We start from the raw sequence: 230,686 nt of genomic DNA, 5'->3' as shown, positions 1-230,686 counted from the left end.
GATAGATTCTTTTCATCAACCCACCAAGCAAACGGTAAATTTTTAAGTTTAAATATCTCTTCCATTCTATCCATTTGAGCTACCTTCACTTTATCAGGCAGTACAATCATATTTCATACTGGATGATTGCACCCTGTATGTATCTGATGATAATTTATTCCATCTATTTGTCGTTCTTGTAGCCCGAAATATCTAAATGTGCCTATTAAACTTTGATCTATTAAATCAGCATTGTTACTCATAAATTTATCTGATTATATTAATTATATACCAAAAGTTATAATAAGAATTCAGAAATAGTCAAAGAAATATATTTTGCAAAGCTAGAAATATTAATATAGATTAAGTACAAAAAGGAATTAGTGAGTAAAATGCTGAAAGAACAGAATTTAGACATAGAAAGAAAACAAGATCATATTGAAATTAATCTTACGAAAAACGTTGAATCTACGCTTAAAAGCGGTTTTGAATCTATTCAATTTATTCACAACGCATTACCGGAAATTAACTACGATAGCATAGATACTACTAGCACTTTCCTTGGAAAATCTTTGCAAGCACCTATTCTCATTTCTAGTATGACCGGAGGTACGACTAGAGCCGGAGATATTAACTATCGACTTGCACAGACCGCTCAAAAAGCCGGAATCGCTATGGGAATTGGCTCTATGCGGGTTTTGTTAACGAAGCCGGATGCGATCAAGACATTTGCGGTAAGGGATGTTGCTCCCGATATCCCATTACTCGCCAATATCGGTGCAGTGCAACTTAATTATGGAGTGACACCTAAAGAATGTCAGTATTTAGTAGATACTATTAAAGCCGATGCTTTAATCCTCCATCTGAATATATTGCAGGAGCTAACGCAGCCGGAAGGTAATAGAAATTGGGAAAATCTTTTACCTAAGATAAGAGAAGTGGTTAATTACCTCTCTGTCCCTGTAATCGTTAAAGAAGTAGGATATGGTTTATCTAAAAAAGTTGCTGAGAGTCTTATAGAGGTAGGGGTTAAAGTTCTTGATATTGCAGGAAGCGGTGGAACATCTTGGAGTCAAGTAGAGGCTTATCGTGCTACAAATTCGTTACAAAATCGTATAGCTAGTAGCTTTATTAACTGGGGAATCCCGACTTTAGATTCTCTTAAAATGGTGCGAGAAGTTTCAGGAAATATTCCGATTATTGCCAGCGGCGGGTTAAAATCCGGCATTGACGGGGCAAAAGCAATCCGTATGGGAGCTAATATTTTTGGACTTGCCGGTCAATTTTTAAAAGCGGCAGATATATCAGAAAGCTCGGTTTCCGAAGAGATACAATTAATAATCGAGCAGCTTAAAATTACCATGCTATGCACCGGATCACGCACTTTAAAAGATTTAGCAAAAGCTGAGATTAGGTTGTAGTAATTAATACACTACAATAGCATGATGCAAAAACCGCCACATATTTTGGATTAGAGGATAATCAACAAGTGTGGCAGGAATTCAATCATTTTTTTATAAAACCGTTACTTGTCACATACATCATTCCATCAACGGTATGATCACCTAAATAATATTCAATAGGTGGATATCCAATACTCCAATCACTAGCATCAAGCATAATAGGCACAAGAATTTTTTTGAAAGAAATTTTAGAAAAATCTTCGACTTCTACAGGTGAAAAAGGAGAATTGAACTCCTGAATACTATAATTATCTCCTTGAACTACTCCGCAACTTTGACATGTGGACATAAAATATCGCACATTCACTGTAGCAGAGTAATTTATAGCATAATTATTAGTATATTTTAATATTTCTGAATAAGCAGACGAAGAAATATCTTGTATATAGGAAATAATTGAAACATAATCCATATAATCAAATACCAGTTTACTTACCTTACTACTATCTTCTGCTATGTCACTTTCTTCATCATTTAATACTTCAAAATCTTCAGGCAATACAATAGCATTAATTTTAGTATTTTTACCACACTTAAAACATTGATGTTATGTTTGTGCTAAGTAAAAATATGGAGCTTTTAAGTTAAATAATGATACGAGCGGTAACCATCTTGCAAAAAAATCTATATTTACACCGCTAGGTACAAACCAACTCTTCTCCGTCGAATCCCATTTAGCTCCAAAGCGTTTTGCTTGGTCTTTTTCATGATAAGGAACATTTAAATATGTTTTTTGATTAGAAGTTAGAATTTTACTTTTTTTTAAATAATCTTTCACAACATTTTATAAATATTTTACCTAAAAAAGTTAAAAACTTTATAAGCAAAAAGCAGAACTTAGCCAGGAGTTCTATTATAGTCATCATAATATATATTTAAATAATTTCAGTATTTATGTTTTATACTATTCTTAAAATATATTCAATTATTAATTACTGTCATAACTCTTTTCTTAAATATAATTTAGCCATTTCTCCTGAATTATAATAACCAAGTTTTTCATAAAATATATGAGTCCCATCTTTTGCCCTGCGAGTACCAAATACAAGATCGATAATTACAGGGCTATATTTTTTTGCTATTTCTTCTAAATATTCTATAAGCTTTTTACCTATTTGCCTCCCATGATAATTTTCATCAACAATTAATGCTTCAATATGAATTCTAGTTTTATCTGAAACAAAAAGCAGCGATTTAGACCAAGCGATAAGACCAACTATTTTATTATTTAGCTCAGCTACGGCAATGCCATATCCTTTTACTATTTATAAAATTCTTAAATCGCATTATTAACTCTTCAGGGCTTGCAAGGTAACCTAGTTGGGACATTAACGGTAAAATATCTAGTATGTCACTAATAGTTGCCAAACGTATATCTAAATTATTCATAATTACATATCACTCTCAAATCCTTGCATTAGATTCAGCTCAAGCCATTTTGGAATAAGGCTAATAAAAGCTTTGGGACGTAAATCGATATCTTTTAGCTCCAATAAATTAACCCATAAAAATTTGATATGATCTTCTAGAGAATTTACCGATTCCTTACAGCTTAAATTCTCCAATTGTACTTCAAAAATCAGGTTATACTCATGTGTGTGGCAAACTTTATTATCATCTCCAGGCTCGAAAACGCATTCAAAGGCTCCTAAAAATCTTCTTATTTTCCCTTCAATATTTGCTTTTTCCAATAATTCACGTAGCAATGCACTTTCTGCTTTTTCCTTATGCTCTATATGTCCTTCGGGTAAAAAATAGAAATTCTGTTTTAAATTTTTGCTTTTACATAGCAATATATGATTTGCGTTGATTTATTACTCCTCGACTTAGAATATGTATTTCTTTACTCATTAACGCAACCTATTCACTTGCTCTAAAATCTTCTCTGCTACAGCATTTGCTGTTAGATCACTAACATCTATTTCTAACAAATGAGGATGCGTTATATTAATTAACTCTGTATTTCCTTCAATTCGTAGGGATTTATAACACAAAGCTCTTTTAGAATTTGCTATACGTCTTTTATTTTCTTCTAATGTCATTCCCGCGGAAGCGGGAATCCAAAAAAAAGTATAAATACAACAAATTTTTGAAATTAAAAGCTCGATTTATCTCGCTTTATGCTGGATTCCTGCTTTCGCAGGAATGACATTGAACACTTTTCTAGAACCATGCAACAACACCCCCCTTCCGCGGGAATGACATTGAAGTCATATAATAAAACTAACAGTGCAAAAATAGGATTATTAATTAACTGATTATCACATATAATATAACCGCTTTTGCTAAGCTCTTTCGCTATAGTATATTTACCCGTTCCGGGCTTTCCTATTAAATAGATGATGGTTATCATGTTATTATTTCAATTTTGGCACTGGAAAATTGCGTATTCTAGGATACATGTGAGTATGTAGTACTCTTATAACCACTATACCTTTTTCTTGTTTTATATAATAAATAATATGTTTTCTTATAAAAGCTAAGTAAATTTGGGTATATATCAGAACGTAACACGCCTATATTAGGATTAATACTTAAATCAAGCGTTTTTCTATATATTTCATCTAAATATTTTAGAGTTGGTTGTCTTCCCCAATTCTTTAAACTATAATCCGCGATGTCTTCGATGTCACGTTTGGCACTATCGGTAAAATCACATTTAACCATTAATCTTTCTATTTATACTATCAAAAACACTTTTATATGAATGAGTTTTCCCCTTTCTTAAATCGTCCATTCCTTCTGCAATAGCAATTTTTAATATTTGTTTTTTAAAGGCTTCAAGCTCCTGAAATTCTTTATTAGAAATAATTACCGCTATAGGCTTACCGTTTTTAATAATACTAATAGGCTCAGTTTGAGCTTTAATAAGCAATTCCCCAAATTCTCGCTTCGCTTCAGTTGCATTCAATTGCTCCATATAAATTGACCATTTTAATTATTTTAATCAATTAAATCATAAATTTTTAATATAATCAACTTAAATTAATGTAGTTTGTTTACTCTTAAATCTTTCTTCTAGCTCTTTATCTAAAAGATAAATATGTTCTTTTTCGAGTATCTCATAGCGTAATTGTTCTTTTTCTTTATCAAGGATAGGTAAGGGGGCTATTTTAGCAGCTCCGTAATGAATGCCTTGAAAACCAATATTTAGCTCATGACAAAACTTTTTAACCGATTTAAGATATTCTAAATCATCGTCAATAAAAATAATCTTTTTAAAATGTAAATTAGATTTTTTAAGAGCAGCTTTAAGTACTAAACCTTTATCTGCAAGAGCCGTTAAAATAACTCCTGATTTTAACATAGGGATACCGCTTTTATTTTTAAGTTCGGGAAAAATCATGTCTTCTTTAAAGGGCGAAGTATTAATAAAAGTGATATCTACTTGTTTTAAACCGACAAACCTAAGATTTTCCATTTCAGCTATTTTACCATACTTTCCTGTCCACCACCCACTTAAAGCAATCGCCGGAATATTTCGTTGTTCTAAGTTTTTGATTAACCCTTTCATATTTGAATTAACCGGCTGAACTGTCCGCCTTTCAAAAACGCAGCTATATAAATATGTAAGTTCATCTTTTGAATATCGCTCTTTTAGCTGTTTAGTTAGTTCTTTTCTAATCGGAGCATTAACAGCAAATTCGTCCGTTGGCATCATTAACACGTCATCTACATCAAAAATAACTAAAGTATCTTTGTCGGCTTTGTTTACACACTCTTCTATTACTTTAAAGTCATTAGTAGGAGTGATTCCAGCAAAGCAGCTATAAGATAAACAAATTAAGCTTAAGAGTAGAGTTTTTAAAAGTTTCATAATTTATTTTAATTTAGGAAGTGGAAAAAATCTTAAAATCTACATATATTATAAATTATTGCTTAAATAGCATAAAACTATCTTATAATCAATTGCAAATAGTTTTTTATTACTATATTTTTATATCAAAAATAGAGAGATAATTATGAAAAAATATTATTTATTTTTTAGCCTATTATTAATTATTTGCCAAGCTAGTACAGTTTCGGCATTAAATAACAAAGCTGACAATTATTATAATGAAGGGGTTGATTTATATAAGTTAGAGAAATATGAGTTAGCACTTGAAGCTTTTAACTTAGCTATTAGATTAAATCCTAAAAATTCTAAGGCATATAACTATAAAGGATTAGTTTTAGATAACATTGGTAAATATGATGAGGCTATCGAAGCATTTGACAAGGCTATTGAATTGAACCCTAATAACTCAAAAGTATATTATAATAAAGCTATTACTTTAGAGAATTTGGGACGAAATAACTTAGCTATTGAATTTTATAATAAAGCTATTGTTTTAGACCCTAACGATTCTGGATTATATGTTAATGAAGCTATTATTTTAGCTAAATTAGGTAAAAATGATTTAGCTCTTGAATCATTTAATAAAGCTATTGAATTAGGACTCAGTAATTCTCAATTATATGTTGATAGAGCTATTGTTTTAATTAAATTAGGTAAAAATAATTTAGCTCTTGAATCATTTAACAAAGCTATTGAATTAAATCCTAAAAACTTTAAAGCTTATTCTGACAAAGGACTCTTATTAGCTAAAATAGGGCAGTATGAATTAGCATTAGAAGCTTATAATAAAGCTAACGAATTAAACCCTAATGACTATATTGTACAGCAAAACAGAAAAATATTGTCCAAACATATTAAATAATTAACTTTAATGCTTCTACATTCGTATCTCTAAGTAGCGGTAAATTTTGCTTTATCTTATCGTCATTCCAATCCCACCATTTAATCTGTAATAATTTTGCTATATCATCATCGGAAAAACGTTTTTTAATTAATTTAGCAGGATTACCGCCCCAAATTTCATAAGCTCCGATATTTTTTATTACTAAACTTCTTGCTCCTACTATCGCACCATCGGCAATTTTAACCCCCGGTATAATCATACTTTCGGCACCTATCCAAACATCATTACCAAGAACAGTATCACCTTTAAGTCTATAAGCTTTAGGCGGGATGGTTTCATAATTGTCAAAATCTTCGTCAAAAGAATCAAGGGGGGGGGGGGTAAGATGCTATCCAATTATAATTATGTCCTTGCGTTCCACCCATCATAAATTTAACGCCGGTAGCAATTGAGCAAAATTTACCGATAATAAGCTTATCAATTTCATCGGGCTTATAACGATTATCCTCTGCATCTAAGTACATAACGCAATCATCAAATGTAGTGCCGTGATAATAACCTGAATAATAAGAATAATCGCCTGCTATAATATGCTTTGATTTAACATGCTCTATATATTATGGTTAATTATTAAACAAATAATTTTATGAACTTAAGTAATAACTCCATTAGGCTTATGCGTTGCACGCATTATAATGAGTGGAAAGAATATCATCGTATACGAACTGAGCAAATCTTTGATACAATAAACGTAAAATATGATTCTAACCATCCAACTATAACGGCAAAAAATCATTATCATTTTGTGCTATATAAAGGAGTTAAAATCGTTGCAACTGCTCATATAGAATTTTAAAATGAAAATGAATCGGCACTAAGGTCACTTGCAGTAGATAAGCCTTATCAAAACCAAGGATTCGGTAAATATACAATGAAACTTCTAGAGAAATGGTTAAAACAAAGAAATATCAACATACTAAAAATGCATGCAAGATTAAATGCTGAATCTTTTTATCGTAAATTAGGATATATTGATATGGAATTTAACGATGTTTCGATACATAAAAATTATATAGATTTAGGAAAAATATTGTAGAGTATGAAAATAGAAAAAATACCGCCGGAACTTGCTGAAGATTTATGCCGCAAGCTTACAGCTGATTTACCTGAGTATTTCGGTTTACCTGAATGTAATGAGCAATATACTTTAGGGATTCGTTCTCGTACCAATTTTGCAATAAAAATAGAAGAAAAATATGTAGGCTTACTAAGTTTAGAATTTCCATATCTTAGTAAGAGAAAAAGTATCTATGCACAAGAAAAGAAAGCAGAAACTTTAACTATTGAGACGCTTGCTTTAAAAGAAGCAGATGAGAATTATTTTAAAACTTATAAATTTTATGAAGCTTGCGGTTTTAAACCTTTATTTAATCTAAAGCCACAAAACTATGAGTGGAATATGGTTTATATGGTTAAAGATTTAAATACTAGAAATCCTCTACAAAATTTAATTCTGCTTGAGAAAGACGCACGAAGCTATGGCTTTGATTGGCCGAATCATGAGATGATTTTAGAGCAGGCTATAGATGAGTGCAGAGAGATAAAAGAAGCTATTGACGATGCCGAACCACCGGAAAGAGTGCAGGAAGAAATAGGGGATTTGCTCCATACGGCAATTTCGTTGTGTATTTTTTCAGGGTTTGATGTTGAGGAAACACTTAGCAAGACAAATGAAAAATTTGAGAAACGTATGAAAGCAATAAAAATGCTTACTGAAAATCATAATTTGCCGAATCTGCAAGGACAATCCATAGAATTTATGCTGAAACTTTGGAAAGAAGCAAAAGAGATAAATAAAAAAAGATAATAAAAATATGAAAATTATAACATATGAAGAATTTGAACAAGTGGCGTTACGTTCCGGTACAATCACCAAAGTAGAAGAGTTTCCAAGAGCTAAAAAACCGGCTTTTAAAGTTTGGGCTGATTTTGGGAAAGAAATCGGGATACTACAAACTTCGGCACAAATAACAAAACATTACACACCTGAAATCTTAATAGGTAAGTCCATTGTCGGCTGCGTAAATTTAGGTGAGAAAAATATAGCGGGCTTCTTATCTCAATTCTTATTAGTAGGTTTTCCGGATAACAATAACGATATATGATTAGTTAAAGCTGATCCTAAAGTACCCAACGGTCAGAAATTATGTTAAACCCTAAAAACATTCTCAAATTAACAGTTTTTCTTAGTATATTTTCACTTATTTTATACGGAGTAAATTTTGCTTTGCATTGGCATAATCCCGAAGTAAATAATGAAGTAGCCTATGATATAAGAAATTGTTTATATAAGAACGCTCATAACAGCCTACAGGTTAATTCTATGAGGTGCTGTCTCACTAAGTGTGTAAATTTCTAGGATAGGTTATATTAACAATAATATAATTTATCAGGAATAACATGAGTAACAGTAACCAAGAGAAGATAAAACAAGCAGTAGATTTGCTAATAGATAAAGATACTGATTTAACGAGTTTTTTTGCCAAAGACGGGATATTAAAGCAGTTAACTAAAAATATATTTGAAAGAGCCTTAAAAGCTGAGATGGATGAGCATCTTGTCTATAACAAATATGGCAGGATAGAGACTGACAATAGTAGAAATGGTGTATGCAAAAAAAGCCTAATTACTGAAGGTGGAGTATTGGAACTTGAAGTACCACGTGATAGAAATGCTGAATTTTCTCCTGTACTAGTGCCAAAGCGTCAGACTAGGATTGATGGATTAGATCAGAAGATATTATCCTTATATGCTAAAGGGATGAGCCTCTCTGACATTAAGATTCAGATTCATGAGCTATATGGTGCAGAGAACAGTGAAAGCCTTATTAGTCGGGTTACCGATAATGTTATGGATGAGGTCAGGAGTTGGCAGAATAGGCCTCTGGAAGCCATATATGCTATAGTATATTTTGATGCACTTATAGTTAAAGTACGTCAAGATAAGAGAATTATCAATAAGGCAGTATATGTAGCTTTAGGTGTAGATTTAACCGGAAGGAAAGATATTTTAGGCTTGTGTATTAGCGAGAATGAGGGAGCTAAATTTTGGTTAAATAATTTTACTGAAATGAAAGACAGGGGATTAAAAGATATCTTAATTGCTTGTAGCGATAATCTAACGGGCATGAGTGAGGCGATATCTGCAGTATATCCACAAACTGAGCATCAGCTGTGCATTGTACATCAAATCAGAAATAGTTTGTCATATGTAAGCTATAAAGATCGTAAAGAACTTGCAGCAGATTTGAAGCTAGTATACAGCTCTATCACTGAGGATGAAGCACTTACTGCCTTATCTGATTTTGATATGAAATGGGGCAAACAGTACCCACATATTGCAAAATCATGGCAAAATAATTGGCAGAATTTGATAATTTTTTTACAATACCCAGAAGTGATTAGGCGTATCATTTATACAACCAATGCAATCGAAGGTTTAAATAGTCAATTACGCAAGGTTACTAATAACAAAAGGGGTTTTCCTAACGACGACTCTGTATTTAAGACTTTGTACTTGACAATTGACTATATTACGCGAAAATGGAATATGCCTATCCAAAATTGGGGAGAGGCCATGGCTCACTTTTTGATAAAATTTGAGGGGCGAATTTAATGCCTATTTTAGAATTTACACACTTATATATCCAGAGCCTTCTATGGGAAGTAGCATTCGATATTTCCTATACCCCAAATGCTGAAAAAAACTGTGTTAGCCCGACTTTTCCGGCTATTCATATTAAAACTGGCGATGAGCATAATGCTTGGCTTCACATAGTTCGTACTGATTGCTCGGATAAGGAATTACAAGAGTTTATAGACGGTGATATAAAACTCAATTACCCGTTTTATACTTTAGAACAAGATTTTTATGATGCACCATTATGGCGTTATACGCTTTTCTCTAAACCTTTATCTTACTGGTTCGGTCACGTTTATGCCGTTAAAGTTGACCACGCACATAAAACAATAAAAGTTATAGGCGGTATCAAATGGGGGTTTAAGCTCTCGTATTTTCCCATTAAGCCGCAAATGATTTTACCATCGCCACTTAATTTAAAAGATTGGCAAGAGGACTTAAATATTTTTAAAGAAGAATTAAAAGGATATACAATGAATTAAACTATAAATTTCAGTTGTAATTTCCTCGCAATGACGTAACTTTTTCTAGGCAATGCCCAGTATAACTCAATAATGTCCTTTACAGCTCTCTATTTCTATAAGTTTAATTTCTAAATTAACAGAATAAACTAACCTATGTTCCTGTTCTATTCTTCTAGACCAAGAACCATTTAATTTATATTTCAAAGGTTCAGGTTTACCTTTGCCATCATAGGGAGTTGAAACAATATTATCTATCAATATCGTTTAGTTACTTTTGGGTTAGTACGTTTCCAAAATCGTAATTGCTCAAGTGCTTTATTAGACCAAATGACTTTCAATCCCTTTGCCTTCTTTTAGTTCTTTTTTTGCTTCTAAAATTTCATTTGTAACATCTTCAGCAGGAACGCCACTATCATAATTCATCCACCATTGATCTTCAGCATTTTCCATTTGCTGAATGTCATCCTCTGTATCAATAAAATATAATCTTTAATATCATTTACTATATTAGCTTTAAAAAATTCCTGTATTTTTTCTTTAGTAATAGTATTATCGCTACTCTCTATAGCTTCGTGCCAAATAGAATGCTTATGTGTTAAATTACGTAAGTAACGTGCTGAATGTTCACCATATAAGGAAAATATTTTATACATTAAGTTTTTTTGTTGCTCAGTATAAATATCAAAGTCCATTTCACCAGGAGCTGCAATTGGACCATCTTTTAAGCTACTAAAAGGTATACGTAGTTTTGGTGCTACCGGTCCATGTTGCCATGCTTCAATCTCTTCTTCAAAAAGTGGCTTATTAAATAAAGCAAGATGAACGCCTTGAGCAAAATATACAAGTTTCTGTAGTTTTAATTGGCTTATAATATCTCCTGCTTCTCTATCTACTAGAACTAAAAAATAATTTGCTACATCAAAACAACTAAGTGCTTGTTCTTTTTGTTTAGTATTCATAATTATAAAATTCTTATTAATTACATTAAGTAACTTTATAACATAAATATATACTAATTACAAATAGCATATAACTTATATCTATCTTTGGTTAGAAATACTACCTACTATACTCTGCCGGCATAATATTTTCAAAATACTCATTCCCTAATTCTAAAAATGTATTAAAAAAAGTGGAACTTATTATAATTTGTGGAAGATTAAAATCTCTTCTACCATTTGTTGTTGTCCAACCTTCTGCAATTGCTTTATCGGCCTTTCTTTGAATGCTACCGATAAACATATTTCTTCCATGTGTGTAATTTATTCCTTCTGCAGAAATATAATCATTCGTTTGGCTAACTGCCCGCCACGATAAATTAAATATTTGTCCTACCGAAAAATTCTTTAATAAACCTATAAAAGTATTCATAGTTTTGTCTCCAACAGGCTCATTTAAATGATTTATAACCCTATTAGTCAGTTCTCTATCCGGCGTTAAATCAGGGATAGAAGGGTTATTAGAAAACGGCTCTATAAATTCAAAATTTTCAGAACCAGAATGCGATACTACACTTAACAAATATAAGGCGTCTTTTAAAGTTAATTCTTCAATTGGGATATTTTTCAAGCCGGTTTTAATATAATCATAATAATATTTCTCTTTTATAAGGTTTCTTTTTTCTTCTTCTTTAATTTGCTTTTGCTGTTTTATAGCTTTCTTGCAATTATCACATGAACAACTAGAGTTATCGTTATGATTACACATAGGACAAAATAGATCAAAACCATTTTCACCATAATATTTATAATTTCTACTCTTTAGCCTAATAACTAAATTTGTATCTTGGCAATATTTACAGAATAATTCATGTTGTGGAATAAGTGGAAATAAATTAACCCAACTATTGGGAGATATGTTAATGTTAAATTCTTTTAACAAATTATCTACTTTTTCATTATAATAGTAACGTTTTATTAGATCTTCGAGCTGTTTTTGAGTCAAATGCGATAAATCTTTATGAGCCATAACTTAATTGATTATTAGGTATATAATTGTAACTTATAAAATTACGGCTATAATAGAGAAAGTAATATAAATATACAACTATTTTTATTATAAAAGTAAAAATAGAAATTAAAAGACTATCAATATGGGATAATTAGTAGACGATAAGCTTTTTAAAAAGCTTTTAGACTTTATAAATTGATGGTAATATTAACAGTCCGCCCGTTTTACGTTCTGAGATAATCATATAAGAATTTTGGGAGCAGGATACTAGCGTAAAGGTAAGAGGATATAGTAAAAGATTTCTTACCGCACCCTAGAGAACTTTTATTAAAAGAGACTTTCGTAAAAGTAACCATTTCTTTAAGTAAAGAGAGCATAGAATTTTTTAAATCAGAAGCAGCAATTGCACATGTTCCTTTAGTTAAATTAGGAAACTTCTTTACTAACCTTATTTGTAGCAATCTTCTTTTTTAGATTAAACTGAAATTCGCGTCGTTGTTTTGCGATCTCATATAGCACAATGCCAGATGATGTACCCAAATTAAGACTTTCAATAATTCCGTACATTGGAATATTAATACAAAAGCTACTTCTCTCGACAGCAGTTTTGCTAATTCCTACTCCTTCGTTTCCAAACCAAACTGCAAGCTTTTTATATTTAGTGTAATCATGTTCATGAAGTACTACATTTTTATATCCTTTCATATGAGGAGAAGTAATGACCGAAACAAAACTTTCCTTCTCCAAATGATCCATACAGCTATTCGTATCTTTGAAAATCTTTACGAAACTCCATTTAATGGCAGAGACGGATATAGCGTTGAGTTTTGGCTCTGTACGCATTTCTTCCCATGTGTCAGGTAATAGTTTTTGATTGGTAACAATATAAGCTTTTTCAATCCCAAGTGCGTTAACATTTCGAATGATGGTGCCAATATTTTTTATATTATCAGGGTTCTCAATTACGGCGATCAAGTTCTTGCACCTAAACTCTTTAATTTTATTAGCTCTTGTGCGAAGAGTCGGTTTAGACTTTTGTTTTTCTTCCATAATATATTAAATAGATTTATAAATATAAAAATTATACAAGATGCTAATACATAATAACACAAAGAAATATCATTATGGCGGAGAGAGGGGGATTCGAACCCCCGACACGTTGCCGTGAACACGCTTTCCAGGCGTGCACCTTAAACCGCTCGGCCATCTCTCCAAAATTTTTAGCATTGCCTGTATGGCTTCCTATGTTATTCTCACAAGGTATTTGCGTGGATCAATTTCACCTATGTCGTCATCCCGTGGCTTGACCACGGGATCCAGTTAAAAATATTATTAGCTTCTTCTAGCTCATTTTTAGTATTAACACCAACAATTAAATCATGATCAGTAGATAATAAATATGAAACTTTTTCACCGTGATTTTTACATATTTTCACTATTTCAGTTAAATAAACTTCCTTATTACCGTTAGTATTAGTAGCAAATAAAGGTAAGTATTTATTTAAAATTCCGCTACTGAAAGCCATAATACCTGAATTACAAAGTTTTATATTTTTCTCTTCTTCACTTGCGTTTTTATATTCGATTATCTCTAAGAATTCGCCATTTTTATCAGTAGCTATTCTTCCATACTGAGCCGGATTTGCTCTCTCAAAGCTTAAAGTCACTAATGCAGAATTAGTAAGGCTTAAATAATCTATTAATTCATGCATAAGTTTTGGAGTAATAAGAGGATGATCACCGTATAAAACTAATATTGTTTTATTTTTATCAATTAAATCTATTGCTGCATGAGTAGCATGAGCTGTGCCTTTAGGTTCTTCTTGCAGTACAAAGCGACACATATTTTCATAGGGCGTTAAATGTTTTTTAAGTTCTTCTGAATAAACTATAATTACATCATTTGTGACGTTAAGCGAATTCTTTAATACCGTTTCAAGCATTGGAACTCCGCCGACTTTATGCATTACTTTCGGTAAATCGGACTCCATTCTAGTACCTTTACCGGCTGCTAACATAATTATTTGATAATTTGCATTGTTATAAGTCATTGTTCTCCTTGTATTATTTCGTAAACATCATCAGATAATTCATAATTCCCGAAAACTCTTTGCACATCATCGCTTTCTTCTAAAATTTCCACAAGCTTTAGTAATTTTTCAGCTTTTTCCTTATCATCTATAATTATTGTATTTAATGGAATCCAGCCTATATAAGAGTCTTCAGGTATACCGTATTTGCCGGTTAAAAATTCTAGAACTTTAGAAAAATTTTCAATATCCGTATAGATTGTATGGAATATTTCATCAGATACGATATCATCCCCTCCGGCTTCTATTGCTGCCTCAAAAATATCTTCATTCGATGCTATGTTTGTTGGATACTGGATAACTCCGCAATGTTTGAATAAATAATTAACGCTACCTGTTTCACCTAAGCTGCCACCGTATTTGGTAAAACCGGAACGCACTTCGGCAGCAGTACGGTTTTTATTATCGGTTAAAGCTTCAACTATTATAGCAATACCATTCGGTGCATAACCTTCATATCTAATTTCCGTATAATTTTCGGTATTAGCATCGTCAGCACTATTAATAGCTTTGTCTATTCTTTCTTTTGGGAGATTTTGACTGCGTGCGGCGGTTAAAGCGTTTCTAAGACGCGGGTTATTTTCAGGGATATTAGAAGAGCCGGTTTTAACTGCAGTAACTATTTCACGAATTAATTTAGTGAAAACTTTTGCTCTTTTTTTATCTTGAGCCCCTTTACGATGCTGAATATTCTTAAACTTTGAGTGACCGGCCATATTCTATCTAGAAATAATTAACCTTGTTTTGCTTTAAATCTTTTATTCTTTTTATTTATCACAAAAGTTTTGCCTCTTCTTTTTACGATCTGACAATCTTTATCACGTTTTTTTAACGATTTTAATGAGCTAACAACTTTCATAAATATATACTTATCACATTTAATTTGGACTGATAATAAACATTTTTATTTAATCAGTCAATTAACAATTTAAATAAAGCACTTTTAAATAAAAATACCATGTTTCGTGGTCTTTCTATTGACATATATTAATAAAATAATGTATTATACGTTTATAAAAATTAAGAAATACCGTATTTTATGGTATATAAATTTAACCAATAATTTATAAAAAGGTCAAATTATGAATAAATATTCACCGTATGATTTTAATCAAGCAACTAATAAATGAAATCAAACAAAATGGAAGAAAATGGAGTTTAGACAAACCATATTATGATGAATTTCTTGTTGAATTACCGAAATTAGTTCAAAAATTTGATCTATCTGAAATAATTACAAAGGTAGATTATCCAGGTAAACATGTATCTATATTTAATGCAGTAGGGGAGCTAGCATCCTATGCTCAGCTTGCTAAATGGGCTGAGAATGCTATTAAAGATGAGCAGTAAGGTGAAAATGAAAAAGCTAATAATCAATGGAAAGCTATAAAAGCAGTGTTAGAGTATGCTAAAACATCAGGTATAGATTATTGTAGTTTAATAAGAGGTTGGGAAAATAATAAAGGAGCAGCATAAGGCGATCAGATACTGAAACTACTAGAGAGCAATTTACAAGAAACAAAAAACCATAAAATTAAATCAGAAATATTTAGTCTTATATTAGAAGAAGCAAATAAAGAAGAATACGGTTTATACGCTATTCCTAGTAATTATAAAAATAATGAAAATGTAAAACATGCAGCTGCAAAACATCAAGAATTTGTTAATGATGAGCTTGAAACATTAGTGCCTACAGAAGAGTTGTTTGAAGATGAATCTCTTGAAGAAGAATCAAATATTTCTCATAACGATTTTACTCCACCGCCGGAAATGCCGCAATATATAGATCTTGGTAATTCTGAGCAGCTTGCAGCATTATTTAGTCAAGCAACAGCTCTCGCTAATAAAGCAACTTCAACACCTGGAAATTATCAAGCATGGCAAAATCATGCCGGTTCAATATTAAATAATGCAGAATTAGGTGAACAACCTTCTACTAGTTCAAATACCGCTAGCTCTAATTAGAGTAGAGTTTAATGTTAAAGAAAGTATTAATGAAATAAATAAGTTAATAAAAAATTACAAAATAGTAATCAGTGAAGAATATATAAATAGAGTCTTAGAAACCGAAGATGCAGAGATAATAGATCAAGCTTTAAATAAGCCTCACTTTATTAAACAAGAACTTCTCATAATAGTAGAAAACCTTACGAAATCATTAGGTAGTCATTACGCTTCTCTGAATTTTGTAAGTAAGTCTTTATTTATAGAGTCAGATGAGTTTCAAAATTTAGCAGAATTTATAGAAGATTTACTACCTATATTAGATAAAGAAAGTAAAGCTCTAAAATATGAATATTGTAAAGTAATAACAGAAGGAACAAGTAATCCATTACAAGTATTAGGCTCTATGTTTGGTGGAGAACCATTAAATCCATTAAAAACAGCAGCAGAAACATATATAAAATGGTATGAAGAAAATTTTTCTAGAAGTGAAAATTTTGAAACTACCGAAAATAATTTAAACGACCACGGAGTCAGTTCTTTAGGTGATACTTTACAGACTGATCTTGATTTAGATTAAGTCTTCAAATCTTAAATATCATAACTTTCTTTGCTTCATAAAGGAAGTTATGATACTTGCCTTTTTTCTTAAAAATAATTAACAATTTCTATACACAAACCTTATATTTATTGACAAAATTTTACAAATTCTATATATTTCCGTTTTCAAAAATTCAGAATCCATATTCCATGGTTTTTAAGATTTTAATTTAAATTAAGGATATATTGTTGTGAAAGAGTCATTAGTTGAAAAATTAAAAAAAGATACAGTAAAACCACTAGAGACGACAGATTATTTGAGCATACTTATCGAAATTAAAAAGTTTATTGAAGCTAGTAATATTGATAATATAGCGTTAGGGCAAGGCTTGTTGTCCTTAGAGCAGGTTTCAAAAGAAGCAAAAAATAATAATGAAGCTATTATAAAAGGTAAGGACATATTAGAGTTACTTGCTCAAAATTTACCGGTAACTAAAAGCGATCCATTAAAAGCAGAAATATTTCACGTAATACTAAATGATTGTAGTGATTATTATAGAAATAATGAAGATGTTAATAATACATATCAATGGCTTAAAGAAGTTGGCGTAAGATTTAGTGTAGTTAGAACTGCAAGTTTAAATGAAGAAACATTAACCTCAGAAAACTTTAACTTTAATAAAAAGTCAGCTGAGTTAGAGCCTGTAGTAATAGAACTTGAACAAATATTAGAAACATTAGGTATTACTAAAGATAATTTTGACGCTAATGATTTATAAGTAATCTTGTTTGTTTCTTATCTCATAACTTCCCTTGCTTCATAAGATAAGTTATGGTAGGCTAGTTTATCTTAATTAGTAACTCAAGTTTATTTTAGCGTTGCCGGTATGGCTCAAAAGAACATTATGTCATCCCGTGGCTTGACCACGGGATGACACCGGAATCCTTTTTCGATTCGTACTCCTATTATTATCCTTTCTCTTCTTTTCAAATTCGGCTATTGCCGATCCTGAAATAGCTGAATCCTTTAAATGTTCAAAACTTTTTCCTTACTTTGAAAAAAAATTTAACATCCCATCTAATACATTACATTCAATAGCTTTAAAAGAATCGGGGAAAAAACATACAACCCGTAAAATTAGAGTAGTATGGCCCTGGACGGTAAATGTTGAAGGAAAAGGCTATTATTTTAACAGTAAAAGAGAAGCCGTAAGTTTTGTTAGAATAGAGCTTATAAAAGGGCAAGAGAGTATTGATGTCGGATGCATGCAGATTAACTTGAGACATCATTTAGGGGCTTTCAATTCCCTTGACCAAGCATTCGATCCAAATAATAACGTTCGTTACGGGGCAGAGTTTTTACGCTCAAAATATGATCAGTTAGGGAGCTGCTGGCACAAAGCTATAGCACATTACCACTCAGCCACTCATTCTTTAGGGTTTAAATATAAGCAAGATGTAGTTAAAATAGCAAGTAATATGGCTCTTTATAAAGCATCCTTACATAGTTATCTAAATAATAATTAAGGGGCTTTAGAAGATACAATTCCGGTAAATAATAACAAAGTTCAAAAAAAATCACTTTTTAGTGGCAATAAAAGATACAGAAGTAGTATTATGATACCGGTTCCTGCTAAAATTAATTAATTTTATGAAGTTAATAGCATGTTTTTTAATATTAGTAAGTGCGGTAAAAGCAAATGCCGATTTTAACAATATTCAAGATAATTCTGAATATCAGGAAGAACAGTTAATAATAAAATTACCTTGGAGTGATTGTACCGAAATTCATAAATTATTAGAGGAAAAATTATCTTTTTCAGAACAACAAATAAAAAAAGAAAATAAAATTCATGAGAAATATAAGCAATTTTATTTAAAACATAATAATCCTACTAATTTTTCTATGCAATTTCTTGAGAAAAAATCTGAGACTAATGGAGTAGAAACTTTAATATCAGGTTTTTTAAAATTTTGTGAAGATAATTTCCAAACTAGTAAAAGTAAATCTAATTCCCTAAATTATTATATTAAAAAACAACAAGATCAATGGTTTAATGATATAAGAAACGAGAATTACAAAATATATTATAGAAAAAAATACGAGGATAATATCTTTAGAAATAATTAATTTATTTCAGCAATTTAATTTATATTAACTATAATAATATACAGGGTTATTTATGTTAAAGAAATTTATATTAGTATTGTTGTGTATAAGTAGTTATAAATCTCTAGGCGAATCTAATAAGACAGAGAACAATATTTCAGGGATAGAAAGAAAAAAAGTTTCTAGTAATGATAAACAACTAAAGCCTATCTACTTAGAGCATTTGGATCTAACTTCGGATTTAAATCTTTCAGAAAAAAGCCTGTTGAGTTTAGAACCTTTATCGCCTAATAATAAAAATACGAAACCTATAGTTGTAGGTATTCAGGAGAATTTTGAAGGGCTAGATAGAGTTAAAGGGGATGATATTCGCACTGCAAGACAGAGAGAACTTGTTCAAAATAGTTGGCTATATAGTTGGCAAGGAGGAGATTTTATTTCTCGATTCCAAACTAACACTTTAGGTCAAAAGTTAGAAGATAAACAAAGAGGATTATATATTCAACCGATTAAAGCTAAAAAATCATCGAAATAATGCTGTAGAGGGGATAAGTAACAGCTTATTTATCAAGCATGCAGCTAATGATATAATAAGTCGATTAGGGATGATTGATAAGGATTTTTCGGATATTCTAGAAATATCGGCTAAATGCGGTTACCTTACAAAGCTATTAAAAACTACCTACCGAAATGCCGATATTACTGCAACGGATATGTCACCTTTATTGCTTGATACTTTTAAGCATACTCATAAATTATTAATCGATGATGAAGATTTAGAATTTTCTCCGAACTCTTTTGATTTAATTATTTATTCATTAGGGTTACACTGGATAAATGAGGTGCAGAGTTTTCTATCTAATATAAGAACATTTTTAAAGCCTGACGGTATTTTTATCGGTAATTTTGTCGGCGGAAATAGTTTAAAGAATTTACGTAAATCTTTAATAGATGCCGAAACAGCAAGTGGTTTTAAACACTCTCCTCATATTTCTCCCTTTATTCATTTTGACCATGTTCCAATGCTATTATCACAAGCAGGATTTGCCGAAGTAATTGTTGATTATGAAAATATAGAGCTAAAATTTGATAATCCTTTAGCTTTAATGAGGGAAGTAAAAAATATCGGTGAGTCAAATTCACTAAATGCTAGTCACAATTACGCTATTTCTAAAAAGATGTTCTCTTTACTACAAAATTATACAAACGGCTTTGAAGATAATATTAATTTAATTAGTTTTATTGCTTCACCAAATAAGAATAGTATAAGATTAAAGTTGTTATAAATGCGATAGTGGTGTATGGTTTATGTCATTCCTGCGAAAGCAGGAATCTAGAAAAAATCATTTAGTATGAGTACAAAAAAAGTAGATATTTAATAAAATAAACATATAAAAAATAAATTTTTTATATGTTTTACTGGATTCCCGCCTACGCGGGAATGACATATATGAGGGAATATGCAAGAATTTGATTTAGTGGTAATAGGTAGCGGTCCGGCCGGTTATACAGGCAGTATTAGAGCTGCTCAGCTTGGTATGAAAGTAGCGTGCATTGAGAAAAACGATACTCTCGGCGGTACTTGTTTAAATATAGGGTGTATACCGTCGAAAGCTTTACTTAATTCCTCTGAAAAATATGAAGAAGCTTTAAAGCATTTTGAGAGTATAGGTATTACTGCAGATGTAAAATTAGACCTACAAAAAATGCTAGCTAATAAAGATAAAGTAGTTTCTGACCTTACAAAAGGGATAGAAAGCTTATTTGCTAAGAATAAGATTACTAGGATAAAGGGCGAAGCTAAAATTATCTCTAGCGACATCATTGAGGTAAATAAAGAGCAAATTAAAGCTGAAAATATCCTAATTACTACAGGTTCCAGCGTCATAGAAATACCGAATATCAAAATAGATGAAGAGTTTATTGTTTCATCTACCGGAGCTTTGAAACTTTCTAAAGTGCCTGAGAACTTAATAGTAGTCGGCGGAGGTTATATAGGCTTGGAACTCGGTTCAGTTTGGCGTCGTTTGGGAGCTAAAGTAACGGTTATTGAGTATGCACCGAGCATTGTGCCTATGCTTGATAAGGAAATTGCTACGCAGTTTATGAAGCTACAGCAAAAACAAGGTATAGAGTTCAAACTGAATACCAAAGTGTTATCGGCTGAAGTGAAGTCAGGAAAAGTAAATCTGACAATAGAGGAGGGCGGTAAGAGTTCAGTAGTAACTAGCGATGTGGTATTAATGGCAGTAGGTAGAAAAGCCTATACGCAAAATCTAGGGCTTGAGTCTGTCGGCATTATTACAGATAAGCAAGGTAGAATTGAGATTAATGAGCAGTTCCAAACAGCAATTTCAAATATTTACGCAGTCGGTGATGTGGTAAAAGGAGCTATGCTTGCTCATAAAGCCGAGGAAGAGGCTGTAGCTGCCGTGGAAATTATGGCAGGGCAGGCAGGACATGTTAACTATAATCTAATTCCAAGCGTAATATATACTTATCCTGAAGTAGCAAGCATCGGTGAAACGGAAGAACAGTTAAAAGAAAAAGGCATTAATTATAAAGTAGGTAAGTTTCCGTTTTTAGCAAATAGTAGAGCAAGAGCAATCGGTAGTACGGAAGGGATGGTTAAGATTCTTGCCGATAGTAAAACCGATAGGGTTTTAGGAGCACATATTATAGGAGCCGATGCAGGAACGCTTATTGCCGAGCTTACCGCTTATATGGAATTCGGAGCAGCGGCGGAAGATATAGCACGAACCTGCCACGCCCACCCGACTTTAAGCGAGGCTATAAAAGAAGCAGCACTTAGTGTGGATAAAAGGACGATTAATATGTGATTATACTCGGTGAATTTCAAAAATTGGCGTCGTCGTCTAGCAATTTCTGCGGTACTCACGTATTAAGTATACGCTCCGTTCCTCGCCTTGCAGACTCCTTGCTCTTTTTGAAATTGACCTTCGTATAACTATAAAACTACTTAATAATGAACAAACAAGAGCTGCGGCTTTATTTCAAAGATCTTTTAATAAAAAACCAAGATAAGATTAATTCTGACTTAGTCAAAAACTCCCTAATCAATAAAATTAGCCGGTTATTACAGGAGTTAAAAGTACAAACAGTTGGTCTCTATTACCCTCTAAAATACGAGATTAACTTACTTGAAATAACAAACTTACATCCTGAAATAAGATTCTTTCTACCGAAAGTTATAAAAAATGAGATAAAATATTGTCCTTATCATTATAACGATCAGTTGGCTTTAGGGGCTTTTAAAACCTATGAACCTATAAATAATGATTTTTTTATTCCTGAGTTAGTTATTATCCCAGGACTTGCGTTTAGTAATGAGAGTTACAGACTTGGATACGGCAAAGGACATTTTGATCTTAATAATAACCGAAATATATTGGCTGTCGGAGTTTGTTTAAAAGAGCAGTTAATAGATAATTTCCCGGTTGAATTTCATGATCGTAAGCTTAAATTTGTGATTTCGGTATAATAACCTTAATTTTTTTTAATTGTATAAAATATTATATTTGTATATTATTATTACAAAAATCAACTTAGGATAAAATGGTTGATATAATAAAAAAAATTGTCGTATTGCTCGGTGTACCTTTTGCTTTTTTTTCACAAGCAGTTGGAGATTGGCTAGAAACAGGACAAGTATCCGGCGATACTCAGACTGGAGATATTTGCTTTCAATTAGCATTGATAGGAGTAGGGACACTTATCATCGATCAGGCATTTAGTAACTTACCTGATGATGTATACAATGAATATGTCAAAATAGTACAAGATAGTGAGATACAAGTTACATTAGTTGGCTAATTTTTTTCTATTCATATATAGGCTACAAATTATTTGATTTGTAGCTTTTTTCTTATAAGTTATTACACAAATTTATTATTTCATCTTTATATTTTTGTTTGTGTAAATATTTGCTTTTTAAATTTAGATTTTTAAAATCCTTGTGATTCAATGGCGGGTATTTACTAAGCTTTATTAAATCTTCATCTAAAATAAAATGCTTACGAGGAATATTTATAGTTTGTGCATTCTCTTCACGATAAGCTGCAAGTGCTTGAATTTTACGGTTAAAACTCTCATCATCACTTCTATATTTTATTTTTTTCCACGCATTTTTCGGCTCAACCTTATAATTTCTAACATCTAATAAAGAACTAAGAGTAGTTTGGTATTTATTAGTTAAATTATTTCTAATAATTATATTATTTAGCTCTTTATATATCTTATACAAATACTCCACATCTAACATTGCATAATTTAACATATCACTAGTAATAGGGCGTTTTAGCCAGTTAGATTTTTGGTGGGTTTTATCAATAGTAATACCAATTAGCTTATAACAAAGGTCATCATAGCTTAACTGTTTACCGAATCCACAAATATTTGCTGCAATTTGTATATCAAAAACATTAGAAGGTAGGGTTTTAAATAAATTATAGAAAATCTCTAAATCTTCACGAGGAGCATGAAATATTTTAGTAATATTATTATCTGCAAGTAACTTATTAAAAATATTCAGATCTAAATTGCTTAATGCATCAATTATTCCGCAATATTCTTCTGCTTTAACTTGAATTATACTAAGCTGAGCATAATAGGTATAGCGACGCTCAAATTCCGTATCTATGCTTAAGCATGTCTTATTTGCTAACTTGTTACAAAATTCTTCTAATGTTTTTTGATTATCAATAATTTGCATAGAAGCTATTTATAAAGCTCCGATAATTTTTAAGAAAAGATTAGTATGAGATAACGACAAGACAACTTCAAGACCGATTAAAATAATAATAATCCACTCAAGTTTGGTAGAATGTTTATAATTAAGGTCATTTGAAAGAATGTCTAAAAGCTCGTGAATCATATTAAGACGATGATTCATTATATTTTGCCGTATTTCTATGTCTTGAAACTCTACCGTCATAAGATATAAAGGCTCATAGCTTGGACGACGCCAAAAGAATTCCGGAGTATCGAATATATCGCTATGCAAACTGATTGAATAACGCTCGTTAAATAATATACCTATTTGCTGTAATATCTCCTTTTTTGAAAGCGATACGCTGCCGGTTCTAGCTAGTTCCTGCTGAATAGGAGTGGTCTGAACAATCAAGTTACTAACGGATTGCTCAAGAACGCTAAGTTTAACCGATTGTGCAAGAGCATGGGAAATAGAAAGTTTAACAAAAACTGATTTATCTGCTAAGATTATTTTATTTTTTTCTTCATCAATAAATGTTTTCTCAACTTCTGTATTATATTCAAAATAAATATAATCAGATACCGGCTCTTTAAGCTTATTAACTGTTACTAAATCAGTATCGTTTAAAACTATTTTTTCTTGAATTTCATCGCCGCCCCAAATAGTTACGCAGCCAAACGGAAAGAAAAATATCTCTATAAAATCAGAATCTTTATTTATCTCTTTCCGAATATATAAAACATCGTCAAAATGCTGAGGCTCAAGACCAATCTTTTTTAAATTAGTAACTAGATCACTCATCTTATATTCGGAAGAAGTACAGTAAGATGAACATCTCATGATTATTAAGTTTAATTTATATAAATTTAGAGTATAGTAGTTAGGCACCTATAAAGTCAATAATATTATAATTATGTATGAAATATTAAGTAATAGAGAGATTATCAAAATAATAGGTTTAGATTCGGTAAAGTTCCTACAAAATCTCATTACTAACGATATTTGTAAGAGCAGCTACTGTTATACCTATTTGCTTAATAATCAAGGAAGATATTTATTTGATTTTTTCGTGTATGTTCATAACCTTGAGGAAATTTACCTTGATATTAATAAAAGTAATAAAGCTGCTTTGATAGAGCATTTAAACTTTTATAAATTTCGCTCAAAAATACAAATAATAGATTGTAGTGACGAATATAAAGTTATCTACTCACTGCAAAAATTAGATATAGACACGCTAGTTACGTCTCGTGATCCGAGATATTCTATGCTTGGTTTTCGCTCAATAAATAAGCTCGATGTCATACCGCGACTTGATCGCGGTATCCAGAAAATAATTAAAAAAGACTGGACCCCGTGGTCAAGCCACGGGGTGACAGAGAAGGAATCGCCCTCCTCAACAATACCTCTCTGCGGAAGCGGGAATCCAGCTTCCTTATATCTAGAAGATAAATATAATTTCGCAATAATAGACGGTGTGGAAGATTTAATCACAGATAAATCCATTCCAAATATGTACGGTGCTGAGGAGTTAAATGCAATTAGTTTTGATAAAGGCTGTTATGTCGGTCAGGAAGTGATTTCAAGAGCTAAATATCAAGGGGTTATAAGAAGAAAAATATATAAAATTACGGCAGATGAAGATTTATCTTCATTAGTTAAAGATGAAGAAATACTCGCAGATGACGATAAAATCGGCGTAATATGCTCCAGTTACCGTAATAAAGCAATCGCCCTAATCAGAGAAGAAAAATACCTTACTTGTAAAGAAGCTGATATTACCGTTAAAGGAATTAAAATAAACTTATCTCTCGCACCTTGGTATTAAATAATAGTTAATTTTTTTTAATAATTACTTGACGCTCATTAAGTTTTCATGTATTATATCTATTATAACTAGACGCAAACCATATTTCATGGTATTTTTTATAAAAAAACAATACATACCGCAGTTTTTAAATGGAACTAATGTTAATGAGCTTAACAACAGCCTTAATATTTTTGAAACTCTTTGTAATTTAATACCTCAACAACAAGATCAGAACGTTAAAAATGCTTTAGAAAATACTGCTGTACAGATATTAAGCAAAATGATCTCCATCCCTGAAACTAATTGGGGTAAGAAAGACGGAGCCGGTAATACTATACTTGAGTGGGGAATTTGGAGTAATAGCTCTAAGGTAATGGATGTATTTCATAATAATTCTCAAATAATGGATAAATTTGTTGCTACTGAGAAAGCACAAATTCATAATTTTTTCCGTGATAATTTTTTCCGTGTTGCTATGGAGTCGCATATTTCTGATGATTTCCGTAAAGACCAAATCGAAAAATTAAAGCCGTTAGGTTTAGATATTAACGATCTTGGTCAAGATAATCATACCGCTTTATATTCTGCAATAAATATTTATGTAAATACATATTTAAATAAATATCAGCTTATTACTAATAATCCGAGTAATCAAAATATAAGTTTATTTCAAACTCAAATGGATAAATATTATAAAATAGTTGAAAATTTGCTAAAATTTGGAGCTAACCCTTCGCTTGAAGCAAATAATATATTAAATTTATTAGCTAACGGTACTTTACAAATACAAAATACAATATCTAAAATATCCGATAACGGTCATAAATATTTAGCTCAAGCAGGGTTTAAAACTTTAATAAAAAATGTAAAGGAATTAGCAGAAAAAACATTAGAAAATTGTAATCTTGAAAATTCTACCGGCGGTAATAATATGATTGCTACGCTTGGTAATATAATATGGTCTATTAAACAAGATATTTCAAAAGCAGCCGGTCAAGAAAAAACATTGTTAATCAACAATTTTAAAGAGCTAAAATCTTTAGCGGAGCCTATAATAGAAAAAATAGTAAAATAACAAGGATTTAATCCTAACATTATGGATCAATTGAATTCTAATACAATAGCATGGCTCGGTGAATTAGGAGCCGAATTCTTAGAAAAATGTATAAACAATATGTATACAAAACCTGATGTAAATTTCTCTGATAAGAGTGGTAGAACACCACTTGATTGGTATAGTGACTATAACGCTACTAAAATCGTAGAAACTTTAATAAAAACCGGCGGTAATGTAAATAGTCAATGTACTCAAGATGCAGCGACGCCTAGCCATAGATTATTTTTAAATAATTCAAAAGTTAATGCTAGCACCCCAAAACTTCTGACTTTAAAAGTTTTATTAAATAAAGAAAACAAGCCGCCGTTTGATCCAAGTATCAAGATGGTGGGTAATAAAACTGCTGCAGATATATTAGAAGCGAAAAAAACAGCTATAGCTGATTATGATGATTGTCACAATGCACTTGATGAGTACACAACTTGGTATATAATGAATATACCGTAGCATCATTAGGTCAGGCAGTAGAAGAGTTCAAGCTTTATGAATAAAAGATAGTTTGTCTTAATATTATTCTCGCATCGTCATTGCGTTGCCCGTATGGCTCGTTTTTACCGTCATTGCGAGGAAAGGCGAAGCCTTGACGCGGCAATCCAGAAAAAATAATAAAAAAATTCTGACTTACAGAATTTTTACTGGATTGCTTCGTCAATTGCTATGCAATTTCCTCGCAATGACGGGGTAGTGTCCACGCAACAATGCCACACGGGAATGACATCGAGTCTTATGACCCTCATGTGTATTTAGCTAGGAATGACATACTTTTTTAACTACACAAAAATATTGTTTGTTTCTTTTTTTATCTTTATTATTATTTGCATAGAAAATCCCTATAACTTAACTCTATGCCAAATATAGATCTCCTCATTTTTACTAGCTTTTTAGCAATTAATTTGCTAGTTGGACTTCTAAATATAAAAAATATTCATGAATATGCGATAGGAAAAAGGAATTTTTCTACGGGTACGATAGTTGCAACTCTTATTGCTACTTGGATCGGTACTAGTACTTTTTTAATCGATAATTCAAGAATATATACGGACGGGTTATTTTACTTATTACCTAGTATATTCGGTAGCGTCGTTAGTTGGTTATTAATTAGTTACTTTATAGCTCCTCGTTTTGAGAATTTTTTGGGTAGCTTATCGGCAGCGGAAATAATAGGGGAGGCTTACGGTAACAAAGTTCGTATTCTTACGTCGATAGTTAGTATATTAATGTCTATAGGTAGGATTGCCATGCAATTTCATGTAGCAAGTTTAATATTACAGCTATTCTTTAATATTTCAAATTTTTACATAGATTTATGTATCGCCACCGTAATAATAAGCTATTCTGCTTTTGGCGGTGTAAAATCGGTTACTTTTACCGAAGCCGTACAGTTTTTTACCTATAGTGCAATTATTCCGGTAATAGGAATTGTCGTATGGAATGTTTTTAGCGATCCGCATATAGTTATAGATTCAAACGTACAGACTCGTCTAACTGATTTACAAGGATTGTTTCACTATACTAGTCCTAAATTTTGGATTTCTTTAAATATTTTTATATATTTTGCGATTCCATCGCTTGGTCCTTTAATTTTTCAAAGAATATTGATGGCAAAAGACACAAAGCAAATATCAAAAACATTTTTTATTTCGGCAATTATTTGTCTTTGTTTATCCGCCTTATTTATTTGGATTGCAATATTATTACTATCTCAAGATCCAGTAGTTGACACTAATGAATTGTTTTTACGGATTATTAAAAGTTATATAGGATTTAAGGGGTTAATTGTCGGTGTTATTATGGCAATGATAATCTCAAGTACTAACTCTTATATTAACGTTGCAGCGGTAACTTTTACTAATGATATCATTAGACATCTTGCCAAACCAGCTTATAGAGAGGAATTTAAAGGAGACACGGAACGCAGAACCGTAGCGTACACAAGCATACGTGAGGATTCGAGTACCGGATCGACGTATAAATTACCTCTAGAAGCGAAATTTGGAAAGATGTCTATTAAAAAAGCTTCATTAAATTATAACTATATAACGGCAATTACTATAGGATTAATAGGTTTTATTATATCACTCTATACGAAAGATTTAATAAATCTATTTCTATTATTGACTAGTATCTATTTGCCGCTAATCACTTTGCCGTTAATTTTGTTAATATACGGTTTTAAGTCAAGTGCCAAAAGTTTTTTTATCGGTATGATTGCTGCAATATTAACTATTATATTGTGGCAAGTATTTTCTTTAAGAGCAGTTTTAGGTATTTATCCGATATTGCCCGCAACTATCGTAAATTTAATCTTTTTCCTTGGAAGTCATTATATTTTAAAACAACCAGGAGGGTTTAATTCTTTAAAAGAGCCGCTAGCCGTTAAAATAATCAAGCAAGAGAGAAAAAGAAAATTTTTGACTTTATTTCGTGATCTTAAGAATTTTAACATCTTTAAATATTGGGAAAGCACCCTACCAAATCAAGAAATTACTTATAGTTATGTCGGTATATTTATTTTAATATCGATGTTCTCATCTTTATATACCACATCGGGTAGTAAAATAATGAACCATTTAGATATATATAATATTATTTACCATACCACCCTTATCACTGCTGCAATATTAATCACTTATCCTTTATGGTCTTTAAAATTTAAAAAGAATTATATTATATCTTTATTTTGGTTTGTTGCTACTTTCGTTATATTAATATTTTTCGGTAGTTTACTTGTTATATCAAATAGTTTTGATCAGTTGCAATTAATGTGTTCGATAATTAACTTACTTATAATTGCAACGATATTCAGGTGGCAAGCTACTTTACTTATGACCGTTACAGGTGACCGTTACAGGCGTGTTTGCCAGTATAGAGTTTTATAAATATTTTATGGATGAGAAGTTATTAATTAGCATAGATAGTTTTCAATTCAAAGTAATATATTTCCTAACCTTATTTAGTAGCCTTTTAATAGTATTCTTAAAACCAAGGCAGGAGCAAGAAAGATTAGTTAACCTAAAAAATACTCATTTAGGTAATAGAGTTAATTATAGAGAGCAGGAATTAGAGAAGTTACTTGATTTGAAACATGAGTTCTTACGTAATATAAACCATGAAATCAATACACCGCTAACCGGTATTATTAGCCTTGGTGAAACCTTATGGGCTAATTATGATAAATTTAATGAAGATCAGCGTCGTGGTGCCGTAGAGATTATAGCTAAAAGCTCTATTAGATTAAATAGCTTGATAAATAATATTCTAGATTTTTCAAAATTATCCAGTCTTAATTATGAACTAAATAAAGAAGATATAAACTTAAGCGAATTGCTACATGAAAGGATTAAAATATGTAAGAAACTATATCTAAACGGCAAAACATTAAATTTTGTATCTGATATTGAAGAGAATATAATATTTAACTGTGATCCTCATTATATTAAACATACATTTGATAATCTAATAATTAATGCTCTCAGCTATTGTAGTGAGGGAATACTAAAAATTGATTTACAAAAGCAGAAAGATAGTATTTTATTCAGTATAAAAGACGATGGAATAGGAGTGCCGAAAGAAGAATTACAAACCATATTAGGTGTATTTGTCGTAAGCTCTAAAACACGTACACCGGCAGGAGGTAGAGGAGTAGGGCTTGCTCTCTGTAAGAAAGTAATAGAACTGCACGCCGGAAAAATTTGGGCAGAAAACGATAAACAGGGCAAGACCCAGTTTATTTTCACGATGCCTTATACTTAGATAGAACTTCAAAAATTGGCGTCGTCGTTCTATAAGATCTGCGGTACTCACGTATTAAGTAACGGCTTCCGTTCCTCGGCTTGTGAACCGATTACTCTTTTTGAAGTTGATCTTCGTATAACTATTATAATTTTAATGTCATTCCGTTGATCGCAGGAATCCAGTATTTTTTGCTGTCATACCGTGGCCCCTCCACGGTATCTATAAAAACAACTTATAGCGTGTACTTTTTAACATTTTTATCTGGATACCGTGGTCAAGCCACGGTATTTCATTATTATGAAAAAAATTATTTTTAACAAACAACGAGATTTGATATCAATTATAGCACCGGCATCAGGTTGTCCGGATGCTAGAGATAAATTAAAAGAAGCTATGGAAAATGAGCAGGTTAAAATAATTTGGGCTTTTCGCGGTGGATATGGATGCAGTGAATTTGTAGAAGATTGTTTTAATATAAAGCAAAAAGGGGGTAAAATCCTGATGGGCTATAGCGATATTACCGTTTTGCATTTATTACTAAATAACCATTATAATATCCCAACTATACACGGTTCAGTATTAACCTCGTTACTACCGCCTACTAATCAGGCTATTATGCCTATAATAGATATTCTTGAAGGGAAAAAGAGCGAAATACAACTTACACCTATAAATAAAATTAGTGAGGAAAATATAACCGGTAAAATAACAGGCGGCAATTTAACAGTTTTTAGCAAATTAATAGGAACTTCTATTGATTTAAAAAAGGGTAATATATTACTGCTTGAAGATATTAATGAGAAAAGTTATGCCATACATCGTAATCTAGTTCAATTAAAAAATGCCGGTATATTTGAATGTATAGAAGCAATAATTTTCGGTGATTTTACTAAAGGGGATGAATTTGTAGAACAAGCCATAAAAAGTTTTTGTTTAAATCATATTCTACATATAGAAGCTTATAAAGCTCACGTAATAGGTCATGGAGAGGTAAATCATCCAATTATTATGAATCAATGGTAATTATAAACAGTAATGTTTTAAGCTTTACCAGCCCTTTTGAAATAGTAGAAAACAAATGACAAATTCTATCAGAATAGGTACAAGAAAAAGTCCGCTTGCTTTAATACAAACTAATTTAGTTATTCAGCAAATCAAACAATTTTTTCCTGATATTAATTGTGAAATAGTACCCATTATTACTAGCGGTGATTTAATCCAAAATAAACCATTATACGATATAGGAGGTAAAGCTTTATTTTTAAAGGAAATAGAGCAAGCGTTGCTTGATAAAAAAATTGACTTAGCGGTTCATTCTTTAAAAGACGTACCCGGTAGAATACCCGAAGAGCTAGTAATAGCTGCCGTTTTAGAGCGTGAAGACCCCAGAGATGTTTTTGTATGTTTAAATTATAAATCCATAGAAGAGCTGCCGCAAAATGCCGTAATAGGTAGCTCGGCAGTACGAAGAAAAGCATTTATCCAAAAAATAAGACCGGATTTAAAGGTAACGGTTTTTAGGGGAAATGTTGATTCAAGAATAAAAAAGCTAATGAACAGTGAAGTTGATGCAACGATTCTAGCATATGCAGGGCTGAAAAGGCTCAGGGCGTTTAATCCGGAATATTGCCATTTGATAGAGTATTCACAGATGTTACCATGTATAGGGCAGGGAGTCATTGCAGTTGAAATACGACAAAATGATAATGCTATGCTTGAGATATGTAACCAAATTAATCATATTCCTACCTTTGAACTAATAAAACCCGAAAGAGCATTTTTAGAATATCTAGATGCTAATTGCCGTACACCGATTGCTGCTTATTCAAAATATCTAGATGCGGATAATATACAAACCGATTTCATGCTCGGTAATCTCGCCGGCAGTAAAATAACTTTCCATATTGAAACTACAAATACAAAAACCTCAAAAGAATCAGCCATAAAAGCCGCTAAAATGATGTTGGAGCAACTGGATTGATTAGTATTTTTATTCAATAAACTAATAATTGTAATAAATAGAATTTAGTGATATATAATTTTATTATTAAAAAAGATAATTGGTATGTAAATCTTATGTATCTTAAATTTTTACTTTCTGCTTTATTATTAATTTTTCCACCGATAAGTAAAGCCAAAGCATATGATATAAGTGATACTTTTATAGAGTATTATAAACAGGGTGCAAAGTACTATTATGCTGGTCAATATGATTTAGCACTAAAATCGTATAATAAAGCTATAAAATTAAATCCTAACTTTGCACAATCATATGCAGAAAAAGGTTTAACTTTAAGTAATTTAAAGCAATTTGAATTAGCTACCGAAAGCTTTAGTAAAGCTATAAAATTAGAACCCAAAGATTCAGGTTTATATCTCTTTAAAGGTTTAGGTTTATTAAATTTAAATAAGCCAGAGTTAGCACTTGAGGCATTAAATAAAGCGATAGAGTTAAATCCTAATGAAATTGAGGCTTATAAATATAGAGGCATAGCTTTGCTCGCATTAAATAAGCCCAACTTAGCACTCGAATCCTGTAATAAAGCAAAAGAAATAAAAATTAACGATAGCACTTTATATAAATGTAAATATACAGCTTTAAGTATATTAAAAAAATATACTTTTATTAAAGGTTCAATTTACAATAATTTAAGAAAGACTGATTTAGCTTTAGAAGCTTATAACAAAGCTATAGAGAGAAACCCTAGCAATTGGGAGTTTTATTTTAGTCAAAGTATAGCATTAAATAGGCTTGAAAGATATGAACTAGCACTTGAAGCAGCTGATAACGCTATTAAATTAAATAATACTAATGCTGACTTATTTTTTTCAAGGTATGATTTTAAATAACCTGAAGAGATATAGCTTAGCATTAGAAAGCTTTGATAAGGCTATAGAATTAGCACCTAACGAGGCAAATGCTTACGCAGATAAAGCAATAGTTTTATCACATATGGGTAAGTATGATTTGGCTCTTGAAACATTCCAAATAAACAAGGCACTAGAGTTAAATCCTGAAGACACTATAAACCAAGACGTTAAACAAACTATATTAAAAAATCAAGAAACGAAAGAATTTTTACTAAAAAAGTTAGGTAAATAACTAACATAAGATATTTAATGCTGGCGGATAGGGTGGGATTCGAACCCACGGTACGGTTGCCCGTACGCCAGTTTTCAAGACTAGTGCCTTAAACCGCTCGGCCACCTATCCAAGAAGATTCATACCAAATAATCTTATATATTTCAAGGGAAATCTTGAAATATATAAATTTAAATTACAAATCCAAATTGCTCTTTCACTTCGTTAACCGTTTCAGAAGCTCTAATTCTTGCTTTTTCTGCTCCTTTGTGCAGTATTTTTAATAAATATTCTTTATCATTCATTAATTCTAAATATTTATCACGTATCGGTTGTAGATTTGTAATAATAATTTCTGCTAAATCTTCTTTAAATTTTGCAAAACCTTGGTTCTGATAATTATTGATTATTTTTTCTAAACTTTCTTCGGATAAACTTCTATAAATATCTAATAAATTACTAATTTCCGGTCTTGTTTCTTTATCATAGCTAACAAAGCTTAAATGATCAGTTTTGGCTTTTTTTATTTTTTGATGAATAAGGTCATTATCATCTTTCAAATTAATACGAGCGAAATCAGATATATCAGATTTACTCATTTTCTTTAATCCATCCCGTAAGCTCATGATTCTTGTACCTGAACCATTAATTAGCGGTTCAGGAACTTTTAGAATTTCTTTATCAAATTTTCTATTTATCACCCCTGCAATATCTCTTGTTAGTTCTAGATGCTGTTTTTGGTCTTCACCAACAGGTACTATATCGGCTTTATATATCAATATATCCGCTGCCATAAGAACCGGATAGGAAAATAATCCAAGGCAAGCCTTTTCTTGGTCACTACCGGCTTTATCTTTAAATTGGGTCATTCGCTTTAACCATCCAAGCGGTGTAACACAATTTAGTAGCCAAGCAAGCTCTGCATGCTCTTTCACCATACTTTGAGCAAAAATTGTAACTTTATTAGGGTCAAGACCTGATGCTAAATATATTGCTAGACTTTGCATAATAGATTTTTTAAGCTCACTTGGTCTATGTTCTATGGTTATAGCATGCAAATCTGCCAAGAAGAAAAAGCAATTATATTCTTCCTGCATTTTAACCCAGTTTTTAATTGCACCGAGATAATTACCGAGATGTAAAGAACCGGTCGCTTGCACACCGGAAAGAACAGTTTTTTTCATTATAATACCTTATTTATTTTACTCACTATAAATTTATGTTATAAATACCATTTTAATTAATAATTATTTAATAATTATGCTTTGGCGTTTAAGAATTTTATCATTTTACGGATTATTATCGTTATTTACATTTATTTTTTTTCTTATATGTTACATACCCGTAACATTTTTCAATGTCAACTATCAAATAAGATATAGAATCGCCATTATTTTTTCTTATGCTTTTGTGTGGCTTGCAAAAATTTGTTGCGGTCTTAAATATAAAGTAGAGGGGCTTGAGAAATTACCGAAAACAATCTCAATAGTCGTGTCTAATCACCAATCCTTTTGGGATCAAATGTTTATGCAACTGATTATTCCTAAACATTCTTGGGTATTAAAGCGTGAATTATTTAATATACCCTTGCTTGGTTGGGGGCTTCGGATGGTTAAACCTATTGCGGTTGACCGTGGTACTAATAGCTCGGTTGCTCAGATTTTAAGAGAAGGTCAGGAAAAAATAAAAGAAGGATTATGGTTGATAATATTTCCGGAATCAACCAAAGTCCCACCTGATAGAACAGTGAAATTTAAGCCGAGTGCCGTAAAGCTTGCTTCAATTACTAAAGTTCCAATTGTAATGATGGCTCATAATGCCGGTTTATTTTGGCCTAGAGGCTTTTGGTTTAAGCAGCCGGGGACTATAAAGGTAAAGATTATAGGTGTAATAGAAAAAGAAGAAATAGAGCAAACTGACGTACGTATAATTAATGACAAGGTTGAGCAAATTATTAACAGTGAAAAGCAAAAATTATTAAATTAATATTAGGTTTTAAAAATAATTAGTATTATCATAAAATTACAACCTAGTTCTTATGGAGGTATTTATGGGAAGTACAGCACCGTTAAAATTAATTGCAGTTATCGATAGTAAGCAAATGATGCTTTACGACGCGTTGGGGATTAAAATTACTACTAATAAACCTTTAAAATTATCTTTGGATTTAGAGGAGCATCACTACCATAGAGAAAAAAGACAAAGCCTTTACCAAAATAAATCTACACCGACTTCGTTATTTGAGCCGCATACTTCGCTAAAAGATATAGAACATAAAGAAGCAGCAAGGAGCGTTATTAAACATTTAGAAAAAATAACGGCTGCTGATCAAGCTAAATATAAGGAATTGATTATTGTAGCAGAACCGCAAATGCTTGGATGCGTTAGACAAGAGCTTAAAAACGGTCTAAAAAAGATGATTACTAAAGAAATCGCTAAGGATTTAGTGCAACATAGTGCAGATGCAGTTGAGAGAGCAGTATTTTCTTAGGTCATATAGTATTAACATCTTTTTCGTCATTGCGAGGAAAAACTGTAAGTTTTGACGAAGCAATCTCATGCCAAAGTCCTGAGATTGCCACACTCCTTTCAGTCGCTCGCAAGGTATTGTTGCGTGGACCGGTAAAACCCACTATGTCACCCCGTGGCTTGACCACGGGGTCCATAAAAACAATAAAAAACACTATTAATTTTAGTATTTTTAACTGGATCCCGTGGTCAAGCCACGGGATGACATAGGTGAAATTGATCCACGCAACAATGCCTACTCGCAATGACGATCATTTAGCGATGTCGTCTAAAAATTTTTCAAACTGTTTTAAATTATAGCTTTCAAATTTACCGTTTTCTGCTTGCTTAAATGATTCTAATGTTTTTCTTTATTAGGAATCTTAATATGTGGTTTGAAAGGCAAACCACCGCTATTTATACATTGATTTAGGAATATCCTCATAGCTTTCGACATAGTCATCCCCATTTGCTTAAATATTTCTTCTGCTTCTGTCTTTAGTATCTGCTGAAACACGTAATCTAATATCTACCGTATTCATAATATAGCTCCATTCAGTTATTATCCGCTATTTTAGTATATATGGCGGCATGCGTCAATACAATCAATTATTTAGTGATAGTGTTTTAAAATATAAGAATAGTTGCACTAATAAGAAAAAGTGGTAAAATATCATATAGAACAAATTAAATATTATGAATAATTATGCCGCAAATTTATTTTAACGGTCCGGAAGGGCGAATTGAAGGAAGATATGCAAAAGCTACCTCACCTAATGCTCCTATTGCATTAGTTCTTCATCCTCATCCTTTATATGAGGGTAATATGAATAATAAAGTAGTTTATAATGCCTATAAAATTTTAGCAGATAACGGTTATACCGTCTTACGTATTAATTTTAGAGGAGTAGGGGGATCGCAAGGTAAATTTGATAATGGAGTCGGTGAAGTTGTTGATGCTGGGGCAGCTCTCGACTGGTTACAGCAGAATAACCCAAATGCTCAGTCTAATCTGATATTAGGCTTTTCTTTCGGAGCATGGATAGCTATGCAGCTTGTAATGAGACGTCCGGAAATAAATCATTTTATTGCTATTTCGCCGCCGGTTAATACAATTCATAAATATGACTTCTCTTTCCTTTCACCTTGTCCCATCCCAGGGTTTATATTACAGGGAGATAATGATAGTATAGTATCGGCAGATGATGTAAAAGACCTAGCAAATAGATTATCTAAGCAAAAATCCCATATTAAAGTTGATTATAAAATTATCAATGGGGCTGACCATTTCTTTCGTTATAAAACTGAAGAATTTTCTAAAGCAATAAGTGATTATTTAATAACGATCCAATCTAATTATCATCACCATAATAACAATGTAAATGAAGAAATTAGTAAGAGCCAAAAGAAACTATTTTTATATTAGGTTTTATCTTATCCGTCATTGCGAGTAGGCGTTGCCCGCGTGGCTCAATTTCACCTCTGTCATCCCGTGGCTTGACCATGGGATCCAGTTGAAAATACTAAAATATTAGGTATTCTTTATTGTTTTTATGGACGCCGTGGTCAAGCGAACTAGGTGACACAGTGGGTTTTACCGTTCCACGCAGCAAGGCCGTAGCGAAGTGCTTTGTTGCATGGCTTGTTTTATGTCATTCCCGCGAAAGCAGGAATGACATGATACAACAACACCTATAATTCTAAATAAGCTTCTATTGCCAAAATTAATATTTCATCTTTTTTAGCATCTAACTCTTGAGTTAATTCTTCGTAAATTTGCCTATCTGATAGAGAAGTAAATTTTTTAAATAGCTGCACTAATTTTAAAGAAGGGATAATACGAAAAGCATCTTTTAATATTTTGGTCTTTTTATTAACATTAAGCTTATCATTTAAATTAAAGTAAAATTCTAGTAATTCATCGTTATAAAAATTTAAATCTATAGCTGTTTCCAAATAATCTATAGCATTAGCTGTATTATTACTTTCTACTTCTTGCTTTGCTGCTAATAAATAATACTCAGCAATTTCCGGCATAGACTCATGTTTATGAAATTTTGTGAGCTTATTTGTTATAAAAATAAATTTCGTCCATAGAGAAAGTCTAGCATAACAACGCATTAAAGTAATTAAATTGTCACTATCAAGTTCATTGAAATTATAAGCCTTTGTTGCGTAATTTTCTGCTTTCTCATACAAGGATTTATCATAATAAAGTTTTGCTAGGTTTTTGCTACCGTAAAAAACAAATTCTTTAGATGTAATAAGTTTTTGAAAATAGGAAATTTTTCTATCTACATCCTCTTCAGTTACGGCTAAGATTAAATTATGGAATTCTTGAGAATCTTTTAGATCTTCAGAAGATAAATTTTTGCGGGCAATAGAAGCAGATTTAGCTTTATTACTCATAATATATTCGGCAAAAGCTAAAATTAAAGTATATCTATCATGATTAACTTTTCGTTTATTAAAAATATTATGTATTTTAGACGGTAAATCGATAATTAATATTAGAAATCTAATTACAATAAAACAAGAAACTAATAATAATAACCCTAAAATAAGACTAAAGAACAAAGTAGTCTCAATATTATAATCGTATAAACTAATAAAAACTTTTGAATCAAAGCTCTCTATTAAAGTAAACCCGAAATAAAGCAGTAAAAAAGTAGCACATATTAATAATAACCTAAACATCTTTATTTATAAACTCCTGCATAAATTTTTCTGAATAAAGAAAATCGATTAGATAGTTTAATTTCTCTAAAATTAGAGCTTTATCTTGTTCTTTTATTATCATAGCAGAAGGTTTTTTCTCAATTTTGATAAATTTCTCCAACCATTTATGGTTGGTAGGAAAAATTACTTCCGTACTACTTGATTTCGAGAAAAGATAATTATTATTATATGCTTCTAGGCTAGTTAAAATATTCTTTATATCTAGAGGTAACCAGTTGAAATATAAGGTTTTTAGTTCTTTGCTATAATCCTTATCTTGCATGAAATTATATATTAATAGATTTACATTTAATAAGTAATTAATATAGTCAATTGATCCCCATCCGCCTACATCGTCACTCGTCGCTCTCCTATTAGTCATAGGCTTTGCTTCTTGCTCTTTATCTCTGGATGAGACTGAAATAGTTTCTAGTTTCTGTGCAGGCGGTGCTTCAGGGAACTTTAAAGAACTTACGTAATTTAAAAGCGACTTAGTAGATAATAGAGGGGCTGCTTCCTTTTCTTCTACAGTATTTTCTTTATTTTCTACTACTTGATCAGGAATTTGACTTAAATCTTTATTTTCACTTTTAAACAGTTTTAAAATATCGGCTCTATTATGATAAAAAGTAAAAGAAGATAAGACGAATATTACTATTGCTATAAAAAAGATATTTTTGCTTTTAAATAAACTATCAAATTTTTGCATTTTTGGATAATAACTTGATTATATCGTTAGGGTTTTGATCATCACAATAAACCACATTTTTTATAAAAGGTCTAACTATATTTGCGACTTTCAAACTTATAGCTACAACTAAACTATCTTGTAAATATTCTAGTAAATTATTTTGAAGTAATAATCTTAAAAAAGTTTTAGCACTATTCTGAGAATAAAGTAATATGAAATCAATAGACATCTTCCCAAACTCTACTTCTAGAGGTAATTTATACGTCGATCCGGTACTCGAATCCTCACGTACGCTTGTGTACGCTGCGGTTCTGCGTTCCGTGTTTCCTTTAAATTCCTCTCTATAAGCGACTTTAGAAAGATATCTAATATTATTTTCAAATTCTTTTATAACAGATAACGGCAACTCATTCAAATATTCTACATTATAAATGATATGTCTAGCTATTTTATTAGGCAAATCTTTAGTAATTTCATTTGAAGATAAATATATAGTCTGCTCATATAAATCAGGAGGAAAATGCTTAATCAAATCTTCCACGTTTTTAGCAGTATAAATTACTTTCTTGCCTAATAATCGTTTTGACTTACTACCTACTACCCAAATATCTTGTTTTAAGTTATGACCGGCTAAGATATTTGCTGCGTATTTACTAGTAATTATTATATTTGAGTAATTATCTAAAATATCAATATTAAAATCTAGAGTTTCATATTTAATTAAAGGACAATGAATATAACGTAAATCTAAATTATATTTACGTATTTCTTTTATAGTTTCATTATTTTCTTCAATATTTCTAGTTAATAAAACCGATTTCATACAATATTTGTACTCCAATATAAAAAGCAACTGCCCAAATAATAATAGCAGCTATTTTATTAATCATGGTTAAAATCGTACTACTTTTATTTAGCTTTCTGATATTATAACCTGCAACTGCTAAAGAAAAAAACCATATCCAAGATATAAATATACAAGTTAAGGTAAACATAATTTTTGCAATACCGTTATACTTTAAAGCACTAGTACCTATTACTATAATCGTATCCATAATAGCATGAGGATTTAATATTGACACCGATATAGCAAATAAAATTTGTTTTTTAGCTGAAAAAGCCCCGGAATTCATTGTAAGGTCAATAGGCGGCTGATTCCAAGTATTATATCCCATATAAATTAAGAAAATAAATCCAACAATAAATATAGATAATTTTAACCAAGAAATTTCAAGAATTAATAAAGATACCCCAAGAACTGCCATACATATAAGAATAGTATCACATATTGAGGCTGCAATGATGCTAGGTAAAGCCTTGCTAAATTTTGGCTGTTTTGCTCCTTGATTGAATATAAAAATATTCTGTACTCCGAGCGGCACTATTAAACCAAGAGCTAAAACAATACCATGTAAAAAAGCACTTAATATATCATTCATTGTAATTTAGTTTTTATTTTTAATAATATTAACAAAGAGGGGATAGTTATAATAGTAGTAAATAAAAAGAAATTTTGCCAACCGAAATTTACTACCATATAGCCTGAAATTATAGGAAAAATTGAGCGCGAAATCCCCATCATCGACGAAAGAAAAGAATATTGAGTAGCTCGAAATTTACCTTGGCATAGCAAAGAAATAAAAGCTATATAAGCAGTCATCGTCATACCACCGGTAATACTTTCTATTCCTATCGTGATAAATAATAATAAAGAATTTTTACCGTTTATTTCAAGAAAAATAAATAAAATATGTCCTAAAGCATGAATAATCCCAAATAAAAATATACTATTTAATATATTTTTATGTTTCATAATAAAGCCGCCGAGTAGTCCGCCGATTATAGCTCCTACAACACCCCAAAACTTCCCAACACTTGCTATCTCAAAAGCATCATACTCAAGATGAAGCAAAAACGGATTAATCATAACATTGATTAAGTTATCCGGTAATCTATATAATACTAGGAAAATTAATATAAGAATAATGAAGTATACGAGGCTGATGTCATTCCCGCGGAAGCGGGAATCCAGAAAGATCTTTAAGAAATTAGAATAATAACGTTTTATAAAAAATTCATTCTTATTTTGGTTGTTTTCTGGATTCCCGCTTCCGCGGGAATGACATATTTTTTCTTCAACGAGACCAAAGGAATTAGTATATCTAGAAGCTAAAATAAGTAAAATTAAATAAATAAATACTAAGCCGGCAAAGATTTTATATATTTCATTAAATGCAAAATAAATAGATAAATAAATAGCTCCGGAACCGGCTAAAAGCATACCGACCCGATAACCGAATATATATATTCCTGAAGTAAACCCAAGCGATTCTTTAGGTACTATTTCCGTTCTTAAAGCACTTAATATAGTATCTTGGGCTGCACTAAAAAAAGAAATAATTAAAGCCGTAAAGGTAAATAATACTAAATTAATACGAGGATCTAGAAAGCTGAAAATATATATAAGAAATATTAACGCAGTACTAGTTAAGCAAATCCAAGATAATCTATGACCGAATATTTTGTTTAAATATTTAATTTGCACTGCATCAAAAATCGGTGCTAACAAGAAATTAATAGAGTAGGGAAGCGTTATGAATGATAATATACCGATTGTTTGCAGTGCTATATCTTCTTTAGCAAGCCAATAATTTAAAGTATTACCGGTAATCATTAGATTAAAACCGCTAATAAGCCCAAACAACCAAATAATACATAAACGAGAGTTATTTAACATGAATTTATATATTTGTTAATTTTATAGCCCACATGACGGATTCCCGCCTACGCGGGAACGCATTAAAAATAATAAAAAAATTCTGTAAATCAGAATTTTTTACTGGATTGCTTCGTCAATTACTTACGTAATTTCCTGGCAATGACGGAAAAAACGATCCATGCAACAATGCCACGCGGGAATGACATCGAGTAGGTTTTTCGAGTCATGCAACAACCTCACCTGACAATTGTTGATAAGGATATAATTTAGAGAATTTTTTGCTCTCCATACTCGATAATAAAATGAATAGTTTAAATTATATATGATTTAAGTTAAGAAGAGAAAGAAAAAATAGTTATAATCTTTTTAGAAATCTTCACAGAGCCTAAATAAATGTCTCGTACGAGAAGATCAATTAAATTTTGATCTAGCACTTGAGCAATTAGAAGATAGCGAATCTCTAAACTCAAGAGATAAAGCAAGGTTAGAAAAAATTTGCTCTTTTCAAGTAGAAGACGGAATGGTACGTTTAGAGGTAGCAAAGGGTTATAATTGCTTACTACATCTTTATCTAGACAAAAATGCTACTTACGGTAGTTACGGTTTAGATACTTTATATACTAAAAAAACTGCGATTAATTTAGCTAAACTCATTATTTTAGGTCACGAAGAAAAAGTAAAAGAAATAAAAAATGATGATGATTTCCTAAAATATTATAGCGGTTATACAGCGGATGAGATTCCTTTTTTAAATAGTTTAATCTCTCTTAATATACCGGAACTTACTGCTAGATGTTTATATAGGCTTAGCTTAATTCACTTACTAGGCAGGTCATCTTTTAATGAAAAAACTATACAAACTGATTATAAACTTGCCATAGAAGAAATACAAAATGTAATTAGGTTAACCGGTATAAGGCAAAATAACATACTAGATATAGCATTAACTATTAATGATAAGTTTGCTATTCATGCCGGTGCAGTAATAGCCTCTAGTTTACTAAATAGCGATTTAGATAGTTTCTATAGATTTCATATTGTTATGGATTCTAATGACCCTATTAGTCAAGAATCAATGGAAAAATTAGCTTCCATGAAATATATCAGAGATTATTCTATAGATTTTTCTACTTTTCCTGAAAATATATTAAATCAAGCTTTAGCCGATAAGAAAATAAAATTTTCGGATAATTGGCCATAGATTATATCTTGATGCGGATATTGTAGTGTTGCATGATTTGAATTCTCTTAAACAAATAGATATGAGTAATTATATTGCGGCGGGTAGCATAGATACAGGTATTACATATTGTAATCATAAAGTAACAGAAGAATGTAAAAGAAATATGGCTCATTCTTATAAAAATAGCGGGATAGTATTTATATGCTTTTAGAAACTTTAAAAAATTCAAAATGTGATTTTTCTTTTCCTGATCAAGATTTATTAAATGTTGCATTTCAGCATTATATTTATCCCTTATCGATGAGATGGAACTTTTTTACATATTTTGAGAATCAAAGCCCTTATTTTTCTTACTTCATTGCGATATAGAGAAATAACACCTTGGAGTAGTATAAATTAATTATTTTAATTGACTTTAGCACTTAAGAGATTTAAAAGTTAACTTTAATATGTAAGGTTACAATAAAAATGTTACCGCCTAAAATTTTCTTTGAAAAAGTTAAAGAAATAATTTGGCCTATAGAAAGGAAAGAATTAAAGCTATTTATACCTATGGCTTTAATGATGTTATGTATCCTTTTTAATTTTGGGGCTTTAAGGTCTATCAAAGATAGTTTAGTAGTACCCTCTATGGGGGCCGAAATTATTAGTTTCTTAAAATTATGGTTAGTATTACCCTCGTGCGTAATTTTTACCGTACTTTATGTTAAGCTTAGTAATAAATTAAATTTTGAATATATTTTCTACATTATAGTCGGCAGTTTTTTACTATTTTTCTTATTATTTGCCTATATTATTTATCCCAATCAAGATATTTATCATCCTAACGATGAAATGATAAATAATTTAATTGCTTCATACCCTAATTTTAAATGGTTCATTAAAATAGGTAGTAAATGGAGTTATGCACTGATGTATATTTTCTCGGAACTATGGAGTGCAGTAGTCATAAACTTAATGTTTTGGCAGTTTGCCAATCACATTTTTGATACTTCTAAAGCTAAAAGATTCTATCCAGTTCTTGGAATGGTCGGTAATATAGGTCTTATAATAGCAGGTAGCGTACTTGTCTTTTTCTCAAGCGGGCAGGAGGTCATTGATTCAGAATTATTACCGGATTATTTTAATTCATCTGCCGGAAATGCTATAATGCTTCAGCCTATCATGTCAATTATTGTTGCTGCAGGAATAATTGCTATGCTTCTATTTAGAATAATAAATAGATTTATTTTAACGGATTCCATAAATGTTTTAGATACAAAAAAAGTTACGGCTAAAACGAAAACAAAACTTTCGGTAATTGAAAGTATCAAATTAGTAATTCACTCAAAATATATAGGTCGTATTGCTTTACTAATAATTTGTTATGGATTATTAATAAATATAGTCGAAGGACCTTGGAAAGCAAAAATAAAAGAATTACATCCAAACACTATAGACTATGTTAACTTTATGGGCAGGTTTAATATTTGGATGGGGATATCATGCGTTACTTTCATGGTAATAGGCAGCAATATCCTTAGACGACTCGGTTGGCTCATTTCTGCATTATTAACTCCTATTATGTTGTCTATTACCGGCTTGATGTTTTTTATCTTTATAATTTTTATTGAAGAAATAGGAGCATGTTTCGGTGATTTTAATCTTCTATATGCAGCGATTATTGTTGGAGCTATTCAGAACATACTTAGTAAATCGTCCAAATACTCATTATTCGATTCAACAAAAGAAATGGCGTATATTCCTTTATCTTTAGAGCTTAGAACTAAGGGAAAAGCTGCCGTAGAGGTAATAGGTACTAAATTCGGTAAATCGCTTGGAGCATTTATTCAGTCTTTGATATTTATTATTATTCCGACTGCTACCTTTGATTCTATTATAATATATTTATTAGTAATTTTTATAGTTATGATGAGTTTATGGATTTGGAACGTTATAAAATTGAATAAGGAATATATAGAGCTGTGTAAGTAGAAAATATGGTTTCTATATCATTCCCGCCTACGCGGGAATGACATAGACATACAAAAATACTAAAATAATGAAAAAAATTCTTAAAATAATATTATTTATAACTATCTTTATTATACTCGCATATAGTGGGCTATGGTTTACTATTATGTTCTCTTTATCACACTCTATAAATCAAAAATATGCCGGTACCAACCTTAATATAGAAGAGACTGATAATAATCCTAATCAGCAATATCTTATTAAATTTTCTAAAGTTCAGCCATATGGTTTTCCTTTTAAATTAGGTATTTCGGTAATTAATTGGCAAGAAGAGAGTATTAATAGAGTAATTGAATTTACCACACCGATAAATATCGGTTATGATTTACTTAAGCAGAAATTATTTATAAATTTTTCCGGAGAAGCATTCGGAAAATTTAAGCCGGTTGAAAGAGGGTTTGGAGTAAGATTTTATAATGAGAACTGTATATTATCAACAAAAATACCGTTAAATTTTAAATTATTTGAAATAGTACGATCAAAAAAAGATTTATTTGAAGTTATAAATTTAATAGAAAATATTAAATTTACTTCCGGTAAAACAGAAATTTTTGACTTAGTAGATAATCAAAAATTATATGAAGAAGATCATACTATACTTACTATGTTATTTGACAAAAGTAAGTATTATACAAGTAAACAGGATTTCCTTGATAATATACCGCAAAAATTAGAAATTTATTATGAAACCGAAATAGTAAAAAGTAACCTTGAAGATAGAATAATACCTGCCGGCTTATTATTATATAGACCCGCTTGGAATAATAATTTCAAATTTTCCGGTAATTTCTTGATTAGTACTAGTAGTTTGCATTTTAAAGATATTGCTAAAGATTTAACAATTGAAGTTACTAATGCAAAAATAAATAACTTTGAAAATAATATTAATTTATTATATAAAGGTAAGTTAAACGATTTCGGCAATAATAATATTGATCTTTTGATAGATTCGCAATTTAAGCTAAAACCGGGTTTTATAATAGGTTCATTAGAATTTATAAAGAAATATTACGATAGGCAAACCTATCTGTTTAAACTTTCCGATAATAATCTATATAAAGATTTTAATAATGAACTAAGCTATATTTTAAATAATAATAAACAATATAATTTTAGTATTTTTGAAGATAGGCAATATAATTTTAATTTAAATATTAATTTAGTTACTGAATTAAATAAATTAACTAGAGCACAGATAAATGCTTTAAGTCTATATTCAAACGCATCGGGATTTAATATAACAAATGAAACTATAGTAAATGCTCTTAAAGATTCTTACAGTAAAGGTACGATAGTAATTAATGATTACTCCAAAATAATAGATGTTTTAAGTCTATATGTATATGGGGTAGGTGATTTTAAAAACTTATCTAACGAGAGCAAAGAAGTATACGGAGATGCTCTAAAATCATTTTTAAAAACCATTTCCGATCACCCGAACTCATCTAATTTAATTGACGCTAGCATTGAGTATGAGTTTAATTTATCCGATTTAAACAAAGCTAAAATAGGTAATATAGATGATGTAAATAAAATTATACCTTTATATTATTTATCTTTATATCAAGCAGCAGTAAAAAAAGTGAAACCCGGTGAAAATGTAAAAGAAAAAATTATGGAGTTAATTCCTAATGTTAATCAAAAAATATTAGAGGAATGTGTGTTGACTGACATTGTCACCCCGTGACTTGATCACGGGGTCTAGTTAAAAATATTGATGTGGATACCGGTCAAGCCGCGGTATGACAACGAGTACTGGAATCTAGCAATTAAAAAATACCATGAATATTATAGTAAAAATACAGCAAGATTTAAAAGATGAAGTAACTAAGTTAAACGATTTAATCATTAGCTGTTTAAAAAGTGATGAAGAATTAATAGAAACAGTAGGTAAATATTTACTAGAGGCGGGTGGTAAAAGAATTCGTCCGCTTTTAACTATAATAACCGCTAAAATGTTTGATTATAAAGGCGATAATCATATAAAGCTTGCAAGTGCCGTTGAATTCATTCATACCGCCACATTGCTTCATGATGATGTAGTAGATGACAGCACTTTAAGAAGATTCAAACCTACGGCTAACGTTATTTGGGGAAGTAAAACAAGTATTTTAGTGGGTGATTTCCTCTTTAGTCAGTCTTTTAAGTTAATGGTAGCTTCCGGCTCTATTAAAGCTATGAATGTTCTAGCTAAAGCTTCAGCAATTATTTCCGAAGGGGAGGTAGTACAGCTAGTTAAGCTAAATGAACGACGCATTATAACTATCGAAGAATATCAGCAAATAGTTAAATCTAAAACCGCCGAACTATTTGGAGCTTCTTGTGAAGTTGGAGCTATTATAGCAGAGCAGGTAGACCATATTTCTAAAGATATGCGGGACTTTGGAAAATTACTCGGAACGATATTTCAGGTTATAGATGATCTACTTGATTATTTGGGTAATGATAAACAGGTAGGCAAAAATATCGGCGATGATTTCTTAGAAGGAAAAGTTACGTTACCGCTGATTTTTTTATATAATAAGCTAGAGCAAGATAAGCAGCTTTGGCTTGAAAATATAATTAAATGCGATAAGCGTACTAATGATGAGTTTATTAAAGTACGTGATTTGATGATTGAACATGAAATTCATAATGAAACAGTTAGTTATTTGAGTAACTTAGAAAATGAAGCAAATAAGTTATTAAATAAAATTCCGGTTCAGAATAGTTATAAAGATTATTTATTTTCGATTATTAGATTTATTTTGGACCGTTCTTATTAATCGTTGCATGTTCTTGATGAATGACAACATTTGCATTCGTAGCTCAGCTGGATAGAGCATTGCCCTCCGAAGGCAAAGGTCGTTGGTTCAAATCCAATCGAATGCACCATATTATCATTCATTTTCCATAATATAGATTATAGAACTTGTAAAGTGTCACATTTTCGGATACTTTTGTTTTATCCGTAAACAATTTTTTAAATGCTACGTCATTTGTAATGATGGCTGGGACGGGAGGATTCGAACCTCCGAATGACGATACCAAAAACCGTTGCCTTACCACTTGGCGACGTCCCAATAATGTATAGACTTTATACCAATAAATAGCGGAAACGTCAATTACAATAATGATTGTAAAAATAAATTTATTTCATTGTTAAACCAATTCCTCGCTTGCGTGGATAATAAATCATAAATTTTAGCTCTAATTTTGTTATAATATTCCTTAATATAATTTATTTCATCAATATTAAGTAGTTTCGTATCAATCAATTTACTAGCATAAGGTACTAGGCTTAAGGTTTCAAATTCAAGCCATCCGCTATTTTCTTTTACATACATTAAATTTTCTATTCTAATTCCGTATTTTCCAGAAATATAAAAACCGGGTTCATTGGATAAGATCATACCTGCTTTCAGTACGGTTTTATTACGAAGATTGATACTTTGCGGTCCTTCATGAACGCTTAAGAAGCTCCCTACTCCATGTCCTGTACCGTGTGGATAATCTAGCATTTCTTGCCATAAATATTGCCGAGCTAGTATATCAAGATTAGCTCCTGCTATGATATTTTTTGGGAATTTGGCATTAGCTAAAGCAATATGTCCTTTAAGTACTTGCGTATAACGCTTTTTCTGCTCATCAGTCGGCGTACCTATCACGATTGTCCTTGTTATATCGGTAGTAGCACCTTGGTACTGACCACCGGAATCAATCAGTAATATCCCCTGCTCTACAAAGTTCTTCCCAAACTCTACTTCCAGAGGTAATTTGTATGTCAATCCGGTACTCGTATCCTCACGTACTTTTTTGTACGCTGCGGTACGAGGTGAGGTGTTTCCTTCAAATTCCTCTCTATAAGCGAATTTGGAAAGAACTCTAATTTTTTTAGCAGTTGTTTGATCAGCTCTATAATGAATAATAGCACTATTTTCCTGAAATCCGCAAATAGCAGGAAAACTATCAGAAACATAGCCCTCTTGTTTGGCTCGTTGCTCCGTAAGCTTTAAACCGAGGGAATACTCAGTCAATTCGTCATTCTCATTATCCCCGATGTCATTCCCGCTTTCCTTTATGTCATTCCCGCGAAAGCGGGAATCCATATTATGTTTTTCTGGATCTCCGTTTTCACGGGGATGACATTGAGAAAAATCAGCAAAAAACTCACATAAAGCTACTGCATCTTTAATATGAAAATCGATTGCATGCTTAATTTCTACATCGTTCTTACAAGCTTTAAGCGTTAAGCATGGATCGGTAATTTTTTGTACTTTTTTATCAGCTATTAAGTCCATTATATGCACAGAGGCTATAGTATCATCAATCAAAATATTGTCATGACTCTTTAAAATATTTTCAAATTCTTCTTCCGGTAAAATTGTTATTTCAGGACGTGCATTAATAATTTCGGCATCAATTCTTGTAGGATCGATAAATAGATATAATTTTGTAGACGTAATGATTACTTTTGCAAACATTAAAGGTGTATAAGCAACGTCACTAGCCCGCAAATTTAGTAACCAACATATGGAAGAGCTATCGAGAATGATTAGGGCATATTGCTCGATGTCATCCCGCGGCTTGACTGCGGGATCCAAAAAACAATTATTATTAGCAACTTTATTTTTACTGGATCCCGTGGTCAAGCCGCGGGATGACAATGCAACTTCACGACATTTATTTATTTTATCATTATGACTAACACCCGCAAATTTAATATCATGTAAATAAACTTTAGAGTTTGGCTCTGATGGCTGATTATGCCAAATTTTATCAACTAAATTTCCGTTAATCTTCTGAAAATTGAACTTTAAATTTGATATGGCGGGATAAGTAAATAATTCAGGATCGTAACCTATTTTTATATCTTTACCAAATTTAGATATCTCTTTTAAGTCAAAAATTTGAAATATTGTAGGATCAAGCTCTCTTGCTGCTTGCTCTAAATAACGCCCGTCAGTAAAGAATAATGCTATATCTTTATATATAATAGCTATACCGTTTGAACCGGTAAAACCTGTTATATATTCAAGCCTTTTGGCATACTCAGGTACATATTCACTCATATATTTATCGTTAGACGGAATTATATAACCGTCTATATTATATTCTGTGAATAAGCTTCTAAGTAGATTAACTCGTTCTTTTATCATATGGCTCAATTCCACCGCTATCAAAAATTAAAATGGTATACTCGGTGAATTTCAAAAAGAGCAAGGAGTCTGCAAGGCGAGGAACGGAGCGTATACTTAATACGTGAGTACCGCAGAAATTGCTAGACGACGACGCCAATTTTTGAAATTCACCGAGTATACCATCCATAATATAAAGGAATACCGAGAATAGTAAAAGAGCTAGCTATAATTAGAGTTTTAACAGGTGTTTCATAGATAACCCATACACAAAAGATAATCGATATTATGGCTATAAGTAAATAATAATAAGAAAAATTTTCTTTTGAGCTAAAAATTACCTTTAAGAAAGCTAAGCTACAAATTAAATAGACGAATAAGAATGTTATCGCTGAGAAATCTATTATTTGCGTAATCTGTGCAGCAAAATTATCATTTGCCGTAAAGATTAATAACGGCACAATTCCAAGGCAGCTTACAATAATTCCGTTAGTTGGAGCGTTATTGCTATTTTCCTTAGCAAAGAATTTCGGTAATAATCCGTCTTCTGCAAGCCCTAGAGCAATCTGTCCGCTAGTTAGTACCCAAGCATTGAGTGTACCTATACATATAATCGAGGCTATAACCGTAATTACACTTGACCATTTACCCCCAAATAATAATGTAGCGGCATCAGCATAAGGAGCTTTAGAGCTAATAAGTTCAGAAGCAGGGATTAATCCCATTATACCTATGCTATTGATAATATATAACACCGCCACGCAGAAAGTTCCAACTATTATGGCTTTTGGAATGGTTTTTGCCGGATCTTTTACCGCTCCTGCCGTGGTAGTTGCACACTCAACACCGATAAATCCCCAAAAAGTAAGAAGTGCAACTCTTCCCATAATGGTTGGAATGCTTAAACTCTCTACTTCTTCAGCTATAGTTATATTATCTATATTAAAATGAGATAATGCACATAAGCCTACTACAAGCAACGGAACGAATTTTAAGAGAGTCAAATAAAACTCTGCTTTTCCTGCTACTTCAGGTCCTTTTAAATTTAAAACCGTAATAGCACCTAATAATATTATCTGTAATATTAAATCCAAAATCGCTTGTGATTGAAAAAAAGGCGTTAGATAACCTATTGCCGAAATGACAACTATACTTGTACTAACAAAGGATATAACCCAGTAAGTGAAGCCGGTGAAGAAAGCTATTTTATCCCCGAAACTCTCTCGTACATAAACGTGCGGACCGCCTGTTTTAGGAAATTTTGCACATAAGGATGAGAATACAAGGGCTATACTCATAGCACCGAATAATGAAAGTACCCAGCCCCAAATGCTATATATACCGAACGGTGCTAAACTTAGCGGTAATATAAAAACGCTAGTACCGATTTGACTGCCGGTTACTAAGGCAAAAACCGCCCAGAAACCTAATTTTTGCGACATAATTTTGTTATTGATTTAATTATAGAAACGGCTTTTAATATAGCTATAAAAACGATTTTATGCAACTTATTAAAAAACACAATTTCCTTTTTAATTATTTTTATATTATGAAAGTACAAAAAATAATAAAATATATAATATTTTTGGGCGGTATTATTTTAGCTATTTATCTTAATATTGAACCTCTTTATACACCTACTGCTTTAGTTATTTCTCCTACCCTTACTTACTTTCCTAAATATATTGCTCATAAATCCTTAACTTCTGAAAGCAGTACAAAATGCTTTAATGAGCTACGTAGACGGAATAGAAGTAGATGTGAGATTATCAAAAGATGGAGTTCCTTTTTTATATCAGGCTAAAACCTTAGAAGAAGCTACAAACGGATATGGTAAACCGGAAGATCATAAATGGGAGCAACTTAAACAGTTATCATATAAAAGCAACAATCAAAAATTATTAGCATTAACTGACCTTTTTAATTTGGTCGGATCACAAAAATTCATTTTTTTAGATATAAAAAGTGATAAAATATTTGATCATGAGTTTTGTTCTAAAATTACTGAATTAATAAATAAATACCACCTGGAAGAAAGAGTTATTGTAGAATCATTTAACCCTTTCTTTTTAGCATTAATGCGTCTCAATTCCCGAAATAACGCAATTAGATCAAATTCCTTGGATATTAAAACAACCTTTTTTTCAAAAACAAATCAGAAGAATAATAAGACCTGATATGCTAGGGATTAGATTTAATACTCCCCTAAATAGATCATGGTTATCCAATTATGATATGGACTGTAGATGATAAACAAATTGCCGAAGATTTTTTTAACTTAGGAGTTAAATCCATTCAAACTAATAAACCGTTAGACCTAATTAAAACGCAAGAATCTAGACCTTTTATTATTTACGATGCGGGTGGTACCATTAGCAAACCAAGTTTAATAATTCATGCTAAAAACATATATGATATTATAGAAGCAATTAAAAAAGCAAAATTAAACAATAAAAAAATTACTATTGCCGGACGTAAGCACTCTATGGGTGGGCAATCTATTTTAAATGATTCGATTCATTTAGATATGATGGAAATTAATAAAGTAGTTTATAACCCTGTAACACAAACAATTACTATAGGTGCCGGTGCTACCTGGAAGAAAGTTCAAAATGTACTTGATCAGTATAACCGTTCTATAAAAGTAATGCAGTCAGATAATATTTTTACCCTCGGCGGTACACTTAGTGTTAATGCTCATGGGTGGCAGGTTAACGCTCCGCCTATCTCTTCAACAGTATTATCTTTAAAAGTAATAACTGCTGATGGGGTAATAAGAGATATAAATAAACATACTGAACCGGAACTTTTTCGAGCTGTTTTAGGAGGTTATGGTTTATTTGGTGTTATAGTTGAAGCAGAGCTCATAACAGTAGAAAATCCACAAGTTATTTTTCATGCAAAATTTATGAATTATAAGGATTTCGTAAATAACTTTAAAATTTATATAACTGAAAATTCTAATGCTGAACTTGCTTATGGGCGTTTATCAGTGGGGAAAAATCACCTATTTGAAGAGGCAGGTTTGTTTTGGTATGAAAGAACTAACAAAGAGAACCTTACAAAAATACAAATTTTGATTTAGGTAAAAAGATAAGATGGAATACAGAGAAATTATATGCACAAAAAATGAGTATTAAATCTCCTATTTCTAGAAATAGTGCTATGAACACCGATATACATATTTTATGGCCTCTTTATGGAACTGATAAAGATATTTTACAAGAATATTTTATACCTAAGGAACAATTGAGCAAATTTATAGAAATCTTTAAAAAATATGTGCTGAATTTTAATATGAATATCTTAAATGTTACTATTAGAGAAGTAACACAAGATAATATTTCTCTACTTTCTTATGCAAATACTGATGTTTTTGGTGTAGTATGCCTTTTCTCACAAAATCTTACATCACAAGATGAAGAAAAGATGGAAAATTTCACAAAAGCAATTATTGATGAAGTAATAAGATTAAATGGTACGTTTTATTTGCCGTATAGATTACATTATAATATAAACCAATTACAAAAAAGTTATACAAGTCTTTTATATTGGTTACAAATTAGTTAATAAATTAACGTCATTATATTATAACCAATTGGGATTAACATTATTACACGTTAAAAGATTTGCCGCAGCCGCAATTAGCTTTTTCGTTAGGATTGGTGAAAGTGAATTGGGATTTGAATTTAGTCTCTACATAGTCCATTTCAGAACCTAGAATATACATTAATGCTTTTGGGTCGATTAGTATCCGTACGCCCTTTTCTTCTACTACTTCATCGAATTGATTTTTACTGTCGGCATATTCAACGTAATAAGTCTGACCGGCACAACCGCCGGCTTTAACCCCTACCCTAATGCCAAAAGTAGGCTTAGCTCGTTTTTCTATTAGCAATTTTACTTGCTTTGCAGCAGAGTCGGTTAATGAAATAACATTTTTCATGTTTTAAGAGTCTTTTTTGCTTTCTTTTTTCTGTTTGTAATCGGCAATAGCTGCTTTTATTGCATCTTCAGCAAGTAGTGAGCAATGTAATTTTACCGGCGGGAGCGATAATTCTTTTGCTATTTCAGTATTTTTAATCTCTTCGGCATCGTTTATTGATCTGCCTTTAACCCATTCCGTTACTAAAGAACTTGAAGCAATAGCTGAACCGCAGCCGAATGTTTTAAATTTAGCATCTGTAATAATCCCGTCATCATCAACTTCGATTTGTAACTTCATCACGTCACCGCAAGCAGGAGCTCCAACTAGTCCCGTCCCGACATTTTCACTTTTTTTATTAAGCGACCCGACATTACGAGGATTTTCATAATGATCTATCACTTTTTTGTTATAAGCCATTGTTATTCTCTAAAATTTATTTTCAATTTTGTCATTCCCCATAGTGTTATGTCATTCCCGCGAAAGCGGGAATCCAAAAAAAAAGTATAAACACAGTAAGTTTTCAAAATTAAAAGCTCAATTTATCTCGCTTTATACTGGATTCCCGCTTTCGCGGGAATGACATACGGTTCATGGGACCACGGGATGACATTAATATTCTCAATGTACAGTCCATTTAATCTTCTTTAAATCAATCCCCTCTTGCATCATTTCCCAAAGAGGACTTAATTCCCTTAATTTATCGATTTTTAAACATATTAAATCTACTGCGTAATCAACTTCCTGCTTGGTAGTAAATCTACCTATGCCGAACCTAATCGAAGTATGGGCAAGCTCTTCACCTATTCCCATGGAACGTAAAACATATGACGGCTCTAAAGAGGCAGAAGTACAAGCAGAACCGGAAGAAACCGCTAAATCTTTAATGGCAAGGATAATTGATTCTCCCTCTACTCCGGCAAAGCTTAGATTTAGATTGCCTTTATATCTTTGATCTTTATCACCGTTTAAATAAACTTCCGAAATTCGACTATGTATATTATTTAAAAATCTGTCGAATAAGTAATTTACATGCTTAGTATCTTTTTCCATCTCACTATACGCTATTTCAGCAGCCATGCCAAGCCCTACGATTAAAGGAGTTGGTAGCGTACCCGAACGCATACCTCTCTCCTGTCCGCCACCGTTTATGAGTGGCGTAACACGCACACGAGGTTTTTTCCTTACATATAAGGCCCCTATTCCTTTCGGACCGTAAATTTTATGCCCTGAGATACTGGCAAGATCAATATTAAACTCGTTAACATCAATTGGAATTTTACCAAAACCTTGAGCAATATCGGAATGAAAGAAAACATCTCTTTCACGGCAAATTTTTCCTATTTCCTTTAAAGGCTGAACAACACCTATTTCATTATTAACCGCCATAACTGAAACTAACATAGTCTGATCAGTAATGGCATTTTTTAGAGTTTCTAAATCGATTATTCCATTTGATTTAATCGGTAAGTATGTGATTTTTATACCTTCTTGCTCTAAGTGCCTGCAAGCGTCAAGTACGCATTTATGTTCACTGACTATAGTAATAATGTGATTCTTTTTATTGCCGTAAAATTTTGCTATTCCCTTTATTGCAAGGTTATTGGATTCGGTTGCACCGGAGGTAAAAATAATTTCTTTAGTATCTGCCCCTATTAACTTTGCTACTCTACTCCTTGCCTCTTCAACGGCGTTTTCTGCTTCCCAGCCGAAAGAATGGCTACGTGAATGAGGATTCCCGAACTTGGTAGTAAAATATGGCAACATTGCCTCCATTACTCTTGGATCTAGTGGCGTTGTTGCCTGATAATCCATATATATAGGCAAGGTTAAATTGTTTAATTGTTGGTTCATATGGTTAAATTAATTCATGTTTTTGGTATAGCTTAAACGGTTATCGATGTCATTCCCGCGGAGGCGGGACTCCAATAAAACCTATAAAAAGCTTGTTTTTTTATAGCTTTATTTTATCAATAATGTTTAAGCAATATTAAGGCTATTTTTCTGGAGTCCCGCCTCCGCGGGAATGACATCGTAAATTTCCTCAAAAGCTTTTATAAAAGCCTCTATATCACTTACCGTATTAGTATGGCTTAAAGATACCCTAATCGAAGATTTGGCCTCTTTTTCACTCATACCCATATTGGTTAATACATGCGATTTAGATATTTTTCCTGATGAGCAAGCAGAGCCGGAACTTATGCAAATATTACGTAAATCAAACCCGATTAATTTCACTTGTGCATCCGTATTCGGTATAGTAATTAAGGTAGTATTAGGCAACCTTGCTACATTATCGCTAATAATATTTACGTTAGAATACTTCTTTAGTTTTTTCTCTAATATTTCCTGTAAATTTTTGATTTTTATATAATTCTCTATTATATTTTTTCTCATTAATTCAGCCGCTAAACCAAAACCTGCAATTGCTATAACATTCTCCGTACCTGAACGCACATTTTTTTCTTGCCCACCACCTATAATTATCGGAGTAAGCTGAAAGCGAGAAGTAGAAATTAAAGCAGCTCCTCCCTGCCCACCTCCTATTTTATGTCCTGAGATTGTAGCAAAATCTAATCCTAAATCTTTGATATATGTTGGTATTTTACTAAAAGCTTGCACTAAATCACTATGAAATTTTGCATTATATTTTTTAGCTATTTTACTTATTTCAAATATATTTTGCAGTACCCCACTTTCATTATTAGCCATCATTATAGATACTAATTTTTTTGTAGCACTACTTTGTGACAATAATTCTTCTAGATGCTCTAGATCAAGCAAACCTTGATTATCAACTTTTATAACTTTAATATTTGGAGCATGCTTTATATGGTTATAGATCGATAAATGTTCAATAGCCGATATGAAAATATCACCGTCATAAAAATTTTTCATTATTAAATTATTACTCTCCGTTCCGGATGAAGTAAAAGTAATATTATATTCCCTAGAGGACGCCTCAAGAGCTGCAGCTAATTGAAAACGTGCTTCTTCTATAACATTCCTAGCAAATACACCTGATCTATGTATTGATGAAGGGTTAAGCTCCTTGTCCATCAAACTTATTATGAATTCCTTAACTCTAGGATTGATAGAAGTAGTAGCACTGTGGTCTAAATATATCATATATTTAAATAATACTTAGCTCTAAAGCATCTTTAATTGAGATATTTTCAAAATAATCTCTAATATGCTTACCAAGACCTTTCCATAATTTATGCGAATTACATTTTATTGTATCAGGTACACAAGTTTTAACCGATTTCTTATAGCAGGTAGTCATTATAAAATTTTCGTTAACAGCATCCATAATATCGGAAATTTTTATTTCTTCTAGGTTACCTATTAAAACATATCCACCTTTCGAGCCTCTAATAGCCTTAACTAGATCAGCTTTTTTAAGTTTAGAAAATATCTGCTCTAAATAGTTAAGCGATATATTTTGTTTTACGGAAATTTCATTCAAAGTGACCGGTTCAGCACTTGATTTTGCAGCCATTTCAAGTATTGCCATTACGGCATATCTTCCTTTCGTCGTCAGCATCATATAACCAACCTATTAAAACTTAAAATTGTTTTATATCTACAATACCTAAGTAATTTAGTCAAGTATATAATTATATTATTTAATAAAAAATTAGCTTGTTAATATAAACTAAAAGTTTTTTTATTATAATAAAATATAAACTATTATAATTATGACTAAAAACATCTATATTTTAGAAAAATTAAAGGTTTTATTATATTTAATTTTTTGTTTTGAATTAACTTCATGTATAATAACTCCTGAATCTCCTCGCTATCATCCAACAGTAATAAGTTTCACGCCGGCAAGCGTAGTTATAAATTACTCTTTAAATGATTTACAAGAAGCTACAAACCTTGCTCAACAATTTTGTAGCACGATAAATAAAGATGCACAATATACAGGAACACAGTATATAAAAATTGCTGAAGCTGGATTTTTTTCAAATGAAATTCAAGCTCGTCATGCTTTCTTTAATTGTGTAGAGTCAAGTAGAAGTGGAAAAGATGGTCAGAATATCATAAATAACTTTAAATGAATTCTTCAATACTTATATATAACTCGACAGGCTCTTGTTAATTTGCCAAATAGCAACAAATACTAAACAAATTGTAAACATTTGTAGTAGCTGTAATAATATGCTTAATTCCGGTATTAATATAATAATAACCGGTTGTAATATTATCGGGAATCCGCTTGAAAACATTACTAACCTTATAGAAGTTTGTATTGAAGTTTTAGTAGTAAGTAAATTAGCTAAGCTATATACTAACAAAACTATAATACTTCTCTCTAATAAGAATGTTACAAACCAAAATAATATAATAGCCGGCATACCGAAATAAATAAATAAATTTGGTGCATATAATAAATTATCAGCAAAATATTTTTTTATTATTTCAGGAGTTAAAATTACTTCATTTTGTTTGAATATCTCAGAATAGTTAACAGTACTTGGGAAATTTTTCTTAGTATTGGCTACAATTAAATTTATCTTCAGCTTATTCTCTTCAAGTACAAACGGTATTTTGCTTTTTTCTTTGTTAGAAACTTGATTTTTTGTATCAATGACAACTATTTTATTGTTATTCTTGCTATATAAATATATAGGCTCTACTTCTTCAACTGAAATTTTTGAATTATTATATTTAATTTCCGGTAATTGATTGATAATATATTCAATATTGTCTGTAACTTTTGATGATTGTATTCCGTTAAAATAATCTTTTAAAGTTATTATGTAATTTAATATAAAAATACAATAAATTATTGATGGGATAAAAGATAAGGTAAATAAATATCTTATTCCGTACCCTTGATAGTTTTTATATACGTCTTTATAAAACTCTATAGAGCTAATTGATAAACGTAATTGACGGAGTAATGCATTTAATCCTCCTAATATAAATGATAATAAATACATGTATAAGTAATTTATTTAAGTTTCTCACCCTCTTCCTTCTTTAATCCGGTTGAGGTTAGCTATTAAGTCAGTTCTTGCACAGGCTTTGATTAAATTTTTGGCTATATTAATTGTGATTTAAGTATTTTCTCTATTTCTATTATATCATTTTGACCAAGTTGGGTCAAAGTGCAGAATAAAATTAACTCTATTTTGTATGCCATTATAAAACACTAAAGGATATATGAAAGGAAATTTTTTGTTTTTTATTACTTTTATATGATATTCATAAATATTTAACATATACCTAAATAACCGAAAAGCCATATAATAGTGTGTGACACGAGGTTATATCAAAGAGTTATTTCCGCTAGGCAGGAAACCATCCATGTCACTAGATGAACCTAAGGGTACGAAAAAGAGCTACCCTGACAATGTGATGAAATACCTTTAAGCATAGGGAAAATCTCGTGAGAGTAATTTCCATGATAAAGATATCTGATCCTTATGCACGATTCTTAGGAGAGTTACAATTGCTGCTTATGACTTTGCATTTATTGGGTATCAGAAGAGATTAACATTAAACAATATTACTATTTTCACCCTTTTCATCCTGCACGTAAAAATCATTTTTTTTATTCAATATATCATCACGGTTTGTATATAAAGACTCGATAAATAAAATAGAGTCCTTTAAAGCTAGTTGCACGTCTAAATTATCCATGTCATGTCTTTTTAAAGCTTTAGGAAACACGAATTCTTTAACCATATTACCGAATTTCTGTGTTTTAGTTTGAGATTTCGGAGAATTTGATATAGGTGCTTTTGAGATATTTATTATTTCGTTTTTACGTTCTTGCGTTTTATTAATAGCTATTTTCTTTAAACTATCGTCTAAATCTTCCATTCCGATTGCATTGCGAATAATATCGTTCATACTAATTACTTCATTTCCACGTTTTCTCTCACGTCTTGCTTCTACTATACTGCAAGCCAAATCTGTTAATATATCTATTAAAAGATTTTGTGTTATTAAACCTATACTTTTTGCTAATATTTTTATTATAGCCTCTTTCTCATTAATATTATTTTTAAATATTTTAGTTTCTGCAATAAGACAAGCTTTTATGATACCATCTATATTCCAATAAAACGCATTCCAGTAATCGTATAATAATGGGCTTTCTTGTGCTAAACTTTCAACTTCCCTAAAAATTTCTGCTTTTTGTATTGTTCTACTGTATTTTAGTATTTTATTGTGGCTATATATCTTAATTTCATGGGCATCTAATCTTTTGTTTACCCCGGCATCTAGTAATTTAAAATTACTGGTTTCCAACCTTATTTTCGCATCTTGAATTATTTCGGTTGCAAACTTTAGTTTGTTATGGCATTTAAATATCTGTTTTTCTTCTTCAGCCTTAAGCTTTTCATTCTTAATAAAACAATCAAATTGTTCTTTGGATTCTAATTCGTTAAATAGTTGCCCTCTTAGTTCTTTGTTAATTTCTGCTGGATAAATAGGGGCTATTTTCTTTAAATTATCCTCACCAAATTTATATATTAGATGATCACCGAAAATACTTCTCTTTTCTAACAACATTACGAACTTATCTTTATTATCACCTGCATAAGATAAAAGATATTTTTCAGTGGAAAGTTTGGTATTTTCATTTGTAATACTACTTACATTGTTAATATCGCTTGCCGCTATCTTAAGCCCTACTCCTTTGTTTGAGAATAAAGGTGTATGAGTTTTATATTGCTCTGCTAACGGATCATCTGTTTCCACAAGTAATTTAGTTGCAAACTCTTCTAAACTTACTATTTTGCTTGTTGAATTATCGGTTGTAAATATTTCATAACTTCTATCTTCAAATATTATCTTACCTTCTATTTCTGATTCTTTACTAACCGATACCGTAAAAGTAAAACTATATTTCTTTATACAATTTAAAATAAACTTACTCTCGTACTCATTTATCACACCGCTTTTTAATATGCTTTTACATATTTCTTTTAAAAATATTTGCGTTTCGCTTATATTTGGTAATTCCTTAAAACTCGCAGTAAACCATTCTATTACTTCAGGGTTTTTACTTTTCTCATATTCTTGAGTGATGTAATCGGTTATTTTGTGTAAGACGATTTTGGCGTCAAGGTATAGTTCTTTGTAATGGTCTTTTGTTTTAGTTAAATCAATTATTTTTAATAATTCATTAATGTATTTATAATTTGTTTTATTAAATAATATTCCTTTTATCATACTAACCAAAATCCAAGTAATCACATGTTTTTCATGTGGAGTAATGTTAGGATCTGTATTTAACTTTCTCAATGCTGGAAATACTTCTTCCAATAAATTTGATTCTATTTTTACTATCTCAATTAAGCTTACAGCAGCGTACAACTTTACATCAGTATTAGTATTATGGTTTATAAGTAAGCCTTTTAATATTATAACTGCTTCTTCTACTAAGCTGGGATTTGCTTTTACTACTTCAGCTATACTACTAGCGACTACCGGCTTAGCATAATGATTACGAATTCTAGCTATCTCCTGTAATGTGGTAGACTCTTTCTGTACAGGCATTGCTTTTACTGTTCTAGCTAGGCTATCAAGTACTGTATATTTATCATAATCATTGAGTTTTTTAATCAGTATTTTAAGTTTTGTAAGTGCTTTTTGTTCAGGCATTATTTTTATTATCTTAGCTATGCTATTAGCAACTACATTCTTGATACAATCTTCAGAATTGTCAAATAATTCTCTAAATTCTTCTTTTACTAAACGAGGATTTATTTTTACTATTTTAGCTATGTTACTAATAGCCATATACTTGACATAATAATTATTATTACTAAGTAGTTCTTCAAACACATTAATTCCTTCTTTTATTAAACTAGGATTTGCTGCTACTATCTCAATTATACCGCTAGCAGCTACTGTCTTGACATAATCGTTAGGATCACTAAATAGCTTTTTGAATAAGTTAAATGCTTTTTGTGCTATGTTAGAATTGTACTGTGCTACTTCAATTATACATCTAACAGCTGTTGACTTGCCATAAACGTCAGGTTCATTAAGTAAATTTTTAAATATGCCAAATGCTTCTTTTACTACACTAGGGATTACTTTTATTATTTTAGCTATGCTACCAATAGCCTCATACTTGATATCTTCATCAGGATTAATAGCTAATTCTTTCAGTATGCTAAATGCTTCTCGTGCTAAACTAGGGTTTAATTTTACTATTTCAATCATACTATCAATAGCTCCAAATTTGACATCTTCATCAGGATTAATAGTTAATTCTTTCAGTATATTAAATGTTTCTTGTGTTAAATTGATATTTGCTTTTGCTATTTCTATTAAACTATCAGTAGTTACAGACTTAAAATAATTATTAGAATTATTGATAAGTTTTTTTGATATTTTAAATGCCTTTTTTGCTATAATAGGACTTAATCTCACCATTGCAGCTAAGCTCTTAATAATTAAGTATTTATCATTCAGTTTTTGTACTTGATTTAATATTTCTTCACTCAGATCAGGTGCAATAATTATTATTTTAGCTAATATTATATTTACATATTCATTTAATGCCTATGTATTTAATGGTAGTATTCTGCCTAAGCTTTCCTGTAATACAACCTCATCTATTGTCTCGTCTAATATTTGTGCTAACTTTTGTAATACTGCTTTACATAATTTTGTATTTTCAATTTTTAATAAGCCAATTAATCTTTCATAAACTTTAGTTTTACTGCCCCATTCATGCCTATTTACCAAACTGGTTATTATTCCTACAGATGCTTTTAATTCCTGGAAATCAGTTTTGCTTTTTCGTAATTTTTCATTTACTGTGTTAATTATTTTTTCCGATAAATAGCCGCTGTCTATTATATGTTGTTCCCAAATTGTAATATCTTTTAGTACAATATCATCTATTAAATTTTGGATTTGTGTTAGATTTGGTATCCTGTTGTCAAATTTCCCATTAATTTTGCTTTGAGCTAACAAGTGCATTAATAATATAATCTTTCTTTCAATTCCTAGCTCTAATATTCCGTTAACTTTACATGTTATGGCTTCCCAAAATATTTCTATTAACTCTTGATTATCATCATTATTTACTATTCCGGCTAAAAACTTTAAAGTCATTAGATATTTGGGGTCGTTTCGATGCTCACCTATAAAAGCTGCTTTTTCGTTTTTAGTATGATTATCTAATAATTGATTTTTTAAACGGAGTGCGGCTAAAAATTCTTGAAATGTTAAATGAATAAATTGATAATTTATTCATTCTCTTTTTAATAATCCTTGTTCTATAACTTCATCTATATCTAATGTATCTTTCTTATCTTCAACTAGTTTTCTTTCTACTAACTTCCCTGTTACAACAAGTGATTCATAGGCTATCTGCTCTAAAAATCTCATTATGTTTTTTAAGTGATTATTAGCTTCTGTTTTATTCTTATATTTATGCTGGGTTTTTGCTAGATGCCTATTATTAAGGCAATCTGTTATTTCACTGTATAACCGGCTTATATTAAAATCTTCATCACTGTTTTTTTGAAATTTATCCCTTATATCTTTATCGTTCCAAACCAAACATATTAATGCAGTATTGATAGGAACTACGCATATTTCTTTTATTTGGCTATGAGTATCCAAAAAGCTTTTTAATTGCACTCCTAACTCTTTATCATACTCAAAATTTTTATTTACATATTGCTCTACCCCTTACTATTCCAGCCTTTATTTTCTACTTTCCGCTCAAACCTGTTACTCATTTCTTCTACAACCGCATTAGGTCTAGAAGTCATTACGATATTTTTATACTGAAATACCGAATCCATAATATCTCGGTAATCACGATTGCTATATGATAAAAACGCTACCTCATCATAACCGTCAAGTAGTAATAATATCCTATTTTTATCTTGTATGTTTTTTATATCCTCAAGTTTTATATCTTTAGAATCTAGACAATAATGGATAAAACAACTTAGTATATCGTCATCTATATTAGTACCGTAACGTACTGTCCAATTGCTTAACAATTCCTTTAACTTAACTCTAAAAACATAATCAAACTTATCGTTCCATAACTCCCCTTTTCCCCATTTATAAGATAGATAATGCATTAACGTGGTTTTACCTATTCCTGCACTACCGAGTAATAATACTTTACCTATATCTGCTTGAATTCTGCTTATCGATTCAGCTATATTTTTTATTTCCGATTCACTTTTATTAGGTAGATTCCTGCGAAGTATATCAAACTTTTTTTTCTCATTTTTTTCTTCGTTTAGTAACTCAACTATATTATTAATCTCATCATCCTTATTAGGTAGCTCTTTCTTAAGCAACTCCCTTATCTTTTTTTCCGTATCTATAGCTTTAAAGATTTTCTCTATTTCTACCGGTTTCTTTTCTCCAACAACTTTATCGCGTAATGCTGCTTTACCTACTTCATCATCTTCACTCAGTAATATCTGTAATTTTACATAATATTCCTCTAAAGACTGAGCTTTGATTTTCTTATCTTCTATTAGCTTTGGTAAAGTATTGTGAGAACTATAAGGTTCTTAACTTGTCAGTTAATGATTTTGAAGTAGAAGGCTTCATATTTTTACTTAATGGTAGAAAATATATTTTTATTAGAAAACCTAATTAGATTAAAACAATTATAGGTGTGAGTTTAAGAATTTAATTTATTTAAGCAATTTAAAATTGATTAACCAAAATAATTTATTTTTTTATTTATTGCAACTAATAATTATCAAGTTGCAATAATTATTATGGGATTAGAGCTAAGTAAAATTTTACGAAGAAAATAATTTTAATTAGAGGTAGTATTAAAGTTCAATATTATATATAAGTTTGTTGATAAAAAATGATTTATTTACTAATATCTATATTTCCATAAATAATATTAGTTTTATATGCTACTGCTACTTCCTGAAATAACTTTGACTTTAATAGCACTTTTAGGGCAGTTTTTTGCCGTAATGATCCCAAATAAAAATAGAATTATTTCTAATATCATTATTTTATTATGTATATTATCAATTTTTCTTACCTTTAAGTACTCAAGCTATGAAGGAGTATGGTACTCATTTGCTACCGGAATAAATATCGGTATTAGTAAAAGCATAGTACTGCTATTCACTATTATATCCATGATTATATACCGTGATTACTCTATTCTTGTTGCTGAGGAATTAAAGTTTGAATTTATCACTTTAATATTATTATCAGTCGTAGGTATTTTTGTTGCAATTTCATCACGGAATTTTCTATTATTATTCTGCGGTATGGAGCTTACTGCTTTAACTTCATATGCACTTGCAGGATTCAAATTAAATGATATTAAATCATCGGAGGGTGCTTTAAAATATTTTATCTTAGGTAGTTTAGTTAGTTGTTTATCATTATTCGGGATTTCTTTTATATACGGATTCGGCGGAAGCCTACAATTTGAGGATATCTTATATAAACTAAATAATAATTCTGGGATGAATCTTGGTTTAATAATCGGTATTGTATTATTTTTAAGTAGTATTTTCTTTAAACTCTCAAGCGTTCAACTCCATTTTTGGGTTCCTGACGTATATGAAGGATCACCGATTAGTTCGGTTACTTATTTCACCGCTGCCTCAAAAATAGGTATGGTTATTGTTTTATTAAATATCAGCAAATTAATTATAGGTAATTACTATCCTATTAATTATAATTTAATAAAGATACTTGCTATATTATCTATGCTGTTTGGGGCTTTTGGAGCCATTCGTCAAACTTCTCTAAAAAGATTAATGGCTTATAGTACTATTTTAAATATCGGTTATGTATTAATCGGCGTTCTTCTGCATAATCAAGAAGGGTATAAAGCAGCTTTACTATATATTCTAATATATGCGATAGGGAGTATAGGATTTTTTACTTGCTTAATCATGCTGCTCGGTAAAGACGCCGATAAAGCTAGTTTTAAAACTATACAAGGAATTGCAGAGAACCATAAAACTATAGCTGCCGTAATTAGCATAGTTATGTTCTCGATGATCGGAATTCCTCCTCTCACAGGATTTTTCGGTAAATATTACCTTTTTTACCAAGCAATTAATCAAGAAGAATTCGCATTAGCTTATTGTGGTATTTTTACCAGCGTAGTTGCGGCTTTTTATTATCTTAAAGTAGTAAAAGCCATGTATTTTTCTAAAAAGATTGAGATAATTAAGCTTCCTATGCAATATGGGCTTTTACTGATTAATTACTTAGTTGTAGGCTTCTTGTTGCTCGGTTCATTTATTATCTCGTTTTAGCCGGTGTAGACTTTTTATTAACAACATTAGCCGAAGTAATTTTTGTAGGCTTCATAACCTTTTCTTTTAGATTCTTTATATGTTTTAGATCTTCTTCATCTAATTTTAATAAATCAGCGTCTACATATTCTCTATTTGCGTCTATATTTGTCTTTACAGATTTTTGTTTTGGTTCTTTCTTTATTTTATCAGAAGAATCAGCTAAATTTCTTTCATCTTTAATATCTTCATTTAAACCTTTTATTGTCTTTATTAAATGTTTTTTTGCACTATCTCTAATACCGAGTATTTCTAAAATTCTTGCAAAACTAGTAGTAACTTTATTTCTTAATTTAAGTTTTTGTCCTCCTTTTTTTCTTTCTTCATAATTAAGAATTTTCTCAAAATAATCAGGATACTCTTTCATTAATGTTTTTAATCCTTGCTCTTTCACTTCGTAATAAGGAAAACTATATTTTTTAGAAAAAAAACTATTTACTTTAATTTCTAAGCCGTATTCCTTTAAGGATTCTTGTCTTTTTTTCATTGTATCTATTAAACTAGCCTTAATTTCTTCAGGCGTTATTTCTTTAGATTTTTTATTATTAAATTTCTTTGGCATTGCTTGTTTTGCAAATTCTGCAATTGCTTCATTACTATAATATTTAGTTAATTCATCAAAACTTTTATCAATGGTTTTGCTTAAATCAATTTTAGAAACTGCAAGTAAGCTATCGGCAAAATTAGGATTTTTTGTTCTTAAATTAGAAGGAAATTCTCTAAAATGGTTAGTAGGACCGAATCCAGGCAAATGTTTGGCTCTTGAATGCGGATAGATATTATTTGTTAAATTATCAAAACTACCGGCAAAATCAATTCTTACTAATTTAGGTAAAGTTTTTGGATTTTTTTGATCTCTGATAACTCCTATATTTCCAACATGTATATCAAAATCACCGATCAATAAACTTGCCGGCATAATGTTTTCAAAGTTCTGATACTTAATTTCCTTAAAAGCATTTTCTAAGGTTCTAAATAATTTATTTCTAGCCCCCATAAAAAGCGGTCTACCGCCGTCCTTTCTAAACCAAGAACTCGGTTTAGTTTTAGCAGACATATGTTTATCCATATCCACATACATATCACTACTATAATTCTCAAAAAATTCAGATTTGACATATATTTGTGAATCAACAGCTTTAGATTTATTAAAATCATCAGGAGCAATTAAATTAACCTTTGCTCCATTTCCGGGACTTATAGCTTCAAAAATTTGGGATCCTAAAAACTCGGCTATATTTTTTGAGCTTGAAGCCTCTTTTTTTATCATCGCCGTAATTTTACCGTCTGAGCTTTGATATACGCCGCCATGCTCTCCTGCTTCATTAGCTCCGCCTCCTTTAGGCTTTAAAAAATTCCAACCTTTAAATACTGATTTCTTATCTTTGATCATTTTTTTCGCTCCATAATACAAAATTTGGATTTAAGTATATTTAATTCCAATTAAATAAAATATATATATTATATATACGAAGATCAACTTCAAAAAGAGCAAGGAGTCCACAAGACGAGGAGCGGAGCGTATACTTAATACGTGAGCACCACAGTACTTGTAGGACGACGTAGCCAATTTTTGAAGTTCATCGAGTATTATTTAATATTTCAGCTACTTCAAGAGCAGCATAGGTAAATATACCGGTTGCACCGGCACGTTTAAAACTAATTAATGACTCCATCAAAGCTCTCTCCCAATCAATTGCTCCTGCTTCTGCTGCAAATTTTAACATTGCATATTCTCCGCTAACCTGATATGCAAAAATTTTAGCATTAAAATTATTCGCCGCTTCACGAATAACATCCAAAAACATCATACCGGGCTTCACCATAACCATATCGGCTCCCTCTGCTATATCATGCTCAATCTCAAGCATTGCTTCCTTAATATTACGTACATCCATTTGATAGCTTGATTTATCTAAATAATTCTTTTTATTACTCTTAACAGCATCACGAAACGGACCGTAAAAGCTTGAAGCATATTTAGCGGCATAAGCAAGAATTCCAACATTTATAAATTCCTCTTTGTCAAGATATTCTCTTATAGCCCCGATTCTTCCATCCATCATATCGGAAGGTGCAACAATATCTACTCCGGCTTTTGCTAGCACTAATGCTTGATTACATAAAGCTCTGACCGATCTATCATTATCAACTTCCCCATGATGCACAATACCGTCATGACCGCTTGTAGTGTAAGGATCAAGTGCTACATCACATATTATACCGATATCAATATTAGCGTTTTTGATGCTTCTAATAGTTCTACATATTAAATTATCTAAATTATAAGCTTCATCGGCATTTTCACTTTTTAGACTTTGATCAATACTAGGAAATAATGCAATAGCATTAATACCTAGCTCTGCTGCTTTTTTTGCCGTCTCTACTATTTGATCTATAGAGTAGCGATATATACCGGGCATAGTCTTAATTTCTTGCCGTTGGTTATGCCCTTCAACAACAAATAAAGGCAGCACTAAATCATTAACCGATAAACTACTTTCAGCGATTAACTCTCTAAGCCAAAAGGCTTTTCTATTTCTTCTAAGTCTAATAAGTGGGTACATAAAAATTCATATCTCATTTTAGTTAATAACTTGGATTCTAATATAGAAAATATATAACTTAACTATCTTATAGTAAAAGTATTACATTACAAAAAGAAATTTTTCTTGCAATTTATAAAAAATTTAAGCAAACTAACGAAAATAAAAATATGGTTTAATTATGTAAATAAATATAGGAGTTTAATATGGCACAAGATAATATTCCAAAATCAGTAAAAGATAGAATAAAAGAGTGGGAAAACAAAACAAATATGTCAGATACCCCACCAAAAAATACAAAACCGGCTGTTCCTCCAAAACCTACTCCTGAGAAAATAAAGGCATGGAACGAGGAACATAAAAAACAGACTGACTTAACTACACATTCCCAAGCACTTGATATATTTGTCGATACCACATCTCCACAAGTGGAAACCCAAAAGCCTATTATTTTTTCAAAACCCGCTCCGGAACAAACAAAAGTACCGGAAGAAACACCTAAAAAACAATCTAATTTAACCGTACAAGAAAAAATAGAGAAATTTTTTAAAAATCATAATATTGATACCAAAGATGCTTTTATTCCGGAATTTAGCCGCTATATAGAATTAAGCAATTCTATGGCAGGAAAGCGTCTTGACGTTACTGTTAAAGCTTATGAACAATCATTAGGACGACTAATAAATCAAGTAGGAGTACCTCAAAAAGAGTTTGTTTCTTTTATAGAAGATGAGCTAATAAAGAATAATCCACATAAAGATAAATTTGAGAAAATCAATCAACATTATAAATTACCTGAACCACCTAAATTACCTGATATAATTGATAATCTTAGAGAATTAGTAAATAATGATGATATAATAGGTCATTTAAAACAAAGTAGAAAACACATTGAATTTAAAGAAAAAGTAAATAACCTTATTCAAATTTATGATGATAATAAACATAATCCAGCTGCTATAACTAAAGTTGAAGCAAAACTGAAAGAGGTAGGTAAATGGTGTGAAGAAACTACAAAAATGGATAATAATCCTATTTGGAAAAATATTGGTAATTTTATAAAATATTCATTCACCGGAGATAAAGCTAAAGCTGCTTTTTATAAAGACGCTATAAAAAATTCTACTCAAAATACTAAAAAAGCTATAGCAGAAATACAAAAATCTCTTACTAATCCTTCTCCTCATTCATCTAATGTACCACCATCGAAGAATAAAGGAGAAAGATATAGAAGCTAATAAAAACTTTTAGGATCGATATCTATTTTTAGATGGCAAAAAGAAGGAATTTTTATAAGGCTTAGCCAAAATTTTAAATATTTCTGCAAATTAAATTTCTTATCGGCTATAATAAGTATCCGGTAACGATATTTACCGGCGAGCTTTGACATTAATGAGCTTGCCGGTCCTAAAATTTTCACGTTTGCTTTTGGTGCAATTCGGACCATATTTCTAGCAATCTCTAAAATTTTAGACTCATTGGAACCTGATAAAATTACCGATGCCGTTTTGGAAAATGGCGGCATATCTGCTGATTTTCTTATTTCAAGTTCATTTGCAAAAAAACTATCTTCATCGCCGGCTTTAACATAACTAAAAATTATATTATCAGGATAATAGCTTTGTAAATATACTACACCTTTACCATCTCCCCTACCCGCTCTACCTCCTACTTGATGTAGTAGCTGAAAAGTTCGCTCAGATGCTCTAAGATCGGCGTTATTGCTTCCAAGATCAGCATCTATTACTCCAACTAAAGTAAGATTCGGAAAGTGATAACCTTTTGTTATTATTTGTGTGCCTATTAAAATATCAATTTCTAAATTTTCCATTTGATGTAGAAGCTGTGCTATTTTTTCAGGGTTTTTAGCATGATCTTTACTTATCACCGCAATTTTACTCTCAGGAAAGAGTGCTTTCGCTTCTTCCTCTATTCTTTCTATACCTGGACCACAGATAGTTAATGTTTCATCCTCTAGACATTCAGGACAAGAACTAAAAATTTTACTTTGATAACCGCAATGATGACATTCAAGTTTTTTAGTCGCTTTATGTACTACCATCCAAGAAGAGCAAAATTTACAGGTAAATCTATGACCACAAGCTTTACATAGCATGAGCGGTGCATAGCCTCGCCTATTAAGAAATAATAATGTTTGCTTTTTATTAGCTAAATTATTTTTGATAGCTTCTATAAGAATCTTAGATAAATAAGAATTCTTAGATAGCTTTTCTTTACCCATGTCGATCATTTCTATATTCGGTAAGTCGACATTTTTGTATCTATTAATCAATGTAATCAATTGATATTTACCTATTTCTACATTGTACATTGTTTCAATAGACGGTGTCGCCGAACACAAAACAATTTGTGCTTTATCAAATATACCTCTTACGATAGCTGTATCCCTAGCATTATATAATATACCGTCATCTTGTTTATAGGAATCGTCATGCTCTTCATCTATAACCACCAAACCGAGATTTTTAAAAGGTAAAAACAAACTACTTCTAGCCCCAATTACTACTTTAACTTTATCGCTTAATATACCTCTTAAAATCATTTTCTTTTGAGCTTTGGTAACGCTTGAGTTCCATATGATAGGCTCAAAACCGAATCGCTCTATAAAACGATTAATAATTTGTGTACTTAAAGCAATTTCAGGCAACATCACAAGCACTTGTTTGTCTTTTGCTAAGTAATCTGCTATCAGCCGGAAATATATTTCCGTTTTACCTGACCCCGTAACACCTTTAATAATCACAGGCTTACGGCTTTCATTTAAGATTGTTACTGCTCTATTCTGCTCTTCCGACAAATCGGGTAGCACAAAGTTATTATTTACTTTCTGCTCTTTAACTTTGATCGGTTTTTCGGCGATATCTATAGGCAGTACTAACTTGGCTATGCTCCCAAGTTCCGACATATAGTAGCTACTCATCCATTTAACTAACTCTAAAACTTCTGAGGTAATACTTAAATTTAACGGTACTTTTTCTTTTACGGTTTTTAGCTTTTTCGCTTCAGGAATAGTGGTGAACTCCCATATTATGCCGGTTAATTCCTTATTTCTAAAAGGCACTGCAACAAGATCACCAATATTTAGCTCTAAATCTTCCGGTATTAAATAATCTAAAGGAAATAATTTTGCTGCCGGTAATAATATTTTTGCTATTCGCATATATAATGTATTTTATAATTTTTTTTTTTATTATATACTAAAACTAACAGATTGTAGAAAGTTAGATGAAAAAAATTATTATAGCAATTTCCGGAGCATCAGGTGCTATATACGGTATTCGCTTGCTTGAAGTACTAAAAGAGCAAAATATTGAGACTCATTTAGTGATTTCAGAGGGAGCACTTCTCACCATAAAGCTCGAAACTAAATATTCCATAGATGAAGTTAAGTTTCTAGCTGATTATTGTTATGACGATAAAGATTTAGGTGCTAGCATTTCAAGCGGTTCTTTTAAAACCTTTGGAATGATAATAGCCCCTTGTAGTATGAAGACCTTAGCAAGTATCGCTCACTCAATGGAAGATAGTTTAATTAGTAGAGCGGCAGGAGTTGTACTTAAAGACAGACGAAAACTTATTTTAATGACCCGTGAAATGCCTTTGCATATCGGACATTTAGAAAATATGTTAAAAGTTGCAAATTACGGCGGGATAATAGCACCGCCCGTGCCGGCTTTTTATAATAATCCTGCAAGCATAGATGATATAGTGAATCATTCTATTACTAGAGTTTTAGATTTTTTCGATATTGAAACTAATTTAATTAAAAGGTGGGGGAGTGTTTAATTAAAAATTAGTTCTAAATATAATAATAGTACTACAATCATTTTTAGTATAGAATATAATTGTAGGTTAATCTTAATGATTGCGGTATCCATATGGTAAATAGTGCTAAAATAGCTACAGACGGTAGAGTCTCTATACCGGCTGCTTATAGGAAACAATTACATTTAAAAGAAGGGGATAAAGTAGTATTTACTCTTAAAGAAAATGAGGTGGTAATTTCTCCATTAAGTTTTGTGTTAAAAAAAGTCCATACTAATATCAATAAATACTACTCTTCGGAAGAAAGTTTAGTAGATAAATTGATCGCTGAACGTAGAAATGAAGCAAAAAATGAATAATGTAATATTTGATGCGTCAACCTTATTGGCTCTAATAAAGAATGAAAGCGTTAATATAGAATTAAAAAAATTATTAGGAAATGTATCCATGTCTTCTGTTAATGTTTCTGAAGTAGCCGGAATTTTATTAGAATCTGGAATGTCATATCAAGAATGTAAGAATTATATAGAGCCATTTGTAAATTCTATTGTACCTTTTGATGAGGAACAATCTTTTCTTGCTGCAACTATAAAAAAACAAACTAGACATTTAGGCTTATCGCTTGGAGATCGTGCTTGTATTACACTATGGTTAATTACCGGCTATCCTATATACACGGCAGATAAAGCATGGGCTAATGTGCAATTAAATTGTAAAATTATACTTATTCGTTAAGTAATAAATAAAATGACAAATACACTAACTGATGACGAAGATAATTTACCTATACCAAGGGTTTTACCTTCAAATGTTCAAGCAGAGCAAATGCTACTTGGGGCGATTTTAACCAATAATGAATTACTAAATTACGTATCGGAATTTTTACGTGATGAACATTTTTTTGAGCCTATTCATCAAAAAATCTATAACGCAATTGAAAAAATTATCGAAAAAGGTTTGATAGCTACACCTATTACTTTACGTAGTATGTTAACTCAAGATGAACTATTTCAAGAAATAGAAGGAACGGAATATTTAGCAAAATTGATAACTATGTCAATGATGGTAATAAATCCGATTGATTACGGTAAAATAATATATGATTTAGCAATAAAGCGTAATTTAATAAATATCGGTGAAGAAGTAGTAAATAATGCTTATAATTCTTCATTAGAAGTTGAAGCAAAGGAACAGATTGAACATGCCGAAGCTAAACTTTACGATTTAGCTAGCGAAGGCTTAAATGAAAAAAGTTTTACCAAAATCGGTATATCTATTTCAGAATCCCTTGCTAGCATCAATAGAGCTATGAAAAATAACGATCACGTAATCGGTATATCTACAGGTTTACTTGATCTAGATAATAAATTATTCGGCTTTCATAATTCCGATCTTTTAATTCTCGCAGGACGTCCGTCGATGGGTAAAACGGCATTTGCTATAAATCTTGCACTTAACGCTTGTAATAATATGCGTCTTAAAAATATTAGGGATAATCAAGAAATTCAGTCGGTAGGTTTTTTCTCTTTAGAAATGTCCTCAGAACAGCTAACCACACGTCTACTTTCAATGTGTGCAGAAATTGATTCTACCTCTCTTCGTACAGGGATTCTAGGTGAAGAAAAATATAACCGCCTTCGCAAAGAAGCAAACACTTTATCGGAATTACAATTTTTTATCGATGATACCCCTGCTCTATCTATTTCCGCTATAAGAACAAGAGCTAGAAGAATGAAACGCAAACATAATCTCGGTATATTATTTATCGATTATTTACAATTAATTAGAGGAGTAAGTAAATCTGAAAATAGAGTTAGCGAGATTTCAGAAATAACCCAAGGTTTAAAGGCAATAGCAAAAGAGTTAAATATTCCGGTTATTGCGTTATCTCAGCTTTCAAGAGCGGTAGAACTACGTGAGGATAAAAAACCTATGTTATCCGACCTTAGAGAATCAGGAACTATAGAACAGGATGCTGATATAGTAATGTTTATTTACCGTGAAGAATATTATTTAACAAGAAAAGAACCGGCAGCAGGCGATGCTAAACATGCCGAATGGTTAGATAAGCTCAATAAAGTATATAATATTGCCGATATAATTGTTGCAAAACATCGTAACGGACCGGTTGGAAATGTTCCGCTTTATTATGATAGTCAATTTTCTAAATTTGGTAATTTGGAGAAAAGAACTTTTAACTCTGTTTAAATCAGAATTGCCTTAACGTCATTGCGAGCGACTAAAGGCGTTGTTGCATGGATCGATTTATGTCATTCCCGCATGGCATTGTTGCGTGGCTCGGTAAATGCACTTTATGTCATCCCCGTGAAAGCGGGGATGACATCGGAAAGCTACAAAATGTCAATTATTTCATCAAAATTTTCACGTCGTTTATTTTTTTCTACCCATTTTATTGCTTTATCAAGCACCTCATTATTATTGTTCTTATAAAGCCACATCTCATTATCAGGAATAAACTTACCGGGCTTTATTATTATAGTACCATCACTTAAGGTTAAAACTTGTATCTGTTTTCCTGCGTATTTTTTTCCTAATGAGATTTGCCCGTTATTTCCCACATATTTAATTGTTTTTATATTTTTTTCTACTATCATAGTATTTAATAGTTAATTTAGTTACTATATTAACAAGTTCATAGCCCATTATAAGCATTCCGACAATTACGCATATAATAATTAGATATTGTTTTTGCAATTCAGGATAATAAAAATTCTTTATCTTTGCTTTATATAACAGATAAACCGGTAATAAAATTGCAATTATTACAAGAATCATACCGGCAAATCCTAAAATTGTAATAAAAGCATTAGGTACTACTACTGCTACAATATAGGCCGGTAATATAGTAACAATAGAAGAGGTCATATTACGAATTACTACATTCGGTATCGAATTCATAAACATAGTTTTAAGGGAATCACATAGCCCTACTCCTACTCCGAGTATTGACGTAGCGATAGCAAGAGTTGAAATTATCCAAACTAATAATTGTATGGACTGCCATTTTGCTATATTACTTAATTCCTTAATTAAATCTCCGACTTCTACATTACTTGTAATCATTTGTTGATAAAATGTTGGATTATTATGATGTACTACAATAAGAATACTACAAGTCCAAATTATATATACTATTGCAGGAATTAAGCTTCCAAATAAAAACGCCGTCTTTAGCATTTTAGCATCTTTGTTACAATAATTAGTTAAGGTATGGAAAATTACTTGGAAACCAAACGAAGTAAAAACTACCGGAATTACTACGCCCCATATAGATATTTCTTTATAATTTGCTGAGAATAAAGGTAAATTGTCCCACTGAATCATGGAAACAAGTCCAATAACTAAAATTGCAATTATTATAAGCAATCCGATAAATAGCACTCGATTTATATAATCTACTAACTTTAGAGGTAATAATAATATTAGAATGCTAATAATAACATACCATGCTCCTATATAAGTTATACTTGTATCTAAAGCTAATAACTTCTGTAATATTGAAGAACCTCCATATATAAATACTGCAAGTAAAGCATATGAAAGGAGCTTAAGGCTTACCGTACCGATGATTTGAGCAGTATGTCCTGAAAAATACTTTCCAAGCATCCCCAGTGTTAAGCCTTTACCCGCTTGAAGATTAAGCTCCAGGTTAATTAAAGAAGTATAATACATTATAAACCAAATTATAAACATCAATATTATACTAGGTATTATACCTAATTTTGCTAATACCATAGGCAGTGCTATCATACCGCTACCTATACAAGTACCTGAAATTAACAGGATTGAACCAATAAGTTCTTGCATAATTTAATGAAAGTTAGATTGAAGAAAAAAGTATGTAATTTTTGCTAAAAAGAAAATCAGCTAAAAAAAGAAGATAAGATTTTAAAGGAAAAAGTTTTGATAAGTAAAATTAACATTCGTGTAATTTTGTTAAAGCATATGTAACGATATAGTATAATTATATTAATTATTTATGTCAAATTATTAATATTGCTTTTTAGGGGTATTTTTATATATTCTTATTAGACATCTTCCCACACTTCGCTTCTAGAGGTAATTTATACGTCGATCCGGTACTCACATCCTCTCGTATGTCTTTGCGGTGCTGCGTTCCGTGTCTCCTTTAAATTCCTCTCTATAAGCTGGTTTGGAAAGATGTCTATTGAAATTTACTATATTTAAAAATGCAGAGATTAGCCAAAATAATTAGTAATGCAGGAATATGTTCTAGGCGTGATGCTGAAAAGCTGATACTCGAAGGGCAAGTAAAAGTAGACGGCATTACAATTTTATCACCGGCTACAAATGTTGATATTAGTAATCAAATTGAAGTATCAGGCATATTAATCAATCAATCGCAAAAACCAAGGCTTTGGATTTATTACAAGCCTGTCGGTTTAATTACCACTCACAAAGATCCCTTATCTCGTAAAACGGTATTTGAGCATCTAACCGGCTTACCTCGTGTTATTTCAATAGGTAGGTTGGATTTAAATAGCGAAGGTTTGTTATTACTAACTAATAGCGGTGACTTAGCTCGTCAGTTTGAGCTACCCTCAAATAGGTTAAAGCGAGTATATCATGTTAGGGCATATGGGAAGTCTGATATTCTACTAAAAAGTGATTATAAAAATTTAGAAATTGACGGGATATTTTATAATCCTCATTCGATAAAGTTACTTAAGCAAAATAAGAGTAATTCTTGGTTTGAAGTAGTTTTATTTGAAGGAAAAAATCGTGAAATTAGAAGAATATTCGAGTATTTTGGACTAAAAGTTAACAAATTAATTAGGATTCAATATGGTAATTTTACAATAGATAATCTAAAACCCGGAGCTTATAAAGAAATAAATAATAAAATACTGGAAAAAATAATTAGTAATGTGTTATTATTAATGCATTTTAACTAATCATATAGAAAACATATGACAAATCTTAATATATATAAATGTGAAGAAAAAGACTTAAACGATTATCTTGGTTATATAAAAGATAACCCTAGTGTCTCATTAAATAATTTTATCAAAAATAAATATTTCGCTGAAGATAATGATAAAATTATTATTACTAGCTTAGAAAATATGGAAATTAACGCAGATTTAGTCAATGCTAATTTCCAAGGTACAATATTAACAGATGCCGTATTTAATAATTGTGACTTAACAAATACCATATTATGTGATTCAGATTTAACAAATGTAAAATTTAATGATTGTACATTTATCGGTACCGACTTTAGAGGAGCAAATCTTCATTACACAGACTTTAATTATAAAGATTATGATTATGATAACTATAAAATCCCCAATCTAAAAGATAAAATACGAGATATAAAACTATCTTTTTCAGATCTTGAAAGACTAAATAAATATATAGATAAGGATTTAGAAAAAGAACGCATTAAAGAAGTAGTTATAGATGAAACTACAAATAAAAAGAAATATATTCTAGCTACGGAAGACGAAGAAACTTTACATACAGTTAAATCAAAAGAGCTAAAGACTAAGCAAGAAGAGTTAGAAACTCTAAAGCAAAACCTAGATAATCCTGGGATTGCTACCAATCTTTTAAATGCTTTTTGGAATAGTGCAGAAACTATTGCTCAAAACCGACAAAACGAACTAGGAAAAATCAACAAGTTACAACATGAAGTAAATAAACTAGAAACTGAAATATATGCTTTAGATAACCTTAGAATGTTCTGCGGTAACGGTCTTGCAGATATTTTTGAACAGCTAAAAAATGAAGAAATACAAATAAAACTAGACCCATCATATATTATAGGTTCGACTGCCAAAGAGCGTGATATACCGAAAGAATATATAAAATTAACTTCTGCCGAATTTGATCTATATTTAGCTGAAGCAGCAAAACAATCTGACATAAAATTATCTCTTACCGATTTTGTTAGAAAACAAAAAAATCTTTCAAAAGATACACATATAATCCCTGATCTTTCAGAAATTAATTTATCAGGTAAAACCCTTACTAATCTTAACCTGAAGAATACATTATTTGCTTCAGCTAATTTAGAAAATATTAAAATTTCGGATTGTAATTTAGATTTTACTAATTTTGAAGGAGCTAATTTACAAAATGCCGTTTTTCAAAATGTTACAGCTCGTAACGCAGGATTTCTTTTTGCTGATCTTAAAAAGAGCAAAATTGAAAATAGTAATATGTCGAGAGCTTACATGCCTAAAGTAGATTTATCTGAAGCAGAAGTAACAAATAGCAAATTTAATGCTGTTATGATGGTTAATGCCGATGTCGAAAAGTTAATTATTAAAGATTCAGAATGGAAAAATTCTAATCTTACCGGTATATCACTTGCTTATGCAGATATGCAAAGAGTTCAAATGCAGGGAGTAGTTTTAAATAATGCACTTCTAGATCAAGCAAATATAGTTTCTACTGATCTTGAAAATGCTTTTATGAATAATGCACGTGCGTTAGAAGCAAAATTCAAAGAGCAATGTAACATGCAAGGCATAACTGCAAGGAATGCTTATTTTAGCGATGCTGAATTTGAAAATATACTATCTTTAAAAGAAGCTGACTTAAGAGAAGATATAATGCAGCGTGTCAAACTTAAGAACGCTGATTTAACAAAAGCAAAGCTTGATAAAGCAAATCTTGAATATGCCGATCTTACAAACGCTACGCTTACTAATGCAACTGCACAATTTGCTAAGTTAAGTAATGCTACTTTAGAAAAAGCAGAAGCTGAAGGATTAAATATTTCTGATGCTATTGCTAAAAATATTAATGCTAAGGAAGCTAACTTTAAAAATGCAATTATGCAGCGTGCCGATCTTACTAAAGCCGATTTCACTAAAGCGGTGCTTGAAAATGCCGATATGCAAGCAGTAGAAGCATTTGATGCTATATTTAAAGAAGCAAATCTAAAACAAGCAAATCTAAAAGCAGCAAATCTAGCTGGAATTAATAAAGAAGGAGCAGATTTTGATAAAGCAAAAATCAACGATGCTACAAAGGTGCATGATACTAAAGGCGAGGCTAAAGGGAATTTAGATCATCAAGATAAAGACGGTAAAAAAACATCTGTCAATGTTAACGAACATGCTAAATTACAAGATAAAATTCATGCAAGAGAAAAAAGTGGTTGGTTTCTGAAAACCGGAGTAGGACAGCTTTGTACAAAAATTGCTAAAACTACTACATCAGGAATTAGCAGCGTAACAAATTTTTTAGCAAGTAAGAAATTTTTAGTAGGGCTTGCCGTAGTAGCGGGTCTTGCAGTAGCAGCTGCACCTTTTGTAGCGATGCCTGTATTATTGGTCACCGGCACGGCCCTTGCTACTAAAGCTGTTATTCTAGGAGCAGGTATTTTAGCCGGAGGTCTAGTCGCTACCGAAACTTATAAACTTACTCAAAAACCTTTACGCAATCTTCAGAAATCATTTGAAAATTTGACTAGCAGTATAGATAAATATATCTCACCGCCTCCTGAAAATATTGATGAATTAGTAACAGAAAAACAACAAGCAAGACAAAAAGCTGAGACAGAAAAATCTAAAGAAAGGGAAGAAAATTTAAATAATGTAAATAATAGTATTGATAAAGCTAAAGAACAAGATATTTTAAAACAAGCACAAAATAATTTAAACCAGGAAACGCCAAAAGTAGAAATAAAAGAAAAGAAAGATACAACTGTAGAAAAACAACAAACAGAGCCTGGTAAATTTGCAGCAAAATTTAAGCCTAACACTAAAGGCAAAGGATTTGTCGAAAAAATAAAGGACGAAAAAAAAAAACCAAATTCAACAAAAGAAGCATATAACTAAATAAGTGTTAAAAATAATATCCGGTAAATATAGAAACCAAATTATACCTACCGCTAAAAATATCAAATATCGACCTTCCACCGGTAAGCTCAAAGAGGCAATATTTAGTATATTAACCTCCGGTGAGTTTACCGGTAATAAATTATTTAACGAAACTACCCACATTCTCGATTTATTTGCCGGTAGCGGTAGCCTTGCTTTTGAAAGCCTATCAAGAGGAGCAGGTTTTGCTACCTTAATTGATATTAATACATCCTCATTAAAAATAGCAGAAGGATTTGCTAAATCTCTAAACATTGAAAATAATGTTAATTTGGTTAATATTAATGCTTTAAATCTACCGAAAGCAAATGAATCATTTGATCTTGTATTTATAGACCCCCCTTATCATAAGGATATAGTGCCTAAAGTAATGAAATTGCTGATAAAAAATAACTGGCTTAAAGACGGTACTATCATAGTTATTGAGATGGCTAAACTAGATGATTATGCTTTAGATGAAAATATTGAAATTTTACGTGAAAAACTATATGGTAAGAGTAAGCTACTGGTTTTGAGATTTACTGTCATTCCTGCGAAAGCAGGAATCCAGTAAGAAATTATAAAAACTTATTTTTATATATTTACTTCGTCAAGTATGTAATAATTAAGACTATTTTTGTGGATTCCTGCTTTCGCAGGAATGACATAGGAACGCTTCACAATGAATCATAGCTTAAAAACATGACCAAAGACAAGAAGCATTATATCTGTTCTAACTGTGGAAATACTAGTCCTAAATGGTCGGGGCAGTGCTTTGACTGCGGTGTATGGGGTAGTATTGTCGAAGAGATAGTAAGCACGAATAAAGCAATTGTTAAAACAGGTAGCAAACAAGATTTCGATAAGCTTTCAGGTCACGTAGCCGAACAGTTACGCATCCCTACCCCTATAGGCGAATTAAATAGAGTACTAGGTGGCGGTTTGGTGCTTGGTTCTGCTATATTAATAGGAGGAGACCCTGGCATAGGCAAATCTACTTTGTTACTACAACTAGCAGCAAGTAACTTTGCATCAAAGATGAATTGCTTATATATAACGGGCGAAGAATCATTAGACCAAATAAAATTAAGGACCATAAGGTTAAATCTAACTAACTATAATACCGATATTTTAGCAGCCACTAATTTGGAAGATATTATTGCGAGTATAGAAGCTAATAAAAATAATATTGATTTAGTAGTGATTGATTCTATTCAAACAATTACCACAAAAGGATTATCTTCGCCTCCAGGCACTGTTTCACAAATTCGTACATGTGCAAATGAACTTGTTAATTATGCTAAGCAAAACAATATAATTATTTTACTAAGCTGTCACGTAACTAAAGACGGTCAGCTAGCAGGTCCTAAGATACTTGAGCATTTAGTTGATACCGTATTATATTTTGAGGGAGATCATAATAATCATTTCCGTATTTTACGTTCATATAAAAATCGTTTTGGCGGTGTGGGTGAAATAGGCGTATTTGAGATGAGCGGCAGCGGGCTTATTGAAGTAACAAATCCGTCTGAACTATTTTTGATGAAGCGAGAGCAGAACGTTATAGGTACGTCTATTTTTGCAGGAATTGAAGGCTCAAGACCGTTACTTATGGAAGTACAAGCCCTCATAGTACCTTCAAATATGGTAACTCCTAGACGCTCTGCGGTGGGCTGGGATGCTAATAGATTATCAATGATACTTGCCGTGCTTAGTAGTAGGATAGGACTTAATCTTGCTAATTATGAAGTATATTTAAGCATCGCTGGAGGGCTTAAAATTGCCGATCCTGCTTCGGACCTCGCAGTAGCAGCGAGTTTAATATCTGCCGCAACAGGAAAACCGGTTCCTGAACAAAGCGTTTTTTTCGGCGAAATAAGCTTATCGGGTGAGATAAGAAAAACTGCAAAAGCAGAAACAAGAATAAAAGAAGCCGTAAAGCTTGGATTTAATAAGATTATCTGCTCTAAGCTTGAGAATTTAACGTATGACTTTATATCTTCCGTCTCACATTTAAAGGATTTAAAAGAGATAATCAAATGAGTATAGTCAAATCAGTTGGATTTAATTACAAGGAGCAAGGAGCGAAGCCTATAACTAATAGGAGTGCGACGAGTGACTCGTTCAGTGAATTCAAATCATTTGACTATATAGTTTATGAAATAAGAAATTTGGAAGAAGCACGTAATTTTTTATCTAGTGTAGAAGAGCAGTTGATATTAACAAATCATGCCTCTAGCGTAAAATATTACGGTATGCTAGCAATTGATTACATGTTTAAAATTTTAAATAAAGAATTTCCGAAAAAAGTTTTAGAGCTTACCGTAAATGTAGGAGAGGATCACGCCGCTTTATTTACTGCAATCAAACTAGGATACAATAATATAGTATATACAGGGGATTCTAAGGAAGCTAGAGGGTTATTGGGTGGAGTGAAAAAACACTCTATGTCATGCCGTGACCCCGCCACGGTATCCAAAAAAAATTAAAAAAGACTGGATACCTCAGGTACAAGCCGCGGTATGACACCAAGGAAAAACTATGAATATCAAAGATGTAGGAGTAATAATTGCTAAAAAACCTTTGAAAGAAAATACATTTATTATTACGGTTTTTACTAAAAATCATGGTTTATATTCGGGAGTTGTAAAAGAATCTTCTAAAAAAAGCAAATTTATATATCAAGAAGGGAATATTGTAGATTTTCTTTGGCAGGCAAGACTACACGAACATATCGGCATGACTAAATGCGAACTCATCAAATCTTACACCGGTTATTTTATCATAAATAAAGCTAAATTATATGCCTTTAATTCCGTTATATCTTTAATCAAAGAGTTATTTCATGAGAGAGAAGAACATTCTAATTTTTTTTCATTTCTAATTAACTATTTAGATAATTTATCAAAGAATTTTTGTTTTCGTGATTATATTAATTTTGAGCTGGCTTTACTTGCCGAGACGGGTTATAAGCTTGATCTTACCAAGTGCGGCATGACTCATGTTACAACTGATTTAACCTATGTATCACCTAAATCAGCTAGAGCATTATCATATGAAGTAGGGAGGCCTTACAAAGATAAATTATTGATTTTACCAAAATTTTTACTTTCAGATGATAGTGAGATTACATTAGAAGAAAAAAGGCAAGCTTTAACCTTAACAAACTATTTTTTTAATAGATATTTATTTCATAATAATAGACAAGTTGAAGCACGCCAAATTTTTATTGAATTTACTATAAATAATTCTTAAAGATTCTATATTTTTACTTTTATTTTTCTTATTTGATGATATACTTATTTAAGTAATTACTTAAATAAGTATATGACATGACTAGATTAAGCATAGATATACCAAACGAATTACATCACTTTCTTAAAGTTCACACTGCACATAAAAATGATACTATTATGAATTTTGTAAGAGAAGCGATATATCATAAAATAGAACAGGAAAAAGAATTAAATGCAGAATCAATAAAAATATTAGAAGAATCGGCAAAAAGTTTAAATATTAATAAATATTCTTCATATAAAGAAATGTATAAAAAGCTTAATTTAATATGATTCTGCAAACTTCTGGTATTTTATTCTATGTCATTCCCGCGAAAGCGGGAATCCAGTTGAGTAAAGCTTCTTAAAAGCTTTACTCAAAAAGAAAACAATATAATAAAAAGACTTTTTTAGCCTAGATTCCTGCTTTCGCAGGAATGACATAAGAGATTTTTCAAAAATTTTCTGGTACACTACACATGTACCGGCACCCATAGTGACTTATTTAAATAATAATCTATGAAAATACTAGCATTTGACACAGCCAATAATACTGCATCGGTAGCAATATCCGAAAATGAGAATATTCTGGCATATATAGAAGAATTACGCCCTTCTATGCAAGCAGAGAATCTCATGCCGATGATAGAAGACGTGATGAAATCAGCTAAATGTTCATATGATGATCTAGATTATTTAGCGGTAACTAGCGGGCCGGGTAGCTTTACGGGCATTAGAATAGGACTTGCTAGTGCTAAAGGTATATTATTTGCCAAGGAAAATATTAAAGCAGTAGCGGTTAGCAACTTTGAATATGCCTACTTTAGAGCCATAACTCAAGTTAAAGATTATGATAAAATATATGTCTTTTTAAACGCTTATCGCTCACAGCTTTATATGCAAGTTTTTCATAAATCAGAAAAAATAGAAGAGCCGTTATTGATAGATTTCGAGTATGCTATAAAACTGCTTGCAAAAGAGAAAGGTAATATAGTGTGCTGTGGTAGCGGGCTTGAATTTATATATCACCAAATTATACATTTACCGAATATAATAACCTTGCCACGTTTTGCACGAGTTAAAGCATGGGTTATTTGTAGATATATTGCTAGTAGATTATCGAGCGGTATGAAGTTAAATAGCTCTATCGAACCGCTTTATATACGCCCGCCTGATGCTAAAATAGCAATAAATTACGTCGTTCCTAGTTAAAAGCAACCTTGTTGCATGGTTTGTTTTATGTCATTCCCGCGTAGGTGCGAAAGTATTGTTGCGTGGACCGAAAAATCCGTTCGGTGTCATACCGTGGCTTGACCACGGTATCCAAAAAACAATAAAAATACTAATAATTTTAGTATTTTTAATTGGATCCCGCTACAAGCTCGCGGGATGACAGAGGCGAAATTGATCCACGCAACAATGCCCCGCGGGAATAACATCAAGTAGGTTTTTTGATTCATGCAACAAAATTACTAAAAGCAGGAATCCATTTTTTTGTCTACCGTATGTGTGAAATAAGATAGGTTGACATAAGAGCTTTATTATACGTATACTACATCATCACTTTCATAATCAAAGAATCCAAAATCATTACCTGATAACTTCGTAGTAAAATCACTATTAGAGAACCCTACTTGATTGTCTGATACTTCTATTTCATCTTCACAATCAGAGAACCCGGAATCACTATCAGATCCTTCACCTGATTCTTGCTTTGCACACTTCTTGTCATGTATTAAGGTTATTATTTGTCCAACTAATGATTTCGATAAATCATGATTACCCGAGTCAATAATATCAATGATTCTTTCTAGACTTTCATCTGAAGCGTAAGAAATTATTGTTGCTAGTTTATCATTTGAAATATTACTTATGATTCTTACTAAATTTTTATTTGGAATAATATCAAAATTTTCTGCAAGCTTTTCTTCTCCAGCTAAAATAATTATATTTTTAAGCCATTCATCAGAAATATCCTCATTTGATAATTTTTTTAGTTCCTGCTCGGTAAGTTCTTCTAAAGAAAGATTATTAGGATTTTCATTAAATAATTTATCCAACTTATCTTGTGTAATTAAATCTATTACTTTTTCAATATGCTCAGGCATAATATAATTAACTAGTTTTTGTGCTTGCTCATCGGAAATATTATTAATTAATTCTGCCAATTTTTCATATGTCATCTTTTCAAAAACTTCATCTAATTCATTTTCAGGCGTGTTTAAAATTTCTTCTACATTATCAGAAAGGGTTTCAAGCTGATCTAAGAGATTAAATGTTTCTTCAGCATTATTATTTAAATAAGAAAAAACTTTATTACTCACAAGATTAAAAGTTTCAGCAACTTTAGAAGAAAGAATACTAGATGTATTTTTTATAATATTAAAACTCTTTACTCCAAAATCATAAACTGTTTTTAATGATGAACTAAATGTACTGAAAAAGCCTTTACTTTCAGCTGTGTTAGTTACTTTTTCTCTACCATCAAGCTCATTCATAATATCAGTATATTTGATTTGAGAGATGCCTAGAGTATCTGGCTGACCTTTTACTGCTTCTTGTAAGGTTGTTTTAGAATTTAAAAAAGGATATTTAGCTTGAGCTTCTACTATTTTTTTATTACATCTTGCACTTTTTTCGTCATACTGCTTAATCAAATTATCTAACAATGCTAAAAAATCAGTATTTTCTTCTTGATTAGTAATTTGCTTTGGATAAGTTATAAACTCAAATTCATCGTTAGCAAGATAAGAAGCCGGCTTTGGAGAAATATTATGTGGGATTAAATTTTGTAACTTATTAAAAATTGATGTTATTGCCATAATTCTTCCTCATTTCTTATTATAATAATCAGCGTTGCATTATAATAGAAATTATGAGGAGGTCAAGATAAAGGCTAATAATTATTAACTTTTTATTATATTTTGCTTAAAATTAATTAATTTATCAAAAGGGATATTCTACTAAATGTTATTCGCACGAAAGCAGAATATTGTTGCGTGGACCGGTAAAACCCAATGTGTCACCTAGTTCGCTTGCCCCATAGTACCGGACAATTTTTGTTCTATGTCATTCCCGCGTAGGCGGGAATCCAGTAAAATAAAGCTTTTTTTTAAAAGCTTTACTTTACAAAAACTATGTAATAAAAAATCTTTAAAATTAAAGATTTTTTAGTCTGGATCCCCGCTTTCGCGGGGATGACATCGGGATCTTTTAAAAAAATGTCCGGTACTATTGGCTTGACCACGGGGTCCATAAAAACAATAAAAAATACTAATAATTTTAGTATTTTTAACTGGATCCCGTGGTCAAACCACGGGATGACAGAGGTGAAATTCATCCACGCAACAATGCCTTGCGGGAATGACATATAATAAAAATTCTACTATAATTGTCTCTGTTCTTGAACTAGCTCAAAAACTTCAACTGTGTCTCCTTCTCTAATATCTTCGTAATTTTCAAATGCTATACCACACTCATATCCTTCTCTAACTTCTTTAACTTCATCTTTAAAGCGTTTTAAAGTTTTGAGCTTTCCTTCATGAATGACTACATTATCACGTAATAAGCGTACGCCCGCTCCTTTCTTAATAATCCCTTTAGTTACATAGCTACCGGCGATTTTACCGACTTTGGTAATATTGAATATTTGTCTAATTTCTACGCTTCCGATATATTGCTCTCTAACGATCGGATCAAGCATACCGCTCATAATAGCTTTTACGTCATCAATTAAATTATATATTATACTATAATATCTAATATCGACTTTTTCTTTTTCTGCAGCAGTTAAAGCATTTGCCCCTGCTCTAACGTTAAAGCCGACAATAATAGCTGAAGAAGCATGTGCAAGAGATACATCGGATTCCGTTATCGGACCTACGCCGCTATGAAGTATACGAAGCTTTATTTCATCACTCGGTAATTTTAATAAGCTACCTGAAATAGCTTCAACCGACCCTTGGACATCACCTTTAATAATTAAAGGTAATTCCTTAATTTTACTATTACCGGAAGCTTTTAAAAACAAATCTTCTAAACTTGAACGCGGTGCAATAGATATTTTCTTTTCTTTAGCAAGACGCATTCTATATTCAGCTATATCTTTTGCTTGTTTCTCATTTTGTACTACGTTAAATTTATCACCGGCAAAAGGTACTTCGTTTAAGCCTTGAATTTCTACGGGAACAGACGGTGTTGCTTCCACTATTTCTAGTCCCTTATCATTAGCCATCTTTTTAACTTTACCGTAAGAGCTACCTGCTATTATAATATCACCGTTTCTTAAAGTACCTCGTTGAACTAATATAGTGGTTAGCGTTCCTCTTCCTTTTTCGATTTTTGACTCGATTACAACACCGGCAGCCGAACCGAAAGGACTCGCTTTTAAATCCTGCATTTCTGCAATTAATAAAATTGCTTCTTCAAGTTTATCTAAGTTAATTTTCTTTAGTGCCGAGATAGGAATAACCATAACGTCACCACCTGCCTCTTCGCCTATAATTTCGTGGACATATAATTCGTTCTTTACACGCTCAATATCAATATCAGGCTTATCAATCTTATTAATAGCTACAATTATAGGAACGCCCGCTGCTTTCGCATGATTAATTGCCTCAACCGTTTGCGTTTTGATTCCATCATCTGCTGCTACCACTATAATAACTATATCCGTTACTTTAGCACCTCTTGACCGCATTTCCGAAAAAGCCTCGTGACCCGGAGTATCAATAAAAGTAATCGCTCTACCGTCTGCAAGAGTTACTCTATAAGCCCCGATATGCTGGGTAATTCCTCCAGTTTCACTTGCAGCAATATCCGTAGATTTAAGAGCGTCAAGTAATGATGTTTTACCGTGATCTACATGCCCCATTACTGTAACAACCGGAGCACGCGTTCTCAAATCTTCAACCTTATCATCACTAATTAAAACATTTTCAACATCCGATTCTTGAACTCTTTTTACCGTATGCCCTAAATTTGTTGCAACTAGTTCCGCCGTATCGGCATCTATTGTTTGGCTGGCATTTGCAAGAATACCGAGCTTCATTAATTCTTTAATTACATCTGCTACTCTTTCAGACATAGCATTTGCAAGATCGCCGACTCCGATAACTTCCGGTATCGTCACTTCTCTATATACTTTTTCAGGTGCTTGTGATACTAATTTACGCTTTTCTTTTTCTCTAGCTCTTTTTATAGAAGCAAGACTTCTAGTTCTAGTTCTACCGCTACCGCTTTCATCGTCGCCAAGCATATTGAAAAGATCGGCTTTTTTGAATTTTTTCGGTTCTTCTAGCTTAATTTTTGGTGCGACTACTTTATTATCTGCTGTTTTATCTAATTCTTTCTCTGATTCTATCCCGTAACGTGTTCGCATTCCTACTAAAGGAGACTTTACAAAAGTTTCTTCTTTCTTTTTAGATGTTTGTGGCTGTATATCTTCGTTATTTTGGACAGTTTTAGCACTAGCTTCTACTTCAGTTTCTAGCGTTTCTATTTTTGAGTTAGCAGACTGGTTAATACTTGCAAGTTTACTTAAAGTGCTTATTTGTGAAGGGTCATTTAATTTAGATTGCTCAGCAGCTTTTTTAAGAATAGATAAACGTCTGTTAAATTCTTCCTTATTAGCATCAATAGCAGTTTGATCTAAGCTATTTCTTTCTTTATTTAATGAAAGGGTAGTAGTACTACCGGTAGAGCTTTTTCTAACTTCTACTAGCGTTTTAGATTTAGCATTAACAAAGCTTTGAGCTCCTGTAAGAGAGTCAAAAGACTTATTAAGCGATAATTTTGAATTGCCAAGTGTCAACTTTTTGGGTTTGATTTCCTGGTTATCCGTCATATTTAAAACCTTTGTGTTTCTGTTTTTTCCGTCTACTACTTATTATGTCATTCCCGCAGAAATGTTGCCCGCATGGATCAGTTTTTCTCGTCATTGCGAGGAGGCTTTGTTGCATGGACCGGTTTTCTATTGTCATCCCGCGACTTGATCACGGGATCTAGTTAAAAATACTAAAATTATTAGTAGTTTAAATTGTTTTTATGGACCCCGTGGTCAAGCCACGGGGTGACAATAAAAAATCTGGATTCCCGCCTATGCGGGAATGACATCGAGCATGTTTTTTGATTCATGCAACCACCCTTTCACAGGAACGACGTACATTCTCATCCTCTAACTATCCTTTAATTCACCATGCTGTCTAGCAGTTTTAATCAGCAATTTAATATTTTCGTCCGTTATATTAGAATTTGGAGCTAAATTTTTAAATTCATTTACGCTCATCTCTCCTAAATCTTCTATGGTCTTTATACCATATTCGGCAAATTTTAATATTAATTCAAGCGGTAATTCTAATATATCTATTAATTCTTGCTCAACTCCCAGATCCTCTAGCTTTTTGATAATCTTTTCATTCTTAAGATCGACGTAATTAATAGCTCGATTTTTGATCTCTACGGCAAGTTCTTCCTCAAAGCCTTCGATTCTTGTTAAAGTACTAACTTCACTAGTTGCGATTTGTTCTACCGAATTAAATCCCGTTACCGATAAAAGCTGACCTATAACTTCTTCAACATCTAAAGCTTCCATAAATAATTCCGTAGAAGTTAAGAACTCTTCGTTTCTTCTTTTTGATTCTCGCTCTTCGGTCATTATATCGATATTCCAACCTGTAAGCTTAGAAGCTAAACGAACATTCTGCCCTCTTCTACCTATTGCAATACTTTGATTTTCTTGCGAAACTACTACTTCTACCTTATGCCTATCCTCATCAATCAAAATTTTTGTAATTTCCCCGGGTGCAAGCGGTGCAAGAGCATTAACTATAAACTGTGCCAGATCATTACTCCATAATACTATATCAATTTTCTCTCCGTTTAACTCATTTGTTATGGCTTTTACTCTATTACCTCTAATACCTACGCATGAGCCTACGGGATCTATACTACTATCCGAAGCAAATACCGCTATTTTTGCTTTTGAACCGGGATCACGTGCTACTGATTTTATTTGAATAATATCTTCAAGAATTTCAGGTACTTCTAGCTTAAATAGCTTAACCAGCATTTGGTTATCTACTCTAGACAAGAAAATCTGTGGTCCTTTTGTTTCTTGCCTTACATCCTGTACATATACTTTTATACGATCATTAGGTTTAAAATTCTCACCCTTAATTAATTGATCTTTTTTTATTATTGCTTCAGCACGACTCAAGTCAACTATTATATCACCGTATTCTATTCTCTTAACTATCCCGTTTATAATTTCGCCTTTTCTATCTTTAAAGTCATGATATTGCTTTTCACGTTCAGCTTCTATAACACGTTGAGTTATAACTTGTTTTGCAGCTTGAGCCGATACTCTAGCATGATCAATCGGTGGTAAATATTCATATATCTCATCACCGATTTTAGCTTCCGGATTCTTTATTAAAGCTTCTTCAAGTGAGATTTGCGTTAAGTAATCTTCTACATCTTCTACTATTTTTAAGATTCTTAAAAGATTTATCTCACCGGTTTTCCTATTTATCTGAGCTTTAATATTATATTCATTACCGTATTTTTTTCGTCCTGCTACTTGTACCGCTTGTTCAACCGTTGAAATCAAAATTTCTTTTGATATTCCTTTCTCACGGGCTACAGAATCTATAATTTGTAAAATTTCTACATTACCTATATTAGACATACATTATCTCTTATTGCTTTAGGTTCTTGCGTACAATTTCTAAAAAGATTTAATTTTGGTTATTTTTTAAAAATACCTCAAAATAGCCAATCAATTAGAAACTTTCACAGAACCTAGTAATTTTTTAAATACTTCTTCAGTTAAAACTAGATTGGCATTTTTAATTAAATCATAATCAATCAGTACTTCTTGTTCTTCAAATTTTAAATATATTTTATTATTTTCGGCTTTAATTATTTTACCCTGATAACGAGTTTTGCCGTTCAATAATTCTTTAAGTTTGATTTTAACTTCTCTTCCTAAAAATCTATTATAATTTTCAAACTTTACTAACGGACGTTCAAGACCGCTTGATGCTACCTCTAAAGAATATGCATCTTCTATTAAATCTTCAACATCTAGAATAGCGGAGATAGTTCTACTTGCTTTAGTACAATCTTCCACAGATATTTTTTCACCGTTTAAGCTATCAATTAATATCTCGACTACTTTAGGGTTAACACCTTTAAACTTAACAAGAACTAACTCAAACCCCATATCCGTCAAGGATTCTTCTATTACGTTTGTTATTTGTTGTTCAATAGTTTGCATATTTGATGTTTATAACAAAAAAGGTGGGATAAACCCACCTATCTATAATTTTTATAATGCTTACCCGTAACGAAAATACACTAATTAGAATATATAAGCAATATTTAACTTTATATTTTTGTAAAACTACATATTTATAGATGGGCAAATACTTGATAACCCATCTTGCCCGCTTAGAGATGGATCATAGTCTCCTCCTGATGAACAAAATTCTTCTATATGAATCTGAGTATACATAACCCACATTTTCTCTTCTAATATATGTTGCACATGATTGTTAAAAGAATGAGGACCGCAAATTTCATAGGTTTTGCCTTTTAACATACCTAATAAAAATTCTTCAGCTATTCTACCGGTATGATAATGTATATTATCGTTCTCATTAATATTATTATAACTATCTTGAGTATAAAATTTATCATAGTGAATTTCAGTATCGCATATTGCTGTAATATCAGTTAATTTTTTTACAGCTGCATCTAATTGAAATGTGTCACTGTTTTTATTTTTAGTAGAGTGAATAATGTGAATAACGGCAGGAAGCTTAACATTTTCTTCATTTGTTATACTATTAATTCTAGAAATAGAATGACTTTCTCCCGACCCGCCGCTGATCAGAACAAGATCTTTATTGTTTTCTATATCCGATTCAATATATGAAGGGTGTACTTTTACTAGCTGATTTTCAGAATCAAATAGATAATTTGTTACAGTTCCATTAGGATTTTTCTTTATTAGACATTCATAATAATAAACTTCTTCATCATGACCGGTTTTTATAACTGTAAATTCACTGTATTTTTCTCCTACTTTAACAGTAATAACTTGCCCATGTTTATGCGGTATTACTTTTTGTTCATTTTGTCTATAAAATTTTATTTTTGCTGTATTTTTATCAGCACTTTCTATTTCAATTTTTATTTTATGACTTTCAAAACTCTCTATATTATACTTTTCTTTTAATTCATCATATTGCTTCTTTTCAGCATCTACAAAATGCTTTCCTACTATATTTAATATTTCCGTTACCAGCTTGTTGTCCTTACCTACATTTGATATAAGCTCTTCAGCAACAGGTTGATATAGCTCTGAAGGAATATTACGCCCTACATGTATACCGACAATTTTTGATACCGCATTTTTAAATTTATGATCATTCTCTAATGCTGATTGGATTACTTCTAAAAGATCTACTTCATCTGTTTCACTACTGTATTCCTTTCTCAGGTTTTTCAGTATTAAAACTATTACTATTAAAAAATTCATTTACCACTGCTTCATATTTAGTTGCTAAATTTCCATAAAAATTTAAAGATTTAGTAATATCAAAATTCTTAAATAGCTCAGCAGCTTTTCTTATTTCTTTCACTATAGTTGTTCTAGACATAATAACTCCTTTTTTAATAATATAAATTTGAAATTTGTATAATATGTATTTAAAATACATATTATAGTAACTAGACTTATATAGACGTTTTTTTGTATATTCAAGGTAAAAATAAATAAAATTTTTATGCAGTTAACAAGTTTTACTGACGAATTTGTAGTGTAAAAGAGATATCAGAGTACTATAATATTTCCCTTAATCATTTGGTAAAAGTGATCCACAGATTAGCACAATTAGGATATATTAATAGTAGTAAAGGAAAAGGAGGAGGAATTAAGCTAGCATTTATCCCTTCTTCCATGAAGTTGGGAGATATAATAGAAAAATTAGAACCTAATATGGATATAGTAGAATGTTTCAATAAAAATACTAATAGCTGTAGAATTACAAATTCATGCCAATTTAAACATTTTATTAAAGAGGCAAATGAAGCATTTATAAACACATTGAATAATTATACATTAGAAGATGCAATGATTACTAAAACAATTCAAATTGAGGATAAAAAATAACCATTTTTTCTTTTTCCGCATATTAAAAACTCCTTATTCCCCTTAGCTCCTAGTATTGGACTTTCTATAATACTAAATATTTTAAAATTATGCTCTTTTTCAAGCCAATCTTTGATTTTATCGCATACTTTTTGATGTAAGAGAGGATTTTTAATAATTCCGCCCTGCTCTACTTCATGCTTTTCGACCTCAAACTGCGGTTTTATTAAAGCAATTAGCATGCAATCTTCTTTAGCTAAATTTAGTGGAGTCGGTAATATAGTAGTTAAGCTAATAAAACTGGCATCACAAACAATTAAATCAGGCTTCGTTGTTATTTGCTTATCGGTTAAATATCGTGCATTAGTCTTCTCAAGCACTTTAATTTGTGGATTGTCACGTAATTTAGGATGAAGTTCACCATAACCGACATCTACGGCAAAAATTAATTTTGCTTTACGTTCAAGTAATACTTCGGTAAAACCGCCGGTGCTACTACCGATATCAATACAAACTAAATTTTCGGGATCAATTTTAAAATAATCCAAAGCAGCAATTAATTTTAATGCTCCTCTTGAAACATAATTATGCTGCGGTAGCTTTACCTTAATGTCGGTATCATTTATATTAACCTGTATCCCAGGCTTAATTAACTGCTCATGCTTATTATGTACTTTACCTTGGATAATCAAGCTTCGTGCTACAGTAATATCTGTTACAAAACCTTTTTGCAGCAAATATTCATCAAGCCTTATTTTAGTCATTTTAATATCTGAGCGATTTGTCCTAACGGGGTTAAATTAGTATTTAAAAAACTACCATCTTGCTTTCCATTATAAACTAAATAATTTTCAATATTAGGATCAAATTTAGAAAAATAAGTTAGATTCTTAATAAAATCTTTCTGCAAAGTGGAGTTAAATTTAATCTCTATCGCTTTTATCTTACCGCCCCACTCACCGACACAATCTATTTCATGACCTGTTTTATCACGCCAAAAATAAAAATTCGCCGGTAACCCTAAATTTAATCTACCTTTTAAAAGCTCTAAAATTACTAAATTTTCATATAATGCCCCTTTGAGGTAATGAGTTTCTAATTGTTTATCTTGTTCAAGTCCTAACAAATTACAAGCAAGACCGGTATCATAAAAATATAATTTTGGCATCTTTATAAGTCGCTTGTTAAAATTTTTATAAAACGGATGGAGAAAGAAAATAATATAACTTGCTTCTAATATGTTAAGCCACTGCCTAGCCGTAGTATGTGAAATACCGCAATCTTGTGCCAAAGAAGAAAAATTCACAATCTGCCCTATTCTACCCGCACATAACCCCAAAAAACTACGAAACTGATTTAGGTCACCGATATTTTGTAATTGCCGTACATCTCGTTCAATATAAGTTTGAGTATAGTATGGATAAAAATCAAGCGAGGATATATTTAAATTATGCAAAGAAGGGTATCCCCCTTTAAATATAGAAGTTAAAGGGGTTTCTGTTTTTTGAATTTCAGATAAACTCAAAGGTAATAAAGTAACCATACCAACACGCCCTGCAAGCGATTGGGTTATATTATGATTAAGAGCAAAATTTTGAGAACCGGTAATTACATATCTTCCCTTTTGAGGCGAGGCATCTACTACACCTTGTAAATAAGATAATAGCTCCGGTACATGCTGCACTTCATCAAAAATAGCCCCATTATGATATTTAGATAAAAAGGTACGCGTGTCTTCTTTTGCTTGCAATCGAATGTCTAAATCTTCTAACGATACATAAGGTAAATTAGGAAATAGCATTTTAGCTAAAGTAGTTTTTCCTGATTGTCTAGGACCGGTAATACCAATTACAGGAAAAAACTGAGAAAGCCGCTCTATAACTTCTTTAATACTACGCTGAAACATAGTCAGACCTATCCACTTGAATTTTATAGTTTCAATTTAGCACGATTTAATTTTATATTCAAGAATTACCGCTTAAACCTTAACTAATATATGTCTTTTTTTACCGGAAGAGAGCTTTATAACATTTTTATCAAGTAAAAAAGTAGTATTAATTATCATATTCTCATCTGCAACCACCTCATCATTTATTTTAGCACCTTTCCCTCTTATAAGTTTGCGTGCTTCTGACTTAGAGCTAGCAAGACCTGCTTCATGAAATAACTCATACGCACTAATACCTGCTTGTAATACCTCCTGCTCTAAAACAACAGCAGGTAAATTCTCATCGATTTGCCCTTCTTCAAATATCTTTACCGCAGTTTCTAAAGCTGATTTTGCTGCCTGCTCCGAATGACAAAGCTTAGTTAGCTCATAAGCAAGCTGTTTTTTAGCTGCATTAATATCTTCAGCCGCTAAACTTTCAAACTTATTAAGCTCTTCTTGAGTTAACTCGCTATATAATTTGGCAAATCTAACTATGTCGGCATCCTCGCAGTTACGCCAATATTGATAATAATCATACGGGCTTAACAAATCTTCATTAAGCCATACTGCTCCCGCAGCAGTCTTGCCCATCTTAGCACCCGAGCTAGTCGTAAGTAGCGGCGTCGTCATACCGAACACATCTTTGCCGCTTATTTTATGGGTTAAATCAGCACCCATTACGATATTGCCCCATTGATCGCTACCGCCAAGTTGCAGGCTACAATTATAATGCTTGCTTAAATAGTAAAAATCATATGCTTGCAACAACATATAGTTAAACTCTAAAAAGCTTAAATGCTGCTCACGCTCAAGTCTTAGCTTTACCGAATCCATAGTAAGCATACGGTTGATTGAAAAATGAATACCAAAATCTCTTAAGAACGCTAGATAATTGAGCGAATCCAACCACTCTGCGTTATCCAGCATTATAGCATCACTTTCACCTTCGCCGAACTTGATAAATTTCGATAAAGATTTTTTAATCCCTTCAGCATTCTTAGCGATATCTTCTTTACTTAAGATTTTACGAGCTTCGTCTTTCCAAGTAGGATCACCGATTTTACTCGTACCGCCGCCGATAATTACAATAGGCTTATGCCCATGATGCTGAAGCAACCGTAATATCATTATCTGCATTAAACTACCGATATGTAGCGAGGTAGCAGTACAGTCAAAGCCTATATAAGCCGCTATTTTTGTTTCTTTCGTTATAATAGTTAACCGATCCAAATCGGTACATTGATGGAAATATCCTTTATTTATAAATTCTTCTATAAAACTCATATATTATTTCTTATTATTGTTTGCTGTTTTTCAAAATTATCTTCAATATCTTGTTCATAAGAATCTAACTTATCACTCATATGCATCTTCTATTTCTACATTTGGTTTATTATAAAGTATGTAAAGACTTTGTCTACAATATAGAGTACCTCTAAAGTAACAGTTTAATATTTCTAACTAATATTTTAACTTAATTTAATTTTAATTAACTTGTTTGACTTGATAAATAATGGTTTAATAAAATAACAGCTATTAAATATAGGGGATTTATGTCAACAGAAGATACGGAAAAGTCAATAAAAGAAAGAACAAAATTTAATAAAGTTGGTAAACAAATAAGCAAAAGCGAACATCAGGCAACGCACAATGTTTTGAATACACCAAAAAGAAAACAAGCTGAAGTAAATAAACCATATCAAGGTTTTACAACTTCTATTGTAACACCCCAACAATCGAAATCTGCTCAAAAACAAGAGCCAAGTAGACCCCATCAAGGTTATGCAAGCTCTATTGAAACACCGGCTCCTTAAACAAAGCCTATTTCAACCAAACCTCCACAAGTCGTTGCAAAAAACTTAAATGTTGCTAGCAAGAATCCCGTTACGGCTATAGCACAAAAATTAATAAACAAATTTACGACCGGGAACAAGCCAATGCATAAAACTAAACAATCTCCTACTCCGTCGGCTAGCCCTACTAATAAATCAACTGGCAAAGGTTAGGGTAATAGTAGATAAAATTTTTTTTATATCATTCCCGCAAGGCTGCTTTGTTGCGTAGACGGGAATCTACTGTGTCACCCCGTGGTCAAGCCACGGGATGACAGAGATAAAATTGATCCACGCAACAACGCCTTGCGAGGAGCGTAGCGACGTGGCAATCTCTCTTAAATTTCAAATGACGGGAATAGGCAATACTAGATCTCCGCTTTCGCGGGGATGACATGGAGGTCTTTTCAAAAACTGTCCGGTTACTATAGGTCAAGCGAACTAGGTAACACAGTGGATTTTACCGATCCACACAATAATATCTACTCCCTCCCAAACACCTCTCTAAAATATTCTCACGTGCTTTTTAAGTAGTAACTTAATAATATTTAACTTAGTTTAATTTAAATTAACTTGTTAACAGCGTTAAATAGTTGAATAATAATTTAATAGAATTAGCAAATAAGTTAGGGGCATTATTATGTCGAAAGACAACCAACCAACTAAATCACCTATTACTGAGAAGCAGATTAAAGAAATTATTAATGGTGCAAGAAACGATATACGTGATATAGAAGGTTATGTTCTAGGGCAATTAAAAAATCAAATAATAGCAGATAAAAAACCTATAGATATCAATAATGAAGATTTTAAAAAAGCTTTTAAAGGAACATTTGAAGCTGATCCTAATGAAACTTCTACCGTAGAAATAGACGGAAAAAAAGAAGTGGTAAAAAATAACGTTATAAATGTTCCGGCAACAATACTTGCAATAACCGAAAAAATCAATGACGCACAAGATAGAGGAGCTTCATCTGATAATTTTGCAGAACTTAAACAAGAAATGGAAAAGTTTTCTACTGAATTTCGAGAAGCTTTTACTTCTAATGAAAAAATAAATAATCTAATAAAAAATCGGTTTAAACAAGAAGTTATAAATGAAGCTGTACCTTTTAGCGAATTAATAAACGGTCAAGACGCTCAAATGAATATGGGCGAGAAAAAAAACTTAGTTAACAATATATATAAAAATATAGAGATACCCGACAAGTTATATGAAGATATAGTTATAAATGGAAATAATAGCCTTAAAGATCAGCTAGTAGTAAAGATTATCGGACCGGAAATAAAAAAAGCATTTGGCAATCCCCCAATTACTCTTAAAACTAGCTCGGATATACCTTATGAAGTCACAACGTTAGACAAAAATAAACTAACCCCCCAAAATATAGAAAACTTTACCAAAGCAGTAGATAATAAGCTTAAAGAGTTGAATGACAGACTAATACTTAATAAGAAAATATTTGAGGATTTAAAACAACTCAATACTTCCATTAGTGATACTCAAATTAAGCAATTTGAAAATTTTTTATCCAAATTAGATACCCCATCTTTAAAACACCATGAAAACAGAATGGCTCTCGTCTTACATGGTATACATAAGAAAGCTGAACTTTCACCTTTGGAAAAAATTTATACAACAATTACCGGACAAAGCCAGGAAGAATATCAAGCTAAAAAAAGTAGAAAAGATCTTAACAATGGAACATCCTAACTATAAAGTTATAGATGATACCAAAAGCTATAAAAGCTCACTTCAAACACCTACTCCGGTACAAATAAAGCAAGAGAAAACAAAACTCGTAAAACAAGCTTTAAATACGTCGGTTAAGGCAGCTAGGAGTAATCAAATTCAAGCACCTACTTCAGTATAAACGCAAGAGAAAGCAAAACACGTAAGACAAGCTTTAAATACACCGTCTAAGGCACCGGCTAAACCTGCTAGGAATTTCAAAACTCCAAATCAAACACCCAATACCTATAAAGATAGTTCAAAACAGCATGAAAGATAATTTTCTTCAACCGATAAGATATTTACTCAAACTTTGTAAGGTTTGCCTATGCTGTCATATTACCGGACAGTTTTTGAAAAGCCCTAGATGTTATCCCTGCGAAGACACATGAGTGTCAACTTAAGAGAGATGTCATCCCGTGGCTTGACCACGGGATCTAAAAATAATAAATTAGATACCGCGATCAAGTCGCGGTATGACAAAGAACTGGATTCCCGCCGTTGCTAAGAATGACATAAATGAGCCATGCAACAACGCCTTCAGTCGCTCGCAATGACGATTCGGTATCAATGTAACAACGCCCAAAAACGGGAATGACATAGAATAAAAACGGTCCAGTTACCTTACTGATATCTGTTATATTTTATAATAATAAAATTTTATTTCGTTGTTTTTAAAGGCATCTTTTTTATTCCTAAAACCCTTTTTCAAAGAGCTACAGGAAAAATTAATATTACCGGCTTGAGCCGTGTCCGGTCCTTCATTTTTTATTTTCTCTATATCCTTACTACTCGGTACTACAACGGCAATATGCCCTGCTCTTTTTGTGTTAGCATTTTTATATACGGATACAACAAAATATCCTTGATTAGCAAATTTTTGTGCTTGAATAAAACTATCATCACGATTTCCTGCTTTAACAAAATTCCATCCGTTTTTTATTCCGTCTGTTTCAAGCCACTCAGCTTGCTTATTTGATAAAGTAGGTATAAATTCTTTATCGCTTTCAGGATGAGGAAGTAGAGACTTATTTGGAAGCCCCAAGGCTGCACTAGCAGCATAAGCAAAACAACTACAATGAGTCAAACGCTTTAACTTAGGAGAGTTATATTTTTCCGTTTCTTCTAATAAAGTTTCTCCTGACTTACAATTTATCACATTACCTTTCTGCCATTTTGTCTCAACATTTAAAGAATTAATTACCTCTAAATTTTTTTTAGCGGCTTCCGATATATTGTCTGCTTGTACAGTCATATTAATACAAAGTAAGCAAATTATAATTAATTTTATTTTATTCATTTTTTTCTCATATTAATTTATGAACCTCTATATACAATATATAATATGATAATTCAACTATTAATTGTAATTTTTTATATTTTATTATTCAGAGAAACATAAGAACACTCTATGTTTCTTGACAAATGCTATGCTTTTATATATGCTTCTTCGTATGTTAGCAATAAGAGATAAGACTTAGAAATAAGTACTTCAAGCTTAGCACCCGTAGCTCAATTGGATAGAGTATATGACTACGGATCATAAGGTTAGGGGTTCGACTCCTCTCGGGTGCGCCATTCTTCATTTTTCGGTATTTCTACAAAGGTGTCAAACGGTGGACGCAGCATAAAGTCAAGCTTTTAACCGTTTAACTGAAATACTAATTGTCTTTCACCAAGTCTCTAAACTAAGCAATTATAAAAAGAAATATTAATAATTTAATTAAGCAACAAGCCGCCTTAATCTCATTCATTTTTAACTGTGGTAGCGGGGCATTTCAAGCATCAACCTTGCGGCAGAAACTGAACCGAGGCGAGTACCTGAACGCCGCCAATGAATTACTGCGTTGGGTGCATGTTAAAGGCGGTGTTAAGCTGCAAGGCTTGGTAAAACGTCGGCAGGTAGAGCGGGCATTGTTCTTAAGTGAAACAGGTACAGCCTTAATCGTTAACGAGATTGCCGTTGTTTCAAATGTAGAAATTGATTATTTAAAATAATTAACTAATATATTAAATTAGTAATTATAATTATTACTATTTATTAAAACTCTCTATTATTTCTCCTAATACTTAATATATTCATAGATTCCTTAAATCAACCTCAACTATATTTATTCACACTTTTAGTTAAATTTCTATTTCATTCTTTAAATTCTTTAATTATGGTTTTGTATATAAGCTCATTTTTAACAAAATATTAAATTTAATAAGGAGTAAAAAAATATGAAAGAATTAATAGAGTTTTTAAAAACACATGAATTTACTGAAGAAGTTAAACAATTAACTACTCTTAACGTTGATGGTGGATCTGATAGTGGGGAAGCAATACTTGGTAATACGAATATTGTAAGTTTTAGTGAAGCCTTAAAAAATAATGATACTATCACTTCGCTTGATCTTAGACGAAATAAAATAGGAGATGCAGGTGTTATAAAGATTGTTGAATCTTTGGAAAATAATAATACTATTACCTCTCTTGGATTTAGTAGTAACGATATAACAGATATAGGGATAAAAAAAATCAGTGCACTTTTAAAGCATAATAATATTACTTCACTTGAACTTAATTACAATGAGGTAACAGATAAAGGATCTGCAATAATTGTTGAAGCTCTAAACAGTAATACTTCTCTTACTAAACTTTTCCTTGGAGCAAATAATATAAAAGATGCAACAATTATTGAAGCTTTAAAGTATAATGTTCTTACTTCTCTCACACTTAATGCCAATTATATAGCAAATAATGGAGCAGCCAAAATCGGTGAATATCTAGCAAGTAATAATCGTATAGAAGATGTAGAAAGAATCGGCAATGCTCTAAGTAATAATAAAACTCTTACTCACCTTGATCTTAATGAGAATAACATATCGGATGCGACAGCAATTGTTAATGGATTAGAACATAATAGTACTCTTACTTCACTTTATATTTCTCGCACAGAGTACGAGTACAATGAAAATCAAGACTTTTCATATGAACTTAATCCTTATGGTATTGAAAAAATAAACGAATTTTTAGAAAGAAATAAAAGTTTAAATAATTCTTCAATAAACCAACCCAAAACCAATACAACATTAGACAATACAAAAGATGAAGTGATAAAAAAAGACTTAAATAATAATAAAGATAAAACAATACAGCTAATAGAAAAATTAAGTGCCAATAACCCAATATGCGATGAAGAATTTGATATATTAGTTGAAAATAATATTGTACAACAAACTAAGGTGACACCTGAAAGTGATCAGATAACAAAACCGCAAAGCAATTCAACAAATAATAACATTAACGTAAATATGGTTAATGAAATAGTTTATGATAATACGCTTTTGAATTATCCTGAATTAATACAGTTATCTTTAGAAGAATTTAATTTGCAAAGAATAGCTGAATTAAGCAATAAACTAAATCCTGATCTAGTGCAAGAAGCAATTAATAACAATGAAAATGAACTTGTTTTAGCTGGATTAATAAGCTTAGAAAGCTTTGAAGTATAAATTAATTGGGGACAGGGATAATTTGTCCCCACCATTTAAATTTTTATGCTGCTTGTAAAGGCTCTGGATATATAAGTGTGTAAATTCTAAAATAGGCATTAAATTCGCCCCTCAAATTTTATCAAAAAGTGAGCCATGGCCTCTCCCCAATTTTGGATAGGCATATTCCATTTTCGCGCAATATAGTCAATTGTCAAGTACAAAGTCTTAAATACAGAGTCGTCGTTAGGAAAACCCCTTTTGTTATTAGTAACCTTGCGTAATTGACTATTGACTATTTAAACCTTCGATTGCATTGGTTGTATAAATGATACGCCTAATCACTTCTGGGTATTGTAAAAAAATTATCAAATTCTGCCAATTATTTTGCCATGATTTTGCAATATGTGGGTACTGTTTGCCCCATTTCATATCAAAATCAGATAATCTGCAAGACGGATATTCAATTAGTGATGCCGTTCCAAAAGTTAATCAAGCGATAAAAGACCTACAAATGCCGGCTACGATTACCGGAAGCTTCCAAGGAACTGCTCAGGCATTTCAGTCGTCTTTTTCCGATCTTGGCTTACTGCTTGGACTTGCTGTTATAGTTATTTATATTATTCTTGGCATGTTATATGAGAGCTTTGTGCATCCTATAACCATACTTTCGGGACTGCCTACTGCTATATTTGGAGCATTACTTACATTGCTAATATTTAATAGCGAGCTTGATATGTACGGATTTGTCGGGCTTATTATGCTAATCGGTATCGTTAAGAAAAACGCTATTATGATAATCGATTTTGCTCTAGAACTTGAGAGAACCGGCAATAAATCTTCGCATGAAGCAATCTATGAAGCATGTATAATAAGATTTAGACCGATTATGATGACTACCTTAGCTGCATTAATGGGAGCTATGCCTATTGCTCTTGGAGTCGGAGCAACGGGAGTAGAGAGAAGATCGTTAGGACTTGCCGTAGTTGGCAGTCTACTCACATCACAATTACTTACTCTTTATATTACACCGATAATTTTCCTATATTTAGAAGCAGCTAAGAGATGGTTAAAAAATAGCAATTACAAAGCTGAAATTAGAAGCTATCCGGAATTAAATTGGAAAGATATATTATATCGAACAAGCATTACTGCTGTTATCATCATCTTCGCGGATAAATTTTTGCTTTACTTTAGAATTATTATTATACGGCTTACTATTTTTTACCGGTGGATAATTTACAGGTTCATAATTTGTAATGGGCGGTGCATAATTTTGGTTTACCGTAGCATTTGGACAAGTATATTTTGATATATCACGCTTAGTTTCTCTAAGCATTGCTTTTATCTGATTTAATTCCTCTTGCATCTTTTTTTCTTTATCGCTATCGTCTTTTCTAACTTTTTTATTCGCTCTATTTAAAGTCATATCGTCGTCGGATTCAGCGAAGCCTGATTCTGCTTTTTGCCTTGCTATATCCCTTTTAATCATCTTAAGATACATTTCACGATTTCTCTTTACAGGATCGATTCTTTCTCCTCTTAAAGGACTATCACTATCATAGTCATCATCATCGTCGTTATCATAATCAAGATTATCTTCTACTATATTCTTTTTAGCCAAAGTAATATATTTATTATTATATACAGGTTTTCTTTTGCCGCCTTTAGCACCTTTACTATCAACCAATCTATTATTTGCGGATCTTTGAAAATAGCTTCTAAAATTATCGGTACAAGCCGAAAGTAAAAACATTCCTAAAAATAATATTATAATTTTTTTTAACATATATTTATATTATTCCAAAACTTTTATTATGATTAATGCCACATAATAGCTAAACTTGCAAGGATAAAGCACTAAAGTTCTGTGTGCTTAATTAAATTATTGTTATTCTGAGGTATTTTTGGTCTTGTTGTATGTTTCCCATCACGTCATTGCGAGGGGGCATTGTTGCGTGGACCTGCTTTTCCGTCATTGCGAGAAGAATTATGTAGTAATTCGACGAAGCAATCCAGTAAAAAATTCTGATTTACAGAATTTTTTTATTATTTTTTCTGGATTGCCGCGTCGCTTTGCTCCTCGCAATGACGATTAGATATCCACGCAACAAGGCCTTCCCGCGTGGATCGGAAAACACTTTCAGTGTCATACCGTGGCTTGTCCAAGGTATCCAGTAAAACAACTAAAAATACTAATATTTTTAATTGGACCCCGTGGTCAAGCCACGGGGTGACAAATCACTCTTTCTATTAAATCACTTAATAACACCTGCCCTTCTTTTCTTCTTTTTAATAAATTTTGTGAAGCATCCTCTAATATCTTAGGATTATTTATCAAATCGAGTATTTTATCTGCTAATTTTCCTGTAGAGATATTATTCTGCTCTAAACACCATCCGGCTTTTTTATCTGCAAGCAATTTTGCATTGTAATATTGATGATTATCCGCAGCACTAGGCAGTGGAATAAAGATTGCCGGCAACCCTATATAGCTCAATTCTTCTATAGTAGATGCTCCTGCTCTTGAAATCACTAAATCAGTTTCTTTATATTTTAATGCCATATTATCAAAGAATTCGGCAAATTCATAATTAATGTTTAATTTAGAGTATATATCTTTTATTTTTACTTGATCATCTAATGCTGCTTGCTGGATTATATTTAATTTAAGATTTGGCTGTTTTTGCATTAAAATTTGAATACTTGCAGGTATCAGCTCTGAAAATAGCTTAGCTCCTTGACTACCGCCAAAGATGAATATAGTAAAAAGCTTGTCATTCCGTGGCTTGACCACGGAATCCAGTCTTTTTTTTATTTTTTTGGACCCCGTGGTCAAGCCACGGGGTAACACTGAGTACACTACAGAATCCAACTCCCTAATATTCCTTCTAACTACCCCACCGGTAACTACTATTTTACTTTTTGCAAATTCCGGTAAATTTTTTACGTCTTCATAAGAAATAGCTATCTTTTTAGCAAAGCTTGCAAAAAATTTATTAACTTTTCCAAGGTAAGAATTCTGTTCATGAATTATAATCGGTACTCTTAAAAAAATTGCCGCAAACATTGGAGCTATAACAGGATAACCGCCAAATCCTATAATAGCTGAAGACCTGATATTATATAATAATTTAATAGCTTTTAAGATCGCAATTGATAAGTTTGGTAAAAATAAAAAAATATTATCTGAGCGTTTTAAATCTAAGATATGAAAAATTAACCCCATATTCTGATTTATATATTTTTGGCATCTTAAATCAGTAATAAAATGAACTTCATAGCCACGCTTGATTAATTCTTCTCCAAGAGCAACAGCCGGAAAAAAATGCCCGCCCGTACCACCTGCTACTAAAATTATTTTTTTCATATTTCAATATTACGAATTTTGTACGAATTTAAAGGTGTTCTGTGTCTTGTAAAGCCAAGAAGCATACCGGTAGCGATAGCTATTGCAAGCGTTGAAGAACCACCGTAACTAATAAACGGTAATGTCATACCTTTAGTAGGAAGTAAATGCAAGGTCACACCCATATTAATTATTGCCTGAAGCCCTAATTGTGCAATTATACCGCTAGCAGCGAATTGTACAAATTTATCTGTTTCGTTTAATAACTTAATAAGACTTCTTAATACTATAAAAGCAAATATACCTATAACAATAAGGCAAATAATAGCACCAAATTCCTCACCTGCTACGGCAAAAATAAAATCCGTATGCGAATCGGGTAGTACCTGCTTTACTGCTCCCTCCCCTGGACCGCGTCCATATAAACCGCCATGCTCAAAAGCCTTAAGAGACTTACTAACTTGATAATTCTCGCTACTATCAGGATCTAAAAATGAATTAATTCTTTGCGTTACGTGAGGTAACCAAAAATAAGCAATAGTTACTCCTATCATGCCTAAAAAACCGGCTAGCACAATCCAAAATATCGGCATACCCGCAATAAACAGCTGAATACCGAAAACTGCCGTAATCATTACAAGCATTCCAAAATCCGGCTGAATAATTAAGAGAATAGCAACAATAGAATAAAGTATTACACAAATCGTAAAACTTGGAAAATCATCATTAAATTTTAGCGATAATATCCAGCCCGTAACAACTGCAAAAAACGGTTTGATAAATTCCGAAGGCTGAATAGATAGACCTAAAATATTAATCCATCGCACTGCCCCTTTTACTTCATAACCAAAAAATTTAACTGCTATTAATAAAACTATACTAGCAATAAACCCAACTATTGCAAAACGCCTTAACCATTTTTTATTAAGACATGAAAATAATAATATAAGCCCTGAAGCGGCAGCTAAATAAAATATTTGTCTATATGCAAAATAACTTCCCTCAAGCCCTATTCTACTTGCTACTGCTGAACCTGAGGTAGTAACAAGCATTAGACTAAAAGCAAATAAGATAATTAAAGAAATTATTATTTGCCTATCGGTACTCCGCCACCATAATTTTATAAAATTATTAGATATTTCGTTATTCATGACTATATTTATGTTATTGCATGGATTGGAAAACGTGCTCGATGTCATACCGTGGCCCCGCCACGGTATCTAAAAAAACAATAAAAAATACTAATGTTATTAGTATTTTTAACTAGACCCCGTGGTCAAGCCACGGGGTGACAGTATACTACACAACCTCATAAACAACTCGCCACGCTCTTCAAAATTTTTAAACTGATCATATGAGCTACAACTAGGTGCTAACAAGATATTTTTCACCTCCGCGTTATCACCTACTGCATCCTTATAAGCCAGATCAAAAGCCTGCTCAAGATTATCACATATTACAAAATCTACTATATTCTTAGCAGTATTTGCAAATATTTCTTTAGCTTGACCATAAAAATAAGCTTTCTTAATTTTACTGAAATAAGGCTTTATTTCCTCAATACCGCCCTCTTTAGGGATTCCTCCCGCAAGCCAGTAAATATTATCTAGTGCTTTAATTGATTGCACGGCAGATATGGCATTTGTTGCTTTACTATCATTATAAAAACTTATATTATTTATACTACCGATATATTGCATTCTATGAGGTAAACTTTGAAAACTACTTATAGACTCAAGTATTTTTTTAGACTCTATTCCTATTATTTTAGCTACTGCATAGCTTGCAGCGATATTCTCATAATTATGAGTTCCTTGCAAATTTTTATTAAACGATAATTCATAACTTATATCATTATCGTTAATTTTATCATCAACTACCGAAATGCCGTTTTCAAGAATTTTAGTAACCGAAAAAGGAATTAGTTTTATACGCTGCTCTTGCTGCAATGTCATAAAAATTTCACGGCAATAATCATTATCAATATTAATTACTGCATAACTATCTTTATCCATTCTATCAAAAATCTTAGATTTTGCTGCAATATAACCGGTCATGTCTTGATGTCTATCCAAATGGTCGGGAGTTATATTAAGAAGCACGGCTATTTTAGCTGTAAAGGTTTTTACTAGATCTAGCTGAAAAGAAGACAATTCAAGTATATATCCATCCTTACTTGCTTTAGCTTGCAAAGCAGGAACTCCAATATTACCGGCAACCGGATAGTCTAAACCGTTACTATTTAAGATATGGCTTATTAAAGCAGTAGTAGTACTTTTACCGTTTGTACCGGTTACAGCGATAAAGTTTAAATTTTTTGATTTTTCAAATAATAAATCTATATCGGAAATGATTGAAATATTAAAATTTTTTGCAATACCTACTATCTTATGCGTTAAAGGAATTCCAGGGCTTAAGACAATTTTATCTAAATTTTGCCATCTTGAATCAGATAAAGCAGCAATTGAGTTGTTGGTATATAATTCTTCAAATATATCTCTATTTGCTTTTAGATCGTCATAAACAATTACGTCACATTTACCTTGCAGCTCTTCATAAACCGACATACCGGTTTTACCAAGCCCAAAAACACCTATTTTTTGTTTTGTATGAGAATTCATGATTTTGTAATTGAAAGGTGGTTGTCATCCTAGCTCACTTGTAGCGGGATCCAACTTAAAATACTAGCATTATGAGTATTTTAGATTATTTTAATGGATCCCGTGGTCAAGCCACGAGATGACATTATATGCTTTACTGGATTCCCGCTTTCGCGGGAATGACATAGAAAAACCTTAGTTTATCTCTTGCATTAAAGCTTGTTCACCTTCATTAAATTCACCCTGTCCTTTTATATTATTATAGGTCGATTTACTATTCCCGGGATCAGGCAAATAATAATGAGGCGGAACTTCTAGTGCTTTAGCACGCTGTACTTGATACTCATTAGGTCCGGCTGTTGATATACCTACGGTTTCTTTTAACTTTTTACTACAAGCAGAAGTAATTAATAAGACAGTAACTAATAAAAAAATCTTTTTCACTTAATACACCTTTAATTAAAATTATATTTTATTAGACCTCTTGCATAACCTCCTTCTAAAGGTAATTTGTACGTCAATCCGGTACTCGCATCCTCACGTATGTCTATATACGCTGCGGTGCTGCGTTCCGTGTTTCCTTCAAATTCCTCTTTATAAGATAGGTTATGCAAGAGGTCTATTGTCACCGTTATGACCGGTGTTACGAATTTTTTCAGCCATAGCTTCAATTTGAGCATTATCATAATTCCCTTTAGCCTTTTCTTCAATAACTTTTTTAGTACTATAATAATCTTCTATTAAGATAATTACTCCTATTGTAATAAAGCAATCAGCTAAATTAAATACGGGGAAGCTATAATTCTGATAATGAAAATGGATGAAGTCAAAAACTGCTCCTCTAAAAAATCTATCAATTAGATTACCAACAGCTCCGCCGATTACAAAGCTATAACCTGCAAAACTCCCTATTGTTTTTGAACGTATCATCAAATAATATAAATAACAGACAATAAGCGTGTTAGTTATTAAAAAAACAGCATTGCTATATTGATAATATTCACGCATTAGACCAAAACTAATACCGTAATTCCAAGTATAAACCATATTTAAGAAAGAAGTAACCTTGAGCATTAAGCCTGGTTTCCATCTCAAATTATCAATAAACCACCATTTACTTAACTGATCAATAATCACTAAGGTTATTATTATACGACTACTACGAGCAAATGTTATATATAGTTTTTTTAGGAGTAGGAACATAGATGTTTTGTAAATGAGTAATGAATAGATGGCCCTTATGTCATTCCCGCTTTCGCGGGAATGACATAGATGCCTAGTAATAAACGATACTACAAAGAAGTTTCAACTGCTTTACCGACTTGCAATTCCTTATCAAGCTTAACATTTAAAGTTTTTATTTCTTTTTTAAATTGTTTAAATTTCTCTAAATTTTTTCCGTTTAATTCTACACCCGGTGTTGTTTTAACCGACATAGGATTAACATGTTTGCCGTCAATTTTAACTTCATAATGCAAATGTGGACCTGTAGCTCTGCCGGTACTCCCGACATATGCTATAACCTGCCCCTGTTTTACTATGCTTCCCACTTTTAAATTTTTTGCAAAATTTGAAGCATGAGCATAAGCAGTAGATAGCGTACCACTATGTTTTACCTGAATACATTTTCCATAACCCGACTTCCAACCTATCTCCGTTATAACTCCGTTTCCTGCGGAATATATAGGCGTACCGGTTGGAGCTGCAAAGTCAACTCCTTTATGCATTTTAGTATAACCGAGTATCGGATGCTTTCTATTACCGTAATGTGAAGAAACTTTTATAACTTTTAGCGGAGTTTTAAGTAAGCTTCTTTTTACGCTTTTACCGTCTTCGGAAAAAAATACATGATTATTTGCATTATTGTCATGAGAATAACGATATATATTATATTCTTTCCCTGAAAGATTTAATGAAACATATAGAATTTTACCGTGGTGAGAAAATTTACCGTCTTCCGTTACGTATTTTTCCGTTATTACGGTTGCGGTATCACCGCTTTTTATTTGACGCTGAAAATCGATTTGATAAGCATAAGCATTAATCAGCTCTATTATACTATTATTCGATAAACCTAGTTTTTTAAGGGCTGACATAAAATTTGATTCAATACTTACCGACGATTTAGCAACTTTTTTACTTAAAGGTATTACAATTTCTTCAACTTTAAAATTATCACCTTCTCTAATTACTTCAATAGTTTTTAGCTTATCGATAATTATAACGATTTTATTTAAGAATGTTACCTCTGAAGTTAAATCTTCATCTTCGTTTTCGGTAATTTTTGTTTCATATTCAAAAGTAATTTGCTGCCCTATTTTAAGAGCAGAAGATAATTTTCCCTCTTTTATTAAACTTACAATTTTTTCTATTTCATTTTTAGGGATATGTTGTTCTATCAAAATTGACTTTATAGTATCGCCTTTTTTTACTACTACTTCTTTAAATGAAATTGTTTCTTCTTCACTACTATCAGGTTGTACTAAAGTTATGGATAAAGTATCGTTAACATAATTATTAACGGCAAAAGAGACAAAAACAACTAATGCTATAAATAATAATAAGGAGGAAGAGGTGAGAATTTTCCTGAGACGTGCACTAATAAAAGATGATGGTAATATGCCATTAAAATCATAAGATAGTGCTGTATCATTCATTAAAATTGCTCTGAAGATTATTTGAATCAATTTTTCATTACTAATAATAATATGAACTATATACAAACAAATTACAATAGAAAATTGTAAAATTTTGTTTTATTTCTGTTTTATTAATTTTTTATTAATGAAAATTAACTTATATAGAGAAAGATTATGCCTAGACTTTTCCTATTTCTATTAATTTTTATAAATCTTATGTCCTGCTCATCTAACCATAATGCTGTCAAATTGCCCAAAATAGAATATTATGAGAATATTTCTTTAAATAAAAACTGTCCTATAAATAGTAAAATAGTTCTAGTAGGCGGTTGTTTTGATTTATAAATATAAAAAACGTCAACCTATTCATAATCAATTACAACGAGCAAAAATTTTAAGTTCTTTCACATTTGTTGATAAAGTACTTATATTACCTAAACTAAAAGATTTTAATGATTACGCTCGGTTAGTGCAAAATATTTGTCCTTCTGTAATCGCTGTAACAAAGCACGATCCTCAGTTAATAAATAAACAAATTCAAGCAAAATTAATAAATGCGAAAGTAATAGAAGTTATTGACTTACTGCAACATCCTAATATAGGCACACTTTCTAGCTCAAATATTATTAAAAATATGTAGTTTTTACAAAAATTTATCGATTTTTACTTTAATAAAACTGTATATACATTTATATTATATATAGAAATAACTTTATATGTGCTATGAAAAATATTATTAGACATCTTTCCAAACCAGCTTATAGAGAGGAATTTAAAGGAGACACTTCACCTCGCACCGCAGCATACATAAGCAATCATGCAGATGCGAATCTAGGCTCGATGTATAAATTACCTCTAGAAGCGAAGTTTTGGAAGATGTCTATTGCTTTAATTTGTTTTTTGATTGTTAGTAGTAATTGCTTTGCCTCCGAGCCGTTACCTTGGCAAGTAACGTTCCAGCCGCCGGCAAGCCCGATTATGGAGGAATTACATCATTTTCATAATTTTCTGCTTTATATCTCAACAGCTATTGTTTTATTCGTTGCCGGATTACTTGGCTTTGTATGTATCAGATTTAATGCAAAAAATAATCCAGTACCGGCAAAATTTTCACATAATGTTTTAATAGAAATAATTTGGACTGTAATACCTATAATAATTTTAGTTATTATTGCAGTGCCGTCTTTTAGAATATTGCGTCATGCCGAAAAAATACCCGAAACGGATTTAACTATTAAAGTAGTAGGGTATCAATGGTATTGGCATTATATATATCCTGATCATGATAATTTAGAATTTGATAGCGTAATGATCTCTGATGAGAATCTAAAACCTGACCAGAAAAGATTATTAGATGTTGATAATCGTATTGTTATACCTGAAAATGCTACCGTAAGGTTTCTCATTACCGCAGGTGACGTAATACATAGCTTTGCCGTTCCGTCGCTTGGGTTTAAAATAGATGCAGTGCCTGGAAGAATTAACGAAACATGGACAAGAGTTGCCAAGAAAGGTGTATATTACGGACAATGCTCGGAGCTTTGCGGCATTAATCACGGCTTCATGCCGATTGCTATAGAAGTAGTAAGCAAAGAGGATTTCGACAATTGGATTGCAAGCAAGAACAAGACGGCCATGAATGGCGAGAATCCAAAATTAGCGGCTAACTAATTATATGATAATGAGTGAGGAAGAATATAGAAATCAACCGGATGTACTTAATGACCCTGAATGGAAAAAAGCTTTTTTTTATATTTTGTATGTGGGACATTGTGCAGATTACGATGAAGGAATGGCTTATATTGAAGAAAAATTAAAAAATACTGAAGAATTGTCACAAGCTGCAACTTGTCAAGCTTTAGGTATTTTAGTACGTAGATTTTATAATATTAAAGAGGATTTAATATTACCATCTTGAAAAGCAATAATAAACGTGTTTATGGTGAAACTTTTAGTTTATTGAAAGATATTAAGGGTTATGTACCAAGACTAAAAAGAAAAATTTACTTAGCATATGTTGAAAATGGATTTGATTTTTTTACTGGTAAAAAATTAAAAATATTTACCGATAAAGGTTTAATCTATTCTCTAAATAATGAGGAAGAAAAAATAGAGTTTATTTTAAGTTTTTGTCAGAATTCTAAAAATTATCAAGAATCTTTAGAAGTTTGTTTATATTTTCTTAAGAAGAATGAAAGTGAGGAAATAAATATAGCAGCTTTTAAAGGACTTACCTATATAGTCTTTAGGTTCAGAAAAATAGAGTTTAAGACCGTGTTACCTTTTATCAGAAAATATTTAAGTTATTCTATGGGAATGGGAACAAAATGTGAATATCTATATGCTGAATCACTTTTGCAGGATATAGCAATTGTAATACCGAAATTACGTATAAAAGCAATTACATTTTTAAAAAAATATTCTTATATCCATTTAATATCATCAATATTTGTAAATTACGTAATAGCTAAAAACAAACCAAAAAATCAAATAAAGCTTGAGAAAATACTAAAATTAAATGTAAATAACCTTAAAAGGGAAAAAATTAAGTATAACTTTGATTTTTAAATTTGATTAAAAAGATTAACACAAGCAGCAGAATAATAATTATGGATATAACTACTAACGACCTAAACCACGATGACCACCATACCCCTCACGGTTGGAGGCGGTGGCTTTTTTCGACCAATCATAAAGATATCGGCATTATGTATATCATATTTGCCGTTTTTGCCGGAATTGTCGGAGGGTTATTTTCTCTTCTCTTTAGGTTAGAGCTTGCAATGCCCGGCGGCACTTTCTTAAATCATGATTTCCAGCTATATAACGTGCTTATTACCGCACATGCGGTTATTATGGTATTCTTTATGATTATGCCGGCTTTGTTCGGTGGTTTTGGTAACTATTTCGTACCTCTGTTAATAGGGGCACCCGATATGGCATTTCCACGCCTTAACAATATCAGTTTTTGGCTACTAGTTCCTGCTTTTCTCTTACTTATGGGTTCGGCTTTTGTTGACGGCGGACCGGGAACGGGCTGGACGCTCTACCCTCCTTTAAGTAATTTGAGCGGTCACCCGGGGGCAGCCGTTGATATGGCTATTTTCAGCTTACATTTAACCGGTCTATCGTCAATCCTTGGGTCAATTAACTTAATTGTTACTATCTTTAATATGAGAGCTCCGGGCATGGGGCTTTTCAAGATGCCGTTATTTGTTTGGTCTATATTAGTTACTGCATTCCTTATAATCTTAGCTATGCCGGTACTTGGCGGAGCTATAACTATGCTGCTTACCGACCGTAACTTTGGAACTAATTTCTTTAAACCGGACGGCGGCGGTGATCCCGTATTATTTCAGCATCTATTTTGGTTTTTCGGTCATCCTGAAGTATATATCGTAATACTTCCGGGCTTTGGTATAGTTAGCCAGGTTATCTCAACTTTTTCACGCAAACCTATATTCGGCTATCAAGGAATGGTCGGAGCTATGGTAATAATCGGATTCGTCGGGTTTATCGTATGGGCTCACCATATGTTTACTGTTGGTCTTTCTTATAATGCACTTATATATTTCACTGCCGGAACAATGATTATAGCAGTTCCGACGGGCATTAAAATATTTAGTTGGATAGCGACTATGTGGGGTGGCTCGATTACATTCCCGACTCCTATGCTATTTTCAATAGGATTTATTATATTATTCACGATTGGCGGCGTAACTGGCATAATCCTATCAAATTCGGCACTTGATAGGGTACTGCACGATACTTACTATGTTGTTGCACATTTCCATTATACGATGTCGCTCGGTGCTTTATTTACGGCATTTGCAGGCTTTTACTACTGGTTCGGCAAAATATCCGGTAAACAATACCCGGAAATTTTAGGCAAAATCCATTTTTGGATTACCTTTATAGGCGTTAATTTAACTTTCTTCCCACAGCATTTCTTAGGGCTCGCAGGTATGCCAAGAAGAATACCTGACTACCCCGAAGCTTTCGCTGGTTGGAATATGGTTTCGTCGATAGGAGCAGGTATCTCTATGTTTGCTGCTCTTTATTTTGTATTTATCGTTTTCTATACTTTAAAATATGGAAAAGATTGTCCAAATAATCCTTGGGGTGACGGTGCTGATACGCTTGAGTGGACACTTACCTCACCGCCACCGTTCCATACTTTTGAAACACCACCACATATTGAGGGGTAATTTGTGATATTATATGTCATTCCTACGGAGATGTTGTTGCATGGATTATTTTCCCTGCTGTCACCCCGTGACTTGATCACGGGGTCCAGCTTAAAATACTAATATTAGTATTTTAAATTGTTTTTCTGGATACTGTGGTCAAGCTACGGTATGACACCGAACACATTTTTTAATCCACGCAAGAATGACATAGCTGAAAGAAAAATAATAAAACGATAACAAAATGAAAAAGAAACCGATAATAGGTGTTACACCTGATTTAGCTCAAAATTGTGAAAAATATACTTACGCTGCTTTTCCATGGTACGCCTTGCGAAGAAACTATACCGATGCAATTATTGCAGCCGGTGGTATACCGCTATTATTACCTTATCAAACTGATACAATAAATCAGCTTATGGAACTTGTTGACGGTGTTGTAATTCCAGGCGGTGATGAGGACATACATCCTAAATTTTATGAACCGGAATACGCCGAAGATGTAGTAATTTATAATGAAGAACGTGATAATTTTGAGATATTAGTTTTAAAGAAAGCATTAGAGAGAGATATTCCGGTTTTAGGAATATGCCGAGGTATGCAGTTATTAAACGTTATTTTTAAGGGCACGCTTATTAAACATATTCCTGATTATATTAGACACCTTTCTGAACTCGCTTATAGGGAGGAATTTGAAGGAAACACGGAACGCAGCACCGCAGCGTACAAAAGTGTACGTGAGGATGCGAGTACCGGATTGACGTACAAATTACCCCTAGAAGTAGAGTTCAGAAAGGTGTCTACTGTAATTAATCATACACAGCCTCCTCCTAAAAACATAGTTTCGCATGCAATTAATATAGAAGCAAATACTAAACTTGCTAAAATAGCTAATAATCAGCTACAAACTATGGTTAATTCTACTCATCACCAGGCTGCTAAACAACTTGGTAATAATCTTATCGTATCTGCAAAAGCAGAAGACGGCATAATTGAAACCATTGAATCAACGAAACATAAATTTGTTATCGGCGTTCAATGGCATCCTGAATATCTTAACGATAATGGAGTAGATTTAGAATTATTTAAAGAACTTGTAAAAGCTAGTATAATTTAAACTGTAGAATTTATACCTCACCCATTATTGTAGATTCTTCGTCTTCTACGATAACGCAATTACCTAAATCTTCAATTAACGATTTAGGTATATCTGTATTTTTAATAGTGAAATTATCAAATGATTTAATTGTTAATAATGCTAGATTTTTTAGTGTAATAAAATCATTAATTGAAGCTTTTAGTGCAGGATTATTATAGGAAAATTTTTCTAGATTTTTTAACTCATCATATAAATGATTTTTATCTTTAAAATATTCTATTTTTGGACTAAATTTATTTTCTTGCCTCTTTAAAAAAACATTTTGTACTTTTGAACTACACTCTAGAAAAAATTTATGTAATTCTTCTATATTAGATTGCTTATATAATATCTCACATTTCGTTATATCTGCTATTATTTTTATTATACTTTCATTTATATATGATTCTAATACAGGTTGTATTATCTCATTGGTAATAATAGTATTAGGATATTCAAGTAAATATTGAGTAAATTTGTTAATATCGTAATTATCATCCGAATAGTTGGTTAATATTGATTTTATTAATGGAGTACGTGTATCATCATCATATAAGAGTTCAGCATGATTTACATTTACGCCGTGTTGAATGAATAACTCTAACATTTCTACATAATCATAATATGCTAATTCATTTAATATACTTGCCCCTTCATCGTTATATATGTAATTTACATCTGCTCCATGTTTAATTAATAATATAGCTATTTTTAAGTAATTGCAGCAAGGAATAACAATTTTCCAAGTTCAGAAGCATCTTTGTTAATCAACAACTCTACCGTTTCATAATGACCAAACAGAGTTGCACGAGCTGCAGCAGTATAATTATTTGAGTCTTCAATATCCCTCTTTGCCCCATGCTCAATTAATAACTTCACTATTTTATGATGACCTTGAGAAGCAGCACAATGTAAAGCCGTGGTTTTATAACCTTTAAATAATTCACCGCTTACATGTTTATTATCATGTGCTATTAATGAATTAATATCAATTTCATCTGTTTCTAATATTAATAAAACTTCAGCAATATCACCTTTATCTGATGCCTGTGCTAATAAATCTTCTTTGCTATTATTTAAAAAAACTTTTTCAAATTTATTTTCCATTACCTTATTCCTTAATTTTAGTTAATGATTTATGCACATAATAGTTAATAAAAATTAATAATCAAGGATTATTATCATGAATTATGATTTTTAACAATATTTGTTTCATTTTATAAATGTGTTATACTAAGCATAAAATAAATATTTATGGCTTATTTAGAGATATTTGCTGAGTATATCATTGATAAATTAGAGAAAGGTACAGAAGTTCAAATAATATTGCCTAATAATTTCTCATGCCTAGAATTAAAGAAGATTTTAACCGATAAATATAAAATTAAATTACCTATCATTATTCCTTTTAATTCTCTTATTTCAAAAAAAACCGATTCGGATTATGTATCTAAAATAGAAGAACTTCTTATTATATCAAAAATAATTACAGAATATAAAGACTTACAATTTAATAAAAATGAATCATTAAAAGCTGCAGAAATTCTAAGAAAATTATTTAATGATCTTATAATCAATAATATCGATATAAAATTAATTGAAGTCTATAACAATTCTAACTATTGGCAAAAGATTTATAAATTTCTAGAATATTGCTTTTTAAGATGGCAAGAAGAAATATCGTTTACTCAAAAACAAACTAGACCTCTTCAGAAACGAGGATTTAGGGAGGAATTTGAAGGAGACACGGAACGCAGAACCGCAGCGTATATAGACATACGTGAGGATTCGAGTACCGGATCGACGTACAAATTACCCCTAGAAGTAGAGTTTCCGAAGAGGTCTACTAAAGCAGCTTATAAATTGAAGCTATTACAAGAAGAAATAATAAGAATAAAGAATAGGAATAAGCAAATAATACTTGCCGGAATATTCAAACCTAATGTTTTTTTTAAAAGATTTGAGGAAGACTTAAAGGACTACATAGTTCACTATCACCCTGGCTCAAAGCAGATTAGCAACGATATATCTTATTTAGAACCCGCAAATATTTATGAAGAGGCTAAACAAATAGCTTATATATGTAGCCGTAATAAAGATAAACGAATAGCAATCGTTACGGATAATAATAAGCTTAAAAGAGTATATTGTAATTTTTTAGACAGATACGAAGATCTACTAGGTAATGACTTAAGGCTTACTAATATAGGTGAATTACTAACTTCCATTATTAAAATATTATGTAATAATTTTGATTTAAAACTCCTATTTTTATTACTTAAAAATCCTTTAATTAACTGCTCTGCCGTACAAAAGTTAGAGATGATACTATCTAACAAAAACCGTTTTATACCCTCGCCTAAATATTTATTGCAATTACAATTTGTTAACGAGGATACAAAAGAATATTGCCGTAACTTAATAGATATTTTATTTACCGATAACCCGCATAATATATTAGATATTCTGACCTTAACTAAAGAAATAGCTGAAAAACTTTTGCCTACTATTTGGGAAAAAGAAGGAGGAGCAGAACTAGTTGAGTTTTTAACAAATTTAACTGCATATAGCAAATATATAAATTCAACGGATAAAAAGGATTTTCCTAAAATTTTTTCTTTTTTACTATCTAATATCAAATATTATAAAAATACTGACTCTGCCAATATTATTATAGCACCACCGGAAGATTTAGAATTATGTGCATTCGACTTAATTATATTACCGCATTTTAATAGTGAAAACTGGACACCTACCACTAAATCTCACCCATGGCTTAGCAAGAAAGCTTTGCAGATACTAAATATAGATTACAATGAAACCGCCTCTACTCTATATTCAGATTACTTCAATTTATTTCTACAAAATAAACAAGTAATTATACTAAACGCTAAAAAATATGATGGTAAGTTGTCAGTGCCGAGTAATTTATTTTTGAAATTACAGGATGTCATTCCTGCGGAAGCAGGAATCCACCTAGACATGGATTCCCGCCTACGTGGGAATGACATAAGGAAGGATTACATAGGGGACGAGTCCACAGCACATAGCCTCTCTTTCCCAAGCATCTTATCAGTAACCGACATAGAAACATTAATAAGAAACCCATACGGGTTTTATGCTAAGAAAATCCTTGGACTACGTAAAAAAGATAATATATGGGAAGAGCCTAAAATATCGGATTTCGGTAATTTTATTCATAAAGTTTTAGAGGAATATTCTAAAAATTACGACAAACAATTTATTAATTTAAATTTGCTTGATAAACAAAATGCTTTAATAAATATCGGTAATCATATTTTATATGGCACTATTTTACCAAACTACACAAAAAAAACTTGGCAAATAAAACTAATGGCTTTCAGCAAAGCTTTTATTTTATTTGATATAGAACGCCGAAAAAACTGCAAAGAAATCTATTTTGAAACTAAAGGGGAATTACGACTAAATATTGCAGGTCAAGATATAAAAATAATCGGTATAGCTGACCGAATTGAAATAAGTAAATCAAATAATATAACTATACTGGATTATAAAACCGGTACTATCCCAACTAAAAAAGAAATAGAACTAGGACTCTCTCCACAACTTATTATAGAAAGTTTAATGTTACTAGAAAACGGATTCCTGGAATGTCGTTCTCTGTCCCTTTTATGTCATTCCCAGCCTCTTTTATGTCATTCCCGCGAAAGCGGGAATCCAATCACCATTGCCTATGTAAAAATAACCAGTACCGAACCTTATGTGCAAACAACAGAAATAGCTTTAAGTATCGAGACTTTAAATAAACATAAAGCAGGATTAATAAAATTACTTGAATATTACGTTACAAATAAGTCTTTTTCTTATGATTTGAATTTATCAAAATATAGTGATTATTTGCATTTGAGTCGATGTCACCCCGTGACTTGATCACGGTATGACACCGAGCGGGTTTTTTGATTAATTTACAATGAATCTTACAATCCCATCACTAACTTAAATCCTTTATTCTTCCCCATGATAATCTTACTATTCGTATTATAAATAATCGGATCATTAATTTTTTCATGACCTAATCTATTTGTTTTAAATACCGGAATATTTAAATTATCTGCAAAATTACGAAGCACTAACATTGTGGCGTCAAGATCTTTACCGAATGAACCGAATATTATAGCCTTAACATCCTCAAGTAACCCTGCTTGCTTTAAGTGTAAAAGCTCACGATCTAATCTAAAAGGAGCTACATTCACATCTTCTAAAAAAAGAATTTTGCCTTTAGTCTTTATTTGCCAACTCGTTCCTATACTAGTCTGCACCATAGTTAAGTTACCGCCTGTTAGTTTACCGTTAACAAGATCACTTGATTTTGCTATATCGTTAAGCGGACTCAAATTATCTATAGTAACCTGCTTTACCTTACCTTTTAATATTTCAGCAAGCTTGGTAAAATTACTTTGTTCTTTATCAGGTTTTAATAAATCAGCTATATTACTGCCGTGAATAGTTTTCCATCCCCATTCTTGTGATAGAAAAAGATGTAACGCCGTTATATCGCTATATCCTATAAAGAATTTCTCTTTATTTGGTTTTGATAGCTTTAGTAAATCGGGAATTATTCTAGCAGAACCGTAACCGCCTCGTAAACTCCATACTACATTATCAGACTCATCAAATAATGTATCCCGCAGGCAATTAAATCTTACTTCATCGCTACTTGCAAGAAAGGGTAGCTTACCTTTAGCAAAACACTTAGAAGGAATTTGTAAATTTAATCCATTAATATTTTTTAAATCCGATAAGGTCTTATTATCACCACCTGTTGCCGGAGCAACAACAGTAATAGGGATATTTTTTAGGTTAGTAGCAGCAGAAAAAGCTGATATTGAAAAGAATAATATTATTAGTAAAGATAAGTTTTTAAGAATCATGAATATAATTGATAGGTTATATGAACAGGTAAACCTACTATGTCATACCGTGGATAAACCACATATTCACCACCCGTAATATTAACTTCTTCATTTCTTAATTGTACAAGGCTAAAGTCAGTGTAATTATTGAACTCCTCACTAATACCTAATGTTTCAGATATAGCACTTACTACGCTTAACTCTTTAGAATCATTATATAAATCGTAAGCTAATTTTAATGCTATTTCTTTTTTCACAAACTGATTGGTTTCAGGAGTTAACTTCCTTAAATAAAAATCTAAATCTTGTGGGTTATATATTGCATCTATAATTTTCTTAACTTCAATTTTTTTACCATTATTAAGCGTTACTTTAGATTCTAGTAATTGTGATATAACCTCTATATCATCATCGGAATCTTCATCTGACGTGTTACCTTTAAAGTCACTAGAATTTATACTCTCTGATGAAGCCTGAGAGGTTGTAGCTTTATTTGAATCATCGCTTATTCTAAGATTTTCCATTTTAGTCCATAGCTGGTCAGTTGAACTACAATCACAATCGGCTAGATATTTTCTACCTTCTTCTCCAGTTTTTACAGCATTATCAATAAACTCTTTAACTATCCACTTATTGTTAAATTTGTTATAAGCAGCTTTTATGAATAGTTCTAAATTATTAGAACCTAACTCTAAGAATTTTTGTTTAAGGTCCATAGGGATATGACTTTTTGTATCTAGCCATGTTTGCATTCCTGATATTACCTTATTAGTGTCTTGTGTCGGTACAATAATATTATGCTTCTTAATATTAACATCAAGTGCATTTTTGGTACTAGAATCCAATTTAGATACTAAGTTTTCATACTGGGCTGGGTTATTTTTAGCTTCTTTTAAAGTTCTTACTATTTTCTTAAATATTTGTACTATTTCTGAATGACTACTCGTAGTGCTTGTCATCCAATCCCATTTAAAATATTCAAACCCGCCGGTAGCATGATTTGGAACTTCAACATGTGCAGATTTATGGTCATATCTAATGCCGATTACATCAAGATCTTTTTTATATTTCTTTAATTGAGTATCGGTATCATTACGCTGTTTCTTAAAGTGTTGCTCTAATTTTTTCATACTCTCCTCCTTAATTCATATTGTTAATTAGTTTCCATGTCATACTTATATATTACTATATGTCAAAATAAAACACTAATAAAAATTAACTTTTTACTATATCACAAGCATGTAAGTCACGCTTAAAGTACAAGTTACTATTCTTATTTAAGATTACCCTATAAATCTGAACATTTTCAAGTACTCTTTGAACGTAATCTCTTGTTTCTCGATAAGGTATAAGTTCTATCCAGTCAATAACTTTTCTTGTATCTTTTATATCCCTTGGATCACCAAACCTATCTATCCATTTTACTACGTTATGACTTCCGGCATTATAAGAAGCAATAGATAGAATATAAGAACCTTTATGATCATCTAATAATTTTTTGAAATGATGCGAACCAAGTTTAATATTATATACCGGATTCCTAGTTAAATCTGCTACATTACATTTCATATTTATAGATTTTGCGGTATCATAAGCAGTACCCTTAATAAGTTGCATCAGCCCCATGGCATTTGCATAACTCACGGCCCTATGGTCAAAGACCGATTCTTGTCTAATTATTCCATAAGTTAGATGAGGTGGGATAGGCAAACCTCCTAGATTATAAGGCGTTGGAAAAGCACAATCCGGAATAAAAGCGTTATTTTGGGCAGCAATTTTTGCTACCTCAACCATATGGTTAGTATTATTATTTGCTTTAATAATATTCGCAATTATTTGAATTTCTGCAGGATTTTTAGTATTTTTAATCGCTGCTTTGGAATATATCATGGCTAAATTATTCTTATTATATTTAACCAGTAACCTTATTGCTTTAATAATTTCTTTATTTTCTATAGTTTTCCTTTCTTCAGAAGTTATTACGGGAATAGGAGGTAAAACTAATTTTGTCCTATTTAATTCAATATTTGCTACCTGCCCATAAAAGGTAAAAGAATATTTGGCCGCCTGCTCGTAAAATTTTCTAGCCGTTTGCTTATCGCCTTTTGCTTCATAAGTACGACCTAGCCAATAAAATCCACGTGCCAAACTAATCGGGGTTTTAACAACTTTGATAAACTTATTAAAATGTACTAATGCTTGATCAGGCTTTTTTAAAAAGCTTAAAGAAAGCCAGCCCGCAAGCCACTCCTGCTCCCTTATAGTTTCAGGACAAGTAGCAAAAGGAAGCGTTGCCATTCTATAGCTATTAGCAAAATCTTTGTAATCGATGAATTCACGAGCATAATAGGATTGAATACGACACCATTTAGCAAAATGTTTACGGTTATTTTTAGCTTTCTTAAACAAAGTAATAACTTCCTTTGTCGGCTTTTGCATTTTTTTAAAATCTAAATAACGATATAATAAACCAGAACTATAGTATTTTTCAGGAACACTTTTAAAAAGCTTTTCAGCATTTGGCGATTTACCTATAATCGCAATTTGGACTTTAAAAGAATTACGGTAACCTTGATCTACATATTTTAGTGACTGCTCAGCAGATCTAATATCATTTTTCCATAAATGTTCTTCTATTCGTTCTAAATGATCATTTGCAGTTAAATATTTATGCCACTTATTGTAATATACATTTTCTTCTTCAGGAGTGAAATTGGCATATACCCAAGCCTCTTTAATAATAGGTAGTAATATCTTCTGATCTTTGATTAAACTACTTGCAGCTGCCGCATAAAATTTATAACCTTTGCCGGTAAGAGGAGGATGTTTACTAAACCAATCAAAAATTACTTTTTTATTTGTATTATTATTTAGATATTCTTCCACTCTTTCTTCAAGCAGCTTGTTTTGAGGCCAATCCGGGTTATTGCGTAAAAATCTTATTACATGTTCAAAACTATTATCTGAATATTTATTATCTAAATATTTCTGAGAAAGTACAATTTTTGTTAAAACTTTACTATTTACCTCTAGAGCTAAATCTTCAGCTTGTGACCAATTTTTTTGATCGATATAGGTAAAAACTTGCTTAACATTATCTACAGAATCAGAATTTACCCCAGTTGTCATCCCGTAGCTTGACCACGGAATCCAGTTCAAAGCTAATAAAAATATAGAAGTTAATAATTTTATTGTGATTTTCATAAGTTTTATGATTTGTTGCAGTTGTCATCCCGTGGTCAAGCCACGGTATGACACCGAACGGATTTTCCGATCCACACAACAATGCCCCACAGGATGACAACTGTCAAACACCCGTAGAACCGAAGCCGCCGCTACCACGCATCGTTTCCGTAAGGCTACTACTTTCTTCCCATAATATGCGTTCGTACTTAGAAATTATCATCTGAGCAATTCGCATCCCTTTTTCTATAACGAAATCTTCTTTACCGAGATTAATAAGAATCACCTTTATTTCGCCCCTATAATCTGCATCAATAGTACCTGGTGAATTAGCAACCGTAATACCGTGTTTAACGGCAAGACCCGAACGAGGTCTTATCTGTGCTTCAAATGAGTCAGGTAATGCTATAGCGATGCCGGTTGGAATTAGCTGTATTTCACCTGCTTTTATTGTTATAGGTTGCTCATTTGCGGCTATTAAATCCATCCCCGCACTATGCTCTGTAGCATATTCCGGCAAACTACCTGAAAAATTTTCTAATTTCTTAATTTTAACTTGCGTTATAGTCATACTACCTTATATCAAATTTATCGTTAATAATTTTATTTTCTACTGCATCAATTAAAGAATTAGCAAGATTATCGGTTAATATCTTACTTCCCATGCCAAGTTTCTTTTTAAGCCAAGGCTGTTTAGCACACAGATATTGAAACTTAATATTATCGCCGAATTTTTCTTTCATTACGCTATACATATCACCTATGCCGTCAATTAAGCCGTAATCAAGAGCCGTTTGTCCTGCCCAAAATTCACCGTTAAATAAAATCTCGTCTTGCTGTGTTAACTTCCCTACTCTTCTTGTTTTTATATATTCTACAAAATGCTCGTAAACCTGCTTTTGCAAATCTTTGATAATTTTAAGGTCCTCTTTATTAATAGGTTTAAAAGGATCTAAAATTGCTTTATTTTTTCCTTCCGTATAAACTCTACGCTCTATTCCAAGTTTATTAATCGCTTCATGGAATCCGAATCCGCTTGACACTACTCCGATACTACCTATAACCGAACTATAAGAAGCATATATCCGGTCACCGCTGCAAGCAAGCCAATATCCACCTGAAGCCGCCATATCTTCAATAAAACTATAAATTTTTATTTTATTTTCTTTAGCAAGGTCACGAATACGTTTCGCAATAAGTTCAGATTGTACCGGAGAACCGCCGGGAGAATTAATAATTAAACATAATGCTTTTAATTTCTTTATTTTAAAAGCTTTTTCTATTAGTTCATTTAATGATTCTAAAGTAAGTCCCGATTGCATAGTACTTACTTTACCGATAACACCGCTAAGGCGTAAAACGGCAATCACTTCTTTAGAATCACCAAAAACCGAAGCAAATAATTGATCTAATTTACTTATCTGCCGTTTGGTTATTATCTGATCAAATTCTGCATTCGCCATAGTTGATTTATTTACTTCATTCATTATTCTGCTCGTTTTTAATTATATCCTTTTTTATTGGCGGCAAAGGCTTAGCCGGTTTATTCAGAGATTGCTCATTATAACTATTTTTAGGTTCAGGATAATTTCCGGGAATGGCAGATAAAATAGTATCTCTAACTTTTTCGTCATACCAATTTGTATTGCCGACAAAGCTAGTTACTATTTTGCCGTTTGGGTCTATTAATATACTAGTCGGTAAACTAACAACCCCTAAGGCTTTAAATAATTCATTTCTATAATCATGATAAATCGGCAAATATCTTATTTGATAACTTTTAAAATATTCTTTAACAACTTTTATGTCTTGATAATCTTCTGAAATTGGAATTACTGAAAAAGGTAATTTCCTAAAATCTTTTTGTAACATATCAAGGTCAGGCATTTCTTTGACACAAGGAGCACTCCAAGTAGCCCAAAACACTAACAATATAGTCTTTCCTTCAAACTGATCAAGAGAATATTGATTTTTTTCTTCATCAAAAAAAATTATATTATCAGGTACGCTTGAACCTCTTAAAAATTCTAATTTATCCTGATGCTTAGCATAAATTTTAGGAATAGGGGTTATTATAGATAATAAAAACACTATAATATATATAAGATATTTATTATAATTTCTTAAGGTCATATAATAATTTATAGTAATGAAAACATTTTATTTATTCGTATTAGCACTTACATTATGTAGTTGTGGTATAAAAAAACCTTTAGAAGCACCGCAGAAAGAGGCAATATTGTCATCCCGTGGCTTGACCACGGGATCTAAAAAAAATTAAAAAAGACTGGATCCCGCGGTCAAGCCGCGGGATGACAAAAGTCTTCTAATACCTCTTCAGTGTCGTACCTTGTAATACTAAGTCAAAACAATAAGACGGCATATTTTCTTGCGGTTCGATCAATATCGGATTTACTTCACCGCACTCATTATCACACATATTTTTATCAGATAAATCTAAGCGTGTTTCAAGAGTAGTAAGACTGGGATGCTCTATTCTTATGTTTGCACTTCTCAAATAACGAGAAGATTTATAAGGCAACATGCTAATAAAGTAATATTCTCCTTTATTATTAGTAGTAGCAATACCGGAACCGGTAAAGCTTGAATCGCTTTTACTTGTAAATCTTCTTTTATCAACTCTAGTTTTTAAAGGTTCATAAGGGTATTTACCTCCGCTTCCTACTTGCCATAAATAAACTTTAGCATCTGCAACCGGAACACAATTTTGATCTAATATTTTTCCTTTAATTAATATCCTTTCACCGTAAAATTTTGATAATCTTCCTGTTTTACGTAATAAATTATTAGTAGTCTCAAAAACTTTCGGTTCATAATCATTAAATATATTTCTAGTAATTTTACAACGATTAAGCTTATTATGGTAGGTTTTAGAAGCAGCAAATATGTTTAATGTCCATAAACATAAAAAACAAAATATAAATTTTTTCACTTTTCACCACTATATTTATAAAATTCTGCATCTAAATTTAAATCAATTATTTTTATTAATCAAATTATTTTTATTCTCATTTGATTATTAAGTAATTGATTGTTATAGTAAACTTTGTTGTACTAAAACATATACTCCTGATAAATGACAGAGTGGATAGACGAAGTTTAATTTGGAAAAGAGCAAGGAGTATATAAGGCAAGGAGCGGAACGTAGATAAACTACGTGAACTTATAATACGACATACAGCTTATTTCAGAAAATTCTAGACAAGATGAATTTCAAGGCAAGCCTGCGGAACGTATAATAATACGTGAGCAAAGGCGAGTCCTGTAAAATTCTCTTGTATTGAGCTTTCTGAAATAGCTGCAGCCAATTTTTCAAATTAAACGAGTATATATGCAAAAATTTTTATCTTTAATAATTGTAATCCTAATACTTTACAATATAGTAAAGTTAAAAATATCTCCAGAAAACAATAATTCTACAACTATAGAGCAAATGGCTTCAAATAATTCATCTAACGGTGAAAACCAAACTAGTATAAATAATGAACACCCTATTTCATTAAACGGTAATTTATTTGAACGTACGGTTTCAAAAATAGTAATAAATGCTCTTAAAACCGAAGAAGGGAAAGCATTTTTTGAAAATATTTTACAACCGTTAAATGGACCTATCAATCCTAATGATTACACTATTGAAGTACGTAAGGATTTAGTAAAAACACTGTTCAAAATTAATACGCTCGGTAGCGGTAATCTCGGTCCCGCTTCTTGCGGACATGTAGTTACCGTATTTTATCAAATATCAGATATGAACAATACTTTAATATCTGAAGATACTAAAACTTTTACTTTAGGCTCTGCTCCTGTAATGCTTGGCTTAGATAATGTAATAATCGGTATGATGGTAGGAGAAGCACGAGAAGCTATTATTCCGGCAAAATACGCCGTTAATAATAGTAATAATATTATCTTCGATGATGCTTATAATTATAAAATTAATGTAATTTTAAAATCCATATTACCGCAAAATTTTGTCAAAAATAATGAAGTAAAAATTTATGATGATGAGATAGCTTATCGTGTTCCTTTATTATGTGGTGAAAAAGTAAGCTTTAACGCTAAAATTACTCGCTTATCAAACGGTAAAATATTATATGATTCTAAAGAAAAAGGACAACAAATAGATATGAAAATCGGCGATATTACATATCCTTTAATTTTTTCTTACGCCTTGCAAGGTAAAGTAACGGTTGGAACACGCAGTGTTATTGCCGAAGGCAAAACATTTAAAGCTTTAGGTTCTAACATAAATAAAATTATTTCTCATGAATCATTACCGATAAATGAATATCTTTTGCTTGAACTAGGAGACTTTAAACAAAATTAAATAAATATGAAACAAAATAAAATTCAAAGACAAAAAAATTATATTTTATTATCTATCCTTGTCATAATGATAATAATTGTATATCTTATAGCATTAATAAAAATTGCAGGATAAATTTTGTAATTATTAAAAATTTAAAACTCAAATTAAATGAGTATATAAGAATCTTACTTTAAACTTTAATTAAGCTAGGAGTTTAGTATGGAAATTATTAAAAAAAACAAAAATATTATTGTACTAGTAGGTTTGATATTTTTAGCAGTAATTATTTATATCTCTACAAATAAGAGTTCCGATAATAAAACAAATGATAATATATTAGAAGTAAAGATAACTATAAAAGATCATAAATTTGTTCCGAATATAGTTGAAGTACCAAAATCTACTAAGATAAGGTTAATTGTTCATAATGAAGATGATACAGTAGAAGAGTTTGAAAGTCATGATTTACATCGTGAAAAAATAGTTATGCCGAATGAGTCAATAAATATTATACTTGCACCGCTTAAACCCGGAAAATATGAAATTTTTGGGGATTTTCATCAAGATACGGCTCAGGGTATTATAATTGTTAATGATTAGATAAAAAATATGTTTAAAATTGCTTTAGTAGTGTTTCGTGAATGTTTAGAAATATCCTTATTACTTGGTGTAATACTCGCCGTAACAAAACAAATAGAAAAATCTCGTCTTTATATTATTGCCGGAGTAATGCTTGGAGTAGTATTTGCTTCGATTTTTGCATTTTTTACCCGTAAATTATCTTTATCTTTTGACGGAATAGGCGACGAGCTATTCGATTCCGGAATTATGATACTAATAACAATTCTGATTAGCTGGACAATAATATGGATGCAAGGTTACGGTATAAAAGTAAAGCAACATATAAACGACTTATCAGTAAAAATTCATGAAGGTAACGCCAGTTATTTCATGTTGGTTTTTTTAGTTGCCACTACCATATTACGAGAAGGTGCAGAAATTATTATTTTAGTATATAGCATATCTTCAGTTGAAACAATATCAAGCAGTATTTACTTGCAAGGAGTGATAATAGGTGCTACAAGTGGCTTCTTACTTGGTTTAGTAATATATTTCGGTTTAATTAAGATTGCTAATCAAAAATATATTTTTAAAATCTCTACTGTATTATTAATGCTAATAGCAGGCGGATTTGCAGCAAGTGCTGCAGGTATTTTAACCTCTTCCGGTCTAGTTATGTTTTTATCCGATCAACTTTGGGATAGTTCATGGTTAGTAGCAGATAGAAGTATGATAGGTAAAATCTTAAATATTGTTACCGGTTATATTGCAAGACCTAACGGGCTACAAGTACTTGCCTATTTTACTACTATATTACTGATAAATATTTTCATACAAATAAAATTAAGATATTCCAAAAATAACTTAATATCAGTACAAAAAAATGAATCAAATTAATTTTATCAAAGAGAACAATTAAATTAAATATGTTAAAACTTTTATCAGAAATTGGTCCGGTAATAGCATTTTTTGCAGGCTTTTTTTATGGAGGCGGTATACAAAACGCTACTATTTATATGCTTATTACCTCTGTTATTTGTATTACCCTTTGTTATGTTATCGATAAGAAAGTATCCAAGCTTTCTATTATTTCTACGACTGTTTTATTAGTTTCGGGAAGCATTACTTTAATTAGCGGCGATTCAATGTATATAAAAATCAAACCTACTATATTATATGTTATTTTTGGAATAATATTTCTCATGAGCGGTATAAGAAAAAATCCTTTTATCAAATATGCTTTAGAGAGTGTAGTACGTCTTAAAGAAGAAAGCTGGATAACTTTAAGCTATAGAACAGCGGCTTTTTTCTTTTTTATGGCTGTAGTTAATGAAATAGTTTGGCGTAATTTCTCAGATGGAACATGGGTAAAATTCAAAGTATTCGGTGTAATACCTATTACTTTTATATTTATTTTACTGCAATTACCTCTTTTATTAAAGAATAAATTACCGGATAGTAAGATATAATACCTTACTATTTTTACTCTATATCATTACCGCGTGGCATTATTGCGTAGACCGGTAAAACCTACTGTGTCATCTAGTTCGCTTGCTAACTAGGTCCATAAAAACAATAAAAAATACTAATAATTTTAGTATTTTTAACTGGATCCCGTGGTCAAACCACGGGATGACAGAGGTAAAACTGATCCACGCAACAACACCCGCTCGCAATGACGACTCGGTATGTACGCAACAAGGTCCGGTACTATAGGGAATGACATAAACAAACAGTTAATTCTTAAACAAATACAATCTTTTAAAAATCGTAGGGTACTATTATTATGATGTTACGAGTTCTAATTTTTATAGCTCTTTCTTTTAGTCTATCTGCTTGTTTACCTGCTATTTTTACTGCAGCAACCACTACCGGAATTGTTGCTTCAAAAGATCAACCAATGTCTGAAACATTAAATGATTCAAGGATTTCTGCCGGTATTAAAGCTGATTTAGTAAAAAATAATTTTAGAGATTTAGGAGCTAAAATAAAGGTTGAAGTATCACAAGGAAGAGTATTATTAACAGGAAATATTCAAAAAGAATCTGATGCGTTAAAAGCCGTAGAAATTGCTTGGAATCAAAAAGGCGTAAAAGAAGTTATTAATGAGTTGAAAGTAAATAAAAATAGTAATCATTTTGACTTAGCCCAATATACTAAAGATAGTATGATAACCACACAAATTAAAGCTAAAAACTTAGTCAGAAAAGACATTAAATTTGCTAATTATACTATTCTAACTATAGATAATATTGTTTATTTATTTGGAGTTGCAAGATCAGAAGAAGAGCTAGAAAAGCTTGCTTCTATTGCATCAAAAATAAAAGGTGTTGAAAAAGTTGTGTGTTACGCTAAAATAATGGATAATTTTAATAAGCATGATGATGATACGACGCCATAAACTTATTGTATTAATTTTTTTATTGATTTTTTGTCTAAGCGGTTGTAATACCTCAAAAAGATTACCTTATTCCCATAAATATTCTTACAAAGAATTATCAAAGGATGATCCTCATAATCTAACTTATAAAGGACATTATAAAGTTGGAAAAAATTATAAAATAAAAGGAAAGACTTACAAACCTCACAGTCCTAAATCTTTTACCGAAACAGGTTATGCTTCATGGTACGGGGGACGTAAAGACGGTTTTCACGGTAAAAAAACAGCTAACGGTGATAGATTTAATAGAAATTTATTAACTGCCGCACATAAAACTCTTCCGCTTCCTTGCTTAGTTAAAGTTACCAACAAAGCCAATAATAAATCAGTAATTTTAATGGTTAATGATAGAGGTCCTTTTAAGAAAAATCGTATAATAGATGTTTCTCAAAAAGCAGCCGAAATTTTAGCATTTAAAAATCAAGGTATAACTAAAGTAAAAATAGAATATTTACCTAATGAAACTGAGAAATTTCTAAAAAATATTAATCTAAAAAAACCACAAAGTAAAACTTTAGCTAAAAACTCTAAAAAATCTTCATCTACTAAAGTTACAAGAAACGCTAAATGTAGTGTTAATTGTCATATAAAACTTGTAAATCTAAAATATAAGCTGGCAGTGAATCCTTAGGTAAGTCAATAGACTTCTTGCATAACTTGCTTCTAAGGGCAATTTGTACGTCGATCCGGTACTCGAATCCTCGCGTACCAAGTGTACGCTGCGGTTCGAGGTGAAGTGTCTCCTTCAAATTTCTCCTTATTAGCTACGTTATGCAAGAAGTCTAATATTGATACCGCTTTTATGTCATTCCCGCGGAGGCGGGAATCCAGTAACCTCATTGTCATCCCATAGCTTGACCATGGGATCTTGTGCCACAAATTGTATCCTAAGATCCCGCGATTAAGTCGCGGGATGAATATACAAGAACTGGATTTCCGCCTCCGCGGGAATGACATAAAACGATCCACGCGGGCAATGCCTCTCGCAATGACGATACATATCAACTACGTATATTCTTTTTCTTTATTATTTTTGATTTAGCTTTTGTAGTAGATTTATTATTAGAGGCAAGTTTGATTGAAGGTTTAGAGACTATAGGCTTAATATTAAAATGCTGATCTAGTAGCCCCATCATTTTTTGATCACGAGATGCGGCACTTTTGCCGCCTGTAACAACGGCAATCAATGATTTACCGTTCCTAGAAGCAGTAGTTACTAAATTATAACCTGCCGGTGTATGAAAACCTGTTTTCATACCTTCTGCACCTTGATAATTTTTAGTAACCCTATTATGTCCGTTTACTATGTTTCCACGGAATACAAAGCTGGTTTTAGCAAATAAAGGATAATATTTAGGATAATCTCTCTTTAAGGCCATAGCAAGTTTAGCCATATCTCTTGCGGTAGTTTGCTGCAATGGGTCATGCCAACCTGAAGCATTTTTAAAATAGGTATTCTTCATACCGAGCTGTTTAGCTTTAACATTCATTAAATGAGCAAAAGCTTTTTCGGAACCTTTCATATTCTCAGCGACCGTTACGGCAGCATCATTAGCCGACTTAATAATTAGTGCATTAATTGCTTCTCTGACCGTTATAGTTTCTCCTGTTTTTAAACCAATTCTAGTAGGAGGCATCTTTGCTGCTTTTGCTGATACAAGTAATTTTTTATCTAAAGGCAACTTACCTGCTTCAATTGCTTCAAACATTAAATATAAGGTCATGAGTTTGGTTAAAGAAGCAGGATAAACTCGAATTTGTGAATTATGAGCCTGCAGCACTTTACCGCTTTTTGCATCAATTACTAAACTAGTTTGAACAGGAGGTTTAGGAATATTTTTTACAGCTTTCTTCGCTTCGCTTATGGGAGCAAAGAAAAATGTTGCAATAAAAATATAAGGTAATAAAAATTTACTAAACATTTTAAATAAATAAAATATTATTCAAATTAAATCAAGTGGGATTTTTCGTCATTGCTCAAAAATCAGCTCGATGTCATTCCAGCAACGGCGGGAATGACATCAAAAGCAGGAAATGACGTTAAAAACAAATACTTACTACACATTAACCTTTTTATTAAGATACATTAATATAAACAAAGCAGGCAAGGCTAAAATTATAGTAAAGATGAAAAAACCGTCCCAACCCATCATATTTACAAGTTTTCCGGCATAAATAGTGACAGTATTGTTACATAAACTACTGCTACTGCTAAGTAAAGCATATTGTGTTGCCGAATATTTTTTATTACATAAATTACCTATATAGCCGACTAAAGCAGTAGCTCCCATAGCAGCAGCAAAATTCTCTATAGTAATAGCAATTAATAAAGCTTCAAAAGAAGGAGGTTGGTGATTAAGCCAAATAAATGCAAAATGCGTTAGACTTTGAGCAATACCGGTAATAATCAAACCTTTAAAATTCCCTACACTATACATTACAATACCACCGGCAAAGCCTCCGACTAAGGTCGCAATCAACCCGTAAAGTTTAGCAATTATTGCTATTTCGCCTTTTGTATAACCAAGCTCTATATAAAACGGTGAAGCAACCGCTCCAAGCATAGCATCGCCTAATTTAAAAAATATTACTGCAAATAAAATAGTTACGGCAAATTCTCTTTTGAAAAAATCCTTGAAAGGATTAATTACTGTAGAAATCCATGAAGTAATAGAAGTAATATTAATTTTTTCTCTTACTAATTCTTTTTCTTTTACGGTTATTATAAATATCGTTGCAACAGCAAATATTATAGCTATAACAAAGAAAGTTAGTTGCCAATTATTTCCGGTTATTTCTGCAAGGTACAAAGCACCTGCACCGGTAATTAGCATACCGATTCGATAACCAAGTACGGCAGTTGCACTAGCTATGCTTTGAGTTTCCTGATCAAACTTATCAATACGCAACGCATCAACAGCAATATCGAACGTGCTGGATAAAAAGCCTAATGCTATAGTCAAAAAATATAAAGAAGTTAAAGAAACCTTAGGATTTTCCCTGCTTATAACAATTAATACTAAAGCCATTAAAGAGCTACATAATATAAGCCAGCTTTTGCGATGTCCCCACTTACTTAAAAAAGGTATTTTAAAACTATCGACTAACGGCGACCAAAATACTTTTAATGAATATGATAATCTTGCAACCGCAAAAGTAGTAATAACAGCGATATCTATTCCGGATTCTTTTAACCATACCGAAAGAGTAGAAAAAATTATAACCAGCGGCATACCGCTAACTATTCCTAAAATAAATATTTCAAATAATCTATAGTCTTTAAAAATCTTGGTAATGAGCATTGTGGTATTCCTTGAGTTGAGGTCATTCCTGCGTGGCATTGTTGCATGAATCGAAAAACGCATTCGATGTCACCCCGTGGCTTGACAGAGGCGGAATTGATCCACGCAACAACGTCTCCTCGCAATGACAAAGAATATTAGTTAACAAAAATTAAGAAATATAAACTATTTACTTTATAAATCAACCATTTTCTCTTAACTCCTTATTATACAACCTATAATATTCATCTTTATTCTTAAGTAATTGAGTGTGAGTACCCTGCTCACAAATCTCACCGTTTTTCATGACGATAATATTATCAAGGTTGGTAATACTACTTAAACGATGCGTAATGATTAAAGTGGTTTTTCCTTGGCGTAATTTCTTTAAAGATTCTAGAATTTTCTGTTCAGAAGCTTGGTCTAAGCTACTTGTTGCTTCATCCCAAATTAAAATAGGTACGTCTTTTAAGAAAGCTCTAGCAATAGATAAACGCTGACGCTGACCGCCTGAAAGAGTTGTCCCCTGCACTCCTATCTGCGTGTCGTAACCGTTCGGCAGATGCATAATAAACTCATGAGCATCTGCATATTTTGCTGCTTCAATTATTTCTTCTCTTGTAGCGTTTTCCTGACCGTATGCTATATTTTCGGCAACGCTTGTATCAAATAAATGAGTATCTTGAGTAACTAAGGAAATCTGACCTCTAAGTGAAGTAAGCTTAATATCTTTAATATCATGATTATTAATTAAAATTCTTCCTTCATTTGGATCATAAAAACGCACTAATAAATTACTAAGGGACGTCTTACCGCTACCTGAACGCCCAACAAACGCAATCATTTTATGAAGCTCTAGCTTTAAATCTATATATTTTATAGCTATTTTACTCTCAAAACTTAAAGCCAGTTTTTCAAAAGTAATTTGTGGATTATATAAATCTACTTCTTTAGCATCTTCATGATCTTTAATAATAGGTTCGGTATCCAAAATACTAAATACCCTCTTAGCTGCGGCTATTCCTTCTTGTAAATTAATATTTAACGATACCAAACTTTTAAATGGTCTATAAGCTGCAGCAAAAGCAGCTAAAAAAGCAAATAATGCACCGGGTGTTGTTTTACCATCAAGAACTAGATTACCTCCGTACCAAACCATCCCTCCGACTGCAAGACCGCTTAAACCCTCCATAATCGGTGAAACCATAGCATCTAGCTTAGATGTTTTTTTGTAGAACTCTAAAATATTATTAATAATCAACGACGCTCTATTACTTTCTATTTTTTCGCCTACAAAAGATTTAATAATCTTAATTGACTGAAATGTTTCATCAAGCCTAGAAGTATAATGCCCAAGCTCCTCTTGGGATTGTGAAAATATTTTTCTTATCTTTCTACCCATCCTTTGCACCGGATAAACAGCCAAAGGGAACACAAGAAAAACTACGCAAGATAATAGCGGTTCTAAATGAAACATAGTTATTATTAAACATACTACAGTTAGGAAATGTTTAGCACATCCGACAAGTAAATTAGAAACAGCCCCACGCATCAAAGAAATATCATTAGTAAAACGAGATATTAGACGTCCTGAAGATTGATTTTGAATAAAAGAAATATCGGCAAGTAACAAATGCTCATACATTTTTATCTGCAAATCATTTAGTACCCTCTGCCCAACAAATTTTATTAGATAATTCTGATAATACTCTGAAATTCCTTTTATAAAAAAAGTTACAGTAAGCACTATAGGCATTATTATAAGCATTTTCTTATCATGCGTTAAAAAAATCTTATCAATAATAGGTCTAACCGCATGTACAATCACTGCCGTACAAAGTGCTGCAATAACCATGCAAAATATCGAAAAATATATTTTATTTGCGTAAGGTTTAACATGATCTTTTATCAGCCTTTTTATAACATCTGCGGCTGTATAACTATCATTTAAATTATTATTACTCATTCTCGTTAAAAATATTAAATTGATGATGTGATTGATTAGGTATCGGCATTTTCAAATGCTCAAAAGCGGCAATCGTGATTACCCTACCTCTAGGAGTTCTTTGTAGTAAACCTATCTGTATAAGATAAGGCTCTATGGTTTCTTCAAGTGCGTCACGCTGTTCGGATAAGGCAGCAGCAATCGTTTCAATTCCAACGGGACCACCGTTATAATTATCCGCTATGAATTTCAAATAACGATAATCATTACTATCAAGTCCTATGCGATCAACTTCCAAACGATTTAACCCAAAATCAGAGATTTCTTTATCTACTCTTGATTTACCGTCAACTACTGCAAAATCTCTTATACGACGAAGCAATCTTAATGCAATTCTTGGCGTTCCTCTACTTCTTTTTGCTATCTCTTCCGAACCTGAATCGGTCAAATCAATATCAAATAATTTACTCGCTCTATTTAGAACTTTCTTCAATTCTTCAGTATTATAAAAATTAAGCCGCATAGGAATACCGAACCTATCACGCAAAGGATTACTAAGCAGCCCAAGGCGTGTAGTAGCCCCGATTAAGGTAAATTTCGGCAAGGTTATTTTCACTGACCTTGCCGCAGGTCCTTCACCGATAACTATATCAAGCTCAAAATCCTCCATAGCAGGATATAAAACCTCTTCAACTGCAGTATTTAAACGGTGGATTTCATCAATAAATAATACGTCGTTCTTTTCAAGATTGGTAAGAATAGCAGCAAGATCAGCTGCCTTAAGTATAGCAGGACCGGAGGTGGATTTGAAATTACCGCCGATTTCATTAGAGATAATCTTAGCAAGCGTAGTCTTACCAAGACCGGGCGGACCGTAAAATAAAGTATGGTCAAGATGCTCATTCCGAGATTTTGCAGCTTTAATAAATACAGAGAGATTTTCTTTAATCTGCTGTTGACCGACAAATTCTTGCAAATATGACGGTCTTATCGGCAATTCTTGATCATTTTCAATTTTTTCAGGCGATAATATATTAGTCATTATTTTAAATCGAATATAATGACTAATAATAGCTAAAAAATAGTTTTATGCTATAAATTATTTTAAGATTCTATATCACTTGATTTATTTATTATATTAGATAAATCCCCAATACAAGATGCGATGTAACTAGTTATATCAGTAGGCACAAATAAACCATCAGCATATACTTCTTTTGCAATTCCCACCATCTCAAAAAAATGCTCATTAATATGTTTATCTGCGTTTTCTAGAATAAAGTTTGCACCAGTTACTTTTAACTTTTCTAACTCTTCTATAACACTATCTTTATTTAACTTTTGATATAATTTTAAGTAACTATGAATTGTACCCTTATACAAATCGTTAGGCGTTTCAGACCAATCTTTTAAAACTTGTGCTACTTCTTCTAGAATACTCTGATTTTTATCAGTTCTCTCATAAACTTTACTTATCCATTCTTTTTTTCTTTTTTCTCTTGCGGTGACATATCATTTGGACCCGTAACCGAACAATTAATAAGAGATTTATTACTTTTTATAGAAGTTAATAATTTTTCTTTTGATTTATCACTTATTTCTCTATCTAAAGAAAATCCAAGTTCATTAATTTTGCTATGTTTTATTACTTCACAAAAAATATCTATATCGCTTAGTAATATCTAATGTAGCCGGTTTTTTTGCTAGTTCCCCAAGTAATTCATTAGCATTTATACCCGTTAAAAATGTTTTAAATTTTAATGATATTTTTTTTTGAATATGTATTATATATCAAAATTAAACAAAAGTAAAGAGAATGTTAATAAATTAATATTTAATTTAGAGACTGGCATTTCGATTTTTTAGAACTGTTTTGATTAATTCATCAATAGAGATTTCGGGATTTTGGGTAATGATACCTTGAACGGTGTTTTTAAATTGCTAAATTGCACCAATTATGGTACATTATCACAATGCTTAATATATCAAAAACTTTTACTGTAAAATTTTATCAATCTATAACCAAAAAAGTATAGTACAGGACAGTTTTTTGAAAAGCCCTTGATGTCATCCCTGCGAAAGCAGGGATGCAGGCTAAAAAATCTTGATTTTAAAGATTTTTTTAAGTAAAGCTTTGAAGTACTGGATTCCTGCTTTTAGCTAGGAATGACATCAAATAAAAATTGTCCGATACTATAACAAAAAAGAGGTAGAACTATGAATAAAATTAATCCAAAACATTTAGGTTCTAATTTTGATGATTTTCTTGATAAAATTGGAATATTAGAAGAAGTGACAGTAATAGCTCACAAATGGAACAAAAACATATAACAAAGTCAGAAATGGCAGAAAAAATGGAAACAAGTAGATCAGCTGTAGATAGGCTCTTAAACCCTAATAATCCTAATGTCATCCTTGATACTTTAGACCGTGCTGCCATAGCTCTAGGTATGAAATTAAATATTTCCTTAAACTAATTTTAGTCTATATTTCTAAAAATTAGAATTTCGATTTTTCAGGGCTGTTTTGATTAACTCATCAATAGAAATTTCGGGGTTTTGGATAATGATGCCTTGAACGGCGTTTTGAGCTTCAAATCTAGAAAAGCCTAGATTTACTAGAGCTTTTATTACTTCATTACTTGCAACGGGCGTAATATTCTTGATATTCAAGCTATCTTTAATAATAGCTGAACCGCTGGATATTTTCGCTACTTTACCTTTCAGCTCTAACACTATACGCTCAGCAAGTTTAGCCCCTACTCCCGATATTGCTTTAAATATATTTTTATCTTCATTATTTATAGCAATTTGAATATCTGAAGGTGTAAGGCTTGATAAGATAGATAAAGCCATTCTTGTACCGATACCGTTTACTGATTGTAACAAATTAAAAAAATTTTTCTCTTCTAGAGTCAGAAAACCGTAAAGATGAATATGCTCCTCTCTAACATGGGTTTCGATAAATAGTTTATAAAACTCACCTTCAGCAAGTTTACCTAAAGTTTTACCTGAAGCATAAACAAGATACCCTACCCCATTTACGTCAATTATAATGTAATCATCGCCTTGGGAATCAATCTTACCGCTTAATTTACCGATCATATAATTTATTTCTTCTTTTTCTTACTTCTACTATATATTAAAATTAGTGCCGGTAAAGCGGTAATAATTGCTGCTAAAATGTAATGAATAACAAGCGGTCTATTCATCATATGACACTGCCCATCATTAGGAATAGTTTGAGCCAAAACCATATAAGCAACTATTATCGTTACTACTATATATAGACCGGTAAAAAACAAATATTTTATAAAATTTTTCATGTTAATTTCCTGTAAATCAACTGTGTCATACACTCATTTCTCTTACAGTATATTTTGTTAGAAAATGTTTTTTAATAACTTATACACTTCAGAATCGTTACGTTTTCCAACTAATATCACGTAAATTGTAGTTTCATTAAAACGTTATTCTATATTCTCCAATAGACCTCTTGCATAACGTAGTTAATACAAAAGAATTTGAAGGAAACACGAAGCACAGAACCGCAGCGTACACTATAGTACGTGAGGATTCGAGCATCGGATTGACGTACAAATTACCTTTAGAAACAAGTTATGCAAGAGGTCTAATATCACATCTATAGAAATCATGGTAGCCTACTAATAATTTACTATCATTGGGGTACCGGATTATTTATTAAAGAGAGAATCTTATTTTTAATTTGACGCTGATGCTTTTCGGGATAACGTTCTAATATTTTTATTACCCTTTTTTCTAAAATTATTTCTTTCATTAGCCTTTAAGAAATTTTTCTGATTCTTTTGCTGATAACCATTCCGGCTGTTTTGTAATATTTGTTGCTGCCTTCCCCCAATAATCATCTTCAAGTTTAGTAAAATATTCATAGTCTACTAAAACAACGGTAGGCCTACCTTGCTTATTAATGACTATTGGCTCTCATAGTGCTTGATCAATGATTTTTCCAGGATTTCTATTTAACTCAGTTGCAGATATATTCATATATTTTACGTATTATATTTAATATACCTATAATACTATCTCAAAGGAGTTTATAAGTCAATGAGCGGAGCGTATATTAAACGTTCAGCATCATTGAGCTTATAAAACGACATAACCAATTTTTAAAGTTCTATCTTAGTATACCTATAATAACTCTGATTCTTGTTGCCTTTACTCTCTAGTATCCCCTGCTCTAAACCATATAACAAATCTCTACTAGCCGTTGCCGTAGAAATATTTTTATGTATATTAGTATAATCTTTTCTAGAAAACCATTTATCTATTAAATTAACCTTAGCAAATTCAATTCTAGCTAAAGGCGTACTTGCTTCATATGTTATATTATTACTATATAATCTTAATGCTGCAACTATTTTATCAAGCATAAACTCGATAAATAACGTCGATTCACCAAGCTTATCACACTTACTTAAAACACTATAATATTCACTTTGATTATTCCTTATCAAACTTTCAACGGAAATATATTCAAAAATTTCATTAGTTTGCATTAGTAATAATTGTTGCCATAATCTACCGATTCGCCCATTACCGTCAGAAAAAGGATGGATAAATTCAAACTCATAATGAAATATACAAGCCTTAATTATTCCGGAAATGTTCTTATCTTGTGAATGTTCTTATCTTGTGAATGTTCTTATCTTGTGAATGTTCTTATCTTGTGTTATAAACTCAAATAAATCCTGCATTAATAAAGAAACGCGACTTGCCAGAGGTGCAAAATGTACAGCATAATTTAGAAAGCTTGATACAAGCGAATTTTGCATGACTCGCCTGTGCTCACGTATTTTTATACGCTGTGCAGGCTCGCATTTAAATTCATCTTGTCTGAAGCTTTCTAAATTATGCTGTATAATCCTGTGCCTTTAAATATAGCGGCATTACCTTTACGCCACTCCCCATTATCTTCTACTAATCCTTGCATTAATATCTCATGTGCTTTTAGCAATGATTCAACTTTAAAAGGATTAAATATAGTCAGATCATTATATAATTTTATAGCATTTTTTACTTCTAAAATATCCTTTTCCGGTGCAAGTACCCTTTTTCCGTCTATTAAATCTGTTATCTGTTTTATACTTAAATTATTTCCTTCAATTGCTAAAGAAGAGTGGATAGTTTTAATTTGATTATTTTTGCGAAGTTTTATAGGCTGAGAATAAATCTTGCTACCGGCTAAAACACCAAGCTCATAAGAAATATCTTGTGATAGCTCCAAGATTTTATTAGTTATTTGAAAATGCGGTCTGTTACTCATTATATGATAGTATCATATGATACTATCATTGTCTACGAAGAAATTTTTTTTATGTATTCCTGTAAGATATTGTTACATGTATCTAAAAATACCCTGGGTATCATCTCATGGCTTGACCGGTGTTGCTGCATGGCTCGTTTATGTCATTCCCGCGAAAGCGGGAATCCAGTAAAACCTATAAAAAACTTGTTTTTTTAGGTTTATTTTGTCAGTATTAAGACTCTTTTTTTCTGGATTCTCGCCTACGCGGGAAGGCCTTGTTGCGTGGATCGGTAAAACCTACTGTGTCACCCCGTGGCTTGCTAACTAGCTCCATAAAAACAATAAAAAATACTAATATTTTAGTATTTTTAACTGGATACCGTGGACAAGCCACGGGAATGACAGAGGTGAAATTGATCCACGCAACAATGCCACGCGGGAATGACATCGAGTAGGTTTTTCGCTCTATGCAACAATGTCGAACAACTCACGGGATGACATTAGAAAACTACAAGATTCCTGCAATTAACGGAATAACATAATTGACTTTTTAAGATTTTCTATCTTAACGTCTTCTATCACCCCACTTTTACGGTTTTTTAGTTCAACAATATAATCTGCTGCTTTTTTAGGACCGATTATAATTTGATAAGGTGAACCGATAAGGTCGTGCGTTGCAAATTTACTGCCGGCACGTGCTTCGGTATCATCATATAGAACTTCTATGTTTTGAGCAGATAGCTCTTTATAAGCCTTTGCCGCAAGCTCTACGCATTTACTATCATGAATATTTAAATTAATTAAAGAAACTTTAAAAGGAGCAACGCTCAAAGGCCATATAATACCTTTCTCATCGCAATTTTCTTCTATAATAGCCGCTACTAATCTTGAAATACCTATGCCGTAAGAACTCATTTCTACGGAAGTTAGTTTACCGTGTTCGTCATTAATAAGAGCATTCATATTAACCGAATATTTTGAGCCGATATAAAAAATATGCCCGACTTCTATTCCTTTACTGCTAGTTATTTCTTGTTCGGATATAGGCAATTTATTCACGTCATGCTTTTCTTCGGCTGCTGCGTACCAGCTTTTAATTTCCTCTACATCAATATTAGGATTATCTTTTAAAATCTTAAATCTTTTATCGTAATAAATAGTGCTTTCACCGGTTTCGGCGATAATATGAAACTCATGGCTTAAATTACCGCCTATCGGACTGTTATCGGCAATAACAGGAATAGCAAAAACACCTAAATCCCGAAAAGTATTTATATAAGCCTGATACATCTGATTATAGGTCTTAACGGCATTTTCTTCGTTTATATCAAAAGAATAAGCATCTTTCATAAGAAACTCCCGACCTCTCATAACACCGAAACGGGGTCTAATCTCATCACGAAACTTCCATTGGATATGATAAAGATTTTTCGGCAAATCCTTATATGACTTAATATTATGACGGAAAATATCCGTAATCATATCTTCGTTAGTAGGACCAAATAGTAAAATATTATCGTGACGATCTTGAAATTTTAGCATTTCCTTACCGTAATTATCAAAACGTCCCGATTCCATCCATAAATGTGCGGGTTGAATGCAAGGCATTAGAACTTCCAAAGCTCCCGCTTTATTCATGTTTGAGCGTACTATATTCTCGATATTCTTCAGTACTTTTAAACCAAGCGGAAGCCATGTATAAATACCTGCTGCTTGTTGCCTAATCATTCCGCTTCTAAGCATTAATTTATGGGAAGTTACCTGAGCTTCACTCGGCTCTTCTTTTAAAACAGGTAAAAAATATTTTGATAATAACATAGAATTTTTTTAGTTTAATATATAAGCTACTCCTACGTCATCCCGTGGCTTGACCACGGGATCCAGTCTTTTTAAATTTTTTTCTGGATACCGCGATCAAGTCGCGGTATGACACCGATAACGGATAAAATGACATTATAACATATCACCTTTTAGCAGTAAGGTTTAAAAACTCATGGCGATATTTCTGCTGCTCGGCAAATATACCCGTATAATGCATAGTGTTCATTACGCTATTATCTTGCATCACTCCACGCATCGACATACAACTATGCAGGGCAGAAATCTTAACTGCAACGCCAAGCGGCTTTAAATTCTCCTGTACGCTTTCTGCTATTTGTACCGTCATTTTTTCTTGAATTTGTAATCTTCTAGCAAAAATATTTACTATTCGTGCTAGCTTACTTATACCGATAATACAATTATCGGGAATATAAGCTATATGTACCATACCGTTAAAAGGTAACATATGGTGTTCGCAAAAAGAGGTAAATTTTATACCTTCCAGCGAGATAAAGTCCTGAAAATTACAAGTATCGTAAAATTTAGTACTTAATATTTCAGCTATATCTTTTTCATAACCGGAAAATATCTCTTCATAGCTATTAATTACTCTCTCGGGAGTTTTAAGTAACCCTTCTCTATTTGGATCTTCACCAATGAATTTTAGTAATGTTCTTACCGCTTCTTTAGCTTCTTCTCTAGTTGGTTTACTCATGTTCTAGTTTTATACTTTTTAAAAACATTGTTTTACCACAAATATAAACAAACATCAAGCCGCCTACTATAGCAATAAGCCCTCCCCCGCCCATCATACCCATTAATAGCTTAGCTGACATTGGCATTACGCTGTTTGGATCTTTCCGCATAACCCCGTAACCACCGGCGAATGCTAGCCCGAGTATGTGCAGAATCTGCCCGAATGTTAGGAGGTAGATTACAAATGTCATCCCGTGGCTTGACCACGGGATCCAGCTTTTTTTTGTTTTTTTTTGGATCCCGTGGTCAAGCCACGGGATGACATTGTTATTTTTAGACACTATGATACCCAAATAACTATAACCCATACAAGCAATACTAATCCCCACTATAGACCCGTGATAATGAGCGGGGATTACTACATTTATACTTGTTATATTCATTGCTATAAGTCCGCCAAGTAGAAATAAAGTAATGGAGCAAAGTAAGATTGTTTTGATGATATTGCCATCCGCCCTCAATGTCATTCCTGCGGAAGCAGGAATCCATTCTTTTTTTTCTAGATTCCCGCTTTCGCGGGAATGACATAAAGGCACGTAGCAATAACCCAAGAACTCAAACCCCATACCTATCAAACATAAAACAGGAGCAATACCGCCTAGATATTTCATATGGTTTGTATAAAACTCTTTAAAACTACCATCAATAATATCATAAAATATATGACCGCAAACTATAAGAATGCCGAAAACAAAATTCAAATAAAGTAAGAACAGATAGAATTTTTGAAATCTTAATTCTCTACCTATTAGCTTCTGAAATAAGCCAACCCAAATAAATATTAATATTTGAGTATATATAAACTGCAGTAAATGACCTCCGCTCCAAAAAAGTAATTCATAATAGAATTCTATCTCGATAGGAATAATTTGAATGATATTTTGTAAGCCGTTATAAGATAATCCAAAGCAAACGAAGCTTAAAATAAACATTATAATAGTCGATAATATTGTAAAATTAACTAGACTATTTAAGTTCACCCAATCGAAGAAATATAAAGCACTTATAGCGTATAACAGCAACGTAACGCCAAATAAGCTTAACCCCAAAATAAAGACAATATTTTCAAGCATCGGTATATAGTTATTCATCACTGGATTGTGTCCGGCTATTGGGGATACGGCTATAAGTATCGTACTTAGGAAAGCAAGTTTGCATAGTATGTCATTCCCGCGAAAGCGGGAATCCAGTATATTTTTTCTAGATTCCCGCTTTCGCGGGAATGACAAAAAGGGTTGCGAGAATGACATAGACCAAACACTAGCCGTAATAGACAACAACCAAATTAATACCGATAAATTAACATGAATAATTAAAGCAGATTTGAAAATATGCGGGTTTGGAAAAAAGCTCGATAATTGAGGAGTACGTAACACTACCAAAATAACCGAATATAAACCTGCAAACCCCAAAGATAAAATACCGAGTTTGAGCCACGAGATAGTTAAGCTATTATTTTGTGAGTGATTAGTAGAATTCATAACTACAGGTAAATATTAAATATAATCTACAAATAGCTTACGGTATCTAAATAAGCAATATTTTTTACAAAATCACTTTTCTAAAAGTTAAAGATATACGTCTATTACGTATTATTTTATTATCACTCTTTCTAGCTGCAATTCCGTGTTGCCACTTATATCTTGCTTCATTTTTAAAAACTAATAAACTTCTAGGCTTAAGTAAAATAGCATGTTTTGTTTTATCATTTGTTAATTCCATAATACAGCTCCCGCCTAAGCTTAGTGAACATATGGTATCTGAAAAGCAAGGTATACAATCTATATGGGAAGCGATACCTTGTCCTGACATATACTCATTTACAATTACTTGATTTGGAAGTTCATTAAAAATATTCTTTTTATAAAATTCATCAGCTACAATCTGTAACCATTTAGGTAAAAGCCCTAAATAATATGATTGTTCTATAGAACGGCTTTTATAATCATACTTATAGCCGTAATGCTGAACTCTACGTTTTAAATCAGTAATCCACGGGTTACTATCTATTAATTTTATGAGCTTATCCTCTTGTTCTACTGTTATATATTCTTCAATATATTTTAGTCCCGGAATAATTATTTTGTTATCAAAAAGACTAAGCTGATTCATAATTTAAATTCCCAAGTAGCAAATTTAGAATAGTCCTCAATTGCACTTTCATCTTGATTAGTCATAGTGTGTATATACTATAAATACTTCATACTAAATACATCAATGGAATTCATATAGCTCACAGTATTTAAATAAGCAATATTTTTTATTTGATTTGGAAATTAACGTAAGCTATTAATAAGTCAATAGATAGAACTTCGTATATCGACTTTTCATTTATTCGGAGCTACTTAATATATGACTAACCACCCACGCATCGGTATCGGTATTTTAATCTTTAATAATAGAAATGAAATTTTATTAGGTAAACGTATTAGTTCTCACGGTGAATCTAGTTATGGTCCTGCCGGTGGACATTTAGAATTTGGAGAAACATTTGAAGAATGTGCTATCCGTGAAGTTTTAGAAGAAACAAATCTAATTATTGAAAACCCACAATTTATAGCGGTGACTAATGATGTCTTTGAAAAAGAGCATGAATTACAGAACCTTGAGCCTCATAAGGTAGAGAGATGGCAGTGGTTTGCTCTTGATAATCTACCTTCTAGCCTCTTCCTACCCTTAAAAAGACTCATTGAAAAAAAATGTTATTTATATAAAGAAATTATTGATTAATCTAATATTTCTTATTCTTCTTTAAATATGTAATGTAGATCTTAGTGGATTGAATGGTGGGTTTGAGAAGACTTGAACTTCCGACCTCACGCTTATCAGGCGTGTGCTCTAACCAGCTGAGCTACAAACCCACAAATAGAGATGTGGTGAGCTCGCCGGGATTCGAACCCGGGACCCTTTGATTAAAAGTCAAATGCTCTACCGACTGAGCTACGAGCTCTTAAATATATTGTAATTAGCAATATGAAGATCAATTTCAAAAAGAGCAAGAAGTCTATAAATCGAGGAACACAGCGTATACTTAATACGTGAGTACCGCAGATTTTATAAGACGACGTAGCCAATTTTTGAAATTCATCGAATATTGAATATATTCAAAAATTATGTTTTACTTTATCGCCGAAAAAGGCTAATCTGTCAACAATTATTTTTTAATTTAATATATAGGAAGTTTATGCAGCATCAGGATGTGGCTATAATTATCCCCTCAAGGCTAAGTTCAACTAGGCTTAAACAAAAACCGCTGCAGCTTATCGGCTCTATAACTTTAATCGAGCGGGTATTCAAACAAGTAAATCAGGCTAACCTTGAGCATACATATGTTGCGACCGACTCGGAAGAGATAGCAAATATTATTAAAAAAGTCGGAGGAAAAGTAATATTCACGGATAGTGCTATCCCAACCGGTACTGATCGTACTTATGAAGCCTTTAAATTAATTCCAAATAATCAAAACATTAATTACATAGTTAATGTACAGGGAGATATGCCTTTCATTGAACCTAGCTCTATTTTGAAAATTATAGAATATTTAAAAAACAGCGAGTACGATATTGTTACACCGGTAGTAAAGGTAGATAGGGAATCAGTAGAAGCTAGTAGTAATGTTACCGTAGCGGTTGACTCGGCGGGGAAAGCATTGTATTTTTCGCGTAGTCTTATTCCAAACGGTGCAGAAGAATTTTTATATCATGTAGGCATGTATGGTTTTCGTAAAAACGCTTTAGAAAAATTTGTATCTCTTAAGCCGACTTTTTTAGAAAAAACAGAACGTTTAGAACAATTACGTGTCCTTGAAAACGGTATGACTATAGGTACATGTTTAGTTGAGAATGTTCCTATTTCCGTAGATACGGAAGAAGACTTAAAAAAAGCAGTAAAATTTTACGAAAATATTAGTACACTAGGTTTATAATAAATAATGGTACGTTTCATTTTTGTTACCGGCGGCGTTGTTTCATCACTTGGTAAAGGTCTAACGGCAGCATCTCTTGCTATGCTATTACAAGCGAAAGGATTTAAAGTTTGCGTACGAAAACTAGACCCTTATCTTAACGTCGACCCTGGGACTATGAATCCTCACGAACATGGAGAAGTATATGTAACGGATGACGGAGCAGAAACTGATCTAGATCTTGGACATTATGAACGTTTTACCGGAGTTTCCTCGTGCAAGTTTGATAGCATTACGACAGGAGCGATATACTCAAAATTACTTAAAGATGAGCGTTTAGGAAATTACACCGGCGTTACCGTTCAAATCATCCCGCATGTTACGAATATAATAAAAGATTTTATACTTTCAAACACCAAGGGCTTTGATTTTATTATTTGTGAAATAGGCGGTACAGTCGATGATATTGAAGGTCTACCGTTTTTTGTAGCTATAAGGCAAATCGGTAACAAATTAAAAAGCGAAAATTGCTTATTTATTCATTTAACATTATTACCTTATGTTAAAACCGCCCGTGAATTGAAAACAAAACCTACCCAACACTCAGTTAAAGAATTACGTGCTATAGGTATTACACCTAATATACTAGTATGTCGTGCAGAACGTAACATTTCAAAAAGCGAAATAGATAAAATAGCTTTATTTTGTAATATAGAATCTGAGTATGTTATTCCGGCAATAGATCAAAAAAATATATATTTAGTACCGATTGCGTATCACCATTCAGGTCTTGACAATAAAGTATTAAAATTTTTTAATATTAATGTCGTACCGTCCAAATTAGATAAATGGTATGATATAATTGGTAGGCTAAAAGATTCTAATTCAAAAGTAAGAATTTCTATAATAGCTAAATATCATAAATTAAAAGATGCTTATAAATCAGTAATCGAGGCACTTGATCATGCAGGTATTTATTACAAATACAAAATTGATTTAGTATGGATAAATGCTGAAAATCTAACTGAAGAGAATATTAATAAAAAATTATTAAATATAGACGGGATTCTAGTACCGGGCGGATTTGGAGAACGGGCAACTAAAGGAAAAATTACAGCAATAACATATGCTCGCACTAATAACATACCTTTTTTTGGAATATGTTTCGGTATGCAACTTGCGACGATCGAAATAGCTCAGAACTTAATCGGTATTAAAGATGCAGTAACGGAAGAATTTAAAGTAGACGGTACAAAAATTATTGAGAAAATAAATAAAAACTGTGAAGACTCAAAAATAACAATTGAAAATGTAAAAAAGACTATGAGGCTCGGCTCTTATCCTTGTAGTTTGGTTGCAAGTACCATTGCAGCTAATGCTTATAAAAGCCTTGAAATAAATGAGAGACATCGTCATAGATATAAATTTAATAATGAATTTCAAAATATTTTTGAAAAAAATGGAGTAGTATTTAGCGGTTTTTCAAAAGATGAAGAAATTGTAGAAATAATTGAACTACCTGGACTTCGTTGGTTCGTAGGAGTACAATTTCATCCGGAATTTAAATCTAAACCTTTTGAAGCTCATCCGTTATTTATTCAGTTTATTAAAGCAGCGATTGAGTATACTCTGCGTAAATGAATAGTTGGTATACGAAGATCAACTTGGAAAAGAGCAAGGAGTTCACAAGTCGAGGAGCGGAGCGTATACTTAATACGTGAGCACCACAGATCTTGTAGAACGACGTAGCCAATTTTTCAAGTTCATCGATTATATAACAAATGTAATTAACAACAATATATGAGACTATAATAAAAAATCTTGACATAGTTTTTATTATAGTCTAGGTTGCATAAAAAATAATATAGTACCGGACGGTTTTTGAAAATGTTATGTTTTTGTAAGACTTACAGCCTTATAGGTCATTCTCGCATGGTATTGTTACGTGGACCGACAAAGCTCGCTGTGTCACCCCGTGGCTTGACCACGGGGTCCAAAAAACAATAAAAAATACTAATAATTTTAGTATTTTTAACTGGATCCCGTGGTCAAGCCACGGGATGACAGAGGTGAAATTGATCCGTACACCAATGCTAGGCAGGAATGATATCCAATGCTTTTTAAAAGCTATCCGGTACTAAAAAAAATAAGCTCATAGTAAATCAATGGATGCCGTGGATTCTAACTTCACAATTTGGAATAAAGCCAGAAACAGTAAATTTAGGCATATAGTATGGCCGATTAGATCGTATGAATTAACCAAGTTCATCCCGATGGCCTTACTAATGTTTTTTATTCTACTTAATCAAAACTTAGTTCGTAGTATTAAAGATAGTTTTGTTGTTACCTTAATTAGCTCGGAAGTATTGAGTTTTATCAAACTTTGGGGCGAAATGCCGATGGGAATTTTATTTGTTATTCTTTATTCTAAACTCTGTAATATTATGACAACAGAGAAAATTTTTAGGATAATTACCGGCACTTTTTTATTTTTCTTTGCAATTTTTGGTTTTATTTTATTTCCGTACAGAGAGTTTTTTCATCCCGATCCCGAATTAATTAAGCACTATATCACTGTTCTTCCTCACTTAAAATGGTTTTTAATAATTTGGGAACAGTGGAGTTTAGTATTATTTTATATTATGGGAGAATTATGGCCGGTTATAGTATTTACTCTTTTATATTGGCAGCTTGCAAATAAAATTACTAAAGTCGAAGAAGCACCGAGATTTTACTCATTTTTTACTTTATTTGGACAAACTAATTTACTCATCTCAGGAACCGTAATTATTTATTTTGCTAAGAGTGAGCATTTCTTATTACCTTTATTTTCTCATCTAAACGATACAAATGAAATCCTTTTAAAATCATTTATTACGGTTATTTTAATATCCGGATTAATTTGTCTAGCTCTTCATAAACTTATTGATAAATCAGTCGTAGAAGCAGACAAAAATATTAAATTTAAAAATCAAAGAACGGATATATTAAAATTAAGCTTAGTCGAAAGTGCAAAAGTAATATTAACTTCTAGATATCTCGGTTTTATTTGTCTTCTTGTAATGTCTTATTCTATGAGTATTAGCCTAATAGAAGGATTATGGATGTCAAAAGTAAAACAACTCTATCCTGCTACAAAGGATTTTATATCCTATCACGGTGAAGTGTTTTTTTGGACGGGAGTACTCACGTTAGTTAGTGCGTTTTTAGGAAGTAGTTTAATTAGAATATGCGGCTGGTTTTGGGGAGCTATTATAACACCGATTATGATGTTTGGAGCAGGCGTTATGTTCTTTTCATTCACGGTTTTTGAAAATCACCTAGGAAATATCGTAAATACTCTCGGCTATAGTTCGCCGCTTGTCGTTATAGTTTTTATCGGCGGGCTTTGGCATGTACTTTCCAAATCCGTAAAATATTCACTTTTTGATGCTACTAAAGAAATGGTATATATTCCGCTCGATAGTGAAATGAAAACCAAAGGTAAAGCTGCCGTTGATGTTATGGGTACTAAAATCGGTAAATCAATAGGTGCTATTATTCAATTCATATCCTTTAGTATTTTCCCGAACGCCGTACATAACGACATAGCCGGTTTATTGATGTTTAGCTTTGTAATCGTATGTCTATTATGGCTATACGGCGTAAAAGTTTTATCGGAACAATATAATAAGATGATAAAACGTTGATAGTTTTGTGTATCATTCTGCAAGACATTGCCAGCGTGAATACCAAGTCATCATTGCAAGCGGTCTTGTTGCGTAGATCAGTTTTACCTCTATCACCCCGTGGTAAAGCCGGTGTTGTTGCGTGGCTCGTTTTGTGTCATTCCCGCGTAGGCGGGAATCCAGCATAAAGCGAGATAAATCGAGCTTTTAATTTCAAAAATTTGCTGTATGTATACCTTTTTTTCTGGATTCCCGCCTACGCGGGAATGACATCGAGTAGGTTTTACTGGTCTACGCAACAATACTTTTTCGCAATGACGAGAAAACCAATCCACGCAAGAATGAAATCAAACCATACAACAAGGTCAGCTTAACCACTAGGGACAATCGTGAAATCGATCCACGTAATAGTTGATCAAACGACTGTATTTTGAGCATCCTCTCCTATTAATCCTTGATCAAGTAAATCAAAAGCATCATCCAAACACTTATATAATGTATTTTCTTGAGCTACTTCCGAATAATCTTCGATTAACCCTAGATTTTGACAAATAGTAACAAGTTTAGCTTTTAAACTATCACTCTCTTGATTTTCAATATAATCTAATATTATTTTTGAAACATCTTGGTTTGCTTCTTCATATTTATTTTTTAAGTTCTGTAATCTGTCAACATATACTCTTAACGTCTCTACTTCTTTACTTTGATATATTAAGCCCTTTATTTTTTCAATTCGTTTTATTAACCGCTCTGCCTCTTAATGCGGTTCTTTACATTGTCTTACTAAATTTGCTTTTGTAAAATTAATATTAGCATTATTATGCATTAATAGTGAAAGAATAATTTTATTTTCTACTGAGTTACGACCACAGTAATATAATACTTCACCCATCTGTTTATAGTCATTCACCGTAGCACCATATTCAAGTAACATTTTGGCTTTTTCAAAATTACCTGTAACCTCTAAAGCAGTATAACCATTCTCATCTTGTATATTAGGATCAATATTTTTTTGAAGTAATTCTTTAAGGTCTGCTAAGTCAGTTACATGATGTAGGGTACTTTTGTTTTCTGGGCTATCTACCGTATCAAAGCTTACATCTTTATTGCTCTTGCTATTAAGGCTATTGTTAATACTAACGCATAAATCGTGAAACACATCTGGAACGGTTTTACATTTTTTTGTATTACTTCCCTTTCCCACACAAGATTTAAAAACATTTATTAACTTAGAAATTTTAGGCATAGTTATCTTCTTTTTTTTAGTTATTTTATTAAAATTCCATGTTTCATGGTATTTTCGACTCGGCATTATATTAATCTATTTTAATAAAGTCAATGTGAATGGTTAATTTTTATGAATTAACCAATTAACAATATAATTTAAAAATTCTTTTTTCTTGAATCTATTTGTAATATAGTAATAGGCATATTTAATATTTGTAGAGGGAGTAATGAAAAAAAATCCAAAAATCTCATTAATAGGTAGCGGTAACATAGGTGGTACGCTTGCTCACTTAATTAGCCTTAGAGAACTCGGTGATATCGTGTTATTTGATGTGGCTGAAGGAGTACCGCAAGGAAAAGCATTGGATCTCATGCAAGCCGGTACAATAGCCGGGTCTGATATCAAAATAAAAGGCACAAACGACTATAAAGATATTGAAGAATCTGATGCAATAATTATTACTGCCGGTTTACCAAGAAAACCAGGAATGAGTAGAGACGATTTAATTAGTATTAACACCGGTATTATGAAAAATGTTGCAGAGAATGTTAAAAAATACGCTCCTGATGCCTTTGTAATAGTAATTACCAACCCGCTTGACGTTATGGTATATGTCATGCTTAAAGAAAGCGGACTACCTCATAATAAAGTAATAGGGATGGCAGGCGTACTTGACTCATCAAGATTTAATCTTTTTCTTGCTGAAGAATTTAAAGTATCGGTTAGCAATGTTAATAGCACGGTTCTCGGCGGTCATGGTGATGCAATGGTACCTCTTGCAAGATATTCTACAATATCAGGTATACCGATACCTGACTTGATAAAAATGGGCTTATCAAGTAATGAGAATATTGAAAAAATAATCGATCGTACTAGAAACGGCGGCGGTGAGATTGTTGCATTACTTAAAACAGGTTCTGCTTATTATGCCCCTGCAGCCTCAGCAATAGAAATGCTTGAAGCGTATTTAAAAGATAAACGTCAAATTCTAACTTGTGCCGCTTATCTACAAGGTGAATATGGGGTTAATGATTTATATGTCGGAGTACCTATTATTATAGGTAAAGAAGGTGTCATAAAAGTAATAGAACTACAGTTAACTCCAGAGGAAAAAGCACTATTTGATAAATCAGTCGAGGGAGTTAAAAAACTCATTGAGACGATAAAATAAATGATAAAATTATATTATTGAAGTACAAATGCAACAAGATTTAAAATATTGAATTAATACTAATTATTAGTATTGTTAATTTAACATAAATGGTATTACATTTTGGTTTATTTTTATTAATAGAGGGAAATTATGAAACATAAGAATGAATTAGACCGGCTAATAAGAAATCTTTATTTAATAAAAAATACTAATTTAAATAATATTTTAGAAACAGATAAACTAGCTATAACACGTACAACTAATTTTATAGAAGCTCTAATAAACAAAATAGACCCTAGAAAGCCTGGACCGTATGTTTCTCAGCAACAAGCTAACTTCAAAGTAGCAAATGATAAAAATATACAGGGTGCTAGTAAAGAAATTTATTTAAAAAATCTACCTATTAGTATTGGTAAAGTTGAAGGCTTTAAGGAAGACGGAAAAGGTAGAAAAACAAAGGCTCAACTTGATGTCCTAATATCCCCTTCAGATTTTTCAGAATTATTAAGACTAAGTAATTCATTACCGATCACTAATGAGCAAGGATTAGAAATAAAGGGCAATATTAATCTATTTCAATTGATGGAAGAAGTTGTTCAGAAAGTAGGGAAAAAGAGCTTAAATATACAGCAAGATAAAAAAATACTTACCTCACAAGAAAACGAACAAGCTATAACACATGGTCAACAAAAAGTAGAGCTTAGCCTTAAAGAAGAGATAATAAAGTTAAGGGAAGCAGTTCAAGAAACAATCAAAAATCCAACTAATAATGAAGAATTTAATAAGACATCAAAAGAAATTTTATATTTGATTAATAATATCAACTCTCATCAACCATCTAGATTACAGGCAGCTAGAAATAAAATCCTGAGTAGCGGAGGAAGCCCTAATGCTAAAAATACAAAAATAGAAGAATTTTTTCTTGAACAACATGAATGGGATAAATTTCAAGAATTAAGAGAAAGATTACAAAAAATAAAAGAACCTAGAGAAAAACTAGATGAAATGAAAAATTTTTATGATGTGATTAATTCATTAGATAAAAATATCATTCTAAGAGCAATGCAAGAGAAACAAAAAGCTCAACAAGCTTCCAATCAAAAAGCACAAGAGATTATAAGAAGTAAATTTTTATACCTTGATAATGCCGGAGATTTTTCAGACGGTTTACAAAATTTATTTGAAGAGTTAAAAAATAAAGAAGAGAAAGGGCAAAAAGAACTTATAGAAGCTTCTAAAAATATACTCAGCAAAAGTATAGCAGTAAATAAAAATTACTTCCGTAATACTAATAATTCAAGCGAATTAGATTTACAATATAAGATGTTATTAATAGATCATGCAGATAATATCTCGCAAAATATAAAGGAGGCTCTAGTCTTATATGCCGGAAGTAATAACAATAACCAGATTGATATATTATCTGAAGAATTAGCAAATAAATTTAAAAATATATCAAATTTAATAAGGCAAAATGAATCAGTACTACAGAAAGAAACAAGTAAATATTCTCCTTCTTTAGAAACTATACCTGAAGATTCTATACCTAAGTTATCACCGACAATAGTACATTCCTCAACAGAACTTTTTGCAAAACTAGAAAACTCATTCAATGAACTAGAACAATTCACTGATAAAATATTAATAGATGCCGGTAAATCTTATGTACAACAAGCAAATATTAATCTTAAATCTAATAATATTTCTAGATCTTCTTCTGTCGACTCAGGAATCGGTTCAAGTCAAGAAGAATTATCTACCACCTTTGGAAAAAGCGGCTCTACTAATTTAATTGAAGCTCTTGATTTAGCACAAGCAAAAATTTTATCAAATTCAAATACAACAAAAGATAAGTTAACGGCAACAAAAGAATTACAAAAATCTATCCAACAAAAAGAAGTAAGCAATGAAAGACTTACTCAAGAAGAAATAGATAATATTTATAAAACACTAGGTATATTTGAAGAAATTAAGGAATATGAAAAGAGCGAAAATTCACGTGATCCTCGTTTGTTAAATAAAAACTACTATAAGCTAATTGATCCTCGTGAGGAGCGTAGAAGCGATGATATCGCTTTAGAGTGGGATGACACCGGAATGCTGCCTCCTTCCCAAAATAGTGCCGTTTTAGATAAATTTAAAAAAGCAGTAGATGATTATATATCTGAGCTACAAAATGAAAAACTATCTATAGATACATCACCAAAGCAAGTTAATATCGATAATGTATTACCCAAAATACGCAACTTGTTTAATGATGAATTAGCTAAAGATACATCACCGAAACATGTTAATATCGATAATGTACTACCCAAAATACGAACCTTGTTTAATGACGAGTTAGCTAAAGATACATCACTAAAGCAAGTTAATATAGATAATGTATTACCTAAAATACGAACCTTGTTTAATGATGAATTAGCTAAAGATACATCACCAAAACATGTTAATATCGATAATGTATTACCTAAAATACGAACCTTGTTTAATGACGAATTAGCTATAGATACATCACCAATGAAGGAAGCAATACCGACTCCTCCTGCTCTTTCCTGGAATACTCATCCTATATTCGGTGATACAATAAAGTTCTTAAAGAGATTTAAAGAAGAGATAGATAAATTTCCACAAGATTACACTACAGCCTCTACCATACCTCTATATTTAAGTAATGTTAATAGAAATTTAGGAAGAAGCGAATTTTTAGCAAGTATGGTATCGACTTCTCAAAAAGATGAGAGAATTAACGATATATTAGATAAGCTTCAAAAAATTTCTACTAATTGTAGTAAGATAAGTAATAGTGATGATAAGTTTAATAAAGAGATTAAAGAATCTTTTGTAGAAATTAATACCACATTAAAAAATATAATAGAATATAAAGGGCCTGAAATAGAATATTTAAATTCCAATATAGAAAAAGTTCAAAAGAATTTATCTCGTTTAGAATCTTTTACTTATGAATTATCTAAAAATACATCTCCGAAACATACTAAGCAATCAACCCAAGAGCAGCCTAAAATATCTACAGGAGCAGTTACCGGTATAAAAGATAGAATAGCAAAATTTGAAGCAGACTCTGACAGCAAAATCAAAAAATACTGGACAGAAGAAAAGAAACAGACTGTAGAAAAACAACATAAAAATACTCAATCTGACTATATAACTCCTAAGAAAAATTTTGAGTTTGAAAATCGAGGTAAAGAAATTAAAGAGAATAGCACCAAAAATTTAATAAACAAATTTGAAAAAGGCTTTGATAGTAAAATAACAAGATACTGGACATCACCGGAGGAATGGGATAAATGGGAGGAAGAAAAACAGAAAGGTACAGGGAAAGAGAATGAACTAATAAGACCTCGTACAAAATTTTTAATAGAACATTCTAAGCATGCTAAATCTAAAGATAATGCACCTAAAAGGCAAACTAAGAGTTATATAGAAGCTAGTGAAGATACACATATAAAAGAAGGCAATACAAAAAGCTTAAAAGACAAATTTGAAAACTTAGCAAAAGAAGCGAAGCAAATTGGAACACAGGCACAGCAAAGCTCCAAATCTTCAAGTAGCCCTAGCATAAAACCTACAGGTCGCAGTAAAGACGGAAGAGTTATCTAAGACAATTGATGTTATTCTTGTTTTTGAGTCTGTTGCGTGGCTCATTTATGTCATTCCCGCGTGGCATTGTTGCGTGGATACCCGAACCGTCATTGCGAGGAGCCGTAGGCGGGAAGCCAGCATAAAGCGAGCTTTTAATTTCAAAAATTTGCTGTATTTATACTTTTTTTCTGGATTGCCGCGTCGCTTCGCTCCTCGCAATGACGGTTCGGGTATCCACGCAACAATACCCACTCGCAATGACGATTTAGTATCCATGTAAGGATAACATCCTACGTAAAACCAACACTGTACTCATTAATGTTATAAGCAAAAATATAAAAAAGCTTAAAGTTAGAGATAGTGACTTAAAATTTTGCCACAACAACATACTAAAGAAAGGAGTAGTTGAGGATAGAATAATACCTCCAAAAGAATGAGATAGACTATAAAGCCTCATTTTAACATTAGTCTTAAACAAAGATTGAACAATAATTTGTAGCGGTACTGCATAAAATGCTGCAAGTCCTATTAATATAACGGGACAGAGAATATTAAATATTTGTTTGTATAACATTATTTGCATTCCTAAAGCAGCAATAATGCTAACAAATAAAGCCCATGTAATCTGTCTTAAAGGGTTTATTTTATCGGCAAGCAGCCCTGCAAAAACGGCTGATATTCCATAGGTAGTAGTAAGAGCTATATTCATAAATCTTATTTCAGGATGATTTACAAAAGCTATTTTTGTTAAAAAAACTCCTAAGAAAATTACTAAAAAATTATACACTCCTCCAATAGCACCGTTTATTAGTAATGCTATTATAAAGGATAGTTTATTATCTTTTATAATTTGCCGAGCGTCATTTAGAAAGCTTAATACAAGCGAATTTTGCGGAGTTCGTTTGTACTCACGTACTTTTGTACGCTCCGCAGACTCTTCCTTAAATTCATCTTGTCTAAATCTTTCTAAATTTAGCTCTATAGTACTTTTATAATATAAAAATTCACTACTTTCTTTAAAAAAACTTCTCATCAAAATAGCAAATAAACCGAATATTGCACCGATAAAGAAATTAAACCGCCATAGATACAGGATACCGGAATTGCTAGCATAATAATAAGCTATAGCCGCAAGTAATGCACCTATTTGGCTACAGCATGAAACTATTCCTATATTTAAATTTTTCCGATTATCTCCTGTTTTTTCAGCTACATAAATTTTTATTCCGTCAACTTCTCCGGCAAGGCTTGCTAAAAAAACCATTCGACATAATGTTAGTATTACCGTAGCAAAAATACCTATCATCTCAAAGGAAGGAGTAATAGCAATTAATCCGGTAGAAATGCTACTCATGAACATTGATATCTTAATAGATTTAGTACGCCCGTATTTATCTCCGATAAATCCAAAAATTAAAGACCCTAAAGGTCGTACTATAACGGCTGCACTAAGAATGGCAAAAAAGCCGAGTAGTTGTTTATCCTGTTCTATATTAGGTAAGAAATTTTGTGCAAGAATACTAGCCGATAAACCGAATAGAGCATAATCATAATAACGGATAATTGTTGTAAAAAATGCAACTAAAAAAGCTGAATTAGACATATAATATTTTCTTTTGGTGACAACATCATATGATACAAACTCTTTAAGCTGTGTGAAAGAAAATTAATTTAATATATTTTTCTATTGTAGTTTTAATTATAAGGTGCTGTCTCACTAAGTGTGTAAATTTCTAGGATAGGTTATATTAACAATAATATAATTTATCAGGAATAACATGAGTAACAGTAACCAAGAGAAGATAAAACAAGCAGTAGATTTGCTAATAGATAAAGATACTGATTTAACGAGTTTTTTTGCCAAAGACGGGATATTAAAGCAGTTAACTAAAAATATATTTGAAAGAGCCTTAAAAGCTGAGATGGATGAGCATCTTGTCTATAACAAATATGGCAGGATAGAGACTGACAATAGTAGAAATGGTGTATGCAAAAAAAGCCTAATTACTGAAGGTGGAGTATTGGAACTTGAAGTACCACGTGATAGAAATGCTGAATTTTCTCCTGTACTAGTGCCAAAGCGTCAGACTAGGATTGATGGATTAGATCAGAAGATATTATCCTTATATGCTAAAGGGATGAGCCTCTCTGACATTAAGATTCAGATTCATGAGCTATATGGTGCAGAGAACAGTGAAAGCCTTATTAGTCGGGTTACCGATAATGTTATGGATGAGGTCAGGAGTTGGCAGAATAGGCCTCTGGAAGCCATATATGCTATAGTATATTTTGATGCACTTATAGTTAAAGTACGTCAAGATAAGAGAATTATCAATAAGGCAGTATATGTAGCTTTAGGTGTAGATTTAACCGGAAGGAAAGATATTTTAGGCTTGTGTATTAGCGAGAATGAGGGAGCTAAATTTTGGTTAAATAATTTTACTGAAATGAAAGACAGGGGATTAAAAGATATCTTAATTGCTTGTAGCGATAATCTAACGGGCATGAGTGAGGCGATATCTGCAGTATATCCACAAACTGAGCATCAGCTGTGCATTGTACATCAAATCAGAAATAGTTTGTCATATGTAAGCTATAAAGACCGTAAAGAACTTGCAGCAGATTTGAAGCTAGTATACAGCTCTATCACTGAGGATGAAGCACTTACTGCCTTATCTGATTTTGATATGAAATGGGGCAAACAGTACCCACATATTGCAAAATCATGGCAAAATAATTGGCAGAATTTGATAATTTTTTTACAATACCCAGAAGTGATTAGGCGTATCATTTATACAACCAATGCAATCGAAGGTTTAAATAGTCAATTACGCAAGGTTACTAATAACAAAAGGGGTTTTCCTAACGACGACTCTATATTTAAGACTTTGTACTTGACAATTGACTATATTACGCGAAAATGAAATATGCCTATCCAAAATTGGGGAGAGGCCATGGCTCACTTTTTGATAAAATTTGAGGGGCGAATTTAATGCCTATTTTAGAATTTACACACTTATATATCCAGAGCCTATTATAATATTTTCAATTTCACTCCTGTCACCTCGTGGCTTGACCTATAGTACTGGACAATTTTCAAAAAGCTCTCGATGTCATACCTGCGAAAGCAGGGATCCATGCTAAAAAAATCTTGATTTCAAAGATTTTTTTATTAGATAATTTTTTTCAAATAAAGCTTTATTTGACTGGATTCCCGCTTTTAGCTAGGAATGACATAAGAGCCATGCAACAACGCCGGCTTGACCACGGTATGACACCGAACTTATTTTTTGATTCATGCAGCAAGTTACATTCCTCTTCCTGAGTTTTGCTTTTCTATTTTTTTTCTTTGTGTCTCCATAGCTTTTGCCAGTCCTTCTTTATTCTTATCTCTTTCCTGAGGTATTTGTTTACCAATATCTTTCGCCTCTTCTTTTACAATATTTGGAATTGACGGAGGAGGCGGAGGTGGTGGTGGAACAGAAAGACCACTCCCAGGCATTGGAGGCGGCACCGGTATAGTACCGCTAGGCATAGTTGAAGTATTTTTTGAAGGTTGATTAGTAGCTTCTGCTTGCTGCTGCTTTATCTTCTCTTCTTTCATACGTTTTATAGCTGCTAATGCTCCTTGTTGCTGTAAATCTGCAGCTGTCGGTTCTCCTTTCGTAGGCGATGAGGGGTTATTTTTATTATTAAATTGTTTTTCTCTATCTGAAACACTATTAATAGTACTACGTTCTTTTTCTATAGCTTTAAATTGATTATTAATAGATTCCAATTCTGCAACAATTTTCCATCTTTCTTCTCTAGTAATATTAGAATTAGCTTTTTTTTCTTCAAGCCCCTTTTTCTTATCTTCTAATTCTTTCTGTTTTTGCTTTAATTCTTCTAAAATTTTTGCATGATTATCTGTTTGGATTTTAGATTCTTTATTTTGACTTATTGGAGTATCAACACTTTGCTTTCTTTGCACATTCTTCCATGCTAACTCTTCTATAAAAGAATTAAATTTTGGCTTTTCTACTGGTTGAGATGAACTCTTTATTAGTATTTCTACCGGCTTTATTCCTATCTCTGCTTGTGTGAGATCTTCAAAACTCTCTTTAGAAGCCAAAGGTTTTTCAGGTATTTGTTGATTTGTTTGCTGTACAATTTCTGTAATTTCTTTAATATTTTTATGTAGTTCTGCAATAGAACTAGCTCTTTCTAATTCTTTTTTAGGATTTCTAATATTCTCATATCGACTCTTTAAATCTTCCTTTAAATAATCATAAGTTGCTTTAATAGCTGTTACTTTAGTTTCAAAGCTTGCGGTAATTTGTGCTGCTAACTTTAATGATTGTTCTGAAGGCTGCTTTCCTTCTTCACTTAAAGGCTGAATTATGATTTTAGACTTTTCTCCTGAAAACCATCTTGAAAATACACTTGGTTTATAGACTTGAATTTCTGCTTTACCGCCTTTCTCATCTTTAACTATTACACTCCCTTCATAACCGGTAAACTTATTAAGCAATGTTTTAGGATTTTTAAATTCTGCCGTTAAATTATTATTTTGTAATTTAGGAAAGATGTCTTGAATATTTCTTTTTTCTTCTAAGAATTTACTTAATTTTTTAAAAGTTTGATCATTTTGCGAACTTATATTATCTATCTCATAACCAGGACTACTATCTACAAAATTTAGTACGAAAGGTTTGGCTTTTATTCCGTCATATATCTTTTTCAAAAAATTATCATTAAAATTTTGACTTTCATTAGTACCTTTTAAATTATTCTTTAATTGCTCAAAAGTCATTTTTTTCGGTTCGGCAATACTAGGATTATGCAAGTCGGTATTAAGCATAATTGTTTGGTAAGCTAGTATATATGCGGCATCCTTACTTTTTATTTCACCGTTTAAATTTTGTTCATAATAGTTTGTCCCAAAACTTTCGACTAACCTATCTATTTTTTGAGCTTCGCCGGTAATTTATACTTTTTTCCTCATAAAAAAATTTAGCAGTTTCTTCTGCAAAATCTTTATTATTATCAGCACACCATTTTTTAATTCTTACAATTCCGCTTTTTGGCTTATCATTAAAAAGTTTAATTACTTCGTTTTTTACTAATGAGTCCATTTTATCCCTCAAAAGTTAATTAAATATCTAGTAATTAAAGACCTTTTATAGATTCAATACAAGTAAAAGCCGAAATTTTTAATATTTTACTATCTGTTACTGTGGCTTGTAAGATTTTATTCAGAAATTGATATTAACAAACAATATAATTTTAGAGGCTAATTGATAAGATTCTTGCAAGAATAGTTATTCATATTTCAAAAAAATCTTATAATTCACAGCAAAAAAAATTAAATTATCGGTTAAAATTTATTTATAGATAGCCTCTTAAACCTCTTTTATAGCCTCAACGCAAGCAAAAGTTGCTATTTTTAGTATTTCATTAGCTGTTGCTGTAGCTTGAAGTATTTGAACGGGTTTTTCAAAACCGTTTGTTATAGGACCTATGAAGCTATTGGATGAAAATTCTTGTAATAATTCAGTAGAAATAGCCGCTGAATTTAAACCAGGCATAATTAATACATTTGCAGATCCTGATAATCTACAAAATTTATATAATTTACGTAAATCACCGTCTAAAGCTACCTTAACCGACATCTCTCCATCATATTCAAAATCTACTTTCATGCCGCTCAGCTCTTCTTTGTCTTTACTAAAATTATCTAGTATATTTACTGCTTCACGAATACGAGCTGTTTTTTCCTTAGAAGCATTACCGAAGCTGGAAAAAGAAAGAAGAGCAACTCTTGGAGTAATACCCATATTTTTAGCAATTTCTGCCGTTTGTGTTGCTATTTGAGCAAGCTCTAAGCTGTTTGGATATTCAGTAATACAATTATCAGAAATAATAATATTATTGTCTTTAGCAATCATAATTGAATAGCCAAGGATTCTACGATTAGGTTTTGGCGAAATTACTTTCATGATATCTTCTAAACTATCGATATAGCTTTTAGTAACACCGGTTAAAAGAGCATCACCGTCACCGCAAGCTACCATACAAGCAGCAAAAATATTCTTATCTGTTTTAACAAGTTTAGCACAATCACGATATAAATAGCCTTTTCTCTGAAGTCTTTTATATAAATAATCAATATATTTCTCTAAACTATCAGTTAAAGCTGCATTCATTATTTGAATTCCGTCTAAGCTAATATCTTGACCTATCTTTTTTAACGTAGCCTCAATTCGCTCAACACGACCAATTATAATCGGATGACCGTATTTCTCGTCTCGCATCATAAGGGCGGCAGAAATTACTTCTTCTTCTTCACCTTCAGCAAAAACAATCCGCTTAAGCGGTGCATTATGAATTTTTTCAGCTAAGAAATTCATATAGTTAGCAGTAGGGTTTAATCTACTACCCAATTCTTTCCTATATTTACCTATACTAAAATCTTTAACCCTAGAAACGCCGCTTTCTATTGCAGCAACGGCAACCGCCGCTGCTACTACGGTAATTAAACGAGGATCAAACGGTACGGGAATGATGTATTCCTTACCGAAAACCATCTTACGCCCTGAGTAAGCTTTATAAACCTCTTCCGGTACAGGTCTACGGGCTAAATCTGCAATAGCTTTTGCTGCTGCTATTTTCATTTCTGTATTAATGGTCCTTGCTCTTACGTCTAATGCTCCTCTAAAAATATAAGGAAATCCCATAACATTATTAATCTGATTATTATAATCAGATCGCCCTGTTGCTATAATTGCATCATCCCGCACAAGCTTTATATCTTCAGGAGTAATTTCTGGATCAGGGTTAGCCATAGCAAAAATAATCGGATTATTTGCCATCCCTTTCACCATCTCTTTAGTTACCGCCCCTTTTACCGATAACCCTATAAATACATCTGCATTATTTAAGCTTTCCGCTAAAGTTCTAAACTTGGTATCTCTTGCATATAGCTCTTTCCATTTATTCATACCTTCTAGGCGTCCTTTGTAAACAACACCTTTTGTATCACATAAAATAATCTTTGATTTATCGACTCCAAGAGCAATTAATAAATCAATACAGGCAATAGCGGCAGCCCCTGCTCCATTTACTACTATTTTTAGATTTTCAAGCTTGCGATTAGTAAGATATGCTGCATTTATTAGCCCTGCGGCGGTAATAATCGCCGTTCCATGCTGATCATCATGAAAGACCGGTATATCCATTAAAGATTTTAATTTTTCTTCTATAATAAAACATTCAGGAGCTTTAATATCTTCAAGATTAATACCCCCAAAACTATAACTGAGATACTTCACGGCATTAATAAATTCTTCAGGGTCTTCCGTATTCACTTCCAAGTCAATTGCATCAATATCGGCAAATTTTTTGAATAGTACGGCTTTTCCTTCCATTACCGGTTTTGAAGCAGCCGCTCCTAAATTACCGAGCCCAAGTACGGCAGTACCGTTAGAGATTACGGCAACTAAATTACCACGAGCGGTATATTTATATACATCCTCTAAATTTTTAGCAATTTCAAGGCAAGGAGCAGCTACACCTGGAGAATACGCAAGCGATAAATCTTGCTGAGTAACTAAAGACTTTGTTGCAGAAATAGCGATTTTACCCGGTTTATCTTTTTCATGATATTCAAGGGCTTCAGCATAATTTATTTTATTCATTTCATCCATTTTAGAAATTCCTGTTTTTTGTTAAGTGTGTCATCGCAGAGTTCTATATGTCATTCCAGCAACGGCGGGAATCCAGTAATCCTTAATGTCACCCCGTGGCTTGACCACGGGGTCCAGTCTCTTATTTTTTCCTAGATCCCGTGAATAAATCACGGGATGACAGAAGAAAGAGTTGGATTCTCGCTTTCGCGGGAATGACATTTTTCACCCCATTATATACATAATAATTGATATAGTAACCACTGAGAAAAAAGTAGTAAATGTTATAATCGACGCCATAGAATCAGGATCACCGTCAAGCTGACGAGATAGAACATAAGCCGTACTTGCACATGGAAGACAGCTATATAATATTCCTACCGATCTATCTATCCCCTCAATTGACATAAACCATAATACTATTACGCTAACTAGAGGAAATGCAACTAATTTAATAAAGCTTGTAAACATTACATTGTGTAAAACCTCTCGCCTAATAGTAAAATTAAGCCCTGCTCCAACATTTAACATACCAATAGCTAAAGCAGCATTAGAAAGACTATCTAGTGTTTTCTTAAGCCCTAAATGTAATTCAAGATTTGAGTAATTAAAAACGAACCCTACTAAACTTGCGATAATTAACGGGTTACGCACAATTAATTTCATCATTAAAACAAAACTAGTTCTAATAGTATTAGTAACGGATTTATTAGGGATATAATAAGCGAAAATCATTACCGATAAAATATTGGTAAAAATAATCATATAAGAAGAAATAACGGCGACAATAGAAAGCCCACTAGGGCCAAGCAGCGGGCTACTTACTCCAAAAAAAATGTAGCTATTATAACGAATTGATCCTTGAAAAATGGAAGTAAATTGGATTTTATCTATATTGTATTTTTTTTGGTAAATTATAAGACCAATTGATACAAGGATAGTGGAAATAATAAGAGCCACTACTAACTTAATTATCGATGCAACGCTTAAGTCGGCAGTAGATACGTAATTAAACAGCATGGCAGGAAATAGTACAAAATACGATAATTTCTCAATACCACGCCAAAATTCTTCTGAAGTTAACCATTTATTTTTGATAATACTACCAAGAAGCGTAATTAAAAAAATAGGTAATGTACTACAAAAAATTTCATTCATTTGTTTTCGATGTCATACCGTGGCTTGACCACGGTATCCAGTTAAAAATACTAAAACGATACATAGTTTGGGTTGTTTTATGGATACCGTGGTCAAGCCACGGTATGACATAGTAACTTCCTTTCAACCAGCTTCTTCATTTCCTGTATCCCGTAAAGCTTTATAAAAGTTCCGAGTCTTGGACCTTCGCTTTGCCCAAGCAATATCTGATATAGATCCTTGAAATAATCACGCAGATTTTCATATCCTGCTTTCATTCCTATATCATATATTGCTTTCTGAATCGCTTCAGCTTCGGTTTGATCAGATATGCTAGATAACATATATAATATATCTTGTAAAATAACCTTATGCTTTTCAGAAGGAGCTAAATATGATTTATGTGCTTTAATAAAGTCATTATAATATCTTATAGCAAATTCTGCTAAGTGGTCAAGATAAGGGCTAGTATTTGGAGTTGCTTTTGGCTCATATTTGCTAATAAATCCCCAAAGTACCGATTTATCGGAAGGATTACACACGGAAGTAAGATTTAAAAGCAACGCATAGGTAATACCAAAAGTCTCAATTTTCGGTACATTCCCGTGATGTATGTGATAAACTGGATTTGCAAAACGCTTTGCCCTATCCTCTTCTAAATGATATTTCTGATTAAAAGTAATATATTCATCAACATTTTTAGGTATTACATCAAAAAACAAACGCTTAGCCCTAGTCGGATTTTGATACATAAATAATGCCATGCTTTCAACAGGAGCATATTTAAGCCAATCATCGACGCTAATACTATTACCTTTTGATTTTGATATTTTCTCACCGTTTTCATCTAAAAATAGCTCATAACATAGCTGCACCGGCGGCTTGCCTCCTAGGATTCGGCAAATTTCTGAATAAAGTCGAGCATTTGCTAGATGGTCTTTGCCGTACATTTCATAATCGACTTTAAGAGCAGCCCAACGCATACCAAAATCCGGTTTCCACTGTAATTTACAATGCCCTCCCGTTACCGGTACTTCTATATAATTACCGGCTTCGTCTTTATACGTAACAGTACCTGCTTTAGCATCCCATTTCTCTATAGGTACTTGCAGTACCTTACCTGTTTTCGGGCATATAGGCATGAAAGGCGAATAGGTAGCCTTTCGCTCTTCTCTAAAAGTCGGTAGCATCAGCTCCATTATTTCGTCATATTTCTCTAGCACTCTTATCAGCATTTCATCAAACATACCCGCCTTATAACAGTTAGTACTGCTATAAAATTCATACTTAAAACCGAATTTATCAAGGAATGAGCGAAGCTTTGCATTCATATAATGCCCGTAACTCTCACATTCATCGAACGGATCAGGGATAGAAGTAAGCGGCATATCCATATATTGTGCTACCATTTCAGGATTTGGGATATTACTAGGAACTTTACGAAGTCCGTCCATATCATCAGAAAAGCAAATTAGCTTAGTAGGAATATCGGATAATTGCTCAAACGCTTTCTGCACCATCACCATACGAGCATTCTCACCAAAAGTACCTATATGAGGCAAACCTGAAGGACCATAACCCGTCTCAAATAATACATAATTTTTTTCAGGAGCTTTACCGTTTAAGCTGTCTAATATTTTCTTAGCCTCAACAAAAGGCCAAGCGTTTGACTTAATAGCATCTTCCCAAATTTCTGACATTTATTTTTCTTGCACTTTAATTAATAATCAGTGACAATATACTAAATTTACTTATTTGTAAAATTTAATTGTCATTCCCGCGAAAGCGAGAATCTAGAAAAAATAGTCTTAAACATTGATAAAATAAACCTTAAAAAACCATGCCATTTACTACTATTAAAAATTACATCAGAAAAGATAGCTATAAAGTTCTACATTTAGGACTAATTGCAATTTCTATAATAGCACTTGCTACCGCTTATATTGCTGAATATATATTCCATTATACACCCTGCCCTTTATGCGTTTACGAAAGGTTTCCCTATTTAACGCTAATCAAAATTTGCTTAACTGCTTTAATCATCAGACAATTAAGCAAATATACTTTAATATTCATTCTCCTAACTATCCTTAGCTCTTGCATATTATCAACATATCATAGCTTCGTAGAAAGAGGGATAGTACAACCAAGTGCTCTTTGCTCATCGATGATCCGTATCCCGAAAGGCTTGTCTATACAACATATCAAGCAAATGTTCTACTCGCAGCCAATCACTTCCTGCACAAAACCCGCAATCAAAATCTTCGGTATTTCTATGACGGAGTATAATCTACTCTTAAATATCGGTCTTCTAATCTGTTTACTCCTCGTTTGGTTTTATCCAAAAAAATCTTAGTTTTAAATCAACAGCAATCAATTTCATTCTCACTTTCGTGGAGAGGTATTGTTGTGTGGACTAGGAAACCCATTCGGTGTCATCCCGTAGCCCCGCCACGGGATCCAAAAGACAACTAAAAATACTAACAACGCTAATATTTTTAACTGGATCCCGTGAATAAATCTATAGTACCGGACATTTTTTTAAAAATCACGCTACCTCAAATATTAAATTTCATTAATTAATAATTAAGAAGTTAGCTATTAGCTTGCGGAAATTAAAAATATTGTGTATAATGCTCACACGACAAAATAATATTTAAATTCAAAAAGGATATTTATATGCCAAAAAAAACAGAAAATAATATTGATAATGAAAGACTTCCAGATGGAAGCACCCCTTTACACAACGAAGTACGTGCAGGAAATGTAAAGGCTATTAAGCTTTTAATTACCCAAGGTGCAGATATTACTGCTTTAGACGCAGACAGAAAAAAACCTATAGATTATACTTCTAACCCTGAAATTATAGAAATCTTAACCCAAGCTAATGAAGATCTTAATTGTAAGGTACAACATTTTTTTGACAAATATAAAAAATTTACAGATATAACTATAATAGAACGTACGTTAAGTAACGAAAATCTTCCAAAGCATATTACAGACAAAGTAGTAGAGAAAATTATTGATAATTGGTCAGAGCAATTATTTAAGAAATATAAAGATACTGATATAGAGATACTTCCATTCGTATTATTTGAAGAAAATATTACGGATAGCTCTATTATAGAAAAGCTAACACAAAAAATTAAAAATTATAATGAAAACGGTGATAATCCGGCTACAACTCCTGTAGTCGATGCTCCGGTATTAGCACCAATAACCACTGCTACGACAACAACTACTACTACAGTAGCAGCAGAAGATGATTTACGCACACCGATTCCGGAAATAGTCGACACCATAGTTATACATCCCGAAGACAACCGTAAACCACTTGGTATAGCAGCAGAGACTGGAAATGCAGATATTGTTAAAGAATTAATTGAGCAAGGTGCTAATGTCAATGAGCAAGATGAATACGGCAATACGGCTTTATTTTATGCTACCACCCCAAGAAATAGCTAAAATTTTAGTAGACAAAGGAGCAGATTTTAAAGATATCAAGAACAAGGACGTAAATAAACCTATACATTTTGCAGCAGGAACAGGAAATGAGGAACTTCTTATCTTTTTACTTGAGAACGACGTAAATGTTCATACGAGAAATGATAACGGACATACGGCTTTGCATTGTGCAGCTTATACTAAACAACTTGAAATAGCTAAAATTTTGCTACAATATGACAGTGTTATTGATCCTTTGGATAATCTAGGTGCGACTCCTTTCTTGTATTTTATAAGGCATTATACCGCAGGAGAAGATAAGGACTTCATTAACTTCTTTGTAGATAATAACGCTAATCCTAACATTGAAGCAAATGGAGAATCAATTAGAAATTATGTGTTACTATCAAAAGATAAATGGTTAATTGATAGGTTACATAATTACAGTGAAGAGGTAGCACAAGGAGCGGTAGATCATAATCCTGTAGTAACTCCTACAGTAGCACCTGTTTCATCAACTTCTATTTCAGAAGAAAAGTTATCAGCTGATATAAAGGTACGTCTTTATAATGGAGAAAGTAAGGAAGATCTTATTAACTTCGTATTTCTTTATCAGGGGATTAGCGATGGTGCAAGAGATAATTTAGTAAATGAAATTTGCGAATATTCTTTCGGTACTGAATTAGCAGGGAATATAGCAAAAGATATTCACTTCTAATTTAACATCTCTTTCAACTCTTTTAAAGAAAAACCCGGTGGTTTTAGGTAGTCTAGTACTACCTTACCGCTATCAAGTACTATAAGCCTTTGCCGTAATTTACGGCATCTTCCAAATTATGCGTGATCATAACGGAAGTTATCTTATGCTTCTCAATAATCTCTGCTGCTTTTTTCATCACTGCATGCGAAGCTTTCGGGTCTAAATTTGCCGTATGCTCGTCTAGAAATAATATTTTAGGCGGATGAGCTGCTAAGTGCCAGCAGTATAATCTGCTTTTCGCCGCCGTAAAATTTACTGAGCGACTGTGAAAGTAAAGGCAAAAAGCGTTTAGGCGAGCCTGTAAGCTCTAGCACATCGCTAGAAGTTAACCGTTCATTATTAGGGAATCTACTTTCCCACAGAGTAATATTTTCCTCAAGCGTTAGCTCGGTAAATAGCCTCTCTTCAGCTTTTTGTGTTAGTGTAACCAGCGTACGAGCTTTCTGAGCTTTAGGTATTTTATCGATTCTGATTTGATCTAAAAATACTTTCCCACTAGTAGGCTTCAAATAACCGGCAAGTATTTTAGCTAAAGTAGACTTCCCGCTCCCGTTATGACCTAATATTACAATAAACTCTTCTTTAGCAATATTTAAATTAGTTTCAGCAATTATAGGCGTGGTTCTTTCCTTAACTTTGAACTGTATTTTTTCTGCATATAAATAAGGTTTCATAAAACCTCTCTTTTTACGGAACTCAACGAAATAAATAACACTATTCCTAAAATAAGCTTAAGATTTATGGGATCGATGCCAATTCGGAGTAAAACGCTCAGAACAATAAAGTAAAATAATATGCCTATAAAACAAGAAAATATCTCTTTAAACGCATTAAAATTATTAGCATGGATTAAAATATGCCGCCCTATAACAATTGCACCGATACCGACTAACGCCACTCCAAAACCCATATTAATATCAGCAAAACCGTTTATTTGTGCCGATAAAGTGCCTGTTAAAGCAGCTAGGCAGTTGCTTATGCTAAGCCCAAGCATGCGATAAAGCTCGGCAGGTTTTCCTAAATTAATCAATAAATCTTTATTAAAACCAAAAGCTCGAAGGAATAAACCGAGCTTACCTTTCAATAAAATTATAACAGCAAATATAATAAAACAATTAATTATTATTAAAGGCACTAACCAATTTTCGAGATCTAATATAGATAGCAGAGTCGGCATACCAAGAACCGATATATTAGGACGCTGCATAATTTGCAAGTTAACGGAATAAAGCATAAAACTTGCAAGTATTCCAGCTATAAGCCCGTTAATGCGGTTATTTTTCTGCATAAAACTAACTATGCTGCCGATAATTCCGCCTGATATTACGGCAAATATTAATGCAGGAAATAACCCCAATGAAATAGTGCGGGCAAACACCGCCGCACCAAGTACATAAGTACCGTCTACGGTAAGATCGGTAATTTTCAAGATTCGATAACTTATATACATCCCTAAAATAAGCGGCAGCATTATTAAGGATTGCTCAAGAGTAGTAATAACAATACTCATATACTACTCTAAAATTTCTTTACGAGCGAAAGGAAGTACGGATAAATTTTCCTTAGTAAGAATATCTTGTTTAACAAATGATTTAAGGTTAATAAATGGTTAATAAATAAAGTTAAGTCTTGCATATCCCCAAATGGAATATCTTTCGGCTCTATTCCTTGCAAGATTTTTTTTGCCATTAACCCCGCTTCTACGCCTATTTGCTTTTCTTGCACTCCTACGGCAATAGTTGCCCCGCTAATTACCGAACCTTCATCGGAAGCAATGATAGGAATATGGCGTTTAAATACTTCTTGCTTTAAAATATTAATTCCGCTAACTACCAAATGATCTTTCAGAATTACAAAACTCTGCGTATTTTCAGGAGCATTTTTTACAGCGACCGGCATATCATTTAAATTTTGTATCATTACCGTGTGCAGAGAAATATTGTTTTTTCCAGTATATAATTTTAATATTTCTACTTCAGGTATAACTTTCTCGCTACTGCTATAAATTAAAGTGATATTCTGTAAAAAAGGTAATTTACTAATGGTATCGGTGATTTTTATCTCATCGTTAACACCGGTAACTAAAGGTAGGTTTTTACTGTTAATCATAGCAGCAGCACAAACAATCGGTTTATTTGTTATATGAGAAATAACAGTTTGGCTGGTTGTCGTGCCGATGGGAATTATTACATCAATATCCTGATCTTTTATTTGCTTTACAATGGCAAGCAAAATATTAGAATCAGCATGAGCATTTTTAACTATAATTTCTGCATCTATATCTTTTAGCGACTCTTTAATTCCCAATATAATCTCGGTCATTGCAGCATGTTCAAGCGGAACAATAATTGCTACTTTTTTTTGATCCGCATAAATTGCAGCTGTGATAAATAAAACAAAAAGAAAAGAAAAAAATTTTTGAAAAATATTAGAGATAAACATTTTAATATCCTGTCATAAGTTATAATTTAATAATCAAAATCTAAATTTGCATATAGCAAACATATAAACGCAAAAAATTATCTACGCCAACACCAATTTTGTATTAAACTATTAACCTTTAAAGATATCATAAATATTTTTAACTGTAGAAATGTAAAGTACAGATAAAAAACTTATCTTTCTTTGACTAGAAGCTAAATAGTCAAGAAAGCTCTACCTTAGAGGCTATCTGTAAATAAATTTTAAGGCTAATAAATAATTAATTAAAAGTATAAAAACGACGAGTAATAGAATAGTAAAATTACCAAATTGCGAGAATATAGTAGGAGAGGTTAGTTTTTTAGGAATTAAACCTTGAGTATAATTTATTTCATTTAGATTTAGTTTTTTTATTGTTCTACCAAAAGGATCTACTATAGCTGAAATACCGTTATTTGCTACTCTAATCATAGGTAAACCATTCTCTACGGCTCTACTTCTACTAATATGAAAATGCTGATATGGACCGCTTGATTTACCATACCACGCATCATTTGTAATATTAATTATTACATCGGCTATTTCATTATTCGTCCGTACAAAATCAGGAAAAATAGATTCATAACAAATTAAAGGTTTAATTTTAAGATTATATTTTTCAAGATAAACAAGCCCTCCGTCTGCTTCTTTATAATCAATTAAACCGTGAGTTAATTTTTTAAACGGTAGTATCTTTTTAAGAGGCATATACTCACCGAAAGGTACTAAATGTGATTTATGATATTCAAATAATTTATGATCATTTTTATCAAGAGCATACATAGCTGAGTAAAGTTCAAACTCATCACCTTGTTTTTTATTATCCGAGATCCCTCCTGTTATCAAAATAGCATTTGTAGAATTTAGCATTTTTAGTAATTCTGATTTAACTTGCGGTATATCATCAGGTACTACTAATGCTGCTTCAGACCAAATAATTAAATCGGTGGGTTCGGAATTTTCCGATAAATTAATATGTAGCATTAAATTATGCCAAAATTCTTCTTCATTCCATTTTTCGGTTTGAGGTATTGAAGGCTGCACTAATCGTACTTTTATATCAGTGAAATTTGTAGGGTTATTACTTAGCCTTACTGCTCCGTAAATGACAATTACGGTTAATATTAAGACTGAACTAGCTAGTAATATTTTTAACTGAGTAAATTGTTTGCTAAATAAAGGATAAGCTGATGTAGAAATATATATAACTATAAAACTAAGTCCATATATCCCTATTATACTTAAAGGCTGTATTAAAATATCTGAAAACGAGAAAGCATAGCCGATCAAATTCCAAGGAAGACCGGTAAAAATCCATGAACGTATCCACTCAAATAATACCCAACATAAACAGAATATAAATTGGTAATATTTATTATTTTTAGCAAAAAAACTAAGCATACAGCTTACCGATATAAAGAAAGCTAAAACTATAGGTAGCCCAAATAACGCAAAAGGAATTGCCCACCAAAAATCCGCAATATAAACGCTAACACCGATACTTATCCAATATATTCCACTTAAAAAATGCCCAAAACCGAATAAATAACCAAATTTTGCGGCTTCTTGCCAATTTTCGGATTTTTGAACTATATAACATAAGTAAGATAACGTTAATAATGCCGGTATAAAGAAAGTGGGAGCAAAAACTAAACCGCTTAACATCCCTAGCAGTAAACATATGATTTTAGGTTTATACATTTTTATCGATTATTTGTTTACAAAATAATACATCATGCTATCATTTCAGCAAGTTTTAATATAATGAGTAAATAAATGACTACAGGATTACTACAAGGAAAAAAAGGCTTAATTACAGGCATTGCAAATAATATGTCAATATCGTGGGCGATTGCACAGCTTGCTAAAAAACACGGAGCAGAGCTATGGTTTACTTATCAATCGGAAGTACTAGAAAAACGCGTTAAACCACTCGCTGAGGAAATAGGTTGTAATTTTGTTAGCGAACTTGATGTTACGAATCCAAAATCAATTAGTAATTTATTTGATGATATAAAAGAGAAATGGGGTAGCTTCGATTTTTTACTTCACGGTATGGCTTTTGCCGATAAAAATGAATTAAAAGGACGTTATGTTGATACTAGCTTAGAAAATTTTCATAATTCTTTACATATCTCATGTTACTCTCTTTTAGAACTCTCGAGGTCCGCAGAAGCCTTAATGCATGACGGCGGAAGCATTGTGACGTTAACTTACTACGGTGCTGAAAAAGTTATATCTAATTATAATGTAATGGGGATTTCTAAAGCTGCACTTGAGGCTAGTGTAAAATATCTAGCAAACGATTTGGGAGAAAAAAATATTAGAGTAAACGCTATTTCGGCAGGACCTATCAAAACTCTAGCATCTAGTGCAATAGGTGATTTTAGTACTATGCTTAAATCTCACGCTGCAACCGCACCGTTAAAACGTAATACTACCCAAGAAGATGTAGGAGGAGCAGCAGTATATTTATTTAGTAATTTATCTAAAGGTGTTACCGGTGAAATTCATTATGTAGATTGCGGATATAATATTATGGGAAGTAATAAATTATAAATTATTATTGCATAGATAATTAAACGTGTTCGATGTCATTCCCGCGTGGCGTTGTTGCGTGGGCCGGTAAATGCTCTTTATGTCATTCCCGCGAAAGCGGGAATCCAGTATTTTAAAGCTTTTTAAAAGCTTTATTTAAAAAGTAAAACTATATAAAAATCTTGGCTTCAAAGATTTTTTTAAAAGCTCAATTTATTTCGCTTTATGCTGGATTGTATCTTGAAGCAAGTATTGAAAAGAGTATAGAGTAGAAAATAAGGAGTGATACCGTTTAACTGGATGGATCATAAAAGATCGAAGGAATCTAGGTACACACCTCATAATCTACAAAGTGTTGTAGTACGAACGGTAGGATGGTCCTGAAGAGATCGAATTTATAATCCTGTAATCGCACTTTGAACAACGTTAACAAGGTATCAGAAATGACAGAAGAAAACAAGTTATTTATAGGTATAGATGTATCAAAAGCAACATTAGATATATCTATGAATAAAAAACATTATAAAATTAAAAATACAGATGAAGCAATAACTGATTTTATAAAATCAGTTATTGCTTCTAATAAAATTAAGCTTTGTGTATTAGAATCGACGGGAGGTTATGAGCGTCTTGTAATGAAGAAGCTTCAAGAGTGGGATATTGCGGTACATAGAACACACCCAAATAAGGTATATGCTTTTGCTAAAGCTAGTAACCATTTTGCAAAGACTGATAAATTAGATGCGATATTACTAGAGAAATACGCTATTTTTGTTTCTAATGAAGAAAAAGGCGATGCTATTCTTTCTGATTTACAGTGTGAATTGCAATCCCTAAGGCTAGTAGAAAAGAGCTTAGAAGAAGAGCTACATGCTAATCAATGTAGAGTTAAGATTTGCACGGGTAAGAGTAAAAAATATTTAGATAAACAAATAGAATTTATCAAAGAGCAACTTAAGAAAATTAAAGCTGATATTAATAAGTTGATAAAAGAAGATGAGGATTTAAGCTCTAAAAGCAAATTATTAACAAGTTATAAAGGCGTAGGAGAAAAGACTGCAAATACTTTATTAATAGACGTACCTGAACTTGGTAAGTTAAATAATAAAGAGATTGTAAGCTTAGTTGGGGTAGCACCTAAAACTAACCAAAGCGGTCAAAAAACTAAAATAGCTAAGATTAGCGGTGGTAGGTTTGGTGCTAGAAAAGCTTTATATATGGCGGCACTGGTTGCTATGCGATATAACTGTAAAATGAAGCAGTTATATGAACGTTTAATTGCTTCAGGCAAAAAAGCTAAAGTAGCTTTGGTTGCCGTCATGCGTAAAATTATTATTTGTTTAAATTCTATGCTAAAACATAACGAAATTTATCAAATTTAACGCTTTTTACTCTTGACTCTTAAGACGGTAGATTCCCGCCTCCGCGGTAATGACATCGGTATCCACGCAACAATGCTTTCCCGCGTAGACGGAAATCCAGTCATTTAAAAATATAAATATACTAAATTTTAAAATTAAAAGCTCAAATAATTTCGCTTTTTTTCTGGATTCCCGCTTTTAGCTAGGAATGACATTATAATCCGTGATTTCTTTTTTTGAGATGTTCAGGTTTTGGAGGAACAGGAGGTTTTTTGGATTTTGCCTGAACCTTTTTAGCTTCTGACGGCAATGCCGGATTATTTAATCTATTTAACTCTTTTGAGATTTGTTTTAACTGTTCTTGTACTTCTACGTTTAAAGGAGTATGAGAATTTTTAATTTCACTATTTATTATTTTTCCTATTTTCTCAAGATTTTCTTTAGAAATAGAATATGATTTTATACTTATATAATTAACAATCTTTGACCACCAAGTTTGTCTTTTATCTAATTCTTGATGTATTATATCTACTAAATCATTTTTTTTGAATGTTAATATATAATCAGAAGCTCCTTCTAAGGATTTAGATAAATGCCTTTTTATTTCTTCTCGTCTCTTATCTTCAATACTTACCTTTTTGTCTTTCTCTAGTGTTGTTATTGCTTTTTCAATTATTGAAGATATCTTAGTCTCTTTTTCTTCACTTGCTTTATTTTCTAAATTTTCTTTGGTATTAAAATGTATATTAGTTCCTATTTTAGCATCTACTAATTGTTTAACATACTTACCGTTAGGAGCAGCTATTCCTCCTTCTATTTTCAATGCTTCTTCCGGTGATTTTTTATATATTTTCTCATATATTTCTGATTCTCGAAAAAGTGGAGCATATAATAAAAAATTAATACTTTGAGCTATTCTACTATCTACTAAATCTTTAGAATTTCTTTTAGGATAAAATTTTTCTTGTAAAATACGATAGTGATCTAATATTTCCTGGGTTATATCTTTTACATCAAGAGATTGTAATTCTCCTTTATCATTAAATTTTGCTTTCATACCTGAGCGTTTTGCTTCCAACAATAATATTCCTTGAAAAACTTTATTATTAGGAGTACGACAAACAAAATTAGGATCATTATCCGGCATTAATTCATTTGCATTTTCCATTATTGCTTGATTGAGCTTATGTAACTGTTCCTTATTAAGCTTTTTATCTAAAAAACTTATAAAAGCTTCCCTTTGTTTTTGCTTACTTGCAGTACTAAAAGCCTGCTGCATCTTTTGCAAAACATCAAAATCAAAATTTTCGTTACCTATTTCTTTGATAACTAAATTTGCTAAATTTTTTGTTTCAGTATTCACTGTTTCTTTTTTATTTTTTGTAGCCATATTTAATATTAATCTAACTTATAATTATTTAAATATTAATGATAGATTAAATTAATTTCTAGAGGTTTTTACTATATTTATAATCAAAACTTTAAGACAGTATCTAGAAAGTCATACTGTACTTTCGCTATTTCCTAGAATTTCTATTGATACTATCTCACCATCTGGTTGACTATGATTTACTAGCTCTAATATATTTGAAGATGTTAAATTGCTAATATAAACACCTTTTACATCATTTAATATAGAATTAAATACATAACTATCTACTTCATCGCCCTTATTAATATCATAGTATGGTTTAAATTTTTCTAATTCACTTACTTTTTTAAACCTCTCTGACTTAAATAATTCTTTTGCTACATCATGTTCTTCGATATATTTACTTACAAGTAAAAACATTATGCTTTGTGCTAAGCTATTTTTAATATAAAATTCTTTTAAGCATTCAATAAAATTTTCAAAAAAACTTACTTCTTCAATTAATTCTTCAAAAGGAATTTGACAATCATGGAACAATTCTTGATATAATTTTTTCTGCAATTCCTCTTTTTCAATTAGTTCTTCAAAAGGAATTTGACAATCATGGAACAATTCCTGATATAATTTTTTCTGCAATTCCTCTTTTTCAAAGTTTTTTAAATAAAAATTATCTACTAATAACTTGTAAAGTTCAAGCATCCTGCTAGGAAAGTTAATTTTTAAAGTTCCTTTTTTATCAACTTCTACAGCAAAATTGTTTCTTTCTGCTTGCAATAATAATATTTCTTGAAAAACTTTATTATTAGGAGTACGACAAACGAAATTAGGATCATCATCCGGCATTAATTCATCTGCATTTTCCATTATTGCTTGACTGAGTTTATGTAATTGCTCTTTATTAAGCTCTTTATCTAAAAAACTTATAAAAGCTTTTCTTTGTTTTTGCTTACTTGCAATGCTAAAAGCCTGCTGCATCTTTTGTAAAATCCCAAAATCAAAATTTTCGTTATCTATTTCTTGGATAACTAAATTTGCTAAATTATGTGATGCTTCATCACATAATTCTTCTCTTTCTAAGTTTCTTTGACCTAACCCGGAATAAACATTGAATCCTGATTCTTTCTTTTGAGCTAATCTAGGATATTTTTCTTCAATTTCTCTAGGTTTACTAATACAAGAGAGCATAATTTCTTTTAGCTTCATATAATTTATTCCTTAAATTTAAAAGGTGAATTATATTTAGTTAAAAAATATTAACAAGCACTTTATAAAAGATTAAGATAAATTAATTTTTGTTAAGAGGGTGATGCAATAATGCTTTTTTTAGATGATTAGTTTGAAGATGAGTATATATTTGGGTAGTTGATATATCAGCATGACCGAGTAGCTCTTGAATTACTCTTAAGTCTGCTCCGCCCTCAAGTAAATGACTTGCAAAGCTGTGGCGTAATATATGAGGAGAAATATGTTCAGGGTTAAGATTGGCATAAAGAGCAGCAGATTTTAACAGAATTGCAAAATTTTGCCTAGTCATATAACCTGCTAAAGCTGATGAAGGAAATAAATAAATTAGATTTTTTGGTTTAGCTTTATTCACAAAAACATCTCTAATTGCAAGATATTTAGCAATAGAGATAACTGCCTGTTCATTTATTACTATGACTCTTTCCTTACTACCTTTACCAAGCACCGAAAATATTTTTCTTACTTCTCCTTTAGAAGTTTTATTAGTCAGAATATCAGTAAGCTTAAGACTAACAAGTTCTGAGACTCTAAGACCGCTAGCATAAAGCAAATGAATCATAGCATTAAGCCGTATACCTTCAGGAGAATTATCTTGCGAGCAATATTCAAGTAGCGATTTAATTTGATCTATAGACAATATTTCAGGAAGTTTATTTTGGTATTTCGGTAAATCTACGTTAAGAACCGGATTAAAAGCAGTATGATTTTCGCTAATTAAAAATTCATAGTAGCTTTTTATAGTTGAGATTTTTCTGTTGATTGAGCGTGCTTGTAAATCATTACTTGCTAGATACTCAATCCAATCTCTAACATTTTCTGTGGTAATACTTAATTCGGATAATCTTTGTTTAGCAAGATAGTTTTGAAAATCGAATAGGTCACGCTTATAGCTAAGTATAGAATTTTTTGATAATGCTCGCTCGGCTAAGAGCATTTCTAGGAATTGCGAAATAAATTCCATAAGATGTGTTAATTTTTATATTGGAGGCCAGGGTCGGAATCGAACCGACGAATAGAGGATTTGCAGTCCACGGCATTACCACTTTGCTACCCAGCCGAATCAGTATCATACCACAATCCTAGGTCATTCCCGCTTTTGCAGGAATGACCTAAATATACTTCGAGTATACTACCAACATCCATCCAAAAAAGCAACTATTTTTATACTAAACTCCTAATCCTTGTAGGATATTTAAACGATTTATCCTTCATAAAATTCAGGAACTGGCTAACGGAATCCACTATATCGTCATTTTTAATATGAGAAAAATTCAGTAATTCCTTTAAAATTATGCTTGATTGTTTGGGTATTAAAACACTAGCTGATTGAAATAAAGGAACTACCGAGGCGAATCTTGTAACTTTATCGAACCTTGGCTTAATCCCAATCACTCTAATATTATCGCCTAAAAACCCTATATCTTGAATCAATTGTTGACCGCTTGCTTTATCCTCGATTAATATAAATTTTGGCTGATATTCTCTAGCCAATTTTTCCGTTATATTTTTAAGCTCAGGATAATTAATTTTTTTCCGTACTAATGATACTAGATAATATTTCTGCTCAAGAATCCCCCATATAGTACAAACACTATAATCGGAATCTTCAGAAATTTTAATTGCCGTATCCCAGCTTTGTACAAAATAATCAAACTTCTCAGGCAGATTTTCATAAAAACTAATATCTTCTATATTAAGCAGCGATGAACCTATAGCTATAGGTTCTTGCAAATATTGAGCATTATAATTATAGCTACCTATTTCCTGCTCTAATTTCATTAAACAGTCAGAAGGTTCTTTATAGCTATCTAAAATCTCACCGCTAAAATATTGATATTCTTTATTCATTAATTTAAAAGAGTAATCTTGAATGCTAATCGCCGGAATTTTTAAATGATGCCATGAATTGCTACTATTAAGTAGATAACCGGATAAATAGACGCTGCATAACTAGAACTATCGCTCCCTTATTACGATTATTTAGTCTGCTAACAAAAGTTTGCTCAAACCAATCTATAACTTTCTTACGTATTTTATAAGAATGAATTTGCGTAGGATTATGAGGATCATCGATAATTAAGATATCACCGCCCTCACCTGTTGCCGATCCTCCAACCGATGTTGCAAATCTAAAGCCGTTAGCTGTCGTTAAAAATTTACTTTTTTGATTATGGGTTTTACTAAGGATAGTATTCGGAAAAAGTTCCTTATACCAATCGGAATTTAAAATAAACCGACAATCTAGCGAGTGCTTAATACTTAATATCTGCGAATAGCTAGCAGCCATAATTCTTTTGGTAGGATTAACTCCAAGTAAATAAGCAAGCCAAGCAACACTAACACAAATAGATTTTAAGCTCCTTGGCGGTATATTGATTATTAAACGATTAATATCACCGCTTTGCACGGCATTTTAATAATCGGTAATTATTCTTATATGTTTACTTGGGTAATAATCTACTCCCGGATTAATAGTATTAAATACCTTAATGATAAAGCTATGAAAATCCTGCCGTAAAATAGAATTTAAGAGTTCTTTAGAGTGGAGCATGTTATTATATCATACTGTGACTTACTGTCACCCCGTGGCTTGACCACGGGGTCCAAAAAATAATTAAAAAAAACTGGATACCGTGGTCAAGCCACGGTATGACATATATCACAAATTATCATTGCCATTAATCCCCTATAGTATATAATTTTGAAAAATAATATGTTTATTTATGAAGTTACTACGAATTGTTTTTATCACGATCATATGTACTTACTCTTCTATATTTGCAGAAAATTTAGAGTCGGTTACTACAACCGAAGACATTGAAAATGACGTATTTATCCCTCTTGATGAAAATCATCCTGTTTTAAACTCAAACGATAATATTAATGATAGTTCCGACTTTAAGAGCTATACAAACGGTAAAATTATTGCTCTAAATAAAATTACTGCCACTTCTGAAGAAATTAATTTTAAAGTTGGAGAGGAAAAATATTTCGGTAATATAAAAATCAAATTGCATAAATGTATAAAAAACCTTGATCCGTATAATGAAGATAATTATTTACTGATGACCGTAACAGAATATAAAATAGATGAAGATCCTAATTTACTCTTTCAAGGATGGATGATTTCTTCAAGCATTTCACTTTCAACATTTGAACACCCAATCTACGAAATTTTTGCTAAAGATTGTTTTTAATTGAAATGATAAATTATTTAACTTCAACTTTAATATTCCTAATTCCAAGCCTTGGAATGGTAGCAGGCTTATCGGTTGCAGCTACTGTAACAATTTTTTTGCTGAGTGTTGTCATAAAGCAGTTTATGTCATTTCCGCTATCTCCTATGTCATTCCTGCGAAAGCAGGAATCCAATAACAATGTCATACCGTGGCTTGACCACGGTATCCATAAAATAATTAAAAAAAATTGGATCCCGCGATCGAGTCGCGGGATGACAATGTTATTCACTGCTTGGTGCTTTATATCTTGTTTACTTGCAATTCATCCTATTAATAGCTTAGCTACTTTTGCTCAAGTTTTCATACTTTTATTTCTCGGCTTTGCAGTTAGTAATTCTGCTCCTTTCGGGAATCGTTTACAGCTCAAAAAAGCTTTAACACTCGGAATTCTCACGGCAATATTATTATTCTTCATTGAATATTCTTCTCATGGTTTTTTAACAAGAACATTCAAAGCTAGTTTTGGCTTATATATGCTAGATCGTGGTTGTGCTTTACTTTCAATTACTTCTTGGGTAGCGATTATAATTTTACTCTCTAGCGGTAAAAGAAGACACGCATTAATACTATATATATTAGTGCTTTATTTATTAAGTATTTCTGATAGTTTAGCAAGTTTTTTAGGCTTTAGTATAGGCGGAGTAATATTTATTTTAGCAAGAGTTATAAAGCCGATATTTTTCAAATTAATTGCAATAAGTTTAATTACCGGCTCGTTGCTATTCCCCGTTATAGCTAAACAAATAGAACCACGAGATTTATCTGAAAAATATTTAGCTACACAACCTTCCGCTGCTCATCGTTTATTTATTTGGCATTTTGTTGCAAATAAAATCATCGAAAAACCGATTTTAGGCTATGGCTTTGCTTCTTCTAAATATATCAAAGTCAATAATAGTGAAATGATAAATTACAACGGAGAAAAATGGCATCCTTTGCCGCTACATCCTCATAATAATATATTACAAATTACTCTTGAACTTGGTATAATAGGACTAATATTATTTTTATGCTTAGTTTATAAATACTTAAAACAAATCGATAATATAAAGAGTTCTAATTTTAGAGCAGCTTCTTATTCATGCTTCATAAATTACTATATTATCGGCATGATTTCATATGATATTTGGCAAATATGGTGGATATCAAGCGGTATTTGGGTACTAGTTTTAATGAAGTTACTAGTTAAACCTGATATTATCGTTGATAATTGATGCTATTTGGTATAGATATAGAAGTAAGTGTTTGATGTCATTCAAGCAACGGCGGGAATCCAGTAACCTTTGTTGTCATAACGCGGTCAAGCCGCGGTATGACACTGAAAAACTTGGATTCCCGCCTACGCGGGAATGACATAAACCGCACTTATACTCATACAATAAAAACATATGCTACAAAATTCAGAGCTTTTACAAGAATATCTACCGATTGCTATATTTTTCAGTATTGCGGTATTGGTTTCCGGCTTAATAATGATTCTACCTAACCTATTATCGACAAAGAAATATAATAAAGATAAGCTAGAGCCTTATGAGTGTGGTTTTGAACCTTTTAGTGATGCAAGGTCAAAATTTGACATACGTTTTTACTTAGTTGCTATTTTATTTATTATCTTTGACCTTGAAATCGCATTTTTAGTGCCTTGGGCTATTAGCCTTAATATGATAGGTAAAATAGGCTTTTTCTCAATGATATTTTTCTTATTCGTACTTACTATCGGGTTCATATATGAATGGAAGAAAGGAGCTTTAGATTGGTAGTAAAATCTCTATGTCATTCCCGCGGAAGCGGGAATGACATAAGAATCGTGCAACAAACCAAATTAAACTTCGTATTTAATTTATTAAGAATAAACATGCATAATAACTTTTATCAAGAAGACGAATTATTAAATAATGAGCTTTCTAATAGAGGATTCTTACTCACTAAAGTTGATGACGTTATAGGCTGGGCGAGAGCTAATTCCTTATGGCCTATGACTTTTGGGCTTGCTTGTTGTGCTGTTGAGATGATGCAGGCAGCAGCAAGTAGGTATGATATGGATCGCTTCGGTATGTTATTTAGACCAAGTCCAAGACAGTCCGACCTTATGATAGTTGCAGGAACGCTTACTAATAAAATGGCACCGGCTCTACGTAAAGTATATGATCAGATGGCTGAGCCTAAATGGGTGCTTTCAATGGGTAGCTGTGCTAATGGCGGCGGCTATTATCATTTCTCTTATTCGGTAGTGCGTGGCTGTGATAGAATCGTACCGGTTGACGTATATGTCCCTGGCTGCCCTCCTACCGCCGAAGCATTAATTTACGGGCTTATGCAGTTACAGAAAAAAATTAAACGCACTACAGGTTTTAAGTATGACGCTAGACAAACTCATTGAAAAACTTGCAGCTAAATCTAGCATCTTAATAACTCCGGTCACGGTTAAAGATTACCTAACTTACAAAATCGAACCGAATTTTTTATTACCGTTTTTAAAAGCTTTAAAAGAATCGGAAGAACTACGTTTTACTGTACTTACTGATTTATTTGGGGTTGATTTTCCTGAACGATGTCATTCCCGCGAAAGCGGGAATCCAGACAAAATAACCTTAATAAATAAAAGATTTGAAATAGTATATAATTTACTAAGTTTAAAGCTCAATAAACGCCTCATAATTAAAACCCATGTTTCTGAAAAAGAAAACATACCTTCAGCAATGAATATATTTAGTGCCGCTTGTTGGTATGAGCGTGAAGTTTACGATATGTACGGGGTAAATTTCGATGGCAATGATGATAAAAGACGAATACTCACCGATTACGAATTCGAGGGACATCCATTACGTAAAGATTTCCCGTTAACCGGTTATACGCAGGTTAAATATGATGAGAAACTAAAGAAAGTGGCTTATGAGCCGGTCGATTTAGACATAGAATATCGTGAGTTTGATTTTAGCTCTCACTGGCATAGCCCGACTTATGTATTACCTGGGGATGAAAAGGCCGGGAAGTAATAACGTCATTGCGAGCAGCCATAGGCTGCGTAGATTATTTTATGTCATTCCTAGCTAAAAGCGGGGATCCAGAAATAGAATGAATGTCATACCGTGGCTTGACCAAAAATAAAAAAGACTGGACCCCGTAGTCAAGCGAACTAGGTGACAGTAGGAAAATACTATGACTAACAACACTAAAACTATAACTCTAAATCTTGGTCCGCAGCATCCGGCAACTCATGGAGTTTTAAGGTTAATTCTTGAGATGGACGGGGAAGTAGTAAATAACGCCGATCCTCATATTGGGTTACTGCATCGTGGTACGGAAAAGCTTATTGAGCATAAAACATATTTGCAGGCTATACCTTATTTTGACCGCCTTGATTATGTTTCGCCAATGTGCCAAGAACATGCGTTTGCTTTGGCAGTCGAGTCGCTACTAGAATGCGAAGTCCCACGAAGAGCTCAGTTTATCAGGGTACTATTCTCAGAACTAACAAGAATTTTGAACCATACTTTGAATATTGGCAGCCAAGCTTTAGATATCGGTGCTACTACTCCTTTATTATGGCTTTTTGAAGAGCGAGAAAAGATTATGGAATTTTACGAGCGTGTTTCCGGCTCTCGTATGCATTCAAACTACTTTAGACCTGGGGGCGTTGCAGAAGATTTACCTGACGGTTTACTTGAAGATATAGATAAGTTTATAGAGCAGTTTCCTCCTAAACTTCATGATATTGAAAGTCTATTAAATGAAAATAGATTATGGAAACAGCGGCTAGTAGATATCGGCGTTGTGTCTCAAAAAGAGGCAATGGATTGGGGGTTTTCAGGACCGATGCTTAGAGGTTCAGGCATAGCTTGGGATTTACGCAAGTCAAACCCTTATGACGTTTACGATGAAATGGACTTTGAAGTACCAATCGGCAAAAACGGTGATTGTTACGACAGATATTTTGTTCGTATGCTTGAAATGTATGAATCTATTAAGATAATCAAGCAATGTATAGAGAAAATGCCGAAAGGTGCAGTTAAAACTGATGATCCTAAGCTTACACCACCGACAAGGGCTAAAATGAAAGAATCTATGGAAGCAATGATTCATCATTTTAAGCTCTATACAGAAGGGTATGACGTTCCTCTAGGCGAGACCTACAAAGCAGTAGAAGCTCCTAAGGGTGAGTTTGGAGTATATTTATACTCGCAAGGAGGAAACAGGCCTTATAGATGCCGAATTAAAGCCCCAGGCTTTGCTCATTTGCAAGGACTAGATTTTATGTCTAAAAGTCATTTAATGGCAGATGTTATTACTATTATTGCAACGCTTGATATAGTATTTGGTGAGATAGATAGGTAGACTCGTTTAATTTGGAAAAGAGCAAGGCGTTTCATATTTTTTGACCGCAGCGTACATACTAGTACGTGAGGATCAAAAAATATTAAACAACGAAGCCAATTTTTCAAATTAAACTTCGTCTACTACACTATTCATAATATTAGGAGTATATGAATACAAAAATTACAAATTTTACATTTGATAAGAAAAACTTAAATCTAGCAGAAGATATTATAAAAAAATATCCGCCGGAGGGGAAAAGAAGTGCTATATTGCCGCTGCTTGATTTAGCACAACGTCAAAATGGCGGTTGGCTACCCGTGCCTGCTATCGAGTATGTCGCAAATATGCTAGAAATGCCTTATATGCGGGCTTATGAAGTTGCAACTTTTTATACTATGTTTAATTTAAAGCGAGTTGGTAAATATCATATTCAAGTATGTACTACTACCCCTTGCTGGCTACGCGGTAGTGATGATATCATGAAAATTTGTGAAAAGAAATTAGGTATAAAACTCAAAGAAACAACTGAAGATCAAAAATTTACTTTAAGTGAGATAGAATGTTTAGGAGCATGCGTTAACGCTCCGGTCGTACAAATCAATGACGATTATTATGAAGATCTAACTGAAGAAAAAATGGAGAAACTAATAGATAAGCTGCAAAATGAGTAAAATACTTTTATTAATAATTAAGTTCTATCAATATTTCATTTCCCCGCTACTTGGCAATAATTGCCGCTTTCATCCCACTTGTTCTGAATATGCCAAAGAAGCTATAACAATACACCGCACACCTAAAGGCTTGTGGCTTACCTTTAAAAGAATCATCAAATGCCAACCGTTTTGCGACAGTGGATATGACGAAGTACCAAATTCAAGCAATAATGAACAAGTTACTAAATAATTAAAAAATTAATATTCATCTTGTAAAAAGTAAAAATCTTATATATAGTATTTTACTAGACTTCCTGCATAAGTCATCTTATAAAGAGGAATTTGAAGGAGACACGGAGTGCAGAACCGTAGCGTACACAAGCGTACGTGAGGATTCGAGTACCGGATCGACGTACAAATTACCTTTAGAAGTGGCTTATGCAGGAAGTCTACTAAAAAATAGGAATATTCATATGCTTACTACGGAACAACAACAATTATTAAATGCAATAAAACTGCACGAACCTATCCCCTCATTATTACTTATATCAAAAATATTCGATTTCCAAGAGGAAGACGGGCGTACACCTTTACATATAGCAGTTGATGCTAATAATAAATTAGCTTTTGGAAAATTGATAGAACACGGAGTGTGCTTAGATATTCTAGATAACGCAGGATTTGCTCCTTTAGATTATGCAAAATTTAAAGGATGGAATACTGAAGAATTTGTGAATAATGGAAAAAATTCCGAAAGATTTATAGAGATTAAACCTGAACAAGAAAAAATAGTATTTAACAATGAATATTTGGAGAGCGATAATGGAGCTATGCTCGAGGGTCGCACACCTTCACATATTGCAGTGCTTAAAGGTCAAACAGAATACATTACGGATTTAATTAAAGGTGGAGTTAATAAGATAAATATTAATGATAACAATATAACTATCGCTGAAGAACCGAAACCATTATTTGGACAATTTAAAAGTGCTTGTCACGAGAAGCATTTTGATAAACACACTAGTTATACATAAATTACTCTTACCTAATTATGAATCATTTTTTAATGAGCTAGGTATTACCCGGCATATAAAGGAGTGGGAAAAAGAGAACCTAATAGGTCAAATTTTTAGTGACGGCGATACTTCTTGGTAATAATCGGAAATAATAATGAATCTAATCCCTTTACCTCGTGAATTTTTTGCAAGAGATACTAACTTAGTAAGCACTGAGTTAATCGGTAAAGTCTTATATTTCCAAGGTAAAACAGCTATCATTACTGAAACTGAAAGCTATATAGGACAGGATGATCCTGCTTGCCATGCAGCAAGAGGGCGTACCAAAAGAACAGATATAATGTTTGGTCCTGCCGGATTTAGCTATGTCTATTTAATTTACGGAATGTATTATTGTTTAAATTTCGTAACTGAAACTGAAGGCTTTCCGGCTGCGACCTTAATTCGAGGCATACATGTTATTTCACCTAAAAATCTATATCTAAATGGTCCGGGTAAATTATGCAAATACCTTGGAATTAATATTTCTCATAATAAATGCGATCTTATCAATAATAACGAATTTTTTGTCGGCGATATCGGCTTAAAGCTACCCTACTCTACTACTACCCGCATCGGTATTACCAAAGGCACGGATAAATTATGGCGTTATGTTGTTACCGGTCCCTTTGTCATTTAACTCACTTAATGGCATTGCCAGCATGGCTCGTTTTATGTCATTCCCGCATGGCATTGTTGCGTGGATACCGATGTCATTCCTACGAAAGCAGGAATCCAGAAAAAAGTATAAATACAGCAAATTTTTGAAATTAAAAGCTCGATTTATCTCGCTTTATGATGGATTCCCGCCTACGCGGGAATGACATCAAACACTTTTCTCAAGCCATGCGGGCAACGATGTCCACTAACAAAACTTTCTACTTCTTTATGATTACTGTTATGGTCAAAATTTAACAATAACTCTCCTTCCTCATTTGTACTTACGTGATTAGTATATACACGCTCATCACCATCTATTTTAACTTCAAAAGCTTTTTTAAGAAACTTTACGCCGTTCTGTCCGAATTTACGACAAACTAATCCTTTTTCTTCTAAAATCTTTTTAAAAATATCAAATTTAGATGAACCGACCTTAGCTTCAAGTTTTTCTGAAATGACTCCGTAACAATTTTTTCCTTTAAATTTACCGATAAACTTAGCCTTTTCGGCAGTAATTATTTCGCCGCCTTCAAGCTTCCAAGCACCTATAGGAGCTTTGGTCACTTGTTCTCTTATAAGCAGAAGATCATGTTTCTTTTTTGTCTGATAATATTCATGAATTTTCTTCGCATCAAACTGTTCGACGAATTGTTCTACACTATCTATTTGTTCATCATTTGAAGAAAAATTAGTAATAATTTCTTCTTGTTTTTTTTCACTTAATTGCTCTATACATTCTTTAGCTTCTGCTTTATTTCCGCCTAGTAAAGCAACAACAAATTTCACTTCAAATAAAAGTTCATTACTAATTCCATCATTTTGTTTTTGAGCCTCAAGTACTTTAGTAAGTAATTCGGTTCTATTTTCTATTATTAAAGAATTACATGCTATCTTAAAAATAGCTACATTCTCTTCGTTATCTATATCTCCGTATTTTTCCTGTAACGATAATATTGAGGTAGGATCAAGTAAAGCTTTAAGCCTTATTAAGTTAGGAAATGTTTCAAAAAAACCTTTAGGTAGTTCTTTTAAAATATCTAAAGCTATTTCATTTTGTTTTGTATAAAGTGCTACACTAAGTACAAAAGCTTTATTAGCATTCGTTGAACTAATAATTTTTTTAAAATCATTAGTTAATTGTTTTTGCTGTTTCTCTTTTTCGCTATTTGAATAATTATTATACTTAGCAATATATTCATAATATTTGTAATTTTGTAAAAGATTAAAAGGTAAGTTTTTTTTATTAATCGTCGCTAATTTTTTTGGAATAATCTTATCTATATCTAAAGATAAGGTTAAATAATCTTTTATATCTTTGGATGAAATATTAATTAATAATTCTTTTACTTCTGCTATTTTATCAGCAGCGATATAAATGTTATGTAAGTTCATTATTAAATCTAAATCATTCTTAGGTAATCCTGCTGAGGAATTTACGAGATATTGCTCTGCTTTGTTATAATTCCCTATACTCATATAAGATGAACCTAGATTATACATACCTTGAGCTATTATATTATCAACTGAAGTAATATTTAATAATTTCGGTTCAAGTAATTCTATTACTTCTTCATATAGGTTATTATCCATAAGTACTTCTGAAGCATGTACTAATGCAACGGTATTTTCCTTTAAATGCTCTTTTAACGCCATTACCGGTTTAAGTTGAAATTTTGGTTCTATACACTGAATTGCCGAATTAATTATTTTAAGAGTATGTTGATATTTTTTCGGTTCTTTTAGGGAAAGTAAATCTAAAATTTCTTTAGAATTTTCTAATAAATCTTTAGTAATGTTCGCAGTATTCGTAATATTATTGTTTATTATACTTAGTGTTAATGCAGTATTTATCGCTTTAATTTTCTCAAATTTATCAATAGGATTTGTTGATTCTTTTTCTCCGATAGTACATTCTCTCATGCGATTATCCGGATCTAAAGAAGGTATTTTATATATAAATTTCTTAGGATCTTTTGTTTTTAATATTTTGTAATTACGAAACAATTTATGGTTACTATATTCCGAATATTCAAATCTCCTAAATACATCTCCCATCATTTCTTCTATTAGTTTTTCTTCAATCGTTTTTTCTTCAACCATTTTTTTTTCAGTTTTTTTAAGCTTACTAGCTACACGATTAATACAAAAAAGAATTATTTCTCCTATGTAATCTAGATTATCTAAAAACGGTATAGCATCACGATAATATTGTATATCTTCTTCCGGTAACATTTTCATGATTTTTTTATGTCAGATATAGAATTTTCTGAAACAATTTTTTCGCTTGGTAAGAAAGTAATCTTATTATTATCGCCTTGAGGGATCGTAATATTAGTTTGTGATTTTTGCATAATAAAACCTTAAAATATTAATAAAGTAAAGGAAAAATAAATTTATTTTAAGGATTTATTGAAATATGCACACCTTCCCGCTGCCTTTTATGTCATTCCTAGCTAGAGGCGGTATTGTTGAATGGATTGTTTTATGTCATTCCCACGTGGCATTGTTGCGTGGATCAGTTTTACCTCTGTCATCCCGTGGCTTGACCACGGGATCCAGTTAAAAATACTAAAATTATTAGTATTTTTTATTGTTTTTATGGACCCCGTGGTCAAGCGAACTAGGTGACACAGTAGGTTTTACCGGTCTACGCAACAATGCCACGCGGGAATGACATCGAACAAAAGCTGTCCGGTACTATAAGGAATGACACAGAATAAAAATTGTCCGGCACTATGAGTCAATTAAGACGTTCGATATAATGTACAGCCTTAATAAGGTCATGATGATGAAGTGATACAAACTAAACCAACCGAAATCTTATGTAAATAAAGCTTGGTGCCAAGCATACAGACAAAAATTAAATTAATAGCGGTCATTATACATACAACTATCCAATATTGAATATTTACGGAAAAATAGGCTCTGGATATATAAGTGTGTAAATTCTAAAATAGGCATTAAATTCGCCCCTCAAATTTTATCAAAAAGTGAGCCATGGCCTCTCCCCAATTTTGGATAGGCATATTCCATTTTCGCGTAATATAGTCAATTGTCAAGTACAAAGTCTTAAATACAGAGTCGTCGTTAGGAAAACCCCTTTTGTTATTAGTAACCTTGCGTAATTGACTATTTAAACCTTCGATTGCATTGGTTGTATAAATGATACGCCTAATCACTTCTGGGTATTGTAAAAAAATTATCAAATTCTGCCAATTATTTTGCCATGATTTTGCAATATGTGGGTACTGTTTGCCCCATTTCATATCAAAATCAGATAAGGCAGTAAGTGCTTCATCCTCAGTGATAGAGCTGTATACTAGCTTCAAATCTGCTGCAAGTTCTTTACGATCTTTATAGCTTACATATGACAAACTATTTCTGATTTGATGTACAATGCACAGCTGATGCTCAGTTTGTGGATATACTGCAGATATCGCCTCACTCATGCCCGTTAGATTATCGCTACAAGCAATTAAGATATCTTTTAATCCCCTGTCTTTCATTTCAGTAAAATTATTTAACCAAAATTTAGCTCCCTCATTCTCGCTAATACACAAGCCTAAAATATCTTTCCTTCCGGTTAAATCTACACCTAAAGCTACATATACTGCCTTATTGATAATTCTCTTATCTTGACGTACTTTAACTATAAGTGCATCAAAATATACTATAGCATATATGGCTTCCAGAGGCCTATTCTGCCAACTCCTGACCTCATCCATAACATTATCGGTAACCCGACTAATAAGGCTTTCACTGTTCTCTGCACCATATAGCTCATGAATCTGAATCTTAATGTCAGAGAGGCTCATCCCTTTAGCATATAAGGATAATATCTTCTGATCTAATCCATCAATCCTAGTCTGACGCTTTGGCACTAGTACAGGAGAAAATTCAGCATTTCTATCACGTGGTACTTCAAGTTCCAATACTCCACCTTCAGTAATTAGGCTTTTTTTGCATACACCATTTCTACTATTGTCAGTCTCTATCCTGCCATATTTGTTATAGACAAGATGCTCATCCATCTCAGCTTTTAAGGCTCTTTCAAATATATTTTTAGTTAACTGCTTTAATATCCCGTCTTTGGCAAAAAAACTCGTTAAATCAGTATCTTTATCTATTAGCAAATCTACTGCTTGTTTTATCTTCTCTTGGTTACTGTTACTCATGTTATTCCTGATAAATTATATTATTGTTAATATAACCTATCCTAGAAATTTACACACTTAGTGAGACAGCACCGGAAAATAGGACATTTTAATCCTGTTATACCTTACGGTATAAAGCTCTTTTATCTCCTCAATGATTTCCTGCTTAGTAAATAGCTGCATTTGCTCGCTTGCTTTATAAGCTTGTAGTCGCTTATTAATATCTTGGAGGGAAATAAGAGCTTCATGACCGATTTTCTTGCCGTCTTTCATTAATTGCCATTCACGCTGCATTACATCTTTGGTATAATTTTTAATATCTAGATAAATTGCAGGTCTCATTTCATGAGGAAGCCAACCTACACTATCTGCAAGCCTCATCAATACTATAAGATTCTGCTGCCACCCCTTCTTGTGCTTTATTAAAATTACCGAGTAAATAAATTAATACAAAACCGGTTGATACCGCATACATACTACCGACTACACCTGATAAAAACCCGCCAAGACTTCCAAGCTCTTCCTTTTGAAAATTATTAGGAATAATGTATTTTGTTAAATATAAACATCCCGCACAAAAACTCATTAAAACAATATTAGGAACGGTATAGATAAAGTCAATTATATGATTAAGCATACGCATCTTAATTTTTACGTTATGTCATTCCCACGAAAGGCTTGCTTGCGTGTAACAGTTTTTTTGTCATTACAAGCTGGCATTGTTACGTGGACCTATAAAACCCACTGTGTCACCCCGTGGCTTGCTAACTAGATCCATAAAAACAATAAAAAATACTAATATTTTAGTATTTTTAACTGGATACCGTGGTCAAGCCACGGTATGACAGAGGTGAAATTGATCCACACAGCCTACGGCTGCTCGCAAGGTGTTGTTGCATTGGATATCGATGTCATTCCTGCTTTCGCAGGAATGACATAAAGAGCATTTACCGGTCCACGCGGGCAATGCCTTGCAAGCTACACTTCCGTCTCTTCTAAGACCACCGTAGAATCAGCAAGTTTAGTAATTTTCTCAATTTTTAACCGAGCTTCTTTTAGTTTTTTCTCACAATGATTCTTAAGTAAAATACCTCTTTCAAAGCTATTAACTGCCATCTCTAGACTCTCTTGTCCGTTATCTATTTTTTTAACAATTTCTTCAAGCTCTTTTAAAGCTTCTTCAAAGCTAATATTTTCTTCTAAAGTTTTAGTATTAGTCATTTATTTTTATTTTTTAATGGTTATCTGTAGTAGTTTTGTTTTCAGTTGTTTGTGGTATAAGTAATTTTTTTAGCTCACTACTATCAAAAGTTTTCTTAGGAGCAAAAATACTCCCTTGCATTTTTATATTAAGATGTGCCAAACTATCTTTATCGGAACTTGTATTTGAGGGATTTAACTTAACAAGCCTTGCCGGTACGTAAAATGATAAAATACTAGATGCATCCATATCAAAATTATATATATTAACTGCAAAAGAGGCCGCACCGCTACTATATTGTGTTGCAAATTTTACTTTCTTTAAAAGGGCAATACCTTTTTGTAGTTCAATATCACCGCTTATGCCTCTAATATTTTCTTGTCCTGTGGTTATAGCACTATTTATATCTTTATCTAAATTTTGTACTTTATAATCATCTGTATTAATTTTTTCTATAAAAGAATCAATTGCAAAATTATTAACATCTATATTGTTTATAGCAAATTGTGATTTTGTAGTAAGGTTATATAGCTGGCTTTGAAGAGTGTTACCGTTAGTCCCTAAACTACCGCTTATACTTACTTTTCCGCTACTTGCAGTAAATATTTTAGGCATAAGAGCCGAAACTTTGTTTAAATCTATTGTATTTAAAGCATATACGAAATTTAGAGAATAAGGTTCTAATAAAATATTGCCACTACCTTGAAGCTTACCGCCTAATAATTCTGCTTCAATATTATTAAATTGTAATAGATTATTATTATTTGCTACATAAAATTTAACATTTTTTAATATTAAATTATTTTGTGATAATGTTGATAATGTGCCGTAAAATTGCAATGTAGCTTTATCTAAACTATAATCATTTATTAATTTATTTCTTAAATTAAGCATTTCTGCCGGTGATAATAAATCAGTAGTAAGATTACCGTCCTTAATTTCTATGGTCAAAGACGGTAATACACTTGAAGCATCCAAGTTCCAGCTAGTTGATAAATAGCTGCCCGCGGTTTTAAAATCTAAATTACTAATTTTTATATTAGCCGGTACGATTTTAGCAAGCAAATTCATTTTGTCAAATACATGATCATTATACTTAACGCTATCTATCAAAATATCTAAATTAGCTAAATATCCTATTGTTCTAATAGGAATAAATTTACTTGGATAATCTAAAGTTTTCATATCCTTAGTTAAATTTTTTGTAAATTCGATAAGAGGCGAAATTATCGGATACGTCCTACCGCTTAAGTCAAGTGAAGATATATTAAGCGTAGCATCTAAACGAGGTGTTTGAGCAATAAATTTACTAGAAAAATTTCCCGATAAATTTAAATTGTCCGTTTTAAGTAATAAATTTTTAAAAAATAAATCTATTAAAGTGAGTTTTAAATCCGACGACAAGCTAAAAGGAATAGTTTCTTTAATAGTAACATCATTAAAGCCTAAAATATTCAGTAACGAATTTATATCATTGTGCTTTAAATATAGCTGTCCATCAAACATACTTCTAACGGCATTCTGTGTTACATTACCTGTAAGCTTAAATTCTCCACCTGACTTAATATTACCTGAAAGTTCATTTATCTTTAAAGTACCCTTTGATAAGTTAGAAGAAAAGACTATTTTTTCTAGTGCTTCATTACTACTTAAAATTATTTCGTTAATTGCTACGTCTGCTTTAAGCAATTTGTCAGCAAAAATAAATCTAATATTTGAAGAAGAAGTATTAAATGTTACCTCTGCATTTGGAGAAATTAACGAACTTAGATCTATTTTAGGAAAATCTAATTTCACATTAGTATTAATATTATCATTTTTAGCAATGTTAACAAATCCATTACCTGTAATAAAAGAGGATGCTATTACTATGTCTTTTAGCTCTATTTCATCTTCATTATTTGAAATATTAAATTTAACGTTTACTGCCTCATTTTGATTAAATTTATTAAAAAGATGGTTTAAATCCGGTAATATATTATACATTACCGATGCTAAATTTTTAATCTGATATTCACCGCTACCGCTAGTAAGCTTAAAATCTTTGTAAATTTGCGATAGCTTAAAACCATAATCATTATTATCAATATCAAGACTAAAATCTACTATATCATCACGTTTATTAATTGAACCTGAAATTTTACCTATATAGTTACTTGTAGTTTTAAATATGTAATTAGATGATAAAGCATTTTCTTTTTTTAATATACAATTATTAAAATTTAAAATAGAATAGTCTTGTTTATTAATAATACTTAGATTAGTAACATTTAGATTTATATTTTGTAATTTATATTTAAAGAAATTCTTTATTAACTCTTCATGATTATAAATATTTAATACATTAGAATTAGAATAAAATTTAGCATCTAATATGTCTATTTTATTAATTTTAGGATTAAATTTTATAAGCGACCACAACGAAAAATGAATTTTAATCTGCTCTAAATCTAACTCTCCTCCTTCCTTTATCGTCTCAATAATTAAATAGGGCAAAGGAAATTTATTCATCTTTATTTTGCCGATATTTTCTTTCGCAATTCCTAAATGACTGGTAAGATTATTGGTAACCGAATTATAGTTAACAAAAGATAATGCACCAAAGATTATAAATAACAATAATGAGAAACAAATTATAATGCCGGCAGCTATTTTTTTTATCATGTCTGTAAAAAAGTTTTTAAATATATTATTATATATAACTATCAAAATTTAAAGGTAAATTAATGAATTCTTTAGAAAATTTAATTTTAGTCGGTGTAATAAAATCATGTCACGGAATTAAAGGTCATGTAATTTTAAAATCTTTTACCAAACCTGCTACAAAAATACTTGAAAGAAATTTAGTAAATGAGTCAGGAGAAGATATACATATTAAGCTAATTAGCCAAAATGCCAAAGGAGAATTAATTTGTACATTTAATGATATAGCTACTCGAAATGAGGCTGAAAATTTAAAAGGTTATAAACTATTTTGCTTGAGAGCAAGTTTACCGAAACTAGAAGAAGATGAATTTTATATAGCGGATTTAAATCATTTACCGGTATTAAACCAAGATCATAAAGAAATAGGCAAAATTAAAAATATTCTTAATTTTGGTGCCGGTGACATAATTGAAATAGAATTTTTAGATCAAACAACCGAATTATTACCTTTCAATAAAGGGTTTTTCCCTCTTATAACTAAAGATTATGTCGTTTTAAATTATCAAAGAGAAATTTGAGCACCGATGTCATTCCCGCGAAAAGCGGGGCATTGTTGCATGGATCGGAAAACCTACTCGATGTCATCCCGTGGCTTGACCACGGGATCTAAAAAACAACTTAAAATACTAACAATTTTAGTATTTTAAACTGGATCCCGCGATCAAGTCGCGGGATGACATCGAGTAATACTTAATTGAGTAAATTATATGAATTTGACAATTAAGCCTTAAATACTATAATCAATATATGTATATAAATAGAAGGTTAAACTCTATGCCTAAAACTTTAAAATACTCACTTATTATATTTATAAGTATAATATTGTTATTAATTATTATTCCTTTCTTTATTCCTTTAAATAATTATAAAGGAGTAATAATAGATAAAGTCAAAGAGGCTACAAATAGAGATTTAACTATTAACGGCGATATAAAATTATCTTTACTACCAAATCCCGCAGTATCACTATCAGAAATTAAATTATCATCAATAGACGGCACGAAAGAACCTCATCTAATTTCCGTTGAAAATGCTAAAGCGTCATTAAAGCTTTTTCCTCTTTTTAGAGGAACAATTGAAGTAGCTTCTATAGAACTGCAAAAACCTATTATAAATCTAGAAGTTTTGAATAACGGACAAAAAAATTGGCAATTTGCTACACCTACCTCTAATAATAACCCCCAAATAAATAACATTAGTTCTGCAGAATCTACTAATGCTAATAGTGAATTAGAACTTCCTATTTTGATTAGTCATCTTAAAATAATAAACGGCAAAGTAATATATAGAGAAAAAAATAGCGAGAAAATATTTAACGATATTAATTTAGATACTAAAATTAAAAGCCTTAAAGGTCCTATAGACTTTACTTTAGCTTTAAATGCTTTGGAACAACAGATAAATATAGAGGGAAATATTGAAGAAATAGGAAAAATAATTCCGTTAAGGGCTAATATTAATCTTGTCGGTGAAAAAATTAAAATCGAAGGGAAATTTGATAGCGAAAATAATTCTTTTATAGGTAACGCAAATATTAAAGGTAATACTAAAGCTTTAGGTATGCCGGCTGATTTACAAAATGACTATGATCTAACTACGGTAATTACTGCCGATAATAAAAATATAACTATAAAAGATGCTAGACTTAATTATCCAAATATAGAATTACTAGCAAATGCAAATTATGATATAGAACGTAATAACCTAAAATCAAATATTATTATCAATCCCGGTAACATTAAAACCGAGATTAGCTCTAATTTAGATAAGACAAATATTATGCTACAAGCTGATAGTTTAAAACCTATACTTGATGCTCTAAAGCTAAAGACCGATAAATTACCTCCTATTATTAACCAGAAACTGAATGTTACTTCTAATGTAATTTGTAATTCTCAAACAATAAAATTACAAAATATTAATTTAATTGCTGCAAATAGTAATCTAACAGGAGATATTGAGCTTAAAAACTTAGCACAAGATATAACTATTTCTCACAATCTAAAAATTAATAATTTTGAGTCGTTTATGTCTCTTATGGGAGTAAGTAATTTAAGTAAGATTGGGGTATTGCAGTTAAACGGGGAAGTACAAAAAATTAAAGATACTTTCCATATTAATAATAAAATATCTGCTTTTAATACTAATATATCTATTAAAGGCGATATTAATTTAGCAGTTCAGAAGCCAAATTTTAATCTTAACTTATACAGTCCTTTAGTTAATTTGGATAAAATTCTTGCAAGTAATAGCCCTACCACTGTTCCAAGTAAAACTAGTAGTCCTGCTACTCAAAACATACCTACAGCTAAAAATAATTCTCCTTGGTCAAATAACCCTATTAATTTAGGGTTTTTAAATGAAATTGAAGGGCAATTATCCGCAAATATTGATAAACTAACTAATGACTCATTAATCATAAATAATTTAAAAGCAAAATTAAATATCACCGGTGGCACGCTGAATATTACTTCAGTTAATGCGAGCATTTACGGTGGCGAACTAAGTAGCACCGGTTATGTGAGTTCAGGAAAAGATCAAGAAGCTGCAATTAAAATTGATTTTAAAAATGCCTATCTCAAAAGTTTAACTCCGCAATCGGGTAAAATAAAAATAACCGATGGACGACTAAGTTTTAAAACGGATCTTACTTCTCACGGTAATAGCGTTTATACATATGTTAATAATCTAAGCGGACAATTTAACGTAAATAGTGATAACGGAAAAATAAGCGGGTTTGACTTAAACCGAATCGCAGATTCGGCAAATAATGCTAAAAATACCGAAGGAGTATTACGGCTTATTAACAGCTCTTTTAGCGGTGGATCAACATCTTTCAAAAATTTAATTGCCAGCGGGAATATAGCTAGTGGCAAGCTTAATTTAAATGAATGTAGTTTAGATGCCGTGCCGGCCAAAGCAAATGCAAGCGGTCAAATTAACTTACCACAATATATGATGGATATTAGTGCAAGCGTTACTATTGGGGATTTACCTCCTATAGCCGTTAAATTATACGGATTCATAAATAACCCGCAGCATAAATTAGATATTCAAGCTTTTCAGACATATTTAGTTAAAAACGTATTTAATAGAGTTATTAAAGACTTAAAAAGCGTAGAGAAGAAACCTGAAAATATTATTAAAGATGCTTTAGGTCTTAGAAAGAAAAAAGATACAAATACAGAGGAACAAAACAGCCCTCCGCAGGAAAACCAACAAGCAGACCCTGTAAATAAGCTGCTACAAAAAGGATTAAAGAAACTGTTTTGATGTGACCGGCACGGGTGTTGTATGACTTATTATTTCTCTCTGTGTCATCCCGTGATTTATTCGGCTTTGTTGCTGGCTCGATGTCATTCCCACTTAGGCAGGAATCCAGTAATCCTTAATGTCACCCCGTGGCTTGACCACGGGGTACAGGTTTTTATTTTTTTTCCTAGACTCGTGAATAAATCACGGGATGACAGAGAAAAAACTGGATTCCTGCCGTTGCTAAGAATGAAATTGTACGCTTTTTCTGAGCCATACAACAACGCTTTCTTACAATGACGACATATATATTTAATTAGGAATACCAACTATTCGCATTTAAGTGCATCCCCCAATTGACAAACTTCTATTATTTCCTCAGTATCTAATACCAAATTAGGTATGTTTTTAGGAAAATCTTGAATTGCTTCAGTAACTTTCGCTGCTTCTTCATCATAATTTGCCTTTTTCAACAAAATAATAAAATCTTCATATAATGATTTTTTATTTGGATTTAACCCTATAGCTCTTTTGATAGAAGCGAGTGCTTCCTCCGGATTTATTTTATATAACTTATTAAAAAACTCTTCGTGGTAGTATGCTTTACTTGGATCTAATTCAATAGCTTTCTTTAATTATTTAATTGCATTATCTTGTTGTTTTTCCATTAAAATAGAACTTAAACTATGAAAAACTTCAGCTTCCCTATTGTTATATTTTTCAGTTTTATTATAAGTTTCAATAAAATTTGAAAATTCTTCAGGATCAGTTTCAACGAATTTTCGTAAATTGTCTTTTTCTTCTTGATATTGATATCTGTTATGAAGAGCAAGACATTTTTTAAACAGTTCTGCAATTTCATCTTTAGTCATAATCTATCCTCTATTAATCTACTATAATATAAAAAAACTAAACCGGTAAAGCTAATATTTACCCATATTGTTTTTTCCATTCTATTTTCATCTTTTATATTTCTTATTATCTTCTGCCTCTTGCCATTTTTTGAAAAATATATCGGCACTTTTTACTTTTTTTGGGTCACCCCCTCCTCTTTCTAATTTCTTATAATCATGTTCTTTGTCATATTTTTTCCCACCTTTATAATTAGCATAACGTCTACTTCTAGTAAAACCCATTTGCAAATATTTACGAGCCATATCAGCTCCAACAAAATCATTATCCTCTAAGGATTTTAAAAATATTTCATATATTTTTTCACTACTTTCTTTAGCAATTTCAGGAGTTTTAAACTTCCAATAAGGCAAAATTTCATTTTTATATGGTTGACAAATTAATACTCCTTGTTCACCTTTACCTACTCTATAGCTTTCCGAGCATTTACGATAATCAATATCATTTTTCCATTTATAATTTTTATTATCAAAATTTAGATAGCTTGGTTTTTCCATAACTTATGATATATTTGTAATTAATAATTTATAACTACAATTTCAATATAAGTAAATAAATCTGAAGCTTGTAAAGCTAAGTAAGTATTTTAAATAAACTTTAATAATCGTATGGTTAAGAAAATAGTACAAAATACGAAAACTTTGCATGTACGTCCTAATGGAAGATCAGCGGATTACATAACTCCTAACTTTATATATGGCTGTGCAGGAGGTTGTAGAAATAGTTATTGTTATGTAATGCGTCACAACTATGAAACATTATATATAAATGAAAATATAGATTAAATACTTGACGTATTAGATAAACATGTAGCAAGTTTACCGACTAAAATTTCCAATCAAACAGATTCTAAATATTGGACATATGATATAGGTTGTTCTACCGATGTAAGTTTGCATTGGAAACACACTAATTGGTTAAAGATATTTAATTTCTTTAAAGAACATCCGCATGCTAAAGCAACTTTTGCTACTAAATATGTTAATCCTAAACTGCTTAATTTTAATCCTGAAGGCAAAATAAGGATTAGATTTAGTTTGATGCCGGCAAGGATAAGTGAGATATTAGAGCCAAAAACGAGTCCGATTATTGAGAGAATAAAAGCGGTGAATATTTTTATTGAAGCAGGTTACGAAGTTCATCTAAACTTTTCTCATATTATTGCTTATGAAGGCTGGCTTACCGAATATGCAAAGTTATTTGAAGATTTAGATCAATACATAAATAACCGATATAAACCGTTTATAAAAGCGGAATGCATATTTTTAACGCATAACGACAAACAGCATGAAAGAAATATTGCCTCAAATAGATTAGAGAGTGAAGCTTTAATTTGGCAACCAAATATACAGGAAAATAAAGTAAGCGAATATGGAGGCAAGGCTGTACGTTATAAAACCGGTATTAAGAGTAATTTTATCAAACGATGGAGTATGTTGCATGACAGGTTACTCCCTTGGAATCAAATCCGGTATATCTTCTAACTCTTACTACTTATCAAAATTACGAAACAAAAGCATAAAATTTAAAAATTATAGTTATAAATAAAAAATCACTTGCATGAAAATAAACCTATGATATGTTTCTTCACGTTGGGTTTCAATTTTGTCTTCCATAAAAGTAACCCAACACTATTATCTCTCAGCTAATAGTGGATATAGTGCTAGTTGAGGACAAAAGTAAAAATATAAAAAACAAGTAAAATATCGAATAGGCAAAAAATCGTTTAGCCTGTTTGTTATCAGGGGTGTCATAGAATAAAGAACCGGAATAATATAGAAATACTAACCCAAGAATACCGGAAATTATTAAATATATAAAATTATTCATTCCGATAAAAAAAGGCATTAATGAAACAATAAATAAAAGAATGCTGTAAATTAGAATTTGTTTCTTAGTATATAAATTCCCTTTTACTGCAGGCATCATTGGTACTTTACAGTTTTTATAGTCATCGTTACAGAATAAAGCAAGAGCCCATGAATGCGGCGGCGTCCAAATAAAAATAATCAAAAATAATATAATTGACTCTAAAGATATAGTATTGCTTACCGCGGCATAACCTATCACAGGAGGTAATGCTCCCGATACTCCGCCAATAACAATATTTTGTATAGAACGACGCTTTAACCAAATAGTATAAATACAGATATAATAAAAAATAGTGAATAGCAGTAAAAAGGATGCAAGTAGATTAACACATAAAGCCATAAAAAATACTGCAAAAAATCCCGTTATCAAACCAAAAGATAAAGCCTCATCAGGTTCTATAGCCCCTCTGACGATAGGTCTTTTTTGAGTACGTTTCATTAAGCTATCGATATCTCTATCGTACCACATATTAATTGCTCCTGCACTACCTGCACCAAGAGCTATGCAAACAACAGCAATACCGGCAATAAAAGGATGCACGGAATAAGGAGCAAGCCACATACCTACAAAACCCGTAAAAATCACAAGCGACATCACACGCGGTTTCATTAATAATATATAGTCTTTAACTGTACTCTGTGAATAATTGATTTTATCTAAATTGATTGACCTTACTAAAGAACTCATATGAAATATTTTTTAATTAAATATAAAAAGTTTTAGGTTAAAAATCAATGATTGACTTTGATATAAGAAATGTATATATTTTCTTGTAATTCAAATATAAAGTTAAGGATATTATCAGTGACAAAAATTGTTCGTTCTAAATATAAAGCTAGTAGAAGACTTGGAGTAAGTCTATGGGGTGATAGCAAGGATGCTTTCAATACACGAAATTATCGTCCCGGACAGCATGGGCAGAATACCATGATTAAAACTTCAGATTATGGTTTACATTTAAAAGCTAAGCAAAGATTAAAATGCCATTACGGTCGTGTCACTGAAAAACAATTTAGGAATATTTTTGCACTTGCTCAAAAAATGAAAGGTAATACCGGTGAAAACTTCATCGGGTTACTTGAAAGCAGACTTGATACAGTAGTTTATAGAATGAATATAGCTCCAACTATTTTTGCTGCAAGACAATTAGTTTCACACGGACATATTAAATTAAACGGTAAGAAAGCCGATATAGCAAGCATACGACTAAAGGAAGGTGATGTTATAGAAGTTAAAGAATCCGTAAAACAAATACCGCTTATCCAAGAATCCGTTTCAAAACAAGGCCAAACAACACCAGGCTATTTATCATTTGATGTACCTTCATTAACCGGTAAATATTTAAGAGTTCCTGCTCTTTCTGATGTTCCATATCCTTTTGAAGCAGAAGTTCATTTAGTAATCGAGTTATATTCTCGTTAATAATTACAAAAAGGCAGGTTTTATTTATCTGCCTTTTTACTTTCTTCCCTACACCTAAATTTTTCCTTTATACTATAACACAACTTATCACCTAATTCGGCAGCGTTTATTAAAGATAGATTAGTTAAGAATTTAACGTCTGAGCTAAGAAGAAAAAACTGTAAATTTTGACGTAGCAAGACAGTATACAAATGCTAATTTTTAGTATTTTTATGGATTGACACGCTTCTTTCAGTCGCTCGAAAGATATTGTTGCGTGGATCAATTTCACCTCTATCATCCCGCGGCTTGACCCATAGTACCGGACAATTTCTATTCTATGTCATTCCCGCAAAAGCGGGAATCCAGTACTTTAAAGCTTTTTTGAAAGCTTTATCTTAAAAAAAACGATATAATAAAAAATCTTTAAAATTAAGATTTTCTAGCCTGGATCCCCGCTTTCGCGGGGACGACATTGAGGTCTTTTCAAAAACTGTTCTGTACTATAGGCTTGACCACGGGATCCAGTTAAAAATACTAAAATTATTAGTATTTTTATTGTTTTTATGGAGCTAGTTAGCAAGCCACGGGGTGACATAGTGGGTTTTACCGGTCCACGCAACAAGGCTTCCTCGAAAGATATTGTTGCGTGGACCTGCTTTTCCGTCATTGCGAGAAGAATTACGTAGTAATTCGACGAAGCAAGGAAGAAAAAAAATTCTGATTTACAGAATTTTTTTATTATTTTTTCTGGATTGCAGCAAAGCTTCGCTCCTCGCAATGAAAACTTGGGTATCTACGCAACAACGCCCGTTTGCAATGATGATATCTATTTTTAATAAACAATGACCCATATATAATAATTGTTTCTACTTGCGTATTATTTTTAAGAACATATAATGCCATTATTTTAATAAAAATTAATAATTATGGTATTCTCTTTTTTTATTTCGTAAAAATCCGGTAATAAAATCTTTTTCTAACTTAGGCTATGATCTAGATGATATAATATCTACAATTTCATCTAATAAGGTAAATTTTAATAAAAATAATGCTGCTTCTACCTTTTCCAAGAAGTTAGCATATGGGACGCATTTAATAATTAGCGGTATAACTGGTTTTATTGTAAATGGGACAAAAGGAGGCAGTATTTTTGTTTCGGCAACTCTTGCTGATGAAATCTTAATAACCGAAGGGTATTTTCAGAAACATTATCTTACTTCTGCCACATTTAAAGGAAGTTTAATCTACCCTATTACTACAAATCTCATCACGACTTTTCCTAATTATTCAGTACCAATTTATTTAACTTCTACAGCTGCAATATTAAGCTTAACATATTATGGGACTGATTTCTTAAATTATCAGGAAAATTTAAAAGAAATTCAGACAAACTTAACTCCTAATATTAGGGTAATTGACCCTAATATACTTTCTAACAATTTTAAAAATGATTCAAAAAATGAAATTAAAGATGTAACTCAAGGATTTTATCACATTTCTAATAATCCAATTATTAGAAATATGGTTATAACAAATGTTTTAGATTTAATTGAAGCATGTATAAATAGTAGTTTTATTAACTACACCGGAAATGATGGCAATACATTAATTGCATTGACCTTACTCATACAGGACCCTACTGCTGCTATAGGGCCTCTTGTTTCTCAAGGAGCAAAAATCAGTATTTTATGGTGTGGAAAAAATATAATAAGCACACTATTCCAATCATATAAAACTTCTTTAATACAAAATACTCAAGATTTAATTGAACAAAAAGCTTTAGAACTGTTACTAAACGAGGAATATAAAAGTAAAATCTTAGGATTAAAGGATATAGAAGCTATTACTAATAATTTATTTATTGATCTTCATAATACTTTTACTATTGGAATTTTACAATTAGGGAATTTAACCACTCAAAAAATTATACAGCTTATTGCATTGCAAGATATAATGAATTTAGTTCCAGGAGCTATTATATTTAATGAGTTTGAAAATATTAAGCAAGGATTTTTAAATATATTATATCAACTGGATATTTCTTATAGGAAAGAAGCGGAGAAAATTAACGAAAATAAAGCTTCTATAGTAAGAAATATATCCTCTAACACTTCAAATATCTTGTTAACTGATTCTGCTCAATTTGTGCAAAATCAATATGCCAAGCAACTTAAAGCTAAAAAAGAAATATCAAAGAAAATGTTGTTTTTAGATAGCACAAAAAATACTATAACTACTATATTAGATATCTCAGATAAATTCATAAAATCACTTTACTATATTTATAAAGTAAAAAATGGAGAGATTACACTTGAGCAAGCTCTACTACTTAATCCTTGGCTTGAAACTTTAAAATCATTCTTAACAAGTTCCTCATTAAAAATAATCTTTAGTGGAGCAGCTATATCACAAGCAAGAATTACAAAATTAATAGAGGCAATTTCTTCTGAGGATAAAAAAGGAATAACATGGTCTACTAATGATACAAATGATGAACTTGTAATTTCTGATTATAACCTAATTATAGAAGAAAGAACTATTTTGAGTTTTGAAAAATTAGTATTAAAACTAGGAGCACATTATCTTCTTTCAGCTTCCTCAGGAAAAGGCAAAACTACTTTTTTAAAGAGTTTAGTAAATTGTATTGCTGACCCATGCCATAGCGTTGGTGAAATTTCCATACCTACCCATTATCAAAATCCAAAAATAATATTTATTGATCAGAATAGTTACATACCGGCTCAATCTACTTTATTTGAAGTAATAACCTCTGGTCTTGATCAATCAATCATTAAAAGTAATAAACAATCATTAGAAGAAAAAATTAACACATTATTTATAAAATTGGATCTAGCTACATTAATTACGCACTTAAGTGATAAAAATTATGATGTAATAAATGCACCAAGTGGCGGTCAAAAGAAAAAAATTGGAATCATTAAAGCTATAATTTCAAACCCTAAAATATTAATTTTAGACGAGGTGTTTGCCAATCTTGATAAAATATCTATAGAAAATGCACAACAAGCTTTAAAAGAATTTTTACCGGAAACTTTAATGCTTGTAGTACATCATGACGGTAAATCTCATGATTATAATAATTTTTATGATCAGTATATAAATCTTGAAGATTTGTACGCTGAAATAAAATTATTAGGAGAATAGCTATTCTATTCAAACCTATATACTTTACTTTTCATTTATCATAAGTATATACTAAATCTAGGTGTTCAATTATGGGAGTTTTTTAAGATTTCTTTATAGACTTCAAGGTTTTTTCTTAGCATCAGATCAAGAGAGAAATTATTAATTACCGTATGTCTTGCTGCTTCTTGGATTTTCTTAGCAGTATCAGTACCTAAAATCGAGAAGCAATAATCGATTTTCTCTGCTAACGCTTCGGCATTATTTGGTTCTACGTGGAAACCGGTTATATTATTATTTATCGTTTCTACTGCCCCGCCGATATTAGTTGCAATAACAAGCTTCTCCATCGCCTGCCCTTCTATAATAGTACGTCCGAAAGCTTCAGGCTCGATTGAGGCAGAAACGATAATATCGGAAATCCCGTATAGGTTTATTATATCCGAATCATTACCGAAAATTTGAATTTTATTTTGAAGTTTTAGAGTAGCTATAAGCTCTTTGACTCTATTAGTAAAATTGGGATGTCTAGATATATCACCAACCATTAAACAATAAAAATCTCTATGTTTTAACTTACTTAATGCTTCTACTAGAACAAGATGTCCTTTCCAGCTTGTCATTCTAGAAGGCATTAATATTATCGGCACGTTGCTCGGTGCATCATATTTATCACGACATTTTTTAAGTTTTTCAGGCGTTAAATTTGCCGGATCAAAATAATCACAATTTACTCCACGCTCAATTACTACTATTTTGTCTTCATCAATTTTATAGTTTTCAAGCAAATGTTGTTTTACAAAATTGGATACAGCAATAACTTTCTCGCCTTTTAGCATTATGCTATTATAATATTTTTTAAAACTATTCGGAATATTATAAACCCCATGAAAAGTAGTCAGAAATTTAGCGTTCGTCCATTTTGTTGCTAGATATGAACTCCATGCCGGTGCCCTTGATCTTGTATGAACTATATCAACATTATATTTTTTGATTATTTCTGCTATCAATTTTGCATTATTCAGAATTACAAAAGGATTTTTACTGCTACTATTCATTTCAATATGCAATATATCTTCCTTATCTAACTCTTTAACTAGAATACCGCCTGCTGAAATTATGATAGGAGTATGACCGAGAATTTTAAGATATTTTGCAACTTCTATAGTACCTCTTTCAACCCCTCCCGAGAATAGAGCAGGAACTACTTGCAAAATAATATATTTATTGTATCGTTTACTTGACTTTAATGAAGGCATTAAATCTCAATCTATTAAAATAATTATTTAAAATGCACAAGCTTTATAATAAAACACAAGACAAATTTATTGTCTATGATAATTATAGAATAATTAATACAAATATTCCATCTGTAATTTTTTTACACGGCTTGATGTCTAATATGCAATCAACTAAGGCTATCTATTTAATAGATTATTGTAAAAAAAACAATTATAATTTTATTGTTTTTGATAATTTCGGCCATGGAAACGCATCAGGACAATTTGAGGAGCAAACAATTAGTGATTGGTTAGAAGGAGTATCACTAATTTTAGACAAATTAATTGATACGAAGGCAATATTAGTAGGTTCGAGCATGGGAGGATGGTTAGCACTTCTTGCAGCTTTAAAATTTCCTGATAAAATAAAAGGGCTTGTGTGTGTAGCCCCTGCTCCGGATTTTACTGAAGATATTTGGCAAAATATATCTCTAGACGATCAAAATAAGATGCAAAAAGAGGGAATATTAGAAGTAAGGGGTAAAAATTGTGAGCATAAATATCCTATAAGCTATAAACTGATAGAAGATGCAAAAAAACATTTATTATTGATAAAGAAACAGATTGATATAAATATACCGGTACATCTAATTCATGGAATGTTAGATGAAGACGTGCCTTATAATGTTTCAGTAAAATTATTAGAAAAAATAATAAGTAAACAAATAGTAATGAAGCTAATTAAAGACGGTCACCATAATTTATCTAGAGAAGAAGATTTAAAGGTAATGACAAATTCCTTAGAAGAAGTAATACAGCTTCAAACATTAAGCTCTTGACACCAAATTTTGCAAGATTCGCTTATACTCACGTATTAATTATACGCTCCGTTAAGCTCACTTTTAAATTTAGCGTCAATATCATAATGCTTTTTGCTGTATAGCATTAAACAAAAAAAATAAAGAATATGTATAGTAAAATAAATAAAGTTCATGATTTTAAAGAAGTTATAGAAGCGTTAAAACAAGCCGATAATACTAGCTTGGTGCTTTTTGATGTAGATGGAGTAATTGTAATGGATAGTGATGAATCTAGGTTAACACATGATTATAGAAAAGAATTAATGAAGAACATTGAAAAAACACTTACTAGAAAAGAATGTGAATTATTACTTAGCGTTATTCTTAAAGGAAAAAAATCTAGGTTCGTTAATTTAGATATTTTAAAAATATTTACTCTACTTAAAGAAAAAAATATTCCGGCAATGGGGCTTACTAAACTTCCTACCGGTAAATTCGGCGTAATTGAAGATATGATCGAATGGAGAATTCGTGAACTCACTGAATTAAAGGTAAATTTTCAAGAATTTTCACCTTTAGAAGATGAAATAACAATCGAGGATTTTAATATCGGTTACGGTAAACCTACATTAAAAGATGGCATAATTTATACTGCGGAATATGATAAAGGAAGCGTACTTGAATATGTATTACGCAAAACAGATTATTATCCGCAATCAATAATATTTATTGATGATATAGAAGAAAATTTACTATCATTACAAGAAATTTGTAAGAAACTAAAAATTAACTATCAAGGATTTGAATTTATGGGTTCTGCTATCGTTCCTGAACCTGATCTTGATGAACAATTAGAAAAAATCAGATTTGAAATTCTAGAAAAAGAATATAAATGGTTAACGGATGAGGAACTTAAAAAGCATACTTTGTCATAACTTGGAGGTATTGTTGCGTGGGCCGGTAAACCCACTCTGTCACCCCGTGGCTTGACCACGGGATGACAGAGGTGAAATCCATCCACGCGGGCAATACCTAACGCAGACAAACTAACTAGATGACACCTATTCAACTTATAGTATAATATTATGCCCGCAAAACTTATTGTTCTTTTTACCTTACTTAATTTCCCTTTCTACTATAGCAAGTAAAAAGGAAGAAGAAAAAATTACAGGAGTAAAAGCAACTAAAGTACAAATTGCCGAACTTTACGACATATTTAATATTGTAGGGCAATGCCAGAATGATAATAGCCGTGATTATTATGCTAATGCCATTGGAGTAGTTGAAAAAGTCTCAGCACATCAAGGAGAAATAGTAAAGAAAGGAGATATATTGCTAGTTATAGATAAAAACATAGCAGAAGCCACTAAATCTAGAGCAGCAGCTTTATTAAATACAAAACAAGAAGATTATAATAGAAAAGAAGCTTTATTTGCTAAAAAATTTGTAAGCAACTAGGAATATAAAAGGTCAAAAAGCGAACTTGAAGATGCTAAATTTAATTATTCCAAAGCTCTAAAAACATATAACGACATGATAATTACTGCACCCTACTCCGGTAAAATAGGCGTAATTAAGTCTATGGTCGGTGATGAAGTAAAAATAGGCAATTATCTTTTTAGCATTACCGGAACAGAAAACTCACAAAGTATTTTTATTGAATTGCCGGAGTCTTTAAGCGGAAAAGTTGGAGTCGATACTGAAGTTTTAATTGCAGGAAAAATTAAAAGTACAATCGGGGCAGTATCGCATTACTTATCAGATAACGGTACTTTAACAGCTAAAATTATTTTACCTATGGGGACAAAAATCCTGCATAATAGCTTCGTAGATGTTACGCTTATAATTAATCCTCACAAAAATCTAACTGTTCCTGAAAGTTGTATTCAACGAAATAATCAAGGTAACTTTATTTATAAAATAGACGGTGATACGGTAAAACAATTATATGCAAAAATCGGCACACGTACAGAAGGTCTAATTGAAATTACCTCTAACGATATTAAAGAAGGCGACTTAGTTGTTACCGAAGGTATGACTAAAATCGGCGACGGCTCAAAAGTTAAGATAATTGAGGAATAGTTATTTATATATGCTTTCTAAGCCATCTCTGTATTCTAGAGATTGTTGCACGTATTCCTTCTTGCCTTATAGAAGTAATAGTTAACAAAATCAAAATTTTTGTCACAAAGCAATAGGTTTGTATTTTTTGAATTACATAATTATTGTTGAAAAAAGAAATATTACTTTTTTTATAGTCTTTATTTTCTAATAATCTTAATTGTGTAACAGCCGCTAATAACAAATTAATAGTAAACGGACTAAATTTACTTAAATAAGGATCATTAAGAACATAAGAAGTAATATTTATTAAACCTACTGAATATTTATTTGGGTCCATAAACGTATTAGTACCACCGCTAATTCGTACTTTAGACAATTCTTTGTCTATACCACCTATTGAGTTTTTACTAGCAATAGATATCCATAAACAACAATCTTCACCGCTTCTTATATTTTCAGGAAATAAATTTTCTTGGAATAATGTCAAAGTTCCCATAACTGTCGGCATTGCTATTGGACAAGTTTGTATAACTTGAGGAAAAACATTTCCACTAAAAAACCCAGAATGAACAGATTCTATATATTTTCCTTTTTCATTTATTTTTTGATATGAAGTATGAGAAAATATAAAATTATTTTCTTCCATAAACTTTAATTGGATTTCTATTTTATCCTTATAAAATAAATCGTCTGAATCAAGGAAAGCAATATATTTCCCTATAGCATTTTTAATACCTAAGCTACGTGCAGCAGCAGGTCCTTCATTTTTTTTATGAAAATATCTTATTCTTTTATCTTTTTTGCATATTGAAGTTAATTCTGATATATCATCAGTCGATCCATCATCTATTATAAGTATCTCAAAATTTTTGTGTGTTTGAATAAGTACACTTTCTATAGCTTCAATTGCCCAATTTATTCTATTATATACCGGTATAATAACACTAACTTTAGTATCATGTAGTACTTGCTTAGCCATAGTATTTGCTAAATCACAAGCTTTTTTATACGGAGTATTATTTGATAAAAAAGTAGCTGTACGAGTTAAAAATAAATAAGGAGAACTTTCCATTTTGATCATTTCTTCTTCTGTTAACTCGTGAAGAAACGATGACCATAATACATTACATTCTTCATTATGATTTGATATTTTTTTACTACCTTGCTCTGAATGAAAACGAGATTTAATTAGGATAGACTCGTCAAAATGAATAGGGGCAACACGGAGAATTTTAAACCATAAATCATAATCTTGCGTTGTCGGTAAAGCTTCATTAAATATACCGATTTCATGAAAATATTTAGCAGGAATTAATAATGAACAACCATGTATTAATCCTCGTAATAAAGGTAATAAAGAAATATTAAGTTTATTTATAGGTAGCACACTATCCGGTTTAATATAACGTAAAGAGCTTCCTTTTTCATCAATTAATTCATAACCGCCATAAATAATAGTATCTTTATTATCTAATTTATTTAATATGTTAACTTGATGCTCGATTTTATTAGGATAATATATATCATCATGGCTAAGCCACGAAAAATACTCCCCTTTCATGTTTTTTATACCGTAATTTAAAGCCGAACCACAACCACCGTTTTCTTTATGAAAATAGCGTATTTTATCACCGTATGATAATGCTACATTTTCTGTCTCTCCATTATCTTTAGAGCCATCATTAACAACTACAATTTCAATATTTTCATATGTTTGGGCTAAAGCACTATCTATCGCTTCACGCATATAATTAGCCCCATTATAGACAGGTATAATAATGGAAACTAAAGGACAATAAATATTTAAAGGTTTATCTTTTTTAGTTATCATAACTTTTAGAAATAATTTATAAAATTTTAGTTTTATTGTGGCATTGCTAACTAAAGAAAGATAATAATAAAAAGCTCGATGTCATCCCGTGATTTATGAACTAGAGCCAGTTAAAAATACTAAATTTATTAGTATTTTAAGTTATTTTCCTAGATCTAGTTCCCAAGCCACGGGATGACATCTCTCTTTAGTTAGCAATGCCTTTATTGTTTAAATTTTCTATAGAGCTTTAAAAAAATAGATTCTTCTTCACTAATAATTAGTTTATTTTTAAGAATTTTTATTTCTTCTAAAGCATTATTTAGCTCTGTTATAGTATTATTTAATTTAATTTCATAGTTTAAGTTTTTCTCTTCACTATTTTTAAATGCATCTCTAGTTTGCAGCAATTGTTTTAATATATCTTGGAATTGCAAACCTAATTTTTCTAAAAATTCCGGAGCCCAAGCTGAGATTGGATAGTTAAATAGTTGTTTTATAGGCTTTAAGTCTGAGTTACTGGATATACAGATTATAGAATTAGGAGGATTTTTTTCAGAATGTGTGTCGTTAGTTACGCCATCTAATCCTTCATATAAAAATTCTTTATTCTTATATGATTCAAAGTCTTTTTCAGTAATCCAATGAACTAAGTGATGTATATTACCGTCCGGTTCATTAAAAGGTACATTTACTATTAATCGTTTTTTATACTTAATATTAAGTACTAGATTTAGCCCCTCTTCAATATGCTCAAGTGCATGTCGTGATACGATATAGTCGTATCCTTCTGCCTTTTTAATAAAACTAACTAAATCAGATTTAATATATTTTATATTAGATGCTCCATAATTTTGTTCAGCATAAATTATAGATTCTTTACTAATATCTATTGCTGTAATTTCTACTCCTAATATATCGCTTAGCATGAAAGTTCCGTGTCCTGTTCCACAACCTATATCTAAAATTTTTATTTTTTGATTTAGCATTAATGGACTATTAAGTATATCGGCTTCTATAATTTTTTTAAAAAATTTATAACTACTTTTATGACGAATTACCTCTAAAACATCATGAGTTTTCCCAGGAATTAATCTTTCACCATCATTATAAATTTCTTCTAATATATACATATTTTAATTATTATAATTTTAACAAATATTCGGCGATAAATGCAGCAGGGTTTTCTACAGGATCAAGCATCTTTTTAAATTGATTTCTGCCACTACTATTTTCATGATAAGGTAAATAATGATTTTGCTTAATAAATTCTATATAGTTAATAATATCTTGCGGCTCATAAGTAAAATACATATATTTTTTTAATTCTTTAGATAGAGCATTGCTATTAAATTCATTATTCCAACCATTACTTAAGTAAATTATAGGCTTATCGGCAACTACTACTTCAGCAAGAGATGGAGTACCGTCACTTATTACAATATCCGACACCATTATATCATCCAGTAACGACCTGAATGCATGTGCAGAAACAGTAACATTCTTTAAAGAGTTAAATCTACTTAATATATTATCCATATCACTTTGGCTTAAGTAATTTTTACTGACCGCATAGGTAAATAGTGTAACATGTGGTCTTATAATAAAATGAATATCAGGATGTTGTAATGCATAATTATAGAAAAAATAGTGATAATTTAAGAAAGTAGAACCTCCTTCATATAAATCTCTGTTTTTAAACGATAATTCCCATCTAGGAAGCCATAAAATGGTTTCCGAGTTTGGTTTTTCTCCAATGTTATAATTTCTTACTTCATAGTATGGTTGATAACCTGAAACAATAACTCTATCCTTAGGAAATTTATAATTACTAATAAAGATATTCTTTGTACTTTCTGAATCAACAAATACCGTCTCTATGAAACTTGATAACTTATCATCATCAATATTTTTTTTGATGAAAGATATGCGGACCATAGACTATATACATAATTTTTGTTTTAGTTCCTCTAAAACTCTTATACAAATTAGCAGCCGTAAAAGGTTCTGATATATAGCCTTGAAAATTTTCGTAAGGGTTTTGCGTAAAAATAAAATCCGGCTGATAATTTTTTAATTCAGAAATTTCACATTTTGTATTAACATTTGAATAAGAAGCATACTTACCGCATGGATATATCACATCTTGTGTATCAAATTTACTAATAAACTCGGTATCTATTCCTCCTTGAATATTGGGATGAGGATGAGGTACTATTACAATTTTGACATCATGACCTATTTTTTTCATCTCATTATACATTGCGTATACGCCTTTGCCGCCGAATGTCTCTGTACTAACAAGAAAAACTATTTTTTTATAAGAATTTTCTTTGGAATAGCAAAAAGAAGATATAAGAGTTATTAGTAAAAAAACACTTAAAAATAAAGTGTTAGGTTTTATTAATTTAAAGAATTTCATGTTTTTGATATGATAATAATGAATAGGATTACTTCTAAAACCATACTGTGCGATTAACATAATCCACATAACTTAAAACTATACGCAATATTTTCTTTGATACAAGACCCGCTTCGGCATAATCCGGCACGATATCTTGCAAGCGTTTATTATTCTCGTGTTCTTCCGTAATAGCTTTCACCGATTGTAGTACCCGTTCAGCTTTAAAGCCCGACATAATAAGCACTCCGGCATCCATACCTTCAGGACGCTCATGTGCCTCTCTAATATTTAAAGCAGGTAAATTAAGTATTGATGCTTCTTCAGTAATAGTACCGCTATCGGATAAAATACAAAACGCATTCATCTGGAGTTTAACGTAATCTGTAAAACCAAAAGCCGGTAAAAACCTTATTTTATCACCAAGCTCCTTAAACCCCTCTAAATCCTCAAGCCTTTTTTTAGTCCTTGGATGTGTTGAGAAGATTACGGGGAAATTATACTCTTTAATAAGCGTTTGTAAACTACTTAATAATTCTTTCAGATTACTTTTGACGTCGACATTTTCCTCACGATGTGAGCTAATTAAGAAATACTGCTTTGCTTTTAACGATAATTTATCTAAAATATCCGACTTTAATATTTTAGGTATAAAGCGATCAAGGACCTCAGGCATATGCGAACCTGATTTAAAAATAAGCTCAGGCGGCAAACCTTCAGCAATTAAATAACGTCTTGCATGCTCGGTTAACGTAATGTTAACGTCGCTAATATGATCAATGATTTTACGGTTTATTTCTTCAGGTACACGCTGATCAAAACAACGATTTCCTGCTTCCATATGAAAAATCGGAATTTTACGGCGTTTAGCAGCAATCGCCGATAAACACGAATTAGTATCGCCGTAAAATAAAACGGCGTCGGGTTTTTCTTTCTCAAGTACCTCGTCTACTTTTTCGATAATAAGCCCGATAGATTTTGCCGTATTATCTGCCGCTACTTCTAAGAAATAATCAGGCTTTCTAATTCCCATATCATCAAAAAAAACCTGATTTAATTCATATGCATAATTTTGACCGGTGTGAACTAGGAGGTGATTAGTATATTTATCAAACTCGGAAATCACGCAGCATAGTTTAATAAGTTCAGGACGAGTACCGACAATCGTCATTACCTTAAGCATTTTTTAGCTCCTCTTGTACGTAATCAAGCGTCAGTAATAACTCTTTTACTTCTTCTAAATTTAAACGTTTTGTATTATGGGAAGTGTAATCCTCTAAAAGAGCTACTTTCTTTTCACCTTCAACAAAATATTTTGCATAATTAAGATCACGCCCGTCCATAGGAATACGGTAATAATCCATTAAATCATCAACTTTTGCCATTTCTTCAGATGATACTAGCGATTCGTAATGTTTTTCGCCGTGACGTGTACCGATAAAACGTATTTCATTTTTACTATCGAATATATCTTGTAACGCTTTTGCGAGTACTTCAATTGTACTTGCTGGAGATTTTTGTACGAAAATATCTCCTTGACGTCCATGCTCAAACGCATATAAAACTAAATCTACGGAATCTACAAGCGACATTAAAAAACGTGTCATTGACGGTTCTGTAATGGTTAATTCCTTACCTTGTTTTATTTGATTGATAAAAAGAGGAATTACCGAACCACGAGATGCCATAACGTTACCGTATCTAGTGACGCAAAGCACAGTCTCACCTGGAGAACGCATACGTGCTTTTGCTATTGCTAACTTTTCCATTAATGCTTTAGATAATCCCATTGCATTAATTGGATATACAGCCTTATCGGTACTCAGTACAATAACTTTTGTAACTTTGTTATTAATAGCAGCACTTAAAACATTTTCAGCACCTAAGACGTTAGTATTGATTGCTTCCATAGGATAAAACTCACAAGTCGGAACTTGCTTTAAAGCGGCGGCATGAAATACATAATCTACACCATGCATTGCCTCATCAATACTTTTATAATTACGTACATCCCCGATATAGAATTTAAGTTTTGAGTTATTTAAAGCAATACGCATATCCTCTTGCTTTTTTTCATCTCTACTAAAAATTCTAATTTCCTTAATATCATTGATAATATCGGATTTAAGAAAACGAAAAAGCACCGCATTACCAAACGAACCGGTGCCTCCTGTAATCATTAAAGTTTTATCTACAAACATTATTTATTTAGTACCTTATTTTATTATATTTTATTATTATTTTAAAATGGTGTCATACCGTGGTCAAACTGGTCTTGTTGCATTGATCGTTTTATGTCATTCCCGCGTAGGCGGGAATCCAGTAAAACCTATAAAAAAACTTGTTTTTTTAGGTTTATTTTTTAAATAAATAACTATTTATATCGACATTTGAAGTTATTTTTCTGGATTCCCGCCTACGCGGGAATGACATTGAGTAGTTTTTCCTATCCATACAACAAGCCCTATCAAGCGAACTAGGTGACAAGAGCGGACAAACCTATATTCGCAATGACGGCCTTACTACCCAAACTCACACATAAGCCTTACAAGCTCACGCCACTCTGTAGGCATATATCCCGTCGCTTCATTAAAACGAGTAGCATCTAGCGAGCGATCTATTACAAGCTCATCTGACGGAATAATATCGATTTCTTTATTATATATTTCCGCTACTAATTTTAACAATTCTAACTTATTAATCGGTTTTGATGCAACATGATAAAGCCCATGCAGTTCTTTATTCGGTAATACAAAATCCCTTATTATTCTTGCAAGCTCTACTGTCGGAAATCCTGAATAAATAGCTTTTTCAAAACCTTTCACTTGCCCTTCTGCACTTAAAAACCAATTGATTAAGCTTCTATTACCTGCTAGCTCATGACCTATAATGGAAGTACGCAGCGTAATAGCATGCGGATAATCTACTTCGCCAAGGAATTTAGAACGACCGTAAAGGTCATAACAGTCAGGAAAATCGCTTTCCTTATAATTACCTTTTTTTCCTGAAAATACACAATCAGTACTAATATGGATTAACCTTGAATTAGCTAATTTACATAAATTAGCTAACCTATGCGGTAGCAAACTATTGATCGGCAATGCTTTTAACGGATCGTTTGCATCAGCTAATTGCTTTACAAGCCCTATACAATTTATGACGACTTCGGGTTTTGCTTTATTAAATACCTCAACTAACGAATCATGATTCTCAACATCTACATTTGTAATTAATTTATCGGATAAATCTTTAGAAAAATAAGAACGAGTGGAATTATTTCTAGCTGTCGCATAAACGTCAAACTTACTATCCTGACTTAAAAATCTAAACATACTGTTACCCAGCATACCGGTAACACCTAGAATTAATATTTTCATGATATATTTTATTTATTTTGCATCGTTTCTATCATAAATAATATATCTTTACAATAAGGTTTTTGAAAAGCTAGAAATTGTATAATTATCAACGAATTAATTTAATATTAGCGTTTTTTATTTTAAGTCCTGCCCATATTTTATCACTAGTATATATAGCTATATCATAATATATACCGGTAGCAATACAGGCTCTATCGCAAAGCGATAAGCCATATTCTTTAGTATAACTAATTAATTTTCCTGCTAGAATTGCAATGTCTTCAGAAAATGGAATAATTTCCGGTATAATATCAGTTATTATTTCATCTATTTCATGTGCAGGAATATTTGCTCTTGTAAGTACACTAACAAATTCACTTAAATTAACACTTGATATACTACTACTTGCTATAATATCTTCTAATAATTTATAGCCCGGTTCTCTCTTTAAAAGTGCAATAACTGCAGAAGTATCTAATATAGCCTGCTTAGATTTTACCGGTGTTTTATTCTTTTGCAGCATCTTCTTTTCTCATAAGCTTTAATTCTTTATATAAATCAACATCTTTATACTTATCCAATATGTTTCTTGCTTTTTCTATATTTGAATGAAAACTCGATATTATTAATTCCGAATCGTTATACTTAATTGTTACCTCGTCTCCTATTTTAAGTTTTAATTTATGTCTTACTTTTATAGGAATAGCAAGTCTACCGTTATTATCAATATAACTTTTTTGTACTATCATAAAAAATAATTAAATTAATTTTTTGAACTTTTTTATATTTTATTCTTTTTGATGAAATTAATCAATTTAATAAATTGATTAATTAATAATTTTTTGATTTTAAATCTAAAACCTCTTAATCGAATCAAGCACGGTTTCAAGAATCATACTAGCAGCTACTGCATCATCATTGTTATTACGGTCTTTTCTTTTAACACCGAATGATTTAAGGAAATTATTCGCAGCTTTTGTAGTTAGTCTTTCATCTTGTAAATATATAGGCAAGTTTATAGATTTTGTTAATTCTTCTGCAAATTTCATCACTATATTTGTTTGCTCCGTTACTGCTCCGTTCATATCAATCGGTAGACCTACTACAACACCGCAAACTTTATATTTTTCTATAATATTAAGCAAGGAAGTAATAACGATTTTTTTATTTATCTCAATTATAGTGTTTAAGGGCATAGCAATACTACGTTCTTGATTAGATAATGCGATTCCTAATTTTTTGCTTCCGTAATCAATAGCGATAAGCGGAGCATTTGGTATTAAAAGCTGATAAAATTCTTGAAGATTTTTTATGATCATGATAGTTATAAAAATTACTTTATTAATTATTATATATGCTAAAAACTATTCAAAAACATTTAGATACGAAATTAATTAAATTATCGGCTATTTTAGCCTTTATTTATTGTTTGTTATTTAATACCGCAATATTGATTTATAAATTTGATTATTATAAAGCAACGATTTTTAGAGGGATATTAGAGCTATCAAAAGATTTTTGTTATATTTATATATTTTCTTTTATAGCATTTTTTGGTCTTAGCGTACATAAATTAGTGTTAAAAATCGGCGTAGGGTTTTTATTTATAACATCCGCTATTGCTAGTTATTACATTTATTTCTTCAAAATCAATCCTACTAAACAAGTAATAGGTAGTTTTTTCTCAACGGATTTAAACGAAGTTTATGAATTAGTCAGCATTAAATTAATAATATGGATAATTTTTTGCCTTTTTAGCTGTTTTTATACTCTCAAATCTTTTGCTGCCGAAAATTCTAAATCATTCGTAACAAAATTATTATCTGCCGCTTGCTTACTTATTTTTGTATATAATATTATTACTCCTTCATTTAAGATACTAAAAAATTATTTTCCCATTCAGTATTTACATAATAGCTACCTTAATTTTGCCGGAAACCTAACCGGTAAAAATTATGCATGTATAGATATTAGTAAGCAATATAACTTTATAGATAAATCAGATAAAGATATTATCGGTGTTTTAGTTATAGGAGAATCGGCAAGATTTGATCATTTCGGTATTAACGGTTATGAAAGAGATACGACTCCTTACTTAAAAACTGCCCAAAATCTAACTTCTTTCAAAGCTAAATCCTCTTCTAATCTTACCTATCTTTCCGTACCGTCATTACTTTCACGTTATCCTGCAAGTCAAATTGAAAATACTAGACAAGAGAACAGCTTTTTATCAATTTTAACAAATCTTGGCTTTAATACTACCTGGATCGGTACTCAAACTTTAATGAGGAGTTTCGCAAATTTTGACCTAAGTAATATATATAATGACGTTAATTTTACTATAGTACCGGGCGGCTCTGCTCTATTTTCTTTAAATGATCATGATGAAAAAATATTGCCTTTTATAAAAGAAATAATAACAAATTCAGAGAAACAATTTTTAGTAGTTCATACCTCAGGAAGTCACTGGAACTATAACGCAAGATATCCTAAAGAATTTGAACATTTCACTCCTACCTGCCATATTAAAGTTAAAGGAGATGCAAGTGATTGCGATAAGCTTGCTTTAGTTAACAGCTATGATAATTCAATTTTATACACCGATTTTTTTTATCTAATTTAATAGATTTGCTTAAAGATAAAAATGCATTTTTACTATATGTATCCGATCACGGCGAATCGTTAGGAGAAAATGGTTATTACGGTCACGGTGGTCCACTACTTGCAGAACAAATAACAGTGCCGCTTATAGTTTGGGTATCAGATGATTTTAGAGAAAAATATCCTGAATCGGTAGACTCAATTAAAAATTATGCTAATACTGAAATTAGCCATGATTATGTATTTCATTCAATCCTTGACTGTTTAAATATAGATTCCGACATAGTAGATAAAGACTTAAGTATATGTAAATCTAGTTAAAAATTATTGAATTATTAAAAAAATTTATATATAAATTAAAATCTCAATAATTATATGATTTATTATTATGTCTGATATACCTAAACTAGACGACTATTATTATAGATTTTTACAAAGTATTTTACTTAAAACACTAGAACAAAATAAAGCCGCTGAAACTTATTTATTACAGAAAGATTTTAATAGTGCTTTAAATGAGATAAAAAATATAAATGAACAACTTGAAGAATATTCAAGCATTCTTTCTTTACTCAAAGTAATTAAAACCCATTTTATTGATAAAAAATTATATAATTAAGTACCGTTTAATTTAAATCCTTTTTTTATAATTAAAAATAATATAGAGTGGAAATAAAAAAAGGTATTGAATTATGGAATATGCATTATTAATTTTCAGTATTATAGCGATTTTAGTTATAATACAAATGGTTAAAGTTGTACCTCAACAACAAGCATGGGTAGTAGAGAAATTGGGGAAGTTTGACAAAGTACTACAACCCGGTTTAAACTTACTAATCCCTGTTATTCAAAGAGTAGCATACAAACATACTTTAAAAGAAGAAGCCATAGATGTTACCGCTCAAACGGCTATTTCAAATGATAACGTGACATTATCTATTGACGGTGTTTTATATGTTAAGATCATTGATCCGATGGCAGCATCTTACGGGGTTAACAATCCTTACTATGCTATAACGCAGCTTGCTCAAACTACTATGCGTTCGGAAATCGGTAAACTTCCTTTAGATAGAACTTTTGAAGAACGAGAAACTTTAAACGTAGCGATTGTAGCAGCTATTAATCAGGCTGCTATAAATTGGGGTATACAATGTATGCGTTATGAAATTAAAGATATACAGCCTCCTCAAACTATCCTTAAAGCTATGGAATTGCAGGTAGCGGCTGAGCGTCAAAAAAGAGCTCAAATTCTAGAATCTGAAGGTAATAGACAAGCAAAAATTAACCATGCAGAAGGTGAAAAAGCACAAATCGTACTGAATTCAGAAGCTTCTTATACAGATCAAGTTAACAGAGCAAAAGGTGAAGCTGAAGCAATAGGCTTAGTCGCTACCGCTACGGCAAATAGTATTGAGATTGTCGCAGCTGCCGTACAAAAAACAGGAGGAAGCGATGCAGTAGCTCTTAAAATAGCCGAGCAGTATATTAGTGCATTCGGTAATTTGGCTAAAGATACCAACACCGTAATTTTACCCGCAAATCTTTCAGAACCGAGTAGTTTTGTAACCGGAGCGTTAACTATATTTAACCAATTAAAAGCTTCTTCAGAAAAGAAAATAGATAAGTAGCAATTTATAAAGATTTATTATTGTAATAATAATTAGTTTTATATATCATATCAGATTATTAATTAATAAAAGGTTATGAATATGTCAGTATTTGTCGGCAAAACTGCTCCGGATTTTACAGCTAAAGCTATTATGCCTAATAATAATATAGACGAAAAGTTTAAACTTAGCGATTATGCTGCAGGGGATAATATAGTGTTATTTTTTTATCCTCTAGATTTTACTTTTGTTTGTCCATCGGAAATTATAGCATTTCACAATAAGCTTGGTGAATTTACCGAAAGACGTACTAAAGTAGTAGCTGTTAGCGTTGATTCTCATTTTAGCCATTTAGCTTGGAAAAATACTCCACATAATAAAGGCGGACTTGGACAAGTACAATTTCCAATGGTTTCCGATATAAAAAAGGATATTTCTTCAAAATATAACGTACTTAATGAAGACGGTGTTGCTTTGCGTGGAACTTTTTTAATTGATAAGGATTTCATAGTACGTCACATGCTAGTTAACGACTTACCTATCGGTCGTGATATTAATTATACATTAAAAGTAATTGATGCTTTAACTCATCATCAAAAGCACGGCGAAGTTTGTCCTGCCGGCTGGCATAAAGGTGAGGAAGCAATTACCCCGTCACATGAAGGTATAGCACATTATTTAAGCTCACATGCTGAGAAGCTGTAGTTTTTTACTGTGTCATACCAAGGCTTGTCCGGTCTTGTTGCATGGTTCTGATGTCATTCTTAGCAACGGCGGGAATCCATAAAAAAATAACCTTAACATTGATAAAAAATTATATTTTAACAAAATAAGCATATAAAAGCACAAATTTTTATACGCTTGACTGGATTCCCGCCTACGCGGGAATGACATACAGCACTAACCACTATCAAATAACCCTAAATAATGCTAAAAGAATTATTTTCTGCTCCTAAAATATCTTATGATATTGAAATAATTAATATTTTACGTCTTATTAGGAGTGAAAATATCGGTCCTAAAACTTTCTTTAGTTTAATTAAATTATTCGGTGATGCAGCAACTGCCATAGATAACGCTCCGGATTTTTCATTGCGAGGCGGAAAGTCAAAACCAATTAAAATTTTCAGTAAAAGCGATGCTGAAAAAGAGTTAGAGCTTCTTGAAAAAGACAATGCTAAGATTATCACATATAAATCTCCGGAATATTCAAAATTATTACTTGAAATTTATGATCCACCTCCAATATTAAGCTATAAAGGTAATATAGAGTTATTAAATCATAATAAATGCGTTGCAATAGTAGGTGCAAGAAACGCTTCTGCAAACGGAAGAAGCTTTGCTCATAAAATTGCAAATGATTTAGTAAAAGAAGGGTATATAACTATTTCAGGATTAGCAAGGGGGATAGATAGCAGCGTACATCAAGCTGCAATTTCTCAAACTATCGGAGTTATTGCAGGCGGTATTGATCATATATATCCACCGGAAAATAAAAAACTATTTGAAAATTTAGCAGAAGAAGGTTTAATATTAGCTGAGTTACCTATCGGCTCTACTCCGCTTGGAAAACATTTTCCACAGCGTAATAGGATAATATCGGGACTAGCCTTAGGAGTAGTGATAGTAGAAGCAAGCTTAAAATCCGGTTCATTAATAACTGCAAAATTTGCACTTGAACAAAATAGAGAAATATTTGCCGTTCCCGGCTTTCCTTTAGATCCAAGATGTCAAGGTACAAATAAATTGATTAGAGAGGGAGCATATTTAGTGGAATCAGTGGACGATATTGTAGCTAATTTACCGCAATATGAAGAATTTATGAAAAAAGATGATGGATTATTTAAGGATTTTGTTGAGCTAGGAACAGTAAATACGAGATATGTTAAAGAACCGTCACAAAAGGAGCGTACTGCTATATTGGAATTATTATCGGCAGTACCTATAGATTTTGAATATTTACAAAAAGAAACGGAATTACCGCTTCCTATTATATATACGGTAATATTAGAATTAGAACTCGCCGGCAAAGCAATACGTCACGCCGGCAATAAAATATCATTAGTTTATAATAAATAGATGAAATTAGTAATAGTAGAATCGCCTGCAAAGGCAAAAACGATAAATAAATATTTAGGTGATGAGTTTAAGGTCATTGCATCATTCGGTCATATTAGAGATTTACCTTCTAAAAAAGGCTCAGTGTTACCTGATGAAAATTTTGCGATGAAATATGATATTTCCGATAAAGCCGGTAAATATGTAGATGCCATAGTTAAAGATGCTAAAAAAGCTGATGCAGTATATCTTGCAACCGATCCGGATCGTGAGGGTGAAGCTATCTCATGGCATGTTGCAGAGGTAATAAAAGAAAAGAATAAAGTTAAATCCGATGATTTTTTCAAAAGGGTAGCCTTTAATGAAATCACTAAAAAAGCAATTATTCATGCCGTTGAGAACCCTAGAAAACTTGATACTAACTTAGTAAATGCCCAGCAAGCAAGAAGAGCTTTAGACTATTTAGTCGGCTTTACCCTTTCACCTCTTTTATGGCGTAAATTACCGGGATGTAAATCGGCGGGACGTGTACAGTCCGTGGCTCTGCGATTAATATGTGAGCGAGAAGATGAAATAGAGCGTTTTAAGTCGGAAGAATATTGGGATATTAGCCTTAAAATGCAAAATAGTAATAATGAATTATTTACTGCTAAATTGACTCACGTAAACGATCAGAAGTTAGAAAAATTCTCAATTATTAACGAAAAAGACGCCAAAGATTTAACCGAAAAATTAAAATCTCAAAATTTTCATGTTGATAAGATAGAAAAGAAACAACAAAAACGTCAGCCGCAACCTCCTTTTATTACTTCATCACTACAACAAGAAGCAGTAAGAAAATTAGGTTTTAGTGCTAAAAAGACTATGCAAATAGCACAAAAACTTTATGAGGGCGTTGACATAGGTAAGGAAACTATAGGGCTTATTACCTATATGAGAACCGACGGCGTTACATTATCAAATGACGCAATAGCTGATATACGTAAGTTAATCGATAAAAATTACGGTGACAAATATTTACCGACTAGCCCTAGAATTTACAAATCCAAAGTAAAAAATGCTCAAGAAGCTCATGAAGCTATAAGACCGACAAATATTACTTATACTCCTGATAGCTTAAAAGAAAAGCTAGAAAAGGATTATTATAAACTCTATGAACTAATTTGGAAAAGGACTATAGCCTGCCAAATGGAAAATGTGATAATGGATTTGGTAGTTGCAAGTTTAGCTTCGGAAAATAAAGAATATTTGGCAAAAGCAAACGGATCAACTATAGCATTTGACGGGTTTTATAAGGTTTATCGTGAAAGTGTGGACGATGAGGCTGAAGAAGAAAATAAAATGCTGCCGCCTTTAAAAGAACAAGAACCGCTTAAAACTAAAGAAATTATTCCTAATCAGCATTTTACAGAACCTCCTCCAAGATATTCGGAAGCAAGCTTAGTGAAAAAACTTGAAGAGCTTGGGATCGGTCGCCCTTCGACCTATGCTAGTATTTTATCGGTTTTACAAGATCGAAAATATGTTTCTCTTGAGAAAAAACGATTTATGCCTGAAGAATTAGGACGTTTGGTAACGGTATTCTTAGTCGGTTTTTTCAAGAAATATGTAGAATATGATTTTACTGCAGGTCTTGAAAATGAATTAGATGAAATAGCGGCAGGTAAGCTTGAGTGGAAAGCTGCTTTAAATAATTTTTGGAGCGGTTTTAACCATAATATTGAATCGGTAAACGAACAAAAAATAACCGAGATTATTAGCTATGTACAGAAAGCCCTTGATTATCACTTGTTCGGTGAGAATAAAGAATCTAAAGTTTGTCCTTCATGTAAAACAGGCGAACTTAGCTTAAAGCTTGGTAAGTTCGGAGCGTTTTTAGCATGTAGTAATTACCCTGAATGTACTTTCAGAAAATCTATTGTTAGCGGTAACGATAATAACGAAAATGAAGGCGACCTTGCCGCTACTCCTAATGAGAATAAAATTTTAGGCACTGATAAAGACGGGATAGAAATATATCTAAAAAAAGGACCTTACGGACCTTATATTCAACACGGCGAACAAGAAGGCAAAGTAAAACCAAAACGTAGCCCCGTACCTGCTAGCTTGAATCAAAACGACATCACACTTGAGATGGCATTAAAGCTTCTAAGCTTACCGCTAAAAATAGGTATTCATAAAGATAGTGGCGAGGAAATTATGGTAGGATACGGTAAATTCGGTCCTTACATAAAATATATGGGTAAATTTATTTCAGTGCAAAAAAAATATGATTTTCTAAATTTAAGCTTAGATGATGCGATGAAATTAATTGAAGATAATAAAGCGAAGTTAGAAAAGAAACAGGCGTAAGAATGTCATAATCGTCATTGCGAGAAGAATTACAACGTAATTCGACGAAGCAATCTCACAGGATATTTGACGAGATTGCAACAATGCTACGCTCCTCGCAATGACGAGAAAATAGTACGAAACACTAAAAAATAAGTAAAAATGACAAAAGTTATAACACGATTTGCTCCGTCACCGACCGGTATGTTACATGTCGGAAATATCAGGGCAGCATTGCTTAACTGGCTATATGCAAAGAAGCATAACGGGCAGTTTATTTTAAGATTTGACGATACGGATTTAGAGCGTAGTAAACAGGAATATAAAGACGCTATCGAAGAAGATTTAAAATTTTTAAATCTTAATTGGGATCAGACATTTAATCAATTAAGTCGTTTAAGTAGATATGATGAAATCAAAAATCTATTACTAGACAAAAAAAGATTATATGCCTGCTATGAGACTCCTGAAGAGCTAGAATTAAAGCGTAAATTTCAATTATCTAAAGGTTTACCGCCAATTTATGACCGTGCTAGTTTAAATCTAACTGAAGAACAAATACAAAAATATATAGAGCAAGGAAGAAAGCCGCATTATAGATTTTTGGTAAATTACGAACCGATTAGCTGGCATGATATGATCAAAGGCGAAGTTAAATATGACGGCAAGGCTTTAAGTGATCCAATAGTGATAAGAGCAGACGGTAGTATGACCTATATGTTATGCTCGGTTATTGACGATATTGATTATGGTATTAC

Annotated in this window: 231 protein-coding genes, 8 tRNA genes and 44 pseudogenes (2 of these 283 running past the window's edge); 138 read left to right on the top strand and 145 right to left on the bottom strand. The window is 31.8% G+C overall.

Annotated features, from left to right (window positions below):
* Together AC5587_RS04420 and AC5587_RS04415 are read right to left on the bottom strand one after the other, a co-directional pair.
* Positions 1 to 110 carry the 5' portion of a hypothetical protein gene (locus AC5587_RS04420; RefSeq protein WP_499161874.1) on the bottom strand. 97 nt of this gene lie to the left of the window's left edge, so only the first 110 of its 207 coding nucleotides appear in the window; its start codon is at positions 108 to 110; its stop codon lies off the left edge, out of view.
* Between the two features lie 3 nt (positions 111 to 113).
* Entirely contained in the window at positions 114 to 242 is a 129-nt protein-coding gene (locus tag AC5587_RS04415; protein ID WP_499161873.1) for a hypothetical protein, read from the bottom strand.
* Positions 243 to 371: 129 nt separating this feature from the next.
* On the opposite strand from AC5587_RS04415, the gene fni reads away from it, so the two are divergent.
* Positions 372 to 1,400: a type 2 isopentenyl-diphosphate Delta-isomerase gene (fni, locus tag AC5587_RS04410; RefSeq protein WP_410527771.1), complete on the top strand. Its 1,029-nt coding sequence runs from the start codon at positions 372 to 374 to the stop codon at positions 1,398 to 1,400.
* 85 nt (positions 1,401 to 1,485) lie between these two features.
* On the opposite strand, the gene AC5587_RS04405 is transcribed toward fni, so the two are convergent.
* The 9 genes and pseudogenes from AC5587_RS04405 to AC5587_RS04365 form a co-directional block, all read right to left on the bottom strand.
* Positions 1,486 to 1,941, bottom strand: coding sequence for a hypothetical protein (locus AC5587_RS04405; protein ID WP_410527770.1), 456 nt, complete (start codon positions 1,939 to 1,941; stop codon positions 1,486 to 1,488).
* A gap of 48 nt (positions 1,942 to 1,989) precedes the next feature.
* The gene (locus tag AC5587_RS04400; RefSeq protein ID WP_499161871.1) at positions 1,990 to 2,220 is read right to left on the bottom strand and encodes a DUF5710 domain-containing protein; all 231 of its coding nucleotides are present in this window, start codon (positions 2,218 to 2,220) and stop codon (positions 1,990 to 1,992) included.
* A 160-nt stretch (positions 2,221 to 2,380) separates the two neighbouring features.
* Positions 2,381 to 2,831 (bottom strand): annotated as a pseudogene (locus AC5587_RS04395) (GNAT family N-acetyltransferase).
* A gap of 2 nt (positions 2,832 to 2,833) precedes the next feature.
* Positions 2,834 to 3,235: an NUDIX domain-containing protein gene (locus AC5587_RS04390; protein ID WP_499161869.1), complete on the bottom strand. Its 402-nt coding sequence runs from the start codon at positions 3,233 to 3,235 to the stop codon at positions 2,834 to 2,836.
* Between the two features lie 57 nt (positions 3,236 to 3,292).
* Positions 3,293 to 3,484, bottom strand: coding sequence for a hypothetical protein (locus AC5587_RS04385; RefSeq protein ID WP_499161867.1), 192 nt, complete (start codon positions 3,482 to 3,484; stop codon positions 3,293 to 3,295).
* A gap of 53 nt (positions 3,485 to 3,537) precedes the next feature.
* Entirely contained in the window at positions 3,538 to 3,795 is a 258-nt protein-coding gene (locus AC5587_RS04380; protein ID WP_499161866.1) for a hypothetical protein, read from the bottom strand.
* Between the two features lie 38 nt (positions 3,796 to 3,833).
* Positions 3,834 to 4,109 (bottom strand): type II toxin-antitoxin system RelE/ParE family toxin, encoded by a 276-nt coding sequence (locus tag AC5587_RS04375; protein ID WP_499161864.1) that lies wholly within the window; start codon positions 4,107 to 4,109, stop codon positions 3,834 to 3,836.
* Complete coding sequence (locus AC5587_RS04370; protein ID WP_499161862.1) at positions 4,102 to 4,362, bottom strand: type II toxin-antitoxin system prevent-host-death family antitoxin; 261 nt, start codon at positions 4,360 to 4,362, stop codon at positions 4,102 to 4,104. Before AC5587_RS04370 ends, AC5587_RS04375 begins: the two co-directional genes overlap by 8 nt.
* Before the next feature lie 60 nt (positions 4,363 to 4,422).
* Positions 4,423 to 5,259, bottom strand: a complete 837-nt coding sequence (locus AC5587_RS04365) for a DUF2608 domain-containing protein (protein ID WP_499161860.1) — start codon at positions 5,257 to 5,259, stop codon at positions 4,423 to 4,425.
* A gap of 145 nt (positions 5,260 to 5,404) precedes the next feature.
* On the opposite strand from AC5587_RS04365, the gene AC5587_RS04360 reads away from it, so the two are divergent.
* Positions 5,405 to 6,142 (top strand): tetratricopeptide repeat protein, encoded by a 738-nt coding sequence (locus AC5587_RS04360; protein ID WP_499161858.1) that lies wholly within the window; start codon positions 5,405 to 5,407, stop codon positions 6,140 to 6,142.
* On the opposite strand, the pseudogene AC5587_RS04355 reads toward AC5587_RS04360, so the two are convergent.
* Positions 6,135 to 6,738 (bottom strand): annotated as a pseudogene (locus tag AC5587_RS04355) (CatB-related O-acetyltransferase). The gene AC5587_RS04360 and the pseudogene AC5587_RS04355 sit on opposite strands and share 8 nt — an antisense overlap.
* Before the next feature lie 62 nt (positions 6,739 to 6,800).
* Between AC5587_RS04355 and AC5587_RS04350 the strand changes: the two are divergent.
* From AC5587_RS04350 to AC5587_RS04325, 6 genes and pseudogenes are all read left to right on the top strand, one after another.
* Positions 6,801 to 7,220, top strand: a pseudogene (locus AC5587_RS04350) (GNAT family N-acetyltransferase).
* Positions 7,221 to 7,688: 468 nt separating this feature from the next.
* Positions 7,689 to 7,991 (top strand): MazG nucleotide pyrophosphohydrolase domain-containing protein, encoded by a 303-nt coding sequence (locus AC5587_RS04345; protein WP_499162989.1) that lies wholly within the window; start codon positions 7,689 to 7,691, stop codon positions 7,989 to 7,991.
* A gap of 7 nt (positions 7,992 to 7,998) precedes the next feature.
* Positions 7,999 to 8,289, top strand: a complete 291-nt coding sequence (locus AC5587_RS04340; protein ID WP_499161856.1) for a tRNA-binding protein — start codon at positions 7,999 to 8,001, stop codon at positions 8,287 to 8,289.
* Positions 8,290 to 8,330: 41 nt separating this feature from the next.
* Positions 8,331 to 8,510: pseudogene (locus AC5587_RS04335) on the top strand (hypothetical protein); the annotation flags it as partial.
* Between the two features lie 74 nt (positions 8,511 to 8,584).
* Positions 8,585 to 9,799 (top strand): IS256 family transposase, encoded by a 1,215-nt coding sequence (locus AC5587_RS04330; RefSeq protein WP_499161854.1) that lies wholly within the window; start codon positions 8,585 to 8,587, stop codon positions 9,797 to 9,799.
* Positions 9,799 to 10,305, top strand: coding sequence for a hypothetical protein (locus tag AC5587_RS04325; RefSeq protein WP_499161852.1), 507 nt, complete (start codon positions 9,799 to 9,801; stop codon positions 10,303 to 10,305). The genes AC5587_RS04330 and AC5587_RS04325 overlap by 1 nt, the downstream gene beginning before the upstream one ends.
* Before the next feature lie 66 nt (positions 10,306 to 10,371).
* Here the strand turns inward: AC5587_RS04325 and AC5587_RS04320 are convergent, their stop codons facing one another.
* The 4 genes from AC5587_RS04320 to AC5587_RS04305 all read right to left on the bottom strand — a co-directional run bounded on the left by AC5587_RS04320 (position 10,372) and on the right by AC5587_RS04305 (position 12,255).
* The gene (locus AC5587_RS04320; RefSeq protein ID WP_499162988.1) at positions 10,372 to 10,491 is read right to left on the bottom strand and encodes a type II toxin-antitoxin system YoeB family toxin; all 120 of its coding nucleotides are present in this window, start codon (positions 10,489 to 10,491) and stop codon (positions 10,372 to 10,374) included.
* 114 nt (positions 10,492 to 10,605) lie between these two features.
* Positions 10,606 to 10,737, bottom strand: coding sequence for a hypothetical protein (locus AC5587_RS04315; RefSeq protein WP_499161851.1), 132 nt, complete (start codon positions 10,735 to 10,737; stop codon positions 10,606 to 10,608).
* A complete protein-coding gene (locus AC5587_RS04310) occupies positions 10,707 to 11,246 on the bottom strand; it encodes a Panacea domain-containing protein (RefSeq protein WP_499161849.1) in 540 nt (179 codons plus the stop codon). Before AC5587_RS04310 ends, AC5587_RS04315 begins: the two co-directional genes overlap by 31 nt.
* A gap of 100 nt (positions 11,247 to 11,346) precedes the next feature.
* Entirely contained in the window at positions 11,347 to 12,255 is a 909-nt protein-coding gene (locus AC5587_RS04305; protein WP_499161847.1) for a hypothetical protein, read from the bottom strand.
* Positions 12,256 to 12,481: 226 nt separating this feature from the next.
* On the opposite strand from AC5587_RS04305, the pseudogene AC5587_RS04300 reads away from it, so the two are divergent.
* Positions 12,482 to 12,711, top strand: a pseudogene (locus AC5587_RS04300) (hypothetical protein).
* On the opposite strand, the gene AC5587_RS04295 reads toward AC5587_RS04300, so the two are convergent.
* From AC5587_RS04295 to ykgO, 5 genes are all read right to left on the bottom strand, one after another.
* The gene (locus AC5587_RS04295) at positions 12,664 to 13,287 is read right to left on the bottom strand and encodes a TrmH family RNA methyltransferase (RefSeq protein ID WP_499161846.1); all 624 of its coding nucleotides are present in this window, start codon (positions 13,285 to 13,287) and stop codon (positions 12,664 to 12,666) included. The pseudogene AC5587_RS04300 and the gene AC5587_RS04295 sit on opposite strands and share 48 nt — an antisense overlap.
* Positions 13,288 to 13,362: 75 nt before the next feature.
* A tRNA-Ser gene (locus tag AC5587_RS04290) sits at positions 13,363 to 13,450 on the bottom strand.
* A 70-nt stretch (positions 13,451 to 13,520) separates the two neighbouring features.
* Positions 13,521 to 14,288, bottom strand: coding sequence for a sugar phosphate nucleotidyltransferase (locus AC5587_RS04285; protein WP_499161844.1), 768 nt, complete (start codon positions 14,286 to 14,288; stop codon positions 13,521 to 13,523).
* Positions 14,285 to 15,043 carry a YebC/PmpR family DNA-binding transcriptional regulator gene (locus tag AC5587_RS04280; RefSeq protein ID WP_499161842.1) on the bottom strand — a complete coding sequence of 253 codons (759 nt, stop codon included), beginning with the start codon at positions 15,041 to 15,043 and terminating at the stop codon, positions 14,285 to 14,287. Before AC5587_RS04280 ends, AC5587_RS04285 begins: the two co-directional genes overlap by 4 nt.
* Before the next feature lie 17 nt (positions 15,044 to 15,060).
* Positions 15,061 to 15,186 carry a type B 50S ribosomal protein L36 gene (gene ykgO / locus AC5587_RS04275; RefSeq protein WP_499161840.1) on the bottom strand — a complete coding sequence of 42 codons (126 nt, stop codon included), beginning with the start codon at positions 15,184 to 15,186 and terminating at the stop codon, positions 15,061 to 15,063.
* 242 nt (positions 15,187 to 15,428) lie between these two features.
* Here ykgO and AC5587_RS04270 point away from each other — a divergent pair, with 242 nt between their 5' ends.
* From AC5587_RS04270 to AC5587_RS04220, 11 genes and pseudogenes are all read left to right on the top strand, one after another.
* Positions 15,429 to 15,677: a dihydrolipoamide dehydrogenase gene (locus AC5587_RS04270; protein WP_499163032.1), complete on the top strand. Its 249-nt coding sequence runs from the start codon at positions 15,429 to 15,431 to the stop codon at positions 15,675 to 15,677.
* A 336-nt stretch (positions 15,678 to 16,013) separates the two neighbouring features.
* Entirely contained in the window at positions 16,014 to 16,292 is a 279-nt protein-coding gene (locus tag AC5587_RS04265; RefSeq protein WP_499161838.1) for a hypothetical protein, read from the top strand.
* Positions 16,249 to 16,851, top strand: a complete 603-nt coding sequence (locus AC5587_RS04260) for a hypothetical protein (protein ID WP_499161837.1) — start codon at positions 16,249 to 16,251, stop codon at positions 16,849 to 16,851. The genes AC5587_RS04265 and AC5587_RS04260 overlap by 44 nt, the downstream gene beginning before the upstream one ends.
* Before the next feature lie 211 nt (positions 16,852 to 17,062).
* Positions 17,063 to 17,590 carry a hypothetical protein gene (locus tag AC5587_RS04255; RefSeq protein ID WP_499161836.1) on the top strand — a complete coding sequence of 176 codons (528 nt, stop codon included), beginning with the start codon at positions 17,063 to 17,065 and terminating at the stop codon, positions 17,588 to 17,590.
* 220 nt (positions 17,591 to 17,810) lie between these two features.
* Positions 17,811 to 18,458 (top strand): annotated as a pseudogene (locus tag AC5587_RS04250) (lytic transglycosylase domain-containing protein).
* 4 nt (positions 18,459 to 18,462) lie between these two features.
* On the top strand, positions 18,463 to 18,942 hold the full coding sequence (locus AC5587_RS04245; RefSeq protein WP_410526630.1) for a DUF2532 domain-containing protein: 480 nt from the start codon (positions 18,463 to 18,465) through the stop codon (positions 18,940 to 18,942).
* Positions 18,943 to 18,994: 52 nt separating this feature from the next.
* Positions 18,995 to 19,456, top strand: coding sequence for a hypothetical protein (locus AC5587_RS04240; RefSeq protein ID WP_410526629.1), 462 nt, complete (start codon positions 18,995 to 18,997; stop codon positions 19,454 to 19,456).
* A 70-nt stretch (positions 19,457 to 19,526) separates the two neighbouring features.
* On the top strand, positions 19,527 to 20,207 hold the full coding sequence (locus tag AC5587_RS04235; RefSeq protein WP_499161833.1) for a methyltransferase domain-containing protein: 681 nt from the start codon (positions 19,527 to 19,529) through the stop codon (positions 20,205 to 20,207).
* A 174-nt stretch (positions 20,208 to 20,381) separates the two neighbouring features.
* Complete coding sequence (gene lpdA / locus AC5587_RS04230; RefSeq protein WP_499161831.1) at positions 20,382 to 21,761, top strand: dihydrolipoyl dehydrogenase; 1,380 nt, start codon at positions 20,382 to 20,384, stop codon at positions 21,759 to 21,761.
* A gap of 146 nt (positions 21,762 to 21,907) precedes the next feature.
* Positions 21,908 to 22,423, top strand: coding sequence for a 5-formyltetrahydrofolate cyclo-ligase (locus AC5587_RS04225; RefSeq protein WP_499161829.1), 516 nt, complete (start codon positions 21,908 to 21,910; stop codon positions 22,421 to 22,423).
* Between the two features lie 74 nt (positions 22,424 to 22,497).
* Positions 22,498 to 22,755 carry a hypothetical protein gene (locus tag AC5587_RS04220; RefSeq protein WP_499161827.1) on the top strand — a complete coding sequence of 86 codons (258 nt, stop codon included), beginning with the start codon at positions 22,498 to 22,500 and terminating at the stop codon, positions 22,753 to 22,755.
* A gap of 52 nt (positions 22,756 to 22,807) precedes the next feature.
* On the opposite strand, the gene AC5587_RS04215 is transcribed toward AC5587_RS04220, so the two are convergent.
* On the bottom strand, positions 22,808 to 23,653 hold the full coding sequence (locus AC5587_RS04215; protein ID WP_499161826.1) for a ribonuclease D: 846 nt from the start codon (positions 23,651 to 23,653) through the stop codon (positions 22,808 to 22,810).
* Positions 23,654 to 23,662: 9 nt separating this feature from the next.
* The gene (locus tag AC5587_RS04210; protein ID WP_499162987.1) at positions 23,663 to 24,454 is read right to left on the bottom strand and encodes an RMD1 family protein; all 792 of its coding nucleotides are present in this window, start codon (positions 24,452 to 24,454) and stop codon (positions 23,663 to 23,665) included.
* 112 nt (positions 24,455 to 24,566) lie between these two features.
* On the opposite strand from AC5587_RS04210, the gene ygfZ reads away from it, so the two are divergent.
* From ygfZ to AC5587_RS04155, 11 genes and pseudogenes are all read left to right on the top strand, one after another.
* On the top strand, positions 24,567 to 25,481 hold the full coding sequence (gene ygfZ / locus AC5587_RS04205; RefSeq protein ID WP_499161824.1) for a CAF17-like 4Fe-4S cluster assembly/insertion protein YgfZ: 915 nt from the start codon (positions 24,567 to 24,569) through the stop codon (positions 25,479 to 25,481).
* A gap of 262 nt (positions 25,482 to 25,743) precedes the next feature.
* A pseudogene (locus tag AC5587_RS04200) lies at positions 25,744 to 26,125 on the top strand (hypothetical protein).
* A gap of 17 nt (positions 26,126 to 26,142) precedes the next feature.
* The gene (locus tag AC5587_RS04195) at positions 26,143 to 26,538 is read left to right on the top strand and encodes a hypothetical protein (RefSeq protein WP_499161822.1); all 396 of its coding nucleotides are present in this window, start codon (positions 26,143 to 26,145) and stop codon (positions 26,536 to 26,538) included.
* A gap of 21 nt (positions 26,539 to 26,559) precedes the next feature.
* The gene (locus AC5587_RS04190; RefSeq protein ID WP_499161821.1) at positions 26,560 to 27,027 is read left to right on the top strand and encodes a hypothetical protein; all 468 of its coding nucleotides are present in this window, start codon (positions 26,560 to 26,562) and stop codon (positions 27,025 to 27,027) included.
* A gap of 398 nt (positions 27,028 to 27,425) precedes the next feature.
* Entirely contained in the window at positions 27,426 to 29,459 is a 2,034-nt protein-coding gene (locus AC5587_RS04185; RefSeq protein WP_499162957.1) for a sodium:solute symporter family transporter, read from the top strand.
* A gap of 199 nt (positions 29,460 to 29,658) precedes the next feature.
* Positions 29,659 to 30,040, top strand: a pseudogene (locus AC5587_RS04180) (sensor histidine kinase).
* Positions 30,016 to 30,333 carry a sensor histidine kinase gene (locus AC5587_RS04175; protein ID WP_499162986.1) on the top strand — a complete coding sequence of 106 codons (318 nt, stop codon included), beginning with the start codon at positions 30,016 to 30,018 and terminating at the stop codon, positions 30,331 to 30,333. The pseudogene AC5587_RS04180 and the gene AC5587_RS04175 overlap by 25 nt, the downstream one beginning before the upstream one ends.
* 279 nt (positions 30,334 to 30,612) lie before the next feature.
* Positions 30,613 to 31,397, top strand: a pseudogene (locus tag AC5587_RS04170) (S66 peptidase family protein).
* Positions 31,394 to 32,296: a hydroxymethylbilane synthase gene (hemC, locus tag AC5587_RS04165; protein ID WP_499162956.1), complete on the top strand. Its 903-nt coding sequence runs from the start codon at positions 31,394 to 31,396 to the stop codon at positions 32,294 to 32,296. The pseudogene AC5587_RS04170 and the gene hemC overlap by 4 nt, the downstream one beginning before the upstream one ends.
* 47 nt (positions 32,297 to 32,343) lie before the next feature.
* The gene (locus tag AC5587_RS04160; protein WP_499162955.1) at positions 32,344 to 33,165 is read left to right on the top strand and encodes a tetratricopeptide repeat protein; all 822 of its coding nucleotides are present in this window, start codon (positions 32,344 to 32,346) and stop codon (positions 33,163 to 33,165) included.
* Positions 33,152 to 33,418 carry a tetratricopeptide repeat protein gene (locus AC5587_RS04155; protein WP_499162954.1) on the top strand — a complete coding sequence of 89 codons (267 nt, stop codon included), beginning with the start codon at positions 33,152 to 33,154 and terminating at the stop codon, positions 33,416 to 33,418. Before AC5587_RS04160 ends, AC5587_RS04155 begins: the two co-directional genes overlap by 14 nt.
* Before the next feature lie 21 nt (positions 33,419 to 33,439).
* Here AC5587_RS04155 and AC5587_RS04150 read toward each other — a convergent pair.
* Positions 33,440 to 33,529: transfer RNA gene (locus AC5587_RS04150), tRNA-Ser, on the bottom strand.
* A 59-nt stretch (positions 33,530 to 33,588) separates the two neighbouring features.
* Positions 33,589 to 34,581 (bottom strand): tryptophan--tRNA ligase, encoded by a 993-nt coding sequence (gene trpS / locus AC5587_RS04145; protein ID WP_499162953.1) that lies wholly within the window; start codon positions 34,579 to 34,581, stop codon positions 33,589 to 33,591.
* Between the two features lie 76 nt (positions 34,582 to 34,657).
* Here trpS and AC5587_RS04140 point away from each other — a divergent pair, with 76 nt between their 5' ends.
* The 3 genes and pseudogenes from AC5587_RS04140 to AC5587_RS04130 form a co-directional block, all read left to right on the top strand.
* Positions 34,658 to 35,383, top strand: coding sequence for a lysophospholipid acyltransferase family protein (locus AC5587_RS04140; RefSeq protein ID WP_499162952.1), 726 nt, complete (start codon positions 34,658 to 34,660; stop codon positions 35,381 to 35,383).
* Positions 35,384 to 35,447: 64 nt separating this feature from the next.
* Complete coding sequence (locus tag AC5587_RS04135) at positions 35,448 to 35,888, top strand: host attachment protein (RefSeq protein WP_499162951.1); 441 nt, start codon at positions 35,448 to 35,450, stop codon at positions 35,886 to 35,888.
* A 131-nt stretch (positions 35,889 to 36,019) separates the two neighbouring features.
* A pseudogene (locus AC5587_RS04130) lies at positions 36,020 to 36,133 on the top strand (proline/betaine transporter); the annotation flags it as partial.
* 44 nt (positions 36,134 to 36,177) lie between these two features.
* Here AC5587_RS04130 and AC5587_RS04125 read toward each other — a convergent pair.
* Positions 36,178 to 36,447: pseudogene (locus tag AC5587_RS04125) on the bottom strand (type II toxin-antitoxin system RelB/DinJ family antitoxin).
* A gap of 164 nt (positions 36,448 to 36,611) precedes the next feature.
* On the opposite strand from AC5587_RS04125, the gene AC5587_RS04120 reads away from it, so the two are divergent.
* Both AC5587_RS04120 and AC5587_RS04115 read left to right on the top strand, forming a co-directional pair.
* Positions 36,612 to 37,331 (top strand): alpha/beta hydrolase, encoded by a 720-nt coding sequence (locus AC5587_RS04120; protein WP_499162950.1) that lies wholly within the window; start codon positions 36,612 to 36,614, stop codon positions 37,329 to 37,331.
* A gap of 119 nt (positions 37,332 to 37,450) precedes the next feature.
* Positions 37,451 to 37,603, top strand: coding sequence for a hypothetical protein (locus tag AC5587_RS04115; protein WP_499162949.1), 153 nt, complete (start codon positions 37,451 to 37,453; stop codon positions 37,601 to 37,603).
* Here AC5587_RS04115 and AC5587_RS04110 read toward each other — a convergent pair.
* From AC5587_RS04110 to AC5587_RS04090, 5 genes are read right to left on the bottom strand one after another with little or no spacing between them, the layout of a single operon-like run.
* On the bottom strand, positions 37,598 to 38,602 hold the full coding sequence (locus AC5587_RS04110) for a tetratricopeptide repeat protein (protein WP_410527615.1): 1,005 nt from the start codon (positions 38,600 to 38,602) through the stop codon (positions 37,598 to 37,600). The genes AC5587_RS04115 and AC5587_RS04110 overlap by 6 nt on opposite strands.
* Positions 38,595 to 39,332: a palindromic element RPE2 domain-containing protein gene (locus AC5587_RS04105; RefSeq protein WP_499162948.1), complete on the bottom strand. Its 738-nt coding sequence runs from the start codon at positions 39,330 to 39,332 to the stop codon at positions 38,595 to 38,597. The genes AC5587_RS04110 and AC5587_RS04105 overlap by 8 nt, the downstream gene beginning before the upstream one ends.
* Positions 39,319 to 40,137, bottom strand: a complete 819-nt coding sequence (locus tag AC5587_RS04100; RefSeq protein ID WP_499162947.1) for a palindromic element RPE1 domain-containing protein — start codon at positions 40,135 to 40,137, stop codon at positions 39,319 to 39,321. Before AC5587_RS04100 ends, AC5587_RS04105 begins: the two co-directional genes overlap by 14 nt.
* Positions 40,115 to 40,753, bottom strand: coding sequence for a LysE/ArgO family amino acid transporter (locus AC5587_RS04095; protein WP_410527618.1), 639 nt, complete (start codon positions 40,751 to 40,753; stop codon positions 40,115 to 40,117). Before AC5587_RS04095 ends, AC5587_RS04100 begins: the two co-directional genes overlap by 23 nt.
* Positions 40,750 to 42,051, bottom strand: coding sequence for an AmpG family muropeptide MFS transporter (locus AC5587_RS04090; protein WP_499162946.1), 1,302 nt, complete (start codon positions 42,049 to 42,051; stop codon positions 40,750 to 40,752). Before AC5587_RS04090 ends, AC5587_RS04095 begins: the two co-directional genes overlap by 4 nt.
* A gap of 382 nt (positions 42,052 to 42,433) precedes the next feature.
* Here AC5587_RS04090 and AC5587_RS04085 point away from each other — a divergent pair.
* From AC5587_RS04085 to AC5587_RS04065, 5 genes and pseudogenes are all read left to right on the top strand, one after another.
* A pseudogene (locus tag AC5587_RS04085) lies at positions 42,434 to 43,616 on the top strand (glycosyltransferase family 8 protein); the annotation flags it as partial.
* A gap of 68 nt (positions 43,617 to 43,684) precedes the next feature.
* Positions 43,685 to 45,190 (top strand): nucleotide exchange transporter Tlc3, encoded by a 1,506-nt coding sequence (tlc3, locus tag AC5587_RS04080; RefSeq protein ID WP_410526679.1) that lies wholly within the window; start codon positions 43,685 to 43,687, stop codon positions 45,188 to 45,190.
* Positions 45,191 to 45,257: 67 nt separating this feature from the next.
* Positions 45,258 to 46,916, top strand: a complete 1,659-nt coding sequence (locus AC5587_RS04075; protein WP_499162945.1) for a hypothetical protein — start codon at positions 45,258 to 45,260, stop codon at positions 46,914 to 46,916.
* A gap of 94 nt (positions 46,917 to 47,010) precedes the next feature.
* On the top strand, positions 47,011 to 47,994 hold the full coding sequence (locus AC5587_RS04070) for a polyprenyl synthetase family protein (RefSeq protein ID WP_499162944.1): 984 nt from the start codon (positions 47,011 to 47,013) through the stop codon (positions 47,992 to 47,994).
* Positions 47,995 to 48,026: 32 nt separating this feature from the next.
* Positions 48,027 to 48,103: transfer RNA gene (locus AC5587_RS04065), tRNA-Arg, on the top strand.
* Positions 48,104 to 48,216: 113 nt separating this feature from the next.
* On the opposite strand, the gene AC5587_RS04060 is transcribed toward AC5587_RS04065, so the two are convergent.
* From AC5587_RS04060 to AC5587_RS04050, 3 genes are all read right to left on the bottom strand, one after another.
* A tRNA-Gln gene (locus tag AC5587_RS04060) sits at positions 48,217 to 48,291 on the bottom strand.
* A gap of 42 nt (positions 48,292 to 48,333) precedes the next feature.
* Positions 48,334 to 50,367 carry a M24 family metallopeptidase gene (locus AC5587_RS04055; RefSeq protein ID WP_499162943.1) on the bottom strand — a complete coding sequence of 678 codons (2,034 nt, stop codon included), beginning with the start codon at positions 50,365 to 50,367 and terminating at the stop codon, positions 48,334 to 48,336.
* 149 nt (positions 50,368 to 50,516) lie between these two features.
* Positions 50,517 to 51,788, bottom strand: a complete 1,272-nt coding sequence (locus AC5587_RS04050) for an APC family permease (protein WP_499162942.1) — start codon at positions 51,786 to 51,788, stop codon at positions 50,517 to 50,519.
* A 107-nt stretch (positions 51,789 to 51,895) separates the two neighbouring features.
* Here AC5587_RS04050 and AC5587_RS04045 point away from each other — a divergent pair, with 107 nt between their 5' ends.
* The 4 genes from AC5587_RS04045 to AC5587_RS04030 are packed head-to-tail and all read left to right on the top strand — an operon-like array spanning position 51,896 to position 53,916.
* A complete protein-coding gene (locus tag AC5587_RS04045) occupies positions 51,896 to 52,150 on the top strand; it encodes a hypothetical protein (protein ID WP_499162941.1) in 255 nt (84 codons plus the stop codon).
* Positions 52,107 to 52,523 carry a glycerophosphodiester phosphodiesterase gene (locus AC5587_RS04040; protein ID WP_499162940.1) on the top strand — a complete coding sequence of 139 codons (417 nt, stop codon included), beginning with the start codon at positions 52,107 to 52,109 and terminating at the stop codon, positions 52,521 to 52,523. Before AC5587_RS04045 ends, AC5587_RS04040 begins: the two co-directional genes overlap by 44 nt.
* Positions 52,524 to 52,576: 53 nt before the next feature.
* Positions 52,577 to 53,431 (top strand): FAD-binding oxidoreductase, encoded by an 855-nt coding sequence (locus tag AC5587_RS04035; RefSeq protein ID WP_499162939.1) that lies wholly within the window; start codon positions 52,577 to 52,579, stop codon positions 53,429 to 53,431.
* A gap of 44 nt (positions 53,432 to 53,475) precedes the next feature.
* Positions 53,476 to 53,916 carry a hypothetical protein gene (locus tag AC5587_RS04030; RefSeq protein ID WP_499162938.1) on the top strand — a complete coding sequence of 147 codons (441 nt, stop codon included), beginning with the start codon at positions 53,476 to 53,478 and terminating at the stop codon, positions 53,914 to 53,916.
* Positions 53,917 to 53,959: 43 nt separating this feature from the next.
* Here the strand turns inward: AC5587_RS04030 and AC5587_RS04025 are convergent, their stop codons facing one another.
* Positions 53,960 to 54,292: an iron-sulfur cluster assembly accessory protein gene (locus AC5587_RS04025; RefSeq protein ID WP_011271171.1), complete on the bottom strand. Its 333-nt coding sequence runs from the start codon at positions 54,290 to 54,292 to the stop codon at positions 53,960 to 53,962.
* 3 nt (positions 54,293 to 54,295) lie between these two features.
* Positions 54,296 to 54,691 carry a Fe-S cluster assembly scaffold IscU gene (gene iscU / locus AC5587_RS04020; protein ID WP_499162937.1) on the bottom strand — a complete coding sequence of 132 codons (396 nt, stop codon included), beginning with the start codon at positions 54,689 to 54,691 and terminating at the stop codon, positions 54,296 to 54,298.
* Positions 54,692 to 54,719: 28 nt separating this feature from the next.
* On the opposite strand from iscU, the gene AC5587_RS04015 reads away from it, so the two are divergent.
* Entirely contained in the window at positions 54,720 to 54,854 is a 135-nt protein-coding gene (locus tag AC5587_RS04015; protein ID WP_410527804.1) for a hypothetical protein, read from the top strand.
* A gap of 38 nt (positions 54,855 to 54,892) precedes the next feature.
* Here AC5587_RS04015 and AC5587_RS04010 read toward each other — a convergent pair whose 3' ends face one another.
* The 3 genes from AC5587_RS04010 to AC5587_RS04000 form a co-directional block, all read right to left on the bottom strand.
* Entirely contained in the window at positions 54,893 to 56,125 is a 1,233-nt protein-coding gene (locus AC5587_RS04010; protein ID WP_499162936.1) for an IscS subfamily cysteine desulfurase, read from the bottom strand.
* A gap of 126 nt (positions 56,126 to 56,251) precedes the next feature.
* Positions 56,252 to 57,400 (bottom strand): cysteine desulfurase family protein, encoded by a 1,149-nt coding sequence (locus AC5587_RS04005; protein WP_499162935.1) that lies wholly within the window; start codon positions 57,398 to 57,400, stop codon positions 56,252 to 56,254.
* 4 nt (positions 57,401 to 57,404) lie between these two features.
* The gene (locus AC5587_RS04000; protein WP_202068455.1) at positions 57,405 to 57,821 is read right to left on the bottom strand and encodes a Fe-S cluster assembly transcription factor; all 417 of its coding nucleotides are present in this window, start codon (positions 57,819 to 57,821) and stop codon (positions 57,405 to 57,407) included.
* A gap of 151 nt (positions 57,822 to 57,972) precedes the next feature.
* Here AC5587_RS04000 and AC5587_RS03995 point away from each other — a divergent pair, with 151 nt between their 5' ends.
* On the top strand, positions 57,973 to 58,338 hold the full coding sequence (locus tag AC5587_RS03995) for a hypothetical protein (RefSeq protein ID WP_410527801.1): 366 nt from the start codon (positions 57,973 to 57,975) through the stop codon (positions 58,336 to 58,338).
* A 12-nt stretch (positions 58,339 to 58,350) separates the two neighbouring features.
* Here AC5587_RS03995 and AC5587_RS03990 read toward each other — a convergent pair whose 3' ends face one another.
* The 6 genes and pseudogenes from AC5587_RS03990 to AC5587_RS03965 all read right to left on the bottom strand — a co-directional run bounded on the left by AC5587_RS03990 (position 58,351) and on the right by AC5587_RS03965 (position 64,578).
* Complete coding sequence (locus AC5587_RS03990) at positions 58,351 to 59,223, bottom strand: DUF1189 family protein (protein ID WP_499162934.1); 873 nt, start codon at positions 59,221 to 59,223, stop codon at positions 58,351 to 58,353.
* Between the two features lie 198 nt (positions 59,224 to 59,421).
* Positions 59,422 to 59,535 (bottom strand): annotated as a pseudogene (locus AC5587_RS03985) (Rpn family recombination-promoting nuclease/putative transposase); the annotation flags it as partial.
* A 247-nt stretch (positions 59,536 to 59,782) separates the two neighbouring features.
* The gene (locus AC5587_RS03980) at positions 59,783 to 62,680 is read right to left on the bottom strand and encodes a HEAT repeat domain-containing protein (protein ID WP_499162933.1); all 2,898 of its coding nucleotides are present in this window, start codon (positions 62,678 to 62,680) and stop codon (positions 59,783 to 59,785) included.
* Positions 62,681 to 62,809: 129 nt separating this feature from the next.
* Positions 62,810 to 63,367 carry a hypothetical protein gene (locus AC5587_RS03975; RefSeq protein WP_499162932.1) on the bottom strand — a complete coding sequence of 186 codons (558 nt, stop codon included), beginning with the start codon at positions 63,365 to 63,367 and terminating at the stop codon, positions 62,810 to 62,812.
* 138 nt (positions 63,368 to 63,505) lie between these two features.
* Positions 63,506 to 63,898, bottom strand: a complete 393-nt coding sequence (locus AC5587_RS03970) for a hypothetical protein (RefSeq protein WP_499162931.1) — start codon at positions 63,896 to 63,898, stop codon at positions 63,506 to 63,508.
* Positions 63,899 to 63,942: 44 nt separating this feature from the next.
* Positions 63,943 to 64,578, bottom strand: a complete 636-nt coding sequence (locus tag AC5587_RS03965) for an NACHT domain-containing protein (RefSeq protein WP_499162930.1) — start codon at positions 64,576 to 64,578, stop codon at positions 63,943 to 63,945.
* Positions 64,579 to 65,154: 576 nt separating this feature from the next.
* Between AC5587_RS03965 and nuoN the strand changes: the two genes are divergently transcribed.
* On the top strand, positions 65,155 to 66,531 hold the full coding sequence (gene nuoN / locus AC5587_RS03960) for an NADH-quinone oxidoreductase subunit NuoN (protein WP_499162929.1): 1,377 nt from the start codon (positions 65,155 to 65,157) through the stop codon (positions 66,529 to 66,531).
* On the opposite strand, the gene AC5587_RS03955 is transcribed toward nuoN, so the two are convergent.
* Together AC5587_RS03955 and hemB are read right to left on the bottom strand one after the other, a co-directional pair.
* Complete coding sequence (locus tag AC5587_RS03955) at positions 66,518 to 67,963, bottom strand: hypothetical protein (protein ID WP_499162928.1); 1,446 nt, start codon at positions 67,961 to 67,963, stop codon at positions 66,518 to 66,520. The two genes, nuoN and AC5587_RS03955, sit on opposite strands and share 14 nt — an antisense overlap.
* A 187-nt stretch (positions 67,964 to 68,150) precedes the next feature.
* Positions 68,151 to 69,137, bottom strand: coding sequence for a porphobilinogen synthase (hemB, locus tag AC5587_RS03950; protein WP_499162927.1), 987 nt, complete (start codon positions 69,135 to 69,137; stop codon positions 68,151 to 68,153).
* Between the two features lie 185 nt (positions 69,138 to 69,322).
* Between hemB and AC5587_RS03945 the strand changes: the two genes are divergently transcribed.
* Positions 69,323 to 70,354: a hypothetical protein gene (locus tag AC5587_RS03945; protein ID WP_499162926.1), complete on the top strand. Its 1,032-nt coding sequence runs from the start codon at positions 69,323 to 69,325 to the stop codon at positions 70,352 to 70,354.
* On the opposite strand, the gene AC5587_RS03940 is transcribed toward AC5587_RS03945, so the two are convergent.
* Entirely contained in the window at positions 70,351 to 72,297 is a 1,947-nt protein-coding gene (locus tag AC5587_RS03940) for a primosomal protein N' (RefSeq protein WP_499162925.1), read from the bottom strand. The two genes, AC5587_RS03945 and AC5587_RS03940, sit on opposite strands and share 4 nt — an antisense overlap.
* A gap of 65 nt (positions 72,298 to 72,362) precedes the next feature.
* On the opposite strand from AC5587_RS03940, the gene AC5587_RS03935 reads away from it, so the two are divergent.
* The 4 genes from AC5587_RS03935 to AC5587_RS03920 all read left to right on the top strand — a co-directional run bounded on the left by AC5587_RS03935 (position 72,363) and on the right by AC5587_RS03920 (position 75,110).
* Complete coding sequence (locus AC5587_RS03935; RefSeq protein ID WP_499162924.1) at positions 72,363 to 72,923, top strand: UbiX family flavin prenyltransferase; 561 nt, start codon at positions 72,363 to 72,365, stop codon at positions 72,921 to 72,923.
* Positions 72,924 to 73,015: 92 nt separating this feature from the next.
* The gene (locus AC5587_RS03930; protein ID WP_499162923.1) at positions 73,016 to 73,261 is read left to right on the top strand and encodes an AbrB/MazE/SpoVT family DNA-binding domain-containing protein; all 246 of its coding nucleotides are present in this window, start codon (positions 73,016 to 73,018) and stop codon (positions 73,259 to 73,261) included.
* Positions 73,242 to 73,637, top strand: a complete 396-nt coding sequence (locus AC5587_RS03925) for a type II toxin-antitoxin system VapC family toxin (RefSeq protein ID WP_410527017.1) — start codon at positions 73,242 to 73,244, stop codon at positions 73,635 to 73,637. Before AC5587_RS03930 ends, AC5587_RS03925 begins: the two co-directional genes overlap by 20 nt.
* A gap of 12 nt (positions 73,638 to 73,649) precedes the next feature.
* The gene (locus AC5587_RS03920; protein WP_499162922.1) at positions 73,650 to 75,110 is read left to right on the top strand and encodes a replicative DNA helicase; all 1,461 of its coding nucleotides are present in this window, start codon (positions 73,650 to 73,652) and stop codon (positions 75,108 to 75,110) included.
* A gap of 143 nt (positions 75,111 to 75,253) precedes the next feature.
* Here AC5587_RS03920 and AC5587_RS03915 read toward each other — a convergent pair whose 3' ends face one another.
* The 3 genes and pseudogenes from AC5587_RS03915 to AC5587_RS03905 all read right to left on the bottom strand — a co-directional run.
* Positions 75,254 to 75,517 carry a hypothetical protein gene (locus tag AC5587_RS03915; protein WP_410527014.1) on the bottom strand — a complete coding sequence of 88 codons (264 nt, stop codon included), beginning with the start codon at positions 75,515 to 75,517 and terminating at the stop codon, positions 75,254 to 75,256.
* A 115-nt stretch (positions 75,518 to 75,632) separates the two neighbouring features.
* Positions 75,633 to 76,673, bottom strand: a pseudogene (locus AC5587_RS03910) (aromatic amino acid transport family protein); the annotation flags it as partial.
* A 354-nt stretch (positions 76,674 to 77,027) separates the two neighbouring features.
* Positions 77,028 to 77,099 (bottom strand): annotated as a pseudogene (locus AC5587_RS03905) (palindromic element RPE1 domain-containing protein); the annotation flags it as partial.
* Between the two features lie 14 nt (positions 77,100 to 77,113).
* On the opposite strand from AC5587_RS03905, the gene AC5587_RS03900 reads away from it, so the two are divergent.
* The 9 genes and pseudogenes from AC5587_RS03900 to AC5587_RS03860 form a co-directional block, all read left to right on the top strand.
* Positions 77,114 to 77,839 (top strand): pseudouridine synthase, encoded by a 726-nt coding sequence (locus tag AC5587_RS03900; RefSeq protein ID WP_499162921.1) that lies wholly within the window; start codon positions 77,114 to 77,116, stop codon positions 77,837 to 77,839.
* A 15-nt stretch (positions 77,840 to 77,854) separates the two neighbouring features.
* The gene (locus AC5587_RS03895) at positions 77,855 to 80,737 is read left to right on the top strand and encodes a pentapeptide repeat-containing protein (protein ID WP_499162920.1); all 2,883 of its coding nucleotides are present in this window, start codon (positions 77,855 to 77,857) and stop codon (positions 80,735 to 80,737) included.
* 4 nt (positions 80,738 to 80,741) lie between these two features.
* The gene (rsmD, locus tag AC5587_RS03890) at positions 80,742 to 81,332 is read left to right on the top strand and encodes a 16S rRNA (guanine(966)-N(2))-methyltransferase RsmD (RefSeq protein WP_499162919.1); all 591 of its coding nucleotides are present in this window, start codon (positions 80,742 to 80,744) and stop codon (positions 81,330 to 81,332) included.
* Between the two features lie 128 nt (positions 81,333 to 81,460).
* A complete protein-coding gene (gene radA / locus AC5587_RS03885) occupies positions 81,461 to 82,801 on the top strand; it encodes a DNA repair protein RadA (protein WP_499162918.1) in 1,341 nt (446 codons plus the stop codon).
* A gap of 107 nt (positions 82,802 to 82,908) precedes the next feature.
* The gene (locus tag AC5587_RS03880) at positions 82,909 to 83,247 is read left to right on the top strand and encodes a hypothetical protein (protein ID WP_410526937.1); all 339 of its coding nucleotides are present in this window, start codon (positions 82,909 to 82,911) and stop codon (positions 83,245 to 83,247) included.
* A 52-nt stretch (positions 83,248 to 83,299) separates the two neighbouring features.
* Positions 83,300 to 84,013, top strand: coding sequence for a DNA repair protein RecO (recO, locus tag AC5587_RS03875; protein WP_499162917.1), 714 nt, complete (start codon positions 83,300 to 83,302; stop codon positions 84,011 to 84,013).
* A gap of 77 nt (positions 84,014 to 84,090) precedes the next feature.
* Complete coding sequence (locus AC5587_RS03870; protein WP_499162916.1) at positions 84,091 to 84,327, top strand: hypothetical protein; 237 nt, start codon at positions 84,091 to 84,093, stop codon at positions 84,325 to 84,327.
* A gap of 225 nt (positions 84,328 to 84,552) precedes the next feature.
* A complete protein-coding gene (gene tsaB / locus AC5587_RS03865) occupies positions 84,553 to 85,245 on the top strand; it encodes a tRNA (adenosine(37)-N6)-threonylcarbamoyltransferase complex dimerization subunit type 1 TsaB (protein WP_499162915.1) in 693 nt (230 codons plus the stop codon).
* 58 nt (positions 85,246 to 85,303) lie between these two features.
* Positions 85,304 to 85,461 (top strand): annotated as a pseudogene (locus AC5587_RS03860) (MFS transporter); the annotation flags it as partial.
* 113 nt (positions 85,462 to 85,574) lie between these two features.
* Here AC5587_RS03860 and srfC read toward each other — a convergent pair.
* Positions 85,575 to 86,855: an SrfC family effector protein gene (srfC, locus tag AC5587_RS03855; protein WP_499162914.1), complete on the bottom strand. Its 1,281-nt coding sequence runs from the start codon at positions 86,853 to 86,855 to the stop codon at positions 85,575 to 85,577.
* Between the two features lie 375 nt (positions 86,856 to 87,230).
* Between srfC and AC5587_RS03850 the strand changes: the two genes are divergently transcribed.
* Complete coding sequence (locus tag AC5587_RS03850; RefSeq protein ID WP_499163056.1) at positions 87,231 to 87,407, top strand: hypothetical protein; 177 nt, start codon at positions 87,231 to 87,233, stop codon at positions 87,405 to 87,407.
* Between the two features lie 11 nt (positions 87,408 to 87,418).
* On the opposite strand, the gene infB is transcribed toward AC5587_RS03850, so the two are convergent.
* The 5 genes from infB to AC5587_RS03825 all read right to left on the bottom strand — a co-directional run bounded on the left by infB (position 87,419) and on the right by AC5587_RS03825 (position 93,698).
* Positions 87,419 to 89,878 carry a translation initiation factor IF-2 gene (gene infB / locus AC5587_RS03845; protein ID WP_499162913.1) on the bottom strand — a complete coding sequence of 820 codons (2,460 nt, stop codon included), beginning with the start codon at positions 89,876 to 89,878 and terminating at the stop codon, positions 87,419 to 87,421.
* Between the two features lie 330 nt (positions 89,879 to 90,208).
* The gene (nusA, locus tag AC5587_RS03840; RefSeq protein WP_499162912.1) at positions 90,209 to 91,720 is read right to left on the bottom strand and encodes a transcription termination factor NusA; all 1,512 of its coding nucleotides are present in this window, start codon (positions 91,718 to 91,720) and stop codon (positions 90,209 to 90,211) included.
* A 90-nt stretch (positions 91,721 to 91,810) separates the two neighbouring features.
* Entirely contained in the window at positions 91,811 to 92,311 is a 501-nt protein-coding gene (rimP, locus tag AC5587_RS03835; protein WP_499162911.1) for a ribosome maturation factor RimP, read from the bottom strand.
* Between the two features lie 126 nt (positions 92,312 to 92,437).
* Positions 92,438 to 93,577, bottom strand: a complete 1,140-nt coding sequence (locus tag AC5587_RS03830; protein WP_499162910.1) for an FAD-dependent oxidoreductase — start codon at positions 93,575 to 93,577, stop codon at positions 92,438 to 92,440.
* Positions 93,519 to 93,698 (bottom strand): hypothetical protein, encoded by a 180-nt coding sequence (locus AC5587_RS03825; protein WP_410527901.1) that lies wholly within the window; start codon positions 93,696 to 93,698, stop codon positions 93,519 to 93,521. The genes AC5587_RS03830 and AC5587_RS03825 overlap by 59 nt, the downstream gene beginning before the upstream one ends.
* Before the next feature lie 149 nt (positions 93,699 to 93,847).
* Between AC5587_RS03825 and AC5587_RS03820 the strand changes: the two are divergent.
* Positions 93,848 to 94,210, top strand: a pseudogene (locus AC5587_RS03820) (RrF2 family transcriptional regulator); the annotation flags it as partial.
* On the opposite strand, the gene AC5587_RS03815 reads toward AC5587_RS03820, so the two are convergent.
* From AC5587_RS03815 to AC5587_RS03800, 4 genes and pseudogenes are all read right to left on the bottom strand, one after another.
* The gene (locus AC5587_RS03815; RefSeq protein WP_499162909.1) at positions 94,189 to 94,953 is read right to left on the bottom strand and encodes a TlyA family RNA methyltransferase; all 765 of its coding nucleotides are present in this window, start codon (positions 94,951 to 94,953) and stop codon (positions 94,189 to 94,191) included. The pseudogene AC5587_RS03820 and the gene AC5587_RS03815 sit on opposite strands and share 22 nt — an antisense overlap.
* Positions 94,950 to 96,095, bottom strand: a complete 1,146-nt coding sequence (locus AC5587_RS03810; protein ID WP_499162908.1) for an ATP-binding protein — start codon at positions 96,093 to 96,095, stop codon at positions 94,950 to 94,952. The genes AC5587_RS03815 and AC5587_RS03810 overlap by 4 nt, the downstream gene beginning before the upstream one ends.
* A 72-nt stretch (positions 96,096 to 96,167) precedes the next feature.
* Positions 96,168 to 97,403: a tyrosine--tRNA ligase gene (tyrS, locus tag AC5587_RS03805; RefSeq protein ID WP_499162907.1), complete on the bottom strand. Its 1,236-nt coding sequence runs from the start codon at positions 97,401 to 97,403 to the stop codon at positions 96,168 to 96,170.
* A gap of 14 nt (positions 97,404 to 97,417) precedes the next feature.
* Positions 97,418 to 97,483 (bottom strand): annotated as a pseudogene (locus tag AC5587_RS03800) (CopG family antitoxin); the annotation flags it as partial.
* 189 nt (positions 97,484 to 97,672) lie between these two features.
* Here AC5587_RS03800 and AC5587_RS03795 point away from each other — a divergent pair.
* The 5 genes from AC5587_RS03795 to AC5587_RS03775 all read left to right on the top strand — a co-directional run bounded on the left by AC5587_RS03795 (position 97,673) and on the right by AC5587_RS03775 (position 100,191).
* On the top strand, positions 97,673 to 97,933 hold the full coding sequence (locus AC5587_RS03795) for a hypothetical protein (RefSeq protein ID WP_499162906.1): 261 nt from the start codon (positions 97,673 to 97,675) through the stop codon (positions 97,931 to 97,933).
* Positions 97,934 to 98,222: 289 nt separating this feature from the next.
* Positions 98,223 to 98,345, top strand: coding sequence for a hypothetical protein (locus AC5587_RS03790; RefSeq protein WP_499162905.1), 123 nt, complete (start codon positions 98,223 to 98,225; stop codon positions 98,343 to 98,345).
* A gap of 246 nt (positions 98,346 to 98,591) precedes the next feature.
* Complete coding sequence (locus tag AC5587_RS03785) at positions 98,592 to 99,665, top strand: hypothetical protein (RefSeq protein WP_499162904.1); 1,074 nt, start codon at positions 98,592 to 98,594, stop codon at positions 99,663 to 99,665.
* The gene (locus tag AC5587_RS03780; protein ID WP_499162903.1) at positions 99,652 to 99,825 is read left to right on the top strand and encodes a hypothetical protein; all 174 of its coding nucleotides are present in this window, start codon (positions 99,652 to 99,654) and stop codon (positions 99,823 to 99,825) included. The genes AC5587_RS03785 and AC5587_RS03780 overlap by 14 nt, the downstream gene beginning before the upstream one ends.
* Positions 99,826 to 100,050: 225 nt before the next feature.
* Entirely contained in the window at positions 100,051 to 100,191 is a 141-nt protein-coding gene (locus AC5587_RS03775) for a palindromic element RPE4 domain-containing protein (RefSeq protein WP_499162902.1), read from the top strand.
* Positions 100,192 to 100,320: 129 nt separating this feature from the next.
* Here AC5587_RS03775 and AC5587_RS03770 read toward each other — a convergent pair whose 3' ends face one another.
* Positions 100,321 to 100,983, bottom strand: a complete 663-nt coding sequence (locus AC5587_RS03770) for a hypothetical protein (RefSeq protein ID WP_499162901.1) — start codon at positions 100,981 to 100,983, stop codon at positions 100,321 to 100,323.
* A 201-nt stretch (positions 100,984 to 101,184) separates the two neighbouring features.
* Between AC5587_RS03770 and AC5587_RS03765 the strand changes: the two genes are divergently transcribed.
* The 3 genes and pseudogenes from AC5587_RS03765 (at position 101,185) to AC5587_RS03755 (ending at position 103,181) form a co-directional block, all read left to right on the top strand.
* Positions 101,185 to 101,261 (top strand) — tRNA-Arg (locus AC5587_RS03765).
* A gap of 132 nt (positions 101,262 to 101,393) precedes the next feature.
* Positions 101,394 to 101,594, top strand: a pseudogene (locus tag AC5587_RS03760) (lysozyme); the annotation flags it as partial.
* Between the two features lie 312 nt (positions 101,595 to 101,906).
* Entirely contained in the window at positions 101,907 to 103,181 is a 1,275-nt protein-coding gene (locus AC5587_RS03755) for a leucine-rich repeat domain-containing protein (RefSeq protein WP_499162900.1), read from the top strand.
* A gap of 98 nt (positions 103,182 to 103,279) precedes the next feature.
* Here AC5587_RS03755 and AC5587_RS03750 read toward each other — a convergent pair.
* Positions 103,280 to 103,607, bottom strand: a pseudogene (locus AC5587_RS03750) (transposase); the annotation flags it as partial.
* Between AC5587_RS03750 and AC5587_RS03745 the strand changes: the two are divergent.
* Positions 103,600 to 104,151 (top strand): annotated as a pseudogene (locus AC5587_RS03745) (efflux RND transporter permease subunit); the annotation flags it as partial. The pseudogenes AC5587_RS03750 and AC5587_RS03745 sit on opposite strands and share 8 nt — an antisense overlap.
* Before the next feature lie 141 nt (positions 104,152 to 104,292).
* Here the strand turns inward: AC5587_RS03745 and AC5587_RS03740 are convergent.
* Complete coding sequence (locus tag AC5587_RS03740; RefSeq protein WP_499162899.1) at positions 104,293 to 104,949, bottom strand: hypothetical protein; 657 nt, start codon at positions 104,947 to 104,949, stop codon at positions 104,293 to 104,295.
* Between the two features lie 336 nt (positions 104,950 to 105,285).
* Between AC5587_RS03740 and AC5587_RS03735 the strand changes: the two genes are divergently transcribed.
* The gene (locus tag AC5587_RS03735) at positions 105,286 to 105,417 is read left to right on the top strand and encodes a hypothetical protein (RefSeq protein WP_499162898.1); all 132 of its coding nucleotides are present in this window, start codon (positions 105,286 to 105,288) and stop codon (positions 105,415 to 105,417) included.
* Here the strand turns inward: AC5587_RS03735 and murG are convergent.
* The 7 genes from murG to AC5587_RS03700 form a co-directional block, all read right to left on the bottom strand.
* Positions 105,382 to 106,530 carry an undecaprenyldiphospho-muramoylpentapeptide beta-N-acetylglucosaminyltransferase gene (gene murG / locus AC5587_RS03730; protein WP_499162897.1) on the bottom strand — a complete coding sequence of 383 codons (1,149 nt, stop codon included), beginning with the start codon at positions 106,528 to 106,530 and terminating at the stop codon, positions 105,382 to 105,384. The two genes, AC5587_RS03735 and murG, sit on opposite strands and share 36 nt — an antisense overlap.
* Positions 106,527 to 107,660, bottom strand: a complete 1,134-nt coding sequence (gene ftsW / locus AC5587_RS03725; RefSeq protein WP_499162896.1) for a putative lipid II flippase FtsW — start codon at positions 107,658 to 107,660, stop codon at positions 106,527 to 106,529. The genes murG and ftsW overlap by 4 nt, the downstream gene beginning before the upstream one ends.
* Before the next feature lie 108 nt (positions 107,661 to 107,768).
* Positions 107,769 to 109,130 carry a UDP-N-acetylmuramoyl-L-alanine--D-glutamate ligase gene (gene murD, locus AC5587_RS03720; RefSeq protein WP_499162895.1) on the bottom strand — a complete coding sequence of 454 codons (1,362 nt, stop codon included), beginning with the start codon at positions 109,128 to 109,130 and terminating at the stop codon, positions 107,769 to 107,771.
* 174 nt (positions 109,131 to 109,304) lie between these two features.
* A complete protein-coding gene (locus tag AC5587_RS03715; protein WP_011270963.1) occupies positions 109,305 to 109,553 on the bottom strand; it encodes a DUF3035 domain-containing protein in 249 nt (82 codons plus the stop codon).
* 11 nt (positions 109,554 to 109,564) lie between these two features.
* Positions 109,565 to 109,723 (bottom strand): palindromic element RPE1 domain-containing protein, encoded by a 159-nt coding sequence (locus AC5587_RS03710; RefSeq protein ID WP_410526505.1) that lies wholly within the window; start codon positions 109,721 to 109,723, stop codon positions 109,565 to 109,567.
* The gene (lspA, locus tag AC5587_RS03705; RefSeq protein WP_410526506.1) at positions 109,716 to 110,312 is read right to left on the bottom strand and encodes a signal peptidase II; all 597 of its coding nucleotides are present in this window, start codon (positions 110,310 to 110,312) and stop codon (positions 109,716 to 109,718) included. Before lspA ends, AC5587_RS03710 begins: the two co-directional genes overlap by 8 nt.
* Before the next feature lie 89 nt (positions 110,313 to 110,401).
* On the bottom strand, positions 110,402 to 111,766 hold the full coding sequence (locus tag AC5587_RS03700; protein ID WP_499162894.1) for a M23 family metallopeptidase: 1,365 nt from the start codon (positions 111,764 to 111,766) through the stop codon (positions 110,402 to 110,404).
* Positions 111,767 to 111,964: 198 nt separating this feature from the next.
* On the opposite strand from AC5587_RS03700, the pseudogene AC5587_RS03695 reads away from it, so the two are divergent.
* From AC5587_RS03695 to AC5587_RS03670, 6 genes and pseudogenes are all read left to right on the top strand, one after another.
* Positions 111,965 to 112,388 (top strand): annotated as a pseudogene (locus AC5587_RS03695) (adenylyltransferase/cytidyltransferase family protein).
* A gap of 83 nt (positions 112,389 to 112,471) precedes the next feature.
* Entirely contained in the window at positions 112,472 to 113,419 is a 948-nt protein-coding gene (gene coxB, locus AC5587_RS03690) for a cytochrome c oxidase subunit II (protein WP_499162893.1), read from the top strand.
* 4 nt (positions 113,420 to 113,423) lie between these two features.
* The gene (locus tag AC5587_RS03685) at positions 113,424 to 113,666 is read left to right on the top strand and encodes a hypothetical protein (RefSeq protein ID WP_499162892.1); all 243 of its coding nucleotides are present in this window, start codon (positions 113,424 to 113,426) and stop codon (positions 113,664 to 113,666) included.
* A gap of 41 nt (positions 113,667 to 113,707) precedes the next feature.
* Positions 113,708 to 114,316 carry a hypothetical protein gene (locus AC5587_RS03680; RefSeq protein ID WP_499162891.1) on the top strand — a complete coding sequence of 203 codons (609 nt, stop codon included), beginning with the start codon at positions 113,708 to 113,710 and terminating at the stop codon, positions 114,314 to 114,316.
* 41 nt (positions 114,317 to 114,357) lie between these two features.
* The gene (gene ctaD / locus AC5587_RS03675) at positions 114,358 to 115,956 is read left to right on the top strand and encodes a cytochrome c oxidase subunit I (RefSeq protein ID WP_499162890.1); all 1,599 of its coding nucleotides are present in this window, start codon (positions 114,358 to 114,360) and stop codon (positions 115,954 to 115,956) included.
* A 223-nt stretch (positions 115,957 to 116,179) separates the two neighbouring features.
* Positions 116,180 to 117,052, top strand: a complete 873-nt coding sequence (locus AC5587_RS03670; protein ID WP_499162889.1) for a gamma-glutamyl-gamma-aminobutyrate hydrolase family protein — start codon at positions 116,180 to 116,182, stop codon at positions 117,050 to 117,052.
* Between the two features lie 10 nt (positions 117,053 to 117,062).
* Here AC5587_RS03670 and AC5587_RS03665 read toward each other — a convergent pair whose 3' ends face one another.
* Together AC5587_RS03665 and AC5587_RS03660 are read right to left on the bottom strand one after the other, a co-directional pair.
* A complete protein-coding gene (locus tag AC5587_RS03665; RefSeq protein WP_499162888.1) occupies positions 117,063 to 117,680 on the bottom strand; it encodes a hypothetical protein in 618 nt (205 codons plus the stop codon).
* A gap of 104 nt (positions 117,681 to 117,784) precedes the next feature.
* Positions 117,785 to 118,180, bottom strand: a complete 396-nt coding sequence (locus AC5587_RS03660; protein ID WP_499162887.1) for an ankyrin repeat domain-containing protein — start codon at positions 118,178 to 118,180, stop codon at positions 117,785 to 117,787.
* Positions 118,181 to 118,327: 147 nt separating this feature from the next.
* Between AC5587_RS03660 and AC5587_RS03655 the strand changes: the two genes are divergently transcribed.
* On the top strand, positions 118,328 to 120,985 hold the full coding sequence (locus tag AC5587_RS03655) for a palindromic element RPE1 domain-containing protein (protein WP_499162886.1): 2,658 nt from the start codon (positions 118,328 to 118,330) through the stop codon (positions 120,983 to 120,985).
* Positions 120,986 to 121,032: 47 nt separating this feature from the next.
* Here the strand turns inward: AC5587_RS03655 and AC5587_RS03650 are convergent, their stop codons facing one another.
* The 7 genes from AC5587_RS03650 to AC5587_RS03620 all read right to left on the bottom strand — a co-directional run bounded on the left by AC5587_RS03650 (position 121,033) and on the right by AC5587_RS03620 (position 127,284).
* Positions 121,033 to 121,986 (bottom strand): LD-carboxypeptidase, encoded by a 954-nt coding sequence (locus tag AC5587_RS03650; protein ID WP_499162885.1) that lies wholly within the window; start codon positions 121,984 to 121,986, stop codon positions 121,033 to 121,035.
* Positions 121,983 to 123,098 carry an SrfF family effector protein gene (gene srfF, locus AC5587_RS03645; protein ID WP_499162884.1) on the bottom strand — a complete coding sequence of 372 codons (1,116 nt, stop codon included), beginning with the start codon at positions 123,096 to 123,098 and terminating at the stop codon, positions 121,983 to 121,985. Before srfF ends, AC5587_RS03650 begins: the two co-directional genes overlap by 4 nt.
* A gap of 85 nt (positions 123,099 to 123,183) precedes the next feature.
* Positions 123,184 to 125,127 carry a lytic transglycosylase domain-containing protein gene (locus tag AC5587_RS03640; protein WP_499162883.1) on the bottom strand — a complete coding sequence of 648 codons (1,944 nt, stop codon included), beginning with the start codon at positions 125,125 to 125,127 and terminating at the stop codon, positions 123,184 to 123,186.
* Positions 125,075 to 125,254, bottom strand: a complete 180-nt coding sequence (locus AC5587_RS03635; protein WP_499162882.1) for a hypothetical protein — start codon at positions 125,252 to 125,254, stop codon at positions 125,075 to 125,077. The genes AC5587_RS03640 and AC5587_RS03635 overlap by 53 nt, the downstream gene beginning before the upstream one ends.
* A 21-nt stretch (positions 125,255 to 125,275) precedes the next feature.
* A complete protein-coding gene (gene dut / locus AC5587_RS03630; protein WP_410526519.1) occupies positions 125,276 to 125,722 on the bottom strand; it encodes a dUTP diphosphatase in 447 nt (148 codons plus the stop codon).
* Position 125,723: 1 nt separating this feature from the next.
* Complete coding sequence (locus tag AC5587_RS03625) at positions 125,724 to 126,638, bottom strand: S49 family peptidase (protein WP_499162881.1); 915 nt, start codon at positions 126,636 to 126,638, stop codon at positions 125,724 to 125,726.
* Entirely contained in the window at positions 126,631 to 127,284 is a 654-nt protein-coding gene (locus tag AC5587_RS03620) for a TlpA disulfide reductase family protein (RefSeq protein ID WP_410526521.1), read from the bottom strand. The genes AC5587_RS03625 and AC5587_RS03620 overlap by 8 nt, the downstream gene beginning before the upstream one ends.
* Positions 127,285 to 127,300: 16 nt before the next feature.
* On the opposite strand from AC5587_RS03620, the gene AC5587_RS03615 reads away from it, so the two are divergent.
* Positions 127,301 to 127,432 (top strand): hypothetical protein, encoded by a 132-nt coding sequence (locus AC5587_RS03615; RefSeq protein WP_410526522.1) that lies wholly within the window; start codon positions 127,301 to 127,303, stop codon positions 127,430 to 127,432.
* A gap of 45 nt (positions 127,433 to 127,477) precedes the next feature.
* Here the strand turns inward: AC5587_RS03615 and AC5587_RS03610 are convergent, their stop codons facing one another.
* Complete coding sequence (locus tag AC5587_RS03610; protein ID WP_499162880.1) at positions 127,478 to 128,104, bottom strand: dioxygenase family protein; 627 nt, start codon at positions 128,102 to 128,104, stop codon at positions 127,478 to 127,480.
* Positions 128,105 to 128,503: 399 nt separating this feature from the next.
* Here AC5587_RS03610 and AC5587_RS03605 point away from each other — a divergent pair, with 399 nt between their 5' ends.
* From AC5587_RS03605 to AC5587_RS03575, 7 genes and pseudogenes are all read left to right on the top strand, one after another.
* Positions 128,504 to 129,499, top strand: coding sequence for an FKBP-type peptidyl-prolyl cis-trans isomerase (locus tag AC5587_RS03605; RefSeq protein WP_499162879.1), 996 nt, complete (start codon positions 128,504 to 128,506; stop codon positions 129,497 to 129,499).
* 201 nt (positions 129,500 to 129,700) lie between these two features.
* Positions 129,701 to 130,081 carry a cupredoxin domain-containing protein gene (locus tag AC5587_RS03600; RefSeq protein ID WP_410526524.1) on the top strand — a complete coding sequence of 127 codons (381 nt, stop codon included), beginning with the start codon at positions 129,701 to 129,703 and terminating at the stop codon, positions 130,079 to 130,081.
* Positions 130,082 to 130,090: 9 nt separating this feature from the next.
* Complete coding sequence (locus tag AC5587_RS03595) at positions 130,091 to 130,939, top strand: FTR1 family protein (protein ID WP_499162878.1); 849 nt, start codon at positions 130,091 to 130,093, stop codon at positions 130,937 to 130,939.
* A gap of 29 nt (positions 130,940 to 130,968) precedes the next feature.
* Positions 130,969 to 131,511 carry a septation protein A gene (locus AC5587_RS03590; RefSeq protein WP_499162877.1) on the top strand — a complete coding sequence of 181 codons (543 nt, stop codon included), beginning with the start codon at positions 130,969 to 130,971 and terminating at the stop codon, positions 131,509 to 131,511.
* 9 nt (positions 131,512 to 131,520) lie between these two features.
* Positions 131,521 to 131,737: pseudogene (locus tag AC5587_RS03585) on the top strand (hypothetical protein); the annotation flags it as partial.
* Between the two features lie 91 nt (positions 131,738 to 131,828).
* Positions 131,829 to 132,443 carry a BON domain-containing protein gene (locus AC5587_RS03580; RefSeq protein ID WP_202069949.1) on the top strand — a complete coding sequence of 205 codons (615 nt, stop codon included), beginning with the start codon at positions 131,829 to 131,831 and terminating at the stop codon, positions 132,441 to 132,443.
* A gap of 22 nt (positions 132,444 to 132,465) precedes the next feature.
* A complete protein-coding gene (locus AC5587_RS03575; protein ID WP_485441287.1) occupies positions 132,466 to 133,113 on the top strand; it encodes a septal ring lytic transglycosylase RlpA family protein in 648 nt (215 codons plus the stop codon).
* 6 nt (positions 133,114 to 133,119) lie between these two features.
* Here AC5587_RS03575 and AC5587_RS03570 read toward each other — a convergent pair.
* From AC5587_RS03570 to AC5587_RS03540, 7 genes and pseudogenes are all read right to left on the bottom strand, one after another.
* A pseudogene (locus AC5587_RS03570) lies at positions 133,120 to 133,328 on the bottom strand (palindromic element RPE1 domain-containing protein); the annotation flags it as partial.
* Between the two features lie 155 nt (positions 133,329 to 133,483).
* Complete coding sequence (locus AC5587_RS03565; RefSeq protein WP_410526528.1) at positions 133,484 to 134,404, bottom strand: D-alanyl-D-alanine carboxypeptidase family protein; 921 nt, start codon at positions 134,402 to 134,404, stop codon at positions 133,484 to 133,486.
* Positions 134,405 to 134,539: 135 nt separating this feature from the next.
* Positions 134,540 to 135,784, bottom strand: a complete 1,245-nt coding sequence (locus tag AC5587_RS03560; protein WP_499162876.1) for an AmpG family muropeptide MFS transporter — start codon at positions 135,782 to 135,784, stop codon at positions 134,540 to 134,542.
* Between the two features lie 181 nt (positions 135,785 to 135,965).
* Entirely contained in the window at positions 135,966 to 137,729 is a 1,764-nt protein-coding gene (locus AC5587_RS03555; protein ID WP_499162875.1) for an ABC transporter ATP-binding protein, read from the bottom strand.
* Entirely contained in the window at positions 137,722 to 138,750 is a 1,029-nt protein-coding gene (ruvB, locus tag AC5587_RS03550; protein WP_499162874.1) for a Holliday junction branch migration DNA helicase RuvB, read from the bottom strand. The genes AC5587_RS03555 and ruvB overlap by 8 nt, the downstream gene beginning before the upstream one ends.
* A 62-nt stretch (positions 138,751 to 138,812) precedes the next feature.
* Positions 138,813 to 139,091, bottom strand: coding sequence for a hypothetical protein (locus AC5587_RS03545; RefSeq protein ID WP_499162873.1), 279 nt, complete (start codon positions 139,089 to 139,091; stop codon positions 138,813 to 138,815).
* Between the two features lie 456 nt (positions 139,092 to 139,547).
* Positions 139,548 to 139,643: pseudogene (locus AC5587_RS03540) on the bottom strand (Holliday junction branch migration protein RuvA); the annotation flags it as partial.
* Positions 139,644 to 140,020: 377 nt separating this feature from the next.
* Here AC5587_RS03540 and AC5587_RS03535 point away from each other — a divergent pair.
* A complete protein-coding gene (locus AC5587_RS03535; RefSeq protein ID WP_499162872.1) occupies positions 140,021 to 140,185 on the top strand; it encodes a helix-turn-helix domain-containing protein in 165 nt (54 codons plus the stop codon).
* 15 nt (positions 140,186 to 140,200) lie between these two features.
* On the opposite strand, the gene ruvA is transcribed toward AC5587_RS03535, so the two are convergent.
* Both ruvA and AC5587_RS03525 read right to left on the bottom strand, forming a co-directional pair.
* Positions 140,201 to 140,812: a Holliday junction branch migration protein RuvA gene (gene ruvA / locus AC5587_RS03530; RefSeq protein WP_499162871.1), complete on the bottom strand. Its 612-nt coding sequence runs from the start codon at positions 140,810 to 140,812 to the stop codon at positions 140,201 to 140,203.
* A gap of 5 nt (positions 140,813 to 140,817) precedes the next feature.
* Entirely contained in the window at positions 140,818 to 141,033 is a 216-nt protein-coding gene (locus tag AC5587_RS03525; protein WP_499162870.1) for a Holliday junction ATP-dependent DNA helicase RuvA, read from the bottom strand.
* 161 nt (positions 141,034 to 141,194) lie between these two features.
* On the opposite strand from AC5587_RS03525, the pseudogene AC5587_RS03520 reads away from it, so the two are divergent.
* Positions 141,195 to 141,335: pseudogene (locus AC5587_RS03520) on the top strand (palindromic element RPE1 domain-containing protein); the annotation flags it as partial.
* Between the two features lie 51 nt (positions 141,336 to 141,386).
* On the opposite strand, the gene AC5587_RS03515 reads toward AC5587_RS03520, so the two are convergent.
* From AC5587_RS03515 to AC5587_RS03495, 5 genes and pseudogenes are all read right to left on the bottom strand, one after another.
* Positions 141,387 to 141,506, bottom strand: coding sequence for a type II toxin-antitoxin system RelE family toxin (locus AC5587_RS03515; protein ID WP_499162869.1), 120 nt, complete (start codon positions 141,504 to 141,506; stop codon positions 141,387 to 141,389).
* Positions 141,506 to 141,658 carry a hypothetical protein gene (locus AC5587_RS03510; protein WP_499162985.1) on the bottom strand — a complete coding sequence of 51 codons (153 nt, stop codon included), beginning with the start codon at positions 141,656 to 141,658 and terminating at the stop codon, positions 141,506 to 141,508. The genes AC5587_RS03515 and AC5587_RS03510 overlap by 1 nt, the downstream gene beginning before the upstream one ends.
* Positions 141,659 to 141,855: 197 nt before the next feature.
* Positions 141,856 to 142,479, bottom strand: a pseudogene (locus AC5587_RS03505) (Fic family protein); the annotation flags it as partial.
* Positions 142,474 to 142,608 (bottom strand): annotated as a pseudogene (locus tag AC5587_RS03500) (palindromic element RPE3 domain-containing protein); the annotation flags it as partial. The pseudogenes AC5587_RS03500 and AC5587_RS03505, both read right to left, overlap by 6 nt.
* A pseudogene (locus AC5587_RS03495) lies at positions 142,606 to 143,012 on the bottom strand (Fic family protein); the annotation flags it as partial. The pseudogenes AC5587_RS03495 and AC5587_RS03500, both read right to left, overlap by 3 nt.
* Before the next feature lie 251 nt (positions 143,013 to 143,263).
* On the opposite strand from AC5587_RS03495, the pseudogene AC5587_RS03490 reads away from it, so the two are divergent.
* A pseudogene (locus AC5587_RS03490) lies at positions 143,264 to 143,431 on the top strand (tRNA lysidine(34) synthetase TilS); the annotation flags it as partial.
* Positions 143,432 to 143,519: 88 nt separating this feature from the next.
* On the opposite strand, the gene proS reads toward AC5587_RS03490, so the two are convergent.
* From proS to AC5587_RS03470, 4 genes and pseudogenes are all read right to left on the bottom strand, one after another.
* Complete coding sequence (gene proS / locus AC5587_RS03485) at positions 143,520 to 144,812, bottom strand: proline--tRNA ligase (protein WP_499162868.1); 1,293 nt, start codon at positions 144,810 to 144,812, stop codon at positions 143,520 to 143,522.
* Positions 144,813 to 144,957: 145 nt separating this feature from the next.
* Positions 144,958 to 145,530 carry a GTP cyclohydrolase I FolE gene (gene folE, locus AC5587_RS03480; RefSeq protein WP_410527399.1) on the bottom strand — a complete coding sequence of 191 codons (573 nt, stop codon included), beginning with the start codon at positions 145,528 to 145,530 and terminating at the stop codon, positions 144,958 to 144,960.
* Positions 145,531 to 145,854: 324 nt separating this feature from the next.
* Positions 145,855 to 147,052, bottom strand: a pseudogene (locus AC5587_RS03475) (hypothetical protein); the annotation flags it as partial.
* 64 nt (positions 147,053 to 147,116) lie between these two features.
* Entirely contained in the window at positions 147,117 to 147,683 is a 567-nt protein-coding gene (locus AC5587_RS03470) for an alpha-ketoglutarate-dependent dioxygenase AlkB (RefSeq protein WP_499162867.1), read from the bottom strand.
* Positions 147,684 to 147,923: 240 nt separating this feature from the next.
* Between AC5587_RS03470 and AC5587_RS03465 the strand changes: the two are divergent.
* Positions 147,924 to 148,202: pseudogene (locus AC5587_RS03465) on the top strand (nucleotide triphosphate diphosphatase NUDT15); the annotation flags it as partial.
* Between the two features lie 153 nt (positions 148,203 to 148,355).
* On the opposite strand, the gene AC5587_RS03460 reads toward AC5587_RS03465, so the two are convergent.
* Together AC5587_RS03460 and AC5587_RS03455 are read right to left on the bottom strand one after the other, a co-directional pair.
* A tRNA-Ile gene (locus AC5587_RS03460) sits at positions 148,356 to 148,432 on the bottom strand.
* Between the two features lie 13 nt (positions 148,433 to 148,445).
* Positions 148,446 to 148,521: transfer RNA gene (locus AC5587_RS03455), tRNA-Lys, on the bottom strand.
* Between the two features lie 234 nt (positions 148,522 to 148,755).
* Between AC5587_RS03455 and AC5587_RS03450 the strand changes: the two genes are divergently transcribed.
* The 4 genes from AC5587_RS03450 to tlc2 all read left to right on the top strand — a co-directional run bounded on the left by AC5587_RS03450 (position 148,756) and on the right by tlc2 (position 153,164).
* Positions 148,756 to 149,496: a 3-deoxy-manno-octulosonate cytidylyltransferase gene (locus tag AC5587_RS03450; RefSeq protein WP_499162866.1), complete on the top strand. Its 741-nt coding sequence runs from the start codon at positions 148,756 to 148,758 to the stop codon at positions 149,494 to 149,496.
* Between the two features lie 6 nt (positions 149,497 to 149,502).
* Complete coding sequence (pyrG, locus tag AC5587_RS03445) at positions 149,503 to 151,116, top strand: CTP synthase (protein WP_499162864.1); 1,614 nt, start codon at positions 149,503 to 149,505, stop codon at positions 151,114 to 151,116.
* A gap of 240 nt (positions 151,117 to 151,356) precedes the next feature.
* Positions 151,357 to 151,482 carry a hypothetical protein gene (locus tag AC5587_RS03440; RefSeq protein ID WP_410527394.1) on the top strand — a complete coding sequence of 42 codons (126 nt, stop codon included), beginning with the start codon at positions 151,357 to 151,359 and terminating at the stop codon, positions 151,480 to 151,482.
* Positions 151,483 to 151,640: 158 nt separating this feature from the next.
* Positions 151,641 to 153,164, top strand: coding sequence for a nucleotide exchange transporter Tlc2 (tlc2, locus tag AC5587_RS03435; protein WP_499162863.1), 1,524 nt, complete (start codon positions 151,641 to 151,643; stop codon positions 153,162 to 153,164).
* A gap of 92 nt (positions 153,165 to 153,256) precedes the next feature.
* Here the strand turns inward: tlc2 and AC5587_RS03430 are convergent, their stop codons facing one another.
* Positions 153,257 to 153,478, bottom strand: coding sequence for a hypothetical protein (locus tag AC5587_RS03430; protein WP_499162862.1), 222 nt, complete (start codon positions 153,476 to 153,478; stop codon positions 153,257 to 153,259).
* Positions 153,479 to 153,900: 422 nt separating this feature from the next.
* Positions 153,901 to 154,389: a hypothetical protein gene (locus AC5587_RS03425; RefSeq protein ID WP_499162861.1), complete on the bottom strand. Its 489-nt coding sequence runs from the start codon at positions 154,387 to 154,389 to the stop codon at positions 153,901 to 153,903.
* A gap of 208 nt (positions 154,390 to 154,597) precedes the next feature.
* Between AC5587_RS03425 and mdh the strand changes: the two genes are divergently transcribed.
* The 4 genes and pseudogenes from mdh to AC5587_RS03405 all read left to right on the top strand — a co-directional run bounded on the left by mdh (position 154,598) and on the right by AC5587_RS03405 (position 159,142).
* Positions 154,598 to 155,542 carry a malate dehydrogenase gene (mdh, locus tag AC5587_RS03420; RefSeq protein WP_499162860.1) on the top strand — a complete coding sequence of 315 codons (945 nt, stop codon included), beginning with the start codon at positions 154,598 to 154,600 and terminating at the stop codon, positions 155,540 to 155,542.
* Positions 155,543 to 158,236: 2,694 nt separating this feature from the next.
* Positions 158,237 to 158,449, top strand: a pseudogene (locus AC5587_RS03415) (hypothetical protein); the annotation flags it as partial.
* Positions 158,438 to 158,815, top strand: a pseudogene (locus AC5587_RS03410) (hypothetical protein); the annotation flags it as partial. The pseudogenes AC5587_RS03415 and AC5587_RS03410, both read left to right, overlap by 12 nt.
* Before the next feature lie 147 nt (positions 158,816 to 158,962).
* Positions 158,963 to 159,142, top strand: coding sequence for a hypothetical protein (locus AC5587_RS03405; protein ID WP_410527401.1), 180 nt, complete (start codon positions 158,963 to 158,965; stop codon positions 159,140 to 159,142).
* Positions 159,143 to 159,389: 247 nt separating this feature from the next.
* On the opposite strand, the gene AC5587_RS03400 is transcribed toward AC5587_RS03405, so the two are convergent.
* Positions 159,390 to 160,727 (bottom strand): MFS transporter, encoded by a 1,338-nt coding sequence (locus AC5587_RS03400; protein ID WP_499162859.1) that lies wholly within the window; start codon positions 160,725 to 160,727, stop codon positions 159,390 to 159,392.
* Between the two features lie 175 nt (positions 160,728 to 160,902).
* On the opposite strand from AC5587_RS03400, the pseudogene AC5587_RS03395 reads away from it, so the two are divergent.
* Positions 160,903 to 162,117 (top strand): annotated as a pseudogene (locus tag AC5587_RS03395) (IS256 family transposase).
* A gap of 314 nt (positions 162,118 to 162,431) precedes the next feature.
* Here AC5587_RS03395 and AC5587_RS03390 read toward each other — a convergent pair.
* The 7 genes from AC5587_RS03390 to AC5587_RS03360 form a co-directional block, all read right to left on the bottom strand.
* On the bottom strand, positions 162,432 to 164,072 hold the full coding sequence (locus AC5587_RS03390; RefSeq protein WP_499162984.1) for a Sec7 domain-containing protein: 1,641 nt from the start codon (positions 164,070 to 164,072) through the stop codon (positions 162,432 to 162,434).
* Entirely contained in the window at positions 164,065 to 164,241 is a 177-nt protein-coding gene (locus tag AC5587_RS03385; protein WP_499162858.1) for a hypothetical protein, read from the bottom strand. The genes AC5587_RS03390 and AC5587_RS03385 overlap by 8 nt, the downstream gene beginning before the upstream one ends.
* Positions 164,242 to 164,508: 267 nt before the next feature.
* Positions 164,509 to 166,812, bottom strand: a complete 2,304-nt coding sequence (locus AC5587_RS03380) for an NADP-dependent malic enzyme (RefSeq protein WP_499162857.1) — start codon at positions 166,810 to 166,812, stop codon at positions 164,509 to 164,511.
* Between the two features lie 30 nt (positions 166,813 to 166,842).
* Positions 166,843 to 167,013 carry a hypothetical protein gene (locus AC5587_RS03375; protein WP_410527226.1) on the bottom strand — a complete coding sequence of 57 codons (171 nt, stop codon included), beginning with the start codon at positions 167,011 to 167,013 and terminating at the stop codon, positions 166,843 to 166,845.
* A gap of 3 nt (positions 167,014 to 167,016) precedes the next feature.
* Positions 167,017 to 167,949 (bottom strand): AEC family transporter, encoded by a 933-nt coding sequence (locus tag AC5587_RS03370; protein ID WP_499162856.1) that lies wholly within the window; start codon positions 167,947 to 167,949, stop codon positions 167,017 to 167,019.
* A complete protein-coding gene (locus tag AC5587_RS03365; RefSeq protein ID WP_499163055.1) occupies positions 167,942 to 168,076 on the bottom strand; it encodes a hypothetical protein in 135 nt (44 codons plus the stop codon). Before AC5587_RS03365 ends, AC5587_RS03370 begins: the two co-directional genes overlap by 8 nt.
* Positions 168,042 to 169,628: a lysine--tRNA ligase gene (locus tag AC5587_RS03360; protein ID WP_499162855.1), complete on the bottom strand. Its 1,587-nt coding sequence runs from the start codon at positions 169,626 to 169,628 to the stop codon at positions 168,042 to 168,044. Before AC5587_RS03360 ends, AC5587_RS03365 begins: the two co-directional genes overlap by 35 nt.
* Before the next feature lie 140 nt (positions 169,629 to 169,768).
* On the opposite strand from AC5587_RS03360, the gene AC5587_RS03355 reads away from it, so the two are divergent.
* The 3 genes from AC5587_RS03355 (at position 169,769) to AC5587_RS03345 (ending at position 172,090) form a co-directional block, all read left to right on the top strand.
* Positions 169,769 to 170,284 carry a disulfide bond formation protein B gene (locus tag AC5587_RS03355; RefSeq protein WP_499162854.1) on the top strand — a complete coding sequence of 172 codons (516 nt, stop codon included), beginning with the start codon at positions 169,769 to 169,771 and terminating at the stop codon, positions 170,282 to 170,284.
* A 323-nt stretch (positions 170,285 to 170,607) separates the two neighbouring features.
* Entirely contained in the window at positions 170,608 to 171,393 is a 786-nt protein-coding gene (locus tag AC5587_RS03350; RefSeq protein WP_499162853.1) for an ankyrin repeat domain-containing protein, read from the top strand.
* Complete coding sequence (locus AC5587_RS03345; RefSeq protein WP_499162852.1) at positions 171,368 to 172,090, top strand: ankyrin repeat domain-containing protein; 723 nt, start codon at positions 171,368 to 171,370, stop codon at positions 172,088 to 172,090. The genes AC5587_RS03350 and AC5587_RS03345 overlap by 26 nt, the downstream gene beginning before the upstream one ends.
* Here the strand turns inward: AC5587_RS03345 and AC5587_RS03340 are convergent.
* The 4 genes and pseudogenes from AC5587_RS03340 to lnt form a co-directional block, all read right to left on the bottom strand.
* A pseudogene (locus tag AC5587_RS03340) lies at positions 172,087 to 172,806 on the bottom strand (ATP-binding cassette domain-containing protein). The gene AC5587_RS03345 and the pseudogene AC5587_RS03340 overlap by 4 nt on opposite strands.
* A complete protein-coding gene (locus tag AC5587_RS03335; RefSeq protein WP_499162851.1) occupies positions 172,803 to 173,642 on the bottom strand; it encodes an ABC transporter permease in 840 nt (279 codons plus the stop codon). The pseudogene AC5587_RS03340 and the gene AC5587_RS03335 overlap by 4 nt, the downstream one beginning before the upstream one ends.
* A 3-nt stretch (positions 173,643 to 173,645) precedes the next feature.
* Positions 173,646 to 174,574, bottom strand: a pseudogene (locus AC5587_RS03330) (ABC transporter substrate binding protein).
* A gap of 225 nt (positions 174,575 to 174,799) precedes the next feature.
* Positions 174,800 to 176,293: an apolipoprotein N-acyltransferase gene (gene lnt / locus AC5587_RS03325; RefSeq protein WP_499162850.1), complete on the bottom strand. Its 1,494-nt coding sequence runs from the start codon at positions 176,291 to 176,293 to the stop codon at positions 174,800 to 174,802.
* 75 nt (positions 176,294 to 176,368) lie between these two features.
* Here lnt and fabI point away from each other — a divergent pair, with 75 nt between their 5' ends.
* Both fabI and AC5587_RS03315 read left to right on the top strand, forming a co-directional pair.
* Entirely contained in the window at positions 176,369 to 177,151 is a 783-nt protein-coding gene (gene fabI / locus AC5587_RS03320) for an enoyl-ACP reductase FabI (protein ID WP_499162849.1), read from the top strand.
* A gap of 422 nt (positions 177,152 to 177,573) precedes the next feature.
* The gene (locus AC5587_RS03315; RefSeq protein WP_499162385.1) at positions 177,574 to 178,512 is read left to right on the top strand and encodes an IS110 family RNA-guided transposase; all 939 of its coding nucleotides are present in this window, start codon (positions 177,574 to 177,576) and stop codon (positions 178,510 to 178,512) included.
* A gap of 193 nt (positions 178,513 to 178,705) precedes the next feature.
* Here AC5587_RS03315 and AC5587_RS03310 read toward each other — a convergent pair whose 3' ends face one another.
* The 6 genes from AC5587_RS03310 to AC5587_RS03285 all read right to left on the bottom strand — a co-directional run bounded on the left by AC5587_RS03310 (position 178,706) and on the right by AC5587_RS03285 (position 183,515).
* Entirely contained in the window at positions 178,706 to 179,881 is a 1,176-nt protein-coding gene (locus tag AC5587_RS03310; protein WP_499162848.1) for a DUF5410 family protein, read from the bottom strand.
* A gap of 111 nt (positions 179,882 to 179,992) precedes the next feature.
* The gene (locus AC5587_RS03305) at positions 179,993 to 181,066 is read right to left on the bottom strand and encodes a DUF5410 family protein (RefSeq protein WP_499162847.1); all 1,074 of its coding nucleotides are present in this window, start codon (positions 181,064 to 181,066) and stop codon (positions 179,993 to 179,995) included.
* A gap of 82 nt (positions 181,067 to 181,148) precedes the next feature.
* Entirely contained in the window at positions 181,149 to 182,069 is a 921-nt protein-coding gene (locus AC5587_RS03300) for a site-specific tyrosine recombinase XerD (RefSeq protein ID WP_499162846.1), read from the bottom strand.
* Positions 182,070 to 182,090: 21 nt separating this feature from the next.
* Positions 182,091 to 182,165, bottom strand: a tRNA-Cys gene (locus tag AC5587_RS03295).
* A 104-nt stretch (positions 182,166 to 182,269) separates the two neighbouring features.
* Positions 182,270 to 182,956 carry a phage terminase large subunit gene (terL, locus tag AC5587_RS03290; protein WP_499162845.1) on the bottom strand — a complete coding sequence of 229 codons (687 nt, stop codon included), beginning with the start codon at positions 182,954 to 182,956 and terminating at the stop codon, positions 182,270 to 182,272.
* A gap of 67 nt (positions 182,957 to 183,023) precedes the next feature.
* Entirely contained in the window at positions 183,024 to 183,515 is a 492-nt protein-coding gene (locus AC5587_RS03285) for a hypothetical protein (protein WP_499162844.1), read from the bottom strand.
* A gap of 316 nt (positions 183,516 to 183,831) precedes the next feature.
* Here AC5587_RS03285 and AC5587_RS03280 point away from each other — a divergent pair, with 316 nt between their 5' ends.
* The 11 genes from AC5587_RS03280 to AC5587_RS03230 all read left to right on the top strand — a co-directional run bounded on the left by AC5587_RS03280 (position 183,832) and on the right by AC5587_RS03230 (position 191,196).
* Positions 183,832 to 184,305 carry a DUF2155 domain-containing protein gene (locus AC5587_RS03280; RefSeq protein WP_499162843.1) on the top strand — a complete coding sequence of 158 codons (474 nt, stop codon included), beginning with the start codon at positions 183,832 to 183,834 and terminating at the stop codon, positions 184,303 to 184,305.
* 5 nt (positions 184,306 to 184,310) lie between these two features.
* Positions 184,311 to 185,561 (top strand): O-antigen ligase family protein, encoded by a 1,251-nt coding sequence (locus AC5587_RS03275; RefSeq protein WP_499162842.1) that lies wholly within the window; start codon positions 184,311 to 184,313, stop codon positions 185,559 to 185,561.
* Positions 185,562 to 185,735: 174 nt separating this feature from the next.
* Positions 185,736 to 186,107, top strand: coding sequence for an NADH-quinone oxidoreductase subunit A (locus AC5587_RS03270; RefSeq protein ID WP_041078879.1), 372 nt, complete (start codon positions 185,736 to 185,738; stop codon positions 186,105 to 186,107).
* A 95-nt stretch (positions 186,108 to 186,202) separates the two neighbouring features.
* The gene (locus AC5587_RS03265; protein WP_410526772.1) at positions 186,203 to 186,727 is read left to right on the top strand and encodes a NuoB/complex I 20 kDa subunit family protein; all 525 of its coding nucleotides are present in this window, start codon (positions 186,203 to 186,205) and stop codon (positions 186,725 to 186,727) included.
* On the top strand, positions 186,705 to 187,343 hold the full coding sequence (locus tag AC5587_RS03260; RefSeq protein ID WP_499162841.1) for an NADH-quinone oxidoreductase subunit C: 639 nt from the start codon (positions 186,705 to 186,707) through the stop codon (positions 187,341 to 187,343). The genes AC5587_RS03265 and AC5587_RS03260 overlap by 23 nt, the downstream gene beginning before the upstream one ends.
* Before the next feature lie 163 nt (positions 187,344 to 187,506).
* Positions 187,507 to 188,682, top strand: a complete 1,176-nt coding sequence (gene nuoD, locus AC5587_RS03255) for an NADH dehydrogenase (quinone) subunit D (RefSeq protein ID WP_499162840.1) — start codon at positions 187,507 to 187,509, stop codon at positions 188,680 to 188,682.
* 149 nt (positions 188,683 to 188,831) lie between these two features.
* Complete coding sequence (gene nuoE / locus AC5587_RS03250) at positions 188,832 to 189,335, top strand: NADH-quinone oxidoreductase subunit NuoE (RefSeq protein ID WP_410526764.1); 504 nt, start codon at positions 188,832 to 188,834, stop codon at positions 189,333 to 189,335.
* Positions 189,328 to 189,567 (top strand): membrane protein insertion efficiency factor YidD, encoded by a 240-nt coding sequence (gene yidD / locus AC5587_RS03245; protein WP_499162839.1) that lies wholly within the window; start codon positions 189,328 to 189,330, stop codon positions 189,565 to 189,567. Before nuoE ends, yidD begins: the two co-directional genes overlap by 8 nt.
* Positions 189,568 to 189,790: 223 nt before the next feature.
* A complete protein-coding gene (locus tag AC5587_RS03240) occupies positions 189,791 to 190,351 on the top strand; it encodes a hypothetical protein (protein ID WP_499162838.1) in 561 nt (186 codons plus the stop codon).
* Positions 190,352 to 190,487: 136 nt separating this feature from the next.
* Positions 190,488 to 191,012 (top strand): DNA-3-methyladenine glycosylase, encoded by a 525-nt coding sequence (locus AC5587_RS03235; RefSeq protein WP_499162837.1) that lies wholly within the window; start codon positions 190,488 to 190,490, stop codon positions 191,010 to 191,012.
* Positions 191,013 to 191,046: 34 nt separating this feature from the next.
* Positions 191,047 to 191,196, top strand: a complete 150-nt coding sequence (locus AC5587_RS03230; protein ID WP_499162836.1) for a hypothetical protein — start codon at positions 191,047 to 191,049, stop codon at positions 191,194 to 191,196.
* Here AC5587_RS03230 and AC5587_RS03225 read toward each other — a convergent pair.
* The 5 genes and pseudogenes from AC5587_RS03225 to AC5587_RS03205 all read right to left on the bottom strand — a co-directional run.
* Positions 191,183 to 193,270 carry a tetratricopeptide repeat protein gene (locus AC5587_RS03225; RefSeq protein WP_499162835.1) on the bottom strand — a complete coding sequence of 696 codons (2,088 nt, stop codon included), beginning with the start codon at positions 193,268 to 193,270 and terminating at the stop codon, positions 191,183 to 191,185. The two genes, AC5587_RS03230 and AC5587_RS03225, sit on opposite strands and share 14 nt — an antisense overlap.
* Before the next feature lie 257 nt (positions 193,271 to 193,527).
* Positions 193,528 to 193,693 (bottom strand): annotated as a pseudogene (locus tag AC5587_RS03220) (tRNA lysidine(34) synthetase TilS); the annotation flags it as partial.
* A gap of 79 nt (positions 193,694 to 193,772) precedes the next feature.
* Positions 193,773 to 193,965, bottom strand: a pseudogene (locus AC5587_RS03215) (bestrophin-like domain); the annotation flags it as partial.
* 27 nt (positions 193,966 to 193,992) lie between these two features.
* Complete coding sequence (locus tag AC5587_RS03210; RefSeq protein WP_499161854.1) at positions 193,993 to 195,207, bottom strand: IS256 family transposase; 1,215 nt, start codon at positions 195,205 to 195,207, stop codon at positions 193,993 to 193,995.
* Positions 195,208 to 195,282: 75 nt separating this feature from the next.
* Positions 195,283 to 195,772, bottom strand: a pseudogene (locus AC5587_RS03205) (bestrophin-like domain); the annotation flags it as partial.
* Between the two features lie 133 nt (positions 195,773 to 195,905).
* On the opposite strand from AC5587_RS03205, the gene AC5587_RS03200 reads away from it, so the two are divergent.
* Positions 195,906 to 196,031 (top strand): hypothetical protein, encoded by a 126-nt coding sequence (locus tag AC5587_RS03200; protein ID WP_499163054.1) that lies wholly within the window; start codon positions 195,906 to 195,908, stop codon positions 196,029 to 196,031.
* Positions 196,032 to 196,164: 133 nt separating this feature from the next.
* Here AC5587_RS03200 and AC5587_RS03195 read toward each other — a convergent pair whose 3' ends face one another.
* Entirely contained in the window at positions 196,165 to 196,407 is a 243-nt protein-coding gene (locus tag AC5587_RS03195) for an exodeoxyribonuclease VII small subunit (protein WP_410527610.1), read from the bottom strand.
* A 13-nt stretch (positions 196,408 to 196,420) separates the two neighbouring features.
* On the bottom strand, positions 196,421 to 199,051 hold the full coding sequence (locus AC5587_RS03190) for an exodeoxyribonuclease 7 small subunit (RefSeq protein ID WP_499162834.1): 2,631 nt from the start codon (positions 199,049 to 199,051) through the stop codon (positions 196,421 to 196,423).
* Between the two features lie 62 nt (positions 199,052 to 199,113).
* Here AC5587_RS03190 and rimM point away from each other — a divergent pair, with 62 nt between their 5' ends.
* The 4 genes from rimM to AC5587_RS03170 all read left to right on the top strand — a co-directional run bounded on the left by rimM (position 199,114) and on the right by AC5587_RS03170 (position 202,645).
* A complete protein-coding gene (rimM, locus tag AC5587_RS03185) occupies positions 199,114 to 199,611 on the top strand; it encodes a ribosome maturation factor RimM (protein ID WP_499162833.1) in 498 nt (165 codons plus the stop codon).
* Positions 199,612 to 199,617: 6 nt separating this feature from the next.
* Positions 199,618 to 199,740: a palindromic element RPE4 domain-containing protein gene (locus tag AC5587_RS03180; RefSeq protein WP_410527607.1), complete on the top strand. Its 123-nt coding sequence runs from the start codon at positions 199,618 to 199,620 to the stop codon at positions 199,738 to 199,740.
* 127 nt (positions 199,741 to 199,867) lie between these two features.
* Positions 199,868 to 202,366 carry an AsmA family protein gene (locus AC5587_RS03175; protein ID WP_499162832.1) on the top strand — a complete coding sequence of 833 codons (2,499 nt, stop codon included), beginning with the start codon at positions 199,868 to 199,870 and terminating at the stop codon, positions 202,364 to 202,366.
* A gap of 21 nt (positions 202,367 to 202,387) precedes the next feature.
* The gene (locus AC5587_RS03170) at positions 202,388 to 202,645 is read left to right on the top strand and encodes a hypothetical protein (RefSeq protein WP_499162831.1); all 258 of its coding nucleotides are present in this window, start codon (positions 202,388 to 202,390) and stop codon (positions 202,643 to 202,645) included.
* Positions 202,646 to 202,674: 29 nt separating this feature from the next.
* Here the strand turns inward: AC5587_RS03170 and AC5587_RS03165 are convergent, their stop codons facing one another.
* The 3 genes from AC5587_RS03165 to AC5587_RS03155 all read right to left on the bottom strand — a co-directional run bounded on the left by AC5587_RS03165 (position 202,675) and on the right by AC5587_RS03155 (position 203,754).
* On the bottom strand, positions 202,675 to 202,968 hold the full coding sequence (locus AC5587_RS03165; protein WP_499162983.1) for a hypothetical protein: 294 nt from the start codon (positions 202,966 to 202,968) through the stop codon (positions 202,675 to 202,677).
* A 12-nt stretch (positions 202,969 to 202,980) separates the two neighbouring features.
* Entirely contained in the window at positions 202,981 to 203,217 is a 237-nt protein-coding gene (locus AC5587_RS03160) for a hypothetical protein (protein ID WP_499162830.1), read from the bottom strand.
* A gap of 87 nt (positions 203,218 to 203,304) precedes the next feature.
* Positions 203,305 to 203,754 carry a DUF4385 domain-containing protein gene (locus tag AC5587_RS03155; protein WP_499162829.1) on the bottom strand — a complete coding sequence of 150 codons (450 nt, stop codon included), beginning with the start codon at positions 203,752 to 203,754 and terminating at the stop codon, positions 203,305 to 203,307.
* Positions 203,755 to 204,150: 396 nt separating this feature from the next.
* Between AC5587_RS03155 and AC5587_RS03150 the strand changes: the two genes are divergently transcribed.
* Complete coding sequence (locus AC5587_RS03150) at positions 204,151 to 204,741, top strand: spore photoproduct lyase family protein (protein WP_499162828.1); 591 nt, start codon at positions 204,151 to 204,153, stop codon at positions 204,739 to 204,741.
* Between the two features lie 157 nt (positions 204,742 to 204,898).
* Here the strand turns inward: AC5587_RS03150 and cyoE are convergent, their stop codons facing one another.
* Positions 204,899 to 205,816, bottom strand: coding sequence for a heme o synthase (gene cyoE / locus AC5587_RS03145; RefSeq protein ID WP_499162827.1), 918 nt, complete (start codon positions 205,814 to 205,816; stop codon positions 204,899 to 204,901).
* A 117-nt stretch (positions 205,817 to 205,933) separates the two neighbouring features.
* On the opposite strand from cyoE, the gene rpsD reads away from it, so the two are divergent.
* The gene (rpsD, locus tag AC5587_RS03140) at positions 205,934 to 206,551 is read left to right on the top strand and encodes a 30S ribosomal protein S4 (protein WP_023508073.1); all 618 of its coding nucleotides are present in this window, start codon (positions 205,934 to 205,936) and stop codon (positions 206,549 to 206,551) included.
* 249 nt (positions 206,552 to 206,800) lie between these two features.
* Entirely contained in the window at positions 206,801 to 206,932 is a 132-nt protein-coding gene (locus AC5587_RS03135) for a hypothetical protein (RefSeq protein WP_410526675.1), read from the top strand.
* A 40-nt stretch (positions 206,933 to 206,972) separates the two neighbouring features.
* Here the strand turns inward: AC5587_RS03135 and AC5587_RS03130 are convergent, their stop codons facing one another.
* On the bottom strand, positions 206,973 to 207,200 hold the full coding sequence (locus AC5587_RS03130; protein WP_499162826.1) for a hypothetical protein: 228 nt from the start codon (positions 207,198 to 207,200) through the stop codon (positions 206,973 to 206,975).
* Positions 207,201 to 208,054: 854 nt separating this feature from the next.
* Between AC5587_RS03130 and AC5587_RS03125 the strand changes: the two genes are divergently transcribed.
* A complete protein-coding gene (locus AC5587_RS03125; protein ID WP_499162825.1) occupies positions 208,055 to 209,698 on the top strand; it encodes an ATP-binding cassette domain-containing protein in 1,644 nt (547 codons plus the stop codon).
* A gap of 65 nt (positions 209,699 to 209,763) precedes the next feature.
* On the opposite strand, the gene AC5587_RS03120 is transcribed toward AC5587_RS03125, so the two are convergent.
* A complete protein-coding gene (locus tag AC5587_RS03120) occupies positions 209,764 to 210,936 on the bottom strand; it encodes a glycosyltransferase family 4 protein (protein WP_499162824.1) in 1,173 nt (390 codons plus the stop codon).
* Between the two features lie 32 nt (positions 210,937 to 210,968).
* On the opposite strand from AC5587_RS03120, the gene AC5587_RS03115 reads away from it, so the two are divergent.
* The 3 genes and pseudogenes from AC5587_RS03115 (at position 210,969) to AC5587_RS03105 (ending at position 213,779) form a co-directional block, all read left to right on the top strand.
* Entirely contained in the window at positions 210,969 to 211,736 is a 768-nt protein-coding gene (locus AC5587_RS03115; RefSeq protein ID WP_410527004.1) for an alpha/beta hydrolase, read from the top strand.
* Between the two features lie 128 nt (positions 211,737 to 211,864).
* The gene (locus AC5587_RS03110) at positions 211,865 to 212,632 is read left to right on the top strand and encodes a DUF2608 domain-containing protein (protein WP_499162823.1); all 768 of its coding nucleotides are present in this window, start codon (positions 211,865 to 211,867) and stop codon (positions 212,630 to 212,632) included.
* Positions 212,633 to 212,779: 147 nt separating this feature from the next.
* Positions 212,780 to 213,779, top strand: a pseudogene (locus AC5587_RS03105) (efflux RND transporter periplasmic adaptor subunit).
* A 4-nt stretch (positions 213,780 to 213,783) separates the two neighbouring features.
* Here AC5587_RS03105 and AC5587_RS03100 read toward each other — a convergent pair.
* The 5 genes and pseudogenes from AC5587_RS03100 to capD all read right to left on the bottom strand — a co-directional run bounded on the left by AC5587_RS03100 (position 213,784) and on the right by capD (position 220,173).
* Positions 213,784 to 215,592, bottom strand: a complete 1,809-nt coding sequence (locus AC5587_RS03100; protein WP_499162822.1) for a glycosyltransferase family 2 protein — start codon at positions 215,590 to 215,592, stop codon at positions 213,784 to 213,786.
* A 623-nt stretch (positions 215,593 to 216,215) separates the two neighbouring features.
* A pseudogene (locus AC5587_RS03095) lies at positions 216,216 to 216,698 on the bottom strand (class I SAM-dependent methyltransferase); the annotation flags it as partial.
* Between the two features lie 16 nt (positions 216,699 to 216,714).
* Positions 216,715 to 218,062: pseudogene (locus tag AC5587_RS03090) on the bottom strand (hypothetical protein).
* Positions 218,028 to 219,155 (bottom strand): non-hydrolyzing UDP-N-acetylglucosamine 2-epimerase, encoded by a 1,128-nt coding sequence (wecB, locus tag AC5587_RS03085; protein WP_499162821.1) that lies wholly within the window; start codon positions 219,153 to 219,155, stop codon positions 218,028 to 218,030. Before wecB ends, AC5587_RS03090 begins: the two are co-directional and overlap by 35 nt.
* Entirely contained in the window at positions 219,148 to 220,173 is a 1,026-nt protein-coding gene (gene capD, locus AC5587_RS03080) for a UDP-glucose 4-epimerase (protein ID WP_499162820.1), read from the bottom strand. Before capD ends, wecB begins: the two co-directional genes overlap by 8 nt.
* A gap of 46 nt (positions 220,174 to 220,219) precedes the next feature.
* Between capD and AC5587_RS03075 the strand changes: the two genes are divergently transcribed.
* Complete coding sequence (locus AC5587_RS03075) at positions 220,220 to 220,342, top strand: hypothetical protein (protein ID WP_499162819.1); 123 nt, start codon at positions 220,220 to 220,222, stop codon at positions 220,340 to 220,342.
* Here the strand turns inward: AC5587_RS03075 and AC5587_RS03070 are convergent.
* The 5 genes from AC5587_RS03070 to ruvX all read right to left on the bottom strand — a co-directional run bounded on the left by AC5587_RS03070 (position 220,328) and on the right by ruvX (position 222,650).
* Positions 220,328 to 220,459 carry a hypothetical protein gene (locus AC5587_RS03070; RefSeq protein ID WP_499162818.1) on the bottom strand — a complete coding sequence of 44 codons (132 nt, stop codon included), beginning with the start codon at positions 220,457 to 220,459 and terminating at the stop codon, positions 220,328 to 220,330. The genes AC5587_RS03075 and AC5587_RS03070 overlap by 15 nt on opposite strands.
* A 35-nt stretch (positions 220,460 to 220,494) precedes the next feature.
* Positions 220,495 to 221,349 carry a dTDP-4-dehydrorhamnose reductase family protein gene (locus AC5587_RS03065; protein WP_499162817.1) on the bottom strand — a complete coding sequence of 285 codons (855 nt, stop codon included), beginning with the start codon at positions 221,347 to 221,349 and terminating at the stop codon, positions 220,495 to 220,497.
* 88 nt (positions 221,350 to 221,437) lie between these two features.
* The gene (locus AC5587_RS03060) at positions 221,438 to 221,854 is read right to left on the bottom strand and encodes a PIN domain-containing protein (protein WP_499162816.1); all 417 of its coding nucleotides are present in this window, start codon (positions 221,852 to 221,854) and stop codon (positions 221,438 to 221,440) included.
* Positions 221,838 to 222,080, bottom strand: a complete 243-nt coding sequence (locus AC5587_RS03055; RefSeq protein ID WP_499162815.1) for an AbrB/MazE/SpoVT family DNA-binding domain-containing protein — start codon at positions 222,078 to 222,080, stop codon at positions 221,838 to 221,840. The genes AC5587_RS03060 and AC5587_RS03055 overlap by 17 nt, the downstream gene beginning before the upstream one ends.
* Before the next feature lie 105 nt (positions 222,081 to 222,185).
* Positions 222,186 to 222,650: a Holliday junction resolvase RuvX gene (gene ruvX, locus AC5587_RS03050; protein WP_499162814.1), complete on the bottom strand. Its 465-nt coding sequence runs from the start codon at positions 222,648 to 222,650 to the stop codon at positions 222,186 to 222,188.
* 35 nt (positions 222,651 to 222,685) lie between these two features.
* Between ruvX and AC5587_RS03045 the strand changes: the two are divergent.
* The 4 genes and pseudogenes from AC5587_RS03045 (at position 222,686) to AC5587_RS03030 (ending at position 226,244) form a co-directional block, all read left to right on the top strand.
* Positions 222,686 to 224,253, top strand: a pseudogene (locus tag AC5587_RS03045) (phosphoethanolamine transferase).
* Between the two features lie 67 nt (positions 224,254 to 224,320).
* On the top strand, positions 224,321 to 224,551 hold the full coding sequence (locus AC5587_RS03040; RefSeq protein WP_499162813.1) for a hypothetical protein: 231 nt from the start codon (positions 224,321 to 224,323) through the stop codon (positions 224,549 to 224,551).
* A 73-nt stretch (positions 224,552 to 224,624) separates the two neighbouring features.
* Positions 224,625 to 225,560 carry an SPFH domain-containing protein gene (locus tag AC5587_RS03035; protein WP_010423399.1) on the top strand — a complete coding sequence of 312 codons (936 nt, stop codon included), beginning with the start codon at positions 224,625 to 224,627 and terminating at the stop codon, positions 225,558 to 225,560.
* Positions 225,561 to 225,641: 81 nt separating this feature from the next.
* Entirely contained in the window at positions 225,642 to 226,244 is a 603-nt protein-coding gene (locus AC5587_RS03030) for a peroxiredoxin (protein WP_040257484.1), read from the top strand.
* A 12-nt stretch (positions 226,245 to 226,256) separates the two neighbouring features.
* Here AC5587_RS03030 and AC5587_RS03025 read toward each other — a convergent pair whose 3' ends face one another.
* Positions 226,257 to 226,433 carry a hypothetical protein gene (locus AC5587_RS03025; protein ID WP_499162812.1) on the bottom strand — a complete coding sequence of 59 codons (177 nt, stop codon included), beginning with the start codon at positions 226,431 to 226,433 and terminating at the stop codon, positions 226,257 to 226,259.
* A gap of 33 nt (positions 226,434 to 226,466) precedes the next feature.
* Between AC5587_RS03025 and dprA the strand changes: the two genes are divergently transcribed.
* From dprA to gltX, 3 genes are all read left to right on the top strand, one after another.
* The gene (dprA, locus tag AC5587_RS03020; RefSeq protein ID WP_499162811.1) at positions 226,467 to 227,618 is read left to right on the top strand and encodes a DNA-processing protein DprA; all 1,152 of its coding nucleotides are present in this window, start codon (positions 226,467 to 226,469) and stop codon (positions 227,616 to 227,618) included.
* Positions 227,619 to 229,949, top strand: a complete 2,331-nt coding sequence (gene topA, locus AC5587_RS03015) for a type I DNA topoisomerase (RefSeq protein ID WP_499162810.1) — start codon at positions 227,619 to 227,621, stop codon at positions 229,947 to 229,949. It abuts the gene before it with no gap.
* A gap of 141 nt (positions 229,950 to 230,090) precedes the next feature.
* On the top strand, positions 230,091 to 230,686 hold the 5' portion of the coding sequence (gltX, locus tag AC5587_RS03010) for a glutamate--tRNA ligase (protein WP_499162809.1). The gene runs 748 nt beyond the window's last position; only the first 596 of its 1,344 coding nucleotides appear in the window; the start codon lies at positions 230,091 to 230,093; the stop codon falls past the right edge of the window.

The organism is Rickettsia endosymbiont of Hedychridium roseum (genome assembly GCF_964028255.1).
Taxonomy (GTDB): Bacteria; Pseudomonadota; Alphaproteobacteria; order Rickettsiales; family Rickettsiaceae; genus Rickettsia; species Rickettsia asembonensis.
Note: the sequence above shows the minus strand (reverse complement) of the source record. Positions and strands in the feature narration are given on the sequence as shown.

What these genes read in the sequence shown, in the direction of transcription:
- AC5587_RS04270 (WP_499163032.1), top strand. Translation starts at nt 15,429, where the DNA reads ATGATTTTAATCAAGCAACTAATAAATGAAATCAAACAAAATGGAAGA.
- AC5587_RS03385 (WP_499162858.1), bottom strand. Translation starts at nt 164,241, where the DNA reads ATGGACTCATTAGTAAAAAACGAAGTAATTAAACTTTTTAATGATAAG.
- AC5587_RS03235 (WP_499162837.1), top strand. Translation starts at nt 190,488, where the DNA reads ATGAATCTAATCCCTTTACCTCGTGAATTTTTTGCAAGAGATACTAAC.
- topA (WP_499162810.1), top strand. Translation starts at nt 227,619, where the DNA reads ATGAAATTAGTAATAGTAGAATCGCCTGCAAAGGCAAAAACGATAAAT.
- AC5587_RS04305 (WP_499161847.1), bottom strand. Translation starts at nt 12,255, where the DNA reads ATGGCTCATAAAGATTTATCGCATTTGACTCAAAAACAGCTCGAAGAT.
- AC5587_RS04075 (WP_499162945.1), top strand. Translation starts at nt 45,258, where the DNA reads ATGAAAAAAATTCTTAAAATAATATTATTTATAACTATCTTTATTATA.
- wecB (WP_499162821.1), bottom strand. Translation starts at nt 219,155, where the DNA reads ATGCTTAAGGTAATGACGATTGTCGGTACTCGTCCTGAACTTATTAAA.
- AC5587_RS04295 (WP_499161846.1), bottom strand. Translation starts at nt 13,287, where the DNA reads ATGGAAGAAAAACAAAAGTCTAAACCGACTCTTCGCACAAGAGCTAAT.
- AC5587_RS04070 (WP_499162944.1), top strand. Translation starts at nt 47,011, where the DNA reads ATGAATATTATAGTAAAAATACAGCAAGATTTAAAAGATGAAGTAACT.
- AC5587_RS03810 (WP_499162908.1), bottom strand. Translation starts at nt 96,095, where the DNA reads ATGTTTCAGCGTAGTATTAAAGAAGTTATAGAGCGGCTTTCTCAGTTT.
- AC5587_RS03270 (WP_041078879.1), top strand. Translation starts at nt 185,736, where the DNA reads ATGCTACAAAATTCAGAGCTTTTACAAGAATATCTACCGATTGCTATA.
- AC5587_RS03790 (WP_499162905.1), top strand. Translation starts at nt 98,223, where the DNA reads ATGACAGAGATAAAATTGATCCACGCAACAACGCCTTGCGAGGAGCGT.
- AC5587_RS04050 (WP_499162942.1), bottom strand. Translation starts at nt 51,788, where the DNA reads ATGTCGCAAAAATTAGGTTTCTGGGCGGTTTTTGCCTTAGTAACCGGC.
- AC5587_RS03240 (WP_499162838.1), top strand. Translation starts at nt 189,791, where the DNA reads ATGCTTACTACGGAACAACAACAATTATTAAATGCAATAAAACTGCAC.
- AC5587_RS03375 (WP_410527226.1), bottom strand. Translation starts at nt 167,013, where the DNA reads ATGTCATTCCCGCGAAAGCGAGAATCCAACTCTTTCTTCTGTCATCCC.
- AC5587_RS03175 (WP_499162832.1), top strand. Translation starts at nt 199,868, where the DNA reads ATGCCTAAAACTTTAAAATACTCACTTATTATATTTATAAGTATAATA.
- AC5587_RS03700 (WP_499162894.1), bottom strand. Translation starts at nt 111,766, where the DNA reads ATGAATGATACAGCACTATCTTATGATTTTAATGGCATATTACCATCA.
- AC5587_RS03335 (WP_499162851.1), bottom strand. Translation starts at nt 173,642, where the DNA reads ATGAGTATTGTTATTACTACTCTTGAGCAATCCTTAATAATGCTGCCG.
- AC5587_RS04345 (WP_499162989.1), top strand. Translation starts at nt 7,689, where the DNA reads ATGATTTTAGAGCAGGCTATAGATGAGTGCAGAGAGATAAAAGAAGCT.
- AC5587_RS03120 (WP_499162824.1), bottom strand. Translation starts at nt 210,936, where the DNA reads ATGCCTTCATTAAAGTCAAGTAAACGATACAATAAATATATTATTTTG.
- AC5587_RS03035 (WP_010423399.1), top strand. Translation starts at nt 224,625, where the DNA reads ATGGAATATGCATTATTAATTTTCAGTATTATAGCGATTTTAGTTATA.
- AC5587_RS04000 (WP_202068455.1), bottom strand. Translation starts at nt 57,821, where the DNA reads ATGATGCTGACGACGAAAGGAAGATATGCCGTAATGGCAATACTTGAA.
- AC5587_RS03655 (WP_499162886.1), top strand. Translation starts at nt 118,328, where the DNA reads ATGGCTTATTTAGAGATATTTGCTGAGTATATCATTGATAAATTAGAG.
- AC5587_RS04310 (WP_499161849.1), bottom strand. Translation starts at nt 11,246, where the DNA reads ATGAATACTAAACAAAAAGAACAAGCACTTAGTTGTTTTGATGTAGCA.
- AC5587_RS03265 (WP_410526772.1), top strand. Translation starts at nt 186,203, where the DNA reads ATGCATAATAACTTTTATCAAGAAGACGAATTATTAAATAATGAGCTT.
- rimM (WP_499162833.1), top strand. Translation starts at nt 199,114, where the DNA reads ATGAATTCTTTAGAAAATTTAATTTTAGTCGGTGTAATAAAATCATGT.
- AC5587_RS03595 (WP_499162878.1), top strand. Translation starts at nt 130,091, where the DNA reads ATGTTTAAAATTGCTTTAGTAGTGTTTCGTGAATGTTTAGAAATATCC.
- AC5587_RS03795 (WP_499162906.1), top strand. Translation starts at nt 97,673, where the DNA reads ATGTCAACAGAAGATACGGAAAAGTCAATAAAAGAAAGAACAAAATTT.
- AC5587_RS03685 (WP_499162892.1), top strand. Translation starts at nt 113,424, where the DNA reads ATGATAATGAGTGAGGAAGAATATAGAAATCAACCGGATGTACTTAAT.
- trpS (WP_499162953.1), bottom strand. Translation starts at nt 34,581, where the DNA reads ATGAAAAAAACTGTTCTTTCCGGTGTGCAAGCGACCGGTTCTTTACAT.
- AC5587_RS04315 (WP_499161851.1), bottom strand. Translation starts at nt 10,737, where the DNA reads ATGGAAAATGCTGAAGATCAATGGTGGATGAATTATGATAGTGGCGTT.
- srfF (WP_499162884.1), bottom strand. Translation starts at nt 123,098, where the DNA reads ATGAAAAAATTAGAGCAACACTTTAAGAAACAGCGTAATGATACCGAT.
- AC5587_RS03915 (WP_410527014.1), bottom strand. Translation starts at nt 75,517, where the DNA reads ATGATAGTAGAAAAAAATATAAAAACAATTAAATATGTGGGAAATAAC.
- rimP (WP_499162911.1), bottom strand. Translation starts at nt 92,311, where the DNA reads ATGCAAACTATTGAACAACAAATAACAAACGTAATAGAAGAATCCTTG.
- AC5587_RS03930 (WP_499162923.1), top strand. Translation starts at nt 73,016, where the DNA reads ATGGTAAATAGTGCTAAAATAGCTACAGACGGTAGAGTCTCTATACCG.
- ruvX (WP_499162814.1), bottom strand. Translation starts at nt 222,650, where the DNA reads ATGATCATAAAAAATCTTCAAGAATTTTATCAGCTTTTAATACCAAAT.
- AC5587_RS03990 (WP_499162934.1), bottom strand. Translation starts at nt 59,223, where the DNA reads ATGTATTTATTATCATTTATATTAGGAGGATTAAATGCATTACTCCGT.
- AC5587_RS03815 (WP_499162909.1), bottom strand. Translation starts at nt 94,953, where the DNA reads ATGACTAAAATAAGGCTTGATGAATATTTGCTGCAAAAAGGTTTTGTA.
- AC5587_RS04045 (WP_499162941.1), top strand. Translation starts at nt 51,896, where the DNA reads ATGAAAGTACAAAAAATAATAAAATATATAATATTTTTGGGCGGTATT.
- AC5587_RS04330 (WP_499161854.1), top strand. Translation starts at nt 8,585, where the DNA reads ATGAGTAACAGTAACCAAGAGAAGATAAAACAAGCAGTAGATTTGCTA.
- proS (WP_499162868.1), bottom strand. Translation starts at nt 144,812, where the DNA reads ATGTTATTATCAAAATATTTTTTACCTGTTTTAAAAGAAGAGCCGAGT.
- AC5587_RS03055 (WP_499162815.1), bottom strand. Translation starts at nt 222,080, where the DNA reads ATGATAGTACAAAAAAGTTATATTGATAATAACGGTAGACTTGCTATT.
- AC5587_RS03770 (WP_499162901.1), bottom strand. Translation starts at nt 100,983, where the DNA reads ATGAATAAAATAAAATTAATTATAATTTGCTTACTTTGTATTAATATG.
- iscU (WP_499162937.1), bottom strand. Translation starts at nt 54,691, where the DNA reads ATGGCTTATAACAAAAAAGTGATAGATCATTATGAAAATCCTCGTAAT.
- ygfZ (WP_499161824.1), top strand. Translation starts at nt 24,567, where the DNA reads ATGTATGAAATATTAAGTAATAGAGAGATTATCAAAATAATAGGTTTA.
- hemC (WP_499162956.1), top strand. Translation starts at nt 31,394, where the DNA reads ATGACAAATTCTATCAGAATAGGTACAAGAAAAAGTCCGCTTGCTTTA.
- AC5587_RS03155 (WP_499162829.1), bottom strand. Translation starts at nt 203,754, where the DNA reads ATGGAAAAACCAAGCTATCTAAATTTTGATAATAAAAATTATAAATGG.
- AC5587_RS04220 (WP_499161827.1), top strand. Translation starts at nt 22,498, where the DNA reads ATGGTTGATATAATAAAAAAAATTGTCGTATTGCTCGGTGTACCTTTT.
- AC5587_RS03560 (WP_499162876.1), bottom strand. Translation starts at nt 135,784, where the DNA reads ATGCTCATTACCAAGATTTTTAAAGACTATAGATTATTTGAAATATTT.
- AC5587_RS03355 (WP_499162854.1), top strand. Translation starts at nt 169,769, where the DNA reads ATGCCATTTACTACTATTAAAAATTACATCAGAAAAGATAGCTATAAA.
- AC5587_RS03870 (WP_499162916.1), top strand. Translation starts at nt 84,091, where the DNA reads ATGACTAGATTAAGCATAGATATACCAAACGAATTACATCACTTTCTT.
- AC5587_RS03280 (WP_499162843.1), top strand. Translation starts at nt 183,832, where the DNA reads ATGAAGTTACTACGAATTGTTTTTATCACGATCATATGTACTTACTCT.
- AC5587_RS04105 (WP_499162948.1), bottom strand. Translation starts at nt 39,332, where the DNA reads ATGCAAAAATTTGATAGTTTATTTAAAAGCAAAAATATCTTTTTTATA.
- AC5587_RS03555 (WP_499162875.1), bottom strand. Translation starts at nt 137,729, where the DNA reads ATGAGTAATAATAATTTAAATGATAGTTATACAGCCGCAGATGTTATA.
- AC5587_RS04215 (WP_499161826.1), bottom strand. Translation starts at nt 23,653, where the DNA reads ATGCAAATTATTGATAATCAAAAAACATTAGAAGAATTTTGTAACAAG.
- lpdA (WP_499161831.1), top strand. Translation starts at nt 20,382, where the DNA reads ATGCAAGAATTTGATTTAGTGGTAATAGGTAGCGGTCCGGCCGGTTAT.
- AC5587_RS03040 (WP_499162813.1), top strand. Translation starts at nt 224,321, where the DNA reads ATGTCTGATATACCTAAACTAGACGACTATTATTATAGATTTTTACAA.
- AC5587_RS03565 (WP_410526528.1), bottom strand. Translation starts at nt 134,404, where the DNA reads ATGTTTAGTAAATTTTTATTACCTTATATTTTTATTGCAACATTTTTC.
- AC5587_RS04155 (WP_499162954.1), top strand. Translation starts at nt 33,152, where the DNA reads ATGATTTTAAATAACCTGAAGAGATATAGCTTAGCATTAGAAAGCTTT.
- AC5587_RS03160 (WP_499162830.1), bottom strand. Translation starts at nt 203,217, where the DNA reads ATGACTAAAGATGAAATTGCAGAACTGTTTAAAAAATGTCTTGCTCTT.
- srfC (WP_499162914.1), bottom strand. Translation starts at nt 86,855, where the DNA reads ATGGCAATAACATCAATTTTTAATAAGTTACAAAATTTAATCCCACAT.
- AC5587_RS03125 (WP_499162825.1), top strand. Translation starts at nt 208,055, where the DNA reads ATGGTTATAACAAATGTTTTAGATTTAATTGAAGCATGTATAAATAGT.
- AC5587_RS04375 (WP_499161864.1), bottom strand. Translation starts at nt 4,109, where the DNA reads ATGGTTAAATGTGATTTTACCGATAGTGCCAAACGTGACATCGAAGAC.
- AC5587_RS04415 (WP_499161873.1), bottom strand. Translation starts at nt 242, where the DNA reads ATGAGTAACAATGCTGATTTAATAGATCAAAGTTTAATAGGCACATTT.
- AC5587_RS03305 (WP_499162847.1), bottom strand. Translation starts at nt 181,066, where the DNA reads ATGAAGCTAAAAGAAATTATGCTCTCTTGTATTAGTAAACCTAGAGAA.
- AC5587_RS03380 (WP_499162857.1), bottom strand. Translation starts at nt 166,812, where the DNA reads ATGGATGAAATGAATAAAATAAATTATGCTGAAGCCCTTGAATATCAT.
- AC5587_RS04380 (WP_499161866.1), bottom strand. Translation starts at nt 3,795, where the DNA reads ATGATAACCATCATCTATTTAATAGGAAAGCCCGGAACGGGTAAATAT.
- AC5587_RS04025 (WP_011271171.1), bottom strand. Translation starts at nt 54,292, where the DNA reads ATGAAAAATGTTATTTCATTAACCGACTCTGCTGCAAAGCAAGTAAAA.
- AC5587_RS03925 (WP_410527017.1), top strand. Translation starts at nt 73,242, where the DNA reads ATGAAGCAAAAAATGAATAATGTAATATTTGATGCGTCAACCTTATTG.
- nusA (WP_499162912.1), bottom strand. Translation starts at nt 91,720, where the DNA reads ATGTCTAATATAGGTAATGTAGAAATTTTACAAATTATAGATTCTGTA.
- AC5587_RS03210 (WP_499161854.1), bottom strand. Translation starts at nt 195,207, where the DNA reads ATGAGTAACAGTAACCAAGAGAAGATAAAACAAGCAGTAGATTTGCTA.
- AC5587_RS03060 (WP_499162816.1), bottom strand. Translation starts at nt 221,854, where the DNA reads ATGCTGCAAAAGAATAAAACACCGGTAAAATCTAAGCAGGCTATATTA.
- AC5587_RS03740 (WP_499162899.1), bottom strand. Translation starts at nt 104,949, where the DNA reads ATGTTAAAAAAAATTATAATATTATTTTTAGGAATGTTTTTACTTTCG.
- AC5587_RS03980 (WP_499162933.1), bottom strand. Translation starts at nt 62,680, where the DNA reads ATGGTGAGATTAAGTCCTATTATAGCAAAAAAGGCATTTAAAATATCA.
- AC5587_RS04120 (WP_499162950.1), top strand. Translation starts at nt 36,612, where the DNA reads ATGCCGCAAATTTATTTTAACGGTCCGGAAGGGCGAATTGAAGGAAGA.
- AC5587_RS03100 (WP_499162822.1), bottom strand. Translation starts at nt 215,592, where the DNA reads ATGATAACTAAAAAAGATAAACCTTTAAATATTTATTGTCCTTTAGTT.
- AC5587_RS03065 (WP_499162817.1), bottom strand. Translation starts at nt 221,349, where the DNA reads ATGAAAATATTAATTCTAGGTGTTACCGGTATGCTGGGTAACAGTATG.
- AC5587_RS03895 (WP_499162920.1), top strand. Translation starts at nt 77,855, where the DNA reads ATGACAAATCTTAATATATATAAATGTGAAGAAAAAGACTTAAACGAT.
- recO (WP_499162917.1), top strand. Translation starts at nt 83,300, where the DNA reads ATGAATATCAAAGATGTAGGAGTAATAATTGCTAAAAAACCTTTGAAA.
- AC5587_RS03665 (WP_499162888.1), bottom strand. Translation starts at nt 117,680, where the DNA reads ATGTTAGAGTTATTCATTCAACACGGCGTAAATGTAAATCATGCTGAA.
- AC5587_RS03115 (WP_410527004.1), top strand. Translation starts at nt 210,969, where the DNA reads ATGCACAAGCTTTATAATAAAACACAAGACAAATTTATTGTCTATGAT.
- AC5587_RS03975 (WP_499162932.1), bottom strand. Translation starts at nt 63,367, where the DNA reads ATGACTTTAAAGTTTTTAGCCGGAATAGTAAATAATGATGATAATCAA.
- AC5587_RS03900 (WP_499162921.1), top strand. Translation starts at nt 77,114, where the DNA reads ATGCAGAGATTAGCCAAAATAATTAGTAATGCAGGAATATGTTCTAGG.
- AC5587_RS03450 (WP_499162866.1), top strand. Translation starts at nt 148,756, where the DNA reads ATGCAGCATCAGGATGTGGCTATAATTATCCCCTCAAGGCTAAGTTCA.
- AC5587_RS03935 (WP_499162924.1), top strand. Translation starts at nt 72,363, where the DNA reads ATGAAAAAAATTATTATAGCAATTTCCGGAGCATCAGGTGCTATATAC.
- capD (WP_499162820.1), bottom strand. Translation starts at nt 220,173, where the DNA reads ATGTTTGTAGATAAAACTTTAATGATTACAGGAGGCACCGGTTCGTTT.
- dprA (WP_499162811.1), top strand. Translation starts at nt 226,467, where the DNA reads ATGCTAAAAGAATTATTTTCTGCTCCTAAAATATCTTATGATATTGAA.
- AC5587_RS04100 (WP_499162947.1), bottom strand. Translation starts at nt 40,137, where the DNA reads ATGAAATCGGTTTTATTAACTAGAAATATTGAAGAAAATAATGAAACT.
- AC5587_RS03920 (WP_499162922.1), top strand. Translation starts at nt 73,650, where the DNA reads ATGACAAATACACTAACTGATGACGAAGATAATTTACCTATACCAAGG.
- AC5587_RS03225 (WP_499162835.1), bottom strand. Translation starts at nt 193,270, where the DNA reads ATGAAAATGTTACCGGAAGAAGATATACAATATTATCGTGATGCTATA.
- AC5587_RS04240 (WP_410526629.1), top strand. Translation starts at nt 18,995, where the DNA reads ATGTTAAAGAAATTTATATTAGTATTGTTGTGTATAAGTAGTTATAAA.
- tsaB (WP_499162915.1), top strand. Translation starts at nt 84,553, where the DNA reads ATGAAAATACTAGCATTTGACACAGCCAATAATACTGCATCGGTAGCA.
- AC5587_RS04030 (WP_499162938.1), top strand. Translation starts at nt 53,476, where the DNA reads ATGAGTATTAAATCTCCTATTTCTAGAAATAGTGCTATGAACACCGAT.
- AC5587_RS03650 (WP_499162885.1), bottom strand. Translation starts at nt 121,986, where the DNA reads ATGATTCTTAAAAACTTATCTTTACTAATAATATTATTCTTTTCAATA.
- AC5587_RS03785 (WP_499162904.1), top strand. Translation starts at nt 98,592, where the DNA reads ATGTCGAAAGACAACCAACCAACTAAATCACCTATTACTGAGAAGCAG.
- yidD (WP_499162839.1), top strand. Translation starts at nt 189,328, where the DNA reads ATGAGTAAAATACTTTTATTAATAATTAAGTTCTATCAATATTTCATT.
- ftsW (WP_499162896.1), bottom strand. Translation starts at nt 107,660, where the DNA reads ATGAATAACGAAATATCTAATAATTTTATAAAATTATGGTGGCGGAGT.
- AC5587_RS03620 (WP_410526521.1), bottom strand. Translation starts at nt 127,284, where the DNA reads ATGACCTTAAGAAATTATAATAAATATCTTATATATATTATAGTGTTT.
- AC5587_RS03180 (WP_410527607.1), top strand. Translation starts at nt 199,618, where the DNA reads ATGTCATTCCCGCGAAAAGCGGGGCATTGTTGCATGGATCGGAAAACC.
- pyrG (WP_499162864.1), top strand. Translation starts at nt 149,503, where the DNA reads ATGGTACGTTTCATTTTTGTTACCGGCGGCGTTGTTTCATCACTTGGT.
- murG (WP_499162897.1), bottom strand. Translation starts at nt 106,530, where the DNA reads ATGAAAAAAATAATTTTAGTAGCAGGTGGTACGGGCGGGCATTTTTTT.
- AC5587_RS04325 (WP_499161852.1), top strand. Translation starts at nt 9,799, where the DNA reads ATGCCTATTTTAGAATTTACACACTTATATATCCAGAGCCTTCTATGG.
- AC5587_RS03370 (WP_499162856.1), bottom strand. Translation starts at nt 167,949, where the DNA reads ATGAATGAAATTTTTTGTAGTACATTACCTATTTTTTTAATTACGCTT.
- AC5587_RS04210 (WP_499162987.1), bottom strand. Translation starts at nt 24,454, where the DNA reads ATGAGTGATCTAGTTACTAATTTAAAAAAGATTGGTCTTGAGCCTCAG.
- AC5587_RS04010 (WP_499162936.1), bottom strand. Translation starts at nt 56,125, where the DNA reads ATGAACCAACAATTAAACAATTTAACCTTGCCTATATATATGGATTAT.
- AC5587_RS03190 (WP_499162834.1), bottom strand. Translation starts at nt 199,051, where the DNA reads ATGATAAAAAAAATAGCTGCCGGCATTATAATTTGTTTCTCATTATTG.
- terL (WP_499162845.1), bottom strand. Translation starts at nt 182,956, where the DNA reads ATGAATAAAGAATATCAATATTTTAGCGGTGAGATTTTAGATAGCTAT.
- AC5587_RS03625 (WP_499162881.1), bottom strand. Translation starts at nt 126,638, where the DNA reads ATGAATGAAGTAAATAAATCAACTATGGCGAATGCAGAATTTGATCAG.
- AC5587_RS03755 (WP_499162900.1), top strand. Translation starts at nt 101,907, where the DNA reads ATGAAAGAATTAATAGAGTTTTTAAAAACACATGAATTTACTGAAGAA.
- AC5587_RS03195 (WP_410527610.1), bottom strand. Translation starts at nt 196,407, where the DNA reads ATGACTAATACTAAAACTTTAGAAGAAAATATTAGCTTTGAAGAAGCT.
- AC5587_RS04005 (WP_499162935.1), bottom strand. Translation starts at nt 57,400, where the DNA reads ATGATATATTTAGACCACAGTGCTACTACTTCTATCAATCCTAGAGTT.
- AC5587_RS03825 (WP_410527901.1), bottom strand. Translation starts at nt 93,698, where the DNA reads ATGTCTAGAACAACTATAGTGAAAGAAATAAGAAAAGCTGCTGAGCTA.
- AC5587_RS03425 (WP_499162861.1), bottom strand. Translation starts at nt 154,389, where the DNA reads ATGCCTAAAATTTCTAAGTTAATAAATGTTTTTAAATCTTGTGTGGGA.
- AC5587_RS03775 (WP_499162902.1), top strand. Translation starts at nt 100,051, where the DNA reads ATGTTATCCCTGCGAAGACACATGAGTGTCAACTTAAGAGAGATGTCA.
- ruvB (WP_499162874.1), bottom strand. Translation starts at nt 138,750, where the DNA reads ATGACTAATATATTATCGCCTGAAAAAATTGAAAATGATCAAGAATTG.
- AC5587_RS03230 (WP_499162836.1), top strand. Translation starts at nt 191,047, where the DNA reads ATGTCATTCCCGCATGGCATTGTTGCGTGGATACCGATGTCATTCCTA.
- mdh (WP_499162860.1), top strand. Translation starts at nt 154,598, where the DNA reads ATGAAAAAAAATCCAAAAATCTCATTAATAGGTAGCGGTAACATAGGT.
- AC5587_RS03300 (WP_499162846.1), bottom strand. Translation starts at nt 182,069, where the DNA reads ATGGAATTTATTTCGCAATTCCTAGAAATGCTCTTAGCCGAGCGAGCA.
- AC5587_RS04370 (WP_499161862.1), bottom strand. Translation starts at nt 4,362, where the DNA reads ATGGAGCAATTGAATGCAACTGAAGCGAAGCGAGAATTTGGGGAATTG.
- AC5587_RS04185 (WP_499162957.1), top strand. Translation starts at nt 27,426, where the DNA reads ATGCCAAATATAGATCTCCTCATTTTTACTAGCTTTTTAGCAATTAAT.
- infB (WP_499162913.1), bottom strand. Translation starts at nt 89,878, where the DNA reads ATGACGGATAACCAGGAAATCAAACCCAAAAAGTTGACACTTGGCAAT.
- AC5587_RS03360 (WP_499162855.1), bottom strand. Translation starts at nt 169,628, where the DNA reads ATGTCAGAAATTTGGGAAGATGCTATTAAGTCAAACGCTTGGCCTTTT.
- AC5587_RS03660 (WP_499162887.1), bottom strand. Translation starts at nt 118,180, where the DNA reads ATGGAAAATAAATTTGAAAAAGTTTTTTTAAATAATAGCAAAGAAGAT.
- AC5587_RS03400 (WP_499162859.1), bottom strand. Translation starts at nt 160,727, where the DNA reads ATGTCTAATTCAGCTTTTTTAGTTGCATTTTTTACAACAATTATCCGT.
- AC5587_RS04195 (WP_499161822.1), top strand. Translation starts at nt 26,143, where the DNA reads ATGGATAAATATTATAAAATAGTTGAAAATTTGCTAAAATTTGGAGCT.
- ctaD (WP_499162890.1), top strand. Translation starts at nt 114,358, where the DNA reads ATGGATATAACTACTAACGACCTAAACCACGATGACCACCATACCCCT.
- AC5587_RS03945 (WP_499162926.1), top strand. Translation starts at nt 69,323, where the DNA reads ATGGCACAAGATAATATTCCAAAATCAGTAAAAGATAGAATAAAAGAG.
- AC5587_RS04140 (WP_499162952.1), top strand. Translation starts at nt 34,658, where the DNA reads ATGCTTTGGCGTTTAAGAATTTTATCATTTTACGGATTATTATCGTTA.
- dut (WP_410526519.1), bottom strand. Translation starts at nt 125,722, where the DNA reads ATGACTATAACGCAAGTTAAAATTAAGAAATTAGAAAATTTTTCAGGT.
- AC5587_RS04280 (WP_499161842.1), bottom strand. Translation starts at nt 15,043, where the DNA reads ATGGCCGGTCACTCAAAGTTTAAGAATATTCAGCATCGTAAAGGGGCT.
- AC5587_RS04135 (WP_499162951.1), top strand. Translation starts at nt 35,448, where the DNA reads ATGGGAAGTACAGCACCGTTAAAATTAATTGCAGTTATCGATAGTAAG.
- AC5587_RS03260 (WP_499162841.1), top strand. Translation starts at nt 186,705, where the DNA reads ATGACGCTAGACAAACTCATTGAAAAACTTGCAGCTAAATCTAGCATC.
- AC5587_RS03515 (WP_499162869.1), bottom strand. Translation starts at nt 141,506, where the DNA reads ATGAAAGAAATAATTTTAGAAAAAAGGGTAATAAAAATATTAGAACGT.
- lnt (WP_499162850.1), bottom strand. Translation starts at nt 176,293, where the DNA reads ATGTATAAACCTAAAATCATATGTTTACTGCTAGGGATGTTAAGCGGT.
- AC5587_RS03600 (WP_410526524.1), top strand. Translation starts at nt 129,701, where the DNA reads ATGGAAATTATTAAAAAAAACAAAAATATTATTGTACTAGTAGGTTTG.
- AC5587_RS03940 (WP_499162925.1), bottom strand. Translation starts at nt 72,297, where the DNA reads ATGCGAATAGCAAAAATATTATTACCGGCAGCAAAATTATTTCCTTTA.
- nuoD (WP_499162840.1), top strand. Translation starts at nt 187,507, where the DNA reads ATGACTAACAACACTAAAACTATAACTCTAAATCTTGGTCCGCAGCAT.
- AC5587_RS04360 (WP_499161858.1), top strand. Translation starts at nt 5,405, where the DNA reads ATGAAAAAATATTATTTATTTTTTAGCCTATTATTAATTATTTGCCAA.
- AC5587_RS03110 (WP_499162823.1), top strand. Translation starts at nt 211,865, where the DNA reads ATGTATAGTAAAATAAATAAAGTTCATGATTTTAAAGAAGTTATAGAA.
- AC5587_RS03030 (WP_040257484.1), top strand. Translation starts at nt 225,642, where the DNA reads ATGTCAGTATTTGTCGGCAAAACTGCTCCGGATTTTACAGCTAAAGCT.
- AC5587_RS04095 (WP_410527618.1), bottom strand. Translation starts at nt 40,753, where the DNA reads ATGAATGATATATTAAGTGCTTTTTTACATGGTATTGTTTTAGCTCTT.
- AC5587_RS04110 (WP_410527615.1), bottom strand. Translation starts at nt 38,602, where the DNA reads ATGTTTAGGTTATTATTAATATGTGCTACTTTTTTACTGCTTTATTTC.
- coxB (WP_499162893.1), top strand. Translation starts at nt 112,472, where the DNA reads ATGAAAAATATTATTAGACATCTTTCCAAACCAGCTTATAGAGAGGAA.
- AC5587_RS04035 (WP_499162939.1), top strand. Translation starts at nt 52,577, where the DNA reads ATGATATGGACTGTAGATGATAAACAAATTGCCGAAGATTTTTTTAAC.
- AC5587_RS04340 (WP_499161856.1), top strand. Translation starts at nt 7,999, where the DNA reads ATGAAAATTATAACATATGAAGAATTTGAACAAGTGGCGTTACGTTCC.
- nuoE (WP_410526764.1), top strand. Translation starts at nt 188,832, where the DNA reads ATGAATACAAAAATTACAAATTTTACATTTGATAAGAAAAACTTAAAT.
- folE (WP_410527399.1), bottom strand. Translation starts at nt 145,530, where the DNA reads ATGAGTAAACCAACTAGAGAAGAAGCTAAAGAAGCGGTAAGAACATTA.
- hemB (WP_499162927.1), bottom strand. Translation starts at nt 69,137, where the DNA reads ATGTACCCACTTATTAGACTTAGAAGAAATAGAAAAGCCTTTTGGCTT.
- AC5587_RS04365 (WP_499161860.1), bottom strand. Translation starts at nt 5,259, where the DNA reads ATGAAACTTTTAAAAACTCTACTCTTAAGCTTAATTTGTTTATCTTAT.
- AC5587_RS04190 (WP_499161821.1), top strand. Translation starts at nt 26,560, where the DNA reads ATGGATCAATTGAATTCTAATACAATAGCATGGCTCGGTGAATTAGGA.
- fabI (WP_499162849.1), top strand. Translation starts at nt 176,369, where the DNA reads ATGACTACAGGATTACTACAAGGAAAAAAAGGCTTAATTACAGGCATT.
- AC5587_RS03130 (WP_499162826.1), bottom strand. Translation starts at nt 207,200, where the DNA reads ATGACGGAAAAGCAGGTCCACGCAACAATATCTTTCGAGGAAGCCTTG.
- AC5587_RS04385 (WP_499161867.1), bottom strand. Translation starts at nt 3,484, where the DNA reads ATGACATTAGAAGAAAATAAAAGACGTATAGCAAATTCTAAAAGAGCT.
- ykgO (WP_499161840.1), bottom strand. Translation starts at nt 15,186, where the DNA reads ATGAAAGTTGTTAGCTCATTAAAATCGTTAAAAAAACGTGATAAAGAT.
- AC5587_RS03615 (WP_410526522.1), top strand. Translation starts at nt 127,301, where the DNA reads ATGAAAACATTTTATTTATTCGTATTAGCACTTACATTATGTAGTTGT.
- AC5587_RS03075 (WP_499162819.1), top strand. Translation starts at nt 220,220, where the DNA reads ATGGTGTCATACCGTGGTCAAACTGGTCTTGTTGCATTGATCGTTTTA.
- AC5587_RS03525 (WP_499162870.1), bottom strand. Translation starts at nt 141,033, where the DNA reads ATGAAAAATTTTATAAAATATTTGTTTTTTACCGGTCTATATATAGTA.
- radA (WP_499162918.1), top strand. Translation starts at nt 81,461, where the DNA reads ATGACCAAAGACAAGAAGCATTATATCTGTTCTAACTGTGGAAATACT.
- AC5587_RS03275 (WP_499162842.1), top strand. Translation starts at nt 184,311, where the DNA reads ATGATAAATTATTTAACTTCAACTTTAATATTCCTAATTCCAAGCCTT.
- AC5587_RS04285 (WP_499161844.1), bottom strand. Translation starts at nt 14,288, where the DNA reads ATGACTTATAACAATGCAAATTATCAAATAATTATGTTAGCAGCCGGT.
- AC5587_RS03535 (WP_499162872.1), top strand. Translation starts at nt 140,021, where the DNA reads ATGGAACAAAAACATATAACAAAGTCAGAAATGGCAGAAAAAATGGAA.
- ruvA (WP_499162871.1), bottom strand. Translation starts at nt 140,812, where the DNA reads ATGATCGGTAAATTAAGCGGTAAGATTGATTCCCAAGGCGATGATTAC.
- murD (WP_499162895.1), bottom strand. Translation starts at nt 109,130, where the DNA reads ATGAATTCTCATACAAAACAAAAAATAGGTGTTTTTGGGCTTGGTAAA.
- AC5587_RS03310 (WP_499162848.1), bottom strand. Translation starts at nt 179,881, where the DNA reads ATGGCTACAAAAAATAAAAAAGAAACAGTGAATACTGAAACAAAAAAT.
- AC5587_RS03580 (WP_202069949.1), top strand. Translation starts at nt 131,829, where the DNA reads ATGATGTTACGAGTTCTAATTTTTATAGCTCTTTCTTTTAGTCTATCT.
- AC5587_RS04245 (WP_410526630.1), top strand. Translation starts at nt 18,463, where the DNA reads ATGAAGTTAATAGCATGTTTTTTAATATTAGTAAGTGCGGTAAAAGCA.
- lspA (WP_410526506.1), bottom strand. Translation starts at nt 110,312, where the DNA reads ATGTTCCTACTCCTAAAAAAACTATATATAACATTTGCTCGTAGTAGT.
- tlc3 (WP_410526679.1), top strand. Translation starts at nt 43,685, where the DNA reads ATGTTACCGCCTAAAATTTTCTTTGAAAAAGTTAAAGAAATAATTTGG.
- nuoN (WP_499162929.1), top strand. Translation starts at nt 65,155, where the DNA reads ATGCTACTGCTACTTCCTGAAATAACTTTGACTTTAATAGCACTTTTA.
- AC5587_RS03955 (WP_499162928.1), bottom strand. Translation starts at nt 67,963, where the DNA reads ATGATCAAAGATAAGAAATCAGTATTTAAAGGTTGGAATTTTTTAAAG.
- AC5587_RS03605 (WP_499162879.1), top strand. Translation starts at nt 128,504, where the DNA reads ATGCAAAAATTTTTATCTTTAATAATTGTAATCCTAATACTTTACAAT.
- AC5587_RS03170 (WP_499162831.1), top strand. Translation starts at nt 202,388, where the DNA reads ATGACTTATTATTTCTCTCTGTGTCATCCCGTGATTTATTCGGCTTTG.
- AC5587_RS03995 (WP_410527801.1), top strand. Translation starts at nt 57,973, where the DNA reads ATGACTAAAAACATCTATATTTTAGAAAAATTAAAGGTTTTATTATAT.
- tlc2 (WP_499162863.1), top strand. Translation starts at nt 151,641, where the DNA reads ATGGATGCCGTGGATTCTAACTTCACAATTTGGAATAAAGCCAGAAAC.
- AC5587_RS03315 (WP_499162385.1), top strand. Translation starts at nt 177,574, where the DNA reads ATGACAGAAGAAAACAAGTTATTTATAGGTATAGATGTATCAAAAGCA.
- AC5587_RS04090 (WP_499162946.1), bottom strand. Translation starts at nt 42,051, where the DNA reads ATGTTAAATAACTCTCGTTTATGTATTATTTGGTTGTTTGGGCTTATT.
- AC5587_RS03830 (WP_499162910.1), bottom strand. Translation starts at nt 93,577, where the DNA reads ATGAATTTTTTAATAGTAATAGTTTTAATACTGAAAAACCTGAGAAAG.
- AC5587_RS03850 (WP_499163056.1), top strand. Translation starts at nt 87,231, where the DNA reads ATGACATCGGGATCTTTTAAAAAAATGTCCGGTACTATTGGCTTGACC.
- AC5587_RS03470 (WP_499162867.1), bottom strand. Translation starts at nt 147,683, where the DNA reads ATGAATCAGCTTAGTCTTTTTGATAACAAAATAATTATTCCGGGACTA.
- cyoE (WP_499162827.1), bottom strand. Translation starts at nt 205,816, where the DNA reads ATGAGTTCTTTAGTAAGGTCAATCAATTTAGATAAAATCAATTATTCA.
- AC5587_RS03780 (WP_499162903.1), top strand. Translation starts at nt 99,652, where the DNA reads ATGGAACATCCTAACTATAAAGTTATAGATGATACCAAAAGCTATAAA.
- tyrS (WP_499162907.1), bottom strand. Translation starts at nt 97,403, where the DNA reads ATGAGTTTTATAGAAGAATTTATAAATAAAGGATATTTCCATCAATGT.
- AC5587_RS04235 (WP_499161833.1), top strand. Translation starts at nt 19,527, where the DNA reads ATGATTGATAAGGATTTTTCGGATATTCTAGAAATATCGGCTAAATGC.
- AC5587_RS04225 (WP_499161829.1), top strand. Translation starts at nt 21,908, where the DNA reads ATGAACAAACAAGAGCTGCGGCTTTATTTCAAAGATCTTTTAATAAAA.
- fni (WP_410527771.1), top strand. Translation starts at nt 372, where the DNA reads ATGCTGAAAGAACAGAATTTAGACATAGAAAGAAAACAAGATCATATT.
- AC5587_RS03345 (WP_499162852.1), top strand. Translation starts at nt 171,368, where the DNA reads ATGCTACCACCCCAAGAAATAGCTAAAATTTTAGTAGACAAAGGAGCA.
- AC5587_RS03025 (WP_499162812.1), bottom strand. Translation starts at nt 226,433, where the DNA reads ATGTCATTCCCGCGTAGGCGGGAATCCAGTCAAGCGTATAAAAATTTG.
- AC5587_RS03670 (WP_499162889.1), top strand. Translation starts at nt 116,180, where the DNA reads ATGAAAAAGAAACCGATAATAGGTGTTACACCTGATTTAGCTCAAAAT.
- AC5587_RS03590 (WP_499162877.1), top strand. Translation starts at nt 130,969, where the DNA reads ATGTTAAAACTTTTATCAGAAATTGGTCCGGTAATAGCATTTTTTGCA.
- AC5587_RS03350 (WP_499162853.1), top strand. Translation starts at nt 170,608, where the DNA reads ATGCCAAAAAAAACAGAAAATAATATTGATAATGAAAGACTTCCAGAT.
- AC5587_RS04055 (WP_499162943.1), bottom strand. Translation starts at nt 50,367, where the DNA reads ATGATAAAAGAACGAGTTAATCTACTTAGAAGCTTATTCACAGAATAT.